At 58.5% G+C, this 213594-nt stretch carries 181 protein-coding genes and 3 pseudogenes (1 of these 184 running past the window's edge); 87 read left to right on the forward strand and 97 right to left on the reverse strand.

Annotation, left to right across the window (positions count from 1 at the left end):
• A protein-coding gene (locus F8N66_RS14055; protein ID WP_150770734.1) for an ATP-dependent nuclease crosses the window boundary here: on the reverse strand, positions 1–1528 show its 5' portion. It extends 428 nt beyond the left edge of the window; 1528 of the gene's 1956 nt are visible here — the first part of the coding sequence; its start codon is at positions 1526–1528; its stop codon lies off the left edge, out of view.
• A gap of 202 nt (positions 1529–1730) precedes the next feature.
• The gene (locus F8N66_RS14060) at positions 1731–2639 is read right to left on the reverse strand and encodes a hypothetical protein (protein WP_150770735.1); all 909 of its coding nucleotides are present in this window, start codon (positions 2637–2639) and stop codon (positions 1731–1733) included.
• Between the two features lie 95 nt (positions 2640–2734).
• Here F8N66_RS14060 and F8N66_RS14065 point away from each other — a divergent pair, with 95 nt between their 5' ends.
• Positions 2735–3004, forward strand: coding sequence for a hypothetical protein (locus F8N66_RS14065; RefSeq protein ID WP_150770736.1), 270 nt, complete (start codon positions 2735–2737; stop codon positions 3002–3004).
• A 158-nt stretch (positions 3005–3162) separates the two neighbouring features.
• On the opposite strand, the gene F8N66_RS14070 is transcribed toward F8N66_RS14065, so the two are convergent.
• Entirely contained in the window at positions 3163–5934 is a 2772-nt protein-coding gene (locus F8N66_RS14070) for a UvrD-helicase domain-containing protein (protein WP_150770737.1), read from the reverse strand.
• 458 nt (positions 5935–6392) lie between these two features.
• Here F8N66_RS14070 and F8N66_RS14075 point away from each other — a divergent pair, with 458 nt between their 5' ends.
• From F8N66_RS14075 to F8N66_RS14110, 8 genes are all read left to right on the forward strand, one after another.
• Positions 6393–7253: a MurR/RpiR family transcriptional regulator gene (locus tag F8N66_RS14075; protein WP_150770738.1), complete on the forward strand. Its 861-nt coding sequence runs from the start codon at positions 6393–6395 to the stop codon at positions 7251–7253.
• Positions 7254–7290: 37 nt separating this feature from the next.
• Positions 7291–7830 (forward strand): D-alanyl-D-alanine dipeptidase, encoded by a 540-nt coding sequence (gene ddpX / locus F8N66_RS14080; protein ID WP_150770739.1) that lies wholly within the window; start codon positions 7291–7293, stop codon positions 7828–7830.
• A gap of 205 nt (positions 7831–8035) precedes the next feature.
• Positions 8036–9616, forward strand: a complete 1581-nt coding sequence (locus F8N66_RS14085; RefSeq protein WP_150770740.1) for an ABC transporter substrate-binding protein — start codon at positions 8036–8038, stop codon at positions 9614–9616.
• A 75-nt stretch (positions 9617–9691) separates the two neighbouring features.
• The gene (locus F8N66_RS14090) at positions 9692–10708 is read left to right on the forward strand and encodes an ABC transporter permease (protein ID WP_150770741.1); all 1017 of its coding nucleotides are present in this window, start codon (positions 9692–9694) and stop codon (positions 10706–10708) included.
• 1 nt (position 10709) lies between these two features.
• Entirely contained in the window at positions 10710–11591 is an 882-nt protein-coding gene (ddpC, locus tag F8N66_RS14095; RefSeq protein WP_150770742.1) for a D,D-dipeptide ABC transporter permease, read from the forward strand.
• Entirely contained in the window at positions 11588–12583 is a 996-nt protein-coding gene (locus F8N66_RS14100; protein WP_191622987.1) for an ABC transporter ATP-binding protein, read from the forward strand. The genes ddpC and F8N66_RS14100 overlap by 4 nt, the downstream gene beginning before the upstream one ends.
• Positions 12583–13554, forward strand: coding sequence for an oligopeptide/dipeptide ABC transporter ATP-binding protein (locus tag F8N66_RS14105; RefSeq protein WP_150770744.1), 972 nt, complete (start codon positions 12583–12585; stop codon positions 13552–13554). Before F8N66_RS14100 ends, F8N66_RS14105 begins: the two co-directional genes overlap by 1 nt.
• A gap of 597 nt (positions 13555–14151) precedes the next feature.
• Complete coding sequence (locus tag F8N66_RS14110) at positions 14152–14607, forward strand: VOC family protein (RefSeq protein WP_150770745.1); 456 nt, start codon at positions 14152–14154, stop codon at positions 14605–14607.
• Positions 14608–15124: 517 nt separating this feature from the next.
• On the opposite strand, the gene F8N66_RS14115 is transcribed toward F8N66_RS14110, so the two are convergent.
• From F8N66_RS14115 to F8N66_RS14155, 7 genes are all read right to left on the reverse strand, one after another.
• Positions 15125–15592, reverse strand: a complete 468-nt coding sequence (locus tag F8N66_RS14115) for a hypothetical protein (protein ID WP_150770746.1) — start codon at positions 15590–15592, stop codon at positions 15125–15127.
• A 136-nt stretch (positions 15593–15728) separates the two neighbouring features.
• Positions 15729–16124, reverse strand: coding sequence for a hypothetical protein (locus F8N66_RS14120; protein ID WP_150770747.1), 396 nt, complete (start codon positions 16122–16124; stop codon positions 15729–15731).
• On the reverse strand, positions 16121–16810 hold the full coding sequence (locus F8N66_RS14125; RefSeq protein ID WP_150770748.1) for a hypothetical protein: 690 nt from the start codon (positions 16808–16810) through the stop codon (positions 16121–16123). The genes F8N66_RS14120 and F8N66_RS14125 overlap by 4 nt, the downstream gene beginning before the upstream one ends.
• 577 nt (positions 16811–17387) lie before the next feature.
• A complete protein-coding gene (locus F8N66_RS14130) occupies positions 17388–18713 on the reverse strand; it encodes an esterase/lipase family protein (protein WP_150770749.1) in 1326 nt (441 codons plus the stop codon).
• Between the two features lie 928 nt (positions 18714–19641).
• Positions 19642–20370, reverse strand: a complete 729-nt coding sequence (locus F8N66_RS14145; RefSeq protein WP_150770751.1) for a hypothetical protein — start codon at positions 20368–20370, stop codon at positions 19642–19644.
• Between the two features lie 92 nt (positions 20371–20462).
• Complete coding sequence (locus tag F8N66_RS14150; protein WP_150770752.1) at positions 20463–21188, reverse strand: hypothetical protein; 726 nt, start codon at positions 21186–21188, stop codon at positions 20463–20465.
• A 500-nt stretch (positions 21189–21688) separates the two neighbouring features.
• The gene (locus tag F8N66_RS14155) at positions 21689–23584 is read right to left on the reverse strand and encodes a sigma-54-dependent Fis family transcriptional regulator (protein ID WP_150770753.1); all 1896 of its coding nucleotides are present in this window, start codon (positions 23582–23584) and stop codon (positions 21689–21691) included.
• Between the two features lie 245 nt (positions 23585–23829).
• On the opposite strand from F8N66_RS14155, the gene F8N66_RS14160 reads away from it, so the two are divergent.
• Complete coding sequence (locus F8N66_RS14160) at positions 23830–25653, forward strand: NAD(P)/FAD-dependent oxidoreductase (protein ID WP_150770754.1); 1824 nt, start codon at positions 23830–23832, stop codon at positions 25651–25653.
• A 138-nt stretch (positions 25654–25791) separates the two neighbouring features.
• Complete coding sequence (locus F8N66_RS14165) at positions 25792–26760, forward strand: endonuclease (protein WP_150770755.1); 969 nt, start codon at positions 25792–25794, stop codon at positions 26758–26760.
• Between the two features lie 217 nt (positions 26761–26977).
• Here F8N66_RS14165 and F8N66_RS14170 read toward each other — a convergent pair whose 3' ends face one another.
• From F8N66_RS14170 to F8N66_RS14195, 4 genes are all read right to left on the reverse strand, one after another.
• A complete protein-coding gene (locus F8N66_RS14170) occupies positions 26978–27193 on the reverse strand; it encodes a hypothetical protein (RefSeq protein WP_150770928.1) in 216 nt (71 codons plus the stop codon).
• Between the two features lie 142 nt (positions 27194–27335).
• On the reverse strand, positions 27336–28109 hold the full coding sequence (locus F8N66_RS14175; RefSeq protein ID WP_150770756.1) for a ParA family protein: 774 nt from the start codon (positions 28107–28109) through the stop codon (positions 27336–27338).
• Positions 28110–28806: 697 nt separating this feature from the next.
• Entirely contained in the window at positions 28807–29046 is a 240-nt protein-coding gene (locus F8N66_RS14190; RefSeq protein WP_150770930.1) for a hypothetical protein, read from the reverse strand.
• A gap of 297 nt (positions 29047–29343) precedes the next feature.
• Positions 29344–29688 (reverse strand): hypothetical protein, encoded by a 345-nt coding sequence (locus tag F8N66_RS14195; protein ID WP_150770758.1) that lies wholly within the window; start codon positions 29686–29688, stop codon positions 29344–29346.
• Between the two features lie 111 nt (positions 29689–29799).
• On the opposite strand from F8N66_RS14195, the gene F8N66_RS14200 reads away from it, so the two are divergent.
• From F8N66_RS14200 to F8N66_RS14225, 6 genes are all read left to right on the forward strand, one after another.
• Positions 29800–31365 carry a recombinase family protein gene (locus F8N66_RS14200; protein WP_150770759.1) on the forward strand — a complete coding sequence of 522 codons (1566 nt, stop codon included), beginning with the start codon at positions 29800–29802 and terminating at the stop codon, positions 31363–31365.
• The gene (locus tag F8N66_RS14205; RefSeq protein ID WP_150770760.1) at positions 31362–32273 is read left to right on the forward strand and encodes a ParB/RepB/Spo0J family partition protein; all 912 of its coding nucleotides are present in this window, start codon (positions 31362–31364) and stop codon (positions 32271–32273) included. The genes F8N66_RS14200 and F8N66_RS14205 overlap by 4 nt, the downstream gene beginning before the upstream one ends.
• A complete protein-coding gene (locus F8N66_RS14210; RefSeq protein WP_150770761.1) occupies positions 32273–33178 on the forward strand; it encodes a plasmid partitioning protein RepB C-terminal domain-containing protein in 906 nt (301 codons plus the stop codon). Before F8N66_RS14205 ends, F8N66_RS14210 begins: the two co-directional genes overlap by 1 nt.
• Positions 33179–33227: 49 nt before the next feature.
• Positions 33228–33437 (forward strand): hypothetical protein, encoded by a 210-nt coding sequence (locus F8N66_RS14215; RefSeq protein WP_150770762.1) that lies wholly within the window; start codon positions 33228–33230, stop codon positions 33435–33437.
• A gap of 180 nt (positions 33438–33617) precedes the next feature.
• Positions 33618–34058, forward strand: a complete 441-nt coding sequence (gene tspO, locus F8N66_RS14220) for a tryptophan-rich sensory protein TspO (RefSeq protein WP_150770763.1) — start codon at positions 33618–33620, stop codon at positions 34056–34058.
• Between the two features lie 138 nt (positions 34059–34196).
• Positions 34197–34499 (forward strand): YciI family protein, encoded by a 303-nt coding sequence (locus F8N66_RS14225; RefSeq protein WP_150770764.1) that lies wholly within the window; start codon positions 34197–34199, stop codon positions 34497–34499.
• A 172-nt stretch (positions 34500–34671) separates the two neighbouring features.
• Here the strand turns inward: F8N66_RS14225 and F8N66_RS14230 are convergent, their stop codons facing one another.
• Complete coding sequence (locus F8N66_RS14230) at positions 34672–35235, reverse strand: RNA polymerase sigma factor (RefSeq protein WP_150770765.1); 564 nt, start codon at positions 35233–35235, stop codon at positions 34672–34674.
• A gap of 314 nt (positions 35236–35549) precedes the next feature.
• Between F8N66_RS14230 and F8N66_RS14235 the strand changes: the two genes are divergently transcribed.
• Entirely contained in the window at positions 35550–37637 is a 2088-nt protein-coding gene (locus F8N66_RS14235; RefSeq protein ID WP_224790468.1) for a TonB-dependent siderophore receptor, read from the forward strand.
• Between the two features lie 256 nt (positions 37638–37893).
• Positions 37894–38127, forward strand: a complete 234-nt coding sequence (locus tag F8N66_RS14240) for a hypothetical protein (RefSeq protein ID WP_150770767.1) — start codon at positions 37894–37896, stop codon at positions 38125–38127.
• Between the two features lie 345 nt (positions 38128–38472).
• On the opposite strand, the gene ilvA is transcribed toward F8N66_RS14240, so the two are convergent.
• The 5 genes and pseudogenes from ilvA to F8N66_RS14260 all read right to left on the reverse strand — a co-directional run bounded on the left by ilvA (position 38473) and on the right by F8N66_RS14260 (position 42934).
• A complete protein-coding gene (gene ilvA / locus F8N66_RS14245; protein ID WP_150770768.1) occupies positions 38473–39486 on the reverse strand; it encodes a threonine ammonia-lyase, biosynthetic in 1014 nt (337 codons plus the stop codon).
• Between the two features lie 322 nt (positions 39487–39808).
• On the reverse strand, positions 39809–40870 hold the full coding sequence (locus tag F8N66_RS14250) for a methyl-accepting chemotaxis protein (protein WP_412070735.1): 1062 nt from the start codon (positions 40868–40870) through the stop codon (positions 39809–39811).
• Positions 40871–40900: 30 nt separating this feature from the next.
• Positions 40901–41470: pseudogene (locus F8N66_RS32130) on the reverse strand (MCP four helix bundle domain-containing protein); the annotation flags it as partial.
• A gap of 52 nt (positions 41471–41522) precedes the next feature.
• On the reverse strand, positions 41523–41963 hold the full coding sequence (locus F8N66_RS14255; protein WP_150770770.1) for a CBS domain-containing protein: 441 nt from the start codon (positions 41961–41963) through the stop codon (positions 41523–41525).
• 755 nt (positions 41964–42718) lie between these two features.
• Positions 42719–42934 (reverse strand): hypothetical protein, encoded by a 216-nt coding sequence (locus F8N66_RS14260; protein WP_150770771.1) that lies wholly within the window; start codon positions 42932–42934, stop codon positions 42719–42721.
• Positions 42935–43453: 519 nt separating this feature from the next.
• Here F8N66_RS14260 and F8N66_RS14270 point away from each other — a divergent pair.
• Positions 43454–43663 carry a hypothetical protein gene (locus tag F8N66_RS14270; RefSeq protein WP_150770773.1) on the forward strand — a complete coding sequence of 70 codons (210 nt, stop codon included), beginning with the start codon at positions 43454–43456 and terminating at the stop codon, positions 43661–43663.
• Positions 43664–43949: 286 nt separating this feature from the next.
• On the opposite strand, the gene F8N66_RS14280 is transcribed toward F8N66_RS14270, so the two are convergent.
• Positions 43950–44552: a TetR/AcrR family transcriptional regulator gene (locus F8N66_RS14280; RefSeq protein ID WP_150770774.1), complete on the reverse strand. Its 603-nt coding sequence runs from the start codon at positions 44550–44552 to the stop codon at positions 43950–43952.
• Between the two features lie 191 nt (positions 44553–44743).
• Positions 44744–45658 carry a LysR substrate-binding domain-containing protein gene (locus tag F8N66_RS14285; RefSeq protein WP_150770775.1) on the reverse strand — a complete coding sequence of 305 codons (915 nt, stop codon included), beginning with the start codon at positions 45656–45658 and terminating at the stop codon, positions 44744–44746.
• Positions 45659–45768: 110 nt separating this feature from the next.
• Here F8N66_RS14285 and F8N66_RS14290 point away from each other — a divergent pair, with 110 nt between their 5' ends.
• From F8N66_RS14290 to F8N66_RS14305, 4 genes are all read left to right on the forward strand, one after another.
• The gene (locus F8N66_RS14290) at positions 45769–46614 is read left to right on the forward strand and encodes a class II aldolase/adducin family protein (RefSeq protein WP_150770776.1); all 846 of its coding nucleotides are present in this window, start codon (positions 45769–45771) and stop codon (positions 46612–46614) included.
• Positions 46615–46728: 114 nt separating this feature from the next.
• The gene (locus F8N66_RS14295; RefSeq protein ID WP_150770777.1) at positions 46729–48045 is read left to right on the forward strand and encodes an MFS transporter; all 1317 of its coding nucleotides are present in this window, start codon (positions 46729–46731) and stop codon (positions 48043–48045) included.
• A 129-nt stretch (positions 48046–48174) separates the two neighbouring features.
• A complete protein-coding gene (locus F8N66_RS14300; protein WP_150770778.1) occupies positions 48175–48753 on the forward strand; it encodes an NADPH-dependent FMN reductase in 579 nt (192 codons plus the stop codon).
• Between the two features lie 154 nt (positions 48754–48907).
• Entirely contained in the window at positions 48908–50188 is a 1281-nt protein-coding gene (locus tag F8N66_RS14305) for an OprD family porin (protein ID WP_150770931.1), read from the forward strand.
• Positions 50189–50637: 449 nt separating this feature from the next.
• Here the strand turns inward: F8N66_RS14305 and F8N66_RS14310 are convergent, their stop codons facing one another.
• Positions 50638–51519 carry a LysR family transcriptional regulator gene (locus F8N66_RS14310; RefSeq protein WP_008029437.1) on the reverse strand — a complete coding sequence of 294 codons (882 nt, stop codon included), beginning with the start codon at positions 51517–51519 and terminating at the stop codon, positions 50638–50640.
• Positions 51520–51619: 100 nt separating this feature from the next.
• On the opposite strand from F8N66_RS14310, the gene F8N66_RS14315 reads away from it, so the two are divergent.
• Genes F8N66_RS14315 through F8N66_RS14325 form a run of 3 tightly spaced genes read left to right on the forward strand, consistent with a single transcriptional unit; the run spans position 51620 to position 54175 of the window.
• A complete protein-coding gene (locus tag F8N66_RS14315) occupies positions 51620–52684 on the forward strand; it encodes an alkene reductase (RefSeq protein ID WP_150770779.1) in 1065 nt (354 codons plus the stop codon).
• Between the two features lie 10 nt (positions 52685–52694).
• Positions 52695–53534, forward strand: a complete 840-nt coding sequence (locus tag F8N66_RS14320; protein WP_150770780.1) for a pirin family protein — start codon at positions 52695–52697, stop codon at positions 53532–53534.
• Positions 53535–53590: 56 nt separating this feature from the next.
• On the forward strand, positions 53591–54175 hold the full coding sequence (locus tag F8N66_RS14325; protein ID WP_150770781.1) for an isochorismatase family protein: 585 nt from the start codon (positions 53591–53593) through the stop codon (positions 54173–54175).
• 596 nt (positions 54176–54771) lie between these two features.
• Here F8N66_RS14325 and F8N66_RS14330 read toward each other — a convergent pair.
• From F8N66_RS14330 to ilvC, 3 genes are all read right to left on the reverse strand, one after another.
• Positions 54772–55758: a PDR/VanB family oxidoreductase gene (locus F8N66_RS14330; protein ID WP_150770782.1), complete on the reverse strand. Its 987-nt coding sequence runs from the start codon at positions 55756–55758 to the stop codon at positions 54772–54774.
• Positions 55759–55828: 70 nt separating this feature from the next.
• On the reverse strand, positions 55829–57373 hold the full coding sequence (locus F8N66_RS14335; RefSeq protein WP_150770783.1) for a Rieske 2Fe-2S domain-containing protein: 1545 nt from the start codon (positions 57371–57373) through the stop codon (positions 55829–55831).
• Between the two features lie 123 nt (positions 57374–57496).
• Positions 57497–58513, reverse strand: coding sequence for a ketol-acid reductoisomerase (gene ilvC, locus F8N66_RS14340; protein WP_150770784.1), 1017 nt, complete (start codon positions 58511–58513; stop codon positions 57497–57499).
• 123 nt (positions 58514–58636) lie between these two features.
• On the opposite strand from ilvC, the gene F8N66_RS14345 reads away from it, so the two are divergent.
• A complete protein-coding gene (locus F8N66_RS14345) occupies positions 58637–59365 on the forward strand; it encodes a GntR family transcriptional regulator (protein ID WP_224790469.1) in 729 nt (242 codons plus the stop codon).
• A gap of 210 nt (positions 59366–59575) precedes the next feature.
• Entirely contained in the window at positions 59576–60505 is a 930-nt protein-coding gene (locus tag F8N66_RS14350; RefSeq protein WP_150770785.1) for an AEC family transporter, read from the forward strand.
• A 29-nt stretch (positions 60506–60534) separates the two neighbouring features.
• On the opposite strand, the gene F8N66_RS14355 is transcribed toward F8N66_RS14350, so the two are convergent.
• Positions 60535–61881, reverse strand: a complete 1347-nt coding sequence (locus tag F8N66_RS14355) for a PLP-dependent aminotransferase family protein (protein WP_318195459.1) — start codon at positions 61879–61881, stop codon at positions 60535–60537.
• A 115-nt stretch (positions 61882–61996) separates the two neighbouring features.
• On the opposite strand from F8N66_RS14355, the gene F8N66_RS14360 reads away from it, so the two are divergent.
• From F8N66_RS14360 to F8N66_RS14370, 3 genes are all read left to right on the forward strand, one after another.
• Positions 61997–62440, forward strand: coding sequence for a RidA family protein (locus tag F8N66_RS14360; RefSeq protein WP_150770787.1), 444 nt, complete (start codon positions 61997–61999; stop codon positions 62438–62440).
• A gap of 66 nt (positions 62441–62506) precedes the next feature.
• Positions 62507–63394: a PhzF family phenazine biosynthesis protein gene (locus F8N66_RS14365; RefSeq protein ID WP_150770788.1), complete on the forward strand. Its 888-nt coding sequence runs from the start codon at positions 62507–62509 to the stop codon at positions 63392–63394.
• Between the two features lie 109 nt (positions 63395–63503).
• On the forward strand, positions 63504–64199 hold the full coding sequence (locus F8N66_RS14370; RefSeq protein ID WP_150770789.1) for an aspartate/glutamate racemase family protein: 696 nt from the start codon (positions 63504–63506) through the stop codon (positions 64197–64199).
• A gap of 99 nt (positions 64200–64298) precedes the next feature.
• Here F8N66_RS14370 and F8N66_RS14375 read toward each other — a convergent pair whose 3' ends face one another.
• The 4 genes from F8N66_RS14375 to F8N66_RS14390 all read right to left on the reverse strand — a co-directional run bounded on the left by F8N66_RS14375 (position 64299) and on the right by F8N66_RS14390 (position 67671).
• The gene (locus tag F8N66_RS14375; protein WP_150770790.1) at positions 64299–64664 is read right to left on the reverse strand and encodes a histone-like nucleoid-structuring protein, MvaT/MvaU family; all 366 of its coding nucleotides are present in this window, start codon (positions 64662–64664) and stop codon (positions 64299–64301) included.
• A 175-nt stretch (positions 64665–64839) separates the two neighbouring features.
• The gene (gene yddG, locus F8N66_RS14380; RefSeq protein ID WP_150770933.1) at positions 64840–65739 is read right to left on the reverse strand and encodes an aromatic amino acid DMT transporter YddG; all 900 of its coding nucleotides are present in this window, start codon (positions 65737–65739) and stop codon (positions 64840–64842) included.
• Between the two features lie 230 nt (positions 65740–65969).
• Positions 65970–67253, reverse strand: a complete 1284-nt coding sequence (umuC, locus tag F8N66_RS14385; protein WP_150770791.1) for a translesion error-prone DNA polymerase V subunit UmuC — start codon at positions 67251–67253, stop codon at positions 65970–65972.
• Positions 67237–67671 (reverse strand): LexA family protein, encoded by a 435-nt coding sequence (locus F8N66_RS14390; RefSeq protein ID WP_150770792.1) that lies wholly within the window; start codon positions 67669–67671, stop codon positions 67237–67239. The genes umuC and F8N66_RS14390 overlap by 17 nt, the downstream gene beginning before the upstream one ends.
• A gap of 441 nt (positions 67672–68112) precedes the next feature.
• On the opposite strand from F8N66_RS14390, the gene F8N66_RS14395 reads away from it, so the two are divergent.
• The 7 genes from F8N66_RS14395 (at position 68113) to F8N66_RS31755 (ending at position 72310) form a co-directional block, all read left to right on the forward strand.
• Positions 68113–68475, forward strand: coding sequence for an NUDIX hydrolase (locus F8N66_RS14395; RefSeq protein WP_150770934.1), 363 nt, complete (start codon positions 68113–68115; stop codon positions 68473–68475).
• A gap of 29 nt (positions 68476–68504) precedes the next feature.
• On the forward strand, positions 68505–69332 hold the full coding sequence (locus F8N66_RS14400) for a DMT family transporter (protein ID WP_150770793.1): 828 nt from the start codon (positions 68505–68507) through the stop codon (positions 69330–69332).
• Between the two features lie 139 nt (positions 69333–69471).
• Positions 69472–69924, forward strand: a complete 453-nt coding sequence (locus F8N66_RS14405; protein ID WP_150770794.1) for a GNAT family acetyltransferase — start codon at positions 69472–69474, stop codon at positions 69922–69924.
• A gap of 507 nt (positions 69925–70431) precedes the next feature.
• Complete coding sequence (locus tag F8N66_RS14410; RefSeq protein ID WP_150770795.1) at positions 70432–71142, forward strand: hypothetical protein; 711 nt, start codon at positions 70432–70434, stop codon at positions 71140–71142.
• A complete protein-coding gene (locus F8N66_RS14415; protein ID WP_150703345.1) occupies positions 71139–71435 on the forward strand; it encodes a hypothetical protein in 297 nt (98 codons plus the stop codon). Before F8N66_RS14410 ends, F8N66_RS14415 begins: the two co-directional genes overlap by 4 nt.
• A gap of 268 nt (positions 71436–71703) precedes the next feature.
• Positions 71704–71859: a type II toxin-antitoxin system CcdA family antitoxin gene (locus F8N66_RS14420; RefSeq protein ID WP_224790480.1), complete on the forward strand. Its 156-nt coding sequence runs from the start codon at positions 71704–71706 to the stop codon at positions 71857–71859.
• Between the two features lie 283 nt (positions 71860–72142).
• Complete coding sequence (locus tag F8N66_RS31755) at positions 72143–72310, forward strand: hypothetical protein (RefSeq protein ID WP_224790470.1); 168 nt, start codon at positions 72143–72145, stop codon at positions 72308–72310.
• A gap of 90 nt (positions 72311–72400) precedes the next feature.
• On the opposite strand, the gene F8N66_RS14430 is transcribed toward F8N66_RS31755, so the two are convergent.
• From F8N66_RS14430 to F8N66_RS14440, 3 genes are all read right to left on the reverse strand, one after another.
• Positions 72401–72757: a hypothetical protein gene (locus tag F8N66_RS14430; RefSeq protein WP_150770797.1), complete on the reverse strand. Its 357-nt coding sequence runs from the start codon at positions 72755–72757 to the stop codon at positions 72401–72403.
• A 49-nt stretch (positions 72758–72806) separates the two neighbouring features.
• Positions 72807–73211: a DUF6957 family protein gene (locus F8N66_RS14435; protein WP_150770798.1), complete on the reverse strand. Its 405-nt coding sequence runs from the start codon at positions 73209–73211 to the stop codon at positions 72807–72809.
• Between the two features lie 66 nt (positions 73212–73277).
• Positions 73278–74006, reverse strand: coding sequence for a metallophosphoesterase family protein (locus tag F8N66_RS14440; RefSeq protein ID WP_150770799.1), 729 nt, complete (start codon positions 74004–74006; stop codon positions 73278–73280).
• An 806-nt stretch (positions 74007–74812) separates the two neighbouring features.
• Between F8N66_RS14440 and F8N66_RS14445 the strand changes: the two genes are divergently transcribed.
• A complete protein-coding gene (locus F8N66_RS14445) occupies positions 74813–75280 on the forward strand; it encodes a helix-turn-helix domain-containing protein (RefSeq protein ID WP_150770800.1) in 468 nt (155 codons plus the stop codon).
• Between the two features lie 1262 nt (positions 75281–76542).
• On the opposite strand, the gene F8N66_RS14455 is transcribed toward F8N66_RS14445, so the two are convergent.
• From F8N66_RS14455 to F8N66_RS14480, 6 genes are all read right to left on the reverse strand, one after another.
• Positions 76543–76806 carry a hypothetical protein gene (locus F8N66_RS14455; RefSeq protein WP_224790471.1) on the reverse strand — a complete coding sequence of 88 codons (264 nt, stop codon included), beginning with the start codon at positions 76804–76806 and terminating at the stop codon, positions 76543–76545.
• A complete protein-coding gene (locus F8N66_RS14460; protein ID WP_150770802.1) occupies positions 76799–77260 on the reverse strand; it encodes a hypothetical protein in 462 nt (153 codons plus the stop codon). Before F8N66_RS14460 ends, F8N66_RS14455 begins: the two co-directional genes overlap by 8 nt.
• An 857-nt stretch (positions 77261–78117) precedes the next feature.
• A complete protein-coding gene (locus tag F8N66_RS14465; protein WP_150770803.1) occupies positions 78118–80190 on the reverse strand; it encodes an ATP-binding protein in 2073 nt (690 codons plus the stop codon).
• 180 nt (positions 80191–80370) lie between these two features.
• Positions 80371–81330, reverse strand: coding sequence for a TniB family NTP-binding protein (locus tag F8N66_RS14470; protein WP_150770804.1), 960 nt, complete (start codon positions 81328–81330; stop codon positions 80371–80373).
• Positions 81327–83261: a transposase family protein gene (locus tag F8N66_RS14475; protein WP_150770805.1), complete on the reverse strand. Its 1935-nt coding sequence runs from the start codon at positions 83259–83261 to the stop codon at positions 81327–81329. Before F8N66_RS14475 ends, F8N66_RS14470 begins: the two co-directional genes overlap by 4 nt.
• A 1005-nt stretch (positions 83262–84266) precedes the next feature.
• Positions 84267–85163 carry a LysR family transcriptional regulator gene (locus F8N66_RS14480; protein ID WP_150770806.1) on the reverse strand — a complete coding sequence of 299 codons (897 nt, stop codon included), beginning with the start codon at positions 85161–85163 and terminating at the stop codon, positions 84267–84269.
• A gap of 162 nt (positions 85164–85325) precedes the next feature.
• Between F8N66_RS14480 and F8N66_RS14485 the strand changes: the two genes are divergently transcribed.
• The 6 genes from F8N66_RS14485 to F8N66_RS14510 all read left to right on the forward strand — a co-directional run bounded on the left by F8N66_RS14485 (position 85326) and on the right by F8N66_RS14510 (position 92920).
• Positions 85326–87416, forward strand: a complete 2091-nt coding sequence (locus tag F8N66_RS14485) for an acetate--CoA ligase family protein (RefSeq protein ID WP_150770807.1) — start codon at positions 85326–85328, stop codon at positions 87414–87416.
• Positions 87413–88207, forward strand: a complete 795-nt coding sequence (locus F8N66_RS14490) for an enoyl-CoA hydratase/isomerase family protein (RefSeq protein ID WP_150770808.1) — start codon at positions 87413–87415, stop codon at positions 88205–88207. Before F8N66_RS14485 ends, F8N66_RS14490 begins: the two co-directional genes overlap by 4 nt.
• The gene (locus F8N66_RS14495) at positions 88204–89643 is read left to right on the forward strand and encodes an aldehyde dehydrogenase family protein (RefSeq protein ID WP_150770809.1); all 1440 of its coding nucleotides are present in this window, start codon (positions 88204–88206) and stop codon (positions 89641–89643) included. Before F8N66_RS14490 ends, F8N66_RS14495 begins: the two co-directional genes overlap by 4 nt.
• Positions 89640–90461 carry an enoyl-CoA hydratase gene (locus F8N66_RS14500; RefSeq protein WP_150770810.1) on the forward strand — a complete coding sequence of 274 codons (822 nt, stop codon included), beginning with the start codon at positions 89640–89642 and terminating at the stop codon, positions 90459–90461. Before F8N66_RS14495 ends, F8N66_RS14500 begins: the two co-directional genes overlap by 4 nt.
• 120 nt (positions 90462–90581) lie before the next feature.
• Positions 90582–91898, forward strand: coding sequence for an MFS transporter (locus F8N66_RS14505; protein ID WP_150770811.1), 1317 nt, complete (start codon positions 90582–90584; stop codon positions 91896–91898).
• Between the two features lie 89 nt (positions 91899–91987).
• Positions 91988–92920 (forward strand): cupin, encoded by a 933-nt coding sequence (locus tag F8N66_RS14510; RefSeq protein WP_150770812.1) that lies wholly within the window; start codon positions 91988–91990, stop codon positions 92918–92920.
• A 318-nt stretch (positions 92921–93238) separates the two neighbouring features.
• On the opposite strand, the gene F8N66_RS14515 is transcribed toward F8N66_RS14510, so the two are convergent.
• From F8N66_RS14515 to F8N66_RS14530, 5 genes are all read right to left on the reverse strand, one after another.
• The gene (locus F8N66_RS14515) at positions 93239–94621 is read right to left on the reverse strand and encodes an efflux transporter outer membrane subunit (protein ID WP_150770813.1); all 1383 of its coding nucleotides are present in this window, start codon (positions 94619–94621) and stop codon (positions 93239–93241) included.
• Complete coding sequence (locus F8N66_RS14520; RefSeq protein WP_150770814.1) at positions 94614–97796, reverse strand: efflux RND transporter permease subunit; 3183 nt, start codon at positions 97794–97796, stop codon at positions 94614–94616. Before F8N66_RS14520 ends, F8N66_RS14515 begins: the two co-directional genes overlap by 8 nt.
• Positions 97793–98938: an efflux RND transporter periplasmic adaptor subunit gene (locus F8N66_RS14525; protein WP_191622989.1), complete on the reverse strand. Its 1146-nt coding sequence runs from the start codon at positions 98936–98938 to the stop codon at positions 97793–97795. The genes F8N66_RS14520 and F8N66_RS14525 overlap by 4 nt, the downstream gene beginning before the upstream one ends.
• A gap of 174 nt (positions 98939–99112) precedes the next feature.
• Complete coding sequence (locus tag F8N66_RS31485; RefSeq protein WP_191622990.1) at positions 99113–99250, reverse strand: hypothetical protein; 138 nt, start codon at positions 99248–99250, stop codon at positions 99113–99115.
• A 356-nt stretch (positions 99251–99606) separates the two neighbouring features.
• The gene (locus tag F8N66_RS14530; protein WP_224790473.1) at positions 99607–100701 is read right to left on the reverse strand and encodes a zinc-dependent alcohol dehydrogenase family protein; all 1095 of its coding nucleotides are present in this window, start codon (positions 100699–100701) and stop codon (positions 99607–99609) included.
• Positions 100702–101004: 303 nt separating this feature from the next.
• Here F8N66_RS14530 and F8N66_RS14535 point away from each other — a divergent pair, with 303 nt between their 5' ends.
• The 5 genes from F8N66_RS14535 to F8N66_RS14555 are packed head-to-tail and all read left to right on the forward strand — an operon-like array spanning position 101005 to position 104614.
• On the forward strand, positions 101005–101445 hold the full coding sequence (locus F8N66_RS14535; protein WP_150770816.1) for a cupin domain-containing protein: 441 nt from the start codon (positions 101005–101007) through the stop codon (positions 101443–101445).
• Entirely contained in the window at positions 101442–102503 is a 1062-nt protein-coding gene (locus F8N66_RS14540) for an L-dopachrome tautomerase-related protein (protein ID WP_150770817.1), read from the forward strand. Before F8N66_RS14535 ends, F8N66_RS14540 begins: the two co-directional genes overlap by 4 nt.
• Positions 102500–102874, forward strand: a complete 375-nt coding sequence (locus F8N66_RS14545; protein ID WP_150770818.1) for a hypothetical protein — start codon at positions 102500–102502, stop codon at positions 102872–102874. The genes F8N66_RS14540 and F8N66_RS14545 overlap by 4 nt, the downstream gene beginning before the upstream one ends.
• Before the next feature lie 3 nt (positions 102875–102877).
• Positions 102878–104170: an Nramp family divalent metal transporter gene (locus tag F8N66_RS14550; RefSeq protein ID WP_150770819.1), complete on the forward strand. Its 1293-nt coding sequence runs from the start codon at positions 102878–102880 to the stop codon at positions 104168–104170.
• A gap of 24 nt (positions 104171–104194) precedes the next feature.
• Positions 104195–104614 carry an SRPBCC family protein gene (locus tag F8N66_RS14555; protein ID WP_150770820.1) on the forward strand — a complete coding sequence of 140 codons (420 nt, stop codon included), beginning with the start codon at positions 104195–104197 and terminating at the stop codon, positions 104612–104614.
• Between the two features lie 14 nt (positions 104615–104628).
• Here F8N66_RS14555 and F8N66_RS14560 read toward each other — a convergent pair whose 3' ends face one another.
• Complete coding sequence (locus F8N66_RS14560) at positions 104629–105510, reverse strand: LysR family transcriptional regulator (RefSeq protein WP_224790481.1); 882 nt, start codon at positions 105508–105510, stop codon at positions 104629–104631.
• A 269-nt stretch (positions 105511–105779) separates the two neighbouring features.
• Here F8N66_RS14560 and F8N66_RS14565 point away from each other — a divergent pair, with 269 nt between their 5' ends.
• Entirely contained in the window at positions 105780–106880 is a 1101-nt protein-coding gene (locus F8N66_RS14565; RefSeq protein ID WP_150770822.1) for an alkene reductase, read from the forward strand.
• Here the strand turns inward: F8N66_RS14565 and F8N66_RS14570 are convergent.
• Positions 106865–107809, reverse strand: coding sequence for a LysR family transcriptional regulator (locus F8N66_RS14570; RefSeq protein ID WP_150770823.1), 945 nt, complete (start codon positions 107807–107809; stop codon positions 106865–106867). The genes F8N66_RS14565 and F8N66_RS14570 overlap by 16 nt on opposite strands.
• A 128-nt stretch (positions 107810–107937) precedes the next feature.
• Here F8N66_RS14570 and F8N66_RS14575 point away from each other — a divergent pair, with 128 nt between their 5' ends.
• Positions 107938–108798 (forward strand): type 1 glutamine amidotransferase domain-containing protein, encoded by an 861-nt coding sequence (locus tag F8N66_RS14575; protein WP_150770824.1) that lies wholly within the window; start codon positions 107938–107940, stop codon positions 108796–108798.
• A 123-nt stretch (positions 108799–108921) separates the two neighbouring features.
• On the opposite strand, the gene F8N66_RS14580 is transcribed toward F8N66_RS14575, so the two are convergent.
• On the reverse strand, positions 108922–110340 hold the full coding sequence (locus F8N66_RS14580; protein WP_191622991.1) for a serine hydrolase domain-containing protein: 1419 nt from the start codon (positions 110338–110340) through the stop codon (positions 108922–108924).
• 289 nt (positions 110341–110629) lie between these two features.
• Here F8N66_RS14580 and F8N66_RS14585 point away from each other — a divergent pair, with 289 nt between their 5' ends.
• Entirely contained in the window at positions 110630–111625 is a 996-nt protein-coding gene (locus tag F8N66_RS14585; protein ID WP_150770826.1) for a zinc-binding dehydrogenase, read from the forward strand.
• A 74-nt stretch (positions 111626–111699) separates the two neighbouring features.
• Here F8N66_RS14585 and F8N66_RS14590 read toward each other — a convergent pair whose 3' ends face one another.
• The 8 genes from F8N66_RS14590 to F8N66_RS14625 all read right to left on the reverse strand — a co-directional run bounded on the left by F8N66_RS14590 (position 111700) and on the right by F8N66_RS14625 (position 121916).
• Positions 111700–112380, reverse strand: a complete 681-nt coding sequence (locus tag F8N66_RS14590; protein ID WP_191622992.1) for a GntR family transcriptional regulator — start codon at positions 112378–112380, stop codon at positions 111700–111702.
• 127 nt (positions 112381–112507) lie between these two features.
• Positions 112508–113563 (reverse strand): ABC transporter permease, encoded by a 1056-nt coding sequence (locus tag F8N66_RS14595; RefSeq protein ID WP_150770827.1) that lies wholly within the window; start codon positions 113561–113563, stop codon positions 112508–112510.
• Positions 113556–115067, reverse strand: a complete 1512-nt coding sequence (locus F8N66_RS14600; RefSeq protein WP_150770828.1) for a sugar ABC transporter ATP-binding protein — start codon at positions 115065–115067, stop codon at positions 113556–113558. The genes F8N66_RS14595 and F8N66_RS14600 overlap by 8 nt, the downstream gene beginning before the upstream one ends.
• 82 nt (positions 115068–115149) lie before the next feature.
• Positions 115150–116391, reverse strand: a complete 1242-nt coding sequence (locus F8N66_RS14605; protein ID WP_150770829.1) for a sugar ABC transporter substrate-binding protein — start codon at positions 116389–116391, stop codon at positions 115150–115152.
• A 91-nt stretch (positions 116392–116482) separates the two neighbouring features.
• On the reverse strand, positions 116483–117988 hold the full coding sequence (locus tag F8N66_RS14610; protein ID WP_150770830.1) for an aldehyde dehydrogenase: 1506 nt from the start codon (positions 117986–117988) through the stop codon (positions 116483–116485).
• A 130-nt stretch (positions 117989–118118) separates the two neighbouring features.
• Entirely contained in the window at positions 118119–119396 is a 1278-nt protein-coding gene (locus tag F8N66_RS14615; RefSeq protein WP_150770831.1) for a carbohydrate porin, read from the reverse strand.
• 156 nt (positions 119397–119552) lie between these two features.
• Positions 119553–120725, reverse strand: a complete 1173-nt coding sequence (locus F8N66_RS14620; protein WP_150770832.1) for an iron-containing alcohol dehydrogenase — start codon at positions 120723–120725, stop codon at positions 119553–119555.
• Positions 120726–120764: 39 nt separating this feature from the next.
• Entirely contained in the window at positions 120765–121916 is a 1152-nt protein-coding gene (locus F8N66_RS14625; protein ID WP_150770833.1) for a glycerol dehydrogenase, read from the reverse strand.
• A gap of 222 nt (positions 121917–122138) precedes the next feature.
• Between F8N66_RS14625 and F8N66_RS14630 the strand changes: the two genes are divergently transcribed.
• The 9 genes and pseudogenes from F8N66_RS14630 to F8N66_RS14670 all read left to right on the forward strand — a co-directional run bounded on the left by F8N66_RS14630 (position 122139) and on the right by F8N66_RS14670 (position 131360).
• Complete coding sequence (locus F8N66_RS14630; RefSeq protein ID WP_150770834.1) at positions 122139–123737, forward strand: GMC family oxidoreductase; 1599 nt, start codon at positions 122139–122141, stop codon at positions 123735–123737.
• 23 nt (positions 123738–123760) lie between these two features.
• A complete protein-coding gene (locus tag F8N66_RS14635; protein ID WP_150770835.1) occupies positions 123761–124561 on the forward strand; it encodes a shikimate dehydrogenase family protein in 801 nt (266 codons plus the stop codon).
• A 31-nt stretch (positions 124562–124592) separates the two neighbouring features.
• On the forward strand, positions 124593–125285 hold the full coding sequence (locus F8N66_RS14640) for an SDR family NAD(P)-dependent oxidoreductase (protein WP_150770836.1): 693 nt from the start codon (positions 124593–124595) through the stop codon (positions 125283–125285).
• Between the two features lie 129 nt (positions 125286–125414).
• Complete coding sequence (locus F8N66_RS14645) at positions 125415–126506, forward strand: glycerol dehydrogenase (protein WP_150770837.1); 1092 nt, start codon at positions 125415–125417, stop codon at positions 126504–126506.
• A 104-nt stretch (positions 126507–126610) separates the two neighbouring features.
• Positions 126611–127498, forward strand: coding sequence for a transketolase (locus tag F8N66_RS14650; RefSeq protein ID WP_150770838.1), 888 nt, complete (start codon positions 126611–126613; stop codon positions 127496–127498).
• A gap of 2 nt (positions 127499–127500) precedes the next feature.
• Positions 127501–128481: a transketolase family protein gene (locus F8N66_RS14655; protein ID WP_150770839.1), complete on the forward strand. Its 981-nt coding sequence runs from the start codon at positions 127501–127503 to the stop codon at positions 128479–128481.
• Between the two features lie 183 nt (positions 128482–128664).
• Positions 128665–129975, forward strand: a complete 1311-nt coding sequence (locus F8N66_RS14660) for an MFS transporter (protein WP_191622993.1) — start codon at positions 128665–128667, stop codon at positions 129973–129975.
• 57 nt (positions 129976–130032) lie between these two features.
• Positions 130033–130373 (forward strand): annotated as a pseudogene (locus F8N66_RS31760) (LysE family translocator); the annotation flags it as partial.
• Between the two features lie 120 nt (positions 130374–130493).
• Entirely contained in the window at positions 130494–131360 is an 867-nt protein-coding gene (locus tag F8N66_RS14670; protein ID WP_150770840.1) for a patatin-like phospholipase family protein, read from the forward strand.
• Here F8N66_RS14670 and F8N66_RS14675 read toward each other — a convergent pair.
• The 3 genes from F8N66_RS14675 to F8N66_RS14685 are packed head-to-tail and all read right to left on the reverse strand — an operon-like array spanning position 131340 to position 134834.
• Complete coding sequence (locus tag F8N66_RS14675; RefSeq protein ID WP_150770841.1) at positions 131340–131789, reverse strand: acyl-CoA thioesterase; 450 nt, start codon at positions 131787–131789, stop codon at positions 131340–131342. The two genes, F8N66_RS14670 and F8N66_RS14675, sit on opposite strands and share 21 nt — an antisense overlap.
• 31 nt (positions 131790–131820) lie before the next feature.
• Entirely contained in the window at positions 131821–133602 is a 1782-nt protein-coding gene (locus F8N66_RS14680) for an acyl-CoA dehydrogenase C-terminal domain-containing protein (protein ID WP_150770842.1), read from the reverse strand.
• Complete coding sequence (locus F8N66_RS14685; RefSeq protein WP_150770843.1) at positions 133599–134834, reverse strand: 3-hydroxyacyl-CoA dehydrogenase; 1236 nt, start codon at positions 134832–134834, stop codon at positions 133599–133601. The genes F8N66_RS14680 and F8N66_RS14685 overlap by 4 nt, the downstream gene beginning before the upstream one ends.
• 96 nt (positions 134835–134930) lie before the next feature.
• On the opposite strand from F8N66_RS14685, the gene F8N66_RS14690 reads away from it, so the two are divergent.
• The 3 genes from F8N66_RS14690 to F8N66_RS14700 all read left to right on the forward strand — a co-directional run bounded on the left by F8N66_RS14690 (position 134931) and on the right by F8N66_RS14700 (position 138338).
• Positions 134931–135851 carry a LysR family transcriptional regulator gene (locus F8N66_RS14690; RefSeq protein ID WP_150770844.1) on the forward strand — a complete coding sequence of 307 codons (921 nt, stop codon included), beginning with the start codon at positions 134931–134933 and terminating at the stop codon, positions 135849–135851.
• 148 nt (positions 135852–135999) lie between these two features.
• Positions 136000–137361 (forward strand): iron-containing redox enzyme family protein, encoded by a 1362-nt coding sequence (locus tag F8N66_RS14695; RefSeq protein WP_150770845.1) that lies wholly within the window; start codon positions 136000–136002, stop codon positions 137359–137361.
• On the forward strand, positions 137358–138338 hold the full coding sequence (locus tag F8N66_RS14700; protein WP_412070734.1) for a methyltransferase: 981 nt from the start codon (positions 137358–137360) through the stop codon (positions 138336–138338). The genes F8N66_RS14695 and F8N66_RS14700 overlap by 4 nt, the downstream gene beginning before the upstream one ends.
• 167 nt (positions 138339–138505) lie before the next feature.
• Here F8N66_RS14700 and F8N66_RS14705 read toward each other — a convergent pair whose 3' ends face one another.
• Positions 138506–138934, reverse strand: a complete 429-nt coding sequence (locus F8N66_RS14705; protein ID WP_150770846.1) for a general stress protein — start codon at positions 138932–138934, stop codon at positions 138506–138508.
• A 265-nt stretch (positions 138935–139199) separates the two neighbouring features.
• On the opposite strand from F8N66_RS14705, the gene F8N66_RS14710 reads away from it, so the two are divergent.
• Positions 139200–139757, forward strand: a complete 558-nt coding sequence (locus tag F8N66_RS14710) for an ATP-dependent Clp protease proteolytic subunit (RefSeq protein ID WP_150770847.1) — start codon at positions 139200–139202, stop codon at positions 139755–139757.
• Between the two features lie 14 nt (positions 139758–139771).
• Here F8N66_RS14710 and F8N66_RS14715 read toward each other — a convergent pair whose 3' ends face one another.
• The 3 genes from F8N66_RS14715 to F8N66_RS14725 are packed head-to-tail and all read right to left on the reverse strand — an operon-like array spanning position 139772 to position 142319.
• Positions 139772–140533 (reverse strand): PAS domain-containing protein, encoded by a 762-nt coding sequence (locus tag F8N66_RS14715; protein ID WP_150770848.1) that lies wholly within the window; start codon positions 140531–140533, stop codon positions 139772–139774.
• Positions 140534–141205: a response regulator gene (locus tag F8N66_RS14720; RefSeq protein WP_150770849.1), complete on the reverse strand. Its 672-nt coding sequence runs from the start codon at positions 141203–141205 to the stop codon at positions 140534–140536.
• Entirely contained in the window at positions 141174–142319 is a 1146-nt protein-coding gene (locus F8N66_RS14725; RefSeq protein ID WP_150770850.1) for an ATP-binding protein, read from the reverse strand. The genes F8N66_RS14720 and F8N66_RS14725 overlap by 32 nt, the downstream gene beginning before the upstream one ends.
• A gap of 896 nt (positions 142320–143215) precedes the next feature.
• Here F8N66_RS14725 and F8N66_RS14735 point away from each other — a divergent pair.
• The 9 genes from F8N66_RS14735 (at position 143216) to F8N66_RS14775 (ending at position 154375) form a co-directional block, all read left to right on the forward strand.
• Positions 143216–143728, forward strand: a complete 513-nt coding sequence (locus tag F8N66_RS14735) for a dimethylamine monooxygenase subunit DmmA family protein (protein WP_150770852.1) — start codon at positions 143216–143218, stop codon at positions 143726–143728.
• The gene (locus F8N66_RS14740; RefSeq protein ID WP_150770853.1) at positions 143725–144654 is read left to right on the forward strand and encodes a PDR/VanB family oxidoreductase; all 930 of its coding nucleotides are present in this window, start codon (positions 143725–143727) and stop codon (positions 144652–144654) included. Before F8N66_RS14735 ends, F8N66_RS14740 begins: the two co-directional genes overlap by 4 nt.
• A gap of 9 nt (positions 144655–144663) precedes the next feature.
• Positions 144664–145680 carry a heme-dependent oxidative N-demethylase family protein gene (locus tag F8N66_RS14745; protein ID WP_150770854.1) on the forward strand — a complete coding sequence of 339 codons (1017 nt, stop codon included), beginning with the start codon at positions 144664–144666 and terminating at the stop codon, positions 145678–145680.
• Positions 145681–145714: 34 nt separating this feature from the next.
• Positions 145715–146845, forward strand: coding sequence for an aminomethyltransferase family protein (locus F8N66_RS14750; RefSeq protein ID WP_150770855.1), 1131 nt, complete (start codon positions 145715–145717; stop codon positions 146843–146845).
• Between the two features lie 33 nt (positions 146846–146878).
• Positions 146879–147745 (forward strand): formyltetrahydrofolate deformylase, encoded by an 867-nt coding sequence (gene purU, locus F8N66_RS14755; RefSeq protein ID WP_150770856.1) that lies wholly within the window; start codon positions 146879–146881, stop codon positions 147743–147745.
• A 38-nt stretch (positions 147746–147783) separates the two neighbouring features.
• Complete coding sequence (locus F8N66_RS14760; RefSeq protein WP_150770857.1) at positions 147784–149151, forward strand: NAD(P)-binding domain-containing protein; 1368 nt, start codon at positions 147784–147786, stop codon at positions 149149–149151.
• 15 nt (positions 149152–149166) lie between these two features.
• Positions 149167–151509: a DUF1989 domain-containing protein gene (locus F8N66_RS14765; RefSeq protein WP_150770858.1), complete on the forward strand. Its 2343-nt coding sequence runs from the start codon at positions 149167–149169 to the stop codon at positions 151507–151509.
• Positions 151510–151676: 167 nt separating this feature from the next.
• Positions 151677–153356, forward strand: a complete 1680-nt coding sequence (locus F8N66_RS14770; protein WP_150770859.1) for an APC family permease — start codon at positions 151677–151679, stop codon at positions 153354–153356.
• Positions 153357–153451: 95 nt separating this feature from the next.
• Positions 153452–154375, forward strand: coding sequence for a bifunctional 5,10-methylenetetrahydrofolate dehydrogenase/5,10-methenyltetrahydrofolate cyclohydrolase (locus F8N66_RS14775; RefSeq protein ID WP_150770860.1), 924 nt, complete (start codon positions 153452–153454; stop codon positions 154373–154375).
• 143 nt (positions 154376–154518) lie between these two features.
• Here F8N66_RS14775 and F8N66_RS14785 read toward each other — a convergent pair whose 3' ends face one another.
• From F8N66_RS14785 to F8N66_RS14805, 5 genes are all read right to left on the reverse strand, one after another.
• Entirely contained in the window at positions 154519–155289 is a 771-nt protein-coding gene (locus F8N66_RS14785; RefSeq protein WP_150770861.1) for an SDR family oxidoreductase, read from the reverse strand.
• A gap of 93 nt (positions 155290–155382) precedes the next feature.
• Positions 155383–157092, reverse strand: a complete 1710-nt coding sequence (locus F8N66_RS14790; protein WP_150770862.1) for an FAD-dependent oxidoreductase — start codon at positions 157090–157092, stop codon at positions 155383–155385.
• Between the two features lie 388 nt (positions 157093–157480).
• The gene (locus tag F8N66_RS14795) at positions 157481–159055 is read right to left on the reverse strand and encodes an amidase (RefSeq protein WP_150770863.1); all 1575 of its coding nucleotides are present in this window, start codon (positions 159053–159055) and stop codon (positions 157481–157483) included.
• A gap of 166 nt (positions 159056–159221) precedes the next feature.
• Positions 159222–160874 carry a methyl-accepting chemotaxis protein gene (locus tag F8N66_RS14800; protein WP_150770864.1) on the reverse strand — a complete coding sequence of 551 codons (1653 nt, stop codon included), beginning with the start codon at positions 160872–160874 and terminating at the stop codon, positions 159222–159224.
• Between the two features lie 56 nt (positions 160875–160930).
• The gene (locus tag F8N66_RS14805) at positions 160931–162394 is read right to left on the reverse strand and encodes a coniferyl aldehyde dehydrogenase (protein ID WP_224790482.1); all 1464 of its coding nucleotides are present in this window, start codon (positions 162392–162394) and stop codon (positions 160931–160933) included.
• 170 nt (positions 162395–162564) lie between these two features.
• Between F8N66_RS14805 and F8N66_RS14810 the strand changes: the two genes are divergently transcribed.
• From F8N66_RS14810 to F8N66_RS14820, 3 genes are read left to right on the forward strand one after another with little or no spacing between them, the layout of a single operon-like run.
• On the forward strand, positions 162565–163548 hold the full coding sequence (locus F8N66_RS14810; RefSeq protein WP_150770866.1) for a flavin reductase family protein: 984 nt from the start codon (positions 162565–162567) through the stop codon (positions 163546–163548).
• Positions 163545–164873, forward strand: coding sequence for a spinster family MFS transporter (locus F8N66_RS14815; RefSeq protein ID WP_150770867.1), 1329 nt, complete (start codon positions 163545–163547; stop codon positions 164871–164873). The genes F8N66_RS14810 and F8N66_RS14815 overlap by 4 nt, the downstream gene beginning before the upstream one ends.
• A gap of 53 nt (positions 164874–164926) precedes the next feature.
• On the forward strand, positions 164927–165559 hold the full coding sequence (locus F8N66_RS14820; RefSeq protein ID WP_150770868.1) for a TetR/AcrR family transcriptional regulator: 633 nt from the start codon (positions 164927–164929) through the stop codon (positions 165557–165559).
• A gap of 738 nt (positions 165560–166297) precedes the next feature.
• Here F8N66_RS14820 and F8N66_RS14830 read toward each other — a convergent pair.
• On the reverse strand, positions 166298–167314 hold the full coding sequence (locus tag F8N66_RS14830) for an LLM class oxidoreductase (RefSeq protein ID WP_150770869.1): 1017 nt from the start codon (positions 167312–167314) through the stop codon (positions 166298–166300).
• 105 nt (positions 167315–167419) lie between these two features.
• The gene (locus F8N66_RS14835; protein ID WP_150770870.1) at positions 167420–168331 is read right to left on the reverse strand and encodes a LysR family transcriptional regulator; all 912 of its coding nucleotides are present in this window, start codon (positions 168329–168331) and stop codon (positions 167420–167422) included.
• Positions 168332–168481: 150 nt separating this feature from the next.
• On the opposite strand from F8N66_RS14835, the gene F8N66_RS14840 reads away from it, so the two are divergent.
• Positions 168482–168895: a cupin domain-containing protein gene (locus F8N66_RS14840; RefSeq protein WP_150770871.1), complete on the forward strand. Its 414-nt coding sequence runs from the start codon at positions 168482–168484 to the stop codon at positions 168893–168895.
• A gap of 77 nt (positions 168896–168972) precedes the next feature.
• Here F8N66_RS14840 and F8N66_RS14845 read toward each other — a convergent pair whose 3' ends face one another.
• Together F8N66_RS14845 and F8N66_RS14850 are read right to left on the reverse strand one after the other, a co-directional pair.
• On the reverse strand, positions 168973–169596 hold the full coding sequence (locus F8N66_RS14845; protein WP_150770872.1) for an NIPSNAP family protein: 624 nt from the start codon (positions 169594–169596) through the stop codon (positions 168973–168975).
• 127 nt (positions 169597–169723) lie between these two features.
• Complete coding sequence (locus tag F8N66_RS14850) at positions 169724–170740, reverse strand: succinylglutamate desuccinylase/aspartoacylase family protein (protein ID WP_150770873.1); 1017 nt, start codon at positions 170738–170740, stop codon at positions 169724–169726.
• Between the two features lie 218 nt (positions 170741–170958).
• On the opposite strand from F8N66_RS14850, the pseudogene F8N66_RS14855 reads away from it, so the two are divergent.
• Positions 170959–171387: pseudogene (locus F8N66_RS14855) on the forward strand (TetR family transcriptional regulator C-terminal domain-containing protein); the annotation flags it as partial.
• Here F8N66_RS14855 and F8N66_RS31765 read toward each other — a convergent pair.
• The 10 genes from F8N66_RS31765 to F8N66_RS14915 form a co-directional block, all read right to left on the reverse strand.
• On the reverse strand, positions 171343–172347 hold the full coding sequence (locus tag F8N66_RS31765; protein ID WP_150770875.1) for a DMT family transporter: 1005 nt from the start codon (positions 172345–172347) through the stop codon (positions 171343–171345). The pseudogene F8N66_RS14855 and the gene F8N66_RS31765 sit on opposite strands and share 45 nt — an antisense overlap.
• The gene (locus F8N66_RS14865; protein ID WP_150770876.1) at positions 172347–173045 is read right to left on the reverse strand and encodes an ABC transporter permease; all 699 of its coding nucleotides are present in this window, start codon (positions 173043–173045) and stop codon (positions 172347–172349) included. The genes F8N66_RS31765 and F8N66_RS14865 overlap by 1 nt, the downstream gene beginning before the upstream one ends.
• Positions 173046–173063: 18 nt before the next feature.
• On the reverse strand, positions 173064–173777 hold the full coding sequence (locus F8N66_RS14870; RefSeq protein WP_150770877.1) for an ABC transporter permease: 714 nt from the start codon (positions 173775–173777) through the stop codon (positions 173064–173066).
• 140 nt (positions 173778–173917) lie between these two features.
• Entirely contained in the window at positions 173918–174700 is a 783-nt protein-coding gene (locus tag F8N66_RS14880) for a transporter substrate-binding domain-containing protein (RefSeq protein WP_150770878.1), read from the reverse strand.
• A 28-nt stretch (positions 174701–174728) separates the two neighbouring features.
• Positions 174729–176744 carry an aminotransferase class I/II-fold pyridoxal phosphate-dependent enzyme gene (locus tag F8N66_RS32005; protein ID WP_150770879.1) on the reverse strand — a complete coding sequence of 672 codons (2016 nt, stop codon included), beginning with the start codon at positions 176742–176744 and terminating at the stop codon, positions 174729–174731.
• Between the two features lie 805 nt (positions 176745–177549).
• The gene (locus F8N66_RS14895) at positions 177550–178782 is read right to left on the reverse strand and encodes an NADH:flavin oxidoreductase (RefSeq protein ID WP_150770881.1); all 1233 of its coding nucleotides are present in this window, start codon (positions 178780–178782) and stop codon (positions 177550–177552) included.
• Positions 178783–178856: 74 nt separating this feature from the next.
• Positions 178857–180503 (reverse strand): DUF1302 domain-containing protein, encoded by a 1647-nt coding sequence (locus tag F8N66_RS14900; protein ID WP_150770882.1) that lies wholly within the window; start codon positions 180501–180503, stop codon positions 178857–178859.
• Between the two features lie 95 nt (positions 180504–180598).
• Positions 180599–182215, reverse strand: coding sequence for a FadD3 family acyl-CoA ligase (locus tag F8N66_RS14905; RefSeq protein ID WP_150770883.1), 1617 nt, complete (start codon positions 182213–182215; stop codon positions 180599–180601).
• A 16-nt stretch (positions 182216–182231) separates the two neighbouring features.
• Positions 182232–183254 (reverse strand): ferredoxin--NADP reductase, encoded by a 1023-nt coding sequence (locus tag F8N66_RS14910; RefSeq protein WP_150770884.1) that lies wholly within the window; start codon positions 183252–183254, stop codon positions 182232–182234.
• Between the two features lie 79 nt (positions 183255–183333).
• Entirely contained in the window at positions 183334–184521 is a 1188-nt protein-coding gene (locus F8N66_RS14915; RefSeq protein WP_150770885.1) for an acyl-CoA dehydrogenase family protein, read from the reverse strand.
• A 1004-nt stretch (positions 184522–185525) separates the two neighbouring features.
• Between F8N66_RS14915 and F8N66_RS14925 the strand changes: the two genes are divergently transcribed.
• From F8N66_RS14925 to dmpG, 4 genes are all read left to right on the forward strand, one after another.
• Positions 185526–186299 carry a glucose 1-dehydrogenase gene (locus tag F8N66_RS14925; protein WP_150770886.1) on the forward strand — a complete coding sequence of 258 codons (774 nt, stop codon included), beginning with the start codon at positions 185526–185528 and terminating at the stop codon, positions 186297–186299.
• A gap of 86 nt (positions 186300–186385) precedes the next feature.
• The gene (locus F8N66_RS14930; protein WP_150770887.1) at positions 186386–187177 is read left to right on the forward strand and encodes a fumarylacetoacetate hydrolase family protein; all 792 of its coding nucleotides are present in this window, start codon (positions 186386–186388) and stop codon (positions 187175–187177) included.
• A gap of 31 nt (positions 187178–187208) precedes the next feature.
• Entirely contained in the window at positions 187209–188135 is a 927-nt protein-coding gene (locus F8N66_RS14935; RefSeq protein ID WP_150770888.1) for an acetaldehyde dehydrogenase (acetylating), read from the forward strand.
• A 10-nt stretch (positions 188136–188145) separates the two neighbouring features.
• Entirely contained in the window at positions 188146–189174 is a 1029-nt protein-coding gene (gene dmpG / locus F8N66_RS14940) for a 4-hydroxy-2-oxovalerate aldolase (protein WP_150770889.1), read from the forward strand.
• An 814-nt stretch (positions 189175–189988) separates the two neighbouring features.
• Here dmpG and F8N66_RS14945 read toward each other — a convergent pair.
• The 11 genes from F8N66_RS14945 to F8N66_RS15000 all read right to left on the reverse strand — a co-directional run bounded on the left by F8N66_RS14945 (position 189989) and on the right by F8N66_RS15000 (position 206189).
• Positions 189989–190822: an SDR family NAD(P)-dependent oxidoreductase gene (locus F8N66_RS14945; protein ID WP_150770890.1), complete on the reverse strand. Its 834-nt coding sequence runs from the start codon at positions 190820–190822 to the stop codon at positions 189989–189991.
• An 11-nt stretch (positions 190823–190833) separates the two neighbouring features.
• Positions 190834–191601: an SDR family oxidoreductase gene (locus F8N66_RS14950; RefSeq protein ID WP_150770891.1), complete on the reverse strand. Its 768-nt coding sequence runs from the start codon at positions 191599–191601 to the stop codon at positions 190834–190836.
• A 224-nt stretch (positions 191602–191825) separates the two neighbouring features.
• A complete protein-coding gene (locus F8N66_RS14955) occupies positions 191826–193061 on the reverse strand; it encodes a helix-turn-helix transcriptional regulator (protein WP_150770892.1) in 1236 nt (411 codons plus the stop codon).
• A gap of 172 nt (positions 193062–193233) precedes the next feature.
• Positions 193234–195666, reverse strand: a complete 2433-nt coding sequence (locus F8N66_RS14960) for an efflux RND transporter permease subunit (protein WP_150770893.1) — start codon at positions 195664–195666, stop codon at positions 193234–193236.
• 14 nt (positions 195667–195680) lie between these two features.
• Positions 195681–196667: a WD40/YVTN/BNR-like repeat-containing protein gene (locus F8N66_RS14965; RefSeq protein ID WP_150770894.1), complete on the reverse strand. Its 987-nt coding sequence runs from the start codon at positions 196665–196667 to the stop codon at positions 195681–195683.
• Positions 196668–198186: 1519 nt separating this feature from the next.
• A complete protein-coding gene (locus tag F8N66_RS14975) occupies positions 198187–199137 on the reverse strand; it encodes an OB-fold domain-containing protein (RefSeq protein ID WP_150770895.1) in 951 nt (316 codons plus the stop codon).
• Positions 199138–199141: 4 nt separating this feature from the next.
• Positions 199142–200353, reverse strand: coding sequence for a thiolase family protein (locus F8N66_RS14980; protein ID WP_150770896.1), 1212 nt, complete (start codon positions 200351–200353; stop codon positions 199142–199144).
• Positions 200354–200446: 93 nt separating this feature from the next.
• A complete protein-coding gene (locus F8N66_RS14985) occupies positions 200447–202114 on the reverse strand; it encodes a DUF1302 domain-containing protein (RefSeq protein ID WP_150770897.1) in 1668 nt (555 codons plus the stop codon).
• Positions 202115–202181: 67 nt separating this feature from the next.
• A complete protein-coding gene (locus F8N66_RS14990) occupies positions 202182–203261 on the reverse strand; it encodes an MBL fold metallo-hydrolase (protein ID WP_150770898.1) in 1080 nt (359 codons plus the stop codon).
• A complete protein-coding gene (locus F8N66_RS14995) occupies positions 203254–205107 on the reverse strand; it encodes a long-chain-acyl-CoA synthetase (protein ID WP_150770899.1) in 1854 nt (617 codons plus the stop codon). Before F8N66_RS14995 ends, F8N66_RS14990 begins: the two co-directional genes overlap by 8 nt.
• Positions 205104–206189: an alkene reductase gene (locus tag F8N66_RS15000; protein ID WP_150770900.1), complete on the reverse strand. Its 1086-nt coding sequence runs from the start codon at positions 206187–206189 to the stop codon at positions 205104–205106. The genes F8N66_RS14995 and F8N66_RS15000 overlap by 4 nt, the downstream gene beginning before the upstream one ends.
• Positions 206190–206445: 256 nt before the next feature.
• Here F8N66_RS15000 and F8N66_RS15005 point away from each other — a divergent pair, with 256 nt between their 5' ends.
• Both F8N66_RS15005 and F8N66_RS15010 read left to right on the forward strand, forming a co-directional pair.
• Positions 206446–207774 (forward strand): spinster family MFS transporter, encoded by a 1329-nt coding sequence (locus tag F8N66_RS15005; protein WP_150770901.1) that lies wholly within the window; start codon positions 206446–206448, stop codon positions 207772–207774.
• A 71-nt stretch (positions 207775–207845) separates the two neighbouring features.
• Positions 207846–208280 (forward strand): nuclear transport factor 2 family protein, encoded by a 435-nt coding sequence (locus F8N66_RS15010; RefSeq protein WP_150770902.1) that lies wholly within the window; start codon positions 207846–207848, stop codon positions 208278–208280.
• A 95-nt stretch (positions 208281–208375) separates the two neighbouring features.
• On the opposite strand, the gene F8N66_RS15015 is transcribed toward F8N66_RS15010, so the two are convergent.
• The 4 genes from F8N66_RS15015 to F8N66_RS15030 form a co-directional block, all read right to left on the reverse strand.
• Positions 208376–208783: an EthD domain-containing protein gene (locus F8N66_RS15015; RefSeq protein ID WP_224790475.1), complete on the reverse strand. Its 408-nt coding sequence runs from the start codon at positions 208781–208783 to the stop codon at positions 208376–208378.
• Between the two features lie 23 nt (positions 208784–208806).
• Complete coding sequence (locus F8N66_RS15020; RefSeq protein WP_150770903.1) at positions 208807–209571, reverse strand: SDR family oxidoreductase; 765 nt, start codon at positions 209569–209571, stop codon at positions 208807–208809.
• A 132-nt stretch (positions 209572–209703) separates the two neighbouring features.
• A complete protein-coding gene (locus tag F8N66_RS15025) occupies positions 209704–211086 on the reverse strand; it encodes a DUF1329 domain-containing protein (protein WP_191622994.1) in 1383 nt (460 codons plus the stop codon).
• A 91-nt stretch (positions 211087–211177) separates the two neighbouring features.
• On the reverse strand, positions 211178–212860 hold the full coding sequence (locus F8N66_RS15030) for a class I adenylate-forming enzyme family protein (protein WP_150770904.1): 1683 nt from the start codon (positions 212858–212860) through the stop codon (positions 211178–211180).
• Between the last annotated feature and the right edge of the window lie 734 nt (positions 212861–213594).

Here is a 213594-nt window from a genome sequence, read left to right on the forward strand (position 1 = left end):
TCTGGAGCTCATCATCAGTGAGATAGACATCACTCGGCCGCTGCTTTTTCATCTGCGCAGCCACATATTTGATCCGACCCCATCCCCCACCGAATCGCGAAACGTCCAAATCTAACAGCGTGATATAAGGGATTTTGAGGCCAGTCAAAAGCTTCCAGAAGTGATTGACGTGCCGACCACCTAAGGGTGCGATTGTGATCGCCGCTTCGTCGACTAATAATCCTTTGGCGGCCAGCAACCGAGGCAATACGATCTCCTCGCTGTCTCCTTCCCCTAGGATAACCAGGCGAGAGAAATAGACCTCTGGATAGGCCTGAACGGCCTCTCTCACGAACTTGTGTGCCTCGCCCTTTGTATCAGGTGGCATTTCAATTTTTGTCACCACGGTACAACGCGACTCGTCCAACCGCAGATACCTGATGGAGGTAGGCTCAACGCGTCGAAGCATCGATGGCGCATGAGTCGCAATGAGTGCCTGGGCATCAGCAAACTTGGGGTCACTTACCAGCGCCTTGAGCGACGATACAATCCGTCCCAGGTAATGCGGCGACAAGCTGTTCTCAGGCTCTTCCAAGGCAACGATGGTGAACACCGCAGGCCGCAGCTTTTCAACGTCAAAGGAATCGTCATTGCCATGCAGCACCGCTCGCCCGACAGCTTGGGAGGACAAAACCAGCGAGAGGTATAACATCGATTTTTGGCCATCGCTGAGCCGTGAGAAATCGACCAACTGCTCGCCATGACCTGGGGAGAAGGACACCGAAAGATGGCGCAGCAGCGACTCGATTTCGTTGGCCATGAATGTCACGCTCGGCTGCGTGAAAAACTGGCCCTTGTGGAGCTCTTTCCAAGTTTTGGTCAGGCCGGCGCTGAGGCTGAGCACCGATTCATTCTGAGTCAGGCTTTGGGAAATACCCGTGGTGAGCTGCTGGATCGTCTCGCGCTGCTCTGTCCAATTCACCGCTCGCAGCAGACGGCCCAGCAAGGCGTTCGCACCATAGGCGATGTGGTCAGCCGGATCCCGGCGAGCTGGAAGGTAGTGAACCTGGATGAAGTTTCGCTCATCTCTCGGCACAGGGGCTGTGTCGACCGGTGCGTCATCTTCATCCACATCCAGGACGTACACGAGGCTCTGCTCGATTTCATCGTCAATACCAATCGTTGCATCCAGACGGTACCTCACACGGGGCACACCATCGGGGGTATCCAAGCGCATATGCCCAAAGTGAGTAGGTATCGTCGGGTGTTCGTTTTCGTCGTCACTGAGCTCGGGAAAGGTGAACTCAGCCTCGATCCACAACGCTCGAAGATCTGGTGCCTGCGTCTCATTGTGCGGGACGAAGAAATCTGATTTACGGAGTCGCCGCTGATTGGGGTCAAAAGAAAAGAGGCGGCAAAGCGCCTGGAGAGTTGCGGTCTTGCCGGAGCCATTGGGCCCGATCAGAAATGTGAGGTCAGACAGATCCACAATTTCTGGTTCTACACCAAACGACTGAAAACCACAGATGCGAACGAACTGAAGCTTCAAAGTAGAATCCTTTCTGTGTGAGGTTAGCGGTGCTGAAGGTTATACGACCGAATCGTATCCAACCCCGACTAATCCGCCCTCGAGCATTGCGCTACGATTGGACGATTACTTCAGCCTCTGGCCGAGAGGCCGTCCCGAAGCGCCAGAGGCCGAGCCTTTATAGAACACGTGCCTGGTCTGCACGAGGAAGAGTCGTAAACCGCTAAGCGTACGCGAGCATCTCACGGATCTTACGTCCCCAGGTTCTATCGTGGATCAGACGTTTATGGTTGTGATCGCCGTTGATGATTTCGTCCTTGGTCAGGGTCGACAGGACTTCCCAGTCCTCACCAAACTTATAGGTTGCGTTATCCAAATGTGAGCTCTCAAGGAGATAGATCCCACGTTTGACAAAGCCAAAGACGAAGTAGCCTTGATAGCCACCTCGGCCCGTGGCAAAGAAATCAGGCTCAAATCGAGTAATCTCCCTGATGCGGTGTTCGATCACTCCCTGCTCTGATGCTCGCAGGCCGGCAAGATATGGCTTTACGATAGCCTCAGCGCTCTTCCAAGGGTATTTACCAGGGGGAAGCAAATCCCACTGCAGCTGGCGTGTCTGCACCTTTGCAATGTGCTGGCGCTCAACGTCGAAGATCTCGAACTCCTGGAAGAATTCGAGCATAAGGTTCGCCATGTGAATGAGCACGGCTGGCGGCTCATCAACTTTCACTCGGCGCGTCACGATGTACTCCTTCCCATCGATGACGCTCAGAAAAAGGTGTTCCATAGGCGGGCGAACGAAGTCGATGGGATAGACATCCATGGTTCGAATTTGCACACCGCTGTGCTCGTTGCCATGCCAGTCTTTCCAGCTTCGGTACTGAGGGACTGATTTTTTGATTAGCGGAAGATCTCGCCGCTTTATCTCCTTGCCACGAGCATTGAACTCGCTGATCTTTCCGATGGCCGCAGGAAGAATCGAATCACCGTCTTTTTCGAGGTGAGCAATCGCCAGTCGCGCCTGGAGGTTCTGATCGACCTTGGCTCGCTCGATTACGAACAGCATTTCGCGGGCGCCATGCGAGTGCGCGATGATTCTGTTGACGGTGTTGATTGACTTGCCTGTGACCATCGCTGTCGCCCCTGCTTTCCTTGAGAGGAGTCTAAGGTAGCATACTGCCAGCAGATCTGAAGCTACTGGCCGGTTGGCCGAGCGATATCCGTCGTGTGCTCAAGCCGTGGTCGTATGTGAGCTCATTCGACTATCACATTGCATCCGTGAGCGGCGTCAGATTCAACGTTGAGAACTTGCTGTCAGAGCTGGATAAAATCGAGCTCAGAGAAATCTACAAAAAGGACTTCGCAGAAGAGAAGAGCGCCTCGGTTACCCCGCTCTGCGAACAACTGTTTGGCTCAATCGCTCGGCAGAAAAAACAAAGCCCCGGAGAGGCGCGGCTCCAGGGCTTCTATTTTCGCCTCCATCCCTTAATGGCTTGACGAACGTGGCCAGGACATTACCAGCGTCGTTTTGATATTTCACTACGACTTTGGACAAAGGGGTTCGGTTAGCGAAGCGGCGGAGGTTTGGCCAGTCACCAACATACGATGGCGTGAGTACGAAGGAGCGACGACCATCATTAGAAGGGCAATCAACCTCAAAACCTACGAGGCCGGTATGCACTCCGCTTAGGTTGGGGAGACGCATTTTGTCTTGGCTTGAATTTGCATCGTGGAAAATTTGAACAGGACTTGAAGTCTCCATATTTTCCGTTGCGTTCCACAATGACTCCAACCTTGCACACCGGGCATCGATCCTCCTTGACTGCCTCGCCCTTGATACTGGTGATTGTCACTGCGCCATCCTTCACCAATTCATCCAGGAATGGCGAGCACCGTCCGGACACGGTAAACATTGCGACTGATCGACGAGCCCGAGTCAGTGCCACATAGAACAGGCGGCGCTCCTCGCCATGCTTAAAGGTATCCCCTTCAGGCATGACCAGGCTAAACACTGGATCGTCACCTTTGAGGTTCGGGAACCCCTTAGCAACCATTCCCGGAAGGATCACGTAGTCCGCTTGATCTCCTTTGGATGTATGGATCGATTTGAACCGCACCTCCAACCGATCGCCGTACCGATGAACCCATCCTTCAGGGACGTACTGCTTGTCGTTCTTGTAGCGACCTAAAACAAAAACAGTGATCTTCCCATTGCGATTTTGCGGCACAGAGCCGTCTACGAGGCCTGCATACAAGGTCTCGAGATACTGACCAATTGCGTCACGTATCTCGCCCTGACTTGTCACCTGGTATGCCTGGAGAGCCGGGCCAATTGCGGGTGTCACTGAAACAACAGTCTTCCGGAGTTGTGCGGGATTCTTCGACACGAATCGACTAGAGGCGTCGCAAATCTCCTGGGGACAACGAAATGTTGTTTCCAAATGCAGAACCTGGCCATGACCATACCACTCACGAAAACCAGTCATGACAGAGACGTCAGCGCCGGCGAAGCGATTGATTGACTGCCAGTCATCCCCTACCGCGAACAGGAAGCGATGTGGCGCTGCAACCAATGCTCGGCATAGACGAGCGCGGGCGCGCGAGGCATCTTGGTATTCATCGGCCATGACAAGCTGATAGGGAGATTTATGCCCGCGCTCGAGGTGTTCCGCAGCCAGATTGATCATGTCTTCAAAATCGATCCCCCGCTCCTTCTGCAGTGCCTTATCCCAGGCCCTGATGACCGGGATCGCAAGTTCTAAAAACATCTGGTAGCGGTACTTGAATGCATTCACCGGGAGGGAATCGAGGCGCTCATACAACGTCTTTTCGTTGAGGCTGTTGCTCTTAAAGTGAGTGATGAACGATCGGAGCACCTTTATGAGTTCTGCGTGCTCCATCGGCGCCAACCCTGACTCAGGTAGAGGTCGATCAGGGTTAGGGTCAAGGCTAATCCCACGGGAAGTCAGCTCGAACTTGAGATGATTGAATATCTGTCCTGAGTTCAACTGGTGAGACGTGGTCTCTATCAGTTGGGTGCCTTTAGACTTGTGAAGCGCACGCTTCCAGTTGGCGCCTTCTAGGTAGCCTACGAAATGAGCCGGTGCCTGACCGTTGGCATCGAAGGCAAAGTGCTCGTGGTATAGATTGATCTTCGGGTAGTAAAAGTCAGGGAAATATTGTCTGTGTTCTGCGGTAGCCGTGTCGTGCTCGTAAGGCCTCTCGTAGGCATACTCCACTCCGTTGTAGAACAGCCAGTTGGCAATCAAACGTTCTTCATGGCTGGCCACACGATCACCATTCAGGCTGACTAGGCGCGCATTACCCTCGTTATCAATAGCCTCGAACAGATCTTCGATCGGCACGGAAGAATAATCGCGGCCGAAGACAAGGCGAAAGAGATCCCAATTGGTACGGAAGGCTTCTGATTGATCCTTCAGTGCATCTATCAGCTCCGCTAGCTTTTCGAGACCAGGAAGCGTTTCGCAAGCCCAATCTGGTACGTGTGGCTTCTTCCCGGTTGCGGCTCCAATAATATTCAGGCCCAGAGAGTGAAAGGTCATCGCATTGATCGCGATGTTTTCCTTCCCCAAGCGAACAAGCGACTCAGCAACGCGTGCTTTCAGCTCGGTGGCTGCGTGTTTGTTAAACGCCAACATGATGATGGCTGCAGGAGCCAGCAGCTCCCGGTGTACCGCGTAGATAGCTTTGGCCACCATGGTCGAGGTCTTTCCGGATCCAGCCGAGGCAATTACCTGAACACGATTGTCGAAACAAAGGACTGCGCGGGATTGTTCATCGGTGAGAGGTCTGCTTTCGACCTTTTGTAACAAGGTTGCGTAGGCTTCGAGCTCTCGCTCCAAGTGTTGCTTGTTGCGGTCTTCCCACCGCCTAGGCCAATCTGATGTCCAGTCGTCCAGGTGGGACTTCACCCGGGAGGCTTTATCACCTAGTAGTGACTGAACCTCTGGGAGGTCGAAAAGTGCACGTAAGGTTACGTCATCAACGCCCAGCGATGCCCTGGATTCCAATAACACCTGCTGCATGTCATGAGTGAGCCAACAACACTCGGCATCTACGGTTTCTATCGTACGAGTAACCTCCTCAAGCCACTGGGTCACTTTCGCGTAGTACGCTTCAAACTGTCGTTGATGCTTGAGATGTTCCAGATGGATGAACGCCTGGTTCAGGGTTGGTCGTTCAGAATTGGGAAGGCCATCTAGCCGGAGCCTAAGCCCGACGAACACCGTCACACTTGTCCATACCAGGCCGCGTTTAATTCCGCCCCTGGCGAAATTTTCAGCAGTGAGAGGATGAACTCGATCACCGACACGAAGTTGTAGCTGGTCGCCGTCCAGGGTCAGCTGCCACGGCTTCGAGCGCGTGAGCAGTCGCCCTAACCAAGATGGCTCCCATTGCTTTGTCATTTTGATGATCACGTCATAAAAGAAGTCAGCTTACCAGAGCCAAAATCCTCGCAATGACCGTCTACCAAGCCAAGCAGCACCGTCCAAATAATGCCATCGGCAAGCTTGCGAGGAGCATTCCCAGCTGCGCGAAGCCGCAGTCAGTTTCGGCTCAGGAGCTGAACATAAAGATGACCCTGCTTGGCATCCTGTGACCTGCCTAAACTTTAGACATAAATGCCCTCGCTTTGCGGTTGTAATCGAGCACTCGTGACAGAAGAGATTCGCCGCCGATGCCGGGTGCGATTATGGCCGCCGCCAGTCGCAGAACAGCACCCTCCCCCTTACTTTTTCCGAAGTGATACACCGCTCGAAATCGCCCAAAAAGGTATTGCGTTGCCTCGAAAGCAGATGTTATGTTGATAACACAAACATTGCTAATGACATAAAAATAACATTCCTGGTACTGGTGCGCTGATATGGCTATCGAAAAAAACAGCTTTCTTCAGTTACTGGAACAACAGTTCTCCAGCTTGACCCCTACCGGCAAGCGCATCGCCAGCTATCTATTAGGTAACCCGGAACAGCTTCCATTCGAGTCGGCTGACAGCATTGCGCAGCAAGCTTCGACCACTGGAATCTCGGTGGGCAGGTTTTTGCGATCCCTTGGCTACAAGAACATTGATGAGGTGAAACAAAGTCTTCGCGGCGATACGCCTGCGTCGTGGCTGATCACCGATCGCATTGCAGCCTTTCGCTTGGAAAACAATCAAGACGATGCTCTTGAGCGCTCCATGAATCGCGAATTAGAGGCCATACAATATGCCTATAGCCTGGCGCGCAGTGATGCCTTTGCCAACGTAGTGCAGCGTATCCATGAAGCGGATGCGGTATTCATTCTGGGGATTCAATCAACTCGCGGGATTCTCACGGCGTTTCATAGTCACCTTGAATACATCCGCCCCAAGGTCTACTACGTTGACGGCCTGTCTGGCATCTACGCAGAAACCCTGAACTCCGGCTTCGCCAATCCCTACGCAATCATTTCGGATTTCCGCGCTTACTCCAGCGTGACGCAAACCTTCTGTGACGCCGCTGCAGATAACAACCTGCCACTGGCACTGATCACAGATCTGCAGTGTCCTTGGGCACGAGACTACGCGCTGGATCTTTTGCAGTTGAAAACCGATGTCGGCCAGTTCTGGGACTCCCCGGCCCCATTGGCGTGCCTGTTAAATCTTATCGTTTCAGCTGTCGCGGAAAAGTACGGCGACGGCCTGGATGAACGTCTGGCGAAGAACCGTCAATTGCAAAAAGCTTTCGGTCAGTTCGAAGGCTGATCTCAATGCCCTACCGAATTCCAAATGGAGTGTTTGCGTGAATAACAGCCCCCTTGTAGAGATTGATGCCGAGACCTTTCAGGTGCAAATCGACATGATCTACGCCGGTGCAGACAACCTGGCTGGAAGAGTGATCTACCCGACTACCCGATGCTTGTTGCATCGCCAAGCCGCCGAGTGTTTGAAGCGAGCAAGCCTGTTTGCCCTGCAGGCAGGATTTACGCTGCGCATTTATGACGCCTATCGCCCGCCATACGCTCAGTACCTTTTGTGGGAGGCCTTGCCGAACAACGACTACGTGCGCGACCCACATTTGGGTTCGCACCATAGTCGTGGGGTGGCCGTGGATCTGACACTTGTGGATAGCGATGGCGAGCCACTGGACATGGGCACCGCTTTCGACGCCATGGAAGAAAAGTCCCACCAGCACTACTCCGACCTGCCAGTGAACGTGCAAAGAAATCGGCTTCTGTTGCTGGGGATCATGCTCGGCGCCGGGTTCCAGGCAATTGCCACTGAGTGGTGGCATTACGAACTGCCGAATGCCGACGATTACCCCCTTCTGGAGCACGAATAAGCAAAGGCACGAATAACCAATCTATCGCAAAGTTTGATTAACGGAACCGCAGAGTTTCAGCAGTAACAGCAATACGGCGCGCGCTTGGCGCGGCTGATAATAATAAGTAGTCGGCGTTAATTACGCTTCACCTGCAACTGCCCGGTTATAGCTTTTATAAAAAACCTGACCTACTTCCATACATCGAATGATCAAGGAAACCGGCATGAACCCAATGAACACCGTGACCAGCAAAACCTTTCCAGGCACCAGCAAATTATTGCTGAGCGTTCTGTGTGGCGCATTAAGCCTGGGGGCTTGGCAGGCCGCGTCGGCGGCTGTAGCGCAAGACACTCTGGTCATCGGCAAACCCGCAGATCCGCAGACTCTGGATCCTGCAGTTACCTTTGATAATAACGACTGGACTATCACCTACCCATCGTACCAACGCCTGGTAGGTTACAAAGTCGAGGGTGGTAAAAGCAGCACTGAAGTTCAGGGCGACCTGGCTGAAAGCTGGACTGTCTCCCCCGACAATTTGGTGTGGGAATTCAAAATTAAACCCGGCAATAAATTCGACGACGGAGCACCTGTTGACGCCGCTGCGGTGAAGTTTTCCTTTGATCGGCTGATGTCCCTCAAACAGGGGCCATCTGGAGCGTTTCCGGAAGACATGGTGGTCGCGGTCGTTGACCCTCAAACCATCCGCTTCACTCTGAAAACTCCTTTCGCACCGTTCCTGTTTACTCTGGCCCACAACGGCGCCTCTATCATCAACCCGGCTGTCGTTAGCAAAAGCGCCGACGTGAATGCGTGGCTGTCGAGTCACACCGCCGGCTCCGGGCCGTTCCGCCTGAGCAACTGGCAGAAAGGCCAATCGCTGACCATGGAACCCAACGCCTACTTTGCCGGGCCAAAACCAGCGTTGAAAACAGTTGTTATCAAGATCATCGGAGAGCCTTCGGTACGCCGTCTGCAATTAGAGCGCGGCGATCTGGACATCATTGAAGACATGCCTGAAGACCAGCTCGGCGCACTCGCCAGCAAGTCCGGCGTTGTCGTTAAGGAATTCCCGTCGTTACGGGTGACTTACCTGTACTTGAATAACAAAAAGGGCCCGTTGACCAGCGTTGACGCGCGTCGCGCGATTACCGAAGCCGTGGACTACAACGGCATTGTCAAAGGCATTCTGAAGGATAAAGCCAAGCTCATGAACGGGCCGATTCCGGACGGCATGTGGGCTTACGACAACTCTTTGCCGCCGATGAAACAAGATACGTCTGCCGCCAAAGACAGCCTGGCAAAAGCACCACAGAAAATCACCAACCTCAGCTACATGTATTCGGACAAGGATCCTAACTGGGAGCCGATCGGCCTGACCCTGCAAGCAGCGTTGGCGCCACTTGGCATCAACCTCAAGCTGGAGAAACTTGCCAATGCGACCTTGCGTGAACGCGTTGGCCAAGCGGACTATGACATTGCAGTGGGTGCATGGAGCCCCGACTTCGCAGACCCCTACATGTTTATGAACTTCTGGTTCGACTCAAAGATGCAGGGTTTGCAGGGTAACCGATCGTTTTACAGCAGCCCCGAAGTCGACAAGCTGATCCGCGAAGCAGCCGCTACCAGCGATACCGCAAAGCGCGTCGAGCTTTACCAGACTGCGCAGAAAATGGTGCTTAAGGACAGCGTTTACGCCTACCTCTATCAGAAGAGCTACACCCTTCCGATGCGTGATTCGGTTAAGGGTTACGTGTTCAACCCAATGCTCGAACAGGTCTTCAATCTAGGCAGCATGAGCAAGTAAAAAGTTACTTCGCGCCATCCTGTCTGCGGCTGGCGCGTCTTCTGATTTTGGTCGTTCGTGTTACTGAGGTGCCATATGGCCTTCCTTACTCTATTGCGCAAACGCCTGTTCGGCCTGGTTTTGGTCGTATTCGGTGTTTCGCTGATTACATTTTCGATTTCACACTTGATCCCGGGTGATCCGGCTCGGTTGATCGCCGGTGACCGTGCCAGCGATGCTCTGGTGGCAGGCATCCGTCACCAGTTGGGACTGGATCTGCCGCTCTATCAACAATATGGTCGCTATCTGATCGACCTCATGCACGGAGACTTGGGCACTTCGATCCGTACTAGCCGCCCCGTGCTGGAAGACCTGCAAGCGTTCTTTCCGGCAACATTAGAGTTGGCGCTGGTAGCACTGGCGTTGGCAATATTGGTCGGTGTTCCGCTTGGCGTACTGTCGGCGGTCTACCACAACCGTGCAATTGATCAAATCGCTCGCACGCTAGCGGTTACCGGAATATCAACTCCGGCCTTTTGGCTCGGGCTTGGTGCGATCGTGCTGTTCTACGGGCATCTCGGTTGGCTGCCAGGCGGCGGTAGATTGTCTGAAGGTCTCGCGCCCCCGCCGACAATCAGCGGTTTCTATCTAATCGATTCGCTGCTCGCCGGTGACGTCAGCCTGTTCCTGGATGCGCTGGAGCATCTAATTCTTCCTGCCGCAACATTGGGCTTTGTAACGTTGGGCGTTGTCGCCCGACAGATCCGCTCAGCCATGCTTGATCAATTGAGCGAAGACTACATCCGCACAGCTCGCGCCTATGGCCTGTCGAAGTGGACGGTAATCTTGCGTCACGCGCTACCCAACGCACTTATCCCTTCAGTAACCGTTCTCGGTCTGACCCTGGGCGACTTGTTGTACGGCGCTGTGCTGACTGAAACAGTTTTTGCCTGGCCTGGCATGGGCGCCTATGTCGTCAAATCAATTCAGTCCCTGGACTTTCCGGCAGTGATGGGCTTCGCGATTCTTGTTTCGTTCATCTATGTGCTGTTGAACATGGCCATCGATCTTTTGTATCGCGTGATCGACCCACGCATTGGTGAGGTAAACTGAAATGTCCGCAACCATAACGGCTTCGCGTCGTCCGCGCTGGAGCGAGAAACTCGCCTACCTGGTCTACCAGATTCGTCGCAGCCCGCTGACCAAGGCTGGCCTGGCGATAACCTTTGTTGTCCTTTTGTGCATGATCTTCGCCCCTTGGCTAGCGAGCCACGACCCCAATGCGCTGAATCTCGCAGAACGTTTGGCTCCTCCTTCCGCCGAACACTGGTTTGGTACTGATGAGGTCGGTCGTGACCTGTTCAGCCGGGTGTTGTTCGGCAGCCAACAGTCGGTTGGTGTTGGTCTGTTCGTGGCTTTCGCTTCATGTTTTATCGGCGGTTTGCTGGGCTGTTTTTCAGGAGTGATTGGCGGGCGTTTCGACGCACTGATCATGAGGCTGATGGACATCATGTTATCGGTGCCATCGCTGGTGCTGATCATGGCCTTGGCCGCCGCGCTGGGTGCAAGCCTGTTCAACGCTATGCTCGCGATCACCCTTGTGCGAATACCTTCCTACGTTCGTCTCGCCCGTGGCCAAGCATTGAGTATCCGGCAAATGGGCTATGTAAAAGCGGCCCAGACTTTCGGTGCCGGTCGCTGGCACATGGTGCATTGGCACGTAGCACGCAACGCCATGCCGCCCTTGCTGGTGCAGTTGAGCCTGGACATCGGCAGTGCAATTCTGATGGCCTCTGCCCTTGGTTTTATCGGACTGGGAGCACAACAGCCTACGGCTGAATGGGGTGCAATGGTCGCCACAGGCCGCAACTACATTCTGGACAACTGGTGGTATTCAACCTTCCCTGGGCTGGCAATTTTAATAACGGCAACCGGTTTCAACTTGTTGGGCGATGGCGTGCGCGATCTGCTCGATCCACGGCAGCAGGGGAAATGACCATGCATTCGTCCACTCCAGTACTGGCCATCAACAACCTGAGCCTGGAATTCCCGGCTTACAAAAACAATGTGAAAGCGCTGAATGGCGTGTCGCTTCACGTCAACCCCGGAGAAATCGTCGGCGTCGTTGGCGAATCAGGATCGGGCAAGTCGGTTACAGCGATGCTCACTATGCGGCTGTTGCCGGAGCGTAGTTATCGCATTACAGAAGGCAGCCTGAGCATGCTCAATCGGGACATGCTCGCCGCTTCTGAAAAGGAACTGCTGCAGATACGGGGTCGCGATGCCGCGATGATTTTCCAGGAGCCGATGACAGCCTTGAACCCTACGCGGCGCATCGGCAGGCAAATGCTTGACGTGATCATTCATCACCAAAAGATCAGTGCCTCTGATGCACGCCAAAAAGCTATTGCCCTGTTGCGTGATATGCACATTGCCAGCCCCGAACAAGTGCTGGAAAGCTACCCGTTTGAATTGTCTGGCGGCATGCGCCAAAGGGTAATGATCGCGCTGGCGTTCTCTTGCGAACCACAACTGTTGATTGCAGACGAACCGACTACCGCTCTCGATGTGACGGTACAACGCCAGGTTCTCCTGCTGCTCAGAGAGAAGGCACGACAAAAAGGCACGGCCATTCTGTTAATCACTCACGACATGGCACTTGTTTCGCAGTTCTGCGATCGCGTCTATGTCATGTACACAGGCGCGGTCGTTGAGCAAGGTTGCACCAACGAAGTCATGGGCAATCCACAGCATCCTTACACCCAGGGATTGCTTAGCGGCCTTCCCGAAATGGTCGAGCCTGGGCATCCACTGATGACCATACCGGGCCACGTACCGAACCTCGCCTCTCTGCCCGTCGGTTGCACCTTTGAAGAGCGCTGTCCACACAGCATGCCGGTATGTGCGAAGCGCCCAAATCTCGTCTCTATCAACGGTAATGATCAGCGTAAGAGCGCGTGCTGGTTGCCAGTCAAGGAGCTATCGTGATGAACATTGCTGCCATTCACGCCGTTACAGACATGGCGCCCGAAATTCTCCGACTCAATGATGTTCGCGTGCGCTTCCCTGTAAGCAACGACTGGCTCGGTCGCCCCAAGGGCCACGCCCATGCCCTGAACGGCATAGATCTTGAGGTCAGAGCGGGCGAAACCCTGGGCATAGTGGGGGAATCAGGCTGCGGTAAAAGCACGCTAGCCCAACTATTGATGGGATTGGTAGCACCCACCAGCGGTGAACTGAATTGGGTCGCCCGCAAGGACGGCGAAGGCCGAAACAACGTACAGATTGTTTTCCAGGATCCGCAGTCCTCACTTGATCCGCGCCTGCCGATCTGGAAAATCATTACTGAGCCATTGTCGGCCAGGGGCAATGCGCCACGTGCGAAAATGCGTGATATCGCGGCCAAAGTCGCTTCTCAAGTCGGCATACGACCGGAGTACCTGGATCGTTTCCCCCACCAGTTTTCCGGCGGCCAGCGTCAGCGCATCGCCATCGCTCGAGCGCTCTCCTCAGATCCAGACATTATTGTCCTGGACGAGCCAACCTCTGCTCTGGACATCTCGGTTCAAGCACAGATCCTTAATCTTTTAGCCGAACTTCAACGAGCCCGAAATCTCACCTACATTCTGATTTCGCATAACGTATCGGTTGTGCGACACATGGCAAATCGTGTCGCCGTGATGTACTTGGGGCAGATCGTCGAACTCGGAACTGCAAGTCAAGTACTTGATCAGCCACGACATCCCTATACCCGCTTGCTCTTGGAAGCAGTCCCCCGACTGGGCGTGCCACTCCAGGCAGAACAGATAGCAGCACCTACCGAATTGCCAGGAAATCGCCAACTTCCAGAAGGATGCTTTTTCCGCGAACGCTGCAACCTCTGTACGGTTGGCTGTGAAAAACCTCAAGTTATGAAAGGAAATGAGCACCATCGAGTAAGGTGTCACGTGAAAGGCTGAAACCATATCCGGCATCAACACTTGTGCCCCATCTGATCTGGTCAGTGGATTAATGGGCAGACTCGTAAACAAAAAAGGGGCTCCACCGGAGCCCCTTTTTTCAATCAAACGGAGCTCACTTGGTGAGCCGGGATTCAACGGTCGCGGACTCACCCTCTTCAATGACTGTGTCACCCTAGACTACTGCGAGGAAAGCCGGTCGCCTGATGGCCGAATCGGGACACTCGAATTCTGGCAGCGCGACGGAGCTGATCCTGTCGACCTATTGAGTGCATGGGAGCATGAACATCTCGAACGCTTGCTTGCTGCGCTTTGAGCCTGCACGTAAAAGCACGTAACCATTGCAGGTGCAGTAGCAATGGAAAACGAACATGAAAAAGCCACAAAGTAGAAAAACAAAGCCCCGGAGGTTCACGGCTCCAGGGCTTCTATTTTCGCCTCCATCCCTTAATGGTTTGGCGAACGTGAGCCGGGACATTACCAGCGTCGTTTTGATATTTCACTACGACTTTGGATAAACGTGTTCGATCAGCGACGCATCGAGAAAAACGTTATGTCGTGTTTACCATGGGCGCCATTTCAACAGGAGGGCTGCAAATGGATCTGAAATTCAGTCACGTAGATGTACTGGTCAAAAATCTCGACGAAGCCTGTACTTACTACGCGCAGGTACTTAACGCCAGGATCTCCAAAACGCTCGTCTGGGAACGAGGTGGTCTGCATGTGCGCTACGCGATTGCGCTGATGGGCCAAGAACGTTTCATGCTGGTACAGCCGTTGGCGGGGAACCTGAAAGAGCTATTGGATACGTCGGGTGAAGGGATGATTTACCGCCACTGCTACTCGACACCGGACATCGAGAAAGCCTATGACGAATTGATGGCCGCAGGTGTTCAGCCAGAAGACGAAAATGGAAAGCCATTGGCTCGTGCGAACCTGCAATCCCCGTCTGGCGCACGCATCATTTGGTTGCCCAAACGCTTCGGGCACTTCTCTATTGAGATACTGGAAGATAAAGCGCTGGAGACTTTTATCAAGGCTGCGTTTTCCTAAGCAAATTCTGCAGTGGGTGTGAGCGTCGTGAGTAGGCCAAATGACGTGAGGACGTCGAGCCGGGCTTAAGCCCGAAGGAACGACTGGCATCATCGTTTTTGCTTCCCAGAACAAAGGAGTCTGGCTTCGCTAGCTGGCGGATTCAAAAAGACTTTATAGTCGACTATAGAGCGTGCGCGGAGCGGAGAAATTTCTGTCATCTAGCCCTCCCGTGTATGCCAGGCCGGCGAGTGCACCTGAAGGATGGCCAATGCATGCTCCGTGAGTTCGTCTAACAACGCGACGGCCAGTACCGCCTTGATGCGATCTGTTCTGGTGGTGATCCAGTGTTTGTTAATGAATTGGAAGTCGAGGTCATCGAGTATGTGACCGCAATCGTGAAAATGTCGAGATTTCTGGAGATCAAAGCTGCTAATGAAAATTCATGACAGGTTGATTAATAGTTGCACTTCTAGTGCTCAATAAATATATTGCTTGACACACTTTAATGCATGATGATTTCCGCATTCCGTCAGTCTTATAGTGGATCACACTTCTCCATATAAGCAATATATTCAACATGGCTTCTTGATCCTTTTTTTAACATTGAGATACACGGAGCTCCTCCGCCACCTGATGGGGGCTCAGTCTCATTTGTTTGAGGTTTTTTATGGCAGGAAATAATTTTATTGCTATTGCCTGAAGTGATATTGGATGAATCGCATGACGCTAAAGATGACTGGGTTATTCCAATAACTTCAAGCTTGCTAGCTAGATATTTTAAGTACGTGCAATTTCTATTGCTGTCGTAAATATCCCAGAAAGACTTACTATATAAAATGGCTGAGTCTTTAGCGCCTGCGTTATAGGCTACTTCCGTTCTATCATAAGCTTTTTCGCCAATTTTTATTGCATCAGAACATTTCAAGTCATCACCGGAGTTGGCCAGTGCTGTAATTGGAAGAAGCCAAATCCATAAGCTTAAATTGAGTTTCTTTGCTTTCATTTTTAATTTTCTCGAAAGCGTCATTAATGGCGACCTGCTTTCCTCTGCGCATCTCAGAAGACATTGGCACAGGTTGTGGCGTTTCGCCTATTTAGATAACTGATGTTCAAGATTTTTCCAGCAGCAACGTTCAGATTCAATCAATTTTTTGGATGCCACGGCCAGTAGATCCAGAGACTCCACCTGTTTGAAGAACTGCCTTGCACTGCTGGCATTTTCTCATCAAATCGCCAAGATCAATGTTGCTACTTGAATCAGCGGTCTTTTTAGTCACTCCTATGCTATTCAGGTTGTCAGCTAGCGCTTTAATGAAGGAGCAATCTTTGTTGCGTTCGTAAATATCCATAAATTCTTTACCATGCCATACAGATAGTGGCTTATTTCCAGAGTTATAAGCATCTACAGATCTATCGTAGGATTTTTGGGCGGCCTGTTCAGCAGCAGAGCATTCCTGGTCGTCTACCGCCTCGACCATTGGTGCGATGGCGAAAAGTCCAAACCAAATGGCAAATATCAGCTTAATCGAGTTCATTTTATGGCTTCCCCGCCTGTTCTTTTTTTCAAAGACTCTTCGTATTGTTTTCTTACTTCTGAAGACTTAGGCAATAGAACAGGTGGTGGTTTACTATTTGCTTCTGTTTGCGTGTCGCCTGATGTGATCACCAAACGATCAGGGGCCAAGTAGTCATGTGTAGCCCGAGCAAACAACGCGGCGATAATGATGATTCCTCCCATAAAAATGCCAACTAAACCCGGGGTGTGGGTGGCGACCATGGCTTTAAATGACTCACCCGCAGCGGGCAGGGCCTGAAGAGAAATTCGATTCGAGTCACTGCTTGAAAAGAAGGAAACAGCCAGGCCGCCGAAAATAATCCCGGCACCTATCAGCATGGCCAGTAATCGCAACAGTGTATTGTTGATTAAGCCAAGGCCGGAAAAAGTGAAGGCCAGATCATCACCACTATTAGCATCAATGATTGAGGTCGTTCTAAAGATGGAGGTGGCAACCAACCCGATGAGCAGAAGGCCAGCGATGCCAAGGGCGATGCCTACCCCTTTCCACATGCCCGCTTGCCACGCAGACCAGTGAAAAATATGCATTCCTTTATCAACTACTTCGTCGTTTACTGGGGGAGCCACAGATACAGTGGCGGGTGTTGGGACGGAGACATTCGCTGAGGTTGGCTCTACAGCGGCGTCTTGATCAGTAGCGGACATATCAGAGCCTCTTGAATGGCTGAGCGACCCTTGATATGCCGTAACCGGCAAAAGCCGCATTATTTCCTGACCAAGCCTTTAGAATCTCAGGTTACAAACCATAAAGGCATTCATGCTGATAAAGCTTAGCTACCAACATTTTTTTTGCAAAGCTGGGCAATTTGTTTAGTCATTCGTGCCTGTCACTAGCCTAAGAAATCCATCAGTCTGGTGAAAAATTGAAGGAATGACTAAAGCCGTTGAGGTCATCGACGGCTTTTTAATTGGGTGGCCAGCAAAGGAATGTACAACACGAACCCAAATATAGTCCTACACGGCATCTCACGACTCGTAGCTTTTACCATCACCCTCCCTCGATGCTTGGATAAAGCCATCGCGTCCGTTTGCGATGCCTTATTCCACAACCTCGCTTCCGGAGTGTTCACCATAGTGCTCAAAACCACCTCAATGGGTGATTTTTTCGCCCATGAGTTTTGTATCTATACATCAAAGACCCCATGCCTAACATTGTGCTGCACGGTCTTTTGGTTCTGGTCACTGGTTTCCAACAGTGCCACTGAGCGTTGTGGGTTTGGAGCTATTGAAATTCAAAAACCGCGTCGTCTATCTGCCGCTCCATGACCACCTCAGCAATCAGCGTACGATGCGCTGTGAAAAAGGTTGTGATGTCTTTTTTCGCGATTGGTAGACCATCAGCATTTGCCGCAGAAATACTCCTATAGCCTACAGGGTTGTTAGGAGGTTCAAATGCTGGCTGAGCTGTAATGCTCAAGTAAAGAGTATCAATTGTATAGCGCCCAATGATAGCCATCAGGTCTTCTACTGATATATACAACGAACGGTAAGCAGGGTTGTCCTCATAGGCGTGAACTGTGCGAAAAACATCTTCATAAATCTCTTTTTCAAACTTTCTATCGGTATTTATCTTCCTATATATCTGAAGAAAGTAATCAGAGATGTCTTGCCCTAGATTGTCGCTCGCATGCGCGACCAGATTCATATAGCGCGGCGAGCGATTCTCTACAAAAGGATCAGTAGCGTGTATTTCATCCTGCCAGGGAAACGAACCATTGCTTACCGAGAACGCCTGATCCTCCACTGTTAAAGCCTTTTGAATTAATGACAGAGTATGAGGGTTTTTTGGCCCTCCGCTTTTTAATACAATGGTGCTGTGGTTTTCCTGGTCGATAATTCCAAAGGCTATATCACCTTTGGATTTTAGCAACTTCCAGCCGTCCTTGGCTTTTTGATATGAGTCCAAAGGAAGTTGTAATATGGCGCAATTTAAATTGGCAGTGCTAATTCTTACCGTTCCGTCGCTCCCAGCTTCATTCGCTATCGCCTCAACGCCGTCATACCCGACATTTCCTACCAACACGGTGGCGAGTATTTTTCCGGAGCCATACCAAATGTCATTGGAGAATAGATCTTTTTTGGCGAGGTTTACGGTGTAGGGCGAGCCCAGTTCCAGTCCTTTGAGTATCTGGGTGCCGGTCTGCCCCAGAAATTTGTTCCACCCTTTAACCACTCGACCGATGAATGACCGACCTTTATGGGCGAGGGGAGAGCCAAAGTTCGCCGGCGCCAGCATTAGAAAATGGTGTATGGGCACGCTATCGCTTCGGTAGAAACGCGTCATCCAGTCACGTACCACCAGGGCACCGGTACTATGAGTCACTATATCGACTGACCTAGGGGTAGTGGGGAGTTTGAGCTTTAACCAAGCCCGCTGCATAGCCACAGCAATGTCAGCGTAGGTCACCTTATCCTGAAGCGAAATCCAGTCCGCAATATCAATCACTACTGGTGGTCTTTTAGACCATTGAGCAATGTTAGTTGCCAGATTTTTAAAAGACTTACCCTCGTCACTCCATCCATGAACGATAACGATATGCTTGGCCATTTGGACTCCTTGCGCGCCGCCGACATAGTTAACACAGCGTAGAACACGATTTGAAGCAGGACATCCATCTCTTTCAGCCTGTCGCAATCCGTTACGTTTTTCGTCGCATTCCGGAACACTGCGCCAAGGGCCTTTCAGTCCATTAGCGCCATCGACTGTCGGTCTCCGTGAACGCTAATCGCTCGCTTGAGGTTATAAGCATTAACCGCCAATGCCATTTTACTTTTGCTCCCTCCGATGCGGATTCAACGCCACTTTGACACTCGTGCCGCGCTCACTAACACACCTGATCTACGTCCACTTGGACAAGCAGTCGGATCGCAGCGACGCAGATTTGTATTGTTAGTCAAAAGCCCCTTCTGCCGTCGATTTTTTGCGCGTCTGCGCATTGGTTCACCCTTAAGTTCGATTCGATAGCCGACTAGCAAAGCGATACCTGAACTCTATAGCCACCACCCTCCTTCGCCCTTCACGCCAAAGCGACCGCCCCGAATGTTGCTAAAAATCCTGCCAAATAGTCGTACAGGAACACAGATGTTAATTTCGGCTACAGGAGTTGTAACTCGATGTTGGCGACGCGGTGTTTCTGATCGATGAGTTTGTCGGCAGTGCGCGCTTCCTTGTCCCATCAAAAACGTCTAAGATTTCGCGGTCGATTCCACTGGACTAGAGGAATGTGGTACGGGGCCGCTTCGCGGAGGCTCCAAACTTGGATCGATGTGGGTTGGCACGCTGATCAGCGCTACTCGCTGAGGATTGCTTGAAGAAAAATACTATATCGACACAACGCCAGGGCAAACGGTGCTAAACATCACCGATATTGCAATCGAGCAAGACGCATGACTTACGGAAACCAACAACAATCTGCTTGAAATTAAAATCCACCAAGTTCACATCAGCAAATAACAGCAAGCAGCAACACCTGAGGCTACTCAAACATATTTGGGCTCGCATTAGCTATATCTTGTCCCTTATAGTTCTTCATGCTTTCTCCATAATACACAACCAACATGATGAAGCAGGTAGACAGATCTATTTTCTTTTTGGGCCTAGGAATCTCCATATTAAAATTTTTAATTTCAATAGAGTCGCCCACATGTAAGTCCTTTGAGATATCGTAAGCCTGAGAAGACCACCCTGAAAAATCAAAGGCTTGATCAGTGATGCACATTAACCCTGTATAAAACCTCAAGATATGCTCAAACCTAGGCCCAATGTCGGTGCTAGGATAATTAATTTCAACACTACTCACGTGAATTTTGATGCGATTACTCAACACATTTGCGATCCCTGCACCCCGTACATTCAGGTGCGCTCTAGGATTATCGGAGTTTGACGCAGTAAAGCTCACTGATTGTTCATTCCAGCCAGATGTCGGTTCCAAGGCGATATACTTGGCGGGAGAAAATAAAAATACAACAATAAAAATAGCTATGGCGCCTCCTGCCTTAATGAATTTTGGTATTTCAACCCTAATAGTACCAGGTATTATTGCGGCCACACCTGCAGCAGATATGGCTAGAACTGACGAGAAAACATTATATTGAAATACTGTTGGCTCCGGATATCTCACCGACAAAACTATACTGGTAATTATAAATAACAACCCGAATACAGCAGATGCAATTTTTTCACCGTGCCTCTGAAAATTCGTCATCTAAGGATACTCATCTTCTAACTCCCAAACTGCCAATCGCCCATCGCGAACGAACAGAAACCACTACAACAAATATAAAAAGGCAATGTCACTCATCTAAAAGTATCTAGCGCAGAGAAAACTGGCAAATCTGAAAAACCAGTCTCTACTCCATCGCCAAGATCCACGTCAAAAACAATAACGCATTTAGATATTGCCGTATTTTTGTCCGGGCGCTCAATGGTAAACTCAATGTCATTCAAGTTAATCACGCCACCCAAAGTGATCCACTGAGAAATCTTATACATACGAGAACGACTTGAATACAAGAATTCGTTTTCTTTTTGACACTTCAAAAGCGTGGAAATCGCATTGACAAACACCCTTTTTTGCTGATTGCTTTCCTTAGAGTAGGACAACTCTACAGCATTAAAATATATAATAGCTTTATTATCAGTAATAACAGCCTTACCATCACCTTTGATTTTTAATTTCCAATCATAATCATTATTTGTTATGTGAAAATTTACGACCTGTTCCTTCCAATCATCAGACGCTGGCTTTTCTGTTATATATTCTGCAGGAGAAAATAAATATATCAACACAAGTACCGCCATCGCCCCTCCCGCCTTTACTAATTTAGGAATTTCTACATTTATTGTTTCCGGAATGATAATGGCCATCCCAGCAGCGGAAAACGCAAGCACAACCGAGAAAACATTATATTGAAATACAGTTGGCTTCGGATATTTAATAGCTAAAATTAGACATGCCACGATAAAAAAAAATCCAAATACGGTGGCGACTACCTTTTCAACTTCTTTTGCGGACAAACTCATTATAGGAGCATCCAAGTTAAGTCAATTTTAGAGCTACCGTCCTTACCTAATGACGGTACTGTAAAGAAGCTTTATTTCAACTGTAGACCAAAATTTTTAACGCAGCTAATCACACCGTGTGCCAACGCCACCATGGTGGTGATTGGCAGAAGTGCCTGCCGCAATCACGTGTGACAAAGAGTTATTGTCGATGGCTAGCTGAAGCAAAAAAAACTCTCGTTCAGAGGCCTCGGCCTGCGCATTTCGAGTGCCCCGACTGACACAGAGTTGCTATGTATAGGGGGCGTTACGCGTGAGTACCTTGAGGAACTCCATGACGAGATCAATTACACTTGGCACCCTGATCCGTGATGCTGTGCCCCCGCAACCAGTAAGCCGGGCTTTACCCGAATGAGCGATTACAACGATCAGTATCATGCTAGTTCTGAGTGAGGCGAACGGCGAAGCTCAAGCGAGTCCTTTAAGTCAACGGGAGGACGCGCGAGGATGTCATTCTGCATTCAACCAGGTCGTGAAATACCGTGATGGCGCAGTTTGCGATAGAGCGTATTGCGGCTGATCCCCAGGCGTGCGGCAACATGAGCGATATGCCAGTGTTCCGCCTCAATCAACGTCAGCAGCGTCTGCCGTTCTGATTCTCCAAGCGGATTCTCAGCCAGCGTGGCTGTCGCTGGCGCTGCCGGCAGCAACTCCGCCAAGTCGTCCAGAGTGACACGCCCTTCCAACGCCAGCGCTACCAGTGTGCGTAAGCACGTACGCAACTGCCGGACATTGCCCGGCCACGGTTGCTTCAATAATCGGTCTCTGACGCCCGCCTCCAGCCGAATCCGTGTACCTATTGATTCTTCGCGCAGAAGTAGGTCGAGCAAACTGCCCTTGTCTGATCGTTCGCGCAGCGGTGGGAGCTGCACGGTGAACCCAGCAATTCGATAAAAAAGGTCTTCACGAAAGCGCCCTTCGGCTACACAGGTCTGCAGATCCTGGTGGCTGGCACTGATGAGGCGAACGTCGAGCGGACGTGCCGTCGCACCGCCTAGGGGCACCACCTGACGTTCCTCCAACACGCGCAATAGGCGAGTCTGTAAAGCCAGTGGCATATCGGCGATCTCATCGAGAAAAAGAACGCCGCCATGAGCCTGTTCCAGCTTGCCGATCATCCCGTCCTTGCGTGCGCCGGTGAAGCTGCCGCCGCGATAGCCGAACAGCTCGCTCTCGATCAGCGTTTCTGGAATGGCCGCGCAATTGATCGCCACAAATGGTTGGCTCGCTCTGGAGCTGGCGCGATGAAGCGCCGCAGAAAATGCTTCTTTGCCGGTACCGGTTTCACCCTGTAGAAACACCGGCACGTCGCGTTCCAGAACACGCAATGCGCGGGCAAAACCGCGTTGCAGGCGCGGGTCTTCCAGGCACACGTGCACGTCGTTAATTGTGGGCGTGGGGGGAATCACCAAGGGTGCTTGGTGCACGGGTTCTCGCAGCTGCCCGTAGAGCAGACGTCCGTCCACTAGCCGCATTGGCCAACAGACACTCGGCTGGGCGCTGGCCTGACTCATCACCTGATCGATGGGTGTTTCGAGCAGCATCGTCAGGGATTGTCCAAGCACCTGGTCACGGCTGAGACCCAGCAGATCAAGCGCAGCCTGATTGATTGAACAAATACGGGCGTTCTCGTCGAAACTGAGCAGACCTTCACCTAGCAGCCCAACGAAGCCCGCTTCTGGATGGAAGCGCAGCAAGTATCGCTGCGGATCATGCCTCAAGAAAAAACAGCTCTCGATCAACTTGGCTGACAGGTTGGTCAATGCCATGGCCTGGAAGTGTTGCTGAAGGCTATGGTCATCCCTTACGGAGGAAAGGTTGAGCACAGCTAGCAACTCTCCTCTCGCATCAAATATCGGGCTGGCCGAACAGGTCAGCCCAACGTGCTTGCCACGGAAATGCTCATCACGTCGGATGGTTACGTGCTTTCGCTCGACCAAGCAGGTGCCGACACCGTTGGTGCCTTCGCAATCTTCGCTCCATACCGAACCTAACCACAATCCTGAACGCTGGAACTCATCACGTTCGGACTCGTTAAACACACTGTCGATCGCCACACCGCGAGCATCAGTGAGTAGTACCACGTGGCCGTCGCGTCCGAGTTGTTGGTGCAAGTTGCCCATCTGCCAATGTGCAACACCGATGATGTGTTCCAGTGGCGCGCGGTGATCCTGCAAGCGCCGATGCTCAACCACGTTAGGTGCGCGGCGGCTGGCGGGATCGAGCTGATACTGATCCAGGCACCGGCGCCAGGATCGTGTGATGGCCAGGTCAGCCGTAGGGCCGTGATTGGCGATAGTGCCCTGCACGGCTTGTAGCACTTGTTGTGCGTGGGCGTTGATCAAGGCCGGCTTCATTGTTCTTGTTCTCCGTTACGGTTAGGACACGGGTCTGTTCGCAGCTTATATGAAAAGACTGCAACGAGCGTTTTTTGCACCGAGTGACACTCTGTCATCCCCTATTCCCGGATTCGTGACACAACCCCGAGTTAAAGCCTTAGCAGTACTGCGGCAGACGCTCTGCAACGAGGCTTTCATGAAGATGGCCCGGGCCTTGCTCCAGTACAAGTTGTTACAAAAACAACAAAAACGGGAGAAGCCCCATGAACATTGCTATCGATACACCTTTGCAAACGCCGACTGATCAGCTGGCGGCGTGGGTCGAATGCCTCAACGATCGTCTCATCCTGCGTGATTTGGACGGCACGTTGGAACTGTTTGCCGAAGAGTGCCACTGGCGTGACCTGCTACTTTTTAGCTGGAACCTGGTGACCTTAGAAGGCAAACCTGCAATCCGGGACATACTCGAAATACGCCTCGACCAGACTCGTCCTGAGCACTGGAAACTGGAAGGTGAAGCGACGCTCAATAACGGTGTGCTCGAGGGCTGGATCAGCCTGGAAACCGATTCGGCGCGAGGTAAAGGCTACCTGCGCCTGAAGGACGGCCTGTGCTGGACGCTGCTGACAACCATGCGCGAACTCAAAGGCTTTGAAGAACCCAGCGGGCGCCGCCGTCCCATGGGTGCCAGTCATGGCAACGCCCACGCTGACAAACGCAACTGGCTGGAGCGCCGTCGTGATGAAGAGGCTTCTCTAGGCATCACCACCCAACCTTATTGCCTGATCGTAGGCGGCGGCCAGGGTGGTCTGGGACTCGCTGCGCGGCTCAAACGAATGGGCGTACCAACCCTGATCGTCGACAAGGCTGAACGGCCTGGCGATCAGTGGCGTGGTCGGTACAAGTCGTTGTGCCTGCACGACCCTGTCTGGTACGACCACATGCCTTACCTGCCCTTCCCCGATCACTGGCCGATCTTCACCCCAAAAGACCAGATTGGCGATTGGCTGGAGATGTACACCAAAGTCATGGAGCTCAATTATTGGCCACGCACGGAATGCGTGAGCGCCAGCTTTGACGAGCAAAGTGGCACCTGGAAGGTTGAAGTGCAACGCGATGGCGAGCGTGTGACGTTACAGCCTGCCCAGTTGATCCTCGCCACCGGTATGTCCGGCGTACCCAATGTTCCGGTTTATCCGGGTGCCGAGGTTTTCAAAGGCCAGCAGCACCATTCCAGCCGCCACCCAGGCGGAGACGCCTGGAGCGGCAAGCGCGCGGTGGTCATTGGCGCGAATAATTCGGCTCACGACATCTGCGCCGACCTGGTGGAGAACGGCGCCGAGGTGACCATGGTGCAACGCTCCAGCACCCACATCGTGCGTTCCGATAGTTTGATGGAACTGGTCTTCGGCGGGCTCTACTCTGAAGACGCCCTGGAGACGGGGTTGACCACGGACAAGGCTGACATGCTGTTCGCCTCGATCCCCTACAAGGTGATGCCAAGCTTTCATCAACCCATCTTTGACGCGATCAAGGAGCGTGACAAGGACTTCTACGAGCGCCTGACCAAGGCCGGGTTCATGCTCGATTTCGGTGACGACGAGTCTGGCCTTTTCATGAAGTACGTACGCCGTGGTTCGGGTTACTACATCGACGTCGGCGCCTCTGAACTGATCGCTAATGGCACGATCAAGCTTAAGAGCGCGCCCGGCTTGGGTGTCGAACGCATTGAAACGGATGCCGTTGTACTCAACGATGGCAGCCGACTACCGGCAGATCTGATCGTCTACGCCACGGGCTATGGCTCAATGAATGGTTGGGCGGCAAAACTGATTTCCCAAGAAGTGGCTGACAAGGTCGGCCGGTGCTGGGGCTTGGGTTCTGGAACCACCAACGATCCTGGCCCGTACGAGGGCGAACTGCGAAACATGTGGAAGCCAACCCAGCAAGAAAACCTCTGGTTCCACGGTGGCAACCTTCACCAGTCACGGCATTATTCACTGTATCTGGCGCTGCAGTTAAAAGCGCGATTTGAGGGCATGAACACATCCGTCTATGGCCTTGCTCAGAGTCACCACACTGGCTGAGCCAAATGGCGCCCAGCCTAGGTTGGGCGCCTCTTCACAACGCCCCGGACGCACTCCGAACAAGGCGCTGCTGGAGCTCAAACTTGATGTCGGCGTCGTGCGTATAATGCGTTTCCTTTCAATCGCTTAAGCTGTCCAATGAAAAAACTGCTTTCCGTAGTAGCGCTGCTGACCTTCTCAGTAATCACCCCCGCCTTCTCAAGCCCTCCCTCGACCTTTTCCGAAGCCAAGGTAATCGCCAAGCAGAAGATCTATCTCGACCAGGCGAACAGCTCCATGGGCGAGTTATATTGCGGCTGCAAATGGACGTGGGTTGGCAAATCAGGTGGTCGTATCGACGCTGAGTCATGCGGACTTAAAGCCAGAAAGCAAGAGACTCGGGCAGAACGGACTGAATGGGAACACATCGTTCCAGCTTGGACATTCGGTAGCCAACGCCAATGCTGGAAGAACGGTGGTCGAGAGCACTGTGTGGACGATGATCCAGTGTTTCGAGCAATGGAGGCAGACCTGTTCAACCTCTACCCATCTGTAGGTGAAGTGAACGGCGACCGTAGTAATTTCAATTACGGCATGGCCTCCGGGGTAGCGCCGCAGTATGGGCAATGCAAGACGCGTGTTGATTTCGACCAACGTGCTGCGGAACCGCGTGACGAGGTCAAAGGGCTGGTCGCAAGAACAACCTTTTACATGTTCGACAGATATAAACTGAGCATGTCTCGTCAGCAGCAACAGTTACTGATGGCTTGGGACAAGCAATACCCGGTTTCGCCTTGGGAAACAGAGCGGGATCGGCGCATTGCATCAATCATGGGGCACTCCAATCCATTTGTAACTGGTGAGCGTCAATGGTCGCAAGGATACAAGGCAGTTGGTGATGGTGTTGTTAGCGTCGTTCCAGTCAATCCTCCACGGGCACCAGTCCAGCCAACCTTAGCGAGCGCGAGCGGAGTAGGGTCGATCATTGGCAACCGGAAAAGCCAGGTCTACCATCTCTCGATGGGGTGCCCTGGCTATGGTCAGGTGTCAGCTAAAAACCAAATTTCTTTTGATTCTGAGTCCGAAGCTCAGGCGGCGGGATATCGCAAAGCCGGCAACTGCAAATAGCTGCCTCACGTGTAAGGCCGGCCTCGCGAAACCGAGGCCGTATTCAATTAGTACCGATGACCCTGATCCACCGAAGTTATGGCCCTTGGGAGTTTCGCTGATCCTTCGTGATCGCCTGAGGGAGTGACATGCCAAATGCACATTACTTGATGATGTGAGAATCAGAGGACGAGCCGGGCTTACGCCCGAAGGAGCGATAGCACCCGTCTAAGCCCCATCACGCGAGCTTTATTGAGCTGCCTTGGATCTCGTCACGCGCCATTCGCAAATCATGGGCGTCCTGGTTGAGCCGGTGAATCATGTTGAGCAATCGCTGACGAAGCACCTCGTCTTGAAGCTGCTCTGCTGCACGCATCACATCGAGCGCAGCTGCCTCATTGTTAGTGGCGACAGAGTCGAGCAGTTTGCGCATGCTTCTTGATGGCCGATTCATCTTCACCCCCTGGATTTCAGTGACGCGAATCATATGGCTGGAATGTTTCGTCAGTGTTTCAGCAATACCAACTGATGTTGAGTCGCCGGCTCTGACTAATTTGGCGCGCGAAGGAGGGACTGCCTTAAGAGCCGATCCGTAGCTAAGCGGCCCGCTCCAGAGCATCCAACAAACCAAAAAACTCCCGTGAAAGCTGATGCCGAGGGGCCAAGTGGACAATGGGTATCGAAGCTTGGTGCGATTCGCGCATCTTGACGGAACTGCTCAGGTACACCGGCAACACAGGTAAACCTTCGGCCAGCAATTCATTCACCAACGTTTGGTGCAAGCTGGTATGCCCAGTGAACTGGTTGACTACCACACCTTCCAATTTCAGTGATTCATTGTGATCAAGACGTAACTCGTCTACCTGCGCGATGACACGATACAGCGCCTGGCGAGAGAAGCTGTCGCAGTCGAATGGGATCAGCAAGCTGTCCGCTGCCACCAGCGCACTGAAGGTGTAAAAGTTCAGTGACGGTGGTGTGTCGATATAGATGCGCTCGTAATCCTCGGACAGCTCCACCAGTAGCTTGCGCAGCTTATTGATCTTGTATTTGGACTCGAGTTTTGACTGGAGGTCAGTCAGGTCAGAGCAGGCGGTAACCAAGTGAAGATTGGTGTAAGAGGTCTCGGTGATGACCACTCGATTCCTTCTCCCTTCGAAGCCGCCGGACAATGTTTGTCTGAAAAAATCGGCGATGCCCGTAGGAATGCGATCGTTGATCAGGCCCGTCAGATACTGAGTCGAATTTGCCTGGGGATCGAGATCGACCAGCAGAGTTCGATAGCCTTCGGCAGCACTCGCTGCGGCAAGGTTGCAGGCAATGCTGGATTTTCCAACGCCGCCTTTCTGATTGAACACAACACGACGCATGGGCTTGCTCATCCATGAAAAGGCCGAAGGCCGGGTGACAGAAAATGTAAGAAGTCGTGTCAATTCTATGACCGATATATTTCAGTTTTACGACAGCACCTGACGTTAGCATTGATCTAGAGGGGTTGCGTACCAATACAGCCTGGTAGCAATGCAAATAGTACAACCCGAATATCTCGCAGACAGAGAACGATCCGGGCGTACAGGCCGGCGCAACCCTCACCCACTGCAGCAGCCTGTACCTGGGCGCATGGAATGGATTTGTAAGCGATTTTGAAAAGGTCTTGATGCCGGATCAGCGCAACGCCCCACTACACCTAGCTTCAACGGTTGGGGAAACGCAGAAGCACATTGCCCTGTCATAAATTGTCGCAGGTCAGTCCCGCACAGCTGTTGAAATCAAGGAGTCATACCGGTACTTGTAGAACACCATTCTTCAGCAGGGAACGCACCATGCACCCACGATTCAGAGTCATCGAGACCACTGGAATGGAAGATGGCGCTAAGCGATACAGGGTAGTTGATCTGGTCGAAGGAGGTTCCGCTAGCAAGCATGGCGTGTTCAAGACCAGAACCGAGGCAGACGTTGTTTGTTCGCACCTGAACTCGGAGCATCCCCGTGAGGGCGGTAAAGCCCGTGCGTCCCTCAGCCTTTGATCTGCTTGCTTCGGAATGGCAGGTGCTAGATTACTAATGCCTACAGCGTAGTGATGGATTCGCGTTCGGAAAGGATCCTCTCAAGCCGATCTTGGTTAAGACGCTGACATTCAACCTCAGCTTCATCTCGAGCCTGATAAATCGTCTTCAGGCGCAGCTTGTCCTCATTGTCGTAGAGGTTGAAGCCTATGGGAGCGGTCTTGCAGTAGAAGCGAGCTCCATTACGCACTGATTCCGTTTCCGTTGGGATTGCAGGTACAACGACAAAGCGCGAAATCATCTTCAATCCCTCTCCTAGAACGCAATCACTAATAGCGGCTATACACCAGTGCAGCAAGCAATCTCGCTTTTTTCCGATGACCAACACGAGGCATAGGAAAGGTTCGCATCTCCCGTAGAAGCGAGCCTGAAACGATTGCTACCAGCGCGGAGAAATTATTTTCATGTAGAGGTATCTCGAAGCATCTTCGCGTTAATTTGTGGACAATGTGACTCGGTTTTCGAGTCCATCACAAAGACGCGACTTCACCAGTCCTCCAGGTGAGGCGATCAGTACTAGGCGTTCATCTGCTACACCTTAGCCTTTGATTGTAAGGCATGAATCTATCCCCTCAATTGCAGTTTGAAGCTTCTCCCTAAGCGGGGGTAGCTCTGACGCAGTTAGTGCATAAGGCCTCCCCGCCATGCCGAGAAAAGCCGCCAAGGCAAGGTCGGAGTGCTTGATCAATGCCACCAAATGCTCACCTCGCGGGCCATTATTTCCGGCTAGCCAATTCTTAACTGTCCGCTCGTTCGCATTCGTCCAACGCATCAGTGTTTTCGTCGCCTGGTGTGTTTCGCCCAGCTCCGTGTGAAGCGCTCTAGCAATCTCAGCTGCATATTGTTTTTGGGCCAGAAAAGAATTGCCCGTTTTCGTGAACATTTTTCTCTCCCCGGTCTTCTACCTTCAATAGAACTATTTCGAAAAACGCAGTGACTGGTCACGGCCTGGGTTTCGCCATAGGGGCCGTGGGTCAGGGTGAGGATGCTGTCGATGCACACGCTCATTGGCGCAGGTGATGCTCACGATGAATCCAGCACGACCATGGCAGCCGCGTATGTCCGCATGTCCACTGAACACCAGCAGTACTCGACCGAAAATCAACTCGACGTCATCCGCATTTATGCCGCTACTCACACACTTGAGATCGTTAAGGTGTACACGGACATGGGCAAAAGTGGCCTTCGGCTGGAGGGCCGAGATGCACTGAAGCAACTGTTCTTCGATGTGGAGACCGGTCGTGCCGACTATTCAACAGTCCTGGTCTATGACGTCAGTCGCTGGGGCCGCTTTCAGGATCCTGATGTCAGCGCCAGTTATGAAGTTCGGTGCCGCCAAGCAGGTGTCTCGGTTCAGTATTGTGCCGAGCAGTTCATCAATGACGGATCGCCAGTTTCCAATATTGTAAAAAGCGTAAAGCGGATGATGGCGGGCGAGTACAGTCGGGAGCTGTCAGTGAAGGTTTTTGCGGGGCAATCTCGACTGATTGAACTCGGTTATCGCCAAGGTGGCCCTGCAGGCTTTGGACTCAGGCGGCAATTAGTCGACAGCACCGGCTCACCCAAAAATGAATTGCGTCTCGGTGAACATAAGAGCATTCAAACAGATCGTGTGATTTTGGTACCTGGCCCACCTGGCGAAGTCGAAATGGTGCTGCAGATTTACCGACTGTTCGTGGAGGAAGGCAGAAGCGAGCGTGAGATCGCCGATTGGTTAAATGCCCAGGGAGTACTCAATGATCGCTCACGACAATGGTCTAGAGGTACCGTGCATCAGGTACTGATCAATGAAAAATACGTTGGCAATAACGTCTGGAACCACTGCTCGTTCAAACTGAAACAGACACGAACCCACAACCCACCTGAAGAATGGGTTCGAGCGGATGGAGTCTTCCGCCCTATTGTCAGCCCAATCCTTTTTCACGCTGCCCAATCGATCATTCAAACTCGCTCCTATCGAATGCCTGATGACGAAATGTTGCAGGTGTTGAAGGCTATCTATGAACGCCGAGGTTTTTTGTCGGGTCTGGTCATAGATGAGGCCGAGGGCTGCCCCTCAAGTAGTGCCTACCAGCATCGGTTTGGAAGCTTGCTCCGCTGTTACTCCCTGATCGGCTACACACCAGCACGGGACTACCAATACATCGAAGCGAACAAACGACTTCGCAAGATGCACCCGCTACTGCTTCAGCAAACGACAATGAAAATCGCAGATGTGGGTGGTCATGTAGAAGTTGATCCGAGCACTGACCTCATGTTGGTGAACCATGAATTGTCCATTTCCCTCGTGCTGTGTCGCTGCCAAGTATCTATGGCTGGCTATAAGCGATGGAACATTCGTTTCGACTCAGGCCTGAACCCTGACCTAACGGTCGCCGTGCGAATGAAAGAACTCGAGGAAGCAGCCCAGGATTACTACATCCTACCCACCATCGACATGGAATGTCCTCACCTGCGCTTGGCGGAGAACAATCAAGCCAGCCTTGAGATTTACCGCTTCGACACATTGGACATTCTTTCGGAACTGACACGCCGCACTGATTACAGGAGGGTGGCATGACAGTAATTCAATCCCCTCACAGAGCCTGGATGCATGTCGCGGAAGAGTCGACGATTCGACTCATTCCTCTGAGAGATATACGCGTCCTCAATTCACGGATGCGCAACAAACAGGTCTTCGCCAAATTGGTCGAGAACATCTCGGCATTAGGGCTGAAACGTCCGATCACCGTGGCTCCCACGACCGGTGGTGCTGAGGCATTTGAGATCGTTTGTGGCCAAGGTCGCTTTGAAGCATTTCAAGCACTGGGTGAGGAAAAAATCCCCTGCATTGTAGTGACGGCCAGTGAGGCGGATCGATACCTGATCGGCCTCGTTGAGAACCTGGCACGCAGGAAGCATTCGAATCGCGAACTTCTGACTGCGATCCAGGTTCTCTCGGAACGTGGTTATTCCTGTCAGCAGATAGCCGGTAAAACCTGCCTTGATAGCGGCTACATACAGGGCATTCTCGTGTTGCTACGCCAAGGAGAGGAGCGGCTTATTGCTGCAGTCGAGAAAGGATGGCTGTCCATCAAACTGGCGATAGATATTGCCCGTTCGAAGGACAGTGACGTCCAACAAGCGATGATAGATGCCTATGAAAGCGGCCTGCTTAAGGGCGAGCAACTGATGAAGGTGCGTCGTCTGATTGATAAGCGAAAAACCTTCGGCAAACAATATGGGCAATTGCCAGCCAGCACAGAGAAGACGACTCCCCAAAAGCTCCTCAACACCTATCAGAAGGAAGTTCGGCGCCAGAAAGTGATGATCAAAAAATCCGATATCAATGAACAACGGTTACTGATCATCGTTACGGCCATGCGCAAATTGATGGCCGACGAATACTTCAGCACTCTGCTTCGCAACGAAGACATCCCTGATTTACCAAAGCCTCTGGCCGACAGAATATTCGGAGAGAAGCCGTGATGGGTGAGATCAAGCAAGCATTTGAGGAACGTGTCATTGCGATTCCGCTGGAGCAGATCCTTCCATCGCGCAAGGTCGAGCACTTGATCGCTGGTAGTAAAAAATATGCCAGCATTTTGAGCTCAATTAAAGAATTAGGTGTGATCGAACCATTGGTGGTTCACCCGAAACAGGTCATCGCTGGAGGGATATCTTCGTTCATGCTTTTGGATGGACATCTTCGACTCGAAGCGCTTAAGTCCCTCGGAGCACATGAGGCGCTATGCCTGATTTCTACCGATGACGAGGGCTTTACCTACAATCGGCAAATCAACCGGCTGACGCCCATACAAGAACACAAAATGATTGTCTCTGCGTTGAAAAAGGGTATCGAGGCGTCTCGCATTGCTACGGTGCTGGGGATCAATGTGGATCGAGTCCACGACAGAGAAAATTTACTGCGTGGCATAGCCCCCGAGGCCGCAGAAATGCTAAAGGTTCGCATGGTACCGCAGGATGTATTTCGCTCCCTTCGGCAGATGAAACCCATCCGTCAGATAGAAACAGTAGAAATGATGATCTCGGCCAACTGCTTCACCCGGAACTACGCTCGTATGGTGTTGGCGGCGTCCAGGCCGGAGATGCTAATTGAACAAAAGAAGAAGCCCACACATGAAGTAAGTGCAGTGGACATTGCTCGCATGGAGCGAGAAATGGAAAACCTCCAGCATGACTACAGGCAAGTGGAGGATACCCTCGGTGAAACGATGCTGGTCTTGGTCGTAGCCAAGGGGTATCTCATGCGCCTTCTCCGCAATCAGGCCATCGCTCTCTACCTGACTCACCACTACGCAGAATTGCTTGAGGAGCTGGTCTCGATAATGGAGGCAGTTACTTCAGATGCCCGGCAACTGGAGCGGGAATAACGACAAGGCATAAAGGGACTACGCTGATCTTTTCCACGGAGGAATCGCTATGTCCAACGCAGATCTGCTCCCTTCCCTGCTTTGCAAGATCAACGAAAATCAGCTCGCGCTCGAGGCCGCAATCATGGAGCTCACAAACTGGGTTGAACAGCGCGGATCAGGTGACGTTGCGCAGAACGTTCGGGGAGCACTTGAAGCCATAAGCAGGAACGAAGATTTCGTCAATTTGACCCTCGCGGTGCTTATGGCACCGGAATAACCAAGCCTCGACTTTGGTGACTTCCCCCGAACCGACTCATCTCGCCGCCCGCCTTTACATGTTGAGCAGGGGAAATTTCATCTATCAACTCAAACTTTTCACTTCAGCGGGCGTCCTCTCTTTAGAGCTGCGGACATAGCTTCGCAATTCAAGACGACTGACCTCAGCTAAGGAACGGTGATGACGTTTTATATTTTCCTCCTCGCATGCGGATCTGCGGCAAGCACAGGTCTCTTCTTTAAACCGGGCCAGTGGTACGAATCTCTGGCGAAACCCGGCGTCACACCGCCCAACTGGATGTTCCCGATTGCCTGGACAACTATTTATCTATTGCTCGCTTGGGCTGGATACCGATTGACCCAGATACCTGGAAGTCAGGTGGTGCTGGCTTTATGGGCCGCTCAGATTGCGCTCAATACGCTGTGGACACCGGTATTTTTCGGAGCGCAACGCGTTCTCGCCAGCATGGTGATTTTGACATTGCTGTGGCTTGTGGTCGCGGTAATGGTGGTTTTGGCAGTGCAGCTTGACGTGATCACTGGCTTGATCCTGTTTCCTTACCTAGTGTGGCTTTGTGTAGCCGGCGCGTTGAATTTCTCCATCTTGCGCAGTAACCGCTGATACGAACTCAAAACGGGGTACATAAAGCCCTGTCCTGGTAGCGAAACCGAGTGGGTAGCGTGCGTAAATTCAACGAAAAGCTCGCTAACTGCTGCGCATTATCGAGCCTCACCTGCATAACGTGATCAAGGGAAACAAGTGAACGAATACATACTGTTGATGCACCAAGACGCCCCCAACTCGGAGGCGGCAAATGATCCGTCTCATTGGGCTCGATATATCGCCCAACTGCGCGGCACCGGCAGATTCGATGGCGGTAGCTCGATTGGTCAGGGGGAACGCCTGCGCAAAGGTCAGTTGAGCCAGCCCAGCGTTACTGATATCAGTGGCTTCATCCGAGTCCGTGCAGGCAATCTTGAAGAGGCTAAGAAGTTACTTGCTGGCAACCCGGTGTATGAGGCGGGTGGCACAGTGGAAATTCGTGAGCTGCCCAGCACCTAAAGGCCAAGCTCAAAATCGTGGCGGACTGTCTGGAGTCGATTGCTGTCTATGTTAGTAGGCTGCATCTGACCGTTTTGCGCCATGTCGCTGCTCCGCAATGGACTCTGCCGCCCTTCCCAGAGGCGGCAATCCAACCTGCTGCCGAAGCCAACCCTTCCAAACTTGTTTGCTTTTATGAACGGCGATCATTTCCAGCAGCAGGCGAAGCAAACCTGAATTTGGTACCAACGTAGCCACGCGCCAAGCATGTACGGCAGTGCTGTATACCTTTGGCAATCTGCTTTTCAACGGTGCTTTCGTTGATGTTCATCTGCGTGGCGATCTCACGCATGGTGAATCCTTCGCATCGGGATAGCTGAAATACTGTGCGGTACTTCTCCGGCAGTCCCCTCAACGCTTCGGTCAATATCTCCAGCTCCTCACAGATTCCGGCAGCCTCGTCCGGTGGTGTCAACGGACACTCGACCTCTTCGGCCATCTCACTTTCGCCTAGGTAACGACCATGAGTGGTGTCCTGTCGGTGCTTATCTAGCAACAGGTTGGTGGCCGTACGGTAGAGATAGGCCAGGGGTTTGTCAGGCTGCTTGGTCGAATGCCGTGCCGCACGCAGCCAAGTCTCCTGAACAATGTCCGATGCAGTAGCGGAGGAGCCGGCTCGGCGCTGGATATAAGCCTTGATGTCCTCGTAATGGACTTCAACCAGCTGGGTCAGGGTGAGGCGTTCACTTACGGCCATTATCGAGAACAGTCAGGTCGGGGAATAGGTTTAACGCTATCACATTTGATAAATACTCTCAAATGCGTATAAACCTTATTCCGAATACAATCACATTTGCGTATGATACATATTCTCAATAACAGCAAAACCAAATGTGAGTCCGCATGTCCCCCTCCCTCTCCCTCTGTTCACAAAATACCGTTTCGCCGCGCGCGCCTTTGGCATTGCGCCCTCTGGCTCTCGCCGTGCTCATGCTGGCAGCCGGCATCGCCTGTGCTGCGCCCTCTTTGCAGGCGGCGGAACAAAATGAGCAGCTCGAGACGGCGGGTGCCTTGAACCTGGCCCCTATCGCCATTACCGAGACAGCCACCCGTGAACGCAGTGCCGTCACCGAAGACACCCACTCCTACACGACGGAAGCTGCACGCACGGCCACGCCGCTGAGCATGTCGCTGCGGGAGACGCCGCAATCGGTCAGCGTCATCACCCAGCAGCGCATAGAAGACCAGGATCTGAATACCATTCTCGACGTGGTCAACAACGCCACTGGGGTGTCGGTCAACCGCTACGAGACCAGCCGGGCGCAGTTCAACGCCCGTGGCTTTGAACTCAACTCGTTGATGATCGATGGCGTACCCACGATCTTCGAGCAGCCATGGAGTTCGGGGGAAGTTTTCAGCAGCCTGGCCATGTATGACCGCGTTGAAATCGTGCGCGGCGCCAACGGTTTGATGACCGGGGCCGGTGATCCTTCCGCAACCATCAACATGGTGCGCAAGCGCGCCAGCAGCACGGATCTGAAGGGCTCTCTGGAACTGAGCGCGGGTACCTGGGACACCTATGGCGTCGAGGCCGATGTGTCCAGCGCACTGAACTCCGAAGGCACTATCCGTGGGCGTCTGGTCGCAGAGACGAACGAAGGCGACACCTGGATCGATATGAACTCGACCAAGCGCCAGACCCTGTACGGCACCATGGATATCGACCTGACGCCGGACACCACGCTGTGGTTCGGCTTGAGCCGGCAGGAAAGCAATGCCGACTCGCCGATGTGGGGTGGTTTGCCCGTCTGGTACGCCGACGGCAGCCGCACCCACTGGAGTCGCTCGAAGACCACCTCCGCCAAGTGGAGCAAGTGGGACACCACTTACGAGACCTACTTCGTAAATCTCGATCACAAGTTCGCCAACGACTGGCAAGTCAACCTCAGCTACAACCGTGGCGAGCGCAAAGGCGACTCTTCCCTGCTCTACCTGTCCGGAAATCCAGGCCAGAATGGCAGCTCCGGCATGTTTTCGTTCCCGGCGACCTACAAGACTGAAACCACCCAGGATGACTACGGCATCCGCTTCAGTGGCCCGTTTTCGATGTTGGGTCGTGAGCACGAACTGGCCTTCGGTTATGTCGACAGCAAACAGAAATTCGACGCCGACTCACTCGACGCGCAGACAGGCTTTGATGGCGTTGCCGATTTCGATTCCTACAAAGGGGATTTCCCCGAACCAATCTGGGGCCCGAGAACAGACTACGGCTACAGCGAAACTCGCCAGAAAGGACTTTACGCCGCAACGCGCTTGAACGTGACCGACGATTTGAAAGTGATTCTCGGCGCGCGTGAGAGCTGGTACGAGAAGACCAGTGATGACGTCTTCTCGGAAGTGAGCAAGGTCGATGTCGATCATGAGCTGACCCCCTACGCCGGCGTGGTCTATGATCTCACCGACAACCTCTCGGCTTATGCCAGCTACACGGAAATCTTCCTGCCGCAATCAGTACGCGACAGCAGCGGCCAGACGTTGGAACCTATCGTTGGCGAAAGCACTGAACTGGGCCTCAAGGGTGAATACTTCGATGGCCGCTTGAACGCCTCCGCTGCCATTTTCCAGATCAAGCAGGATAACCTGGGCCAGAACACCGGCGAGCTGATCGACCCTTCGAATCCGGTCGGCGGCTTCGCCTACAAGGCCAGCGAAGGTGCAACCAGCAAGGGCTTCGAGCTGGAAGTCTCCGGCGAACTGGCGACCGACTGGAATGCTTCGGTGGGTTACACCCAGTTCACCGCCGAAGATGCCAACGGCGACGACGTGAACACGCTGTACCCGACCAAGTTGCTGCGTACGTTCACCACCTACCGTCTGCCCGGCGTGTTCAACAAGCTGACCATTGGCGGCGGGGTTAACTGGCAGGACTCGATCTACACCTACGCCACCAACCCGGCAGGCAACTCCGAGAAAATCCAGCAGGATGCCTATGCCCTGGTCAACCTGATGGCGCGCTACGAGATCACCGATAACCTCTCGGCGCAGGTGAATGCCAACAACGTCACCGACGAGAAATACTTCGACATCTTTGATGCCTACGGTGCGCTGACTTACGGTGCGCCGCGTAGCATTACTGCTTCCGCGAAGTACCGGTTCTAAGATGCTGAATGGGGTGGCGAGAATTTTTTTACTGCCCAAGAAACCGACGTAATGACACAACACAACACCGGCCTTGCGCCGGTGTTGTGCTTTTCGCTGATCGGCACCCTGCAATGGGTCGAGTAATGTTCGCAGAAAAAACCAAGCACCCCGCTATACCCGCCTCATTGGCGGCGCCGTTCAACCAGTGGGAGCCCACTTTTCGGTTGCAGTGAAGCGCACTATGATCGAAAGGTGATTTCATGGGAGTAAGGCTATGTCCCGTCGAAAAGTGGGTGCCCTTTTCGCTCTTGCTGTGATCGGCTCAGCCGCAGCTTACTCCGCGCATTTCGTTGGCGAGCAGATAGCCTACCTGCATGACAAGCTCTCTCCTCCAACAGAACAGCTAAAGCTTTCCTCTGATTGGCCAGGAACAGCAGCCAGCCTTCCAGCGCTTGGCGAACTACCTAAAGTTCAATTCCAACATGACACGGCACAACCGAAGTACTAGCTTGCGAACCTGGAAGTCATTCGCCATCTATCACGATATTTTCACATCCATCAACGTACGGTAGATGTAGCTCCTTTTGTGATTACCCGCCCGCTCTCCCCATAGCGGGCTTTTTTTCGTGTGCAGTAAACCCGACTGTGACTTCAGTCGTCACGGGGCTCACCTTTACGTCTGTACCACGCCAGCAATGTCGGTAGCCGGGCCCAGGTGCCCGAAAAGCGATTTCTCCATCTTGCGCTACTGTCTCAACATTGTTGGGCTATAGAGAAAGGAATACCGCATGCTTTATTTTCAGGAAATGCTTGGCATTCGCTATGTGCTGAAGCTCCGCATTAGAGTCCACCATTAAGCTGAAGCCTCGCTGATTGCGGCGCGCTCGGCCACATGCCGTAAAGAGTCGAAATTGATATTGGCACCGGAGTCGATGGCGATGAGGGTCTGATCTCGCACACCATTTCGTGCAACGTATTTCTTGATACCGGCAACAGCCAGAGCGCCAGAAGGCTCAGTGATAGAACGCGTATCGTCGTAGATATTTTTCATTGCAATGCAAAGCTCATCGTTACTGACGGTCAGCACTTCATCGACACAAAACCTGCACATCTCGAACCCATGGGCACCGATCTCCGCGACCGCCACGCCATCAGCAAAGGTGCCAACGCTTGGCAGCACCACTCGCTCATCTGCCTTTAAGGCTGCATACAAACAAGCTGAATGTTCCGACTCGACGCCAATGATCCGCACTTCTGGCTGCAAATATTTGACGTATGCCGCGATGCCGGCAATCAAGCCGCCACCGCCCACGGGCACAAAGATGGCATCCAGCGCCCCTTGATGCTGACGCAATATTTCCATGGCGACCGTGCCCTGCCCCGCAATGACATCCGGATCGTCGAAAGGCGAAACAAAAGTTTTGCCGGTTAGGCTTGCCAGTTCTAGCGCATGAGACAAGGCAAACGGAAAGCTTTCGCCGTGCAATAGCGCCTCAGCACCGCGACTACGTACGCCGCCCACCTTCAGCTCAGGCGTCGGAACAGGCATCACGATGGTTGCCTCGATGCCCAACTCCCGCGCCGCCAGTGCCACCCCTTGGGCATGGTTGCCGGCGGACGCGGTAATCACGCCGCGAGCTTTTTGCTCATCGCTCAGGTTCACCAGCTTGTTGTAGGCACCACGGATCTTGAAAGAAAAGGTCGGTTGCAGATCCTCGCGCTTGAGCAGGATCTGGTTGCCCAAAGCCAAGGACAATCCGGGTGCAGGTTGCAAAGGTGTCTGCACGGCCAGTTCGTAAACCGGCGCGGCGAGGATCTTTTTGACGTACTGCTCAAGTAGGGTTTGTTGGGCAAGCGTACTGGGCATGATCGTCTCCTGACATTGATCAGAGCCCCCGAGACAGAAAATGAAAACCCGCCTCGAGGGCGGGTTGGGTGCTGCAGTCGTGAGCTAGCCCGCCAAATGAGGAATGGCGGTAATAATGCTTGGCTGGCAGCGCAATACGATGGAAGTCATGCCCGAAAATTAGCTGGCTGCTGATTGCAAGTCAACAGCCAAACTTTATGAGCCTCGACAATCATGCACTCTGTTCGTTGACCCAGGAAAAGAACCATGAAATCCGTTGCCCACTCGACGCTGCGGGAAAGGCTATTCTGTAAGAGAGCATTGGCGGGCAAAACGAGCAAGCTCAGACTCTAAAACGCGATACGGTCTCGTTCAGTGCTCCTGCCATCTGCGCTAACTCCAAACTTGCCGCCTGGGTTTGCTGGCCACCCACCAAGACTTGGTCTGACACATTGCGAATCCCAACCAGGTTGCGATCTACCTCACGCGCAACCAAGGCCTGCTCCTCCGTGGCACTGGCGATCAGTAGGTTGCGCTCATTGATCTGCGAGATCGAAAAGGCAATTTCCTCCAGTGCATCGCCTGAGCGTCGAGCGACATTCAGGGTCGACTGCACCAATTGACTGCTACTTTGCATGGCGTTAACAGCGTGCACTGTGTCGAGACGAATAGTGCCAATCATCTGCTCGATTTCCTGGGTCGACACCTGAGTTCGATGGGCCAGCGCCCGCACCTCGTCGGCGACCACCGCAAAACCCCGTCCGGCATCACCAGCACGAGCAGCCTCAATCGCCGCGTTGAGGGCCAACAAATTGGTTTGCTCTGCAATGCTGCGAATCACATCAAGCACCGAGCTGATTTCTTGCACACCTTTGGCCAATTGCTGGATACGCTCTGAGGTGTCCGTCATGCCACCCGCCAGTGCTCCAATTGAGGAAACTGTTTCCTGAACTTGCTCGCGGCCGCGTTGCGCAGTTTGCTCGGACAGCCGCGACGCCTCACTTGTGCTGACCGCGTTGCGTGCAACCTCGTCGACGGCCGCCGTCATTTGATTGACCGCCGCCGCTGCCTGTTCGATCTCCAGCCCCTGCGACTGTAAACTGCTGCTAGCTTGGCTACTCACTGCGCTCAGTTCTTCGGACGAACTCGCCACCTGTTCGACCGACGCCGCGATGCGTTTCACCATTGCATTCAAGCTCTGCTGCATCTGGTGCATGTTCATCATTACGCTGTCGTTAGCACTGGCGTTCAAAGGCACTTGAATCGTCAGGTCGCCTTGTGCGATTTGACTCAAGACCCGTGCAGCATCAATCGGTTCTCCGCCCAAAGGTCGGGTGACACTACGCGTTACGATGACCGCAGCGACGATGACAGAGGCAAGGCAGAACACCAGCAATCCCAACATGTTCAGACGCGCATCGTCGTACAGGGTCTGTGCCGACTTTTCTCGATCGGCAAAGATCTGCCCTTGCAGCAACATCAAGGAATCCAAGCTTTTATATACCTGCTGCTCGGCGGGAACGACGTGCTGTTTCAATTGCGTCATCGCACCATCAAATGCACCCTGCTTGATCAACACCTGAACCTGAGTGAACGCAGAGACGTATGCCTCGCGGTTCTGTTTCAGGGCAGCATAAGCGGCTCTGCCATCTGCAGAGTCGAGCAATGGTTCAAGCGTTACGAGTGCTTGGCTGATGCGTTTTTTAGTGGCATCAATCGCCTCTTGCGCTTGCTGGTTCTCCTTGTTGATCAGCAAATCCCTAGTGTTCCTGGCGTTGTCCCGCACGCCTGTGGCAATGACCATGATCGGATCAATTTTCGGCCAGTCCTGTTTGACGATCACCATTGCTTGGTCTTTCAGAGTTGCCAGATCGTGCAACGCATAGAACGTCAGGCAAATCAGAACCACCGGCGCAATTGCAAACCCGATAGCAATACGTCGTGCCGTGGTTAACTTGGCCATATCAAATGCTCCCTGATTTATTCCTGCCCGATGGGCATCCATCTTTCATAGCTACAAGACCCAAGAGCTCTACATCCGAAGCACACTCGGTCGCTTAGTGCCCGCGAATGTAGTGTTCCAGTTGCCGGATCAGGTCGGCCTGCTCAACGATGGCCTCTTTCACCAGATCACCGATCGACAAGAGCCCAATGAGTTGATCACCTTCCACCACTGGTAAATGGCGGAGATGTCTATCGGTCATGACCTCCATGCAACGCTCAATACTCTGCTGACTTTCTGCCGTCACGACGGGTTCGCTCATGATGGCCCTGACCGGCGTACCGACAGAAGATCGCCCTTGGAGAACGACCTTGCGTGCGTAATCGCGCTCGCTGATGACCCCAACCACCTGCCCGTCCTCAATCACGGGGAGTGCGCCTACATTCTTTTCAGCCATCATTTTCAGCGCTTCATACACCATCTGATCCGGCGCGATGATATGTACCTGCTGGTTTTGCAAGACCTTCAGCTTCAGCAATTGTGCGGCTGTTTTCATGAACGGCTCCGATGCTAATGACGGACAAAAAATGCAAAAAAATAGCGCCTGAAACCATCTGGTTCCAGGCGCCTTTGCCTGTTCTTATGCAGTGTTAAAGCCAGAGATCCATGTATCAGGCACCAACGTTATTCATGGCCTATTTGGGCACGCCGATCATCGTTGACCGAGGAGTAGTCCCAGGAGTACGTGGTAGGTAAATCTAATGAAGCGCTTGCAGCCTTTGTGCCAGCCGGCAGCAAAGACACCTCATCCTTTGCGGAAGTCCAGGCCTCGATCTATAGATGGTTATCATGGCGACTGCGCTCCACTCGAGTTTCTGTGGCGTGAGCGGGTACGCCGAGAAGGAGAACTGCCTAGGTCAGCAAACCGATGAGCTTTGGGCTAATGGAGGCGAAGTCCATCACACCGCTTCCGACTGGTGCATGTTGTTATGCACAGAGCTTTACAACAGTGCATGTCCTGTTTGGCTTGATCACTCGGCAATCCACCTTGCTAGTCTCCATGAACAATACATCCGTGTTGCTGTTCATCTGAGGCGCTGTCGAGTAAAAAACGAAGCCCCGGAGGTTCGCGGCTCCAGGGCTTCTATTTTCGTCTCCATCCCTTAATGTTGACGAACGTAGTCAGGACAATACCTACGGTTCGTGGATATTTCACTACGACTTTGGATAAAGGTGTTCGAGCATCAAACACAAGGATTTAGCCGGGCCTCGTTGGCCCGACGGAACGAGTTCAAAACGCCTGCAAGCCAATCAGGCGAGCTTTATGCCCCTGCCTTGAATTTCGTCACGTGCCATTCGCAAATCATGGGCGTCCTGGTTGAGCCGGTGAGTCATGTTGAGCAACCGTTGACGAAGCACCTCGTCCTGGAGCTGCTCGGCTGCACGCATCACATCGAGCGCCGCCGCCTCATTGTTGGTGGCGACGGAGTCGAGCAGCTTGCGCATGCTTCTTGATGGCCGATTCATCTCCACCTCTCCCTAGATTTCAGTGACGCGAATCATATGACTGGAATGTTTCGTCTGTGTTTCACCCAGGAAATGTGAGTCACGGCGCACCGTCACAAATTGTCGCAGCTCAGTCCTGCAAAATTGTTGAAATCATGGAGTCTTACCGGTACTCCTAGAGCACCAGTTTTCGGCAGGGAGCACATCATGAATTCAAGATTCAGGGTCATCGAGACCATCAGACTTGAAGATGGCATCAAGCAATATAGAGTCGTAGATCTCGTCGAAGGAGGCTCTGCTAGCAAGCACGGTGTGTTCAAAGCCAGGGTTGAAGCAGAGGCTGTTTGTTCGTTTCTAAATGGCGAGCATCCACGTCAACATGGTGTAGGCCGTACGCCCCTGAGCCTTTGACCCACTCGTTTCGGAACACCAAGCGCCAATGGCTATTCGGGACTTGGCCAGAGCCTATTGCAAAGTCATGGACTGCAGTTTTTTAACATCGCCTCCTGCTACGCTTTTCTTTTCCACGGAGGAATCGCGATGTCCAACGCAGACCTGCTCCCTTCCCTGCTGTTTAAGATCAATCAAAACCAGCTTGCCCTCGAGGCCGCCATTATGGAGCTCACGCTTTGGGTCGAGCAGCGTGGATCAGGTGATGTAGCCGAGAACGTACGGGGTGCGCTGCAAGCCATCAGCAGGAACGAGGAGTTCATCAATATGACGCTCGCGGTGCTCATGACACCAGAGTGACAATTTCGATCCTGATAGACCAGTCGGGCCCTATTGGCCCGAATGGGCGACTATTCGAAACAAATCCAAATCGCTGACATGGGGACACGAGTTTCTGCGCAGTAGCCTTGCCAATACCTGATGACGCACCGGTTACGATTGCCACTTTACCTTTCATGATTGCCGCCCTTTCTTTGTTCATGGGAGTAAAAGCCAACGAGTGGAGATTTGGTTCTTTTCACACGCCTCTATATGATGATCGTCATACACAAAGCCGAACGAACACCTAGCATCGATTCCAGGTGGATCAGGTGTTGGATGAGATCAAGTGAAAAATGGCTGCTTCCAGCAATCCGTCGGAGAGCTTGGGGTCATCGACGGCGCGCGCCATTATCAATGCGCCGACCATCGTTGCGACGGTGACAAGGGATTGCTCATGAGCTTGCGGCTGCCCCCAATCAGGAGATTGCCGGGCAACCATATCGATCATCTCCTTAATGCGACGCGTAGCTGCACGTCGGACTTCGGGAGCCTGGCGCGGCATTTCCGAACCCAATGCTGCTATGGGACAGCCGAGTTCGACATTCTCCAGATGCTCTTTAGAAAGGTAGGCGCAAATCATCGCCTGCAAAGCCTGCTCCGGCGTAGACGCGTTAGCAATGTTGGAAGCCGCCGCAACGGCCTCTGCACCTGCAAGATCGGCAGCCTCAGCGAGCAGCGCATCCCGTGATGCGAAGTGAGCATAGAAGCCACCGTGTGTCAGACCGGCCTCTTTCATGATATCGGCCACCCCAGTACCGCCATAACCGCTGCGCCTGATAACCCGCGCAGCGACCTCGACGATCCGTTCGTGCGTCTGTTCTTTGCGGCTACTGGTTGTTCGTTTTGGCTTTTGCATGACGATCATCATATTGATTATTCGACGCCTAAACAAGCCCGAAGCTGAGGACGGAATAGCCAGTTTTTGGATAGCAGATTTTTGTAGATAAGCTACGTTGCACGGGCAAACAAACGCATTGCTGCAAGGCTCAGGGTAAAGGCCCTACAGAGATTTAAGTACCGTCTCACTGCATCAACTGCGCGCATTAGCTGCGCAGTTGCTTACGAAGGCCGACACAATTCATCACTGCGACAGGCTTCAGTTAACCACTCACGAAAGGCTACGATTTTTGGTGAATTTCTCTGCGTATGCCGATAGCAAAGAAAGTGAATTTCACGCATCACAGAGCTGCAATCTTCAACGAGGTATTTCACTAGGCTGCCATTCGCCAGTTCCTGCTGAGCGAAACGCACACTCTCAAGTGCCAAGCCCAGACCGTCGACGGCAGCCGCCAATGCCAGTGCCCCTCGGTCGAATGAAGGACGGTGCATAATTTCGGGTAGAGGCTTCCCATGCTGGCGAAAGTAGTCTTGCCAGGAAAGCGGGTTGAGTTGCGATTCAATAAGTGGAATGGAGTCCAACTCGTTGAAACTGATCTCTCTCCTACCATCCAGTAGCATTGGAGCCCCAAGCGGGCAGCACTCTTCCAGACCCAAACTTTGAACACAGATATCGGAGCTTTTCAGCGCTGCCCCATACGCGATCACCATGTCCAACTCAGGATGCCGGTGCAAATCTATCGGCGTAGCACTTGATGAAAGCTGGAGTGTGAACTGAGGGTATTTGGCGAAAAAATCGGTCAGTCGCGGCCCGAGCCATTTGCTGGCAAAACTGGGGGAGCAATGGACAGATAGTTTTTCCGTCTCGGCAAAAGGGCGAAGTTCAGTGCAGATCTGATCGACTGCATCAAAGGCCGGTTTGATGACATTGAATAACCGCCGCCCTTGATTGTTGAGTTCCAGATGCCGACTGTGACGGATGAAAAGAGGAAAACCAAAAAAGCTTTCAAGGCTTTTGATTTGGTGGCTGACTGCAGAGGGAGTTTGGTGTAGCTCGGCAGCAGCAACGCTGAAATTACCGTGTCGCGCTGCGGCTTCAAAGGCCCTCAGTGCTACCAGGCTAGGTCGATTACTCATTATTTTTATCCTGTGAAATTATTTCACAGCGCAGTGAAATAGCATCGTTTGTCGCCGTTTGCAAGGTTTGTGAAGGTACAACCTCAATCAAGCCAACGGAGGATGCCGTTATGAATATCAGCGTTAAACAACCAGACAGCACACTGACTAAAGCCAAAAACAGAATCTCTATTTATCAGCCCGAACAAGAGGGCCTGATCTATCCAGAAGTACCTGAATTCGAAACCCACGCCGAGCAACGCAAGCATTTGAAAGAGCGTCTTGTAGCCGCTTGCCGTGCCTTCGCCTTGCAGGGCTATGACTATGGTTTCGCAGGCCACCTGACAGTTCGAGATCCCGAGTTTCCAGAGCTGTACTGGACGAATCCAATGTGCGTCCACTTCTCGCAGGTCAAGGTGTCGAACCTGATCCTGGCCGACCACAATGGCAAAATTGTTGAAGGTGATTACGCCATCAACCGCGCCGGTTTCGTGCTACATGCCAATGTCCATGAGGCCCACCCGCACATCGTTGCGATGTGTCATGCCCATACCGTTTATGGCGGTGCATGGGCCAGTACCGGCTTACCTCTGGAGCCTATCACGCAGGACGCAGCCGCATTCTTTGAAGATCAGTTAGTGATCACTGCCGAGGCTGGTGCCGTCGCCGTCAAGACTGACTCAGGCAAATCCATTGCCTCTCTTTTCGGCAAACACAAAGCCATCCTGCACCAAAACCACGGCCTGCTGACCGCGAGCAGCCACAGCATCGAAAGCGCCGCATTTTGGTTCATTGCGCTAGAGCGCTGCTGCCAGCAGCAATTGATGGTCGCGGCAACAGGTATCAAGCCAAAACTGGTAACTGATGAACGCGCCCGCTTCAGTCGCGAAAACGTCGGTAGCGATTACATCGGTTGGCTGCACTTCCAACCTATCTGGGGGCAGCTACTGCAAACCCAGCCAGACATGCTGGATTGAAAATTTTCTTGATGTGATTTTCTGATAAAACACGACACCCCTTGCGGCGCTTCAACACTCGGCAAGGGGTGAGACGCGAGCCTTATAAATTTAAAAATGCTTGGAGGCGTCCTCATGAATACCATTGCCGACCGTGCCCAGCCACTAACAGGAACACTGATTAATGTGGAAGACCTCATCTATAAAAAGGTGATGTTCCGACTCATTCCGTTTCTGTTTCTCTGCTATGTATGCTCCTACCTCAACCGTATCAACGTAAGTTTCGCCAAGCTACAAATGGCTCAAGAACTGGCCTGGAGCGATGCCGTTTATGGCCTCGGCGCAGGCATGTTTTTCATTGGCTATTTTGCTTTTGAAATCCCGAGCAACATCATCATGTACAAAGTTGGAGCTCGACGCTGGATTGCCAGGATCATGGTGACCTGGGGCGTGATTTCCGCAGCCATGATGTTCGTCAATACGCCTACACAGTTCTATGTCATGCGTTTCCTCCTGGGCGTTGCTGAAGCCGGTTTCTTCCCTGCAATCCTCCTTTACATCTCCCAATGGTTCCCTTCATCCAGAGGCGCTAAGGTCACAGCTCTATTCATGGCGGCAATTCCAATGTCCGGTGTAATTGGTGCGCCACTTTCCGGATGGATCATGCATTCCCTGAGCGGAGTACAAAACCTTGCTGGATGGCAGTGGCTGTTCATACTGGAAGGACTGCCAACGATTATCGTGGGTATATTCGCTTACTTTTATCTAACCGATAGAATTGAGGATGCTCACTGGCTGGGCGAAGAGGACAAGAAAGTTCTCCGCCACAATATCGACAAGGAATCTACAGGCAAGCACCTTCACCGGATGATGGACGGGCTCAGAGACCCCAAGATATGGCTGTTGAGCTTCATTTATCTGTTCTTCACCATGGGGTTATATGGCGTCAGTTTCTGGCTCCCCACGCTTATACAGGCTTCTGGTGTCACCGATTCGATGCATCTCGGACTGCTTACTGCGATCCCCTATGCGTGCGCTGTGGTCACCATGATTCTGGTAGGCAGGCACTCGGATCGTATGAAAGAGCGCCGCTGGCACCTCGCCGTACCGGGAGTACTAGCAGCGATGGGTTTCCTAATCAGCGCTTCGTTCCAGTCAGATATTCTGATCAGCCTCCCAGCGTTGTGTCTCGCCACAATGGGCGTAATGACCACTATCTCGCAATTCTGGACATTACCACCTGCAATCCTCACCGGCGCCGCAGCTGCTACGGGTATTGCATTAGCCAACTCCATAGGAAGTGCCTCGGGTTTCATCAGCCCCTTCATCATGGGCACGATTAACGCCGCTACACACAGCACCAGTGCGGGAATCATTATGCTTTCCTGCGTGCTAGTCGGTGGATGCCTACTCGTGTTTCTCGTCCCCAAAAAATTGCTCACTTACAAATAATATAAGGGGCCCTCTTTTAGAGGGTCTCTTGTTTCTCCACCGCCAGCCGCTCATTTGCATTCTCCCTCCTAACCAATACTTCCCGGATCTCCACCTTATCCTGGCAATGCGCCGTGCCGAGACGAACACATGAGAAAGATTCATTTACTGGGACTATGCGCAAGCTTGCGACGCGAGTCGAATAACGCAGTCATTTTGCGCACCATGGGGGCTGAGTTGATGCCGCCTAACGTTTTTCTGCACATCCACCCTCTGCAGGATCTCCCGCTATACAACAGTGATTATGACGTAGCCGAGGTACCTGCACCGGTGGTGGCGTTGCGCGATGCCGTCAATCGTGTCGAAGGCGTGATACTTGCCTCGCCCGAATACAGCCACGGAATGTCTGGGGTGATGAAAAATGCCTTGGACTGGTTGTCCAGCCCTGTTCACCCATCACCGCTGAAAAACAAACCAACCCTTACGTTGACGGCTTCGCCTGCCTTCATAGGCGGCACCCGAGCCCAGCAACAACTCATCGAGACCCTATGGGCAATCCAAGCGGCGCTTGTGCCTTACGCTCCCATAGTCATTACCAATGTGGAGGCCAAAATACGCGATGGGCGTCTAACGGATTTGGCGACACGTGCATTTTTGGCTCAGGGAATTAAGACAATGGAGCAGCTACTCCGGATGGACGCTCCAAAGCCAATGCTTACTTGGGCATAGCTGTATTAAGAGAGGAAAAACGCGCGAGGGGATAATGGTCTTTAGTAGCCATGACGAGCGCCGTGCTTCTCCAATTAGTTTATCTATTCGGCAAGTACAACCTAAAAATAAGATCGGAGCGATATAAGTGAACAAGAATAAATATACTGCATATATGGTGCTTCTCAATATCGCCATAATTGGCAAAGCGCATGCTGATTTACTAAGTGATAGCAAAGCCACCTTGGGAATGAGAAACTTCTATTTCAATAACGACAACCGCGATGGCTCTGCCACCCCTTCGAAAACCGAAGAGTGGGCCCAAGGTTTCATGCTGGATTATAAGTCTGGTTATACCGATGGCACGGTCGGATTTGGTGTCGACGCCCTAGGGCTAATGGGCGTCACTCTGGACAGCGGCAAAGGAAGGCACGTCGGTAGTACTATGATTCCTTCTAACAGTGACAACAGCGCTGTCGATGAATGGAGCCGGCTCGGACTGACCGGCAAAGTCAGAATGTCGAAAACGGAACTTCGCTACGGCACCTTGATTCCGAAACTTCCGATTCTGGTCGCCAACGATGGACGTCTGCTTCCACAAACCTTCGAGGGCGGACAGATCACTTCAAACGAGTTCAAGGATCTGACCCTGACCGGCGGTCGAATTGAACATGCAACAGGTCGCGGTTCGACCGATCAGACGGGGCTGGCCGCTATGGGAGGTACGCGTGAAAGCAACCAGTTCGACTTCGCAGGGGGCGATTGGAGAGTCACCAAAGACCTGACCGCTCAGTATTACTACGCCAATCTCGATAACTACTACACCCAGCAGTTTTTCGGCCTGATCCACACCCTGGCGATAGCGGACGGTCAATCCTTAAAAACAGACCTGCGCTACTTCAAAACAGACTCTTCAGGTGAAAACAGCTCCGGTACATCCGGTTACCGAATCAGTGGTTACACCAAAAACGGTGATGGCGAGATCGACAACCGTACCTGGAGTGCTGCGCTGGTTTACACCTTAGGTGGCCATGCGATTACTGCAGGTTATCAAAGCGTTTCGGACGGCAGCAGCTTCACCCAGCTCAACCAGGGTAGCCTGGCAAACAAAGGCGCTGGAGGAACCAGCCTGTATCTTTATACGGATCGCTTGATCCAGAGTTTCACCCGCGCTGGGGAACGCACATCATTTGGTCAGTACGCCTATGATTTTGCCGCCTTGGGTGTCCCGGGTCTGAAAGCCTCGGTAATGTACCTCTCCGGGGATAACATCAAGACGACATCTGGCGACAACCAGAAGGAATGGGAAAGAGATATTAGCCTTGACTACGTCCTTCAGTCGGGAACACTCAAAGGTGTGGGCTTCGGCTGGCGCAATGGTAAATCAAATAGTGAAGCCGCTCGTGACCAAGACCAAAATCGAGTGTTTGTCAGCTATAGCATTCCGCTTATGTAACTAGATCCCTGTGTGGCTAGCATCCCGCCTCGCAAACAAATTATTTCCTCTGAGGGGCACTCTCAAAGCCATACTTATTTGCCGTTCTTCGCCGTCGCTGCGGTTGGCTTGGCCTCGCAGCGATAGGCGATGAATGTTTTACAATGTGCAGACTAAGCTGAAATCATGCTCCTCTGATTCAGGCTTTACTCGGGTGTACCGAGCGACATCAAAGCTACATTGGGCTTGGAACCCTCCCTGTTACGGGCCTTGAAAGCAATGAAACTTCGCGAAAATGACCTCTGCGAAATTACACTCCACTTGACCGCCCGCTTGATTCGACCTGACCAGTGATTTGCATTCGTTCTGACCATCGATTGCATCGGATTTGACCATCACGCCTTGTAACCATGATCGGCAGAGAACGGCCAGAAGCGGACAGTCGTCCCAGGCATCTGCGAGCCACAGCGCTAATTGGCTTCCAACTTATCGCGCACAAATTCGATAAACCGCTGGGTCTTGGCAGGCAGTAGCCGCGTTTCAGTGAGGGCATACACTGATACTGGCGACGCTTGCCACTCCGGCAGAATTTGTCGCAATTTGCCCTCGGATACGTCCTGTGCGGCGATCCCCTCCGGCAGCAGTGTGATCCCCAAATTCAATGACGCCAGACGCCTCAGCATCCCAACGCTGTTGAGTTCGAAACGTCCACCGACATCGACCTGCTCGGTTCCACCTTTTCCCGAAAGCGTCCAGCGATCCGAACCTGGGCCCCGTAGTCGCAAGCATTCATGGTGGGGCAGATCCGAAGGCGACTGCGGTTCGCCCGACGTTTCCAGGTATTGGGGAGATGCATACAAAAAGCGCTGAAGGCTCGCCAGTTTTCGCGCGATTAGATTCGAGTTGGCAGGCTCCCCCATGCGGATCACAACATCGACCGGTTCGCTGATCAGATCCACCTGCCGTGGGGTGAGGTCAAACTCAAAGCTGATTCCCGGGTAAAGCTGAGCGAACTCTGCAATCAGCGGCGCCAAATAGACATTGGCGAAATCCACGGGCAGTGACGCCCGCAACAAACCGCTGGGCCTAGCCAGCATCTCGCCTAATTGCTCATGCGCAAGTCTCGCTTCGTCGACGATTCGTTTGCAGCGTTCGTAGTAAAGCTGCCCGGCCTCGGTCAGCTCGATCTTGCGCGTTGTACGGTGCAGAAGACGAAGACCAATGGCCTTCTCCAAACCGCTGATACGGCGCGAAAGAGTTGAGTTCGGCATATCGAGGGCCTCCGCTGCCCGTCGAAAGCTGCGCACCTTCACAACCTCGACAAACAACGCCATGTCATTGAGATACTCCAACGCATTGCTCCATCAGTGGATCAGTGATTTCAATTTTACCGGATTTATCCCGGATTCGGATTGATCAATCATAGTCACATCACCACTGAGGAACAGCGCAATGAACTCTCTTTTTTCCGAAGTCAAAGTAGGCCGTTACACTCTCTCCAACCGGATGGTCATGGCGCCCATGACCCGCTCGCGCTCTGACGATGCTGGCGTGCCCTCTGACTTGGTCACCACTTACTATTTCCAGCGCGCTTCGGCGGGTCTGATTATCAGCGAAGGCGTTTTCCCGGTTGCCATGGGCAAGGGCTACGTTCGCACGCCAGGCATTGAAACCGCAGAACAGGTGGCGGCCTGGAAGAAAGTCACCAAAGCCGTTCACGCTCGCGGCGGTCGCATCTTTATGCAACTGATGCATTGCGGACGTGTGTCGCACCCGTCCCTGCTGCCGAACGGTGCACAGCCTCAGGCCCCTTCCTCGATCAAGGCGGCGGGGCAGACCTATACCGCAACTGGTCTGCAAGATTTCGTCACTCCACACGCGCTCACCGTTACCGAGATCACCGAAGTGATCGCCGGTTATCGCAACGCTGCACGTCTGGCGATTGAAGCCGGTTTCGATGGTGTTGAGCTACATGCGGCCTCGGGCTACCTGCCAGAGCAATTTCTTTCCACTGGCAGCAACCAGCGCGACGATCAATACGGTGGCTCGGTCGAAAATCGCGCCCGATTCGTTCTGGAAGTGCTCGCCGCCATGGTCGACGAAGTGGGTGGTGATCGCGTAGGCATCAAGATTTCTCCGGAGATGAACTTCAATGACATCGTCGACGCCAATCCGCAGGAAACCTACACCTACCTGGTCTCGCAATTGCGCGATCTTGAACTGGCATACCTGCACGTGGCCCTGTTTGGTGCCAAGTTCGATTACCACGCAGCCCTTCGCCCTCTGTTCGACGGCAGCTACCTGATCGGTAGTGGCCAGACCAAAGACAGCGCTCAGTCCCTGATTGCCGGGGGCAAAGCCGATGCTGCCGTATTCGGCGGTGCGTTCCTCGCCAACCCGGATTTGCCGAATCGCTTCCTTGTCGGTGCTGAGTTGAATGTACCGAACAAAGACCTCTTCTACGCCCCTGGTGCGGAAGGCTACATCGACTATCCAGCCATGTCCGAAGGGGCATAAGGAGACCGTCATGTCATCCAGTGCACGTTTGCAGCGCATGAACCACGGCAGCCAATTCAGGGCCTTCAACCTGCGTGGCGACCAGCACGCAAAACCTATCGATCCATTTCTGGGTGTTGACCATGCCTGGGTCAACGGGCCGACGTTTCCCCCACACCCTCATGCAGGTTTTTCAGCGGTCTCTTACCTGTTTCTGGATTCAGAAACAGGTATCGCCAACCGAGATTCGCTGGGCAACCGCAACTTGATTCAACCGGGTGGGCTGCACTGGACGGCAGCAGGACAAGGCATTGTGCATGAAGAGGTTCCGGCAGAGCCCGGCAAGACCGTCCACATGCTTCAGATCTTCATCAACTTGCCGGAGCAGAAACAGGGCGACGTGCCATTTGTGTTGAGCCTGGAAACTCAGGACGTGCCCGTTATCTACAAATCAGGGGCAAAGATTCGTGTACCGCTGGGCAGTTTCGAGGGAGCAGTGTCTCCCCTGACAACGCCTACAGAAGTCCGTCTTTTGGATATCTCGCTAGAAGCCGGCAGTGAAGTCTCGATATCGGTTCCAGAAGGCCACATCGCCTTTGCGATGCCCATCGATGGCGAGACTTCGGTGGACGGCCAACCTTTCGATCTGGGTGAGCCAAAGGCTGCCGTAAACCTGCCACAAACGGCAGATCGGGTCGTGACCCTGGCTGCAAACAAGGGTAACGCCAAGGCAGTAATGTTTTCCGGCGTTCCGCTGAACCAGCCTGTGTTTTGGCAAGGGCCACTGGCGCTTGCCTCCGCAAGCGCCTTGGTCAAGGCGGTCTCCGGATACCAGCGCGGCGCATTCGGAAAGCTGCAAGCTGCCAATTGATGCAAATAATCCCCAACCGGGGTGATGTACCCCAAATAATCCCTAGGAGAAAGACCATGACGTACGAAAATTTCAGTGCCGACAATGCTGCCCTCCTGCTGATCGACCATCAGGTTGGCACCATGGGGTGGGCGAAATCCATGCCCTTTGAAGAACTCAAACGCAACGCGCTGATGCTGGCCAAAGCCGCTCGCATCCTTAAGCTCCCTGTGGTGCTGACCTCCAGCATGGAAGAGCACGCCCAAGGGCCATTGCTGAGCGAGCTGGAAGAGATCCTCCCGACCGAATTTGCCGGTCGCATCAAACGGCTGGGCATCGTCAATGCAATGGACGACGAAAACTTCGCCGCTGCGGTGAAAGCTACAGGTCGTAAAAAACTCATCATCGCTGGCGTAACCAACGACGTCTGCACGGTGTATCCGGCGCTGTCGCTGGTACGCGATGGTTTCGAGGTTCAGGTCGTGGCTGACGGTGGTGCTTCGCCTACCGCCATGGCTGATGACATAGCCTTGCGCCGCATGGATAAAGCCGGTGTAACACTTACTACCACCAACCAGCTAATTGCCGAATTAGCAGGCAGTTGGGCTACGCCAGAGGGCGGCCAGTTGGTTCAAGTGCTGATGGAAGCATTTGGCGACTAATTCACCGCTCATGGCCGGAGGAGTCGGTGTCACGGTTCCTCCGGTCAAATGCTGATAGGCGGTAAGGTGACAATCGGCGATCACAACCTCTGCAAACGAGTTGGCAATAGCTCTGCAAAGCCTCCACCTTGGTGGCGCATTCAATACACATGAGCTGTAAGAATCAGGGACTCGCCCGAGCGAGAAGGAATACGGTCAAGTGGTATGGTCATCAGCGTCTGCTTTGGGTCGTTTTCTGCCGGTCAGGGCCACATAGCGTGATGGTCAAATTAAATGCAATCGATTGGTCAGGTCGAATACCAATGGGTGGGCAAGTCTGGGTAATTACGGTGCCGCAATAAATGTAAGCTAAAAGCTTTTCCAGAATGATCACATTGATGGGCGCTACCTAGCTCAGGAATGTCTCTTGAGGTGTATCTCGCGTTAAAAGTCCAGGACGATGCAATTGAACTTGACGCTAGATGCGCATGCCGGAATGTATGCCCCCTTACTGACTCGAATAGGATGAAATCCTGGTAAGAGGTTAAGTTGTGTGGTTTTGGCAGGGGATGAGATAAGGGGGTGGCCAAGCATTTGCCGGCCACCACTATTGTCATTCAGAGATCGAGCAGCAACGTACTGCTCGTTGCACGGGATACACAACACGTAAGAAAATCTGGCCTCTCGCTGTCATCGAGTATGAAATCCTGATGATCGACTACACCCGCCAGGTATCGCACCTTGCATGTCCCGCACAGCCCTGACTGGCAAGAAGTCTCCACGGGATATCCGGCATTGTTCAGAGCCTCTGCCAGGCTCTCGCTGGGCCCTACTTCAAGTTTCTCACCGGTGCTAGCGATCTCAGCAATGAACCCCCCGACAATCGAGCACTCATCAGTTTCCTTCTTGATCGGCGCCTTGAAATGCTCGAAGTGCACCGAACCGCTCGGCCAATGCTCTGAAGCATCTTTACAGGCCTGCATGAACCCCCCAGGCCCACAGTAGTAAAGGTCGCATGCACCCTCAGGATTTTTCAGGATCGAAGGGATGTCTAACTTATTGCTGGGATCGCCACCATCGAAGTGAAAACTGACGCGACCAGATTTCGCTAACCCTTCGAGCTCCGCTTGAAACGCTGCGTATTCCGGCCCTTTAGCGCAGTAGTACATCTGGTATTCAATGTTTTGTGCTTCAAGTTGATGCGCCATCGACTTCATCGGCGTCACCCCGATGCCGCCCGCTAGAAGCACGACTTTGGCTGATCCTGGATGTAACTCGAAATTATTCCTGGGCACGCTGACACGAACCCGGTCACCAACCTTGATGGTTTCATGGACAGCCGCAGATCCACCGCGACCATTTGGATCCTTCAACACCGCGATCATGTAGCGATGTCTCTCTGATGGAGAGTTGCACAGCGAATACTGACGAATAACGCCACTGCCGACGTGGACATCGATGTGCGCGCCGGCAGTGAATGGAGGCAAATTGGAACCGTCGGGAGAGACGAACTCGTAAGAGTTTACTCCGTTCGCTTCCATCCTGATTTGTTTGACCACCAGCTCCAGATGCGTTGCGGCAGTGCTATCAACTATTGCGTTCATACCTCACCTCGGCATTGCGCTTACAACTTCCGAGATAAAGCTATCTCGGAAGTTGATGTGGGCCTTTTTGTTATTTTTTAAAGCTTTGCTCAAGCTGCTCGAGTCGCTCTTTGACGAATGTGGCCCGATCTTGCCCCTTCAATTGATCCGCCTCAGTGAGAATCGCCACGGTTTCTTTGGCAAGTCGGCGACGGTTGGCAACCTCCTGCTCTACGGTTTCAGCGATTGGCATTTCAAAGACGTTGCCTGTGCAATAGCTATTGGGCGCGCCGTTCATTGAGCGCAACCATTCAGCGAAACCATGCGCACCTGCTGCTGGATTGGTTCCACGAACAGCGTCACGGAGCATTTTGCGGAACGCATAAACGCCGGCATCAAACTTGGTTGGGTTTTCCAGTTTGTGTACGGCAATAGGCCGCTGGGAGATGATCGCCTCATAGTCACCTGGCGCGTATTGAGCGTCCTTGTAGATCTCACGTTCACGGTGGTTCGTAGGAATCGGAGGAAGATCTTCCAGCTTGTACTTGCCGAAACGTTCAGGCCTGCGCATGGCAACTTGGCCCTCCAGGAAGTCGATGGTCTCGTAACCCACCATGCTCTTGTCGCCGATGCCACGTGTATCGATGCCTGGCCCCATTACGCGCCAGCCCATCATCTTGCTGTTCTCGTCGTCGACTGGAACAGTCCACCGGACAATGTGGAATCGACTGAAAAGTTTTTTCGCCGAACCATCTTCGGAGGTGTACGCATGCAAACTCAGATTGGGCAGTACCTGATGCTGGATGCGCAGGAACATTTTGTCGTCGTTCACTCGACGTGCGCCGGCACAGGCAAGGCTTCGACCTTGGTGCACAGGAATGAATTGCATGTCAGGCGCTACTTCCATGGAGGCTGCGCCGACCTCATCGAAGGTCGTGCCCTGAAAGTTTTTGTTCACTACGTTTTTGGCTGAGTGCAAGGCGGTGGGGTGGAAATTGTCTGCCGCGTTATCTTGAACCTGCATCCAATTGCAATGCTGGAAGTTGCTATACGGAACCAGCTCATCACCTTCGGCGACGGTGAAGTTTTCCTCCCATTCAGGGAACGGCGGCTCCTCATCTGGAGGCCCCATGTACGCGAAGACCAGGCCATGTCGCTCGAACGCTTTGTAAGCGCCTTGGCGAATTGAGCAGGCGTATTTTTCGGCCTCTTTTTCCTCACCAGCTGGGAAGGGAACGTGTAGGCAGGCACCATCGACGTCAAACACCATGCCGTGGTAGCAGCACTTAATACCGCGTTCTTGGATAGCGCCGTATTCCAACGACGCTCCACGATGGCAGCAGTGGGCATGCAGAAGACCGATCTGGCCACTGCCATCCCGGAAGGCAACTAGCTCTTCACCCATGATTTTCAGGAAGCGAGGGGTATCTGTCAGCTCCAAAGCCATACATACTGGGTGCCAAAAGCGGCGCAGGTATTCTCCCATCGGAGTACCAGGGCCAGTTTCTGTCAATTCAGGATCATGACCCGGAACGTTGTTGGTGTGGTACCCGCCATAGGCGATGAGTTTCTTCGCAATTGGTGCGCCAGCACCGCTCGATTGTTTGGCTTCGTGCTGTTCGAATTTCTCGGTCATGACCATGTCTCCGTTCTTGTTTTATCGTTAGAGCTCAGGCTACGGAACTCTGTATACAGATATTATGAATACAATGGTGCTATTCGTTTTGCTTTTGGGCGGGGCTATTTCCTCATCAATCAGTTAGTTATGGGTCTTGTCCACTAAAGCGGACGCCTTGATCCAAGGCATCATTGCCCGCAGCTGCTCGCCAACAATTTCTATTGGGTGGCGTTTCAGTTGATTCCTGCGGGCAGTGAGTAGCGAATTTCCAGCCTTGCTTTCGAGAATGAATTGCTTTGCGTACGAGCCGTCTTGAATGAAGGCAAGAACCTCACGCATGGCCTGCTTGGTTTCAGCAGTAACAATCTTCGGCCCGGAGACGTATTCGCCAAACTCAGCATTGTTGGAAATGCTGTAGTTCATGTTGGAAATACCGCCTTCATAGAGCAAATCAACAATCAGTTTCAGCTCATGCAAACATTCGAAGTAGGCCAGCTCAGGCGAGTAACCAGCTTCCACCAATACCTCAAAACCTCCCTTGATCAGCTCTACCGCTCCGCCACACAGAACGACCTGTTCGCCAAAAAGATCGGTCTCTGTCTCTTCTCGAAAATCGGTTTCGATAATGCCTGCCTTTCCGCAGCCGATGGCCGAGGCATACGCCAATGCCAGATCCTTTGCGAGGTCAGAGACATTCTGAGAAATAGCGATCAGAGCTGGCACTCCACCACCCGACGCGAAAGTTGAACGCACGGTGTGACCAGGTGCTTTAGGAGCAACCATAAACACATCGAGATCACTGCGAGGTGTGACTTGGCCGTAGTGAACGTTGAAGCCATGGGCGAAGACCAGTGCCGCACCCTTGCGAATGGCTGGCTCCACGTCTTTGGCGTAGACCTCTGCAATGGACTCGTCCGGAATCAGCATGACGACCAGATCTGCGCCACTAACCGCTTCACCCACTTCCATGACAGACAGACCAGAGGCTGCTGCTTTCGCCCAAGAGGAACCACCTGCCCGTAAACCGACGACGACGTCGATTCCACTGTCCCGCAAATTCAGCGCCTGAGCATGCCCCTGTGAGCCATAGCCGATGACTGCTACCCGTCGGCTTTCCAGCAAAGCCAGATCAGTATCTTTGTCGTAGAACACTTTCATTGGAATTCCTCTTCTGTCTTCTATATTCTATGTACTGTGTTCTGTATACAGATGCCTCATTCTTGGCTTGACTCCCAAGATTGTCAAGCCACCCCGTTGGAATCATTTTGGAGAACGTGGACAATGACCATCGCAATCAAGCCAACGAAGGCCCCCCTGAACGCCATGACAACGAAGCTGCAGAGAATTCAAGCGCGTCCGGACTATGTGGATGAGGTCTACAAAGCCCTTCTAGACGCGATCAGTGACGGAACGATGGCTCCCGGTGTTCGATTCACTCAAGAAGAGATTGCGGAACAAATGCACGTTTCTCGATCTCCCGTCCTCCAAGCCATTCGTCTGTTAAAAAAGGACGGGTTGGTTCAGGACGCTCCTGGCAAAGGGGTGTTGGTGACACCGTTGACCGTTACGTCTATCAGCAACCTTTATCTAATAAGAGGCGCGCTGGATAATTTGGCGGCGAAAATGGCAGCCGAAAGGCGTCACCAGATGGATCCCAGGATTATTGAAAACGGTCGGCGCGCAGCTGAGGGGAAGGATCTCAAGGCAATGGTTGACGCTGATGTCGCCTTCCATCACGACATTTATGCTGCGTCGGGAAACCCATTGATAGCCGAAAGCGCCCAGGTCTATTGGGTACACCTGCGTCGGGCGATGGGAACAGTGCTGCAATCGTCTGCTTCCCAGCGTCAGTCAATCTGGGACGAACATGAGGCAATTGCCAAAGCAATTGCTGAAGGCGATTCGAAAAGGGCTGGCGAGCTTTCTGATGTTCACACCACGAAAGCGCGGGAATACCTTGCCTCTCGACTTGATGAATATTTGGAGCAGCGAGAACTTCAAGCTCAGTAATCGTACTGAGCTAGCAGTTCTTCGTCATACCTCATTATCGAATTTCAGCGTCGATAAAATCCCGGCGTGTACTGGCGATCACCTTTATTTAACGGTAATTCGGCAGCCCTATCGCCTGGACGGATTTTAATTCTGAACGCATTGAGCAAACTACTTCAGCTCAATTGACTACTCGAAATTGACCCACCAAAAATGTGAGTTATACGGCCAATGGCCTCTGTTCTAAACATCATCCTGCCCGTCTTCACACTTATTCTTGCTGGCTTCGTCTGTCGACGCTTGGGACTGTTAGGCCCAAATGCAGCTTCGGAAATCAATCGAATGGTGGTCTGGTTGTGTCTCCCGGCCTTGCTGTTTGAAGCCATGGCCACAGTCGTATGGGAGCAGATTTGGCAGCCGGGATTCATCATCAGTTACGGGCTTTCGACGGTTGGGCTGTTCGCTATTACTTTGATATGGCGTCGTCGGCGTACAGGAAACCTGGTAGATGCCAGCGTACAAGGCCTAAGTGCCTCCTACGCCAACACTGGATACATGGGCATTCCTTTATGCCTTCTGGTGTTCGGCAAGGCTGGCATGGAACCCGCACTGATCTCTTGCCTGGTCGTGATATGCGTGCTGTTTTCTATCTCGGTGATCTGCATTGAGGTAGGACTGCAGAGCGAAAAGAGCCTGTCCAAAGCTGTAGGTAAGGTCACCTTGGCGCTGGTCAAGAATCCGATAGTGGTAGCTCCGATTCTAGGATCGTTGTGGACTGCGACCGCACAACCGTTACCGGCCCCATTGCATCAGTTCCTCAAAATGCTCTCGGCAGCAACCGGCCCCTGCGCGCTCATTTCGCTTGGGCTATTCCTTGCACACAGGCACAAAGGAAAAAATGAGCGAGGTACAAGCCTGGTGCTGATCAAGCTGTTTGCCCATCCGTTGATTACTTGGGTACTCGCCTTCTACGTTTTCCGGCTGCCGCTTATGTGGGCGCAAGCCGCTCTGCTATTAAGCGCACTGCCAACTGGTACGGGGCCATTTATGCTCGCTGAGTTTTATCGCCGCGAGGGTTCGCTGGTGTCCAACACTATATTGATATCGACCCTTGGCTCTCTGGTTACCCTGTCGGCATGCCTTTTCTTCATAGGGGCTTAAGTACCCACTTCGCTAGCCCAAACGCGGCGCTAGCGAGCAAGGCTTTGAATTATTGTTAACGCCGTTCGTAGATCAGCCATAGTGGGGGCACCAAGACAAATTCTTGCCCCCCCCAAAGCTCCCTGCGGATTCACTGCAGTGGAGGATGGAGGGGTGATCAATACGCCCAAATCATTGGCTGAGCGTTCCAAGTCATACGCCTGCGAAAGCGGCATGGGAAGCCAGATGTGATACCCCTGATCCGCTGGTTCATGCATAACGCTACCAAAGATCGACCGAGCCATTTCAAGCCGACGTATTGACTCACCCTGAATCGATCTGCTCACGGATTCCGCCGTCCCATCCAACAACCATTGCTCCATCACCGCGCAACTTAACGGCGAAACCATGACTGCAGTCGCCTGCAGGGCCATTTCGGACTGGGAGAACATAGAGTCTGGCGTAACTAAAGCGCCAATCCTGAGCGTCGGATTGAGGGTTTTCGACATGCTATTGGCATAAAACGTCCGTTCAGGTGCCAGCATGGCGAGAGGTGGGACTTGGTCATCGCCTTCTAAGGTGTAAACGTCATCCTCAATGATTGCTATGTCATGAGCTCGACAGATCGAAACAACCTCTTCGCGCCTCTGCCGACTCATGCTGGCTGTTGTGGGATTCTGCATAGTCGGAGTGACATATAGGGCAGCCTTCGCCGTACTTTCAGTTGAAAGAGCACGGTCGAGCGCTTGTGGAATGACACCCTCCTTGTCCATCTCCACACCGATCAAACGAATCCCCTGATGACGAGCTAATGCAATGGCTCCTGGGTAAGTTTGGGCTTCGGTGAACAGCGTTCCTCCATACCCGCACGCCACCGACATGGCCACGCTGACTGCATGATGTGCCCCACTGGTAAGCAGTAGCCTTTCGGGATCGGCATCCATCCCCAGTCTCAGAAACCATCGAGCTAAAAGACGGCGATGCTCAGCATGGCCACCGACCGGTGGATAGTCATTGAATAAGCCGGCGTCCACTCGCTTGGCAACCGATGTGAGCGTGCGGGCCAGTAGTCGCTCAGTCATAACCGACGGAGGGGTATTGCGAGAGACGTCGATTACCGGCCCGCGCCGGGTTTGCACCAACGCGACGAAAGTACCCGCACCTTTGACACTTCGTATCAGTCCTCGGCGTTCAAGAATGCCATAGGCCTTGGTTACTGTTCCTAAACCGATTTTTAGTTTGTCAGCCAGTTCACGGTGGGCAGGCAAACGATCTCCCGAATCAAGTCTTCCATCGAGGATGTCTTCGGCCATGGCAGTGACTAAGCGATCTGATGCCGATGTTTCTGATTCGGCGAGTCTAGGTAGCCAGGGTGATCTCAGGCGCATTCCGCTCATCAACAAAAAGTGTATCGTGACACTTTATCGATTTACCAAAAGTGTATCAATGCCTATTCTCCAAACACACCTGCTTCGGTTCGCGAGGCGCAGACTCGGCTAAGGAGAAGACAAGATGCGAATTTCACAGTGGGCCGCTGGGCTCTTAGCGCTGGTAGGCGCTCATTGCGCACACGCAAGTCCGCAATTTTTAAATTCGGGCGCCGTGCTGAAAGGCGAATCCCCATTCTCCGAAGCGGTAAAAATCAACGGCACGCTCTTTCTATCCGGTCAGGTTGGTATAGAAACCAAAACCCAAAAACTGGCACCGGGCGGTATAGAAGCTGAGTCTCGTCAGGCAATGGACAACATAGACACCATTCTCAGATCCAATGGGTATGCGATGGCTGACGTCGTCAAGTGCACCGTTTTTTTAGTAGATATGAGCGAGTGGACTGCATTCAACGACATATACAAAAGCCGATTCGAGACGGGTAAATATCCCGCACGAAGCGCGTTGGGAGTCAACGCATTGGCCTTGAGTGCAAGAGTCGAAGTGGAATGCATCGCGGCAAAATGAAACCAGCGCCTCGTCGCCTAGCGTCAAAAATATCCTGATCTCCACCGCCCTCCTGAGGAAATCACCGTGTTATTAGACTTTGTTCAAGTGGATGCCTTTACCAACCGTCCGCTCTATGGGAACCCAGCTGCTGTAGTGTTCGACGGCGATGAGCTTTCGACCGAAACCATGCAGCGAATTGCCCGAGAGATGAATTTGTCAGAGACGGTGTTCATCCTTAAACCCACCACACCTGAAGCAGACTACCGGGCTCGTATCTTCACACCAATGAGTGAGCTTCCTTTTGCCGGGCACCCCACTGTCGCAGCAGCGCACTCTGTACTGGCGCGCTATCCAGATAAAGCAAACGCGACGCTACTACGCCAAGAGTGTGGTATCGGCGTAGTGCCTGTTGAAGTAATCCCTACCGGCTCAGGCATTCTTCTACGTATGACCCAAGGTTCCCCGGAATATCGCGAGACTCAATTGTCACGTAAGACCGTGGCGCAAATGCTGGGTTGTGCCGAGACAGAGGTGGCTGATAGTCCGTTCGAAGTGGTTTCTACGGGTGTACCGTGGCTCATCGTTGAACTCTGCAGTTTCGAAGCGATTTCGCGCCTGAACCCCGATCAAAATCTTATAACGCGTGAGTGCAAGGCCCTTAGTGCGGCAGGACTTACCGTGTTTGCAGAGTGTGGCGATGGGGCTCCGGTGCGAATTCGAGTACGTACATTTGCTCCAGGAGAAGGAGTCGCTGAAGACCCTGTTTGCGGTTCAGGTAATGGATCTGTTGCTGCTTACCTGGCCCGTCATAAACACGTCCATGAACATTCCGGTAGTTACGTGGCGGAACAAGGCATCGAAATCGGGCGTGATGGTGAAGTTCAGGCGTCCTGGGAGCGAGATGGAGAAAGCCTTCGAGTGAAAATCGGAGGCCAGGCTGCGGTTTCAGCGAGCGGTCAGCTTCATCTTTGATCCACAACCCAATGGTGCAGTGTGGATTTGGACAGCAATCCGCCACATACAGAATGGAAGATCTAGGTGGAACAGTGATGCCCCTGGATACCAACGAGGAAACATGAGAATGCGCAAAATAGGTCTTATCGGCGGTATGAGCTTTGAAGGTTCGGCGGTTTATTACCGCAATCTTAATCAAGCCATCAACCAACGCTTGGGAGGCCTGCACTCGGCCCAGGTTCTACTTCATTCGGTGGATTTTCAGACCATCGTCGAAATGCAAAAAGCAGGACGCTGGGAAGAAGCCGGCCTTCATTTGGCCGACGTCGCGCGCGGTCTAGAAAAAGCCGGAGCAGACTGCGTGATGATCTGTGCTGTGACCATGCACCTTGTCGCAGACGCGGTTGCTACAGCTACGCCACTGCCGTTTATTCATATCGTGGATGTCGTCGCCGAGCGACTGAAGGCTGCTGGTCTCCACAAACCACTTTTGATCGCCACCCGCTACACCATGGAGAACGGCTTCTATCCAGCTCGGATGAAGAACCATGGAATTGAAGTCTTGGTACCGGAGGCAGAGGGCCGTTCACGCATTCACAGCATAATCTTCGACGAGCTCAGTTTGGGTAGAGTGCTCGATGAATCTCGAAACGAACTCATTACGTTGATCGAGCAGGCGAAGGCCAACGGCGCCGACTCAGTGATTTTCGGGTGCACAGAGATTTGCATGATCCTAGAAACCGACAAGCTGCCGTTGCCAGCGTTTGATTCCACCGCAATTCATGTAGATGCAGCGGTTGATTTCGCTTTGAGCGAAGAATAAGTATTAACCTTCCATTGAGCTTAAATAAGCAAATCGGATCACTTATTAAACTCTTACAAAAAAGGGCCTTCGTAGGGCCCTTTTGTACTCAAACCAAAATCACTTGGCGAGCCACGACTCAACGGTCGCGGAGCCGTGCTCAGCTTTCCATTCCTTCAGCGCTTTGTGGTTGCCACCTTTGGTTTCAACTACTTCGCCGGTGTGGGGATTCTTGTAGATCTTCACTTGGCGAGGCTTGCGAGACCCAGCTTTCGATTCGACTGCTGAAGCGCGACGACCAGCTTGTGGATCAAGCAGAGCGATCACTTTCGGCAGGCTGTAACTGTATTCGGCAAGCAAGGCGCGCAGCTTGGTCTCAAATTCGATTTCTTGCTTCAAGCCAGCATCACCCTTCAGGGCTTCCAAGGCTTGGAGTTGTTCGGCGAGGTGTTTTTCGAGCTGACGGTATTCTGCAAGCTTAGACATGACAAATCTCTATGTAGTTAGTCAACTAACAGTACACCAAAAGCAGCAGTTTGAATTTAGGAATAATGTCCTGAGTGATCTATCGATCAGATAGAAGAGAAGCAGAACCTAGGTAACTCAAACGCTAACAGGAGTCACGAGCCGAACGTCGAATGAAGCTCCTAAAACCCGGTACTCATACTGAATCACTTCGCTGTCGAGTAGCTTGCCAACAGATAAGTGATCCTGCTGTAACCAGCACTGCCCCCTGCCAAAACTGCATGTTCAACACAGCCCCCAACCATACTGCGGCGAATGCCGACGACAGCACGGGCGCGAAGTATGAAGCGGTAGCCAGCAAGGTGAGGTTTCCGCGCAAGATGCCAATGTTCCATAGGGCATAGCCACCAGCCATTCCTATAGCGGCGGCAACAAGCTCCAGGCTGCTACCCAAGGTGAGCGCTGGAATCACCTCGCTGCTGAACAGATATTTCAACCAAAGCACAACCGCCGTCAGCACGAAAAACAGCACCACAAGATTTTGCCCGCCCGCGTACCGCCGAGTGACATTGCAATACAAAGCGAAGGTGATCCCACAGGCTAGCGCCAGGCTGTAACTGAGCGGATTGGACTGCACATTGGTGACGATACTTGCCAGTGACAAACCATCACCACTCACTACCCACAAAATGCCGAACAGAGCGAGAGCCGTACCAGGGATGATAATCCACCGTGCCTTTTGGCCATTCATGATGATGGCCAGCAATATAGTAAGGCAGGGCCAAAGGTAGTTCACCACACCAAGCTCAATTGCTTGGTTACGACTACTGGCAAATCCTAGTGCGAGCGAAAGGCAGACCTCGTACGCAACAAAAAGGGCACTGCCCAAAACGAGATAGAGCTTTGGTGTCGAGCGAAGGCGAGGCTTCCCCAATAGGCACACCAGCAAGATTGCGCCCAATGTATAGATCAGTGCTGCGCCGCCCAATGGGCCGAAGATTTCGCTGACACTCCGGATCAGTCCTGAGGCGGTACTCCACAAAATGATCGCCACTAATCCACATGCCGTCGCGGCACGCTCGCCTCTAATCCGCATCATCCCCTCTCGCCCAAAAAGTCGGTGAGTCTACCGGAATGCCTAAAGCTCAATCCGTGAGATGAAGGTTGAAGAACCCACAGGGAGATTCTTCAGATGGAAACTGAGGCTTCGAAAGCCCATGAGCCGATACTCATAGGTTGAAAATTATGGCCCAGCAATAATTATTGCTGAGCCATAATTTCCAGTAATTTCGACATGACATCGCAGAGACCAACAGACGACTCGGACTACCGACAATACACAGTCCAAAGCTGGTCAACCCTCGTAGTGAAACTCTGGCTCATCATCTCGCGGCGCATGTCCCAATCCGGGTCAGTCGGCACACTCGCAAGGCGCATCGTCCCCCTACCCCATCGGCCATTAATCGCATCCAAAACACCCATAACTTTCTCAGTGGCAACCGGCTGCGAGATCGCGAAGAGGTCTTCCGTGTACTCGCCCTTCTGGCAAAGGTTGACTAGGAGCACCTCGGCTTTGCTGTACTTGAAGCCTGGGCGGAAAACTCGATCCACTGCATCCACGGCAGCCTTCGTCATCAACCGGACATCGTCGGTTGGATACGGCAATTCGACCAGGACTCCATTGGCGTATTTGGCTTCCTCCGGATTGAACATCCCGGTGCGAATAGACACGCGTATTTTCTTGCACAGTGAATGCTGGGCTCGGAGCTTCTCCGTGGCCCGCATCATGTAGGTCGCGACGGCCTCTTTGATCGGTGCAATCTCAGTCAGGCGCTTGCCAAACATACGGCTGCAGCAGATCTCCTGCTTCGGCGGGTCAGGTTCATCGAGCTCAAGGCATGGCGTGCCGGCAAGCTCACGAGCAGTCTTCTCGATCACCACGCTGAACTTCTTACGCAGTGTCCAGGGATCCGTCCTGGAGAGATCCCAAGCTGTTTTGATGCCCATCCCCTCCAGGTGCAAAGTCATCTTCCTTCCTACTCCCCAAACATCCGAGACCGAGCATTTCTTCAGCACCCAGTCGCGCTTGGTTTGGTCACGAAGATCGACTACTCCACCACTCTGCGCTTGCCACTTTTTCGCAGCGTGGTTGGCGAGCTTGCTGAGGGTTTTCGTACCAGCGATCCCAACACCGACTGGGATGCCAGTGCTCTTGTAAACCTGCGCACGGATCCGTCGTCCAAGCGCCTCCAGGTCACCTGGAACACCGGCCAAGTCGGCGAAAGCCTCATCGATGCTGTAAACCTCGACAGCGGGCACCAGCGACTCGATCACGCTCATCACACGTTCGCACATGTCCCCGTAAAGCGCGTAATTCGATGAGAAGGCCACAATGCCGTGCTGCTTGAGCTTGTGCTTGATCTGGAAGTACGGCTCGCCCATCTTCACGAAGGGTTTACTGTCTGCGCTGCGAGCGATAACGCAGCCATCGTTGTTCGACAGCACCACGATGGGAGTCTTGGCCAGGTCAGGTCGGAACACTCTCTCGCAGCTCGCGTAGAAAGAGTTGCAGTCAATCAGCGCGAAAACAGGATCAGGCTTTCGGGTCATGAGCACGCACGCTGAATGTCACAACACCCCAAATGATGAGCTCGTCGCCCTCGAGAATGTAACGCGGTGGATAGCCAGGATTCTCGGACATCAAGATGATGTTGGGCCCTCGCTTACAAAGGCGCTTACACACGGGCTCCGAATTCACTGCGGCAATCACGATATGCCCGTGCTCGGCTGTTATCGAGCGATCAACCACTGCCATGTCACCATCGAAAATTCCCGCACCTTCCATGCTGTGGCCTTCGATGCGCACCAGGTAGATATGCGGTGCTCGGATGTCCAGCAACTCGTCGATGGATATGTGCTGTTCGAGGTGATCTGCCGCTGGTGATGGAAAGCCTGCTGGGACTTTGAAGGAGTAAAACGGAAGCTGGACTCCCCCTTCTGCAATTGGGCCGAGGATAGTGACGCTCATGAATGGGTGCCTAATCATAACTGTATATGTATACAGTTAACGTCGAAGCGAGCTTGCGGTCAATCTTGGGCGAGGAAAATTGCGACCGATGGGTTTTCTGGGAGGGCGTTTGGAGGTTGGCCAGGAGTCATGAGAGCTGAAACCTGACCGAATTTCGATGTGCCGTCTGAGGTTGCGAACTGCATTCCACTGCCAACCGGTTTGCATTCAATCCACCAATCGCTTTGGTTTTTCCCTAAACGAAATTGAGCAAGGAACAAGGCATGCGACAGGCAGAAATCTGCGAGAAGCTGTCAGTCGCCAAACATATAAAAACCACTGTTTGCTAAGCTCCCGGCACTTTTTTGACCTAAGCTGGCTCTTAAATTGCGTTCGTCGGGAAGCGCGCCCTGAAAATGGCATTTTCAATGCGATTCAATGACAAGCAATTCGGGCCAGAAGATGAAAGTCAGAGCAACAGTCATATGTGAGAGAGATCGAGAGGTCTTGTTCGTTCGCAAACCGAGATCAAAATGGTCTTTGCCTGGTGGCAAGGTGGAAACTGGCGAAGCTGTCGCAGCAGCTGCCGTGCGAGAACTCCAGGAAGAAACCGGGCTAAACGTTGATCAGCTCCTTTACGTTTTTGAGTTCGATGCAGGCAACACCCGCCACCATGTTTTTGAGGCTTCCGTTCCGGATGGCGAAAGCGCCTTACCTCAAAACGAGATAGTTGAGTGCATTTGGCGTTCCTTGAATTCGTTTGAAGATCTGGACACAAGCGAAGCTACGAAATCAATTATCAGATCATTTCTACGGCGCCTTTAGCCCCCGCTGAATCATCCCCAGGATGGCGCATGCCCTATCACATTATCTTGCTCATACTTTTCGCAGCGCTATTGCATGCCAGCTGGAATGCCGCGTTGCGCGGTGGCGTCGACAGACTTTGGTCGATGACTATTATGTGCGTGGCGGTCGCCATCGCCAGCGTCGCGATGGCCTTATTTCTGGAGGCTCCGGCCAAAGCCAGCTGGTTCTACGCAGGGCTTTCAGCGGTACTGCACGTTGGCTACAACTTGTTCCTGGTGCGCAGCTACAAGGTTGGAGACCTTGGGCAAACATACCCTATATCGCGAGGTTCCTCGCCTATCCTGATCACCCTCGCCGCCTCGGTTTTTGCCGGGGAAACGGTCGGGGCAGTCGCAATGTTCGGCATTTTTCTGGTGTCAGGCGGAATCATCTCGCTGGCGTTTAGAGGGCGAAAGTTGGCCGTTCCCAGTCTGCCTTACGCCTTGGGAACGGGTTGCTTCATTGCGGCTTATAGCGTGACGGATGGCATTGGCGTTCGCCTGTCCGGTGCGCCGATGGCATACACGGTCTGGATGTGCGCCTTGTGGGGCTTATTGATGCCGTTGGTGTATGTAGGCATGCGCGACGCGAAAAGTTTATTTACCTTCCGGCCCGGGTTCATGACGGCTTTCTTCGGAGGCCTTGTTTCACTGCTGGCCTATGGAATCGTCATCTATGCCATGTCTGCCGCGCCCATGGGAGCGGTATCGGCATTGCGCGAAACCAGCGTATTGTTCGCGGCATTGATCGGATATTTTTTCTTGGGCGAGACACTGACTGTCCGAAAGATAGTGGCATGCATGGTGATTGCCATCGGCACGATCATCATTGGCTGACAGCTGGGGTGCAAAGCCGATGGCCAGCTTTGGGTCGACTGCTGCCCGTCACGACAGGCAAAAATCGGCCAATAAGAGACAGTGGACATTACCCACGCCAAGGCGCTAGCGTCAGCCCCTTCAATGTGAGGGCTACACCATGGATGCTATTGCCTACTACTCAAATGAACTCCATCGCCGTTGCGTTGTGGATCTCTGGGAAACCGTTTTCGGTTACGAAACCGCGCATAACACCCCCAGCCTTGCTATCGACAAAAAGCTAGCTGTTAAGGACGGCCTTTTTTTTGTCGCATTGGCAGGAAAAGAGGTTGTCGGCACCGTTCTCGCGGGATACGACGGCCATCGTGGATGGCTGTACTCGGTTGCGGTGCATCCCGCACATCGTCGAAAGGGCCTTGGCGCAAAACTTGTTCGTCATGCTGAGGACGCCTTGACCGAACGTGGCTGCATGAAAATCAACCTGCAAATCGTCAGCACAAATGAAAGCGTCAAAACCTTTTACGAATCTCTGGGCTACTCGACCGAACCGCGCATCAGCATGGGGAAAAAGATCCAGTCGAATGTTGTGATGCCAGAAAACAAGCTTTGGTGACAGTCGCAACAGGTCGAACTCTGCCGCTCGCCATCAATAGGTGTAACTCGGCGTGCGACCCTGATCAATTTCCCTGCGGAAAGGTAGTCGCTTCTCCGCGCAAGCGGCTAGCCGTGCAGGCCGGAATGCTGCAATCAGGAACGTTCTTATTGGCCGTATAAAATAGGGTGAACGCTCAAGTGCAAGCTTGGTTATCGCGGCGGAGAAGACGACACCAAGCCAAGTGAGGAGGAAATTCAATTGGAGCTGGCCTTGGCTGCGAAATTGCACTCCACTTGACCATCCGCTTGCATTCGATCTGACCAGTCATTTGCATTCGTTCTGACCACCGATTACATCGGATTTCACCAGCACGCTTTGTAACCATGATCGGCAGAGAACGGCCAGGAGCAGTCTTCTATGTGTCTACGAAACCCGGGGCGGTTCGTGCAGGCCGAACGACCATCGTCTATACCTACCCCAGCATTTTCAATTACCCGCAAAAACGCCTGGTGAAAGGTGAGAATGATGAGTGCTTACGTTCGAGCAGTTGTGCTGATGGTTCTCTTTGCACAATACCCGTGTGCAGTGTTCGCAGACTTGCCCAGCCCGACCAAATCTCCCGAGCCTCCCCCTTGGTTCAGGCCACAACTTACAAACGAGCAAATTCCTAGCGCAGAATTTTTGATTTTGGAGAAACTGGTAACTCAATACGGAGATGAGTCAGCGATTAGGCAGGCTTCCATCAAAGAAGACAGTAGCGCTGAATCTCCCGCCGTCATAGTTGCGATAGTGGCAGTTCTTTTTGCGATATTCGTTCCGTATATGCAAGATAAATCAAACAAGAAGCAGGAACTTAGCAAGCTGACATTTGAAATATGGAGCAAGTATCTAGAAGGCTATGCCGAGCATGGTGCGGTATTAGATTTTCTTGGCAGCAGGCCTACAAGAGACGATGCTGAATTTATAAGAGTTCAGCGCTTTAGAAATTGGCTAAATAGCATTGCAGCACTGGGAAATAAATCAATGCTAAGTAATGAGATGATGGCCACTCTCGGCATGACTCAGGTTTTGAAGGGGTTTCTTGCGGATTTGAACTTGGCAGTTGATAGTTTCAAAAAGGATGCGTCCCCCCTCGATCTGGTTGCGATCCACTGGAAGCAAAAATACGAAACTGAACTAGGTGATTGTACCCCTATGACAGTTTGGCTAGCTACTTTGACGAGTATAAAATTATGAGCAATGAATCGATTGACAGTATTACAGACGATTGGAACGAGGCACTACATGCCATTATTTTAAGTGACGGTGAAGATAAGCTTAAGACGAAGCATGTCGAGCGAGCAATGAAGAAAGCTTACGACTTGCTTCGTGGGTATACTCAGCCATCCAAGTCTAGTGAAAGAGATGATGGATACATAATAGGTAACGAAGAGTCGGAACAGGCGTCATCAGGTTCGACCCAGGGGCAAAAGCTAACTTGCCCCTGCGGTATGGCTGACATTACGTTCACTGTTAAAAAGAAAACCTAGCTACCAATATGGTTGAAGTCGATTTCGCTAGATGGGTGGCCACAGCGATGTTGGCGCTGATGCGATTTTGACCCAGCCTGCTAATTTTGACTGTCCCATGAATAGTAGGGCTTTTTGCCACGACGGAAGTCGATTTTGCCTTGGTAATCGTCTGCTTTTGGCCGATTTTTGCCTGTCGCCACCGTTTGCTTTGGGTCGAGTCCAGCCAGTCATGGAGATCATGTGCCTGGTCACGTCCAATGCAAACGACTGGTCAAGTCGAATGCAAATGGATGGTCAAGTCCATGCAATTACTCACTTGGCCGAGGCACTGTGGAGGAAGCAGTGCGAGCAATGGCTGGCAAAGAACAGCGAGGCCGTTAATGCCTACAACGAATACGTGGAAGCCCACGGCGTCTCCAGCGACTCTGTACGGAGCTTCTGATGCCTGAACGATGGCGCAATGGATAGTCGCGCAACGTCGATGAAAATCGCTTCTTCGCGGCAGCGGCTACAAAAGCAAGCAGAGTAGAAACCAGCGATATAGTGTGCGCATGATAGCCTGCTGTCAGATATCACTGTTGTGAGACCCTGCCTTGAGCACACCCAGCGTACCCAACGATTTCGAAACACTGATCAGCGCGCCAAAATTTTCGGACGACCCTACTGGGCGCCGGCAGAAACAGCGGTGGCAGCTCATCGCCAGCGACATTTACAAAAGCACTTCTATGGAAGCCTTGCTCGAAGCCAGGGGCAAAGCTGAGGGCTACATCCATGGCCTGGTGGACGCCGGGCACTTGTCGACGAGAGACACCGACCGGGACTATTTGATCCTGTGCATCGTGCAAAGAAGGCGCGAGTTTTTGCAGAAATTGTTGAGTGAGTTTGGCTACTGAGACCGCCCCTAGTCTCATGGAAACAGCCAATAGCTGAACGACCAAGTGAAAGGCTCCGAATTGCGGTTTCGGAGCTTTTTGAATGATTACTTAGTAGCGTTCGCCGGTGCTCAAAAACTTCAGAAAACTCCCCCGTCCAACGCCTCGCAAAAAGCTGCCAATGACGTAATTACCATCTTGTGTTTCGAGCAGCCAGAAACGCCCTTCTTTCCGTACGGTGTGAATTTTTCCTGTTCGCAGAATGGCGCCATCTACTTTGCGGTACCCCTCGTGCCTCTCTGCGTGGTCAAAGGAAACACCTGCACACGCATCCTCAGCGATGAACGCATCACTGATGAAAGCGGTAATTGGCACGCTGTATTTTCGATTGCTCGCTCGCACCAAGCGACTCAGCTGAAAGTCACTTACATCCTTACCGTGGATCTCCACTGCAATTTCTTCAGGCATCCGTCCATAGCTCCAAAACGATTCAATATGTGTTTTGCGGCGTCACCACTCACCCAGCGGACATTGAAAACGCGGCCCCCAAGCTTGCTTCTTTTCTTTGGCCTGCTGCAAGGAGCAAGTAAACCGTATTTTTGGTTTCAAACATGCAGCCTTCAGTGAATGATTTTCCGAAGTTGCTGCGTACCCACATGGCTGGTTGAAAACGACCTTTACTGTCCAGAACTACATCATGGGCGAAAAGCGTCATAGGAAGCAGGTCGAGCTTCGTAAGCTTTTCCTTTTCATCTGGTGTCACGGTGAGGTCGATTAAGATCCACTGGCGCACGACGCAAAATACTTTGCCAGGGAATGCCTTTGCCGCCAAGAAAATGAGGTTTTCTTGAGACCCTTGCCAGCCAGGAACCTCTTCCCCCGCGCCGTAAAACAGTTGCGAGACTTCTTCCAACGTCACCATCAAAAATGCTCCATCTCATCGAGCGTGGTCAGTCCAGTGAGCTTGCCCATTGGCCGATCACTAGCATCAAAGCTCAATCAACAAATCAGGATTAAAACCGGTGATCTGCCCTGGGTAACCCCGAGGATTTGAAATCACATGGCATCCACATTTGGTGAAGCTTGCTGCTACGTGAGTGTGCCCATAGACCCAAAGATCGGCCTTACCAAGAAGCTCCGGCCAATCGTTGGCGTACGCTGCGCTTAGGTGCTCGGGAAGATCATCAGCCACGTGATCCACCACGGGAGCATGATGTGTAACTACAACAGTTTTACCATCGAATGGTTTGGCCAGTTCCTGTGTAAGCCAGGCATAAGCTGTATTTGATTTAGCGATCAAGTCGTCAGGACGGAGGCGACGGTAGCTCTCACCTGTTCTGATGACGGTAAAGTCGTTCATCCATTCCCAAGCGACGCGTTTCGCGGCAACGACATCTCCGGTCGAAACGTAATCTGTCCACGCCGTAGTGGCCAAAAACCTAGTTTGGTTCAGGATCAAGGTTTCGTTTTCAAGGACATGGACATGAGGCGCCGCCGCCTCTTTCATTTTGCGGAGCGTTTGCTCGATGTGGCCGCCGTAGTATTCGTGATTGCCGCACACGTAGATCACAGGGCACTGGAACGTCTCGTTCGCCCAAACAACACCGCGTGATTTGATATCGATGTCTCCAGCGAGAATCACTACGTCCGCCTCTCCAGGGGCGGGCTCAAAAGGTGCGAACTCGTTGTGCAGGTCGGAATAGATTCGTAACTTCATTGGAGTCACCATACTGGCCAGTCTTAAGCCGATTCCGAAACTGCTAAAGGTGCAATTTTCGTGTCTTCATAGATCGTCCTAACGCCGGTGAGTGAACCGACCTCGAGGCCATTTCGAGCGCTGCTATAAACAGCTCCGCCCGCAACTTTATGAAGCAAGATGCACTCACCACGTTGGTCGTAGCCGATGACCAGGCTCAGAAGCTTCTCCATGCGGTCTGAGCTACCCCCGTTCAACTGAGGTGCAGTCACTACCTGAACTTCCTCTACCAAGAAGGTTGGGCCCTGCTGTACCAGTAGGTCAGACAATAATGAAGCATCTGTTGGCATCAACTTTTTAGTGCGCTGTCTGCCCCCCTCAGTGACCCGGAGGATGACGTGATACCAAGGATCGATTGATTCTCGCTCAATCATTCGCCACGCGGTTCGTCCTGGCCCAGGGAAACCAGGTTGGCCCACCAAACATGACTCGTGTGAAATAAACATTTTTAGATACCCGCCTGTGGTGCGCGCACGTGCGGCACCCCTCTTAAATTGTTGCTTCCTTGCTTCCGGAAAATCAGATCGCCGCTTCCTTGGTCAAGGGAAATTCCTTCGCTTACTGGATTTCATCGCGTCAATACATCCAATATGTTCACGATCCTCGCGAATCCAAATTTTTGGTGTCGAGCTCTGCGGGGCGCCAGGACGCGAGTATTTCGTTCAGTTCAGAGAGCCTCTTCATCCGACCGTCCAGAATAATAACACTAATCGACGTTTATCTAAACACTTCAAGTGTGGCCCTATCCTCGCTTTTTAGGGACAATCATGTCGCTCAAGAAAGAGATCGCCGCAACGATCCGGATAGTCCGGTCGGTGCGTGGGCTGGCATACGAAGACTTGGCGTCTGTCACTGCGCGTACGAACGTCAGTGCGCTTGAGCGTGGAAAGATAAACATCACCGTTGATAAACTGATCGAGTTATCCACGTCTCTGAAGCTTGACCCTGTGGCTCTCCTAGCTATCAGCATCTCCATGAGCAATAGCGAGACCCCCGAAGCGGCTTTGGAACGAGCCAGCGTCGAGCTGGAGAGTTTCCGATCAGAAGGAGGCTTGGATCTTCTTGCGACGCAGATTGTTGACGACACTTTGGTGAAGCGTTCCCGAGGGAAGCCGGAAGGCTCTAAAAATGCGCAAGCTATTCAGGAGCTCAAGTCGGCAGGCTTTAGCCGAAAAGATGTGATGGAAAAGCTCGGGCTATCTAGGTCAACGGTGTATGGGCATTGGAAGATATAGAGCAAACGGAATCGACCGGACTTCTAGTGCATCCGACCAAGCAGAAGCAAGCTGCTCCTTTGCAACTACACCATCTAGAAAGGCGGTGAACCGCTGGATCGACAAGCGGAAGAAGCAATCGAGTCGGTGACTATCGCGCACTGATGAGATGCCGGCGTAATGCAGTGCTCCCTCTCATTGGATTCTGGCGTGGCTTTCGTGGCGATGAGTTGGCTCGCCTCTTAGTGGAAGTTACCCAGGCGGAAGCGGCATCGGCTTTACCTTTTACCCGCCCTACACCAAAGGGAATCGCAACCATCAAGGTAGCGCCTATCACACCCTTGCCCTCAGGAATTTGTGCTCGGTCGAGGCGTATATCAACTGGATCACCGTGGCTGGCGTCACAAAGGCCCGACTTTTCGAAAGCTCGATCGAAGGGCAACCTTTCAGAGAAGGGATGACAATCAACCAGTGTCATTCCACTGCTAAGACGCATCCTTGAAGATGCTGACATGCTTGCTCGGGCTTATAGCGGCCACTCGATGCGAATAGGCTTCGCCAACTGGGCCTCCACAAATGGTTGGGACATCAAGGGAGTGATGAGCTATGTCGGCTGGAGGGACATGAAATCTGCACTGAGGTGATGCTAGGAACTCATTCGGAGGTCTCGCTGTGCACAACACAGGCGAGATCGAGCAAGATTGTTTGACTTGAAGCTGGGAGTTCATCTTGATCAGCACCGCCTCAGCCACTCGCAAATAAGCTGTGACGCTAGACCACATCACCACTAGGGGCGATATCTTTTCACGACTCGCATGCAGTTCATCTACCTGCTCTGCGAGCTCGCTTTGCTGACCAGCGAAATTCCTTCTCGGCCGTCCAATACCCCCATTCGACAGCGCCGCCGCGACTGCGGAGGTAAAAAAGCACGGATAAAGAAGCTCATCGATCAGGGCCCTGCCAATACGAGGCGGCGCGACGACTGCGCGTAAGAAGGCAGACGTTTAACAACTATTTAAGAGGTTTTCTTGAGGTACTAGCCCACCTGCATGTGGTGCCAAGGCGTACTGGGCGAGGATAAGGAAAAGCCACCTAAGCCTACTAGAGCCGTTGCTGACTCCGACTGCTGAAGATCCACCCGGTATAGCAGATTTGAACTCTATGGCAGTAAAGACGTGGCGCAAGGATGGGGTCGTTGTCGTTGGAACCTGATTTAAAGAGCCGGCCGAAGGTAGAGTGTGCTGCCAAGTCTTATAAGACAGCATCCATCAGGATGAACGACCTCACTGACGCACAGTACGCTTACTTAGCTTCTTAGTTTTGACAGTCTTCTCCTTTCTGTTTTTTTCAGACTGTAATGCACGACCGGGATCAATCAACTTCATGATATCCATAGCACTGAAGTCATATTGATGAGCCAGGTTGTCCAACTCACCTAGAAATCGTGCAGCCTTAATAACTTCGGGATCGCGCAGGAGAGGCGCGATGGCCTCATACTCCATGGCAATACGGTTACTGAGTGCAATGAACTCTTCAACGCTAGTCATCGAGCTTCTCCTCGTTTCCATTTTGATGCCCTTCAACTTCGGTCGAAGCCACTAACGTATGATCAATATTATCGCTTAGCCTAGAACTAGCTTCGTAAGCTATACTATTGCCTCTAATGGAACTCACGTGCGCCATATCTTTACTTGACGGCACGGAAGGTGGCGAAGCTTCTAGTCGCTGAATCATTTCCAGTAATCCTGTATTGGTTCGAGCGTTTAGTCCATCTGCATCACCTCCTGAGCCGCTACCCCCACCCTCATACCTGGCCAGAAGCAGGTCAAAAACCTGGCTGAGGGTGTACCCGTAATCCTTGGTCAGCGCTTCCAGCTTGAGGTAGAACTCCACATCGAGCTTGTAATCCAGATCTTCTTGCTGCTTTTTCAGACTACGCAGGGTTTGCTCAAGCTCAAACTCCTTGAGCCGATATTCGACAAGCGTGTGTGGTCTGACCATTAACTACTCCAGCTTCTCATAGAAATTCGGGAGGAGGCACACCCAGTATAATAGGCTTCACGGTCGATAAAAACCCTCGTCTACGGGCAAAAATATTCAACAACATCAGCTACTTGGGTATTACAAAGTGACCTTGAGACCTTTTGTCGGATTAATAATGCCTACATGATTGTCAGCTCTTACGTATCATGAACAGCGTTCATGATCGAAATCCGCAAAGAAATCACTGTTTCCTATTTTGGTAGTAATTGGAGCGAATGGCCGCCGGGGATGTGGATCAGAGGTTTCGGTGTTTCCAGTCAATTCACGGACAATATATTGTTAAGGAACAGAAAATGTCGACGGAGCGCAACGGAGAGTGGAGATTCAGCGCCAGTCTCGCCTAACTTTGGCAAAAGAATCACCAATCTACAGGCAATTTATGGCATATGAATTCGACGCAGATCTTCCTTTATTGCATTAAATTCAATGACTTGTAGCTTTTTTGAAACCTCCATAATCGAGCTGTTTTTTTCGAATTCCCGTTTCCAGCTTACCGGAAAATTTTTCCCGGGCACCACTGGCAATACTTTGATAAATCACACAGCTGGCTTTCCTTCATGTATTGACGCAGACAGTCGTGCCGCAGCGGTTGACTGAGGTCGCTGTCTCGCCATTCTGCTCGCTCGTTGGCGTAGTCTCGTCGCTTCAGGGGACATTAGGGGAATGGGATGGGAGAGGCAATGTTACGTGTAAACCGCTATTAGCAATAATTATCTTCTAGGTGGCGTGCCGGCCCGAGGAAGAACATGGATTAGCTTTTTCAAAGCTTCATCGGCTTGTCCAGCACCTTGGCATGCGATTTATTTCGACCTCTTCTAAGAGCGTCCTTCACACTCCAGAAACCACGCAACAATTGTGTAGTCCAGATCATTTAGCGTAGATCTCGCAAACTCCAAGTATGCAAATCTCTGGCCTCGATTATAAGCCAGCCCTCCAACTGTTGAAACTTCACTTCGACTTGTCGGAAATGGAATCGAATAGGGTCTGGTTGTATCTCGTATGAACTCCGCTTCGGAAGTATCAATAACACCAAACCCAACACCTAACATCCAATATGCCACGGCTACATCACGCGGGCGTGCCGAATCAGGCTTGAGTTGAAGCGATGTCTCTGCCGAGTGCTTCTTCGTTAACGCCTTTGGCTTGGTAAACCGGCTGAAGAAGTAAGATCGAGCAAACCCTAGCGCCCCAGTTTCACTTGGATCTTGTAGCCAGTAGGACATTAAGAACTCAGCGGCGTTTGCCGAAGGCGAAGTGTCAGCTGTAAGCCCAAAAAACCACGTTTGCATCCTGGCGGCCAAAGCTATCAAACGATCATTATCTGCTTTGGCTAGTGTCCGTGATGAATGTTGCAGCGGAAACTGCGTGGTAAGCCTGGCGGCAGGGCTTCCCACGTACTCAGCGAAAGCTCTCCACGCCTTGTCAAGGATAGTGAAGGTCGAGGTGGACAGTCGCTCGAGGAGGATTGGTGTACTGTGCAGCAGACAAACACTCTGACGAGGTTGCCGCCAATTCAAACGCATGGCTGGAGCGAGGCCGGCCGCCACATCAACCTTGAAACACTCCGGGCAGTAATTCAGCGCTTTGGGGTATGGAACCATGCCGGCGCTGAGGTTGCTTGGGCTACTTGAATCGATGAAGGTTTGTGGGCGGTCGCTGTTGCCACCGGGGCTTGGTAGTGCGAACTGGGCAGAGATGTAGAGCCGGTCAGACAGACTCAATGACTGGAGCAGGTCAAGGTTGCCCCATTGCATATCAGGGTCTGAGGTGCCTTTGCTGCAATGCAGAACCAGCTCGTCGCCCAAGCTGTGCCCAATGCTATGACCGGGCCCCATGCTTTGCCTGGCGATCCACGAAGAGAAGGATTCGTTATCAACTGCCGGATGGAAATGCCGCAGGTCGGTTTCCGATAAGATCGAATGCTGCGAAGACCAGGCGACATCGGAGGGCCCGCCCTCCTCAGTCCTCACAACCCCTGCTAGATCTCCAGCCATTCCTGATATTTTTGAGGAGGCATAGGTCGCTGCAGAGGCCGCTGATTTTTCTGCGGCTTGGGGGCGATGAAAAACTGAAAGCTCTTCCTCATCACATGCCCACATGGCGGGTATTCCATCGCCGGCCACCACCGGCGCTGATGAGCTGTCGATGATCTGATCTACCAGAACTCTGACAGCTAGCCCAACCTTCCCACCAGACTTCTCATGCACAGCAGTTACGTCGAGGGCTTCGATTCGATCCGGTGGGCACGGAGGCAGCACGCGAAGCGCGACGCTGGTGATGAAGTGGCCAAACTTCGAATTGGCTGGCATGGGGTCAAGCGTTATCGTTTTGCACTCCACGAGAGCGGACGTCAAAGCGAACTGCAGCCACTTTACAGAGTCAGCAACTCCGAAGACCACGAACTTCGCTACCCGGCTGGCTCGCAGGAGCATGATGATTGCAGCTGCATTGGCGCTCTGTGCCATATCATAAGAACCATAAACGTCCACGTCATGGACGATGACGCATTCGTAGTTCCGGGCCTCCAAGACTGCGAGCTGGAGGGCATTCAGGCCTATTGAAGATGCCCCTGGCGTGTTACTGACTTCCGGCGGAATCCGAAGCGCTGTATCCAAATTTGCCTTGAAACTACCGGGTTCCAAAGTCGAAATCTTATCCATGGCCAGCACAAGGTGGCCTGTTGCTTGAAGCTTCCGGGAAAGCTGGCTGGCCATGGCGGTAGCACCACATCCTGGTGCTCCTACTACAAACATGACTTCTCGCCACGCTCCGCCTGCGCCGTCCACTAAGGCATCGCCCTGGCGCTCCATGAACTGATAACACTCGTTCAGGGCATCTTGGTTGCCAGAGGCTTCAGACCAAAACTCTGCGGGTTCATGGCTACTCAACGCCGAGCTCCTGTCGCATTTTCGCAAGGTTTGGAGAAAGCGATTTCTTGGCCGAGGGTCTGTGGGGTTGAGGGCAAGAGACGTTGGGTTGCCACCAACAGCCGGCCCAAAATTCCATGTTCTGCGTGCGACAACAACAGATGGGTTATACACCGACCTGATTGAATCGCTGGCTCATCCTTAGAGCGTTGCTCCCGGATTAGGCATCGGCCGAACTTCCAGGATTTCCAGTGCTTTATTGGTACCCTGCATACACCCCCATGCGTTCAGGATACTCTCGGCGTTGATGTACTCCTGCCCGCTCTCGACGACCATCCGACATGCCTCCCTCAAGATATCCGCGATTGCTCGACGCGAACGGTACACCACCTGTTCATGGTTCTCCGTGGTTGTCGACTGGGCGTAATCAAACAAATTCTTAAGAAGGTGATTGTCGACATTCGACTGCTGCAACAGGGGCATGTAGCACAGGTAGCCTTTTACGAATGACTCACCCTCGTAATCATTTTCCCACTCACTTAACCTAGCCTTCCGAAGGTTGAACCGTGTCATGAGGGTTGCATCACCATCGAATACCTCCTTAAGACCATCTGGTGTTCCGCTTAAGATTACATTCAACTGCCAATCAGGCCCGGAAAGCCCCTTAAGTGCACCATACTCACCATTGAGTCGCTTCTCCGACAGGGCCTGGCGCAACAGTGGGATTTCATCGATGAATACAGCTCGAACGTTGTTTTCCTTGATCAACCGTTGAGCTAGCGCGATGTCACGGTAGGACAGCGTAAGAGGTCGCTTGGAGAATTTCCTCCCTACTTCAGCCAGGAATAGCTTCATGATGTTTAGGTTTGCTTGGTTCTGTACAAGGTCAATGAAGATCACCTTGCCGCCCCATGTTGAACCTGGCTTGCAGCTCTGGGTCTGCCAGCGTTGGCCTAACAACGACTTTCCGAGTCCGGGATGCGCGATCAAGGACATGCCGGGGTTAGAGGTACACCTAGGTAGCGATACCAAACGCATTGCGCTCAGCTCCGCCGCCATCGCCGTGGGGTGCATAAGAAAGATTTCGCGCATGCAGGCAAGCGCCCGTTCTTCGCGTGGCAGGCTTAGAAACTCTTGGGTCTTCTCAGTAAGGTGACTCATAGATCATCGTCTCCCATCATTGGTGGCGCGGGGCCACGCTGTTGCGATACAGAGCAACCATTCGACGTGCCTGTAGCCTGGCTGCCCTTGGTAGTCTTCCCGTCAGCCGGCGAAAAAGGTTCGGCAAGCTCGATAGGTTGTAGTAGCCCAGGGCTTAGAGACTTCAACACCCGCTCCTGGAGCTCTCGGGACTCCTCCAGCCGTCTTAGCTGCGTATCCGTGATCAGCTTCCGCTGTTCATTGACGTACCTCAGCCCTACGATTGTGAGTTGGCGCTTTTTCTGGCCAAATTTTCTCTTGATATTCCAAGCCCACATTGTTTTCGGGATGTCGTCACGATTACTATTGATTAGTTTGAGCCGGATCCATTTCCCGTTAAACTCAACCCAAGCTTGATGTATATTGTTATGGTCGATTTTTAATCTTACTGGTGTGCCAACTTTATTTTTGTAAGGGCCAACCTCGTAAAGCAGTTCAATCGCTAAAATCCCTTCACGCCTAACGGATACATGATGTTCATGCAACAGGTCTATCCAAAATTGCTCTGGATCAGGGAGAGTTCTGGGAACCCTGATAACACCATCATGTATACCAAAGCTTTTCAACCAAAGTTGATTAGGGGTTAAGTGATCATCTCCAGGGTACTCATGCCAAATACAAATTTGGGAAATAATAAGAGCAAATAGATCAGTAATGGAATAAGTGGCCATAGACTGAGGATTTTCACCCCGAGCCATTTTTCGGTTGGATGCGATAGCCCCGTTCAACCTTTGTATGAAGAGTGGATTAATCTTTCCTAAACCACGCTCTACCTTGCCGCCACTTTGAGGGCGTTGTCTCCTATCTGGATGAATGCCGTTTTTAGCCAATCCAGCTAAGACTGTTTTAGCATTAAGATCACCGCCCCCATCCACCCTGTATATTTCACCAGCCCCATATTGAATCCAAATAAATTTCCCTTTCAACCCAAATTCTTCAAGCAGTGCGTCTTTAGGTCTTATTGCCATAAGCATGGCATCAGCTAGGGTATTTCGCGAAGGGGCCCGGAACGACAGCGCGAAACCGAGGTATGATCTCGTGTGAGCATCAACTATCATGGTTAGATTGGGTCGACCCAGCCAACGCTCGGTTTTAGGATCAATCGCGTGACAGTCTAATGGGCTGTTATCTGCATGAATGATTTCCAGCGCATGAGTGGTGCGTGTCCCGTGGTCAAATGTATTAAATTTATCACTTGCTGCCTTTGCGCCCTTTTCATTTGCTAGCGCTTGGCGAGCAGAAGTGTTCTGTTTATGCCGACGCCGGATTGTTGAGGGGGACGGAGCTACTTTATTTCCTTCTAGACATCGCGCTTGGGTACCATTAATTGCAGCCTGCACGGTGCCACCCGTGCCTGTAACGTCTTCCTTGCTCGCTATAGCCATGATGTCTTCGACATCTTGGTCAAAGCGGGTCTCACCTTTGCGCCGCCCTGGCTTACCTGGCGCTAAACTTTCCCAGTCTGGCCATTCGCGGTACCTAAACAACAAGTCATTCAGAACTGTCATCTTGATGCCCAACGACTCCATGGCCTGATCTTTTTCGGCCGAGGTTATTTTTCGGCCTTCGGTTTTTTCGATTTCATACAATGGTTCGATAACACGTACACGTGCTTTGGCGGTAAGAACTTGATCGTCCGTATAACGGCACGCCGGCTTAGGCTTTTCAGCCTCTAGTCTCTGTTGCTCAACATCGGCAAGAACTTCACCCCTAATACGCTCGGTAATATCTGAGGAGATTTTTAGGAGACTATCCCGATGCGCTTTAGCGGGCGGCTCTAGCCGCCCCGAAGACTGGATGACATAGCTATTATTTTCAGCGTCAAAGTCGAGCACGGTGAAAATCCCATCGCGCTCTTTAAGAAACACGCTTTCGCCGACTACGTAGTCCATGGCGATCGCTAAATGTGGTTTCGGTTAATAAAAGTTAGCCACCGCTGCTTGGAGGCTCCGTCCAATCTAGAGCGCACTAAGCCTAAAGACGGAACAGCTATGCCAAAGAGCTCGCAGGTATGGCATACGTGTCTCCAGCAGTCTACCGATGTGTACGACCCAAAATATGAACGTGTATATTCCAAGTGAATGAGGTAGGTAACTAAAGGCTTGTAGCGGTAGTTAGCCGACGTTTCACTAGTGATAGTTATGTATTCGTCCAAGTTATCGATGAAATGCCGAGATTTATCCGCTACTGTCGCCAATGGGTTTCGGAGAGTTCTTGACTTGCTTACCACTTCCCGAATGTGCTCCTCGAAAGCGCGACATGGGTTGTCCGCGACGTGCACTCGCGAGGGATTTAAGGAAAAGCAATGACCATCTGCCAGCCTGCAGAGCTTGACGGTGTCGCGGGGTGGCCGGTGAATGCTCATCACCGCCAGCAGCTCAGGGCCGATGTCCGAAGTTACGAAAGCACCTACGTACGTCATACAAGCCTCCCCATTCAGGGTCGATCATTACAAACTGATCGCATGAATGCGAGCATAGCCGCTCATCAGCCAGAAGAAAGTACCGTTTATCCAAATGACCGGAGATATGTAACTTATTGATTTATAACATACGCGTTTCAGTAAATACCGTTTATTTTTGTAAAATTACCGGCCTTTTCTGAAAGAATTTGTCAGAGACTTTATTATTCAGGGAGATACAGAGCGAACGGAGGTATGTGAAATTGAACACCAGAAACCTGGTGTCATCGACGATGGTTTGCTCAGTCTCAGTCAACAGTTCCAGTAGATTCCCCATCGCCTTGCGATTGGCAATGCCGGTCAGGGCATCGCTTATCGCTTATCGCTTCATGACTGAGATGGCCAAGCTTCTGCTACATGAGCTTTACAGCACTGAGCAGTGCTCGTCGAATAGCGGAAACATCAAGGTACCAGGCTTGCATGTACAGCCACTGGCCTACTCAAGAAGCACTTTCGACAATTCACGCACATATCCGCCTACAATCCTGGCGGCCCTGGACAGCGGATGCTGGTGGGTAAACGCCAGGGCAATCGTGCGTTTGATCTGCGGCTTATCGATTCGCACTGCATCCAGCAATCCGCGTTCAACATCATCCTGCACCGCCAGAAAAGGCAGGATAGTGAATGCCCCGCCAGCTGCCGCCACGTCTTTCATTGCATTGAGCGTATCGACTTCAATCGCCACGTTCAGAGACAGTTGCTGTTTGCGAGCCAACTGATCCAGGGTGGTTCGCAACCCGTTGGGACGCGAGGGCAGGATCAACGGATAATCCGGTAACGCAGCAAACTCGATTGACTGCCCAAGCCCGCCCAGGGTTGCGGCCTTACCCACCAGATACGTATCGACGACCCCCAATGTTTCTTCGTCCCGGGCGTTGGAGATGCCGTACCGGTTCACAACGATCAGGTCCAGGGCACCGCCTGCCAGTTGTTCATCGAGATCACCACTGAAGCCTTCAACCACATGCAGGCGTACGCCAGGTGCATGGGTTTGCAGTTTGGTGAACAACATCGGCAGCAACCTTCGCGACATCGACGGCAAGATACCGATATGCACTGTCCCCGCCGGCACGCCCGAGGATTCCCTGACCAGGGTTTCCAGGCGCTCGGCCTGGGCAAGCAGCAAGCGAATCTCCGGCAGTACGAGCCGTCCGAAATCAGAGACGACCAGACCCCGCCCGGTACGCTCGAATATCTGATCCCCCCACTCCGCCTCCAGTTGCGCCAGTTGCCGACTAACCAGCGATTGAGCAGTGCCAAGCGCCACCGCCGTTCGGGAAATAGACCCGAGTTCGTCCATCAGCAGCACGCTTTGCAGCTGTTTCAAATTCATCTCGGCTCGCCCTCGTCGCCCTCTTCCAGTGGTCGGAACATAAACGACAGCAAGGCTTGAGGCCATCACTTTTTGATGTATCTGATATCGCCTTCATGACACTTCCGGATGGCCAGGACGCTCCCTAGACTCGCATCAGACCTGAAGCCACCGAGAGCCATCATGGCCCATAACAATAAAATCAGTCCGACAGCGTTATCGCTGTTCGACCCGTCCAGCGTCGCGGTCATTGGCGCATCCGAAGACCCGAACAAAGTCGGCGGGCGCCCTATTCATTACATGCTCAAGTTTGGTTACTGCGGCACGATCCTGCCGATCAACCCCAAGCGCGACTCGGTCCAGGGCTTGCGTTGTTATCCCGATCTGGCTGCGCTGGACATCGTTCCCGATGCAGCCATCATCGCGGTCTCGGGACAAGCGGCAGTGGAAGCGATCAAGGTATGCGCCCTGTCGGGTGTAAAAACCGCCGTGGTCATGGCCTCAGGGTTTGCCGAGACCGGAGAAAGCGGTCGTCAGTTGCAAAATGAACTGGTGGACTTCGCCCGTCGCCACGGCATGCGGCTCATCGGCCCCAACGCCCAGGGCTTTGCCAATTTCGCCAACGGCGCCGTGTTGAACTTCAGCACCATGTTCATGGAAGTGATGCCCGCGGACGGCCCCATCGCGATCGTCAGCCAGAGCGGTGCGGCAAGCGTCATGCCTTACGCGATGTTGCGTGAACAGGGTTATGGCGTTCGCTACCTGGCAGCTACCGGTAACGATGCCGATCTGGGCGTGTCGGAGCTGGCGCGTGTACTGGTGGACGACCCGCAGGTTCGTCTGATTCTGGTGTACGTGGAGACTGTTTCGAATCCGCAACTGCTCGCCGAGGCCGCACAGATCGCTCGACAGAACGGCTGCCACATCGTGCTGCTCAAAGGGGGCGTGAGTTACAAGGGTGCTGCTGCCGCCGCGTCGCACACCGGTGCCATGGTGGGCGAAGACGGCGCCCTCGATGCATTTCTCGACAAACATGGCATCTGGCGTGCCCACGACATTCATGAACTGGTCAACGCGGCCCCGCTGTACCTGAGCGGTTTCGCTCCGGGCGCTGGCCGCACCGTGGTCATGAGCCACAGTGGCGCCGTGGGTGTGCTGTGCGCCGATGCCGCCGAACGTATCGGGCTGCCGCTGACCGAGCTGGCCTCACCCACCCTGGAACGCCTGAAAGGCTTGATCCCTGACTTCGCCAGCGCTGCCAATCCGCTGGACCTCACCGCCGCCCTGCTCGGCAATGGCGGGATGTTTCCTGCCGTTCTCGATGTGCTGGGACAGGACCCTGATGCTGACATGTTTCTCATCGGCATCCCCGTGGCCGGCCCCGGCTACGACGTGCCGGGGCTGGCCCGGGCCACCGCGAAATTCATGCATCACACCGGCAAGCCCGTGGTGATGACCGCACCTCAAGCGGATGTCCGGGCGCAATTCCAGCAAGCCGGTATTCCAGGCTTTCGCAACGAAAGCGAAGCGGTATCGGCGCTTCGTCAGTACGCCCGGCATTGCCAATGGCAAGGTTCAGAACGCCCTGCCCCCGGGGCAACCACCGTGAGTGCATACACCGGCCTGCTCGACGAGGCAGACAGCCTGGCCCTTTTGGCGGACGCCGGGGTCCCGGTCGTCGAGCATCGGGTGTGCCATGACGCCGACAGTGCAGCGCGGATCGCCACTGAGTTTGGCGGGCGCATCGTCGTCAAGGGTTGTGCGGCGCAGGTGCCACACAAGAGCGAACACGGCCTGGTCCACCTCAACCTCGGCGATCCGCAAGCGGTGCAGGACGCGGCGCAGCGCTGCCTGGGCGCCCTGGACTCATTGGGTGTGCCCCACGGCCGGCTGATCGTCGCGCGCTCGGTCAAAGGCCTGCATGAATTCATGCTCGGCGTTGTCGTCGATCCGTTGTTCGGCCCGCTGGTGGTCATCGGTGAAGGCGGAACCCTGGTCGAGATTCGCAAGGACACCGTGTCGTTGCTCGCCCCTTTCACCGAGGCGCAAGCCATGCAAGCGATCGAACGACTGCGCATTGCCCCGGTGCTCAAGGGCGCACGTGGCCAACCACCACTCGACGCCCAAGGCCTGGCCCGGGCGGCGGTGGCGCTGGGTGATTTTGCCCTGCAGCACCAGACGAACCTGCTGAGCGTCGACATCAACCCCGTCATGGTCATGGCCGAAGGCGTGGTCGCTGTCGACGCGGTTATCCAATACAAGGAGGCTCCATGAGCATCCGTCATCTCGATCAACAGCGCAGCGTCCTGATTGACGTCAAGGATCAGGTGGCACTGGTGACGCTCAATCGCCCGGCCAACCTGAATGCGGTGAATCAACACCTGCGCAGCGCATTGATCGCCGCGCTGGCACAGCTCAATGAGGACCCGGCCGTCAAAGCCGTGGTCCTGACCGGTGCCGGTGACCGCGCATTTTGCGCCGGCCAGGACCTGGAAGAAGCCAGCGCCGTCGACTGGAAGCAGATTGCCCCTTGGTTGAGCGCGCAACGCGCCATGTACCAGGCCGTTCGCGATCTGGACAAGCCCTGTGTGGTCGCCATCAACGGCGTCGCCGCCGGCGCGGGCATGCAATTGGCGCTGTGTGGCGACTGGCGGATCGCCTCGCCGGATGCCCGCATTGGTCAACCTGAAGTGAAAGCCGGCCTGGCGAGCATTGTCGGCTCCTACTTGCTCTCCTTGCATGTCGGCCTGACCCATAACACTCAATTGTCGTTGTCCGGTGATCTGATCAATGGCCAACGCGCCCACGAAATCGGGCTGGTGACCGAGCTGCATGCCTCAGACGTACTCGGCGCCGCCCTCGCCAGCGCCCGTTCGATGGCGCAGCTGCCCCCGACCGCCATCCGCCTGTCCAAACAACGTTTCCGGGCGCTGACGCAACCCGGCTTCGACGACGCCTGCACCGCCGGCATCCGGGCCCAGCTCGAATGCTATGCCAGTGATGAACCACAGACCTTGATGAGTGCGTTTCTCGACGCCCGTGCACGCAAAGGAACTACACAATGACTGCCTATCAACATCACCTCATCGACGGACGCTGGACCCCGGCACAATCGGCCGACCGCACCCGCGTCTTCCACTCCGCGAGTGAAGCCGAACTGGGGCACGTCGCCCATGGCACCAGCGCAGAAATCGACCTGGCTGTCCGGGCTGCAAAAAACGCCTTCGCCGCATGGTCAGCGCTGCCGGTGAGCACACGCGCCGACTTCGTGCGGGGGATTGCCAACCAGCTGGAAGAGCACGTCGATGCCCTTGCGCGGGGCATCGCCGCCGAGGTCGGCATGCCGCTCAAGCTGTCACAGCGCATACAGGTGCAGGCCCCCATTCTGGCCTGGCGGGCGACGGCGGACCTGGCGGTCGATTGCCTGGCGGATTCGCGGGTCGGCAACTCCACCATCACCCATGTCCCGGTGGGCGTGATCGGGGCAATCACGCCGTGGAACTACCCTTTGCACCAGATCACCGGCAAGGTTGCCGCCGCATTGGTCGCCGGTTGCACCGTAGTACTCAAACCATCAGAACTGGCACCTTGCACAGCGCGTGCACTCGGTGACGCGGCGTTGGCCGCCGGCCTGCCCAACGGCGTATTGAACATTGTCCTGGGTGACGCGACCACTGGCCAGGCACTGGTGGATCATCCCGATGTAGCCTTGCTGTCGTTTACCGGTTCCACTGCCGTGGGCCGACGTATCGCCGCCTCGGCAGGCCTGGCGCTGAAACGGGTTGCACTGGAGCTGGGCGGCAAATCAGCCTGCATCGCGACCGCCGATGCCCCCGCCGAAAACGTCGTTCGCCAGGTGATTGGCTCGTGCTTCTTGAACTCGGGTCAATCCTGTAATTCGCTGACTCGCCTGCTGATCCCAGTCGCGCTGTATGACACCTACCGCGCCTTGCTGGCCGATTCCGTGACACGCCTGACACTGGGCGATCCCATGGATTCGGGCACACGCATGGGGCCATTGGTGTCAGCGGCGCATCGCGACCGTGTGCGCGCCATGATTGCCGATAGCCAATCCCAAGGATTTGACCTGATTGCCGGCGGCAGCCAGGCACCTGTGCCGGCGACGGGTTTCTTTGTGGCACCGACCATTTTCGGCCGCGTTACGCCTCAATCAGCACTGGCGCAGCAGGAAGTATTCGGACCGGTACTCAGCGTCATCACCTATGAAACCGAACAACAGGCCATCGAAATTGCTAACGGCACAGCGTATGGCCTGGCCGGTGCAGTGTGGGCCGGTGATATCGATCACGCCCTGAGCCTCGCCCTTCAACTGCGCGCCGGTCAGGTCGACGTCAATGGCGCGCCCTTTAACCCGGCGGCGCCGTTTGGTGGCTTCGGTGATTCCGGCCTCGGTCGTGAAGGCGGGACCTATGGCATCGAGGAGTTTGTCGAGGTTCGTGCCATTCAAATGCCGGTTGCCAGTACGAAGGAGAAATCATGAACTTCAGTCAGATCGAACTCAGCCGCTTTGGTGCTCAAGAGCACGTTGCCGTCGTGACCCTGATGCGCCCCGACAAGATGAACGCGTTGACCAAAGTCATGGAGGCGCAACTGCGCGAAGCGTTTGCCCGGCTGGATCGCGACGACAGCGTTCGCGTCATCGTCCTGACTGGCAACGGTCGTGCATTCTGCGCCGGCATGGACATCGATGAACTTGAGGTGCTGCCACCGGACGACATCAGCGAAATGGCCTGGATGCGCGCCTACGACATGAATCGTCGTAGCGACTACCAAAGCCGTTATTCGTATTTTCCTGCTGTGCGCAAACCGATTATCAGCGCGATCAACGGTGCCGCCGCTGGTTTGGGTTTGGTGTTGGCGCTGTACAGCGACATGCGTTTTGCCAGTGAAAGTGCCGTGTTTTCCACGGCCTTCGCCAAGCGTGGATTGATTGCAGAGCACGGCATTGCCTGGTTGCTGCCGCGCATTGTCGGGCCGGGGCACGCCGCGGACCTGCTGCTCTCGTCACGCAAGGTTTCGGCGCAGGAAGCGTTGAACATGGGCCTGGTCGAGCGCCTGTTTGCACCGGATGCCCTGTTGGAACAGGCCCTGAAATACGCCGAAGACCTGGCGCTGAATGTCTCGCCGCGTTCGATAAAAATCATCAAGCAACAGTTGGGCGAATCACCCTTCCAGACACTCTCGGAATCCATCACCCAAGCCAACCGGGAGATGTTCCTGAGCATTCAGAGCGATGATTTCAAGGAAGGTGTGGCGCATTTCATGGAGCGACGACCGGCACGCTTCAGCGGCCGCTGATATCTCCAGACCATCTTCAGAGCTGCCACAATCCCCGGCGTACAGTCGATTCGACGTCTCGCCGGGGATCACAGGGCATTGAAATCACGAGCACTCCATAAAAATAACAAGGAGTCAGCGATGACTATTCTCAATACCGCAGAACAGCACATCGGCGTGCAGGACCCTGCCCTCGCCGAATCGACATTCAAGAAAATCATGTGGCGGTTCATGCCGCTGTTGTTCCTCTGTTACGTCGTCAGCTATCTCGACAGGATCAACGTCGGCTTCGCCAAGCTGACCATGCTCAACGATTTGTCCTTCAGCAACGCAGTCTACGGCCTGGGCGCCGGCGTGTTCTTCATCGGCTACTTCTTTGCCGAAGTGCCAAGCAATCTGATTCTGCACCGCGTAGGCGCACGCCGCTGGATCGCGAGAATCATGATCACCTGGTCGTTGATCTCGGCGGCGACTGCGCTGGTGCAGACGCCGATGCAGTTCTATATCGCGCGGTTTTTCCTGGGCATCGCCGAGGCAGGTTTTTTCCCTGGCATCGTGCTCTACCTCACCTTGTGGTTTCCCGCCCATCGCCGGGGCAAGATGGTCGCGCTGCTGATGGCCGGCAACCCGGTATCCGGCATCCTCAGCGGGCTGGTGTCGGGCTATATCCTGCACACGATGAACATGGTCCATGGCCTGGCGGGCTGGCAATGGCTGTTCATCATTGAAGCGGCACCGGCACTGGTTCTCGGGCTGGTGGTGATGTTCTTTCTCACCGACAAAGTTGACGACGCCCACTGGTTAAGCAGCGAACAGCGAGCCGTCGTTGCCGAAGAAATCAGCCAGGACAACCGTGCCAAAACCCACAGTTCGGTTCGTCAGGGACTGCTTGGCGGGCGGGTATGGCTGATGTGCTCGATTCTGTTCCTGCTGGTGATGGGCACCAGCACCATCGGTTTCTGGCAGCCAAGTATCATCAGCAATTCCGGTATTACCGATCCAAGAACGATCGGGATCATTTCGGCGGTGCCTTACCTGGCAGCACTGCTGGGTATGTACCTGGCCGGTAAAAGTTCCGATCGCCACCGTGAACGTCGTTGGCACGCGGTCATTCCACTGTTGGTGGCTGTGCCCGGGTTCCTGATTTGCGCCTTTTTCCCGCTGACACCCTGGTTGGCAATTACCGGCCTGATCATCGCGACTGCGGGGATCATCACTTCCCTGCCCATGTTCTGGGCACTGCCGACCTCATTCCTGGGAGGTGCCGGGGCAGCGGCGGGTATTGCGCTGATCAATTCGACGGGCAATCTGGCCAGCTTTGCCGGCCCGGCACTGCTCGGTTTCCTGAAGGACCTGACGCAATCAATGACCACCGGCCTGGTCATCGTCGCGGGCTGCGTGTTTGTGTCGGCCATGATCATCCTGGTGTTCGTACCCGCCAGGATGGTTAACCGCTAGTCAGACTTTCCTGTTGTAGACCCCATCACAGCTTCTGGCGACAACCCGGCAGAAGCTGCGTCAAAGGACCAGAGACTGAAGTGACCACCATGAACAGCCCAACGAAGATCGATGCGGTACCGGCCAATCAACTGGAAGCCGAATACTTCGAGTACAGCAAGGCGGCCAATCCGATCAGCGCCAACCTCATTACAAAAATTCCCTACCACTACTTTCCAGCGTCACTCTGTGACAGCGGGCCCTCTCGGGTCATACCGCTGGACTTGAGCGACGCCCTTGGCTGTGAAGGTCCCGCGACCGGGCCGGGATTGTGCGCGAACTTCATCCGCCTGAACGCAGGCGACAGCCTGACGCTTGAGCCCAACGCCACCTCACAGGTGTTTTACGTGATTGCCGGCGCAGGAGAAGTCATCCAGGGTGAGCACCGCATTGAATGGTCCCAAGGCTGCTTCATTGCGCTACCGGGTCTTGCGGACGCCCGCTTCAGCGCCACCGAAGACGCCCGGCTCTACTACGTTCATGACGAACCCCTGTTGCGCTATCTCGGTGTGACCCGCAGCACCGATCGCTTCGCGCCTACGCTGTATCCCGCGCAGACAGCCAACGCGAAGCTGCGTGAAGCCGCCGATGATCCGCGCGCGCAAGACCGCAGCCGCATCAGCATCTTGCTGGGCAATAGCAATTTCCCGCAAACCAGAACCGTGACCCACGTGCTCTGGGCCATGTATGGAATTGTGCCTGCAGGCTCCATCCAGAAACCTCACCGGCACCAGTCCATTGCGCTGGATTTCATTATCGATTGCCCGACAGGCTGCTACACCCTGGTAGGGACGGAGCTGGATGTCGATGGGCGAATTCGAAACCCGGTTCGGGTGGATTGGGCTCCGGGGTTGGCATTTGTGACGCCACCCGGATACTGGCACGCCCATTTCAATGAGTCGGATCAGGAAGCGTTTCTGATCCCGATTCAAGATGCGGGCTTGCAGACTCATCTTCGTTCACTGGATATTCGCTTCAGCTGAAACAGGCTGGCCACAGTCCCTTTGGTTCTACCCTTCTCACCCGAAGCAGGCGTTGGCAGGCTGCTCAATGTGTTGTTTTACCGAGTCTTTGGCACTCATACGATGCCGGAGACTCGGCCGGTATTGGTAAACGGCTGTTATCGTCGGAAGGCATTAGCCATACAAAAAACGATCCAGCTCTTCGCTGCAATATCTGCGGTGCATGACATGTGAAAGCGGGCTTGCTCGCGAAACTGACAGATCACTCAAACATTTCTGGATGACCTACCGCCTCCGCGGGCAAACCACACAGACGCTCTGGAGGTTCCTCCGGTTGGATTAACCACCCAACGCATTCACCAAAACCGCCTGATTCTGCCATTGCGCGGTCTTGACCTGGGACAGCGCATTCTGCGCCGCCAGTTGAACCCTTTGCGCCTGCAACACATCCAGAAACGGCGTCTCACCTGCTTGCCAGGCGCGTTGAATCTGCTCGGCAGCAGAGCTGGCCTGACTGGCCGCACTCGCCAGAAGGGCCTGCCGCTGAGCATTGCGTTGAGCAGCCGCCAAGGCTGACTCCACCTCGGAAACGGCCGTCAACACGGTGCGTCGATAACTCAACAACGCCTGTCGCGCCTCGGCATCCCGAAAATCAACCACATTGCGTCGTCGACCGCCATCGAACACCGGTACGCTGGCATTCACACCGGCCAGCCAGAACGTCGAGCTGGCCAAATTCGCGGCGCTGACACCGTCAATCAACGACCCTAATGCCGCCGATAGACTCAAGCGCGGCAACAGATCCGCCTTGGCCACGCCGACCCGCGCATAAGCCGCAATCAAACGGGCTTCGGCGGCGCGAACATCAGGGCGACGACGCAACAGATCCGCCGGCGTACCGGCGCCCGGTAACGACACGGTCGAGACGTTCGCCGGGCTGTCCTTGAACTGTTGATACAACGTCTCGGCCGGCTGGGCCAGCAGCACCGACAAGCGATGCAGTGAGCGCTGCCAGTTCAGTTGCAACGCAGGCACCTGGGCGGCGGTGGAGTCCGATTGAGCGCGGGCGCGCAGCACGTCCGCTTCCGGGCTGTCACCGGCCGCGTACAACTGCTCGGTCAATTGCAAGGTCTCGGCCTGGCTGGCTGCACTTTGCCTGACGATCGCCAAACGTTCCTCCAGGCCGCGCGCCTCGGCATAGGCCTGGACCACTTCCGAAATCAGCGCCACCCGCACGCCCCGAGCGTCTTCTTCGCTAGCGTTGAGGTCGGCATCGGCGGCACGCACGCCTTCGCGGATGCGTCCGAACAGATCAATTTCCCAGGCCGTACTCAAGCCGATCGAGGTCGGCTCGGTGATCAGCGAATCGGTGAAACCGGCCTGGTCAGCGGATATCCGCTGACGCGCCGCACTGGCCCCCAGGTCGACCTGCGGACTGCCCGAAGCCGCGGCAATGTTGCGTAACGCACGCCCGGCATCGATGCGTGCCAAGGCCATCTGCAAATCAAGGTTTTCCCCCACGGCGCGCTCCACCAGGCGGTCGAGCAATGGGTCCTGATACAGCGTCCACCAGTGATCGGTCACACTTGCGGGTTGGGCCGCTGAAGCATTGACGAAACGTTCGACCGGCACTTCGGACCGGGGCGGCATGACCGGCGACACACACGCACTCAGCAGCGCGGCGCTCAGCACCAGGCCTGAAACACGAAGAGAGTTATTCATGAGCCATGCCCTGTTCAGAATGGGTGGATCGGGGAAGTGCCTGACGCTCGCCATTGGCCAAACGACGGATCAGTACATAGAAGACCGGCGTGAACAAAAGACCGAACAACGTGACGCCAATCATGCCGAAGAACACCGCTGCCCCCACGGCTTGACGCATCTCGGAACCTGCACCCTCGGACATCACCAACGGCAACACACCGAGGACGAAGGCCAGCGAGGTCATCAGGATCGGCCGCAAGCGCAGACGACAGGCTTCAACCACCGCATCGACAATGCCCTGCCCCTCCTTCTCTTGCTGGCGCGCAACCTCGACGATCAAGATCGCGTTCTTCGCCGCCAGCCCCACCAGCACGATAAAGCCGATCTGGGTGAGGATATTGATGTCCAGCCCCATCAGCCGCACACCACCGGCAGCCGCCAGCAGACACATCGGTACAATCAGCAGGATCGCCAATGGCAGGCTCCAGCTGCCGTACTGCGCTGCCAGCACCAGGTAGACAAAAATCACACACAACGGGAACACCAACAGCCCCATATTGCCGGCCGTGGTCTGCTGGTAGCTGAGGTCGGTCCACTGATAGGTGATACCGGCCGGCAGCGTCTCCTTTGCAAGGCGTTCCATGGTCTTGATCCCGAACTCGGAGCCCAGCCCCGGCAGGGTATCGCCATTTATTTCAGCGGTCGGGAACAGGTTGTAGCGCGGGAATCGCTCCACACCCAGCGCCTCGTGCAGACGGGTGACGCTGGCAATCGGCACCATTTGTCCGGCATCGTTGCGCACCTTGACCCGGGCGAGGTCTTGCGCAGTGATGCGGTAAGGCAGGTCTGCTTGCGCAGTCACTCGATAGGTACGCCCGACAAGGTTGAAGTCGTTGATGTAGGACGAGCCAAAGTACGTCTCGATTGCCTGGTTGATCTGGCTGCTGGGCACGCCAAGCATTTCGGCGCGCTCGCGATCCAGTTCGACAAAGACCTGAGGCGTCCTGGCCGAAAACGGTGAATAGACACCGGTCATGCCGTGGGTGGCATTGGCGGCCGCAATCAGATCGTCGGTGGCTTTGGCCAAGGCTTCGGTGCCCAGCCCCGCGGTGTCCTGTAATCGCATGGAAAAGCCGCCGGTGCTACCCAACCCTTGAACCGGCGGTGGCGTGGCGACAATGACACTTGCACCGCTGACCACTTTCAAACGCTCGCGCAAATCTTCGGCGATCCTGTCCGACGTCAGCCCGCGCAACTTGCGTTCGGACCACGGCTGGAACACCGGCGCCAGACCGGCCGAGTTCGATGAACTGGTGCCAGTCACCATCGAGAACCCGGAGAACGTCGGCACCCGGTCCACGCCCGGCACCTCGAGAGCAATCGCTTCGATCTGTCGCGAGATCTCGTTGGTCCGCTCCAGCGAAGCACCGTCCGGCAGCTGGACGATGACCACCAGGTAACCGCGATCCTGAACCGGAATAAAGCCCTTGGGGGTCGACGCCAGCAAATAAGCCGTGGCCGCAATCAGCACAGCGTAGACCGCCAGCATCAACGGTGTTTTGGCCACCAGCCCGCGCACACTGCCGGCATAGCTTGAAGAGAGTTTAAGGAAACCGCTGTTGAAACCATCCGCCGCACGCTTGAGCAGACCGGACAGTCCGACTTTGGGGGCATGAGGAGCCTCGGGTTCATGGCGACGCAAAATCATCGCCGCCAACGCTGGCGACAACGTCACCGAATTAAACAGCGAGATCGCCGTGGCCACCGCAATGGTAATTCCGAACTGGCGGAAGAACTCACCGGAAATCCCTGGAATGAATGCGGTCGGAATGAATACCGCACACAGCACCAGCGTAATTGCAATCAATGCACCGCCAATTTCCTGCATGGTCACGATGGTCGCTTCCAGCGGGCTCTTGCCATCGGCCAAATGGCGCTCGACGTTTTCCACCACCACGATGGCGTTGTCGACCACGATCCCCACCGCCAGCACCAAACCGAACAGGGTCAGGTTGTTGATCGAGTAGCCGAGCATCGCCATTACCGCGAAAGTACCCACCAGCGACACAGGGATCGCCAGGATCGGAATGATCGACGGCCGCCAGCCCTGCAGGAAAACCATGATCACCAACACCACGAGAATGACCGCCTCGTAGATGGTCTTGCCCAGCTCACCGATGCTGTCGGCAATGAACGCTGTCGGGTTGTAGCCGATGCTGTATTCGATGCCTTCAGGGAAGTCCTTGCCTATTTTCTGCATGGTCTCTTCGACCACTTTCATCGTCGCCAGGGCATTGGCGCCCGGACGTTGCAGCACTTGCAGGCCGATGGCCGGGTTGCGCAAGTAATAGGTGTTGTTGACGTAGGCCAACCCGGCGATTTCCGTGCGTGCCACGTCCTTGAGCCGCACCAGACGTCCGGCCGTTCCCGATTTGAGTACGATGTTGTCGAAGTCGGCTGGCTCCTTCAGGCGGCCTTCGAAAATCAGGTTGGGCTGGAATGCCTGCGACGCCACCGGTGGCTGGGCGATCACACCGCCGGCTACCTGAGTGTTCTGCGAACGCACGGCGGCAATGATGTCGGCGGGGGTCAGGTTGAAGGCTGCCACGCGCTCAGGATCGAGCCAGATACGCATCGAATATTCGCGCGCTCCCAGTGGGTTGATGTCACCGACACCGTCGATGCGCTTGAGCACGTCAGCCACGCTACGGATCGCAAAGTTCGAGACATACAGTTGGTCGTAGGTGCCCTTGGGCGAGGAGATGAAGATCGTCGACAGCTGCGTCGGCGAGGACTTGCGCACCGTCACGCCACTGCGCTGCACAGGCTCCGGCAAACGCGGCGTGGCCAGCGCCACGCGGTTCTGCACCAACACCTGGGCCTTGTCGACATCGGTGCCGCTCTTGAAGGTCACCGTCAGGTTCAGACTGCCGTCGGACGTGGCCTGGCTGTACATGTAGAGCATGTCTTCAACGCCGTTGACCTCTTGCTCGATGGGGATCGCCAACGTCTCGGCGACGGTCTGCGCCGAAGCGCCGGGGTACGTCGCGGTAACCACCACGGTTGGCGGTGCGATATCCGGATACTCGGAGGTCGGCAAGACGAGATAGGCCAGGCCACCGATGATCATCAAGACGATTGAAAGCACAATCGCCAGCACCGGTTGCTCGATGGATGTGCGTCCCAGGTTCATAACCGGGCCTCCTCGGTGGTGGTCGCTTTCGCGGTTAGCGCTAACACACGTTCCTGCGCTGTCGCGGTATCACCGGCACGCACCCGCTGCAGGCCATCAACAATCACCCGATCCTGCTCCTGCAAACCGCTGGAAATCTCGCGCAAGCCGTCATGCAATTTGCCGAGGGTGACGGGCCGGATTTCGACCTTGTTCTGCGGGTTGAGCACATAGACGACTTTGCGCGTCGCGTCGACGCTGATCGCGGTGTCCGGGAGCAACAGTGCCGGGTAAGGCGCCTGGCTGGAGAACTGCACGCGTCCAAATTGCCCGGGGCTCAAATGCAGGTCCTGATTGCTGACCCGGGCACGCTGGCGCAGGGTCCCGGTCGACGGGTCAAGGCGGTTGTCGATGAAATCCATGCGCCCGGTCATGCTCGGTTGGGTTTCACCCGGCAAGGCAATCCGTACCTGGCTCTGGTTGGCGGCGGGATTTGTCTGGCGACGGTATTTGAGGTAGCTCTGTTCATCGATATCGAAGTAGATGTCGATCAGGTCCAGCGACACGATGGTTGTCAGCAACGTCGCGCTGCTGTTGCCGCCGTTGACCAAATTGCCCTCACTGATCAGCTTGCGACTGATCCGCCCGCTCATGGGGGCGGTGATCCGGGTGAACTCCAGGTCAAGCTTGGCATTGCTCAACGCACCTTCAGCGCTCAAGACCTCGGCTTGCGCGGCCTGACGCGCTTGCAGGCGTTGATCATAGAGGCTGCGGGCAATGGTTTTGGATTCGATCAGAACGTTAGCCCTGGCAAACTCCTGCTCGGCCAGCGCCAGTTGCGAGCGCACTTGGGCCAGTTTGCCTTGCGCCTGGACCACGGCAGCCTGGAACGAGCGCGAATCGATCACGAACAGCAAATCGCCCTTCTTGACGATGGCGCCGTCCTGAAACGCGACCTTCTCCAGGTAACCGCTGACCCGCGAACGCACGTCGACCGAATCGGTGGCCTCAAAGCGACCGGTAAAACTGTCCCAATCGGTGACCACGGATTTGACGGGCTTGCTGACCGTAACACTGGGGGAAATCGGTGCGTTGCTGGTTTGATTCGGACCGCAGCCGCTCAGGGTGACTGCCAACGCCAGGCCTGACGCCGACACCGCCAAACCTTTTCCAAATGCCGATTTTAGAGGAAGCGATATTCTCGCTTTCCCCGTTGTAGACGATTTCACTTTTGCATGCTCCGTAGTTGGCCATTGAATGAACTTCATTCAATGGCCAATGAATGGACTGAATTAAAACTTCAGCAATTAAACGTTGAACATCAAAGAGTGCTTCGATTAATTTTTTGCGGCGCGTTCGCTTTGCGCTTTATTGCGTTCAACAAAAGCGCCTGACTCTTCAGCATGAACCGCCAGGGTCGCGCAGAGAGCAACCACGGCAGTGAGTAGAGCAAGAGTATTTTTCATCAAGGTCATTTCAGGTGTTCTCGGTAGTGTTTGAATGAAAAGGATTTTCCGTGAGCAGCACATGAAGATAAACCGCCGAAATGCGAAAAGAATATTGACTAAAAGACAAGAGCCAGCGCTCTGGAATGGGGAGTACAGACAATCGATCGCCCGCGCAAAAACAACCTGCGAAGTGTATTCACGGATGATTTATTCATTATTGAAATAGTGCGAAAGTGTCTTTACAAGAGCCTGAACTATTGAAGTCTTAAAAAGGAGATGGCCTGGCAGCCATCTCCTGAACACTCAGCAATCAACACTACTCAGGTAGAGGCATTAGATTGCAAACGTTGAAAGGAAGTTTGTATCAGCCTTGCTGTCGCGCCTCAAAACTCAATGACCTGACGCACCGCGCTGCCATCATGCAACCGGTCAAAACCTTCGTTGATCTCGTCGAGCTTGAGCCTGCCACTCAACAGTCGATCCACCGGCAGGCGACCGTCACGATAGAGCTCGATGAACCGCGGAATGTCGCGCAGCGGTACACAGGTGCCGATATAGCTGCCCTTGAGCGTGCGCTCCTCGCCCACTAACTGAACGACGTTGACCGGCAGCGCCGAACCGGGTGGTGGCAGGCCGGCGGTCACCGTCATCCCACCGCGCCTGGTCATCTTCATCGCATTTTCCAAAGCACGGATCGAACCGGCCATTTCGAACACATAGTCGGCGCCGCCACCGGTCAGCGCCAGCACCTGTTCAACGGCGTCCGGGTCACCACCGTTGACCACGGCGGTGGCGCCGACTTCCTTGGCCAAGGCGAGTTTTTCCGGTGACAGATCGACAGCAATGATTTTGCTGGCTCCCGCAGCCCGTGCACCCAACACCGAAGCCAGGCCTACGCCGCCCAGGCCGATCACCACGGCGGTCGAGCCCACGCGCAATTGCGCGGTGTTAACCACCGCCCCGACACCGGTCAACACCGCACAACCAAACAGCGCCGCTTCAACGAAGGGCAACTCGCGGTCGATCTTGACCACGGAGTTGCGTGACATCACGGCGTACTCGGCAAACGCGGAGACGCCCAGGTGGTGATGGACGTGGCCGGCAGGCGAGCTCAAACGCACCGAGCCGTTGATCAGCGTCCCGGCGGCGTTGGCTTTTGCCCCGGGCTCGCAGAGTGCCGGGCGGCCCTCGGCGCATGGCAGGCAATGACCGCAACTGGGCATGAACACCATGACCACATGGTCCCCTGGCTCAAGGTCGCTGACCCCATCTCCCAGGGCTTCGACCACGCCTGCCGCCTCATGACCGAGCGCCATGGGCATAGGCCGGGGCCGGTCTCCATTGATCACCGACAAGTCGGAATGGCACAGGCCGGCGGCGCGGATTCGCACCAGCACTTCACCCGGCCCTGGCGGCGCCAGCTCGATGGTTTCGATCGTGATCGGCTTGCTCTGCGCATAGGGCGGGGCCGCATTCATGTGTCTCAGAACAGCAGCTCTGACTTGCATCTTTGTCTCCGGCACAGCTGGACTCGATAGTGAGTGCTCATCACTATGGCGCAGGCCGTTCGTGCCAGAAATGCCCCGCCGGGCGTAGCTGTTTGGAATTGAATTCGCAGAAGCACGCCATCCCGACGGGCACGCGAGCAAGTCGAATTGTTATTTGAATTCTCAAATCTTGTGCACGGCCACTGCGTTCTCTGCAGCTCATCCAGTGCTTACTCTGAAACCACAGACAACATCACAGCGTCCCTCGAAAGACGCCTGAATGAGGGTTTCAAGATGACCGAAGCAAGCACCCGGAAAAAACTGGTCGAGGCCGCACCCCACGCCTCGTTCAATCTCGACGAGATCGTCAAGACGTTCCCCGAAACCGCCGAAACGCTACTGGTCGACACGCGCCTGACCGATGAAGATGAAGCCAGTGCCCGTGTCTTCCGGGTCTATCACCCGACCCCCGCGCATTACCACGCCACCTGTGACGAATACCTGATTGTGCTGTCAGGCCGTGCGACGTTTTTCATGGGTGACCGCGAAGAGTTCGAAGTGGGTCCGGGCGAAATGCTGTTCTTCAAGAAGTTCACTGTCCACGGAATGCCGAAGATCCTCGAACACCCGCTGTTCATGGTGTCAGTCGACACCCCGCGACGTGATCCAAGCGACATCATTTTTGTCGATCCTTCGAGCGGCACCGCCGAATCGTTCGTGCAGGCCAAGCCATGAACAGTCAAGCACTGGAGATTTTCGCGACCTTCCCGGTCGAGCGTCCGGGCAACCCCACTGTGCTGCCTGACGGGCGAGTGCTGGTGTCGGTATCGGCCATTATCGCGCCCGATATCTCGGTACGGGCAGTGGCGCAGAACGGCGAGCACTCGGCTTACCCCAATGAGGCCTGGGCCAGCAAACCCGGCGACGATGGGCGCGGCGTGTCCGCCGTGATCGGTATCCGAACCGACCCCGAAGGGGTCGTCTGGATACTCGACATGGGCAAGCCACAGCAACAACAGCCTCGCCTCATCGCCTGGAATGATCGAACGCAAAGCCTGCATCGAATGATTGTGTTGCCGCAGAACGTCCTGCGCCCCAGCTCCTTCACTCAGGATTTCGTCATCGATTGGCGGCGCCAGCGTATCTATATCGCTGACATGACGATGAATCCCAGTGGCGCCAGCGACTACCCGGCTATTGTCGTGGTCGACCTGCAAACCGGTCTTTCGTGGCGCTCGCTGGAATGCTACCCAGGACTGATGCCGGGCGATGTGCCGCTGATGGTTGCGGGTAAACCGCTGGCACTGCGTACGCCCGAAGGTGAAGTTATTGCGTATCGCTACGGCCTCAACCCCATTGCGATCGATCCCTTGGGCCGATGGGTGTATTTCGGCTCGATGTCGGCGCGCAAGGTCTATCGGATCAGCACCGAAAGTCTCGCCCAACCCAGCGACGCTACAGCGTTGAGTGAAGCGGTGGAATTTTGGTGCGAAAAGCCGCACTGCGACGGTTTTGATGTCGATGCCCAGGGCAATGTGTACGTAACCGACATCGCGAACAACGCCATCGGGCTGGCGTCGCCGGCCGGCTACCGCATCCTGGCCCAGGATGACCGGTTGCTCGGCTGGCCGGATGGTGTCGAACTCGATGCACAAGGCAAATGGTTGTACATCACGGCCAACCAGTTGCACCGCCACCCCCTGCTCAATGCGGGTGAGGACGACAGTCAGCCACCGTTTCATGTGTTGCGCCTGCGAGTGGACGCGCCGATGGGATTGAGCGAAGCACCATGAGCCAAAGCCGTGTTGCGTGCACTGTAATTGCAATGTTGCTAACGATCAGCGCCATCGTCATGGCGCTGACCGATGGCATTCCCGGTATCGGGATCGGGCTCTATGTCGTGGTGGCCATCGCGGTCACAAAATTCTCGCGAGCCATGCCAGAGGCCTGGCCCGGTTGCCTGTTTGAGGTGTCGAAAGCTTCACGCAGCTCCCTGGTCCAGCGCCTGCTGATCCAACTGGCGGCGCTGGTGTGCCTGCTGTCAGCCCAGGCCATGAGTGGAGCAGTATCGACGGTCCTCTCGGTGACCGGCCTTCTGCTCTTCATTCATACCCTGGTGCTGGCGCGCTTGCCCCAGCGCGCCCGGCGACACAGGGGACTTTGATCGATGACAGCACAGATGTCGCTTTCGGAGCATCCCGGGGAGCTGGCCAACCAACGATCGCCGGCGCCCCGGCGCCTCTCACTATTGATGGGGCCCGGGCTGTTGATTGCCGTGGGTTACATGGACCCTGGCAACTGGGCTACCGGGATCGCCGCCGGAGCGCAATTGGGATACAGCCTGCTGTTCATGGTGGTGTTGTCGAGCCTGGCGGCCATGCTCTTGCAAACACTCGCCTTGCGCCTGGGCGTGGTCACCGGTCAGGATCTTGCCCAGACCTGCCGTCTTCGCTACAGCCGACAAGCCACACTTGCGCACTGGACGATGGCAGAGATAGCCATCATCGCCACTGACATCGCTGAAGTGTTGGGCGCGGCATTGGCGTTCAAACTGCTGTTCAACCTGCCGCTGAGCATCGGCATTGTGCTCACGGCTATCACTACCCTGGTCATCCTGGGTGTGAAAGGCGCCGCCAATGGTCGAGTGCAGAAGATTGTCCTGGCACTGGTCGCGATCATTGTCCTGTGTTTTGCCATAGAGCTTTCGCTGATCACACTCGATACAAGCGCTGCTCTACAAGGCTTCATTCCCTCACTGGACACGCTGGCTGAACCTGGGGCGCTGTTCATTGCGGTGGGCATCATCGGCGCGACCGTCATGCCACACAATCTGTACCTGCATTCGTCCCTGGCCCGATCCCCCTGCCGCCTGAATGACACAGTGCAGGTCAGGCAATCCGTGCGCCGCGGTTCAATCGACACGATCCGCGCGCTGTCGATTGCCGCCGCCGTACAGGTCGCCATTCTGTTAGTGGCCGCAGCGGTATTCCATGACAACGGCTACACCGGGATTGGCGGCATCGAGCAAGCCCACCAACTGCTGGCACCCCTGATGGGGGGAACCCTTTGCGCCGTACTTTTTGCCCTGGCTCTGCTTGCGTCCGGACAAAGCGCGACGCTGACGGGCACCCTCGCCGGCCAGGTGGTGCTCGAGGGTTTCCTGAAACTCAGGGTTTCACTGTGCAAGCAGCGCATCGTCACCCGTCTGCTGGCCATTGTGCCGGCGCTTGGCGCAATACTCTGGCTGGGGGATCGCGCAGTGGGCGACCTGTTGGTGTTTTCTCAGGTAGTGCTGTCGATACAACTGCCGTTTGCGGTCTATCCGCTGATTCGGTTTACCCGCGATAAAACCCTGATGGGCGACTTCGCGATTTCACGGCCGGTCGCTGTCGTGGCCTGGTTGATTTTCCTGCTGATCAGTGCCGCCAATTTATGGCTGGTTACCTCAGTGATCCTATGACCCCCCAAAAAAACAGGTAAACATATGAGTGAAGTCCACATCTGGATCGCTATCGAACGCCCCGTCGAACAAGTCTGGTCACTTCTTGGCGGCTTTGACTGGTTGCCCCGCTGGCTCAATGTTATCGCCAGCAGCAGCCTGAGTGACGCAGGACGCCTGCGTCATCTGCAAACCGCCAATGGCGCGACGATTGTCGAGCGGTTGCTCACATTTGATGAGGGTGAAAGGTATTACAGCTATGCCTTGCTGGAAGGCCCTTCGCCGGTTATTGACTACGTCGGGAGAATGTCCGCGCAATCCGATGGCAAGGGCGGAACCCTCGCATCCTGGTCAAGCAGTTTCGTGGTCCAGGGGGCCGATGAAGCGCAGGTCATCGAGCATTTTGAAGTCTTGTATCGCCAAGGACTGGAGAACCTCAAGGCCATTATTGAATCCAGCCACTGACCAAGGCAGCAGGTTCACCCGCGCTCCATGAAGGCTTGCAGGCGTGGCACCATAAAGTCGAGGAACGTCCGGATACGCTGGGGCACATGCTGCCCACCCTGATACAGCGCATGGACTTCCTCGCAATCATGACCGCTTTGTGCGAGCACCTCGACCAGACGCCCCGTGGCCAGGTCTTCATCAATGTGAAAGTCCGCCAGCCTGGCGATCCCGACGCCTGCAATCGCCATGCGCCGAACCGTTTCGCCATTATTGGCTTGCAGGTTACCCTGGACGATACGATCAACGATACGGCCGCCCTGATGCATGGGCCAAACCGGACTGGAGCGACGGAAATTGAAACTCAGGCAATTGTGTTCGCATAGGTCTTCCAGGGTTTCGGGAACCCCGTATTTTTCCAGATAATCGGGCGAAGCAACGATCTTGCGCCGGGCAATCCCGATCTTTCGCGCGCGTAGCGTCGAGTCATTGAGTACGCCAACCCGGAAGGCAATGTCCGTTCTGTCCAGGTACATGTCGACGATGTCGTCGCACAGGGACAGGTTGATCTGAATATTGGGATGCGCCTCCCAGAACGCTGGCAAATTGGGTTCAATCGCCAGTGTGCCAAACGCCACCGAAGCATTGATGCGTACGGTCCCGCGCGCTTTCTGTGCACCTTGCGCCAACACCCGTTCGACATCATCAAGCTCTGCCAGCAGTGCATGGCTGCGTTCATAGTAAACGCGCCCTTCATCCGTCAATGACAGCTTGCGTGTGGAGCGTTCCAGCAGGCGAACCCCCAGGCGCAGCTCCAGGCGAACGATCAGTTTGCTGACTGTTGAAGGCGTCATCAGCATTTGGCGCGCGGCTTGGGAAAAGCTGCCAGCATCAACAACCCGCACGAATACCGACATCTCACCCGCTCTGTTATCCACGTCCTGTCCCCCCTGAATGACTCGTGAAAAAATATCACAAGCGCCCCGCTAAAAATCACAGAAAGCAACGGATAACGTTCACTTCACTTTGGAATCAATTTCACATGCCTAGCCGATGTACAGGATGCCTCCCCGCTTTCCCTGCGCAGTTGTGAAGCTTCCTCACAGAACATGTTCATCGTTGCCAGGTTATCAGTGGGCTAAAGGGCGCTTACGCTCCTGAGCAAATCAAGTGAGGAGCGTATTCCATGAGTACATTATTTGGCCCCTGCCAGGCCGGCGCGCTGACGCTGCGCAATCGAATCGCAATGGCACCGATGACCCGGGCTCGCAACCCCGATGGCATTGCCAATGAGCTGACCGCGCTTTACTACAGCCAACGCGCCAGTGCCGGGCTGATCGTTACCGAGGGCACTCCGATTTCACGCTCGGCCGAAGGGTTTCTGGCCATCCCTGGTATCTACACGACGCCCCAGATCGATGGCTGGCGCAAAGTGACTCAGGCTGTCCACGATGCCGGTGGCGTTATCTTTACCCAGCTATGGCATGTCGGGCGCGTCTCCCATGTCAGCATCCAGCCGAACGGGATTGCACCGGTGAGCTCGACGTCCCAAATTGCCCGCAATTCCCAAGCCTGGGGTATGACTGAGCATGGCGAGCCCGGCCCAGTCGATGTTTCCACCCCCCGCGCCCTCAGCACACAGGAAGTCAAAGAAGTCATTCGTGACTTTACCCAGGCCGCCGCCAACGCAATTGATGCCGGCTTCGACGGCATTGAACTGCATGGAGCGAACGGCTACTTGATCGAGCAGTTCCTCAATCCTTTGGTCAATGACCGTACCGATGAATACCGCAGCGACACGCTGGAAAACCGCACTCGCTTCTTGCTCGAGGTGGTCGATAGCGTCATAGATCGTATTGGTGCGCACCGCACGGCCATACGCCTGTCACCGTTTGGCGGACTGTTCGACATGGGGCTTTACGACGATATCCAGGAAACCTACCTGTACGTCGCCGATCAGCTTTCCCGGCGTGGGTTGGCCTATGTTCATTTCATGGATCAATTGTCACGGGGCAGTTCGCCGATTCCAGACGACTTCCTGAAGAAATTCCGTAGCCACTACCAGGGAACATTGGTTCTCGCCGGGGGCATGACCAAAGCGCGTGCGGAGCATTTCTTGCGTGAAGGATTGATCGACATTGCAGCATTCGGCGAGCCATTTATCGCAAACCCCGATCTGGTCGAACGCCTGTACAACGACTGGCCGCTGCTAATACCGGATCGCGCCTTGAGCTATGGTGGCGGAGCCAGGGGTTATACCGATTACCCGCCCTACTCGATTGCTTGACGCTCGATAAGTGGCGCGAGGGTCTGATCCGCCACTTCGCGGGTCAGGAAGTCGATCAGCGCCCGGGACGCGGCCGATAACTGGCGATGAGGCGCGAATATCACAGAAAACGGTCGGGACCTTCCACCCGACCGTTCGAGCAGCGGCACCAGGCGCCCACTTTGAATTCGCTCGCGAACAATGAAGTCATAAGTCTGGCAAATTCCCGCACCGTGCTCGGCCAGAGACACAGTGCCCAGCACGTCGTCGGACACTTGAATATTCGCCTCGGGGAACCACTCCCGGTCAATCCCCTGCTCGCAGAACAGCCACGGCGCTATCCGCCCGCTGCTGGGCATCACAAATGGCAGGCAGGCATGCGCAGACAGGTCGTCAACACTGCGGGGCGTACCTGCATCCCGCAAGTAATCCGGCGCGGCCACCACGCACAAACCCGCATCCTCCAGTTTGCGTCCAATCAGGCCACTGTCAGGTAATTGCCCAAGGCGAATAGCCAGGTCATACCCTTCGGCCACCAGATCCACATTTCGATTGCTGATGCTCATTTCGATGCGCACCTGCGGGTACTGTCGATTGAAGCGGCAGAGCAACGCCGGCAAGCGGAAATGCCCGTAGGTCGTCGGCACGCTGAGTCGTACCCGGCCCGTCAATGCCCCCTCCTGGCCAAGGATGGCCCGCTCCGCATCATCGATTAACGAGAATGCCGCACGGGATTGTTCGAGGTACAGCAAACCCGCCTCGGTCAGGCTCAGGCGTCGCGTCGTGCGCCGCAACAACTGAACGCCAAGGCGTGTTTCCAGGCGTGAGATCGCCCGGCTGACCACAGAAGGGGTGGTCGCCAGAACAACGGCCCCGGCGCTCAGCGAGCCTTTCTCCACAACGGTGATGAAGACTTCTACGTCCGCAAGATAATCGAATCGACGGCTCACCTTTATCTCCAAAGAACAAGTGATTTTCTTTTTAGCAGGTTTATCGCCCATTGAGGCATGAATATAGTTGCATCAACGATCAGGCGACTGCTGATCGAACATACATCCCTCCACTGTCCGGAAATCCCATGCGCCCCATTACCCGACTTGCTCTTGCAATGGCTCTCTGCACTTCGGCCTTCAACGCCCAGGCCAGCAATGTACTGATCGTGCTGTCAGATTCAGACCACCTTGAGCTCAAGGACAATAAAGTCTTTGCCACGGGCTTCTACCTGAACGAGTTGATGCAACCGGTGAAACTGCTGCTCGACGCCGGGCATTCGGTGACCTTTGCCACGCCGACGGGCAAGGCACCCACGCTGGACAACTCGTCCAACGACAAGATGTACTTCAACAATGATGCAAGCGCACTGCAGGAGCACAAGGCGCTGCTGGAAAAGCTCAAGATCACCTCCGTGGGTGAGTCGCCGGTCATCAGCCTGTCGCGCGTCGAACAGATGGGTTACGAGCACTTCGATGCGATCTATGTACCCGGTGGCCACGCACCGATGCAGGACCTCCTCAATAGCGCACAGTTGGGGAAACTGCTAACCAACTTCCATGACCAAGGCAAGACAACCGCTCTGGTTTGCCATGGGCCGATTGCCTTGCTCTCGACGCTGTCCGACCCGACCACCTTCACTCAGAAACTTGAAACCGGCGCCAAAACCACGAAGTCAGACTGGACCTACGCCGGCTACCAATTCACAGTCATCAGTAATCAGGAAGAGGACCTGGCCAAAGGGCTGTTGAAGGGGGGCGCCATGAAGTTCTATCCGCAGACAGCATTGGAACTGGCTGGAGGTCTATTCAGCAGCAACACTTCGCCGTGGGCCTCGCACGTGGTCATCGATAGAGAACTGGTGACAGGTCAAAACCCGGGTTCTGCGCTGGATGTTGGCAAGGTGATACTTGAGCGACTCAAAGTCCCGGGCCAGCCGAAATCCTGAAGGGTTCAGAGTTAGCCTTGCATCACTAACAAGCCCTGCAAGCTCGCGCTTGCAGGGCTTGTTCTGGAGGCTGACGGTTTGATCACCCGCCAGGATTCAGACGTTCCTCAAAACAACACCCACTTACTCATAGGAGAACTTCAAGTCCGTGATACGGCCATTGGCAACTGCGACATCAAGGTAATTCACCTTTTTTGACACCGCTCTGTAGATACGGTGAGTGACGGCGTTTTCTTTTGTCTCGGCAACCTGTATCAGCCGAGTATCGTTCGTCAGCTTACTGAATGACGATTCAATCTCTGTGATGCGTTTTTCGTCAAAAGCCTTGCGTACATTGCTACTGAGCAGAGGGTCATCATTGCCGCGCATCAATGCAATCAGCGCTGTTTTGGTTTTTTGAGTGGTGGCCGCCGTTCCGTCAATTTCTTTTTCCAACGGTGCCAGTTCCGGATCGATCACTGCGGCAATACGCTTGACAATGTAACCGCTGCGCGCAGATTCCATATTCGCCAGGAAGCCAATGGAGAGGCCAGTATCGAACCTTGCGTAATGGGCGTGGAAGCCCTGAAACGACCCGCCATGCTCAATCAACCTGCGCCCGTTGAAAGCATTGTTTTGCCAGCCAAAGCCATAGCCGGTGATCGGCCGGGAGCCATCTGGCAGCAAAGGTACCTGCCATTCAGTGTTGATGGATTGTTCAGTCAAGGCTTTGTTTTTTGACAGGCATTGATCCCAGGCGGAAAGGTCATTGATCGTCAGCAGCAAGCTGCCGTCGGCCGTCTGGGCCAGGCTTTGTGATACCGGGCCCGGGTTTGCCAGTGATCCTTCCTCGACTACGTAGCCCGCGGCACGACTGGGGATGATGCTCTTGAGCACATTGACCTGCGCGGTTTTCATGTCGCACTTGTCGAAAATTCTTTCTCGGAGCAGATCGCCGTAGAACCGTCCAGTTGCCCGCTTGATCAACACCCCCAGGGCCACATATCCCGAGTTGCTGTATCGATATTGAGTACCTGGTGTGAAGTCTAGCTTTTTGGACGACAGCATCGTGATGAGTTGCTCATCGGTGTAATCCTGCTTGATATCAATACTGTTGAACTGTTCATAGTCGGGAATGCCCGAGCGCTGCAGCATGACCTGGCGAATGGTCACACCGTCCCACATGCCTTTGGCTTCCGGAAAATAGGGCGCAACAGGATCGTCCAGTCCAAGCTTGCCATCCTGAACCAGCAGCATGATGACGGACGATGTAAACATCTTGCCCACCGAACCGGACTGGAAAACCGTCGCTGCGGTTGCAGGCGTTTTGGTTTCCAGGTTGCTTGAGCCGTAGGCCGAGGTGTAAAGCGGTTTGCCGTCTTTAAGTATCGTGATGGCCGCCCCCGGAATGTTTTGTTCCTTCATGAGCGCCCCCATGATTTCATCGACTTGATCAGCCTTTGGAAAAGCAGGCGTGGCATTGCCTGTCGCCACCCACATCAAACTTGAAAACAACAACGTGGCGGGGAATACGGATGATTTTTTTATTGTTCTTGTACCCATTGTGAATCTCCAGAACATGTCGGTTTAGCGTGTGTTTGAAGGATATGAAACTTGCCTTGGCAAGCAAAATACACATTAGTCCATAATAGACTTATAAGTACACGCCAATCAGTCACGCCCACCCGAACTTCCACCTGTGGACTCAAGGTAAAACCCACGCAGGCCAAGCCACGCGGGGCTTACAGCGATTGTTGATTTGAGTTCACAACACCTTTGCGCCAATTGACATTTAGCTGAGCAGCGCTGGCAGGGATACTGCTGATTAACGGATTTCCATGAGGATTCACGCATGCAGACTGATTTCGCCGCCTGGTCCTGGACCTCGGATCAAGGTATCGATGGCTTGAAATTGATTCGTAAACCGCTGCTCCAGCCAGGTCCTGGCGAAGTGCTTGTGGCCAATCGCGCCGTGGCGTTGAATCCAGTGGACTGGAAGATCATCGAGTGGGGTCATGCCGCCTGGAAGACCGGCCATGTACCGGGCGTGGATGGCGTAGGCGAGGTCGTGGCGGCAGGCGCGGGTGTCACCTTGAAGGCCGGGACTCTGGTTGCGTATCACCAGTCGCTGACGCGCGATGGCAGTTTTGCCGAATACTGCACGCTCGATGCCAGTACCGTTTTGAACGTGCCCAAGGCACTCGATGAAAGCGTTGCCGCCGCCCTGCCCTGCCCCGGTCTGACGTCCTGGCAGGCGCTGGATAAAGTACCTGTGGCGCCGGGAGACGTACTGGTGGTCGGTGCCGGCGGCTCGGTCGGTTTATTGCTGGTGCAACTGGCTGTTCAACGCGGCTGTCGCGTGTGGGCAACGGCGGCGACCAGACACCATTCACAGCTCAAAGCCCTGGGGGCAGTCGGTGTGTTCGATTACCGTGACGAGCAGTGGCAGCAAACGCTGCAGGCCGCCTTGGGCGAGCGTCGATTGCACGCGCTGTTCGACACCGTCAGCGGCGCCCATGCCGCGAGCCTGGCGCCGCTGCTAGGTTACAACGGTCACTTGGTCTGCATCCAGGACCGTCAGGAAAGCGCGCCATTACCGGCCTTCAGCACCGCTATTTCCCTTCACGAAGTGGCCCTTAACAGTTTCCATGCTCACGCCAGTTCGAGCGACCGCCAGCAGCTGCGCCAAGCGGGCGAGCGCCTGCTGGAACAGATACTGGACGGTCGCCTGTCGATGCCGCATCGTCAGGCTTTCGATTTCTACAACCTTCCCCAGGCCCTGCACACGCTTAAACAGGGGGGCGAAGGTGGGAAATGGATTGCCATCCTTGGCGACCCGCGACCTTGAAACGACATCGCCCGAGACTCCTGGCAAAGAGCTCGGGCGATGTGTTCAGAGAAATCCGACAGCTGCGTTGTAGTTCAGGCCTCCGCCAGGTTCTCCTTTTTCTCCAGCCAGTCGATCATCAACTCGCCCCAGGCGATGTCCGCTTGCAGCGCGCCTTTGGCCTTGGCCGAATCGCGGGTGCGCAAACCTTCCAGTACTTCGAAATGCTTGTGCTTGGCGCTCGCCAGTTCCCGCTTGGGCACCTCGGCGTGGAAGCGGCTCAGCAGCGGCCCCATGATGACCCACATGTTCTCAAGGGTCTTGGACACCACCGGCATGCGCGCGGCAGAGATCAAACCGAAGTGGAACTCCCGATTCAGTAAGGCGGCTTGCCTGTAATCCACGGGCACTGCTTTCTGGAACGCATCCTGAATGGCTTCGAGCTTTTCCAGTTCCGGTTGGGTGATGCGCTGAGCCGCCACACCAGCGGCCTCGCCTTCCAGCAGATGACGAATCAACTGGATCTCTCGCAATTGGCTGACGGTCAACTCCGGAACATAAATCGAGGTCGCGGCCTTCATGTCCAGCGCATGGTCGCTGACCAGACGGAAGATCGCCTCGCGCACCGGTGTGATCGACACACCAAACTCTTCGGCCAGTGTACTGATGCGCAACCGATCGCCTGGCTGGTACTGCCCATCCATCAACGCGGTGCGGATAATGGAATACACCCGTTCGCTCAAGTTGCCTTTATCAATGGGCTTATGCACGGTCACTATGACTCGATCTCCATGGTCGATTACTGTTCGCCGCAGTGGCAGACTTGTGAATCTGCCGACTTGAATTGACGATAACGCATCATACATCATCAACTCGCGCCTGCCACTCCGTCCGGCGGTTTCGTCAAATACGCGCGTCTCGTCGACCGACACCCTGCAACAACACCGCGATGACAATGATTGCGCCTTTGATGATTTGCTGCGGATAGGCCGGCACGCTCAGCAAATTCATTATGTTGCCGATCAGGCCCAGCACCAGCACGCCTACCACTGTGTAGAAAATCGTACCTTTGCCCCCGGTGAGCAATGCACCGCCAATGACACACGCGGCGATCGCATCGAGCTCGAGTGCCATGCCGGCACTGGGCGTGGCGACACCTGAGCGCGAAGCGATCACCACTCCAGCCAATGCCGCAAAGCCGCCACAAATACCATAGGCTGCCAATTTGTAGCGCTCCACCGCAATGCCCGCCAGGCGCACCGCCGTTTCGTTGCTGCCACTGGCAATGGTCAGGCGGCCATAGGCGTTGTAACGCAGGATCAAGGCAAATACGACCGTGACGAGTACCGCCAGCCACACGGGCCATGGCACACCCAGCAGCCCGTCGGCCAGCCGACCGAAATCGCGCAGTATTTGCGCGCTGGACAGTCGATCGTCCAGGCGTTGGGGCTGGCCGTTCGACAGAATGAATGCCAGGCCTCGGGCAACCGTCATCATTGCCAGTGTCGCGATAAAGGGAGCCATGCGGAAATAGGCGATGAAGGTGCCGGTCACCAAGCCCATCAGGACACCACTGGCCACGGCAATGGCAACTGCCAACAACAGCCCGACACTGCCTTCAACCGGCAGGACATTAAAGGTCATCGCCACCACAATGCCGCCAACCGCCGCGACCGAGGCCACGGATAAATCGATACCCGCTGTCAGGATCACAATCAGCATGCCGATGCTGACCAGCAGCAAGGGCGTCAACTGGCGCAGAAGGTTGCCTAAATTCAGGAAGGTGAAGAAGTCCGCCGACAGCACGCTGGCGACAATCACCAGGACTACCAGCATCACCAGGGCATTGTGTTCCAGAAACAGCCGCTGCAACGAACGCAGGCTCAATTTGCTGCCTTGAGCGCGTCGGGTTTCATGCACCAGCTCAGCCGTAGCCAACTTGGAATTGGGGTTACTCATGATGTTCTACTCCCATTGCCAGGCAAATCATTGCTTGCTCCTTGATGCGCTCTCCCGCCAGTTCGCCAGCGATCGCGCCCTCGCGCATCACCAGCACGCGATCGCACATGCCGATGATTTCGATCATTTCCGAAGAGACCATGATGATTGCGACACCTTGTTCGGCGAGGTCATTGATGACCCGGTAGATTTCCGTTTTTGCGCCCACATCCACACCGCGGGTGGGCTCATCGAGAATTAGCACGCGGCAGCCGGCATCGACCCATTTCATCAGCGCGACCTTCTGTTGATTGCCGCCCGACAGATCACCAACCAATTGCTCGATCGAGTGAGTCTTGACCGCCAGCTGTTTGCGCAAGGCTTCAATACCCTGAGCTTCCCGGCCATTGGCAATCCAGCCCATGCGGCCGGTGTAGGGGCTGTTGGGGCGCAAGGCACCGTTGACCCGTATCGACATCTCCAGCAGGACGCCTTGTTGCTTGCGATCTTCCGGCAATAAACCAATGCCATTAGCGATGGCGTCCCGTGGCGTGCGGTTGTGGATCTGCCGACCATCGAGGTACAGGGCGCCGGAGGTGGTCCGGTCAGCGCCGAAGATCGCGCGCATGGTTTCCGTGCGCCCGGCGCCCACCAGGCCACAAAAACCCAGGACTTCACCGGCGCGCACTTCAAAACTCACGTCACGCACCAGGCGCCCGGCACACAGGTGCTCGACTTTGAGCAACACGTTGCCGATCCGCGCCTGGCGTGCCGGGAACAGATCGCTGAGCTCGCGTCCGATCATCATCTCGATCAGGCCGCGCTCGGTGACGTCCGCCAAATCCAGAGTCCCCACGGTCTTGCCGTCCTTGAGCACCGTAGCGCGATCGCAGATGCGAAAGATTTCATCCATGCGGTGGGAGACGTAGACAATACACACGCCTTTGCGGCGCAGTTCATCCAGGATCCGGAACAGTTTTTCCACCTCATGGGAGGTCAGCACCGCTGTCGGTTCGTCGAATATCAACACCCTCGCGTTGCGTGACAGCGCCTTGCAGATTTCCACCGCTTGCTGGTAAGCCACCGACAAACTGCCAACCGGTTGGCGCACGTCGATATCGTGGAAGCCCAGCTCATCGAGAATCGCCCGGGCCTTGCGGCGCATGTCTGTCCATCGGACAAAGCCCTTGCTCTTGCCCAGATCGTCGATACAGATGTTCTCGGCCACCGACAGGTGCGCGGCCAGCGCGAACTCCTGGTAGATGATTGAGATACCGAGCTTGAGGGCATCGCCGGGTTTACGAATATCCACGGTCTGGCCATTGAGAGTGACCCCACCGGCATCGCGCACATAAGCCCCCGACAGGATCTTCATCAGGGTTGATTTACCAGCGCCGTTCTCACCCATCAGTGCGTGGATTTCCCCCGCACGGGCAGAAAACCTGGCGCTGTCCAGGGCACTGATACCACCGAATTTCTTGGAGATGTCGAGCATCTCCACCGCTGGTTCTTGCATTGCATTCATTGTGTTCACCGTCTTGAAACTGCCGCCGATCGAACGGCAGCCGCCAGCAATGACGACCGCCGTCCGGCTCATCCTCAATCCATCACTTCATCGCGGTTTTGATCTGCTCGATGGAGCGGAATGGCGGTACGGTCTCGGTAGACGGTGGCAGGCTGTCGGCGGCGATGTAGGTATCGACGTTATCCGGCGTGATCAGCGTGACCGGGAAGTACGACGCCAGTGGCAAGTTGTTCGCGTCCAGTCCCTTGTTGAGGATCTGGTGGATCAACTCGATCGCGGCAACCCCGGTTTCCGATCCGCTGTTGGTAGCGCTGACCAGCAATTTGCCCTGCTTGATCAAGTCCAGCGCGACGCGGAAGCTGCCGGCCCCGGAGGCGACCATCACGCTGTTTTTCTTGCCAGCGTTTTCCAGGGCATTGATTGCACCGATGGCAATAAAATCGTTCTCGGCGAGCACCAGGTTCAATTTGTCCCCCTGGGACGCGAGGATGTCCTCGGTAGCGGCCAGCCCGCCTTCTTCGGTCCAGTCACCGCGACCCCACGCCAGCACATTGAAGCCGCCTTCCGGCCAGCTGAAGTTGCCCTTGGCCTTAACCTGCTGGAACAGCTTGAAGCCCTTGAGCATGGCGTCTTCTTTGGACAGACCGAGTCGGCGCTCCTGCGAGCGGGCATAGACGATCCCGGAAATCATGCCATTGAGGCGACTTTCGGACGTGGAATTACCCATCACGCCAATGACCATTGCAGCATTGATCACGGTCGCCGGATCGGTTTTCGATGCCACGTAACGGCCGGCCTCGAAACCACTGCCGTAAGGGTTACCCGTACTGGTGGTGATCACCGGCGCCCGGGCATCCGGCGCTGTACCCACGGTGATCACCGGGATGCCGGCATTCACCGCACGCTCGACATCGGACACCGAACCCTGGATATCGGTGGGGTCGATGACAATCAGATCGACGCCCAGCGTGATGAAGTTATCGACCTGTGCGCTCTGCTTGGCGACATCGCTGTCTGCCACTTGCAGTTCGATGTCGTAGTTGTACTTTTTAGCCACGGTCCTGGCGTCATCGATCATCGAGACGAACCAGGGATTGCCCAGGGTGATTTCGGTCCAGCCGATGCGCAGGCGCTCACCCTTCTTTTTCAGCGGCAACGCCTTATTGATCGACGTGCGATCGGGCATGTCGGGATCGATGACACCCGACAACGCAGTGTTGGGCATCAAGCTATAGATTTCATGTTTGCCGGCCGCCCAGGCGTGGGAGCCGATGAGGCTCGCCAGGGCAAACGCGGTGATCGAACGAACAGCTGACAGCTTCATAATTATTGTTCTCCAGTGCGCTGATTTGATCGTTGAAGCGGGTATCCGGTGCTGCGTGGCGCAACACCGGACTTGCAGTCGTAACTGCCGGTCAGGCCTGTAAATCGATCCAGGCGGATTTGAGCTCCGAGTACTTGTCCAACGCGTGCAGCGAGCGGTCGCGACCGTTGCCCGATTGCTTGTAACCACCAAATGGCATGGTGATATCGCCGCCGTCGAAGCAATTGACCCAGACGCTGCCGGCGCGCAGCGAGCGGATCATGGCGTGGGCCCGCGACAGATCGCTGGTCCAGAGGCTGGCGGCCAGGCCGTAGGGCGAATCGTTGGCGATGCGCACGGCGTCCAGGTGGTCGCAGGCGGTGATCACCGACAACACCGGGCCGAAGATCTCCTCCCGAGCGATGGTCATGTCATTGGTGACGTTGTCGAAGATCGTCGGCGGGATGTAGAAACCGTCGGCCAGAGGACCGCTGGCGCGTTCGCCACCGAGGATGATGCGCGCGCCTTCCTCGCTGCCTTGTTTGATGTAACCCAGCACCCGATCCATCTGTGCACGGTCGACCATCGCGCCCAATTGCGTAGCCGGATCGAGCGGATCGCCAACGGCGATGGTTCGGGCAACCTTGAGGACTTGCGCGACAAACTCGTCGCGAATACCTGCCTCGACGATCAGTCGCGAAGGCGCCACACAGACTTCACCCTGATTGAAAAACATCGACCGGGCGGCCGTGTTCGCGGCCTTCTCCAGATCATGGCAATCATTGAGGATGATGTTCGGCGTCTTGCCGCCGCACTCCAGCCACACCCGTTTCATGTTCGACTGTCCCGAGTACTGCAGGAACAATTTGCCTACTTCACCGGAACCGGTGAACACCAGGGTGTCGACATCCATGTGCAGGCCAAGGGCGCGACCAGCCGTCGGGCCAAAGCCTGGCAGCACGTTGAAAACCCCTGCCGGAATACCCGCCTGTGCGGCCAGCTCGGCGATGCGCAGCGCTGTCAATGGTGACTGTTCGGCGGGTTTGAGAATGACCGAGTTACCCATCGCCAGGGCCGGGGCGACTTTCCACATCGCCATCAGCATCGGGAAATTCCACGGGGTTACAGCGGCCACCACGCCGATGGCTTCGCGGGTGATCATGCCCAGCGCACCAGGCCCTGAAGGGGCGATTTCGTCATAGACCTTGTCGCAGCATTCGGCATACCACTGCAGGCATTCGAGCACCGCATGCACATCGAAACCGGCGCTTTCGGCCACCGGTTTGCCCATGTCCAATGTCTCTAGCAGCGCCAGTTCAGTCATGTTCTGCTCGAACAACGCTGCAAAACGCAGCATGACTTTTTTGCGCTCCTTGGGTGCCATTCGCGACCACACGCCACTGTCGAATGCCTGGCGGGCAGCCTTGACGGCAACGTCGACGTCTTCGGACTGACAAGACGCTACGTAATTGAGCACCTGGCCCTTGCGCGGCGAAACGTTGGCGAACGTTTCGCCGCTCAGTGCATCGACGAAGCGACCGTTGATGAAGGCCTGCCCCGGTAGTTTCAGGGCAGCGACACGCTGCTGGACCGCAGCAAAATCAACGAGGGTATTCATAAGCACGCATCTCCTTTTCGAATTGTTTCAGGCGTAGGCGCCAAACGGTGATATATCATGCATTATTCAAATCGCAAGCGTGAAAAGGCCCTGACTCCGGGGATTTTCTTCACACTTGTTCTTCAATGACCTAGAAGCTGACTTCCGTTTTAAGCCCGAAGACCACCACGCTTTTGTCCCCGCTCATCCCACCCGGATTGACCACGTACTGCAGATTGGGCCGCAGAGTCAGGGCTGGCGTGACGCTGACCCCGTAGTACAACTCCATCGGGTATTCCGTATCGCCGGCCGGTTGGGTGTAGCCGTTTTGCTGACGGACACGCTTGGCGGATTGTCCATTCACTTCTAGACGACCGATCGCCAGGCCGATTTCATCCTGTGGCCGTGCGGCGAAGGGGCCGCTGATAAATGTGCCGACGTGCCAGACCCGTTCCACGTAGGACACGTCGCGATCCGATTGAATGAAGTTGGCGAACAGGTTGACGCCCCGGGCACTGTTACCCGGATCCTGATAGACCTTTTGCTCGATCAGGGCGTAGTAACCGCTGGCCTCATCGTGCTGAACCGGAGCGTCGCCCGTCACACCGATCGGCCGGCCGTTGACGTCCTCGTAGACGTCGCTGAAATCGCCGGTGTTGCGCCAGATACCCACCCTGTAACTGCCGGGCAAGCCGTTAACGGTGGGTGTCCAAGCCAGTTCCCCGACCGCTAGATAGCCGGTGGTGCCGGACGGGCTGCCAAAGTTCAAGCCTTGGGAGTTCTCGGTAAAGCGCGGGTTGACCTGATACAACGCGGCGTTGACGGACACTTCGTCCGTGAGCTTGGCCGCAGCCGTCGCCCCCCACTGGCTGACGGGCCAGGTGAACCAGTTGGGCGTGATGTAGCCTGGCACCGTGCCGCAGAACGTCAGGTTCTGAAACTTGCAGGAAAACGGAAAGACATCGCCACTCATGGGCAGGCGACCGAGCTTGACCACCAGGCGATCATCCATAAGCACTTGCTGGTAATAGAACTGCACCAGGCGCGTGACACTGCCGTAGCCGTAGATTTCCTGCGCGGCCAGCAGCGTGTTGGTCCCGGCTTCGGCCGTCAGGTTTTCCCCATTGCGGTTGCTGAAGGTCATGCGAAAGCTTGCACCCTGCCACCCCAGCAACTTCTGCAAGTCGAAGTTGGTGTCGATCATCAACTGGTCGCTGTAAGTGCCTTTGTGCTCGTCGCCGCCCTGGGTGTTATAGGCCAGTTCGTTAACGTAGGTCAGTTGAAAATCGACGCCCTGTTCATGCAAGCGAGTGCGTTCGCCGTTCCAGTCCCCCAGCAAAAAGTTGTTGGGCGAGTAATCGGCTGCGTAAGCGCCCGCGCTGGCACAAACGCCTAGCAGCCCGGCGGCTACTCTGTATTTCCTGGTCATTATTGTTGTTCCCGAAACTGTTTTTTATTGTTGGTTTTGGTGTTTTTCGAGCGTACAGAACCCCACCGACCTCACTGACAGGTCGGCCAATACAACGTCTTCAAAACGTTCGCAGGTGCGCTATCGAGCCTGACAGCGCCTGTTTCACTACAGCGGTCAACAACACATTCTTATGATCTCGGCGACCTCCTCTTTGCTATTGATCTTCTTCGGATGGCAGGCCAGGTCCTGGTTGAAACTGGTCCACACGGTTTGGGCAAATTCATCAATTTGATCCACCCGCAAACCGTAACCGCGGAACGTGTCGGTGACCCCGAGAGTGGCAAACAGTGACTTGAGAATCCCCGGCAGGCGCTGTGAACGCTCGCCTTCGCTCAAGCTCAGCGTTGAGGGATCGAGTATCCCGGCCACGCGCGCGAACTTGTCGGCGCAGACCGGCAGGGTCCAGCCAATCACATACGGTGTGCTGGCCGCGACGGTGCCACCGTGGGGGGCGTCGGTCATCGCCCCCAGCGGCTGACCCAGAGCATGAGAAACCGTCACGCCGGCACTGGCGATCGCCATGCCACCGAGCGTCGAGGCAAAGGCCATTCGCCCGCGCGCTTCGAGGTCATCACCGTGTTTCACGCACTGCAGGGCATTGGCCGCGAACAGGCGGATCGCCTCCAGCGCCACCATTTCCACCCAGGGCGTGCAGTGAATGCTGATGTAGGCTTCCAGCGCATGGCAGAAGGTATCGACCGCTGTCAGCGCGGTGAGCTTCGGCGGTTTCGACACCAGGATCTGTGGGTCGATCAGTGCGACATCCGGGTAGATGAACGGGTTGACGATGGCGCACTTGAGACCCAGTTCCGGGTTGTTGATCACTGCAAAGGGCGTGGCCTCGGTACCGGTGCCGGACGTGGTGGGCACCACCAGCAAGGGCAAGCCACGGCTTTGTGGCCGGGTCACTGCCTCGCCCAGCCGCTCGGTGTAGTCCCAGCAAGAGCCGCCATGAACGGCCACGAAGGCTACCGCCTTGGCCGAATCGATGGCACTGCCGCCGCCCACCGCGACCACTACATCGCAGCCGGCGTCGCGCACTTGCTCGACGGCGCGGTCGATCATGGTGTGCCGGGGGTTGGGCACGATGTCATAGCACTCGATGAACGCGATGCCGCGCTCGACGAAACTGGCCGTCACCTGCGCCACCAGGTCACTGCCCTGGAGAAACGGGTCAATCATCAGGAAGGCTTTCTTGCCGAACGGCGCCACCTTTTCACCCATGCGCCGGATCGCCCCGACTTCAAAATCCAGGGTCAACGGCAGAGTTGCCTGAAATGCTTTCATCAGTTCACCTGTGGTTATAGGAGGGCACTGCAGACGGGCTCAGGCCGCCAGCAGCGAGCCACCTTTCTTGTAGAGTTCACCCAGATCGCTGGCCGCGATCAGCGCCGCTTTCATTTCATCGAACGTGACGTCGAAGGGCTCGACCTTGCTGGTCTGGTTCGGGTCGGCGGCCGTGCGCGCCACGCAGTCGAGCTCATTGGCAGTGATATCGGCCAGGCCCAGGTCGGCAAACGTCAGCGGCAAGCCGATGCTCAGGCAAAACTTCAGCACCGCATCCAGTTCGCGGCTGGATTTGCCTTCGAGTACCAGCATCACCAGGGTGCCGAACGCCACGTATTCACCGTGGAACATCGTGGCCCGACAGCCCAGTTCGCTGAACCCGCAATACACCGCATGGGCCGTTGCGACACCGTTGCTCTCGAAGCCAATGCCGCTCATCAATGCATTGGCCTCCACCACCCGATTGAAGGCTTTGGTCACGCACTGGTGTTCAGCGGCACGCTTGGCTTGCACACCATCCTCAAGCAGCACCCGATAGCACAGCTCGGCGATGGCCATGGAGGTCAGGGTTGATTTGCTGCCGCTGGCGCCCTCCTTCATTCCGGCACCGGCATTGCCAAGGAAATTGTCGCGGTAACCCTCGACGCAGGTGCGGGCCTCGAAGTAGGTGGACAAGGCGTCGCCCATGCCGGCGACCAACAGCCGCACCGGCGCTTGGGCAATGATCCACGTATCGACCACCACCACGTCCGGGCTGCGCTCGTAAAACAGCACGTCATCAAACGCGCCCGCCTCGGTGTACAGCACCGAGAGCGAACTGGTGGGGGCATCGTTGGAGACAATGGTCGGCACGATGCACAGCGGCACCTTGGCCTGGTGGGCGACAGCTTTGGCGGCATCGAGCACCTTGCCGCCGCCCACGCCGATCACCCCGTCACAACCAAGGGCATTCATGCTGGCCGTGAGCCGCTGGATTTCCTGGCGCGTCACCTCGCCGGCAAAAATCCCGTAGTGCAGTTCAGTCCGCTCAGCGTCGAAGCTGGCGTCGAGGGTCTGTCTCAGGCTATCGAGCCGGCCCTGGGTGGTGATCACCATGAATCGACGACCAAACCAGGCGACATGCCGGTACAGCCGATCAAGTTCCTTGTAGCCCTGGATGTAGCGGCCGGGTGCAGCAAACATTTGCGTCATGTCATCGTCATCCTTGCCTCGTCTTGAAGGCTTTTTTTATTGCTTTGAGGACGTGTCCGAGAACTCAGGCTCTCGACGGATGGATGATATATCATGTTTTATTTTTCACTGCCAACAGCTTTTTCACTCACCTGACTCGACGCCACAAAGTGATGATTGACGCTTGGGGGTGATGAAGATATATGATGCATGAAAACAAGAACAACCCATTCGGAGGAAGGCATGCACGATTACGTTGTCATTGGAGGCGGGTCCGCGGGCTGTGCTTTAACGGGGCGCCTGATCGAAGCCGGCGCTTCTGTCCTGCTGCTAGAGGCCGGACCACGGGACAGCCATCCGCTGATCCATATTCCGGCGGGCTTCACCCGGCTGCTGTCCAGCCCCTTGCTATCGCGCCATGAAACCCAGGCACAGACGGCCATGGACGGTCGCAGCCGCATCCTTCCCCAAGGCCGGGTGCTGGGGGGCGGCAGTTCGGTCAACGCGCTCATCTATATTCGCGGTCAGCACCAGGACTACGACGATTGGTCTGACGCTGGCTGCAATGGCTGGTCTTTTCGCGAGGTGTTGCCGTACTTCAAGCGCGCCGAAGACAACGAGCGCTTCGATAACCGCTATCACGCCACGGGCGGCCCGCTTGGCGTCTCGGACCTCAAGCAGGTCTGCGAGTTGTCTCGCGGCTTCGTGCGTGCCGCGCAACAGGCCGGCATTGCGTACACCCCGGACTTCAACGGTGAACGCCAGAACGGCGTGGGATTCAACCAGATCACCGCGCGCAACAATCGCCGTTGCAGCGCGGCGGTTGCCTATCTGCGCAGCGCGGAAAAATCCGGGCGCCTGACCGTCATCACCGACGCTAGCGTCCAGCGCATCCTGATCGAGGGCAACCAGGCCGTCGGTGTCGAGTACCGCCACAAAGGCCGATTGGTTGAGGCCCGGGGCAGCAAGGAAGTGATCCTCAGTGCCGGCGCCATTCAGTCGCCCAAGTTGCTGATGCTGTCGGGCATCGGCCCGGCGAAAGAACTCGAGCGCCATGGCATCCCGGTGCGCCACGCCCTGCCCGGCGTCGGGCAGAACCTGCAGGATCACGCCGAAGTCGGGACCATTGCCTACTGCCATGGCAAGTACGGTTACTACGGTCAGGACAACCCGCTGAACACCGTCAAGAACGGCTTGCAGTACCTGTTGTTCGGCAGCGGCCCGGTCAGCTCGAACGTGACGGAAGCCTGTGCCTTCATCAATACCGATGACGCCTCGGCGCGGCCCAACGCACAAATGCATTTCGTGCCGATCGTGTTTTTCGACCTGGACCAGGAGCCGATCAAAAAGCCCGGCGCCACCATCAATACCTGCGTCTTGCGCCCCATGAGCCGTGGCGAGATCCGCCTGGCTTCTACCGATGCCGAAGCGGCGCCGCGGGTCGACCCGCGTTACTTCGCGCACCCGGAAGATCGCCGCGTGGCGATCAAGGGCCTGAACCTGGCGCGTGAAGTGCTCGCCCAACCGGCCATGCGCAACTACACCGGCGAAGAGGTGTTTCCGGGGGCGGACGTGCGCAGCGACGAAGCCCTGTTGAACTACATCGGCCAACGGGCCAAGACCGTTTACCACCCCGTCGGCACCTGCAAGATGGGCGTCGACGACAGGGCCGTGGTCGATCCCGAATTGCGTGTGCGTGGCGTGCGCAATCTGCGGGTGGTCGATGCGTCGATCATGCCCAACCTGATCTCCGGCAACACCAACGCACCGTCGATCATGATCGGCGAAAAAGCCGCCGACATGATTCTGGGACGCGGCGCGTTGGCCGCCTCCTCTTTCTAGTCCCTGTCCAAAGGAATATTGCGATGCCTATCAGCGGTAAAACCCGGGTGGTGGTCCACCTGACCTACCCCGCCAAACACCTGCGCACCCCTGAATTTTTCAACCCGCTGCTGGAGCGCCTGGGATACGACGGCGTGCTGGTGCCTTGGGAAGTTTCGCCCGACAACCTGGCCACAGCCTGGGAAGGTTTGCGCGGCATAGAGAATCTGGCGGGGGTGATCGTCACCGTGCCGCACAAGCTGGAGGTGGCGAAGTTGTGCGATGAACTCAAAGGCACGGCGAGCCTGCTGAACGTCTGCAACGTCGCCAAGCGTCTGTCTGACGGGCGCTTCACCGGGCGCATGTTCGATGGCGACGGCTTCGTCGCCGGCCTGAAAAAACACGGCCATGACTTGCACGACAAACGCGTGCTGCTGCTCGGCGCGGGTGGCGCCGCCACCGGTATCGCCCACGCGCTGCTGGCCGAAGACATTCAGGAACTGGTGATCAGCAATCGCACGCCGGACAAGGCCGAAGCCCTGGTCGTTGAGCTGCGACGCCTGTTCCCTGAGCGCCGGATCAATGCCGGCCCCGCCGATGCCAGCGGTTTCAACGTGGTCATCAATGGCACCGCGCTGGGCCTGAAGGCCGATGATCCCCTGCCCGTGCCGGCCGACACCCTGGCCCCCGGCACCGTGGTCGGCGAAGTGGTGATGAACCCGGACATCACGCCGTTGCTCAGCGCTGCCGCCGAACGCGGCTGCGTCATCCACAAAGGCGCCCACATGATCACCGGCCAGATCGACCTGCTGGCGGAATTTCTGTTTGCCCAATGCGGCGCCTGAGGCGCCATTCACAACCCCCTGAGGAATCACCATGAAAAAAACCGCCATCGTTACCGGCGGTGGTTCGGGCATTGGCCTGGCTACCGCACAACGCCTGCTTGCTGATGGTTACGACGTGTACACCATTGGCCTCGGTGAACCCGAGCAACGAGTGCCAGGCATCCATTACCAGGAACTGGACGTCACCAGCGATGACGCGGTGAACGGCTTCTTCGCGCCGTTCGAGCGTATCGATGCGATCGTCAACGCCGCCGGCATCATCGATCACAACCGCGAGTGGGAGCTCGATGGCTTCAGCCGCGTCATTGACGTCAACCTCACCGCCGTGTTGCGCATCACCAATGCCGCCCTGCCGGGCTTGAAAGCCGCCCGCGGCGCGGTGGTGAACTTCGCCTCGATGTGGGGCATTTTCGGCTCGGCGAAAACCCCCGCCTATGCGTCGAGCAAAGCTGCCATCAGCGAGTTGACGCGTTGCATGGCCGTGGCCTGGGCCACCGATGGCGTACGCGTGAATGCCGTGGCACCGGGCTGGATCCTGACCAACCTTTCGCGCCGGGCCTTCGAAGACCCGGCACGTTCGGAAAGCATCATGGCGCGTATTCCCATGAAAGCCTGGGGTGCGCCCGAGGATGTGGCCAACGTGATCGCCTTCCTGGTTTCCGATAATGCACGCTACGTCACGGGCACGACACTGCCGGTAGACGGCGGATATTCGATCGCCTGAGATCAACTCGTCGATTGAGGTCTTGACCGCCTAAAAACATGATATATCATGTATCACAACAAGACCGGGGGACTCGGCAGCCTGCCGCCGAGCCTCCAATAACAATAAGCAGTAGAAGTGAGGTGCTGAATGAATCTGGTTTTCGGTTCACCCGGAAGATACGTCCAGGGCACTGAAGTGCTCGCCCAGGCCGGTACTTACCTGGCGCACTGCGGCCGCCGTGCCGTGGTGGTCATCGACAGTTTTGTCCTGGGTCTGATCAGGGCGCGGCTCGATGACACCTGTGCGCAAACAGACGTGCAATTGCACTACATCACCTTCGATGGCGAAATCACCGCCGACGGCATCGCTGATCTACGCAGCGCCGCCGCAACGATCGAGTTCGACATGATCCTGGCCGTCGGTGGCGGCAAGTGCATCGACGCGGGCAAGGCCCTCGCCCACAGTTCGGGGCGTGCCCTGATCACCATGCCGACGGTGGCCTCGAACGACGCCCCCACCTCGAAAAACTACGTGGTCTACGACGCGCATCATCAACTGAGTGAAGTGGGTCACCTGCCCGTCAGCCCGCGCTACGTGCTGGTGGATACCGGTTTGATTGCCCAGGCCCCGCGCCAATTCCTGCTGGCCGGGATCGCCGATGCCCTGACCAAGAAGTTCGAAGCCGAACAGTGCTTCAAGTCCAATGGCGTGAACATGTTCGGCGCTCGCCCGGCGTTGTCCGGGTTGGCCCTGGCGCGCGAGTGCTATCAGGTCATTCGTCAATACGCCGAACCGGCCCTGGCCCAGGCCGGCACTGGCGAGGTGACGCCGGCGTTCGATCACTTGATCGAGGCGGTGCTGTTGATGAGCGGCCTGGGGTTCGAAAGCGGCGGCCTGTCCATCGCACACGCCATGACCCGCGGCCTCTCGAAAGTCCCCGGGGCCCAGCAACAGGTTCACGGTTGGCAAGTGGCGTATGGCTTGCTGGTGCAACTGGTGCTGGAGGATCGCGACGCCGTACTCATCGGCGATTTGTTGGGGTTCTACCAACGTATCGGTCTGCCTCGCAGCCTTGCCGATCTGGGCGTATCGAGCATCGATGATGCACTGCTGATGCAAGTGGCCGAACCCACCCTCAAAGCCCCCCACGCCCGCAACTTCGCATCGGTATCCGGCAGCCCGCTGACCTGCACCGAACTGATCGCCGCGATGCGCGCACTGGAGGGCCTGACCCATTGAGTGCGCCCTGATAACACCCTGAACGACCAACCTTCGGGTTGAAGTTCGCGCCCCACCCCTGAGATTCAACTTCAGCAAATTCATGCCTGTGATTGGAGGTAGAGATGTCTACACCCCGCAAAACCCTCGAACAGTGGAAAGCCACAAACTTTGTGCCGTCCACCGAGACCGTCAGAAAGCTCAAGGACCGGGCGAAATTCGTTCGCCTGGAAACCATCCGCCTGATCGAAATCGCCAAGACAGGTCATTACACCTCGGTGTTCTCCGCTGCTGAACTGTTCTCGGCGCTGTACTACGACGTGATGACGATTCGCCCCGAGGAACCCAAATGGCCGGGCCGCGACCGTTTCCTGATGGGCAAGGGCCACGCCGCCGTGGGTCAGTTCCCGATCCTCGCCGACCTGGGGGTGTTCCCCAAGGAGTGGCTCGATGAATACACCCGCCTGGGCAGCCCTCTGGGCGATCACCCTGACATGCGCAAAGTGCCCGGCATCGATTTCTCTTCCGGCTCCATCGGCCATGCCCTCTCCGGCGGCCTGGGCATGTGCCTGGCCCAGCGCTTCACCGGAGAAGTCTATGACGTGTTCGTCATGCTCGGCGACGGCGAAATGCAGGAAGGCCAGGTCTGGGAAGCGGCCATGAGCGCGGCTCATCACAACGCCAAGCACCTGATCGCCATCGTCGACCGCAACGGCTTCCAGCTCGACGGCCAGGTCGATGACGTGATCGGTATCGAACCGCTGGACGAAAAATGGCGGGCGTTCGGCTGGGAGGTGCATGTCATCGACGGCCACAACATCGCCGAAGTGACTGAAACATTGCGTCGGGTAAAAGCCGATGAACGCCGTGAAAAACCGGTCTGCATCATCGCCAAGACGGTCAAGGGCAAGGGCGTTTCCTACATGGAAACCGAACCCGGCTGGCACCTCGGTTACCTCGACCCTGAAGACGCCAAACGCGCTATCGCTGAAATTGAAGCCATGGAGATCTGAACATGAACGCCCCACTTTCCCCCAATTCCTGGCAGTACCGTGGCCTCAACGCGCTCAACCCGGGCCTGTCTTATTTGTCCGACGCGCTGATCGAACTGACTCAGGCCGGCTACCCGGTGATGGCCGGCTCCGCCGACCTGCAGTACTCCAACGGCCTCAACAAGTTCGCCAGCCAGTACCCCGAGCGTTACCTGCAGTTCGGCATCTCGGAGCAGAACATGGTCACTGCCGCTGCCGGCCTGGCCACTTGTGGCGTGATGCCATTCGTGGCGACCTTCGCCTCGTTCCTGGGCCTGTTGTGCTGCGAACAGATCCGCATGGACGTCGCCTATTCGGCGCAACCGGTGCGCCTGATCGGGCACCACACCGGTATTTCCCTGGGCTTTTACGGCACCTCGCACCATGCCACCGAGGACATCGCCACCATGCGCTCGATCGCCGACCTGGCGGTGGTGTCGCCCGCAGACGGCCCGCAACTGGTCGCCGCGATCCGCGCCTCGGTCACCTACGACAAGCCGGTGTATTTCCGCATTGGCCGTGGTCGCGATCCGATTGTTTACCAGGACGATGTGGTCTTCGAGTTCGGCAAGGCCCATGAGCACATTGAGGGTGAGGAACTGACCATCATCGCCTGCGGTATCACCGTGCATGCGGCGCTGGCCGCCGCTCGCAAAATGAACGCCGAGGGGCGTTCGGTGGGAGTGATCGACATGGCCTCGATCAAGCCGATCGACCGTGACGCCATCCTGCGCGCCGCCGCACGCAGCAAACGCATGATGACCGTCGAAGAGCACAACGTGCTCGGTGGCTTGGGTGCTGCCGTGGCTGAAGTCCTTGCGGACGAAGGTGTCGGCGTGAAGCTCAAGCGCCACGGTATCTACGACGAATACAGCCTGATCGCCCCGCCGACGCACCTGTATGAACACTACAAGCTCGACGCCGCCGGGATCGAAGAAGTGGCGCTGGCACACCTAAACGCCTGACACCTGCCCTAACCCTGTGGGAGCGAGCCTGCTCGCGAATGCGATATGTCAGTCACCCCTCTGACCCACCGCTTTCGCGAGCAGGCTCGCTCCTACAGTTGGATTTTCGTTTGAATGGGGCCATCGCATTCACCGATTCACCCCACCACATACCGTGGTCCATGAAACATCTCGGAGCCAACAATGAATAACATCACCGAGACCATGTCCGACTTCACCACCGGACAGGCCAAGACAACCCGTACATCGCTGCGCAGAAAGTCATTGATGGCCACCGGCGTGGGCAACCTGCTCGAGTGGTTCGACTGGACGATCTACACCGTCGCCTCGGTGTACATCGCCGCGGCACTCTTCGATAAAAGCAACGCCACCTCTGCCCTGCTCAATACCCTGGCGGTGTTTGCCGCCGGCTTTCTGCTGCGCCCCATCGGCGGCATCTTCTTCGGCATCCTGGCCGACAAACTGGGCAGGCGCGTGGTGTTGCTCAGCACCATGCTGTTGATGGCCGGTGCCAGCCTGCTGATTGCCTTTATTCCCTCCTACGATGCGATTGGCAGCTGGGCCTCGGCGTTCCTGTTGCTGGCGCGACTGGTGCAGGGTTTTGCCCACGGAGGCGAAACCACTACCTCCTACGCCTACATAGCCGAAATCGCCCCGCCCAAGCGTCGGGGCCTGTGGTCAAGCACCGTGTTTCTGGCCGTCGGTTCGGGATCATTGCTGGCGACGTTCTACATGGCTCTGCTGACGTCCCTGTTGTCAGTCAGCGAAATGCAAGAATGGGGCTGGCGCATTCCCTTCGCCACCGGCGGCCTGCTGGCGGTCTTCGCCTTGTGGCTGCGGCGCAACATGATGGAAAGCGAGCACAGCCCGAGCACCGGCGAAGGCTCGACGGAACCGGCCTGGAGTCGCGGCAAAATCATTCAACATGGCATGCGCCTGTTCCTGTATGAAGCCGGTGCCACACTGACCTACTACACCTGGGTCACGTCGGCCTCGATCTACGCCATCAGCGTCAAAGGCATGGACCCGCGCAGCGCCTTCACCATGAGCTGCATTGCGCAAGTGATCTACCTGGTGTTCCTGCCCATTTCGGGCTGGATCTCGGACCTGTGGGGCCGCAAGATTTCCGCGTTGATTTCCCTGCTTGGAATTGCCGCCACCCTGTTCCCGTTGTGGGGGCTGATTTCCAATGAACCCTGGACCCTGATGGTGGCGCAAACCGCAGGATTGTTGCTGGTAGGTTTCATCACCGGCTGCAAACCGGCGTCGATTTCCGAACAGATTCCCACCCGCTACCGCACTCGGATGTTCGGTGTGTGCATTTCACTGGGTGTGGCGGTGTTCGGCGGGACGGCTTCGTACCTGACGACCTGGTTGTATTCGGAGAACATCGGCTGGATGTTCAACGTCTATCTGATCGTGGTGGCGGTGATCGCCAGCGCGGTGGTGTTGTTGTGGAAAAACAACCATGGCGTGCCCATCGAAAAAATCTGAAACACCAAACGCTCACCTAATGGAAACCTGGTTTGATGATCCTCCGCATTTTGGGCGGTGTCGTATTTGTTCGTGATTACCACTGGGGCGGATTGGGCGTATGCAATATCGGCGGGACTATTTGGTCAGGTCGTGATGCCCGCCGTTGCCGGCTTGTTGATCGGACATGTGTTGGCGACGCTGGTCGTGGCGGCCGGTGTCGGTGGACTGGTAGCGAGCAACCCCCGCTGCCCTTTCAGTGCTCACCATACCTGATTTGGCTCGGTATCAACGTGCTTCTACGCCCTTCAGAACCACATGCCGGCCAAACGCAGGAGACGGGCTCCTGGGCATGCTGGACTCTAAAAGGGGCCTGCGTGAGCGGACTTAACCCCAAAGTTTTTTTGCTTTTCCTCGCTGGTTGTCGCATGGCAGTGAGAACAGCTCCCGCAGGTCAGTTCGGCGGTGGCGAGCGGCGTTTCGTGGATTGTTCGCTCAGCTAGACTGATTCAATACGCCCCTGCACAGAGACTTCGACCATGGCAACCAGGACCGCAATTGTATTCGCTGGTGGCGGCAGCCTGGGGGCGGTGCAGGTGGGCATGTTGCGCGCCCTGGTCGAGGCCGATGTCCGATTCGACATGGTCGTTGGCGCTTCGGTAGGCGCAATCAACGGCGCCTACTTTGCCGCAAGGCCCGATTCGGCCGGCGTCGAGGCGCTCGCCGGATTCTGGCGCGGGCTGAGCAAAAATGACATTTTCCCCCTCTCGTGGCTCGACACCTGCAGAGGACTGATCAATCGGCGCGGCTTTCTGTTGCAACCGGCGGCCTTGAACCGATTGCTGGGTCAGGCGTTGCCCATTCAGCGCATTGAAGAGGCGGTATTGCCTCTGCACATCGTCACCACCGACCTGCTCAGCGGCGCCGAGACCGTGCTGTCCAGTGGTGAACTCGGGCAGGCGCTATTGGCCAGCGCAGCAATCCCGCTGGTGTTCCCCAGCGTACACATTGCCGATCAGTTCCTGATTGATGGAGGGGTGGCCAGCAATACACCCATTTCAACGGCCGTCGCCCTGGGCGCCACCACCGTCGTGGTGGTCCCCACGGGAGTGAGTTGCGCCCTGACACAACCGCCCCAAGGCTTGATCGCACTGGCCCTGCATACCGTCAACCTGATGAGCATGCGGCAGTTGGTCAGCGACATCGAACACTTCCGCACCCTCACCCGCCTGCACATCGTCCCGCCTTTGTGTCCCGTGGATGTCTCGGTGTTCAACTTTGCCCAGACAGAGTCCCTGTTGCAGCGCGCTTATGAGCAGACCCTCAAGTGGCTGGACCGTGGAGGTCTTGAACGCACCAAGGTGCCGGGCTCCCTGACGATCCATTCACACGCCCATGAGCATTGAGTGGTCGCCGTGCAAACGGCTCAATGCCGCCCGCAGGGTGTCAGGGATCGGCACCGGGCGATTGCCGGCGCGCTCGACGAAGACATGCACAAACCGCCCCGCCGCACGGGCCTGCGGCTCCCCGTGCTTGAAAATGGCCAAGGTGTAATGCACCGAGCTGTTACCCAGTTTGCTCACCGCGACACCCACCTCGATGTGTTCCGGAAAGGCAATCGAAGCGAAATAGTCGCAGCTGGAACTGACCACCAAAGCGATGACTTCGCCTTGATGGATATCCAGCCCTCCGGCCTCGATCAGGTAGCGGTTCACCGCACTGTCGAAGTAGCTGTAGTAGACGACGTTGTTGACGTGGCCATAGACGTCGTTGTCGTGCCAGCGCGTGGTGATCGGCTGGAAATGGCGAAAGTCTTCGCGCCGCAGTTCGTTCATGGCGTGGCGTGTCCGTTTGAATGGGCAAGGGTCAGAAGGCGAAATCGCTCTGCGGCATGTCCATCAGGCATCCGGCACCGGCCAGCAAGGCCTCGCGATGAGCGCCAGCCCGTGGCAGCACCCGGCGCAGGTAGAACCGGGCCGATTGCAGCTTGGCCTGGTAGAACGCCGCTTCGCCGCTGCCCGCCGCCAATGCCTGGCTGGCCCGCACAGCCGCCTGCAACCACAGCGCCGCCAACATCACGTAGGCCGAGTAGGCGAGGAAATCCACCGACACCGCGCCGATTTCCTCGGGATCACGGCGACAGGCTTGCACCACCGATTGGCCCAGCGCTCGCCACTCTTCAAGACGCAGCCCCACGCATTCAGCCATCTCGGGCTGGGCCGTTGCCTGATGCACGTGCGCGGCCAGTTCGTCGATCAAGGCATTGAGTTCGCTGCCGCCATCGCCCAGCAACTTGCGGCGGATCAGGTCCAGCGCCTGGATGCCGTTGGTGTCTTCGTACAACTGGGTGATGCGGCTGTCGCGCATCAACTGTTCCATGCCCCACTCGCGGATAAACCCGTGGCCTCCGTACAGCTGCACGCCAAGGCTGGCCACCTCCTGGCCGCAGTCGGTGAAGAATGCCTTGACCACAGGAATCAGCAAGGCGGCGCGACGGGTCGCGGCTTCACGCGCCGCCGCATCGCTGGCGCCGTGTTCCAGATCGAGCTGGCGGGCCGTGTAGGCCGCGAGCATCCGGCAGCCCTCGCCGAGGGTTTTCTGGATCAGCAGCATGCGCCGCACATCGGGGTGAACGATGATCGGGTCGGCGGGTTTGTCCGGTGCCACCGGCCCGCTGATCGCCCGTGACTGCAAGCGCTCACGGGCATAAGCCAGGCCGCCCTGGAACGCGGCTTCGGCGATGCCCAGGCCCTGCAACCCGACCTGGAAGCGCGCATCGTTCATCATCGTGAACATGCAGGCCAGCCCCTGGTTCGGCTGGCCGACGAGCCAACCGGTGGCGTCATCGAAATTCATCACGCAGGTGGACGCGCCCTTGATGCCCATCTTGTGCTCCAGCGCGCCGCAACTCAGGGCGTTGCGCGCAGCTGGCGCGCCCTCGGCGTCGAGCAGCCGCTTGGGCACCAGGAACAGGCTGATGCCTTTGACACCCGGCGGCGCATCGGGCAATCGGGCGAGCACCAGGTGAATGATGTTATCGCTCAAATCCTGCTCGCCGCCGCTGATAAAGATCTTGCTGCCGCTGATCCGGTAGCTGCCATCGGCCTGGGGCTGCGCGCGGGTACGCAGCAACGCCAGGTCGGTGCCGGCCTGGGGTTCGGTGAGGCACATGGTGCCGGTCCACTCGCCGCTGACCAGTTGTGCCAGGTAGCGCTGCTTGAGTTCGTCACTGCCGTGGCGATCCAGGGCCAGGACCGTGCCCTCGGTCAACCCGGAGTAAACGCGAAACGACAGCGAGGCACTCATCAGCATCTCGTGGAAACTCGCCGACAGCATTTGCGGGAAGCCCTGGCCACCGAACGCCAGCGGCCCGGTCATGCTCGCCCAGCCCTGCTCGACAAACTGTTTATAGGCCTGGCGAAAACCGTCCGGCGTGGTCACTTCGCCGTCCTGCAAGCGGCAGCCCTGTTCGTCGCTGTTGCGGTTCAGCGGTGCGATAACCTCGCTGGCAAACCGGGCGGCCTCTTCGAGGACGCCGTCGATGGTCTCGCGGTCCAGACCGTTGTCCAGTTGCTGGCAATGCCCGGTGACGTCGAACAGTTCATGCAGGACGAAACGCATGTCGCGCAGTGGCGCCTGGTAGCTCATGCCCGGCCCTCCACGTCGGCAAAACCCTTGCCCGCCGCCACCAGCTCGGCAATCAGCGGCGCCGGTGCCCAGTGTTCACCGTGCTGCTGTTGCAAGCGTTGCAGACGCTGCTGAATCGAGGCCAGGCCCTGGGCATCGGCCCAGCTCATCGGCCCGCCCACCGCCGCCGGGAAGCCATAACCGTTGAGGTAGACCCGGTCAATGTCCTGGCTACTGTCGGCGATCTGTTCCTGGAGGATCTTCGCGCCCTCGTTGACCAGTGCCAGCAGGCTGCGTTCGACAACCTCCTGCTCGCTGATCGCCCGGCGCTGGTAGCCCAGGCCACTGGCGATGCGTTCGATCAGCCCATCGACCTCAGGGTCATGGTCGGCCTCGCGACTGCCCTCGGCATACTGGTAATAGCCGCGACCGGCCTTCTGGCCGAATCGGCCGAGGTCGCACAGGCCGTTGTCGACCTGCACCAGCGGGCTGTCCATGCCCTTCCCGGCCAGTTGGCGGGCGCGCCATTCGAGGTCGACGCCGACCACGTCGTACATGCGAAACGGCCCCATGGCGAAACCGAACGCCTGCAACGCACCGTCCACCTGCTGCGGCAGCGCCCCCTCAAGCAGCATTTTGCGGGCCTCGTCGGCATAGGTCTTGAGCATGCGGTTACCGATAAACCCACGGCAGTTGCCGGCCACCACCGCGACCTTGCCCAGGCGTTGTCCCAGTTGCCTGGCGACGTCCAGCACGGCGGACGATGTCTGCGCGCCCCGGACGATTTCCAGCAGTTTCATGATGTGCGCCGGGCTGAAGAAATGCAGGCCCAGCACCTGTCCGGGGCGCCGGGTGACCGCCGCGATGGCGTCGACATCCAGCGCCGAGGTGTTGCTGGCCAGGATCGCGCCGGGTTTGAGGGTGTTGTCCAGGGTGCGGAAGATGTCCTGTTTCAGCTCCAGGTTTTCGTACACCGCCTCGATCACCAGGTCGACATCAGCCAGTGCCGCATAGCTGTCCACCGCCTGGACCCGGGCCAGGTTCTGCTCGGCCTGTTCTTCGCTGAGGCGCCCCTTGACCACCTGATGGGCCCAGGTATCGGCGGCCATTTTCAGGCCCGCGGTGACCATCTCTGCATTGGCATCGAGCCACAACACCGGAATGCCGGCACTGGCCAGGCTGATGACAATGCCCCGGCCCATGGTTCCGGCCCCTACGACCGCTGCCTGTTTTACGTCGAATCCGTTGCTCACGCCCACGCTCCCAAACTGATAAGAAGGATTGCCGACACCCTAAGCAGCCGCCTACTATTTGAGAAATTTCATTTTCATATGCGTGATATTTGCTAGATGAATACAACTAACTTCGATCTCAACCTGCTGCGCATCCTCGATGTGTTGCTGCGCGAGCAGAACGTCTCCCGCGCCGCCGAGCGCCTGGCGCTCAGCCAGCCGACCGTGAGCAACGCCCTGGCGCGCCTGCGCGAACAGCTCGATGACCCACTGCTGGTGCGCATCGGCCGGCGCATGCAACCCACGCCCAAGGCCTTGGCGCTGGAAGGTCCGATCCGTTCGGCGTTGCAACAGATCGAACAGACGCTCAACGTCGACGAAAGCTTCGACCCGGGCTCCAGCCGCCAGACGTTTCGCATTGCCATGACCGATTTCGTCGAGCAGCTGTGCATGCCCAGTCTGCTGACGCGCCTGCAAGACTGCGCCCCGAACCTGCGCCTGGACATCGCCCCGCTGGCCCCCAGCCTGCCGGTCGATGCGCTGGATCGCGGGCAGCTCGACATGGTGCTGGGGCGCTTCGACGAAATCCCCGCGCGTTTCGCCCGCCGTCTCTGGCGCAGTGAAACCCTGCAAGTCGCGTTGCGCCAGGATCATCCCGTGGTCACCGGCGCGCTGGACCTCCAGACGTTCCTGCGCCTGCGCCACCTCTGGGTGCATGGCGGCCAGACACGCGGCATGGTCGATCAGTGGCTGGGGGAACAAGGCTTGTCTCGGCAGATCGTCTACACCACGCCCAACTACCTGCAGGCGGCGCACCTGGTGGCGGCATCCGATCTGTGCGTGGTGTTGCCGACCCAGCTGGCGCGTAACTTTGCAGCCCTGCTGCCCTTGCAGCTGCATGACTTGCCGTTTGCCCTGGAGGCTTTCGAGCTGGACCTGGTGTACCTGGCACAACGCGAACAGGACCGGGCAGTGAGCTGGCTGGCGGGAGAAATTCTACAGGTCGGCAAAAACGCCAACCGCAACCTTGAGTGCTAGGGCAATGCCAGCCCTGCCTGTAAATCGGCAAGCCGGGCCCCGCAAGGTAGCCTCCAGGTGTCGCCCATCGGCAGGCGCTCAACTCTTTTGAATTATCGTGGCGAGACTCTCTCTGACTTAAACACAGAGAACAGTCAGCAGGCCTGCCATGACATCCCTACAGCCTCTTCCCGAGCTCGCTTCCAAGGCGCCCATCCCATTGGGCACTCATCTGTCGCTTTACACCCGGCTGATCCGGACGCCTGACGAGGTCGATCAGGACAGCCTGCGTCACTACCTGCAACAACATCTGGATCAAACCAGGCGTCTTGCGAATGACCTTCCCGCCGACGTGGCTGATCTTTCGGGGTGGGTGCATGGCAAGTGCCAATCCGTGGCGAAGCGTTATCACACCTATCTGGAAGGCCGCCGGGCAGGCAATCGCAGGCAATTCTTCAGCAACAAAGCACATGCCCTGTATTTCCTTCAACAGGTCGCACCGAGCAAACTGGTAGACGGCGCCTGGCTGTATGGCACCCTCAGGCATGCCGATGACTGGAGGTTTCGCGGCCTGATCCGCACCTATCTGGAAGAGCTGGGCGATGGCGATCCGGCGCTCAACCATGTAGTGCTCTACCGCAACCTTCTCGCTGAACACGACTGCTCGGCGGTCGCCCCGCTCGATGACGTTCTGTATCTACAGGGCACGATTCAGCTGGCGCTCGGAAGGCTTTGCGACGAATGCCTGCCGGAGATGCTCGGCTACAACCTTGGCTACGAACAACTGCCCCTGCATCTGCTGATCACGGCCTTCGAACTCAATGAGCTTGGCATCGACCCGTATTACTTCACACTCCATGTCACCATCGACAATGCCAGCTCGGGCCATGCACTGAAGGCCGTCGAAGCCGTTGTGAATTTGTTGCCGAATGACCAGGCCCGGGGTGAGTTCCTCGAGCGTTTGCGCGCGGGTTACCTGTTGAATGATCTCGGTAAAAACTCCACCGATGTGATTCGCTCCTTTGACCTTGAGCAGCAAGTCGTCGCCATGCTTGAACACAAGGCGACCTTCGGCCAGCACATGCACTCGGACTTCTGCCGTCTGGAAGGACGGACCATCAACCAGTGGCTGGCCACCCCAGGTCAAAGCAGAGCGCTGCTCGCGGCCCTGGAAAACAAAGGCTGGATCAAGCGTCATCAAGACCCGCAAGACAGCCGCTTCTGGCAACTGATCGACGGCCCCGGCGCGGTGATGTTCGGCATATTCAACGGGTATGAAAAACAACTGTTGAACGATTGGATTGCCGGCGATTGGCAAACACCTGCGGCGACCACCGCCGATCCGTTTCGAAACCGTTTCCGTCGCCGCGAACGGGTCGATTCGGCCGTCGAGTCCGCGACACCGCCAACCACCCTGCCGGTTGAAGATCTCATCTCGCTGATGGCTGCGCACTCACACCCGACGCCGCAAGGACTGGCCGCCACCCAGCTCTTCTCCCAACGTCTGTCTCAAGGATTGCTAGCGCAATGAATCACTCCGACATGTCCCTGGACCTGGCCACGGCAGCATCGGCACATGAAAGCCATGATCGCGCGCTGCTTGAATTGGGGCGACGCTTGCAGGCGCAGCACTATCGATTCGTGACGGTCACGCCATTGACTCATCAGCGAGTCAACGAACGGGTGGCAAATCGCACGGCACGCAGCCTCAGGGATGTCTTTGGCTGGAGCCGCCCGTTTCAGACCGGTTTGCTGGCAGGGCAGGAACACCAGGCGTTGCTTGATAGCGGCGTGCTGCACGCCGACGCTGACCTGTGGCTGAGCAACGTACGCTGGTCCAGCCTCGATGACCTGCTGTTCGTTCATTCCAGCTTCCCGACCCTGGCCCACGACTCGGTATTTTTCGGCCCCGATACTTATCGCTTCGCCCAGGCGATCGAGGGTTTTCTACGTACATCCGTGCACCCGATACGAACGGCCGTGGACATCGGGTGCGGGAGCGGTGTCGGGGCCATTCTGATAGCCAGGGCAAGACCAAACGCACAAGTACAAGCGCTGGACATCAATCCCACCGCGCTGAAGTACACGACCATCAATGCGACCCTGGCTGGCGTCGACAATATCTGTGTGTCCCACAGCGATATCCTTGCAGGCACAGCCGGCCATTTCGACCTGATCATTGCCAATCCGCCGTACATGCAAGACACAGAGCGGCGCGCCTACCGGCATGGCGGCGAGCATCTGGGATCGGAGTTGTCAGTGCGAATCCTCAAGCAATCGATCGAGCAATTATCTGCGGGTGGCAGCCTGCTTCTTTACACCGGTGCACCCTCTGTTGAGGGGGTTGATCTGCTCTTCGAGCAGGCATGGCCATTGATCGACCGGTCTGACCTGGCATGGACGTACCGGGAGATGGATCCCGACGTCTTTGGTGAAGAACTGGTAACCGAAACGTACCGTGAGGCCGAGAGAATCGCCGCAGTCGTTCTTACGGTGACTCGCCTGTAGGAGCGTAGCTTGCTCGCGAAAAACGTCCCGACAACGCGTTCGTTCAGACTGTACGCGTTATCGTTGGCCTCCATCGCGAGCAAGCTGCGCTCCTACAGATCAGCGCAACCCGGGCCACCGCAAGTAGTGTGAAATAAGTAACCCGGCAGAACGCCGGGTTAGCTGCATCAGGATTTGCGACCTGGGCCGCCACTCATCCCGCCTTCATCGCGACCCGCTTTCGAGTCTTTGTCGCGGTCGTCGGCCATGTTGCTGCCGCGACCGGCGCCCTGACCACCACGGGTCATAGGGTCCGCGTCACTGGATTGCCGTCCGCCCGAGGCCTGGCCACCTTTCTGGCCTGGTTTGGCAGTGTTGTCCTTATCGTCGGTGAATTCGCCACCGCGATTGGCCTGCCCGCCACCGGACATGCGATCGTTATCGCGCGATGGTTGTCCGCCCGAAGCCTGTCCGCCTTTTCGGCCTGCCTCGGACGCCCGTTGTGGATCTTTCTCAATGTTTGCACCCGGCGCTCCTGCGCCTTGCTTGCCGGCTTGCGACGCCTTGTCCGGATCATTGGAAAAATTGCCTGGATTTTTATTTCCTGTATTGGCCATTTCTGTTCACCTCTACATCATGGGTACGAGCAAGGGGCCCGTCTTATTCGGAGGATGCAGAAAATCGAAAGTTTGAACGCAATCGCCTGGCTCGCGACGAGTGGATCAGGCGGTTTGGTTCCATCGAAAATGCGCCCGTTCGACTGGCGGTCCTTATGCGATCCAGGGCACCTTATGCTGGAGTTTCAGATCAAAGGGTCAAGGTTTGTTCAACGGATTAACGCGTAGAATTGCCTCGAGCGACTCGCACCCGGGAGGTCAGTCAATGACAGAACACATCGTGCATTTTCACTGCCAGATAGACCAGGCAACGACCGAGCGCTTCAGGGACTGCTGCCTGGAGGCCATCGATCAGGGCGCCACCTCCCTGCTGCTCAATCTGTCCACGTGCGGAGGCAGCACCAATTTCGGCTTCACTCTCTACACCTTCCTGAAGTCGTTGCCGGTGCCGCTGTGTGCCATCAACGCCGGCAATATCGAGTCGATGGGGATCATCATGTTCCTGGCGGCGGGCCGGCGTATCACCTCGCCCCATGCCCGGTACTTGATACACCCGATGAACTGGTACTTCAGCCAGAAATCGGTCGACCATCAACGACTGCGCGAATACCTGTCGAGCCTGGACAATGACCTGGCCCGCTACGTGCAGATCTACGCGCTGGAAACCGCCGATGCCGCGACCAAGCTCGATATTTTCCACTGCCTGTCGGCGGAAGAAAAAGTCATCGCCGCCCATGAGTCACTGGCGTACGGCATCGCGCACGAGATGAAGCAGATGGTGTTTGCCGATAACGTCAAACACTGGAAAGTCAGTGGTGGATGATCCCTCGCGGGCACTCAACGCGCGCTGTCCTGGCCGTTGTAGCGTTCGAAAATGGCGCCTTCGATCCCCAGCACTTCACGGGTGTCGGCGTAGATTCCGACACCTTTTTCCCACACGTACTTGATCGTTTGATCGGCGCAGCGAATCCGGTAGTTGAGTTCGAACGGCTCCTGACGCGACAGCGCGTACTGAACCTCGCGCCAGACGTAATCGGCATCCTGCGCCACAATCAGGCTGTTGTAGGTGAACTCGTGATTGTCGATCAACCGCTCCGCAGGATAACCGGTCAATTGCAGGCACCCGGCGCTGACGAACTCCATGGTCCAGTCCCGGTTGTTGCGCCCGCGATAGATCAGCCCCGGCATGCTGTCGAGCAAGCTGGTGCTGCTGCGCTGGCTGGCCAGCAAGGCAACCTCGCGCCGTTTGTGCGCGGTGATGTCGCCGACCACCAGGTAATAACCCTGCCTGCCACGCTTGAGGCTGACCTCGAACCAGCGCATGTCCCCTGAAGGATGGACGAAACGCAGCCGCTGATTGAAGGAGATGTCAGGACGGCGCCGCAATTCGTGTAGCGCCTGGCGCCACAGCGAACGGTCTTCGTGGTGCACATAATCGATGAGGTTGTGGCCGGTGGGCGGCACATCCATCAGATCGATCCAGGCCAGGTTGAAATGGACAATCTGACCATCATCGCGTAGTTCCAGCAGCGCCGCGGGAAAGCGATCCATCAGGTGCAGGGTCGCTTCCTGCACCAGTGCCTCTGGCCATTCCATCATTTAATGGCGCTCCTGATGTCGGGTACAGGCGCCGTTGTGCACCCACGCCGCCAATTCCAGGCGCGAGTGCAGGCCGAGCTTCTGCAACAGATTCTTCACGTAGGTCTTGACCGTACCATCGCTGATGCCCAGTTCCCGGCCGATCTGTTTATTGCTCATGCCCGCCGCAATCAGCGCCAGCGTCTGCCCTTCGCGCTCGGTCAGATGGTGGGTGTCGAGTTGATCCGCATCGGGCGCGGGGCGCTGCACCGGCTCGCGCTGGTCGGCCAGCAGGGCAATCAGGGTCGAGTCCAGGACGATTGCCCCTTCGTTGCAATTGCGCATATAGGCCAGCAAGGCCTCGGGCTCGGTTTCCTTGAGCACATACCCGCTGGCCCCCAGGCGCAAGGCCATCAGCAACTCGGCGCGGTCCATCGAAGCGGTCAGCACCACGACCTGGCAATCAAGGCGCAGCTGGCGCAGTTCATCGAGCACTTGCAAGCCACTGAGGCCCGGCATGTGCAGGTCCAGCAGGACCTGCCGCGGCGCCAGGTTCACCGCCAGGTTGATGCCTTCCCGGCCACTGGCGGCCTGCCCCACCACTTCGAAGTCGTCACTGGCGCCGAACAACTGTGCCAGTCCCTTGCGAAACAAAGGATGATCATCGATCAACAACAAGGTCGTGCAATCCATCGAAACTCCCCTCTGGCAAGTGTTGCTGGCGGCACAGGCCAAGGTGCACGCGTACCCCGTGCGGGCGGATGGCCTCAAGGGTCAACCGGGCGCCAATGCTCGCGGCCCGCTCGCGAATGATCGCCAGGCCGAAATGGTTTTCTTCCCCGGACGCGGGGCTCAATCCAATGCCGTCGTCTTCAATCGACACCGAAACATCACCGTCCTGGTCTTGCCGCAACTCGATGCGCACATGCCGCGCATGGGAATGGCGTACCGCGTTGGCCAGCGCCTCGCGAATGATCTGCAACACCTGCAATTCGGTTTCCGGGCTCAAGGCATCGTCGGGCAAGCGATTGTCCAGCTCGAACACAATGATGCAGCGCCTGGAGAACTCCGCGACGGAATCGGCCAGGGCCTGGCGCAACGAACGGCCGTCCATGGTCAGGCGGGCACTGGTGATCAGTTCGCGCACCTGGCGTTGCAGCTGGCTCAAGCCATCGCGCAATTCCTGCAACACCGCACCGGCCTGCACCGGCTCGGCCAGGTGCGATTGCAGCAACCGTGCCTGAAAGGAAAGATAGCCCAACTGTTGCGCCACTGAGTCGTGCAGCTCGCGGGCCAGGGCACCGTTGCGGGACGTGGCCTGTTTGCGCTGTTGCTCTCGTGTGTGGCAGAGCAGGCGAAGGCTGACGCCGATGGCCTGCGCCGCCTCTTCCAGCAACTGGCGCCAGCTCGCCCCGGCCGGTCGTGGGGTATCAAGCAACAACGCGCCCGGGCTTGCCGCGTCGCCCGGCGGCAAGGCACACACCAGGCGATGCACGCCCCGCTGCCGGCATGGCCCGCAGGGCTGGGTGTCATCCGTCAGGGACGGGGCGCGCCAGGGGCAGTCCTCGACTTGCTGGCAACCCTCGACCAAAGCGCGCCGGGCCGGCCCCTGATCCGTGCCGCCCAGGATCAGTGTCAGCCTGCAATTGGGCACCAGTGCTTCGAAACGGTCCGCAAAACCGGGCAAGGCACCGTCACCGTGCACCTGGGACAAGGGCAACCCGGCCAACAGCTTGCGCACATTGCGCGCCTGTCCGTCACGAACACCCGCCAACCAGAGCGGCCACCACTGCCCTCGTGTTCGCACTATCCCCCACTCCCTTGTCCGCTTGCTCGGCTATGAGCAAAGACGAGCAACTTCCATGCCCTGAATCACTGCGGGTTGCGAATCACCCCTGTAGGAGCGAGCCCTGCTCGCGATGGTCGTCAACGATGACGCGGGTTGTCTGAATGAACGCGGTGTCTGGACATCCATCGCGAGCAGGCTCGCTCCTACAGGGGCACGCGTACATCCGGGAAAGCAGATCGGCTATCAGGCCGCCTCGCTTTGGCTTTTCGCGAGGCGGCCTAGTAGCCGGCCTGACGTTGGCTGGTGCCCCGATCCCTGTAGGAGCGAGCCTGCTCGCGATGGTCGTCAACGATGACGCGGGTTGTCTGAATGAATGCGGTGTCTTGACGTTTTTCGCGAGCAGGGCTCGCTCCTACAGGGGCACGCGTACATCCGGGAAAGCAGGTCGGCTATCAGGCCGCCTCGCTTTGGCTTTTGCGGTGTACGCCCCCTCGTGAGGCCGAGAGGAGGTTCTGCGCAGTGGGTAAACCGGCAGGACGCCGGTTTAGCCGCGCTGGGCCAGGGATGGCCCATCGCGGCGACCCACGGAGCAGGACCGGAACAAGGGCATGCCGAGCCCCAGCGAGGCACCGAACAAAAGGGGCAAAAGCGCTTGGTTACTTGGCGCTTTTCCAAGTGACCCGCTGTAATAGCGGAACCATTAGCCGCCGTGACCGCAGCAACGGATATGTACCCCGTCCCAGTGTCCCCCCGCCCCAACAAAACAAGGCCTATCTCCAAAGAGGTAACCCTTTTTCCAGATTGAGAGAATTTTCCCCATAGGAAATTATCTTCCCCAACAGGAAACAAAACATCCCATTCCCACGCCTCTTTCCCGCCCTGCCAACAGGCGCGGATCAATCAGGAAAGCCAGCATGACGGATAGACACAGCATCGCCCCGGACCGACTCCATAGCCTGCCGCGCTATCGCCCGCCGCATCCGCGCGAAGCCGCCACCCGGCATATCGTGGCCCTGCAATCGGCGGCGGCCTGCGCGTCCTTCGTTGGCGAGCTGGATCAGCCCCTGGTGCTGAACCAGCAGAACGCCGACTTCAGCGCTCGCCTGGATCAGGCACTGGCCAGCGCCACCATCGGCACTCACCTGTACATCATGGGCGACGAGGCCTTCATCTGGCGCATCCACGGCCAGGCCCGCAACGCCGGGCTGGAAGAGGACGAGATCGACATTACCCGCTCCGTCGTCGGCCAGCGCCAGGTGTATTGCGTGCATTGCGGCCTGACCCAGGCGGCGGCAGCGCAACCGACACACACCTGCATCGGTTGTGACGTCGGCCTGGAAGTACGCGAACACTTTTCCCGGCGCCTGGGGGCTTACCTCGGTGTCTGCACCAACCCCGACCAGCCTTACGCGGGGGGCCGCGCATGAACAGCGTGCTCAACGTGCGGGTCAGCGCGGCGAGGATGCTCACGCCGGTGGTGCGCGAATTGACCCTGGCGCCGTGCGCCGGCGCCCTGCCCGGCTTCTCCCCCGGCAGTCATGTGCAGGTCCACCTGCCACTGGGCAGCGGCCCATTGCGCAATGCCTATTCACTGACCAGCGACCCGGCGCACAGCCAGCACTACCGCATCGCCGTGCGCTGGCAGGAACGCTCCCGTGGTGGTTCACAGTACCTGCACCGGCACGTCCAGGTCGGCGACACCCTGCAGATCTCAGCCCCGGCCAATCTCTTCGCCCTGCACTCGACCGCCAGCAGGCACATCCTGATCGCCGGCGGCATCGGCATCACGCCGTTCATGTCGCACATCGCGGCGCTGGAGCAGCGTCAGGCCTGCTTCGAATTGCACTACCTGTGCCGTCCGGGCCTGAGCGATGCCTACCTCGAAGAGTTGCAACAACGGTTGGGGTCGCGCCTGCACACCTATGACCGTCGCCCGGACCTGGGCCGGATCCTGCGCGACCGCCCGCTGGGCAGCCACCTGTACACCTGCGGCCCGCAACCCTTGATCGACGCGGTTCGCCAGCAGGCCCAGGCCCTGGGCTGGCCCCTGGTGCGGGTGCACTGGGAAGCCTTCAAGGGTGCCGAACCGGGAAAACCCTTCGACCTGGAACTGCTGCGCAGCGGGCGACGCCTGCGGGTCGGCGCCGAGCAAAGCCTGCTCGAAGCGCTGGAAAGCGCCGGGGTGCAAGTCCCCAACCTGTGCCGGGGCGGGGTCTGCGGCCAGTGCATGACCCGTCACCTGGGCGGCGAAATCGAGCACCGCGACAGTTTCCTGAGCCCCGCCGAACAAGCCGGATTTCTCATGCCCTGCGTCTCTCGCGGCTGCGGGCCTTGCGTTTCGCTGGACCTTTAGGAGTCGACCATGACCATTCCATCAAGCGCCGTGCAGAGCTACCGCAACGACTTCAGCTTTCGCAACAGCCCCGCCGCCATCCGCCGCTTTCCCTTTCCGTTCACCGAGGACAGCTACCTGTATTCGGTCAACATTGAACCGGCCATCTCCCGCGATCCCGGTTCGGTCTACCAGCACGGCTTCGACATTGACGAACACTACCGTTCGGAAATGGCCGAACGCGCGCTGGTGCTGGACAAGGACCCGCGCCGTTACCTGGTGATGCCGCACATGCAAGTGGCCGCCTGGGATGCCTTGCAAATGCTCATGGAGCATCTCGCCGCCGACTACCCGCAGTGGTTCACGCTCGATCGCCAGGGTGACCACTGGCATTGGCGCAACCTGCTTTTGAACATCGACCAGCGCTTTGTCTTTGGCGACGCCGCGAGCCTGCCCTGCGAGCCGCTGGAGTTCATCACCCGTCAGGTCCAGGGCGATTTCGCCCTGCTCGACCAGCGCGACGGCGACCTGTACATGGACGCCGGCATGGTCACCAGCCCGGCTGACTGGTCCCTGGCGTTCGACGCCGGCATGAGCTTCAAGCAATGGCATTCCCCCGTGCCGATGGCTCACCAGATGGGCGTGTTCGACCGGGCGCTGAAGTACCTGCTGGCCCTGCAAGCGGGGCGACCGGTCCGGCGCCTGAACTGGACCCTGACGATCAATCCGCGCCTCGATTCCTCGCCCGAGACCTTCCACGAATGGGGTGCCGACCGTGGCCGAATCACCGCCGAAAACGCCGGGCAGCAGGTGCACCTGCGGGTCGAGCTGCAAGTCATGGCACGCCTGCCCCGCAGCCACGCGGTGATGTTCAGCATCCGCACCTACCTGATCAGCATGAACGAACTGGTCACCCAGCCGGGCTGGGGCTGCCGCTTGCACCGCGTGCTGCGCGATCTGCCCGAGCCGATCGCCGAATACAAGGGCATGGGCCGCTATCGCACCACCCTGGTCGAGTGGCTGAGCCAATTCGACCCGCAAGCCTGACCTTTTCCCCCACTTTCCCGACAAGGATTCTCCAATGACACACTCATGGCGTATTTCCGCACTGGCCGAACGGCACCGCGCACTCGGCTCCAACCTCGAAGACTGGAATGGCATGGGCACGGCCTGGACCTACGCCAGCGACCTGGCCGACCACCATCAGGCTATCCGCACCCGCGCCGGGCTGATGGATGTCTCGGGGCTGAAAAAAGTCCACTACGTCGGCCCTCACGCCGAAAGTCTCCTGCAATGGGCCACCACCCGCGACATCGCCAAGCTCTATCCCGGCAAATCGGTGTACGCCTCGATGCTCGACGAGGACGGCAAGTTCGTCGATGACTGCATCGTCTACCGCACCGGCCCCAACGCCTTCATGGTGGTCCATGGTGCCGGCAACGGCCATGAAATGCTGGTGCGCTCAGCCCAGGGCCGGCAAGTGGCGGTGCTGTTCGATGACGACCTGCACGACTTGTCGCTGCAAGGGCCGCTGGCCGTGGACTTTCTCGCCGAGCACGTTCCCGGGATCCGCCAGCTGCCGTACTTCCATCACCTGCAAACCCGCCTGTTCGACCGCCCGGTGATGATCTCCCGCACCGGCTATACCGGCGAGCGCGGCTACGAAATTTTTTGCAAGGCGGCCGATGCACCGGCGCTGTGGGACGCGATTCTCGAACAGGGCGCGAGCCTGGGCATCATCCCCTGCGCCTTTACCGCGCTGGACTGGTTGCGCGTCGAAAGCTCGCTGATGTTCTTTCCCTACGACAACTCGCAGATGTACCCCTTCGCCGATCAGAAGGCCGGCGACACCCTCTGGGAAATGGGCCTGGATTTCACCGTGTCCCCGGAAAAACGCGAATTCCGTGGTGCCGACGAGCATTTCCGGCTGCGTGGCCAGGAGCGTTTCAAGATCGCCGGTGTATTGCTCGAAGGCGTGCGCGCCGCCGAGGCCGGCGACACCCTCTGGCAGGACGGCAAGCAAGTCGGGGTGATCACCTGCGGCATGTATTCGCGCCTGAGCAAACGCTCCATGGCCATCGCGCGCCTGAGCGTTGCCTGCGCCCTTCCCGGCATCGCCCTGCAGGTGCGTGGCAGCCAGGAAACGCCGGCCGTGACCCACGCCCTGCCCTTCGACGACCCGCAAAAAACCAAGCGCACGGCCAAGGGCTGAACCTTCCCCTCACTTGCAACCTGGGAATCTTCAATGGACATCAGCAACGAGCATTACATTCTCAAGATCAACTGCCCGGCAGCGTCCGGCATCGTCGCCGCCATTACCGCCTGCCTGGCCCGGCAGCAGTGCTACATCAGCGAGCTGGCGCAATTCGACGATGAGTTCACCGGGCAGTTTTTCATGCGCGCGGTGTTTCGCTTCAACACCGGGGTCAGCGGTGACGTCGGTGCCCTGCGCGAGGACCTGGGCGACCTGGCCGGCGGCTTCGACATGCAGTGGCAGCTGTTCTGCACGAGTGAACCGACCCGGGTGCTGCTGATGGTCAGCAAATTCGACCACTGCCTGACCGACCTGCTCTATCGCCACCGCAAGGGCGAGATGGACATGCACATCACGGCGGTGGTTTCCAACCATCTGGACCTGCGGGCCATGGCCGAACGCGAAGGCATCCGCTTCATCTACCTGCCCATCACCCCGGACAGCAAGGCCAGCCAGGAAGCCGAGCTGATGCGCATCGTCGAGGACACCCGCACCGACCTGGTGGTGCTGGCCCGTTACATGCAGATCCTGTCCGACGGCCTGTGCCAGCAGTTGTCGGGGCGCGCCATCAATATCCATCACTCGTTCCTGCCCGGGTTCAAGGGCGCCAAGCCTTATCACCAGGCCTACGACCGGGGCGTGAAGCTGATCGGTGCCACCGCCCACTACGTCACCAGCGACCTCGACGAGGGGCCGATCATCGAGCAGGAAATCCAGCGCGTCGACCACACCCACCTGCCCGACTCACTGGTCGCCATCGGCCGCGACACCGAAACCGTCGCCCTCTCCAAGGCTTTGAAATACCACCTGGAGCACCGGGTGTTCATCAACCAGGACAAGACAGTGATCTTTCGCTGAGCACCCTGTTCTCCCAAGCGCTTTTACGAGGCACGATCATGACTTTACGCGTAGCAATCATCGGCGCCGGTCCTTGTGGCATGGCGCAACTTCGAGCGTTCCAGTCGGCCCGCGACCAGGGTGCCGACATCCCGCAACTGGTGTGCTACGAAAAGCAGGCCGATTGGGGCGGCATGTGGAATTACACCTGGCGCACCGGGCTGGACGAGAACGGCGAACCGGTGCACGGCAGCATGTACCGCTACCTGTGGTCGAACGGGCCGAAGGAATGCCTGGAGTTCGCCGACTACACCTTCGAAGAACACTTTGGCCGCGCCATCGGCTCCTATCCGCCGCGCGAAGTGCTCTGGGACTACATCAAGGGCCGGGTCGAAAAGGCCGGCGTGCGCGATTACATCCGCTTCAACAATGTGGTGCGCCAGGTCACGTTCGACGCGCAAAGCCAGCGCTTCACCGTGCAGGCCCACGACTACAACAGCGATACCCTGACCTGCGAAACCTTCGACTACGTGATCAACGCCTGCGGCCACTTCTCTACCCCCAAGGTGCCGTACTTCGAGGGGTTCGAACAGTTTGCCGGGCGCATCCTGCATGCCCATGATTTCCGCGAGGCGCTGGAGTTCAAGGGCAAGGACCTGCTGATCGTCGGCAGCAGCTATTCCGCCGAGGACATTGGCTCGCAATGCTACAAATACGGCGCGCGCAGCATCACCAGCTGCTACCGCACCGCGCCGATGGGGTATGCCTGGCCGGACAACTGGGAAGAAAAGCCCCTGCTGCAACGCCTGGAAAACAACCGGGCGTACTTTGCCGACGGCAGCAGCAAGCACATCGACGCGGTCATTCTGTGCACCGGCTACAAGCATCACTTCCCGTTCCTGCCGGACGAACTGAGCCTCAAGACCGACAACCGCCTGTGGCCGATGAACCTCTACAAGGGCGTGTTCTGGGAACCCAACCCCCGGCTGATCTACCTCGGCATGCAGGATCAGTGGTACTCCTTCAACATGTTCGACGCCCAGGCCTGGTATGCCCGCGATGTCATACTCGGGCGCATCGCGCTGCCGAGCCAGGCGCAAATGATTGCCGACAGCCAGCAATGGCACGAGCGCGAACAGACCCTGCACACCAACCAGCAGATGTTCGAGTACCAGGGGGCCTACATCCAGCACCTGGTGGACGCCACCGACTACCCGAACTTCGACATCGCCGCCGTCAACGACACCTTCCTGCACTGGAAGCACGACAAGGCGGAAAACATCATGGGCTATCGCGACAAATCCTACCGCTCGTTGATGACCGGCACCCAGTCGCCTCCCCATCACACCCCCTGGCTGCAAGCCCTGGACGACTCCATGGCGGCGTACCTCGGCGAGCCGCCGGCCGCCATCAAATCCGTCGGCTGACCCTGGAGCCTGCCCATGAACGCACCTCGCATTTCCCGACCCCGGGAGCCTGGCCTGTTTGCCCGCGCTCCGAACCTTGAGCGCTACCGGGTCGCGGGCGGTGGCCTGACCCTGGTCGCCCTGGCGCCCGGCGACAGCCTGCAAGTGATCGACCTCGAAGGTCGGCAACCCTGCGAGCTGCTGGCGTTGGCAGCGAGCGGTCACAGCGCCCTGGCGGACTGGGCGCTGAAGGCTTCGCCGGCCTGTGGCTTCATCGCCGAACGGCTGGCCGACGGCAGCGTGCAGGCGCAACGGCTGGTCCAGGCGCTGCGCCGGCGCGGTATCGACCCGCGACAGCTGCCCGACGCGGCGTCGCTCTGGGACCAGGACACCCCGGCCGGTCATAGTCGGCACTTCGTCGCCAGCGATGACGTGCTGGTGATCGTGGCCGCGCCGGCCGGACCGACTTCGGTGGACCGGCAATACCGGCCCAGCGAACTCAGGCTGTGGGTGACGCGGGCCAATCCTTCGTCGCTGTTGTTGCCCGCGCTGCCGGAACCCCTGGGTGAACTGCTCGACGAGTTCACCCTCAAGCCGGGCACGGCCCACAGCTACACCGTCGGCAAAGGCCAGTACGTGCAGGTGCTGGATGTCGCTGGCCGGCAGTGCTCGGACTTCGTCGCCCTGGATCGACGGGCACTGGATCGCGGGCTGGAGCTGGATCTGGACCAGACCGTCACCCGCACCCTGAACGGCAGCGCCTACCCGGCACCGGGGCTGTTTTCGAAGTTTTTCGACCGCCAGATGCAGCCGATGCTGGAGGTGGTGCAAGACACCGTCGGGCGCCACGACTCGTTCGCCCTGGCCTGCGCCGCGCGCTATTACGAGAGCCACGGCTATTTCGGGCACGACAACTGCAGCGACAACCTCAGCCGGGTGTTGGCCGCCCATGGCGTGGCGGCCCGCAGCGGTTGGCCGGCGATCAATTTCTTCTTCAACACCAGGGTCGACGCGCACCAGCAAATGACCCTGGACGAACCCTGGTCGCGCCCCGGCGATTACGTGCTGCTGCGGGCCATGACCGACCTGCTGTGCGGCAGTACCTCGTGCCCGGATGACATCGACCCGGCCAATGGCTGGAACCCCACGGATATCCATGTCCGCCTCTACAGTGACAAGGAGCGCTTTTCGATCGCCATGAGCACTCGAACCACGGCCGATGCCGACCCGATTCTCACCCGTGAGTCCGCCTTTCACTCACGCACCCGCGCCATGACCGGCAGCTTTGTCGATTACCGCAACTGGTGGCTGCCACTGCGCTATGACGGCTATGGCGCCATCGAGGAGTACCTGGGATGCCGCGAACGGGTGGCGGTGATGGACCTGACCGCCCTGCGCAAATTCGACATCACCGGCCCCGACGCCGAGGCCTTGTTGCAGTACTGCCTGACCCGCGACGTGCGGCGCCTGGCGGTGGGGCAAGTGGTGTATTCGGCGATGTGCCACGAACACGGCGGCATGCTCGACGACGGCACCTTGTTGCGAATGGGCCAGGACAACTTCCGCTGGATCTGCGGCGAAGACTTCGCCGGGACATGGCTGCGCGAGCAGGCGCAGGCGCTCGGCATGAAGGTCTGGATCAAGTCGGCCAGCGAGCAGATCCACAACCTGGCGGTGCAAGGCCCGATGAGCCGCGACCTGCTCAAGCAGATGGTCTGGACACCCGCCGGCCAGCCGAGCCTGGAAAACCTCGGCTGGTTCCGTTTCCTGGTGGGTCGCCTGGACGGCTACGACGGCTGCCCGTTGATGATCTCGCGCACCGGCTACACCGGTGAACTGGGCTACGAAGTCTGGTGCCACCCCGACGATGCCGGGCAGGTCTGGGACCGCATCTGGGCCCTCGGCCAGCCCCTGGGCGTGGTGCCGCTGGGCCTGGAAGCGCTGGACATGCTGCGCATCGAGGCCGGGCTGATTTTTGCCGGCTACGAGTTCAGCGACCAGACCGACCCGTTCGAAGCCGGAATCGGTTTTTCGGTACCGCTGAAAAGCAAGACCGACGACTTCATCGGGCGCGACGCCCTGCTGCGGCGCAGCGCCCATCCGGCCCACAAACTGGTCGGCCTGCACCTGAGCGGCAACGAAGGGGCTCACCACGGTGACCCGGTGTATCGCGGCAGGGCTCAGGTCGGCGTCATCACCAGTGCCTGCCGTTCGCCGCTGCTGGCCAGCAACATCGCGTTGTGCCGGGTGGATGTGGCGTGTGCCGATCCCGGCACGGTACTGGAAATCGGCAAAGTCGATGGCCTTCAGAAGCGCATCAGCGCCACGGTCAGCGCAGCGATTTTCTACGACCCGGACAAAAGCCGGGTGCGTAGCTGATCGACCTTTTTGACTGCCCATACACCCCCCTCCTGTAGGAGCGAGCATGCTCGCGATGATCGTCAACGATAACGCGGGGCGCCTGACTACCCGCGGTGCCTGGATGTCCATCGCGAGCAGGCTCGCTCCTACAGGGTTCGGTTCTACTCAGACATGGGAATACCAAGATGGAAGCGACGACGTTCGAGGCCGTACCGCAGGCCGCCCCTACAGCGGGCAGCCTGCACCGCAAGATCGATTGGCGCGGGGCGTTCTGGGTCGCCAGTGGCGTTCCGGCCCTGGTGCTGTTCTCCATTGGCGCGATTGCCGCAACGGTGGGCAAACCGGCGTGGATCGTCTGGATCGTGTCGATCCTGTTCGGCTTCATCCAGGCGTTCACCTACGCCGAAATTGCCGGCCTGTTCCCGCACAAGTCCGGCGGCGCTTCGGTCTACGGCGCGGTGGCCTGGGTGCGCTACAGCAAGCTGATCGCCCCGGTGTCGGTGTGGTGCAACTGGCTGGCCTGGTCACCGGTGCTGTCGATTGGCTCAGGGCTGGCGGCCGGCTACATCCTGACCGCCCTGTTCCCCGCCGATGCCCTGATCAACACCTGGCAACTGACTTTGGTCGATCTGGGCTGGATCAAGAGCGGGCTGTCCCTGCGGATCAACGCGACGTTCGCCATCGGCCTGTTGATCCTGCTGACGGTGTTCGCGGTGCAGCACGGCGGTATCCTGCGTTCGGCACGCCTGACCCTGGTGCTGGGCGTGACCTCGCTGATCCCATTGTTGCTGGTGGGCGTGGTGCCGTTGTTCACCGGCGACGCGGCCCAGGCCAATTTCCTGCCGCTCTACCCCCTGGCCCATGATGCGGCCGGGCAAGTCATCGACGGGCCCTGGGACCTGTCCGGCTGGTCGCTGATGGCCGGCGGATTGTTCATGGCGGCCTGGTCGACCTACGGTTTCGAAACCGCGGTGTGCTACACCCGGGAATTCAAGGACCCCAAGCGCGACACCTTCAAGGCGATTTTCTATTGCGGCCTGCTGTGCATCCTGGTGTTCACCCTGGTGCCCCTGGCCTTCCAGGGCAGCCTCGGCCTGGGGCAACTGGTGACGCCGGCGGTGCTCGACGCCAGCGGCGCAATCGTCACGCCGGCGGTCTACAGCGGCCTGTTGTCGCCGGCCATCTACAGCGGCATGGGGGTTGGCCAGGTCATGGCCGACAGCATTGGCGGCGGTCAAGTGGTGGCCAACATCGTCCTGATCATGCTGGTGCTGGCGACCCTGCTGGCGATCATGACCTCGATGTCCGGTTCCTCGCGCACCCTGTATCAGGCGTCGGTGGACGGCTGGCTGCCGAAATACCTGGGCCGCACCAACGAACACGGCGCCCCCACGGCGGCGATGTGGACGGACCTGTCATTCAATCTGCTGCTGTTGCTGATGTCTGACTATGTGTTCGTGCTCGCGGCGTCCAATGTCAGTTACATCATCTTCAACTTCCTCAACCTCAATGCCGGCTGGATCCATCGAATGGATCGCCCGGACTGGGTACGTCCGTACAAGGCGCCTACCGTGCTATTGGCCGCCGGCGCGGTGCTGAGCTTCGTCAACCTGGCGTGCATGGGCCTGGGCGCCGATATCTGGGGCGCGGGCACCCTGGTGACCGGGCTGCTGCTGGCGTTGATGATCCTGCCGGTGTTCTGGTTCCGCCACTACGTGCAGGACAAGGGCCGCTTCCCCCAGGCCATGCTCGATGACCTGTATGTCCAGGCCGATACGGGTCTCAAGCGCGCGGGCTGGTTGCCCTATGCCACGCTGATTGCCGGCGTGCTGGTGGTGTACGGCTGCCATCAACTGGTAGCCTGAGCGCCCTTGCCCGCCGGTCAGTGATGGAACATCGGGGCGCCGCCGCGCCTCGATGATCGCTTCGCCCCCCTTCAATCCAGTCAACGGTGACTCTTTTGATCAGCACGCCCCCTGTACTTGCCCGCGATATCGATGGCAAAGCAATCGCCGCCCAGGTGCTCGACGAGGTTCGAGACGAGGTCCGGGTTCTGGCACGTCAGCAGATCCACCCTGCCCTGGCCGTGCTGCTGGTCGGCGAAGACCCGGCCAGCGAAGTGTATGTGCGCAACAAACTGTTGCGGGCCCAGGAAGTCGGCATCCGCTCCCTGGAATATCGGTTGACGGCCACTGCCAGCCAGGACGAAGTGCTGGCACTGATCGCGCAACTCAACGCTGACGTGGCGGTGAACGGCATCCTGGTGCAACTGCCCTTGCCGGCGCATATCGATGAGGCGGCGGTCATCCATGCCATCGACCCGATCAAGGACGTGGACGGTTTTCACCGGGAAAACGTCGGTGGGCTGGTGCAAGGCATCGAAGTCCTGACGCCCTGCACGCCCAGTGGCTGCATGCGTCTGCTCCAGGAAACCTGCGGTGACTTGAGTGGCCTGCACGCGGTGGTCATCGGTCGCTCGAACATCGTCGGCAAACCCATGGCGACCTTGCTGTTACAGGCCCACTGCTCGGTCAGCGTGGTGCACTCGCGCAGCGTCGATGCGCCAGCGCTGTGCAGGCTGGCGGACATCGTCGTCGCAGCCGTCGGGCGCCCCGGTCTGATTGACGCGTCCTGGCTCAAACCGGGCGCGGTGGTGATCGACGTCGGCATCAATCGCATTGCCACTGAAACGGGCCATCGACTGGTCGGCGATGTCGATTACGCCAGTGCCCGCACCGTGGCCAGCGCGATCACGCCGGTGCCCGGCGGTGTCGGGCCGATGACCATTGCCTATCTGTTGAAGAACACCCTGGTGGCCAGTCAGTTGCAACGGGGTGCGCGGGTGCGTGAGCGGTTGGTGGTGGATGAGGTGGTGCCCGGGTGACCCCGTTGGGCCGGGTGTAGATCCATTGTGGGAGCGGGCTTGCTCGCGAAGGCGGTGTGTCAGTTGACGCCTGTATTGACTGACACACCGCCTTCGCGAGCAAGCCCGCTCCCACAAGGGTTTGAGGGCCTCCTGCCAATCCTTCAAATACTCATCAGCATCTGCCCGCTGTCGACGCGCAACTCGACACCATTGATCGCCCGGGACTCGTCGCTGGCCAGGAACAGTACGCTGGCGGCGACGTCTTCGGGCCGGCACATGCGGTTCATTGGATCGCTGTCGATGGTCAGTCGGTCCGGGTCGACCCCCTGGGGGACGCCGCCTCGGGTCATGTCGGTGAGTACGCCGTCGGGGTGCAGGGTGTTGCAGCGGATGCGGTATTTGCGACGCCGGCACAACACCGCCACCGAACGCGACAGTGCCGCCACCGCGCCCTTTGAGGCGCTGTAGGCCAGGTAATCGTCACGCCCGGCCAGGGCCGCGACGGACGACAGGTTGATGATCGAGCCACCGCTGTCCTTCATCAGCGCGATGCCTTCGCGACAGCCCAGGAACACGCTGTCGGCATTCACCCGCATCAACTTGTGCCAGTCCGCCAGACTGGTTTCTTCGATCGAACCGCACAGCAGAATGCCGGCGTTGTTGACCAGGATGTCCAGGCGGCCATAGTGCTCGCGCACATGGTCGATGACCTGGCGCCACTGGTCTTCTGCACTGACGTCGTGGCGGATGAAGGCCGCCGTCGCGCCGATTTGCGCAGCCAGGGCCTGGCCCGTCTCGACGTCCAGGTCGCTGATCAGCACCTGCGCGCCTTCGGCCGCCAGCAGCCGTGCGCTCGCGGCGCCGATGCCCCTGGCGCCGCCCGTCACCAGCGCGACCTTGCCGTGAACCCGTCCGTTGTTGTCATGCGTCATCAGGTCATCTCCCGTGCGTGGGGCGATTGAAATGGCTGCCCGCCACGTGCGAGCGCGGCGGCAGGCTGTTACCGGACATTGCCATGATTGCTCCTAACGCTGGCTGACCAGGTGGTTGGCGGCGACGTAGCCGAAGGTCATCGCCGGTCCCAGGGTGCCGCCGGCGCCCGGATAACTGGTGCCCATCACCGACGCCGAGCAGTTGCCGATGGCGTACAACCCGGCGATGGCCGTGCCGTCGTCGCGCACCACTTGCGCATGTTCGTTGGTCAGCAGGCCGCCCTTGGTGCCGATGTCGCCGGCGTCCAGGCGCATGGCGTAGTACGGGCCTTTGCGCAGGGGTGCCAGGCACGGGTTGGGCTTGACGTTGCTGTCGCCGTAATAGCGGTCGAAGACATTGCCGCCGCGTCCGAAGTCCAGGTCCACCCCGCTGCCTGCATAGGCGTTGACCTTGGTCACGGTGGCTTCCAGGCCGGTGCTGTCGACGCCGATCTGCTTGGCAAGGCCCGCCAGGGTGTCGGCCTTCCAGTACATCGTGTTGAGCCATTCCCTGCGCAGGCGGCTGTCGGGCATGACCTGGCCCGGCATCAACGGCCCCATGGCGTAGTTGAAGCGGAAATGGGCATCGAAGATCACCCAGGCCGGCACCGACCTGCCGCCGGTTTTCTGGTTGTCCTGGTGCATGGCATCGACGAATTCCAGGTACGGTGCCGCTTCGTTGACAAAGCGCTCACCCTGGCCGTTGACCACGATGGCGCCGGGGAAGGCCCGTTCGGCGAAGATGCCCCGGGGCTTGTCCTCCCCCGGCACGGCAATGGTCGGTGCCCACCAGGCCCAATCCATCAACGCGGTGGCCGCGCCCTGAGCCATGCCGGCTTCCAGCGCAGCGCCGGTGTTGTTGCCCGGTGGTGTCGCGCTCCAGGCCTGGCGGGTTGGCTTGGGCAGGTACTGGTCGCGCAGGGTCTGGTTCTGCTCGAAGCCGCCCGAGGCCAGGATCACCCCGTGGCGGGCGTGCAGGTTCAGCCCGGCGCCGTCTTTGAACACAGTGACTCCACTGACTCGCCCGTTGTCGCTGAGCAGGCCGCGAAAATCGGTGTTGAGCCACAGCGGCACGTCGCGATCCATCAGTGAGCGGCGCAAGGACGCCACCAGCGAACTGCCCAGGGATGCGCGGCGATCCATCTTGCTTTTGCGTCGCCATTTGAAGTCGAGCTTGTAGCGCAGCATCAGTTTCATGATCAGCAGGCGCCAGCCAAAGCTGCGGGCCATGGCCTTGTGCGCATCGCGGGCGGTCCAGGCGATGCGCCCCATCAGCAGGGTCGAGGGCGAGGGTTTGCGCAGGTTCGCCAGCTCATCGCCCAGCAGGCTGGTGTCGAACAGCTCGGGGTCAAGCGTGCGCCCGCCCGCCAGGGCACCCGGCAGGTGCGGATAGTAATCGGGGTATTTGGCGGCCACCGCGTAGCGCACCCGGCTGATGCGGGTTAGCTGTTCGATCATCTTCGGCGCGTTGTCCAGGTAAGCCCGCAAGCGTACTTCCTCGACATGCTCGCCCGCCGCCGCCTGTAAGTAGGCCAGCGCCGTGGCGTAGCTGTCGTTGCCGTTCATGCGTGCAAAATAGTGGTTGTTGGGAATCCAGATACCGCCCCCGGAAATCGCCGAGGTGCCGCCGTACTGGTTGCTTTTCTCCACGACCAGCACGCTGAAACCCTGGTCGGCGAGGAACACCGCCGAGGTCATCGCACCTGCGCCTGAACCGACGACGATCACGTCGTATTGGGTCTGGGACTGAACTTGAGCCGTCATTGTTGTTATGCCATTAGCTGAGGTCAGAAAGAAACCGCCGACGACGCAGCGGGGTGCGCTGGCGGAGTGCAGTTCATGATCGGGGCTGCGGGGGGGTGGGTTCATCGTCAAAGTGGACTAGGGGACTGGCTCCCTGGCCCAGCGCGGCTAAACCGGCGTCCTGCCGGGTTAGCCACTGCGCAATGTGGTTTAAAGGGGGCGCCCAGGCGATCCCCTGTAGGAGCGAGCCCTGCTCGCGAAGGACGTTAACGATAACGCGGGCTTTCTGGATGATCGCGGTTTCTGGGCGTTCATCGCGAGCAGGCTCGCTCCTACAGGGGAACGCGTACATCCGGGAAGCAGGTCGGCTATCAGGCCGGCTCGCTTTACTTTGGCTATTGATCCGCCGTTACAACACCGCACGCCGGGCAGCCCAAGGCCGGGCTTGCTCCAACTGGCTGGCCAGGCGCAGCAACACATCCTCTCCCCCCAGGCGCGCCGTGAACATCATGCCCACCGGCAAACCGTCGTCGCTCTGGCCCAGTGGCAGCGAGATGGCCGGTTGGCCGCTGACGTTGGCCAGCACCGTGAAGCCGGCGCTGCCCATGGCGTTGTGGGCGTAGCTGTCCCAGGGCTGGTCAAGGGACAACAGGCCCAGTTTCGGGGTCAGGCTGCCGGTGACCGGCGAGAGGATCACGTCGTAGCGTTCGAACTGCTGTTCCATGGTCGCGCCGATGGTCTCGAACGACTGGCGGGCGCGGTACAGGTCTTCGCCACGGGTGCCCTTCGAACGTTCCAGGTTGACGAGCGTGATCTTCTCCAGGTCCTGCGCCGTCGCCGCCCGCCCGAGCACCTGTTGGCGGTCGTCGATCAGGGTACGCAGCGCCGTGCCGATCACCATGCCATGGGCGCCGAACAACTGGCGCGGATCGACGTTGAGCGTCAACTCGTCCAGTTCATGTCCCAGGGCCGACAGTTGCTTGATGGTCTGCTCCAGGGTCGCGGCAATGGCCGGCTCCAGCGGCGCACCGGTCAGCGACTGACGGACCACGGCGACGCGCAATTTGCCCGGTTCGCGCTGCAGTTCTTCCACATAGGGCCTGGCCAGCGGCGGGCACCAATAGGCACTGCCGCTTTCATGGCCTTGCCCGGCATCGAGGAACAACGCGGTATCGCGCACCGTGCGTGAGACCACGTTGGCCACGCTGGCCCCGAACCAGCCTTCGAAATGCGCCGGCCCGCTGGGGGTGCGGTAACGGCTGGGCTTGAGCCCGACCAGGCCGCAATACGATGCCGGGATGCGGATCGAACCGCCGCCATCGGTGGCATGGGCCACGGGCACAATGCCCGCCGCCACCGCCGCTGCCGCACCGCCGGACGAACCACCCGCGCTCATGGCCAGGTTCCACGGGTTACGGGTCTGGCCCCAGGCCAGGGATTCGGTGGTGGTGGTCAGGCCGAACTCGGGGCACGTGGACTTGCCGAACGGCACCGCGCCGGCCTGTTGATAGCGGGCGATCAGGGTGCTGGTGCGAGTGGCGGGCGGCGCGTCCTTGAAGAACCGGCAGCCGTTGCTGGTGATCGTGCCTTGCAGCGAGGTGTTGAGGTCCTTGACCAACAGCGGCACGCCGGCCAGGGCCCCCTGGTTCTGGGTGCCGTCCGCGCGGCGCTGGGCCAGCAAACTGCGGGCGTAGGCTTCATGCAGCATGTTCACCGCATTGACCCGGGGATTGACCTCGTTGTAGCGGGCCAGTGTCGCCGCCAGCAGGTCCTCGGCACTCAGTTCGCCGCTGCGGATCGCCTGGCTCATGGCCCAGGCATCCATGGCCTGGTAGTCGCTGGCCGAAAGCCCCGCCGCGCGGGCGTCGGCAAAGCGCCCCAGGAGTCCGGCGCCGAGCGCCACGGCCCCGGCCTTGAGCACGCTGCGACGTGGCCAGCCATCGGTGGTCGGGGGATTGAGTGGTGCGTGTTCTTGTTTATCCATGATGGTGAATGCGCCCTGGTTGTGGGTTATTAGTGTATTCAGGTCCTGCACCCTGTAGGCGCGAGCTTGCTCGCGATGGACGTCAACGATAACGCGGGGTGTCTGGATGAACGCGTTGTCTGGACGTTTTTCGCGAGCAGGCTCGCTCCTACAGGGATCGTGTTATCTAGGCGACATGAAAGCGTGCCGACAATTGATCCAGTGCCCGCGCCAGTTGCTCCAGGTCCGAGGCGGCCACCGCGCTGCGTCCGGCGTTGGCCGACAGCGCACCGGTGCCGCTGGAGACGCTCTCGACCCGGGTGACCATTTCCCGGGTGACACGCACCTGCTCAGTGATCACCGTGGCGATGGTGTCGACGCTGCGGATCACATCATCGGTGCCACTGCGAATCTGCGCCACCGAATCCCCGGCCTCGTGGGCCAGGTCGACGCCGGCACGCACCCGGCTGACCACCCGGCCGATGCCGTCGACCACCGCCAGCGTGCCTTCCTGTATCCGTTGTACGGTCAGGTCGATTTCGCCAATGGAGCTGGCCGTGCGTTGCGCCAGCAGGCGCACCTCGTCGGCGACCACGGCAAAGCCGCGCCCCGCCTCGCCGGCCCGCGCAGCCTCGATGGCGGCGTTCAGCGCCAGCAAATTGGTTTGCTCGGCAATGCTGCGAATCACGTTGAGCACCTGGCTGATCTCGGCGGAAAAACCTTCCAGCTCGCGAATATGCACGGCCGTGTCGCTGATCACATCGCTGATGCGGTTCATCTCCTGGGCCATGTCGCGGATGAACCCCTCGCTCTTACCCGAGCGCCCCGCCGAATGCTGGGTGATGTCGCGGGACACGCCGACATGGTTTTCCACTTCGCTGATCGACCCCGACAAGTCCTCGACCGCCCGGGAAATCCCCCGCACCGCATCGGCCTGGTGCTGGGTCGCAGTGGATGCCAGCTCCGCCGATTCGGCCATGTGCGCGGCTTCGCGACTGACCCGTTGCACCAGTTCGCGCATCTGCGAAATCAACCCGTGCAGGCTGTCGCGCATCAGCGCAATGTCGCGCAGCATCAGCGCGAACTCGTCGCTGCCCTTGATCTCGATCGGTTGCAACAGATTGCCACTGGCAATCGCTCGCACACTGGCGCCGGCCTGGGCAAAGGCGCGCTTGAGCCGGCGCAGGGTGGAAAACGCGGTGAGGCTGCCCGCCAGGCCACCCACCAGCGCCAAGGCGAGGTAGGCCCATAATGTCGAACGATAACGCTGCTGCGCCGCCTCGTAGTCTTGCGCGGCGTCGGCCTTCTGCAACGCCTGCAACGTGCCCAGTTCGGCCACGGCGGCGTTGCCCTCGGGCTCGGCCATGCGCAGGAAGGACAGAATGCCCGGCAGGCGAAAATCGCCGGCACGCAAGGATTCCAGGAGGATGTCCAGCTCGTCGCGCCATGCCTGATGGTGCTGTTCGAACGCCTCGGCCGCCTGCAGTTCTTCACCGCTCAAGGTGCGTTGGCGATAACGCGCCCAGGATTCGACCAGCGCCCGGTCGTTGTTTTCGATGGCGCTCAGGGTGGTTTCCACCGGGCGGTCGAATGCCGCCACCAGCGGACCGTCCGGGTCCTGTTGAATCGCCAGCAGGACCTGGCGCCGGCTTTCATCGAGCCGGTGCGCAATGTCGCCGAAGATCAACAAGGTCGCCAGGTTGTCCTCGTTGATGGCCCGCAGGCTGTCGCGGGCCTGTTGCAATCCATAGGCGCCGAGGCCTACCGCCAGGACAAACAGCAACGTAGCCAGCAGCGCCCAGAGCCACAGGCGCTGGGCGATGGTAATTGCCTTGAACATGATCAATGGCCTGTCTCGTGCAGCGTTCGGGGTGCGCCAGGCACCCCGCGCCGGTATCAGTCGGAAGTGACCCCGGCCAGCATGGCCGCCAGGTAGTGCTCGCCGTAAGGCGGCAACAGGCCCCATTCACGGCGCGGGTCGTGGGCCGAAGCCTTGAAGACGGTGCGCTGGTGACTGAATTCGAGAAAGCCCTCGCGGCCATGGTAATGCCCCATGCCCGAGGCGCCGACGCCCCCGAACGGCGCATCGTGCAAGGCGGCGTGCATCATCACGTCGTTGATCGTGACGCCGCCGGACAGGGTGTGTTCCAGCACGTGACGTTGTTCCTGCGGGTCCTCGCCGAAGTAGTACAGCGCCAGCGGCCGTGGCCGGCCGTTGATCTGGGCGATCACCTGATCGAGGTGTTCATAGGTCAGCACGACCATGGCCGGGCCGAAGATTTCCTCGTGCAGGATCTGGCTGTCCGGGGCCGGGTCCACCACCACCCGCAGCGGACGGCGACGGTCCAGGGCATCCAGGGCCAGTGGCTCGGGCAGGCACTCGATACGCGCACCGCGCGACTCGGCGTCCCGGACCAGGCCCTCGACCCGCTCCAGGTGACGCGCATTGACCACCGCTACCACATCCGGATTGCCGGCCACGGTCGGGTTGAGGTCGTGATAGGCGGTGCGCAAGGCATCGAGGAACGCTTCGAGCGAAGCCTTGGGCACGTACACCAGGTCCGGGTTGATGCAAATCTGCCCGCCATTGCAGGCTTTGCCCGCCGCGATGTTGAACGCGGCCTTGTTCAGGTCGGCGGTGCTCGAAACGATCACCGGCGACTTGCCGCCCAGTTCCAGGGTCACCGGCACCAGGTGTTGCGCGGCGTTGGCCATCACCCGCCGGCCAATCGCCGTGCTGCCGGTGAACACCAGGTGGTCGAAAGGCTGGCGACTGAAAGCCTCGCCCAGCTCGGGGCCACCGTTGACCACCGCCACCACCAGCGGGTCGAGGTGTTCGGCGCACAGCCGCGCCACCAGTGCGGCGGTACGCGGTACGACTTCCGAGGGTTTGAGGATGGCCCGGTTACCGGCCGCCAGGGCCGAGGCCAGCGGGCTGAACAAGGTGTACAACGGCGCATTCCAGGTGCCGAGGATACCCACCGTGCCCTTGGGCTGGTGCATCACCCAGGCCGTGGCGCCCAGTTGATCGTAGGGGCTGATCATCGGTCGTGGCTCGTCCTGCATCCACGCCTGCACATGGTCGCGGGCATGTTTGAGCGATGCCAGCGCGCCCAGCACGTCGTTCATCAGGGAAAAACCGGCGGGCCGCCCGCCAAAATCCTCATCGATGGCCGTGGTCAGCGCCTCATGGTGATTGACCAGCAGGTCGATCACTTGCTGGAGTCGCTGGCGACGGGTGTCGGCGCTGACACTGCCGGCGCCGTTGAAGGCGTTTTTCTGTCGCATCAGCAGGCTGGAAAGGTCCTGGTCACAAGACATGGCTGAACTCATTGTTATCCCCTTGCAGGTTGGCTCGATGGCCGTTGAGCGCCCGATGCGCCTGGCACCACCCTAGCCTCGCGGCCGCCTGCGCCGCCTCGTCCAATCGGACGAGGCCCTGCATTAGTGTTAGTCCGTTGAGACGATGTTCAGCCCTTGCAAACGCCCAATACTGAGCCTACGAAATCCTCCACTCCATGAGGCCAGTCATGGCAATGCAGAACATCAGCTTCGATCCCCAGGCCTTCCGTGCCGCGCTCGGCACCTTCACCACCGGGGTCACGATCATCACCACCCAGAGCGAAGACGGCTCCCCGGTGGGCATCACCGCCAACAGTTTCAACTCGGTGTCGCTCAACCCGCCGCTGGTGCTCTGGAGCCTGTCCAAGCAAGCCCGCAGCCTGCCGGTGTTCAGCAGCGGCAAGCACTGGAACGTGCACGTGCTGTCCACGGAACAGGAAACCCTGTCGGGACGATTCGCCACCCAGGGCGAGGACAAGTTCGCCGAGATCGAACTCGACAACGGCGTCAGCGAAGCCCCCCTGCTGCAGGATTGCACCGCCCGTTTCCAGTGCCGCACGGCGTTCCAGTATGAAGGGGGCGACCATGTGATCTTCGTCGGCGAAGTGCTCGCCTTCGACCACAGCGACCGCGCGCCGCTGGCCTTCCAGAGCGGCCAATACGCCCTGGCCACGCGCAAGCCACGCAGCGAGCTGCGGCTGGCCACCACACCGCCGCCACCCGAGTGCAGCTACACCGAGGACTTGCTCGGCTACCTGCTGGGGCGCGGGCATTACCAGGTGCTCAATTCTCTGCGGCAGATGCTGAACCATCAGCAGCTGGACGAGCAGACCTTTTTTGTCCTGTCGATCCTGTGTATCCGCGACAACCTGACCCTTGAGGAAATCAATACCTTCGTCAACTACACCGGCCGCGTCGTTACCCTGTCCAGCATGCGTTTTCTAGAACGCCAGCGCCTGGTGGCCTTCGAGGGCCCGGCCGAGTCGCTGCGTTTTGTGCTCACGGCCCAGGGCCGCGAGGTGTCCGTGCATCAACTGGCACTGGCCAAGGCCGTGGAAGAAGATGTCTCGGCCAAGCTCGGCGCCGCCGACGCACAAGCCTTGAAGGTGTTGCTCAAGCGCCTGATTGTCGTGAGTGACCCCGGCTTGCCCGACCTGTGGGCACCGCGATGACCGCCCGCGCCGGCCAGTTGCCAGCGGCCACGGTCGGCTGGCGCAGCCACGGCCTGCTGTTTCTGCTGGCCATGGTGTTTGCCGACAATTTCGTCGGCCGGCAAATACTGGCGGTGATGATTGAACCGATCAAAGCCGAATTCGGCGTCAGCGATACCGCCATCGGGCTGATTTCGGGCCTGGCGTTCGCGGCGGTCTATGCGCTCATGGGCCTGCCCGCCGGCCGGCTGGTGGACCGCATGCCGCGCATCCGCCTGCTGGCCTTGTCCTGTCTGCTCTGGGCGGTGGCGACCATGGCGTGCGGGCTGGCCGGCAGCTTCCTGGCGCTGGCCATTGCGCGGATGCTGGTGGCCGTCAGCGAAGCGCCGACGACCTCGGCCTCGCTGTCATTGATCGCGGACCTGTATCCGCCGCAACGACGTTCATTCGCCATCAGTTGTTTCACCGCCGCACCGACGTTTTCCTCGATCATCGGCTTGAGCATCGGTGCCTGGGTGGTCGAGCACTACGGCTGGCGCAGCGCGTTTATCGCCCTGGGCGTGCCGGCGCTGGTGTTCTGCACCCTCCTGGCCTTTGTCGTGCGCGAACCGTTGCGCGGTCGCTGGGACCTGGTGCCCCACACGCACACGCCACCGGTGATGCTGGGCATGGGCGCCGAAGCCCGCAAGCTCTGGGCGCTGCCGGCGTACCGTTGCCTGATCCTGGCGGGCGGGCTGGCCACGCTCAGTTCCTATGCCATCGCCATGTGGAACACCAGTTTCCTGGTGCGCTCCCACGGTTTGCCCCTGCAACACGCCGGGCTGCTGGTGGGCGTCATCTGCGGGACGTCGGCCGGTATCGGCGGCCTGCTCAGTGGCTGGTTCAGTGACCGCCTGTGCCGGCGCCATCCGCACTGGCAAGTGTCGATTCCCGTGGTCGGCCACCTGTGCGCCATCGCCGCGTTGATCCCTTATCTGCTGTGGTCCGATAGCGTGCTGGTGCGCCTGGGCGACGTGCCGGTTCCAACCGCCATGCTCTGGTGCGCGCTCTATTCGTTCTTTGCCGTGTGGTGGGTTGCGCCTTCCTACAACCTCGTCACCCAGCTGGTGCCAGCGGATCGACGCGGCAGCGCCATGGCGCTGCAAACCATCGTCAGCACCCTGCTCGGGGTCGGCGTCGGGCCACTGATCACCGGACTGTTCAGCGACCTGTTGCTGCCGCTGTCTGGCCAGGAATCGTTGCGCCATGCGCTGCTGCTGGTGAACCTGCCCGTGATTTGTGCGGCGCTGCTACTGGTACGCACCGCCCGCCACGCGCGCAAAACCGGTTATCGCCATGCGGGATAAGTCTCGCGGCGCGCCATCGCCCTGTGCTCACTGTTAACGTTGACGGAGCCCCTATGCCTGCGACCCTTGCCAGCGCCCCGCCAGAACACAGCGCCCGTGACCGTCTGCTCGACGCGGCGGCCGAACTCTTCGCCACACGCGGCTTCCAGGCGATCAGCTTGCGTGACCTGGCGAGCCGCCTGGGGTTGCATGCCGGGTCGCTCTACCATCACATCGAAAACAAGCAGTCGCTGTTGTTCGAACTCATCGAGTCCGCCCTCTCGGACCTGTTGCTGGACACCACCCGCCGGCTCAAGGGTGCGCGCAACCCCGGCGAGCGTCTGAACCGGTTTATCCAGAGCTTCGTCACCTTTCACTTCAATGAACGCGACAGGCTGGTCCTGATGACCCGTGAATTCGCCAGTCTCAATGAAGAACAGCGGGTACAGATCGTCCAGCTGAAAAACCGCTACGCGGCTGTTTTGAGTGCCATTGTCAGCGACCTGCGCGGCGAGAAAAGCCAACCGGGTGATGATCAGTGCCCAATTACCCGTGCGGTGATTGTCGTGCTGTTCGGGCAGTCGCAGTGGTATTGCCTGGAGACTGCTGAAACGCAACTTGTGCAGTCATTGAAGAATGTTGTCATGGGTATCGTTGGGTACAACAAAACGACTGAAGCGGCTGCGGTTTTGCAGCGCGTTCTTTAAGGCGCCAGACTGTATTCGCGGGTCGCTGGTTAGGGGGTGAATATCCATTGCTGCGGTCACGGCGGCTTATGGTTTCGCCCTTACGGCGACTCCCTTTTGAAAAGCCCAAAAGGAAGCAAAAGGCTCTTGCCCCACCACTCGGTGCCTCGCTAGGGCTCGGCATGCCCGAACGAAGGTATTGCTCCGTGGGTCGCCGCGATGGGCCATCCCTGGCCCAGCGCGGCTAAACCGGCGTCCTGCCGGTTTACCCACGGAGCAATACCTGCGTTCGGCCAGCGTGGTTTAACGGGGCGCCCAGATCAAAATCAAAAGCCAAGCGAGGCGGCCTTAAAGCCGACCTGACTTTGGCTGGTGCCCCGACCCCCTGTAGGAGCGAGCCCTGCTCGCGATGGAGGTCAACGATAACGCTGGCTGTCTGAATGAGCGCGGTGTCTGGGCGTTTTTCGCGAGCAGGCTCGCTCCTACAGGGGATCGCGTATATCCGGGAAAGCAGGTCGGCTGTCAGGCCGCCGCGCTGGGCCAGGGATGGCCCAGCGCGGCGGGCCCTGTAGGAGCGAGCATGCTCGCGAAAAACCTGAGAGCACCACGGGGTGTCAGGTTCCCCGCGTCATCGTTGACGTCCATCGCGAGCAGGCTCGCTCCTACAGGCTTTTCCAAGTGACTCGCCGTAAGGGCGAAACCAATAGCCGCCGTTACCGCAGCAACGGATATGCCCCCCGTAAAAATCCAAATCCAACCTCAAGAATGCGACGCAAAATCCGGCAAGACGTACTCCCCCAGTTCGTCAAGGATTTCGCCATAGGGCTGGCGACTGACCTTGGGATTCAAGGCAATGTGCGACACCCCCGCCGACTGCGCCTGCTCAAGGTAATTGCGCAGGCCGTTGCGCCCGGCCCGGAAGCCGCCCTGAATCCGCTGGAAAGGCTGATCCGGGTTATCGCTCAGGTCCAGATAGCCGCCCAGCCCCAGCGGTTTGAAGGCATTGCGGTCCTCGGCCTGCCGCACGTTGCCGTGCCAGCTCTCGCCCAGGGCGGCCAGGCGCTCCGGGCTCTGGACGCCGGCCAGGTAGCCATCCAGGTGCTGCGCCAACCATTCGATGCTCTGCTGCGCCTGGCCGACGGCGATGGAGGGCACGCGCCCGTACGGCGCTTTCGGCACCAGGTCCAGGGCGCCGGGCGAGCCGCCGAAACGCTCGGACTGGAACCTCGGGAAACTCTGCTCGATCAGGGTGCGAAACACCGCATAGGCATCACGGTAGCGATCACCCCGGGTTTCGAAGTCAATGCCCAGCATCGGGTAATCACTGAACCGATCGCCCGAAGACAGCCCCAGGACCAGGCGGCCCTCGCTGAGTTGATCCAGGGACGTGGCTTGCTTGGCCAGGTACATCGGCTCGCGGGTCGGCAGCACGATGCCGGTGGTGCCCAACACAATGCTGCGGGTGGCGGCAGCCAGGTAGCCGATGTAGACGAGGGGCTCGAAGATCTGCGCCACATCGCCATAACCCGGATCGTAGAAAGGGATGTCACGCATCCACAGCGCACCAAAGCCCAGGGCCTCGGCGCGTTGCGCCATTGCCAGGTGATCGCGCATGGTCGGGGCCGGGCGGCCGGCATGGGTTTCCAGGGGCAGGATCAGCCCGATCGTGAGCGACTCGGGCTGGAACAGGCGCTGGAAACCCGGGTGGCCCGCCAGGGCCGGGTGTGGAGTCGGCGCGCTGGCGGGTTGTGGCGAATGCTGGGTGGCAGTGGTCATGATGGCAGTCCCGTGAGTGACGATGACTGCCATCTTTATTGAATCCATGCCGTGGATAAACCACTGCTCATGACCATTAATGGGTCCACTGACTCCCCAATGACCTCAGGTTTCCCAGGGAACCCCGGACGCCCACTGCTCGACCAACAGATCGATAAACGTACGTACCCGTGGGGACAGGTGACGCTTGCTCGGGTAGACGACCCGGATGGGGTCCGGCGGTGGTCGGTAGGGTTTGAGCACTTCCACCAGCGTTCCGTCGCGCAGGTCGTTGCCGGTGATGTAGGTCGGCAGCTGGATCAGGCCGATGCCTGCCAGCGCCGCCTCGCGCATGGCCTCGGAACTGTCGATGTTCAGTCGCCCGGCCTGTTCGAACACGTGCGGGCCGTCAGGGGTCTGGTAGCGCCAGATCCCTTGCCGCTCGCCGCTGATGAACGCGATGGTGTCGTGAGCGGCCAGATCGGCGGGCGTTTGAGGTACGCCGCGACGGGCCAGGTAAGACGGCGAGGTACAGGTCGCAAACTGTTGCCAGGCCACGGTGCGGGTCAACAATTGCGAGTCGTCCCTGGGCTCGCCGATGCGAATGGCGATGTCGACCCCCTCCTCGGCCAGATCAACGAATCGGTCGGTAAACCAGACATCGGCGCGCAGGTCTGGCCACTGCTTCAGGTACGCATCCAGGATCGGCAGGATGTGACGCTGGCCGAAGGACAGTGGCGCGGTGAGTTTGAAAGTACCGGTCGGTCGCCCCCGGCGCATGGCCATGGTCGCCTCGACCTCATCGAGGTCTTCGAGAATCTGCCGCCAGCGCTCATACGCCACCTGCCCCTCGTCCGTCAGGCTCAGTTTGCGCGTGGTGCGATTGAGCAGCCGTGAACCCATGCGGCTTTCCAGGCGAACGATGCATTTACCCACCGCTGATCGGGTCAGGCCCAGTGAAGCCGCCGCGGCGGTGAAACTGCCAGTCTTGACCGCACAAACAAAAGCGGCGATGTCACCGAAACGGTTGGCTTGCATGGGTGGCTGTTCTCTTGGGCAATACTGCGTGGCGGTCCGGTCAAGCATAGCGCCGGGCGGGTTGCGCCGAGGGGGCGGCAGGCGCACATTGAGGCGGCACCGAATCAACCCTTCGCACGCCCGCTGCCTGTTCATTTATCAGGAGTGATCATGATCCTCAAGCGCGTAGGCTCGCAGCCCTCCATTAAGGCCCCTGAAGCGTATTTCACCGGCACCGTACGCATGGACCCGCTTAACGCTCCCCCTGACCCGGCACGGGTTTCCGTCGTCAGCGTGACCTTTGAACCCGGCGCGCGCAGCGCCTGGCACACCCACCCGCTGGGCCAGACGCTGATCGTCACCGCCGGCTGCGGCTGGACGCAGTGCGAAGGCGAACCCATCGTGGAAATCCGTGCCGGCGATGTCATCTGGTGCCCTCCCGACCACAAGCACTGGCACGGCGCCGCCGCGACCACGGCCATGACCCATATCGGCATTCAGGAAGCGCTGAATGGCGTGAGCGTGGTCTGGCTGGAAAAGGTCACCGACGAGGAATACAACGTGGGGCCGCCGACGGTCGCATAGCTGTCGTCCTGTGTGGAGCTGAATTTGCAGGCGCTACCTGCCTGCCATCAGGCCGCCTCGCGTTGCTGGCGCCCTGTTCATTGCAACGGCGAAAACACCGCCGGCAGGTAAATCGTCGACGCCATGTCGCGCAATTGCGGGCCGGAATTCTCCGGTGGCCAGACGCCGTCAGCCACGGCCTGGGTTCGCACGTGCAGGCGTTGCTCCAGCGTGGTCCACGGCCAGATGTGCAAGTAGCGCGGCAATGCGCCGTCGGTGGCATAAAACGCCGCGTAGACCGGCGAATACTGCTCGGCGGTTCGTGGCTCGATCGCCTTGGCCCAGCCATCGAGCGTCGGCTGCAAACCGGCACTGACCAGGTCGTAGACCCGCAGTTCGTAATACGGTCCGTGCTGGCCGGCGCTCAAGGGTTCGAGGAAGGGAAACAAGCTGTAGTTTTCGATCCGCAGATCGGTGATGAACTCGTTGATGCCAAACGCCTTGCCTTCCAGCAGGAACCGTTCGCGCTCCGCTTGTCGCGCGCTTTCGTCGGCGAACCCGCGCAGCACGGCGATCTGGTTCAACGGGCCGATCTCCGAGGCCCAGCAGCCCATCAGGGTGCCGCCGACCCCGGCCCCGGCCAATGCCGCTTCAATACGTGCAAGCGCTGGCGCGACGGTCCGAACCCGTACGGTGAAGGTGATCAACTCAAACAAGCGCATGGCGTACTCCGACCCTAAGCTTCAAATCCTTGAGCCTAGGGCAACAGGACACGGCACGGTATTCGAGCGATCACCCTCCGTCCGGGTAAATACCTCAGCACGCTCAGTGATTTCTTTAGGGCCCGGCTCAGTTCGGGTCCAGCAAGCCTCCGCTCCAGTGACGCGACAGGCGACTGCCGGTGAACTTCGCCACGCCCATGCCCTGGGAGATCAGTCGATCGCGATAGCGCGTGACCAGGCGCCCCGTTTGCTCGGCATACAGCACCACTTCCGTAGACGGATCGCCCGGGCGCCGCAGGATCCGCGCAAAGCGCTGGCCCTGCTCGACGACATCCCCCAGTTCTTTTTCGAAAATGAGCACCCCGGGTTGCGGCGCCAGGATGGTTTCCATGTGGCCCATGTCCACGGCCTCGACGGGCCAGTCAGGCGCCGTGACCGCATCCTCGATCACCCCGTAGCCGCACAACCAGGCGTACAGCCCCTCGGCGTCCGGTTCGGCAAACCGATCACTGACGTCGCCCTGCCCGCGCAACTCCAGGGTCGCGGCCATCCGCTGCCCGGTGACGCCGTCGCGGATCCACGGGGCAATAATGGTTTCTTCGAACGAGCCATCGTCGCCATCGTCCCAGATGATCGCCACGTCCATCTTCATCGCCGCCGCCAGGTCCCGGCCACGGGGCCAGAAACTGCGGTGTACGTAGAGGTAAGGCAGCGCTTCGTCATCGGTGTGCAGGTCGAGCATCACGTCCGCCGGCGCCGCCAGTTGCACCAGTTTTTGCTGCCATTGCTGGACATTGGTCGAAGGCCGCTCCATTGCGGCCGAGCGGTCGAACCCGCGATTGAAGTTCTGGCCGGTCGCCTCGTGATAGCGCCCGAGGATCCGTCCCCCGCGAAACTGGCCGATGCCCAGCGGATTGGCTTGTGGCACCACGGTCACGCTGCCCTTGAGCCGGCCCTGCTCCTCGGCCACTCGCAGACGTTGCATCAACAGATGCAGGACCAGCATCCCGGCGATTTCATCGGCGTGCACCCCGGCCTGCAAATGCACCTTCGGCCCCGGACCGTTGCCCTCGAAGCGCCAGGCGCCGACCTGCACCGGCTCGCCGTTATTGTTGAGCACGTTGAACGAAACATCCTGCACCATGGATTTGCCCTCCCTTCATGAGTGTCAAAAACGTCGTCGCTGCCGAGACTGGAGATTGAACGAGTGTTCAACTAAGCTCGGCAACGTGGAACCATCCCAAGGAATTCCCTGTGACCACCACCCCGAAAAACCGACGTGCCGAACCCGATGAGCGCCGTGAACTGCTGGTTGCCGCGACCTTGCGTTGCCTGGTGCGCGACGGCCATGCCGGGATTTCCGTGCGGCGCATCGCCACCGAGGCCGGGGTGTCGGTGGGCCTGCTCAATCATCATTTCGGCAGCATCGACGCGTTGATCGCCGACACCTACCAGAAGCTCGCCAGCGAACTCACCGCCGCCCTGCTCCACGAAATCCGGCAAGTCGGCACCCCGGCGCAGAAGATGGATGCGTTCCTGGTCGGTTCGTTTTCTCCGCGGGTCATGGACCCGCAACTGCTGGGGGCCTGGGTGGTGTTCTGGAGCCTGATCCGCCACTCCGAACACGTCAGCCAGTCCCACGAAAAAAGCTACGGCGCCTACCTCGACCTGCTACGCCAGTTGCTCGACGACCTGGCGGCCAGCGAAGGGTTCGTGATCCACGACACCCGCCTCGCCGCCATCGGTCTATCGGCGATGCTCGACGGCCTCTGGATCGAGTGGTGCCTGAACCCCGAGACCTTCAGCCCCGCCAACGGCCTCCACATCTGCCGTTGCTGGATAAAGGGACTGCGACACGGAGCATTCGGCACCGACGACGTCCTGTGAGGCATGCCGGCCGAAGATCATCGCCAGGGTGCCGCTGACCGCGATCAGGCCCGCGCCGATCATCAGCGACACATCCATCAGCGTGCCCCAGATCAGGCTCGACAGCAGGAACGCCCAGATCAGCCCGGTGTACTCGAACGGCGCCAGTACGGTCGCCGTGGCGCGCCGGAAACTGGCGAACAGCAGGAACTGCCCGGCACCGCCCATCAAACCGGCGCCGAGCATGCCCAGCCACGCGGGCATCGGCGTCGGGGTGTGGGTCCAGGGCAATGCCACCACCATGCAGATGACGAACACCACGTTGGTGATCAGCATCTGTTCCAGCACCGAGGTCTGGTCGTCCACCTGACGCAGCTGGATGTAGGTAAACGCCCAGAACATCGCCGCCAGCAGCGTCAGTACAATCGGCAGCGGCTCGGTCATGTGGGTGGGGCGACAGGCAATCACCACACCGATAAAGCCGAGGATCAGGGCGAACCACTGCCAGCCGGTGACACGTTCCTTGAGAATCGCCGTTGCCAGCACCGTGACCATGATCGGCGCGGAAAAATACAACGTGGTCATTTCCGCCAGGGTCAGGTCGCGGGCCGCGGTGTAGTACAGCAGCCACGCGGCGATCGACAGCAGACCGCGCACCACCAGCAAGCGTCTGCTCGGCGAGCGCCACGCACGCTGGATCAATTGCGTGCGGCCGGCCAACAGCACCACGAACACCACCACCAGCGCGCGCCAGAACAGGATGGTGAACACCGAATAATCGGCCACCAGCCACTTGATGCCGGCGTCCTGCAACGACAGGAACGCGTAGCCCAGGGTGCACAGGCCTATGCCTTGCAGCGAGCGGTCAACCTGAGTCTTGTTCATCAGGCGGACCTGCGCACTGGAGTTCCCCGCCGCTCGGCAAAGGCGAACAAGGCTTCGATCAGGAACGTCAGGCAGACATACACCCCGGCCACCAGCAGCAACGGCTCATACACTTGCAGGGTTTGCGCCCGCACCACGTTGGCCGCCCCCAACAGGTCGATGACCGCGATGGTCGAGGCCAGCGCCGTGGATTTGAGCAGCATCACGGTTTCACCGGCCAGGGTCGGCAGCAGCAGGCGCAGCGCACGGGGCAAACGGACCCGCAACAACGCCTGGCGCGGGGTCATGCCAAACGCCGAGGCGGCTTCCATCTCACCCTTGGGCACCGCCAGCAGGCCGCCGCGAATCACTTCGCCGACGTAGGCGCCCACCGAAATCACCAGGGCGAAGACGATGTACCAGTAGCCATCGCGCAGGTACGGCCAGAGAAAACTGCCGCGAATCAACGGAAACTGCGCAAACAGGCTGCCCAGGCCATAGTAGAAAATGTAGATCTGGATCAGCAGGGGTGTGCCGCGCGTCACGCTGGTATAGAACAGGCTGACCTTGGCGATCAGCTTGTTCTTCGAGATGCGCGCCAATGCCACCCCTATCGCCAGGACGAATCCCAGCACGCTGGAAATCAACAGGATGGCGATGGTCGTTTGCAGCCCCCGCAGCAACAGCGACGCGTATTCAATGGTCCACGCTGGAATCATTTCATTTACTCAGCCGGTTTAGTCAGCAAGAGGCATCCAGCGACGAATGCGTCGCTCCAGCCGTCCCGACAAATAGTTGGATACCAGCGTCACCGCGTAGTACAGCGCGGCAGCGGTGAGGTAGAACAACAGGTAGTGACGCGTCGAGCCCGCGCCTTGCTTGGCGGTGTACAGCAGCTCGTTGGTGCCGACCACGCTGATCAAGGCGCTGTCCTTGATCAGGTTGATCCACAGGTTGGCCATCCCTGCCATCGCGTAGGGCGCCATGATCGGCAGCGTGACGCGGCGGAACAGCCCGAAGCCATGCAGGCCGAAGGCTTTGGCCGCTTCGATCTGGCCATAGGGAATGGCCTGGATCGCCGCGCGGAAAATCTCCGAGGCGTACGCGCCCTGCACCAGCCCCAGCACCACGATGGCCGCCAGCGGGCCGCTGACATTCAGCACGCCGTAACCCAGCGAGGCCATCAGCGAGTTGAGCAGCATGGAACCGACGTAATACAGCAGCAGAATCAGCAACAGTTCCGGCACCGCCCGGAACAGCGTGGTGTAGCCACGGGCCAGCGCGGCGATGGGTTTGGGTGCGCCCAGCTTCAGGCACGCCACCACCAGGCCGATGGCCAGCCCGACCACAAAGGCCCCGGCCGATATCTGCAGGGTCATCCAGAGCCCCTTGAGCAGCGCTGCACCCCATCCTTGTTCGCTGAAACCAATCATCTCGAACATTGCTGGCATTTCAGTCTCCAGTCAGAGCACCACCGACCCCTGTAGGCGCGAGCATGCTCGCGAAAGCGCTGTGTCAGTCGACACCCATGTTGAATGTCAGTCCGCATTCGCGAGCAAGCCCGCTCCCACAGGGATTTGCATTCAACCCACTAGAACGTCGGCTTCACGCTGGTACCGAAGTAGCTCTGGGACAGGTCGTCGTAGTCCTTGCTCGCCAGCAGTTCCTGGATCGCCTTGTCGAGCTTCGCCTTGAGTTCGGTGTCGTCCTTGCGCAGGCCGGCGCCCACGCCTTTGCCGAAGATCGGGTCGTACGGCACGGCGCCGAGGTAGGCCAGGTCTTTGGCGTCCGGGGTCTTGACGAAGGCTGCCATGGCCGTGCCGTCGGCCATCATCAGGTCGATGCGCCCGGCAATCAGGTCGGCGTTGGCCGAGTCCTGGGTGTCGTAATACTTAACGTCGGCAATTTTTTCGTAGTAGGTCTTCAGGTAGCTGGCGCTGACCGTCGAGTTCTGCACGCCGATGGTCTTGCCCTTGAGGTCGTCCGGGTATTTTTTAACGGAAGCCTCTTTGGGACCGACGATGGCGATCACCGAGTCGTAGTAGGCCTTGCTGAAGGCGATCTGTTTTTCCCGTTCTTCGGTCACTGACATCGAGGAGAAAATCACGTCGATCTTCTTCGCCAGCAGCGACGGAATGATCCCGTCCCACGCCACTTCCTTGATCTCGCACTCGGCTTTCATTTCGCTGCACAGCTTTTTGATCAGGTCGACTTCAAAACCCTTCCACTCACCGTTTGCCTGTTTCTCGGTGTACGGCGGATAGGGTTCGGCGGCGACCGCGAATCGGATGGGTTGTGCCTGTGCCGCGCTCATCCCGGCCAGCATCAAGCAGGCCGCGCCGGTGAACCAGTTTGCCAAACGTCGATTTCCCATGATGTTGCCCCGTCTTTTTATGATGTTATTAGCGAGTCTGATGAGCGTTGACGAACTGCCGGCAACGCTCGCTGCGTGGGTGTACGAACACTTCGTCCGGCGAACCGGTTTCCTCGATCAGGCCTTGATGGAGGAAGGCGACCTTGGAAGACACATCGCGTGCAAAGGCCATCTCATGGGTCACCAGGATCATGGTCCGGCCTTCCTCGGCGAGCGAGCGGATCACCCGCAGCACTTCGCCGACCAGTTCCGGGTCGAGTGCCGAGGTGGGTTCATCGAACAGCATGACCTTGGGCCGCATGGCCAGGGCCCGGGCGATGGCCACCCGTTGTTGCTGTCCCCCGGAAAGAAACGCCGGGTATTCGTTGCGCTTGGCCGCCAGCCCCACGCGTTCGAGCAAGGCTTCGGCCCGTTCAGTGGCTTCGGCCTTGCTTTCACGCAGGACCTGGGTCGGCGCTTCAATGAGGTTTTCCAGCACCGTGCGATGGGGCCAGAGGTTGAAGTTCTGGAACACCATGCCCAGGCTCGACCTGATGCGTACCAGCTGTTTGGCATCGGATACCAGCGGTGCGCCGGGACGATTCTGGTTCAGGTGAATGCTTTCGCCGTCTACCAGAATGCGCCCCTGGTCCGGCACTTCGAGCATGTTGATGCAGCGCAGCAGCGTACTTTTGCCCGAGCCGCTGGCGCCGATCAGCGAGATCACCTCGCCTTCTCGGGCGGTCAGGGATACGCCCTTGAGCACTTCGATATTGCCAAAGCGCTTGTGCAGTTTTTCGACCTCGATCATGGTCCTGGCCGCACTGGGTGCGACTGTCGTTTCACTGGTCACGCGGCTGATAACCGGGTTTTTGACCAGCACGCGCGCTTCGCCCTTGAGCACCAGGACAAAATCGCGGATACGCCGGCACGCCTCGGCCAGCCGTTCTTCGCCGAGGGTGAAGGACAACCGCACAAACCCCTGGGCCGGTTCGCCGAAGGCTGCGGCGTCCAGCACCGACACCCGCGCCTCGCGCAACAGGCGCCAGGCGAACTCCAGCGACGTCAGTCCGGTGCCGCGTACATCGATCAGCACGAACATGCCGGCGTCGGGCTTGAGCACGGCAATGCCCGGGCAATCGGCCAGCCCCGCCACCACCAGGTCACGACGACGGCGATAGATGTCGCGCATGCCGTGGCTCACTTCGTCATGGGACTGCACAGCCTTGAGCGCGGCCTCCATGACAAACCCCGGCAAGCCGTAAAGCATGCTCAGCACCAGGGTTTCGGCATGGGCGATCAGCGCGGGATCCGCGACGATCCAGCCGATGCGCCAGCCGGTCATGGCGTGGGATTTGGACAGGCTGCCGATCGTCACACAGCGCTCGGCCATGCCCGGCAAGGCCGCCAGGCTCAGGTGTTCGCGTTCGAACGTCAGGCTTTCATAGACTTCGTCGATCACCACCCACAGGTCGTGGGCGATGGCCAGATCGGCGAGGGCTTGCAGCTCTTCGCGGTTGAGCACCACGCCGGTGGGGTTATTCGGGTTGGACAGGAAAATCGCCCGGGTCCGTGGGGTGATGGCCTTGGCCAGCACGGCGGCATCGAGGCGGAAATCGTCATCCGCCGAGCACGGCACCCGTACCAGGGTGGCACCGGAGGCCTTGAGTGTGGCTTCGTAGGTCACGTACATCGGGTCGAGGGCAATCACCTCGTCGCCGGCACTGAGCAGGCACAGCGAGGTGGCGAACAGCGCATTCTGCGCGCCGGCCACGGCGATCACGTTGTCGGCTTGCAGCTCGCGGTCGAACAGCTTGCCGTAGCGCGCGGCAATGGCTTCGCGCAAGGCCAGGCGCCCGGCAATTTCGGTGTAGTGGGTGTCACCTTCGCGCAGCGCGTGGATGGCGGCATCGGTGATGAAGTCGGGCGTCGGGAAATCAGGGTCACCGACACTGAGAATGATCACATCCTCGCCACGGCGTCGAGCTTCATACGCCGCGTAATGAATATCCCAGGCGGCAACGCCTTGACCTGAGATCCGCTCAACAAAGGGTGAAAACCGCATGCCATTGCCTCGTTCAAAATGAAGAAACGCAAGCCCGCAACCAGCCGGGAGAGAAGGTGGAACGAACATAGTCCAAGCTGAACACTCGTTCAACAGAAAACTGACGAAGGTTCGTGTTCAGCGTAAACAGGTCGTTTTTGCGACAGTCGCGGCGTTTTTTGTTCAGCTGGCGGTTTGAGTCGAAGCTGTGGGGGATGGGATTTGGTTCCGCCCTTAAGGCGGGTCACTTGGAAGAGCCTGTAGGAGCGAGCAGGCTCGCGATGGTCGTCAACGATGACGCGGGGAGCCTGACACCCCGCGGTGCTCTCAGGTTTTTCGCGAGCAGGCTCGCTCCTACAGGGCACGCCGCGATGGGCCAGCGTGGTCTAACGGGGCGCCCAGATCAAAAGCCAAAGCGAGGCGGCCTGATAGCCGACCTGACTTTTCAGAATGTACCTAAACCCTGTGGGAGCCAGCCTGCTGGCGATGGACGTCAACGATAACGCGCCCTGTCTGGATGAACGCGTTGCCTGGAAGTCCATCGCCAGCAGGCTGGCTCCCACAATGAGATCGCCGACAGACCTGCAATCAGGTCGGCTTTAAGGCCGCCTCGCTTTTGATTTTGATCTGGCTTTTGATCTTCTTGCCCCACGGAGCAGGACCGGAGCGAGGCACCGAACGACAGGGGCAAGAGCCCTTGGTTACTTGGGGCCGGGCGGCGTTCCGTGCTTCCAAGTAACTCGCCGTAAGGGCGAAACCTTAAGTCGCCATCACATAAACAACGGATATACACCCAATCCCAAACTACGCCCGCAGCCGGCCGCAATCACCGCCCCGCCGCCGGCTGCCGATTCAACTCCGCATCCCCCGGTTTTCCCAATACGCAGGAAGTGCCACCCGGGGTGTACATCATCGCCACACAGCGATTACAAGCGGTGCAGATCGAGTCACGGCTGGCGCCGCTGGCGAGCTTGTTGACGTAGTCCGGCTCGGCCAGCAACACCCGCCCCATCGCGACCAGGTCAAACCCTTCGGCCATGATCTGCTCGATGCTCGCCAGGCTCTTGGCGCCGCCCAGGTAAGCCAGGGGCATCTTCACCGCCGCTCGTACCTTGCGCGCATGTTCCAGCAGGTACAGCTCGCGGAACTCCACGGTCGGCTCCTTGCGGCGCTGGATGGCCATCGCCAGGGCGATGATCTTGTTCTTCTGCTGCACCCGGTTTTCCTTGGGGAAGGAGGAGCCGAACATGGTGGTGATCGACTCGGCGTTCATCCCGGCGCTGAGCACCAGCAAGTGCGCGCCCTCCTCCTCCAGCATGCGGGCGATCCTGGCCCCGTCCTCGGCGCTGTTGCCGGCGCGCACGCCTTCGGTGACGCTGTATTTGCAGATCACCGCCATTTCCTGGCCGACCGCCTCCAGCACCGCCCGCAGGACCCGGCGCGGAAAGCGCAGGCGGTTTTCCAGGCTGCCGCCGTACTGGTCGCGGCGCTTGTTGTACATCGGCGAAATGAACTGGCTGAGCAGGTAGCCGTGGCCCATGTGGATCTCCACCGCATCGAAACCCGCCTGGCGTGCCAGGCGCGCGCCTTGGGCGAAGTCGCGCACCACCTGCTGCATGTCGGCTTCGTTCATCGCCTGCTTGAGGAACATCCCGCTCATCATGCCGATCTTGTTGAAGCCGCCGCTGGCCGACAGCGGACGTTTGGTCGAGCGTTCGCGGATAAACGTGAAGCAGCCGCCATGGGTGATCTGTGCGCTGGCCAGGCCACCGGCCTGGTGCACGCCGTCGGTCAGGGCCTTGAAGTGCGGCAGGCTCGACTGGGTCAAGGTCAACTGGTTGGGCAAGGTGCGGCCATCGCTGCTCACCGCGCAATAGGCCACGGTCGTCAGGGCGATGCCGCCCTCGGCCAGGGCCGAGTGCAGCTTGACCAACTGTTTGGAAGGCACGCCCTGGGCACTCATGCCCTCGTTGGTGGCGGACTTGATAAAGCGGTTTTTCAGGGTCAGCGGGCCAATCGCGATGGGGCTGAACGGTGACTGGGTCGGACGGGGGGTCATGACAGGCCTCTCTTTATTGTTATCAGGCTAAAAAATCAGGGCTGCGCCGCCACATCGCAGCGCAGCCGGGTTCATCAGAAGGTGTACTTAGCGTTGAACGACAGGTAATCGCGGTCGGCCAGCAACCGGCCCTGGGCGACATCCGGCGAACTCAAGTAAGCGACATAGGTCATGCCGACCTGGAAGTTACCCAGGTACTTGAAGTCGCCGCCCACGGTCAGGCGCTTCTCGTCCCGGCCCAGGCCCTGATAGGCGCTGCCGTCGACGTTCTGGGTCCAGACCACTTTGGTGCTCAGGTCCAGGCCGGTGGCGATGGACGGGTAATCCATGTAGGCCCCCATGCCCAGCAAGGTCGAGCCACGGGTCTGGGTCGCCGACTCGAACGTGTCGAAAGTGCCGTCCACCCCCGTGCCGCCGCCGGTGATCGTCAGGCTGTCGACCCCGGCGATGTGTTGATGCACCACTTCAGCCATGAAGGTGGTCTGTTGGGCCAGCAGGCTTGGGCCCAGGATGTACATGGCGTTGAGGTTGCCCTGCCAGATCTGCCCGGTGGTCGGCGCGCCGTTGTTCAGGTAGACCGAGGCGCCATCGCGGTAGCTCAGGTCACCGGCGTACTGCACCGAATCGCCGACCTTGGAGCTGAAGCTGACCCCCGTGAGCTTGACGTCCTCGAAGTAGCCCAGGCGATAGGACGGCGCGGTGCCGTCATGCCCGATGCCCTTGAGCGACGAATATTGGGTGGTGCCGGTGAAGTCGAAGAACATCGAGCCGATGCGCTCGTTGTAGCGGTAGTGGAACAGCCCCACTTCGGTGTTTTCGGTGATCCGGTAGCGCACGCCCAGGCCCCACTGGCCGCTGTCGCTGGCGTCTTTCTCGCCGGCGTAGCCGACCGCCAGGCCGTTGGGCAGGCGGTCGACCACCCCGCTGCCCAGGCGAAAGAATTCGGCGCCGGGCCCGAAGGTGTCACTGCCGAAATAGTCACCCACCGGGTTGAGCTGGGTCTTTTCCCATTCGTACTGGTAGTAACCCACCAGCGCCAGGTTTTCGTTCAGCGACCACGACCCGGACACCTGCCCCACCGGCAGGTACGAATCCTTGGCCTCGGTGCCCGGCACGTTGAATTTGGTGGCATCCACCGGGGCCTGGCCCTGGCTGATATTGGGCCAGAACAGGCTCTCGCCCCAGGCCACCAGGTGCCGCCCGGCCTTGAGCGACAGGTACTGGGTTTCGCCGACATCGAAGTTGCCGTACACATAGGCATCGAGCAGCCGTGCCGTGCTGCCACTCAGGCGACGGGTTTCGTCGCTGAAGCCATCGTTGTGCCCGACCTTGTTCACCGTCTGCGGCGAGTCGTTGGCGTTGCGCTGGTTGTAGGCATCGTCATAGAACTGACTGCCGCGCACCACCGCGCCGAGGTTGTCGTGCTTGAGCTGCAACTCGCCGAACAGGCTCAGGCGATTGTTGATCAAGGAGCCGCGCTTGAAGTTGCGCGTGCCGTCGTCGTTGTTCGGGTCGATGAGGTATTGACTGGCCTGCTTGGCGGTACGCATGGAAGCGGTGTAGTTGACCGTCAGCGACGAATCCAGCGTGGTGTTTTCCCCCAGTTCGATCGTCGGTGCCGCACTGGCCGTGGCACTGCCGACGGCGATGGCCGTGGCCAACAGGCAGCGACCGCCGATCGGGTTCCCCGAATGACGCGCAACAAGGTTTCGCGTGAACATGCTCCTCTCCTTTTTGTTGTTGTTTTCTGCTGGTGTCACCGCAGCATGAAAAAAACCGCTGCCGTGCACATCGTCCATTTGGTGAGATGCGCGCTTCAGGCCGGCGCGCTGTCGGCCACCCGTGCACGCAGTTCGTTCTTCGCCACCTTGCTCGACGGGTTGAGTGGCAAGGCGCTGAAGAAGCGCACCTGGCGCGGCACCTTGTAATTGGCCATCTGCTCGCGGCTCCAGGCGATCAGTTGCGCCTCGTCCAGTTGTGCCCCTTCGCGCAGCACCACACAGGCACACCCGACCTCGCCCATGCGCTCGTCGGCGATACCGATCACCGCCACCTGGGCAATCGCCGGGTGGCGGATCAGCGCCGCTTCGATTTCCGCCGGGTAGCAGTTGAAACCGCCGACGATGAACATGTCTTTCAGGCGATCGGTGATGATCAGGTTGCCCGCCTCGTCCAGCCGCCCGACATCGCCGGTGTGCAGCCAGTGGTCGGCGTCGATGGCTTCGCGGGTCGCTTCGGGGTTCTGGAAGTACCCCTGCATCACATGGAAGCCGCGCAGGCAGATCTCCCCGGTTTGCCCCTGCGCCAGCGCCTGGTTCTGCGGGTCGCGGATGCTCACTTCGGTGCCGGCAATCGGCCGGCCGCTGGTGCTGGCGATCACGTGCGCCGAGTCCTGGGGATCGCAGATGGTTGCCAGGCCGCCACATTCGGTCAGGCCATAGGCGGTGGTGACCACGGCAAACCCCAGCTCGTTGCGCATGCGTTCGATCAGGCTCGGCGGAATGCTCGCCGAGCCGGTCACCGCGATGCGCAGGCTCGACAGGTCGGTCTGCCTGAGCCGCGGGTGGGCCAGCAGCGACAGGTACAGGGTCGGCGCGCCGGGCAATACGCTGATGCGTTCGCGGGCGATGCGCTGGAACACCTGTTCTGGGTCGAATACCGCATGGGGCAGGATGGTCGCCCCGCCGATCAGGCAGGTCAGCCATCCGGCCTTGTAGCCGAAGGCGTGGAAGAACGGGTTGACGATCAGGTAGCGGTCGCCCGGCACCAGGCCGATCACCCGGACGTATTCGGTGAAGGCCCGCAGGTTCTGGCCATGACCGCTCATCACGCCCTTGGGTTTGCCGGTGGTGCCGGACGTAAACAACAGGTCGCACATGGCCTCGGGGCCCACCGCCATGGCCCGGCGCGTGGCGCTCTCGGCATCGACGGTCGCGGCGCCGCGCAGGAATTGGGCAAGTGTCAGGTCCGAAGTCAGCGCCGGCGTGTCGCCCTCGATCGTCACCAGGTGTTCGAGGCTGGCCGGCCGATGGGGCGCGAGCAGCGCCGGGTAGTCGACCTCGAGAAAACGCTGCTGGACAAACAACAGCCGGCAGCCGCTACGCTCCAGCACATCGGCGGCTTCAAGCCCTTTCATCCGCGTGTTGATCGGCACCAGCACGGCACCGGCGCATTGAATGCCCAGCGCCGCGAGAATCCAGTCGGTGCTGTTCGGTGCCCAGATACCGACCCGGTCACCGGCCTGGATCCCCAGGGCCATCAAGCCCTTGGCGAACCCCATGACCCGCTCGGGCAATTGGGCGTAATCGATGCACTGGCCGTTTTCCTCGATGGCCGTGCGCCCGGCAAAGCGCTGGGCACTGCTCAAGACCAGTTGGGCCAGGGTGGCGGGGGCGGCGCTCAGCGGCGCGGCAGGGTTCAGGCTCTGATTCATCGTAGGCTCGGGCTCGTCATTCGGGAAAGCGGATGCGCAATTGCGCGCTGGTGGGCACGGCCTGACAGGCCAGAATCCAGCCTTCGGCCAGGTCGCCTGCATCCAGTGCGTCGTTGTGCAGCAACTCGACATCGCCGCTTTCCAGCGTGCACATGCACGACGCGCAGCCGCCGACGCGACAGGCACTGGGCGGGTTGAGGCCGGCACGCTCCATGGCGGCCAGCACGGTTTCGCCACTGTCGCAGCTCAGCTGGTGATCCTCGCCGTCCAGGCGCACCGCCAGTTGCGCGGCCATTGCCGCTTCGCTAGAGGCCACCGGCAGTTGTTCGCCTTCGCCGGGCAGCGAGACGAAACGCTCGACATGCACCCGTTTATCCGGCATGCCCAGGCCCTTGAGCGCGCTGACGGCCGCGTCCATGAAGGGGCCCGGCCCGCAGATGAAGGCCTGGGCATCGATGAATGGCCGCGCCAGTTCGGCCAGTTGCCCGACTGCCGGAATGCCCTGCACCGAATCGAGCCAATGGACGATTTGCAGGCGTTGCGGGTGCGCGCTGGCCAGGGCCTTGAGGTCTTCCTTGAAGATCACCGAGGCCTCATCGCGGTTGGCGTAGATCAGCAGGATCCGGCCGGTCCCGGCGAGCAGTGCCGAACGCAGGATCGACAGCACCGGCGTCACGCCACTGCCGCCACCGAACAGCAACAAGTCACCGTCCAGGCTGCGGGGTACAAACACCCCGGCGGGCGGCAGCACCTCCAGGAACTGGCCGGCCTGCAACTCGCCGCACAGCCAGTTGGACGCGCGCCCCTGATGCACGCGCTTGACCGTTACCCGCAACGGCTCATCCAGCAACGGCGTGCTGGACAAGGAATAACAACGGGGCAGCCAGCCGCCCTCGAAGGGCACGCGCAAGGTCAGGAACTGGCCAGGTTGATAGCGCAAGCGTTCGCCCAAATGCTCCGGCACGTCGAACACCAGGGAACGGGCATCGGCCGTTTCCTCGATCACGCGCGCCACGCGCAGGGCAAGATAATTGTTCATAGCTCAGGTACTCATGACCACCTGCCCGCGTTTCACGGGCAGGTGTAAACCCAGGGGTGTCGAAACCGGTGCCATGGCCTCAGACGTAAGGGTCCGGGTTGGGCAGGCCGAGCATCACCGCGCCGTAGCTGCGCCCGTAGGCCATGTAGTTGTTGGCGATGTGCCCGCGTGCCTGGTGCAGGTCGCGGAACAATCGCGCCACCGGATTGGTGTTGTACAAACCCGAGGCGGCCATGCTGCGCAGCAGGTCGTTGACCCGTTCGGCGCAGATGTTGGTCACGTAGGCCGACTGGTAGCGATACAGCAGGCGGGTCTCGGTATCCGGGTATTCACCGGCGCGGGCCAGGCTCATCAGGTGCTCGTAGTTGCGTTCCAGCACCAGGCGCAGGCTGTCGACGGTGATCATCGCTTCGGCCACCGCGGTTTGCGCCACCGGATCGTCGGCGGTACGGGCGCCGTGCTTGCCGATGTGTTTGGCGGCATTGTCGCGGAACTCGTTGATCGCCCCTTGCAGCGCGCCAATGGCCGAGGTCGAGACGGCGCGGGAGAACACCTGGGCGAACGGGATCGCGTAGATCGGGTTGGTGTTGACCAGGCGCCCCGGCGTCGCTTCCAGGGTCCAGTTATTGGTGCGTTGCACGCGGTGGGCCGGGACGAACACGTCCTCGACCACGATGTCATGGCTACCGGTGCCGCGCAGGCCCAGCACGTCCCAGTTACGCTCGATCCGGTAGTCGTGGCGCGGCAGCAGGAAGGTCCCGTGCTCGGCGGCCAGATCGCCATCGGGAGGCAGGATGCCGCCGAGGAACGCCCACTGGCAGTGTTCGCTGCCACTGGAAAAACCCCAGCGCCCGCTGATCCGGTAACCGCCCTCGACCACCGTGACCCTGGCCGCGGGCATATAAGTCGAGCAGATCAACGCGCTGTGGTCATCGGCCCAGACTTCGCGCTGGGCCTCGATCGGGTAGCGCGCCAGTTGCCAGGGGTGAACACCCATCACGCCGTAGATCCAGGCGGTGGACATGCAACCCTCGGCGAGGATGGTCTGGATTTCGAAGAACGTGCGCGGGTCCACTTCATAACCCCCGAACGCCCGTGGCTGCAAGGCTCGCAGCAGGCCGGCGGCCTGTAGCTCGGCGACGCTTTCCTCAGGCACCTTCAAGTCCTTGTCGGCCTGCTCCGTGCGCGCCTTGAGTGCCGGCACCAGGCGGCGTGCACGGTCAAGCAGATCACGTTCGTCCTGGGTCTTTTCTCGCATGCTGTGCATCACTCAATTCTCCCGGTCTTATTGCGCCACTGCGCGAGTCAGGAGGGATGATCGGATTGAGTGGGGAATGATTCATCGTCAAAGCGGACTAGGGGACTTGCTTCTGGATGGGGTGTATATCCGTTGCTGCGGTCACGGCGGCTTATGGTTTCGCCCTTACGGCGACTCCCTTTGGAAAAGCCCCAAAGGAAGCAAAGGGCTCTTGCCCCACCACTCGGTGCCTCGCTAGGGCTCGGCATGCCCGATCGAAGGCATTGCTCCGTGGGTCGCCGCGATGGGCCGTCCCTGGCCCAGCGCGGCTAAACCGGCGTCCTGCCGGTTTACCCACGGAGCACTGCCTGCGTTCGGCCATCGTGGTTTAACGGGGCGCTCAGATCAAAATCCAAAGCAAAAGCGAGGCGGCCTGATAGCCGACCTGACGTTGGCTGGTGTACGCAATCCCCTGTAGGAGCGAGCCCTGCTCGCGATGGACGTCAACGATAACGCGCGCTGTCTGAATGATTGCGGTGTCTGGGCGTTCATCGCGAGCATGCTCGCTCCTACAGGGGAACGCGTACATCCGGGAAAGCAGGTCGGCTTTAAGGCCGCCTCGCTTTTGCTTTGGCTCTGGCTTTTGATCTTCTTGCCCCCTCGTAAGGCCGAGTGGAAGTTCTGCGCAGTGGGTAAACCGGCAGGACGCCGGTTTAGCCGCGCTGGGCCAGGGACGGCCCATCGCGGCGACCCACGGAGCAGGACCGGAACGAGGGTATGCCGAGCCAGAGCGAGGCACCGAACGCCAGGGGCAAGAGCCCTTGGTTACTTGGGGCTTTTCCAAGTAACTCGCCGTAAGGGCGAAACCCTAAGTCGCCGTTACCGAAGAAACGGATATGTACACCACCACCACCACCACCACCACCACCACCACCAACCCCCGCGCCTCGCTAGTCCATTGAGACGATGCCCCGCCCGCCCCCCACGGCGATAGTTGACCCATCCAAAGCACAGACCCCACGGAGCAAGGGCCCATGAGTATTTTGCAGCGTTTCCAGATGCACGGCAGCGTCGCCATCGTCACCGGCAGTGGTCGCGGTATTGGCCGGGCGATAGCCTTGGCGTATGCCGAGGCCGGCGCCGACGTGGTGTGTTCGGCACGTTCGCTGGACGAGGTACAGGCGGTGGCCGAAGAAGTTCGCGGCCTGGGCCGGCGCGCCCTGGCGATCGCCTGTGACGTCAATGATGACGAGCAACGCCAGGCGCTGGTGCGCCAGAGCCTGGAGCACATGGGCCGTATCACCCACCTGGTGAACAACGTCGGTGGCGGCGGTCCCAACGATCCGCTGGCCATGACGCCGGAACAGTTCGCCCAGGTGCTGAACTTCAACGTCGCCACCACCTACGCCTTCTGCCAGCTGTGCGTGCCGCTGATGCGCGAGGCCGGTGGCGGCAACATCATCAATATCAGCTCGGTGGCGGCGCGTTACGCCCAGCGCCATTTCAGCGCGTACGGCACGGCCAAGGCGGCCCTCAGCCATCTGACCCGCTTGCTGGCCCAGGACTTTGCACCGCAGATCCGGGTCAACGCCGTCGCCCCCGGCCCCACCCTGACCGAAGCCCTGAGCGGGGTCATGCCCGCCGCCATGCGCGAAGTCATGGAAAACAACACCCCGCTCAAATGCCTCGGCACCCCACAGGACATCGCCGCCGCCGCGCTGTACCTGGCCAGCCCCGCGTCGGCCTGGGTAACCGGCAAGGTCATCGATGTCGACGGCGGCGCCGACTCCTCGGTCTGGCCCGGCTGACCGACTCCTTTGGGCTCGCCTTTGATTACGTTGGGGCGGGCCTTTTTTCTTCCTCTGCCACTTTCCGATCCAACTGGAGCCCTCGCATGGACACCCATTTGATCAACGCGCTCGGTGACGAACTGTTCAATGCCCTGCGCAACCGCCAGACCCTGGCACCCCTGACCCGCCGCTACCCGCAGATCACCCTGGAGCAGGCCTACGGCATTTCCCTGCAGTTCCTGCAACGCCGCGAGGCCCTCGGCGAGCGCGTCATCGGCAAGAAAATCGGGGTCACCAGCCGCGCCGTGCAGGAGATGCTCGACGTGCACCAGCCGGACTTCGGCTTCCTCACCAACGCCATGCAAGTCGAGGATGGCAGCGATGTCAGCCTGGCCCGCTACAACCTGATCCAGCCCAGGGCCGAAGGCGAGATCGCGTTCATTCTCGGCGAAGACTTGCAAGGCCCGGGCATCAGCGCCGAAGACGTGCTGGCCGCCAGCCAATGGGTCGTGCCCTGTTTCGAGATCGTCGACTCGCGCATCGACGACTGGCAAATCCGCATCCAGGACACCGTGGCCGACAACGCCTCCTGCGGCGTGTTTGCCCTCGGCACAGCGCGTGTCGACCCGCGTTCGCTGGACCTGGCCGCGGTGCAGATGCACATGCAGAAAAACGGCCTGCCGGCAGGTTCCGGCCTGGGCTCGGCGGTGCAAGGCCATCCCTGCGCGGCGGTGGCCTGGCTGGCCAATACCCTGGGCGAGCTGGGCATTCCGTTTCGCCGTGGCGAAATCATTTTGTCCGGTGCCCTGGCGCCGCTGGTGCCGGTGGTCGCCGGCGACCGTATCAGCCTGTCCATGAGCGGACTGGGCGAAGCCAGCCTGCGCTTTGTCCCGTGATCGCCCTTCCCTCTTCAGGAGCCAAAAAACCATGAGCAAAAAAATCAAATGCGCGCTGATCGGGCCAGGCAACATCGGCACCGACCTGCTGTACAAACTGATGCGCAGCGAGGTGCTGGAGCCGGTGTGGATGGTCGGCATCGACGCCACCTCCGAAGGCCTGGCACGGGCTCGCGAGCTGGGCCTGAAAACCACCGCCGAGGGGGTCGACGGCCTGCTGCCCCACGTCCTCGACGATCAGATCCAGATCGCCTTCGACGCCACCTCGGCCTACGTGCACGCGCAGAACTCGCGCAAGCTCAATGCCCTGGGCGTGTTGATGATCGACCTGACGCCGGCCGCCATCGGCCCGTATTGCGTGCCGCCCGTCAACCTCAAGGCTCAATTGGGCCTGGGCGTGATGAACGTCAACATGGTCACCTGCGGCGGCCAGGCCACCATCCCGCTGGTGGCGGCGGTGTCCAGCGTGCAACCGGTGGACTACGCCGAAATCATCGCCACCGCTGCCTCCAAATCGGTCGGCCCCGGCACCCGCAAGAACATCGACGAATTCACCCGCACCACCGCCAGCGCCGTGGAAAAGGTCGGCGGCGCGAAGAAAGGCAAGGCGATCATCATCATCAACCCCGCCGAGCCGCCGCTGATCATGCGCGACACCGTGCACTGCCTGACCGCCAGCGAGCCCGACCAGCCGGCGATCACCGCCGCCATCGAGGCCATGATCCAGCAAGTGCAGCGCTACGTGCCCGGCTACAAGCTGGTCAACGGCCCGGTGTTCGACGGCAATCGGGTGTCGATCTTCATGGAGGTCGAAGGCCTGGGCGATTACCTGCCCAAGTACGCCGGCAACCTCGACATCATGACCGCCGCCGCCGCGCGCACCGCCGAGATGTTCGCCGAGGAAATCCTCAAGGGTGAGCTGGTGCTGCAAGCCACCGCCCCCACCGCCCACGCATAAGGAGCCCACCATGGATCTTCGCGGCAAAAGCATCACCGTTCACGACATGTGCCTGCGCGACGGCATGCACCCCAAGCGCCACCAGATCAGCCTGCAACAGATGAAAGACATTGCCTGCGGCCTCGATGCCGCCGGCGTGCCACTGATCGAAGTGACCCATGGCGACGGCCTGGGCGGCAGTTCGGTGAATTACGGCTTCCCGGCCCACACCGACGAGGAGTACCTGTCGGCGGTGATCCCGCTGATGAAAAAGGCCAAGGTCTCGGCCCTGCTGTTGCCGGGCATCGGCACCGTCGACCACCTGACCATGGCCCACGAGCTGGGGGTCAACACCATTCGCGTGGCCACCCACTGCACCGAGGCCGATGTCAGCGAACAGCACATTTCCCACGCCCGTGGCCTGGGCATGGACACCGTCGGCTTCCTGATGATGGCCCACATGAACAGTCCAGAAGGCCTGGTCAAGCAAGGCTTGTTGATGGAAAGCTACGGCGCCAACTGCATCTACCTGACCGACTCGGCGGGCTATCTGTTGCCCCACGACGTCAGCGCCCGCGTGGCAGCGATGCGCGCGGCCCTCAAGCCAGAAACCGAAATCGGCTTTCACGGCCACCACAACCTGTCGATGGGCGTGTCCAACTCCATCGCCGCGATTGCCGCCGGGGCCAACCGTATCGACGCTGCTTGCGCGGGGCTCGGTGCCGGCGCCGGTAACACGCCGATGGAAGTGCTGGTGGCGGTCTGCGACCGCATGGGCATCGACACCGGGGTCAGTGTGTTCGGCATCCAGGACGTGGCCGAAGATCTGGTCGTCCCGATCATGGACTTCCCGATCCGCAGCGACCGCGACGCCCTGACCATGGGCTACGCCGGGGTCTACGGCTCGTTCCTGCTGTTCGCCAAGCGCGCCGAAAAGAAATACGGCGTCTCGGCCCGGGAGATTCTCGTTGAGATGGGACGACGCGGGATGGTCGGTGGCCAGGAAGACATGATCGAGGACACCGCCATGACGCTGGCTCGCCAGCGGCGGCAGGGGTAAGGCTTTATTTGTGTTTGACGGTTTTTTTTACCGTGTACATATCCATTGCTGCGGTAACGGCCACTTAGGGTTTCGCTCTTACAGCGAGTCACTTGGAAAAGCCCCAAGTAACCAAGGGCTCTTGCCCCTGGCGTTCGGTGCCTCGCTGTGGCTCGGCATGCCCTTGCTCCAGTCCTGCTCCGTGGGCCCGCCGCGATGGGCCATCCATGGCCCAGCGCGGCTAAACCGGCATCCATGCCGGTTTACCCACTGCGCAGAACCTCCACTCGGCCTCTCGAGGGGGCAAGAAAATCAAAAGCCAAAGCAACAGCAAAAGCGAGGCGGCCTTAAAGCCGACCTGATTGCACTTTTGTCGTCGATCCCATTGTGGGAGCCAGCCTGCTGGCGATGGACTTCCAGGCAACGCGTTCATCCAGACAGGGCGCGTTATCGTTGACGTCCATCGCCAGCAGGCTTGCTCCCACAGGGGATTGGGGGGATCTGCGAAGATCAGGTCGGCTGTCAGGCCGCCTCGCTTTGGCTTTTGATTTGGGTGCCCCATTAACCACGATGGCCGAACGCAGGCATTGCGCAGTGGGGAAACCGGCAGGACGCCGGTTTAGCCGCGCTGGGCCAGGGATGGCCCATCGCGGCGACCCACGGAGCAATGCCTTCGTTCGGGCATGCCGAGCCCTAGCGAGGCACCGAGTGGTGGGGCAAAGCCTTTTGGTTCCTTTTTGGCGTTTGAAAAAGGGACTCGCCGTAAGGGCGAAACCATAAGTGGCCGTTACCAAAACAATGGATATGTACACGGTAAAAACAGTCGATCACTGGCCTAACGCCAATCAGCAACAATCCCATGCTCCAACGCAAACGGCTGAGCCGCAATGGTCCTGCGTTGAAACCCGGGCGCCTGTTCAGCAGTAGCCAACCACAACATCACCGCCGCCGGCACGTGGGGCGGAGCGCTGCCGGACCGCAAAGCGATCAACCCCTTGTCACCGATGGTGGCCTTCAGGGCTTCAGTGGTGACCACCCCCGGATTCAGGGTGTAGGCGCGAACGCCGGCCTCGCCCAGTTCCGTGCTCAGTACCCCGGACAAGCGCGACACCGCCGCCTTGCCCGCACCGTAGGCATAACCCCAGCCGCCCTTGCCCGCCGCCACCGGTGGATCGCTTTCGCCGGCGCCGGAGGTGACGTTGATCACCACCCCGCCACCGCGCGTGACCATGTGTTCGGCCACCGCCCGGGTCAGCAGGAACGGTGTGAGGATGTAGCCCTGGAACATCCGCTCCAGGGTTTGGGCCTGCAGGTCCATGAAACCGGCGTTGAGGTCGCTGCCCTGGTAGATCGCGTTGTTGATCAGCACATCGATGCGCCCGTACTCGGCCAGCACCGCCTGGCAGGCGGCCAGCGCCGAGTCGCTGTCGAGCAGGTCCATGGGCACCACGAGCACCCGGCAACCGAGTTCTCGCAGCGCCCGGGCGGTGCCATTGAGGCTGCCGGCCAGCGGCGCCCCCGTGGCGTCGCGCAGGGCATGTTCATGCTGCTCACCCTCGTTGAGGGTGCGGGCGCTGATGGCCAGGTCGAAACCGGCGCGGGCAAACGCCAGCGCCGCCTCGCGGCCAATACCACGGCTGGCGCCGGTGATGAATGCCACTTTGTTCATGTCGATTCCTTTCAGAAACGCGGGGCACGGACCATGGCGTCGATGCCGCCATCGACGAAGACCACGCTGCCGTGGACAAACGAGGCTTGCGGCGATTGCAGGAAAGCCACCACCGCGGCGAGTTCATCCGGACGCCCGGAGCGACCCAGGGGCGCGACGAATTCGCGGGTCGCCTGGCCAAAGCGCGCATCGTCCAGCGACGCCTGGTGCAACGGGGTTTCCACCGCGCCCGGCGCTACGACGTTCAGACGCATGCCCTGCTTGCCCCAGCGCGTGGCCAGGTTGCGGACATGGCCGCTGATGGCGTTTTTCGAAGCGGCATAGGCCGCGTGAGGATGGCCCAGGGTATTGGCCAGTTCCAGGGCCCGGGCTTCGTCACCCGCGATCATGGCGTCGACCATCGGCTGGCCGTCGGGCCCCGAATGCGTCGCCGACACTGAACCGATCACCAGCGCCGCCGGTTGTTGGCTCCTGGCCAACGCGCCTTGCAGACCGTCCAGCAACTGGCTGACACCAAAGTAATTGACCGCCAGGATCAGCCCGCAAGAGGGTGCCGTGACGCCCACCCCGGCGCAGCAGATCAGTCCGTCGAGCACCCCTCCGCTGAGTTCAAGCACTTGCGTAATGGCCGCGTCGCGGCCTTGGGCGGTGGACAGGTCGGCGTTGACTTCGGCGTTGCTGCGGTCGATACCGATGACCTGATGCCCGGCGGCGCGCATGGCGGTGGCGACGGCGGCGCCGATGCCCGAGGCGCTGCCGGTGATGGCTGTAATTGGCATAGTGGTTCTCCGTGATAGGTCCGCCCAGTATCGGCAGGGGGATCGCGGGACGGCATCGTCTATGCGGACTAAAAATCGGCGAGGTGGGCGATCCGTTCTGGAAGGGCCGGGGTACATCTGTTATTGCGCGTTATCGTTCTTCGCGGGCAAGCCACGCTCCCACGGGTCATGCGCCGTTTTAAAGCGGGCGCATGACCTGTGGGAACGTGGCTTGACTTGCAGGGTCAGGCCTGGCGATACATCGGCACCGCCAGTTGCGGCGGCGGCACCTTGATTTTCTCCGGCACTTTCAACGCCAGCCTGGGTTTGCCCAGGGCCACCACGCTGTTGAGCATGATCCGCACCAGCTCGGTCTGGCGCCGTACGCCGGTCTTGGAGAAGATCGAGCGCAGGTGCGCCCGCGCGGTGTTGCGCCGGATGTTCAAGACCTCGGCCGCCTCCTCCAGTGACAAGCCATTGGCCAGTTCCATGGCCAGGGCGGTTTCGGCCTTGGTCAGGTTGAACAGCTGCTTGGTGACCACTTCGCTGGCCAGGGATTTGCTCGACGCATCGCGGATGTACACCAGCGCCGCCGGCTGGCCCTTCTCCTCGGCCCAGTCCAGGGACGGAATCGATTCCACCACCACGCCGAGGTTGACCAGCCCCGAGGGACGGGTCACCGACATGGCCTCGGCGCTTTTCGGGGCGTCCAGGATGAACGCGGCGCGAATCAGGCGTTGCAGCTCACGGTTGTCGCTGGGATAAGTCGCCTCCAGGCGCCCGCCCACCAGTTTCAGGCCGTCGGAACGGGCGAGGATTTCCTGGGCCACCGGGTTGACGCGCAACACGCTGCCGCTCTCGTCGAGCACCAGGGTGGCCACCGACAAGCGGCTGATGGCCTGGGAATACAACTCGCTCAACGACTCGCTGCGATCGAGCAGGTTGTGCAACTGCGAGGCCCGGCGCAGGTGCGGCAGGAACAGGGCGCACAGCGCCCGCTCGTTGGCGGAAAAATTGGGGGAACGCTTGGGCCGGGTGATACGAAAGCGCAACTTGCCGCCGTCCGGGGTGGAAATGTCGGCGCCCATCACGTGGTACACGTCGTTAGGGCCGCAGAATGCCTTGAAGTAGGCGCTGTGCTCCCACTCCGTGGACGTCATGATGTCATCGACCGTGAATACTCGATCCGGCGGCTGGTTGACGAACGGCGTGTTAGTGCGTGGATAAGCCATGTAGTTGACATCGCCGGCGCCTTCAATATCGCCGGCCATGATCATCACGCCCATGTCCGGTTGGTCCGGCACCCGCAGGATCAGGGTGGCGTAGTTGGCATCGTAGAGTGCCAGGAAACTTTTGAGGGCGCTGGCCATCAGTTTCGGATCATGGGCGCCTTCATAGATCTCACCCACCAACTGGTTGTAGCGGGTGAGGTCCAGGCCAAGGCTCGCCAGGGCTTCAGGGGTCAATACAACCTCTTGCATAGTCTTTCCTCGCTCGGGTAAGGGCAGTGCCCTTCCCTTGTTATTTTTATAATTTCGGCCAGGGAGAACCTGAGTTCTCCCTCTTAGACTGCTTGTTGCCCACGGGCCCGCTCAGACTGCCCGTGGATCAGTTTCCCTATCGCCCGCCTGCCTCGCAATAGGCGGCCAGGGTTTATTTCCCGCTACCGGGTTCACGCGCCGCCGGGCTGCCCTTGAGCCGGAACTGGCCCTGGGTGGCCGCTGGCTGATGAGCCCGCACGGTGACCAGCGGCCGTCCGCGATTGAACCAGGCCGCCAGCGCCGGCAGCAGGAAAATCGCCCCCAGCACGTTGACCAGGAACATGAACGACAGCAGCACCCCCATGTCCGCCTGGAACTTCAGCGGTGCGAACGCCCAGGTGCAGACCCCGATGGACATGGTCACCGCCGTGAAGACCGCGGCCGTCCCACGTTGACACATGGCCTGGTAGAAGGCCTCGCGCAGGCTGGAACCGCGCAGCATTTCGTGCTGGATGCGTTCGTACAGGTAAATGCCGTAGTCGACGCCAACACCCACCCCCAATGCCATGACCGGCAAGGTGGCGACTTTCAAGCCGATCCCGAGCAAAGTCATCAGCGCGTTGCACAGGATCGCGACAATCGCCAGCGGCACCAGTATGCACAACACCGCGCGGATCGACAGGAAGGTCAGCCAGCAAAACAGTGCCACCGATCCGAATAGTGCCCCCAGCATGATGATTTCGGCGCGCTTGACCGCCTCGTTGGAGGCCGCCATCACCCCGACATTGCCACCGGCCAGGAGAAATTCCACCTGCGGCGAGCCGACCTCGGCAATGATCCGTCGGGCTTCATTGATGGCATGGCTGACGGTGCTGCCTTCGTGGTCGGCCAGGAACACCAGGATCTGCATCTGCTGGCAGCCGTCGGTCACCAGCCCGTCATCCGGCATGTAGGCCCGCGCACCCTGGCTCAAGCCACGGGGCGAACCCGGGATCGCCGCCCAGCGCGGATTGCCTTCGTTATTGCCGGCGATCACCCGCTTGCCCATGTCCGCCACGCTCTGGATCGACTGCACGCCCGTGACCGTGCGCATGCGGAAATCGAACGCTTCCACGGCTCGCATCACGGTGGGCGACAGGCAGCCTTCCTCGACGCCCTTGACCTGGACGAACACCGACATCACATCAAGCCCGATGGAATAGCTGCCGATGATCTTGCCGTTGTCCTGGTTGTAGCGCGAATCGGCCCGCAGCTCCGGCGCGCCGGCACCGATATCGCCCACCGCCAGGTCGCGCGCCTTCCAGGCGCCGGCCAGCAGGAGCACCAGGCTGATGGCGAACACGCCGAGGGCAGGCCCCGGTTCGGCCAGCGCCGACAGTCGCCACCACAGGCGATGCCGGCCCGCCGGCCGCGATTGCGCCCGGCGCAACAGCGCAGGCTCCAGGCGCAGATAGGAAATGATCACCGGCAACATCAGTTTGTTGGTGATGATCATCAGCATCACGCCGATGCAGGCCGTCACCCCCAGTTCATGGACGATGGGAATGTCGATCAGCATGATCACCGCGAACCCCAGGGCATTCATCAGCAAGGCCAGGGAGCCTGGGATGAAGATCTTGCAGAACGCCGAGCGCGCCGCCTCCTTGGAGCTGCCGCCGGCCAGCACGTCCTGCTTCCAGGCATTGGTCATCTGCACCGCATGGGACACGCCGATGGAGAAGATCAGGAATGGCACCAGGATCGACATCGGATCGATGCCCAACCCCAGCAGCGGCAACAGCCCCAGCAACCAGACCACCGGCAGCAACGCCACCAGCAGCGCCACCACGGTCAGGCGCAGGGAGCGCGAGTACAGCCACAGCAGCAAGCCAGTGATCACAAAGGCCACGACGAAGAAACCGATCACCGTGTTCAGCCCTTCGACCACATCACCCACCAGCTTGGCGAAGCCGACGATATTGATCTCGATGTCGGGGCTGTCGTACCGGGCGCGGATCTCTTCCAGGCGCTTGGCGATCTCGACATAGGACACCGGCTGGCCGGTCTTGGGGTCGGTGTCTTGCAGGTCGGCGCGGACCATGGCCGACTTCAGGTCGTTGGCCACCAGGCGCCCGACCTGTCCGGAAGCCGCGGTGTTGCTGCGCACCTGCGCCAGGTCCTCGTGGGTGCCGCTGAAGCGCGGTGGCACCACCACGTCGCCGAAGAACCCTTCCTCGGTGATTTCGATGTAGCGCACGTTGGCGGTGAACAGCGACGTCACGCTGGGGCGGCTGACCCCGGAGATGAAAAACACATCGTCGGTGACTTTGCGCAGGGTCTCCAGGTACTCGGCGTTATAGATGTCACCCTCGCCTTTCCAGCGCACGTTGACCAGGAAGCGGTTCGCGCCGGTGAAATAGCGGCTGAACTTGAGAAAATTGACCATGTATTCGTGACGCACCGGGATCTGTTTGTTGAACCCCGGATCCAGCTGAGTGTGGGTAGCGCTGTAGCCCAGGCCGAGTGTCACCAGGACAAACAGCAACAGCAGTCCCTTGCGCCAGGCCATCAGATGGTCGGCGCATGTTTCGACGCAACGCGTCACCCAGTGTTTACCTTGATTCATTGCCTGCCTCTCATTTACCGGGTGACCTGAGTGGTCACTAGGGCAGCCACGCTGCCACCTGATCCCTGCAATACACCGCGCTCGCCACCGACCAGCAGGCGCGAGCCAATCATCGTCGCCGAGGTCAATGTGCCGAGCCCGGCCAGGCGCCCGACACCGACCAGCGCGCCCTGTGCATCCAGGCGCACCACCGAGCTGCCGGCGCCGACGATCACCAGCCCCGAGTGATCGGGCAGCAGCGCATGCCCGTACAGCGGCAACTGGTTCCCGACGTTGATCGGCGTCCAGCTGTCGCCGAAATCGTGGCTGACGAACACGTGCCCACGCATGCCGTAGGTCACCCAGTTGTCCGCGCTCAGGCGCACGATGCCGAACAGCGAGCCGCTGTAGAACGCCGGCAGGGTTTGCCAGTGCTGGCCGCCGTCGGTCGTGCGCAGCACCAGGCCCTGCTCGCCCACCAGCATGCGCCGGCCATAGTCGCCACCGGCCATGCTGTTCAGGTGGGCGCTGTCGATGTCCAGGGTTTGCGGGGTCCAGGTCTGCCCGCCGTCCAGGGATTGATAGAACTTGCCGAAGCTGCCGAACGCCATGACGTTGTCACCACCGCCGCTCCAGATCCCCAGCAGGGGCTCGCCCAGATCACTGTCGTAGCGGATTTCCTGCCAATGGCTGCCGGCGTCGGTGGAGCGCAGGATCAGGCCGTCATGCCCCACCGCCAACAGGCGCTTGGCGTCCAGGGCGACCAGGGCGGTCAAGGTGGCCTCCCGTTGCGGGGTGACGCTGGCGGGCTGCCAACTCACGCCCTGGTCGTCGCTGAGCAGAATGCTGCCGCGCTCGCCCACGGCGACCACCCGCGCACCCAGGTTGAGCAGGCCGTTGATCTGCACCCGGTCCGGGCGCGTGGCCAACACTTCGGTTTGCGGTGGAGTCTTGGGGGAAAAGGTGTAGCCAATGGTCAAGGCGACCACCAGGCAGACCAGGTAGCCGATCACAGAGCGCATGAGCAACGCTCCTGATCGGGGCACGCGTGCATAGGGCAAGTCATAGGGCCAATCCTCTTGTTCTTGTCAGGCGCCAGGGCATGCGAGGCAATCGAATCGGGCGTTGCCTCCAGGGCAATAGTCGGCGCACGGACGGGGTGACACATCGTCCAAATGGCTTATGCAATGGCGCAAATGGCATAGCGGTCTGGAGCTGGCTTTTGCGGATGTACCCACCCCCCCTGTGGGAGCGAGCCTGCTCGCGAAGGCGGCCTGATAGCCGACCTGTCTTTTGTTGACTGAGTGCATATCCATTGCTGCGGTAACGGCGACTTAGGGTTTCGCCCTTACGGCGAGTCACTTGGAAAAGCCCCAAGTAACCAAGGGCTCTTGCCCCTGGCGTTCGGTGCCTCGCTTGAGCTCGGCATACCCTTGCTCCGGTCCTGCTCCGTGGGCCCGCCGCCATCGGCCATCCATGGCCGGGGGCGGCTAACCCGGCGTCCTGCCGGGTTGCCCACTGCGCAGAACCTCCACTCGGCCTCTCGAGGGGGCAAGAAGATCAAAAGCCAAAGCAAAAGCGAGGCGGCCTGAAAGCCGACCTGCTTTTCGCTCCGTACACATCCCCTTGTGGGAGCGAGCCTGCTCGCGAAGGTGGTCCAGACACCGAGGTCATCCAGACAGGTCGCGTTATCGTTAACGTCCTTCGCGAGCAAGCTCGCTCCCACAGGGGAACGCGTACACCAGCCAAAGTCAGGTCGGCTTTAAGGCCGCCTCGCTTTGGTTTTTGATCTGGGGCGCCCCGTTAAACCACGCTGGCCGAACGCAGGCATTGCTCCGTGGGTAAACCGGCAGGACGCCGGTTTAGCCGCGCTGGGCCAGGGATGGCCCATCGCGGCGACCCACGGAGCAATGCCGGAGAGAGGGCATGCCGAGCCAAAGCGAGGCACCGAGTGGTGGGGCAAAGCCTTTTGCTTCCTTTTCGGCGTTTGGAAAAGGGAGTCGCCGTAAGGGCGAAACCATAAGCCGCCGTTACCGCAGCAATGGATATGTCCACCACTCCCTGTAGGAGCGAGCAGGCTCGCGATGGACGCCCAGACACAGCGATCATCCAGACAGGTCGCGTTATCGTTAACGTCCTTCGCGAGCAGGCTCGCTCCTACAGGGGATTGCGTACACCAGCCAAAGTCAGGTCGGCTTTAAGGCCGCCTCGCTTTGGCTTTGGCTTTTGATCTGGGCGCCCCGTTAAACCACGATGGCCGAACGCAGGCATTGCTCCGTGGGTAAACCGGCAGGACGCCGGTTTAGCCGCGCTGGGCCACGGATGGCCCATCGCGGCGACCCACGGAGCAATGCCTTCGTTCGGGCATGCCGAGCCAGAGCGAGGCACCGAGTGGTGGGGCAAGAGCCTTTTGGTTACTTTTGGGCTCTTTCAAAAGTGAGTCGCCGTAAGGGCGAAACCATTAGCCGCCGTTACCGCAGTAATGGATATGTCCACCACTCCCTGTAGGAGCGAGCACGCTCGCGCCCACAGGGCAACGCATCAGGCGAGATACAAAATCACCAGGTCGTTGATCACCGACGGCCGGTCCTGGCCCACGACGTGGGTGGTGAGTTCCAGGGTCAGCTGTGTGCCGCGGGCCGACAGGTCGACTTTTTTCACCCGCGCCCGCGAATGGATGCGCGAGCCGGCCGGCACTGGCGCCGGGAAGCGCAGGCGGTCGGAGCCATAGTTGATCTGGGTGGTAAAGCCGCTGATCTCGAAGCCCAGCGCCAGTTTCATCCGCGATTGCAGCACCTGTACCAGCGCGCCGTGGGCGATGGTGCCGCCGAACGGGCTTTGCAGGCGTGCGCGTTCCGGATCGGTATGGATCCAGTAATCGTCACCCGACAACTGCGCGAAGGCGTCGATCAGCGCCTGATCGACCACCACCACGTTGCTCCAGTCGCTGAACTGGTCGCTGACCAGGGCTTGCAGCGCCGGCCCGTCGTTGAGGTCGATCTGCCGCACGGGCGCTTGCTCCGGCGCGGCGGGTGCCGGCTCGCTGTCCTGCGCTGGCAACGCCTCTAAACTCGCCACTTGTTTGTCGACCCCGGTGAACCGCAGCAGTCGGTTGCCCTTGGCATCGACTTCGGCGAAGACCGGCTGCAACGGCATGCCGATGCGGATTTCGTCTTCTTCCAGGCCCACCAGGTTGGTGTTGATGCGCACCCCTTGGGCCAATTCGACCACCGCCAGTTTCTGCGGCATTTCGTCGATAAAGTCGGGCAAGGTGGCAATGCGCGTCACGGTGTAGCTGTACAGCGTCGCGCTGCCGTCGACTTCGCGCCAGGCCAGGTCATGCTCCAGGCACACCGGGCAATGCCGGCGCGGGTAGAAGTTCCAGTGCGCGCAGGCGTTGCATTGCTGGATCAACAGGCGGCGAGCCTTCAGGCCCTCCCAGAACGGTGCGGAGATCTGCGTCGCGACCGGCATCGGTTTGTTGTTGGACATGTGCTTATGCTCCCTGAAGTATCAATGCGCCCTGCTCGCTCATCACGCCGCCGGTGCCGGAAACGTAGACGTTGTCGCAGCGCCCCAGTTGGCGCTCGCCGGCCGTGCCGGCGATTTGCGTGACCGCCTCGATCACCTGGCTCATGCCACCGGCCGAGGCCGACTGGCCGAAACTCAGTTGCCCGCCGTGGGTGTTCATCGGGAAATCGCCACGCCAGGTCAGGTCATGCTCACGCACGAAGGCCATGCCCTCGCCCTTGCCACAGAAACCGGCGTCTTCCAGGGTCAGCAAGGTGGTGATGGTGTAGCAGTCGTAGATCTGCGCGGCATCGACGTCCTTGGGCTTGAGCCCCGCCATGGCAAAGGCCCGCTCGGATGCCGGGCCAATCGGCGTGCGCAGCATGTCCTCGGCATACGACGGCGACTTGAACGCCAGGTGTTCGCCAAAACCGGTGATGAAGGCCGGACGCTTGCGCGACCGTGCCGCCACTTCCTTGTTGGTGATGATCATCGCGGCGCCACCGGCCACCGGCATGACGATCTCCAGGACGTGCAGCGGGTCGGCGACCATTTTGCTGGCCAGGACCTGTTCGATGGTCAGCGGCTGGCCGTAGAACATGGCTTGCGGGTTGGCCAGGGCATTGGTGCGCTGGTCGACGGCGATCTTGGCCATCGCCCGCTGGTCATAGTCGTACTGCGCGGCATACCGCTGGGCGATCATCGCGTAGCCAGTGTTCTGGCCCATGTGCCCGTAAGGCAGGTCGAACTCGGCTTCGGGCGCGCCGAACGCCGTGCTGTGGCCACCGAAACGCATCGACCGGGCCATCCAGCCGGGGTCTTCGTCGGGTCCCAACGGCGCCATGCGTGCGGGGATCACGCACAGCACGGCCTGGCACAGCCCCAGTTCAATGGCGGCGGCGGCGCGCCAGACCATGCCCACCGACGTGCAACCGCCCAGGTCCACCACTTCGGCGAAGTTCAGGCGCAGCCCCAGGTATTCGGCGGCCATCGCCGGGACGAACACCGAGGCTTCATGGAAGTGCGGGCCATTGATCACCAGCCCGTCGAGGTCCGACGCCTTGAGCCCGGCATCACGCAGGGCCTGGGCCGCCAGGTCGGCGACCTGTTCGAGGTGGAACATGCGGGGTGCGGTGGAATATTTTTCCGGTTTGTATTGTGCGGTGCCAACAATGGCTGCCTGCCCTTTGAGCCCCATAGTGCCTCCATGCCCGGGCGTGATGCCCAGGCCATTTCCAGGTGGTGTTGAACGTCCGGGCGCGCCATGGCGACCCGGACCTTGTGTGGTCGATCAGAAGGTGTATTTCATCGAGAACGTGGCGTAGTCGCGGTCAGCGAACGGACGCTTGATCGGGTCCGCTTCGCCCAGGTAACCGACATAGGTCAGGCCCATTTCCAGGTTGCCCAGGTACTTGAAGGTGGTGCCCACGCTCAGGCGTCGGTCGCCCGCCACGCCGGAGATGCTTCCCGCCATGGGTGTCGAGCCGCTGAACACGTTGGAGAATCGCACCGGCACTTCCAGATCCCAGCCTTGGAAAACTCCCGGATAACTGAACGATGCCCCCAGGGTGTAGGCGCTGGAGGATTTGGTGCGAAAACCTGCGGCTGTGCTGTAGGTGTAGTCATTGGAAGGTGCCACCAGGGGTGCCACGGAGGGCAGAAGGTTCAGGCCTTGCAGGTTGGGCGCCGCCGAAGTGGATTCGACGCTGTCGACCTGCACGCGGATGATTTCAGCCGTCAGGCTGGTCTGGCTGGCCCAGGGACGGTCGCCCAGGATGCGGATCGCCGACAACTGCATTTGCTGGCCCTTGCCCTTGGCCGGCACCGCGCCAAGGCCGGTATTGACCATCACCGGCGCACCGTCGCGGTACGACCATTCGGCGCCGACCTGGGTATCGCCAATCTTGGTCGAGGCGCTGATGCCGGTCAGCTTGATGTCCTCGAAGTACTTGATCCGATAGCCGTTGATGGCAAAGGCGTTACGGCCGCCACCGACCGGCAGCGGGTCATAACCGACCAGGGCGGTCGCCGGGTTCTTGTCGTGGTAGTTGACGTGGAACAGCGACAGCTCGACGGCCGGCACCGGGCGATAGCGCATTTGTACGCCCCACTGGCCGCCGTCGCGCGGTTCGTCGGTGCCGCGGTACTGCACCTTCTGGCCGTTGGCATAGATGAACTCGCGACCCGGCCCCACCACGTCGCTGCCCGACAGGTAGCTGCCCACCGGTGGCAACTCGGTGCCCTTCCATTCGTATTGCACATAGGCACCGAAGGTCAGGCTGGGGTTGAGGCGGAACGAACCGGAAAACTGGCCCACGGGCAACAGGATTTCCTTGACCTCCACACCGGGCTGGGAGGCTTTGACCGCATCGGAAGGGTTCTGCACACCGTTGACACCCGGGTAGTACAGGCTTTCGCCCCAGGATTCGATGTGCCGCCCGGCCTTGACGTCGAGCATGGTGTCGTTTTCGAAGCGCCAGCCGCTGAACACATAGGCATCCAGCAGACGGGTACGACCGCCGCTGTAGTAGCGGGTATCGCTGGTGAACTCGTCGTTGCGCCCGTTTTTGTTCACGGTCGCCGGCGAGTCGTTATCGTTCTCGCGGTGGTAGACGTCGTCGTAGAAGGTACTGCCACGCACCACGGCGCCGTAGTTGTCCTTGCGCAGGATTATTTCACCCAGCGCGCCCACACGGTTGGTGGTCAGGCCGCCGCGATCGAAGTTGCGATTGGCATCGTCGGCGTTGATCGTCAGCAAGCGATCGCTCTGCTTGCCGGTGCGCACACCGACGCCATAGCTGGTGGTCACCGACCAGTCCATGGTCAAGCCGTTGTCGAACTCGATCGTCTCACCGGCCCACACCGGCGTGGACGCCAGTGCCATGGCGGCCGCCAGGCTGGTGACTTGAAACGCGCTTGAAGCCATGACCGTCTCGTTATTGTTGTTTTTACTGATCACACTGACTCTCCTGAAGGGCAACTGACTGGCTGCCTGGAATGTTCAACACTGCTGCCGTGCCGTGGGCTCAAAACACCTTGAGTGCCGCGCACGCTCCCCTTACAGCACTCCGGTAGCGATACCGCCCCCGGTCCTCTTCCCGCTCCAGCGACCCTTCGGCCACCAGGTAGTTGGCATGGGCCAACGTTTCGCCAAGCGCCATCAGTTCGTCGAAACGACCCGACAGCCTGGGGAACATCACGGCCATCAGTTCGAGCACGGTGCGCGGCTCGTCACAGTGGGCCAGCAACAGCGCCAGGTGCGCCCGGTGGTGGGCGTCCAGTTGGTCCAGGCGCTGATGCAGATTGAAGAACGGCCGTTCGTGCGCCGGCAGCACCAGCACGCTGTCGGGCAAGCCGCGCAAGTGCTCGATGGAATCGAGCCAGTCGCGCAGCGGGTTGGCCAAGGGTTCGGTGGCATGCACGCCGACGGTGGACGTGATGCGCGGCAACACCTGGTCGCCGGAAATCAGCAAGCCGTCATCGGCGGCATACAGGCAGGCATGCTCCGGGGAGTGGCCACGACCAATGACCACCTGCCAGCGGCGACCGCCGATTTCCAGCACGCTGCCCTCGCGCAGACGGCGGTAATGGTTCAGCGGCGCCGGCAGGAAATGGGCGTTGCTCATTACCGCGAACAGCTCGCTGCTCTGCTCGTCGCTGACACCGGCCTTGCGGTAGAAATCGAGAAAGTCCCAGCCCGGCGGCTGATCGGCGGGAAACCTGACGTGCAACGACTGGAACTCGCTGGCGGTCATGTACACCGGGCACTGAAAGCGCTCCGACAGCCACGCGGCCACGCCGGCATGGTCGGAATGAAAGTGGGTGCAGACCACCGCCAGCAGCGGCAGGCCGCCACAGACTTCACTCAGTACCCGGTCCCAGACTTCGCGGGTCTGGTCGGTGTTCATGCCGGTGTCCACCACCACCCAGCCATCGGTATGGCGCAGCAGATAGAGGTTGATGTGGTCCAGGCGAAACGGCAGCGGCATGCGCAGCCACCACACGCCCGGCGCCACTTCGCGCACCTGGCCGGCGTCCGGGGCCTGCGGCCAGGGATAACGCAGGCCGCTGCGCAGTTCGTGACCGTTGTGGTCGAGATCAGTCATGGCGGGGCACCGCGAAAGGCGTCAGGCCGGCCCGCGCCAGGGCCTCCACCGACCAGGGCACATAGCTGCGGGCCTGATCGTCGCGGATGAACAGCGGATCGCTGCACAGCTGCGGGCAATAGCCCTGGCGCTGCAGATCGACCTTGCGCAGCTTGTAGCTGGCCGTCAGGTCCGCCGCTTGCGTGACCCGCACGAACACCGGGGCCGCATAGCGTGGCAGGCGCGATTCGGTCAGGGCGTACAGGGCGTCGGGATCGAACGCCTGGCCGGCCTGCATCAGCACGGCGGCCATGCCGGCGCGACCTTCGTGGCCCGGCACCTGGACGCCGTAGATATTGATCAGTTCCAGGCCCGACAGATCGCCCAGGGCATCGGCCACTTCCTGGGTCGACACGTTCTCGCTTTTCCAGCGGTAGGTGTCACCGATGCGGTCGACGAAGTAGCAGTAGCCGTCGGCGTCCTCGCGCAGCAGATCGCCGGAACTCCACCAGGCATCGCCTTCGCGCAGCACGTTGCGACGGATCTTGCTCTCGGTGGCCTCGGCTGAGGTGTAGCCCTCGAAACGCCCGCCACCAATCTCCGGGTGATCGACGATGAAACCCATCGCTTCGCCGATCTCGCCCACGTTGCACACTTGATAGAAGCCGTTTTCATCGCGCGGGTGACAGTCGTTTTCCACGTCGTAGCGCACCAGGCGCACGTTGGTTTTGTTCCAGTCCGGCACGCGACCGCAAGAGCCGAAATAGTTGTCGACGTTGATGATCGCGGCATTGGCCTCGGTGGCCCCCCAACCCTCGAACACCTGGATCGGCCCGAAGCGTTCCAGCCAGCGCTGCCAGGTGTCCGGCGACAGACCCGCACCGAGCATGCAGCGCAAGCTGTGCTCACGCTCGTGCGCCTGGACCGGCTGGTTGAGCAGGTAGCGGCAGATTTCGCCGATGTACTGGAAGATGCTGATGCGGTGGCGCGCCACGTCGTTCCAGAACTCACGCACGCTGAACTTGCGCCGCACCACGATGGCGGCCCCGGCGCGCAGCGCGGTGGAGGTCACCGAAGTGGCGGCCGCCCCGTGATACAGCGGCAGGCAGCAATAGAACACGTCTTCGCTCGTGGCCTTGAGGGTGGTTTCCATCACGTCGCCGGAGGACATCCAGCGCATGTGGCTGTAGCGCGCGGCCTTGGGCAAACCGGTGGTGCCCGAGGTGAAGATCAGCAAGGTCGGCGACTGCGCCTCGATGTGCGCACGGATGTCGCGGGGGAACGGCGTGCGCGGGGCTTTCTCCAGGCGCGCGTCGAAATGCCCGTCGATGCCCTTGGGCAGTGCGCCCGCCCAGGTATTTTCCGGGTCGCGTATCAGCCAGCACGGCAGGTCCGGAAAACCTTCGGTGGCCTGCACATTGGCCAGGCATTCCTCACCGATCACCAGCGCCTTGGCGTCGGTGGTCTGCAACGCGTGCAACAGCGGGCGGCCGCTGACCTGGGTGTTGATGAAAGCCACCACCACCCCGAGCTTGACCAGGCCGAACCAGGTGCAGAAAAACGCCGGGCGGTTTTCCATGGCCAGGGCGCAGACATCGCCGGCGCGCAGACCGTTGGCATAAAAGGTGTGGGCCATCTGATTGGCCCGCGCATCGACTTCGGCGTAACTCAGGGTCTGCTCGCCGTAGATCAGGAACGGCCGTTCGCCCAGGTCGCGGGCCTGTTGTTCCAGGCGGTCGGCCAGGGTGTAGCGGTCGCGCGGCTTGATCATGCCGGCGGCAGCCGAACGCTGGTCGAGAAGTGCCTGGGTCTGTTCACGAGGCACAGGGCGGGCCGGCACGACACCGGTCAGGTCATTCAGGTTCATTGCGCCAGCTCCTGGGCGATTGCTTGATAGGCGGGGTAATCCGAGTAGCCGGCCGAGCCCGGCGTGTAGAGGGTCTTGCGGTCGAACCGGCTGAGCGGCAGGCCACGCTTGAGGCGCTCCACCAGATCGGGGTTGGCAATAAAGTGACGACCGAACGACACAGCAGCCCCCTCGCCCGACGCGAGGGCGGCACTGGCCGAAGGGCCGTCGAAACCATCGTTGAGAATCAAGGCGTGCGGGCTGTGCTGGCGCGCCAGGGCGAAGGCATCGAGATCCGCCAAAGGCGAGCGCATGATGTGCAGGTAGGCCAGGCCCAACGGGGCCACGGCCTGGCACAGGGCCGCGGCGGTTTGCGCCGGATCGCGGTCGTCGATGTCGTTGTAGGGGTTACCGGGGCACAGGCGAAAGCCCACGCGGCCGGCGCCGATCGCATCGGCCATGGCCTCGATCACTTCCCGGGCAAAACGCACACGCCCCGCCGCGTCACCGCCATAGCTGTCGCTGCGCTGGTTGCTGCCCGAGGCCATGAACTGCATGGGCAGATAACCGCTGGTGCAATGCAGCTCGACCCCGTCGAAGCCGGCCTGACGCGCATTCAAGGCGGCCTGGCGATAGTCTTCGATCACCTCGCGAATGCCTTGCACGGTCAGCGCCTGTGGCTCGTCGGTGTCCACCAGGCCCGCGGTGTCGCTGTACACCTGGGTCCGCGCACGCAGTGCCGAAGGCGCCACCGTGGCGGCCCAGGCCGGTTTGTTGTGACGGCTGGCGGCGCGGCCGACATGCATCAATTGCAGGACGATGCGCCCGCCCTCCGCGTGCACCGCGTCGGTGACCTGCCGCCAGCCGGCGATCTGTTCGCCACTGTAGATCGCCGGGGTGCGGCAATAGCCCAGGCCGCTGCCGGACGGCGCGGTGCCCTCGGCCACGATCAACCCGGCACTGGCGCGCTGGCGGTAGTACTCGACCATGGCGCTGCCGGGCACCGCATCGGCAAGGGCGCGGCTGCGCGTCATGGGGGCCATGACAATGCGATTGGCCAGTTGCAGTTCGCCCAGGGCGACCGGCTCGAACAAGACGCTCATCTCAATTCCTCAGCTTCTTATTGTTTTCAGGCGGTCGCAGGGCTTGCCACAGCGTGGGCAAGTACTGACACACCAGCGGATATGGGCTGAATGATTGACGTTGAGCGCGTGGGAAACATCGTCCGACAAGACTAGGTCGGCTATGGTGTGGGGCGGCTTGTCTACAGCGGCAAAAGATGGTCTGAACGGACGATGAAAAAAAACCGCAGCGCACCGAGCATTCGCGTCAACTAAAACAAAACCGGGAGCACCCGCAGTGAATCATTCCCCCCCCGTGACATGGCGAACGCACTACGCGCTGTTCGTGCTGGCCAGCATCTATGTGTTCAATTACATCGACCGCCAGTTGATGGCGATTCTGATCGAGCCGGTGAAGCTGGAATTCGGTATCAGCGATACCGGCATCGGCCTGCTCTCGGGGGTGACCTTCGCCGTCTTCTACACCGTGTTCGGCTTCCCGATGGGGCGATTGTCGGACCGCGTCGGACGCAAGCCCGTCATCGCGTTCAGCTGCATCGCCTGGAGCCTGATGACCATGCTCTGCGGCATGGCCGGCAATTTTCTGACCCTGGTGCTGGCGCGAATCGGCGTGGCCGTCGGTGAGGCCGGTGGCACGGCGCCGTCGGTGGCCATGGTTTCGGACCTGTACCCGGCCAATCGCCGCTCCACCGCGTTGTCGGTATTGATGCTGGGTTCCAGCCTGGGGGCAATTGTCGGCCTCGGACTGGGTGGCTGGATTGCCCAGCACCACGGCTGGCGCTATGCGTTCCTGCTGATTGGTGCGCCGGGCATCTTCCTGGGTTTGCTGCTGTTGCTGACCGTGCGCTCGCCCACGCGCGTGACGCCCGTGAACACGGTCGCCGAGCAGCAGGACGGCTGGCTGAAAACCCTGGTCGAGCTGCTGCGCATGCCCTCGTTCCTGTTGCTGGTCCTTGCCGGTGGGGCAGCGGCCATCGCCGGTTACGCCGTCGGCACCTGGAGCCCGAGCTTCCTGATCCGTTCCCACGGCCTCAACCTGCAACAGGCCGGTTTCCTGCTGGGCGTGGTGGGCGGCACCGGGGCGACTGTCGGCACGCTGATCTGCGGCATGCTCACCGACCGCCTGGCGCGGCGCGATGCGGGCTGGCAGATCGGCGTCCCGCTGCTGGGCACGCTGATCAGCATCCCGTTCGCCCTGGCCTACTTCCTCTGGCCGCAAGGCATGGCATTCCAGCTCGGGAGCATCGCGGTACCCCAGGCGTTCCTGTTCTACAGCGCCTTCGCCTTCTTCGGGGTGTGGTGGGCAACGCCGTGCCTGAGCGCCATCACCCACCTGTTCCCGGCCTCGCGGCTGGCCCAGGCCACGTCGATTTTCCTGATGTCCATGACCTTGCTCGGCGTGGGCGTCGGGCCGTTGTTCGTCGGCATGCTCAGTGACTTTTTCGTGTCGACGATGGGCGGTGAGTCCCTGCGGTATGCCCTGGCCTCGTCGGTGTCGATGCTGGCATTGGCCAGCGTGTTCCTGGCCCTGGCGCTGCCGCGTTATCGCCAGCAGATCAAGCACCCTGCCGTGCTGCCCGCACCGATCCGGTCCGTCACGGCCTGAGCCCCTTCCCCACCCCCCTGCGCCGCTGGACACCTGTCAGGTTCCAGCGGTTTTTTTTATGGAGGATTGCCATGAGTAGCAGCGCCGTACAGATCAGCAACCTGCTCTACCGTTACGCCGAATGCCTGGACAGCGGGCAACTGGTCGAGGCCGCCGAGCTGTTTCGTCATGCCCGGGTCAAGGTCAAACACCAGGGCGATCCGATAGATCACACGATGCTGCTGGGCATCTGGCAACAGCGTGTCAAGCGCTACGCCTGCGGCACACCGCGCACCAAACACCTCATCAGCAACCCGATCATCGACATCGACGAAGCGGCCGGGACCGCGACAGTCAGGTCCTGTTACACCGTGCTGCAGGCGACAGACGCCCTGCCCCTGCAAGCCATCGCCGCGGGGCGTTACCACGATGAGTTTGAACGTGTGGATGACGCATGGCGGTTCAGCTTCCGCGATTATTCGCAGCTGGAAATGATCGGGGACTTGAGCCAGCATTTGCTGATGTAGAAACCATGAAGCCCGACAGGCTTGCACCTGTCGGGCTTCAACTGGCCTGGCTTAACGTGGCCGGTCTTGCATGCCAGCGCTGCAAGGATTACTTGTCAGGCGATGGGGCTGGTCTTTTCCTCGACCACAAACATGCGTGTCGCACTGCGATCAAACACATTCGCTTCGTCTTCGGCAATGCGCCGAGCGACGTCGGGCTTGGCGTTCTCAGCCAGGAAGACGTCATACGCGGCACGATCTTCAAACCAGATTTCGGTCACCACATCAAAATCGATTGGCGAAGTCTTCGACAGGAACGCCCCCTCCAGATCGAGAAAATTGCGCCGATACTGCACGATGCCCGGGAACAGGCTTTTGATCAGGGGGGCATGATTATTTTCATAATAATCAATCAGCTGATCCCGGCTGAGATCCGCTCTTTTCTTCAGCAAAGCAATGCATTTGTACATGTCATTCTCCAGTGACCATTTGAAGGCGTTCACTGCGCCGGCAATGAATGCCACTTTTTCATCGCTCGATCGACGCGTCAGAAGCGCGTCGGACGCACCATCGCATCCATGCCGCCATCGACAAACACCACGCTGCCGTGGATGAAACTGGCCTGGGGCGATTGCAGGAAGGCCACCAGCGTGGCGATTTCTTCAGGTTGGGCAAAATGCTTCAAGGGTGCAGAGAAGTCGCGCACCGCCTGGCCGAACCGCGCATCCTCCAGGGACGCTTGATACAGCGCAGTTTCCACGTTGCCCGGTGCTACCACATTCAAACGGATGCCCTGCTTGCCCCAGGCCACGGCCTTCTGCCGGGTGTTACAGGTGACCGCATATTTGGAGCAGGCGTAGGCGGTCTGTGGCTGACCGAGGGTATTGGCCAGTTCCACGGCCCGCTCTTCGTCGCCGGCCAGCATGGCCGCCACCATCGGCTGATCGGGATTGGCCAGGGTTGCAGCGACAGAGCCAATCACCAGCGCCGCCGGCTGCTGGCCTTTGGCCAAGGCATCAACCAGGCCGTCAAGCAATTCGCTGACACCGAAGTAATTGACCGCCAGAACGATACCGGGCGACGGCGCGGTCACACCGACTCCCGCGCAGCAGATCAAGCCGTCCAGCACGCCGCCACTGTGCTCAAGCACGCTGGCGATGGCCGCCTGCCGGCCGGCGTGGCTGGACAGGTCGGCAATCACTTCGGCGTTCGCCCGGTCGATACCAATGATCCGGTGCCCGGCGGCGCGCAGCACTGCGCAGACGGCAGCGCCCATACCGGAAGCGGAGCCGCTCACAGCTGTAATAGGCATAGGGTGTTTCCTCGCTCAGTCAACATCAGGTGGGCAACGAGCCTCAGGCGCTCGTCGTACCGACACAATCGTCATAAAAAAAGCCTCGCCGTTGGCCGGCGAGGCCTTTAATGGTTTCGTGTCACCAGTGCCTTAGCGACCGGTTGCACGCGCCGCATCGGCGGTGTACTGGTCCGGGGTGAACTTGCCTTCGTTGAGAATCGGGCCCTTCTTGGACTCGTTGGTCATGCCGTAGCCGGTGTACTGGCCCGAGTTGAGGTCCATGAAGAACTGCGAACCCGATTGCCAGCCGCTCATGTCCGGGTGGTAGTAGTAGTTGGCCATGGCGTGCTTCCACAGCTGCCCGCGGGCATCGTAGTTGTCCGCCATGACGGCGTTCCAGAAGTCCTCGTCGAGGAACAGCACGCGCTTGCTGTAGACGTGGCGATAGCCTTCCTTCAAATCGGCTTCCAGCACCCACACCCGACGCAACTCATAGCGCATGAAGTCAGGGTTGGGATGGTTAGGCGTGAGGATGTCGGCGTACTTGACGGACGCCGTGTTGGCTTTGTACGCGTTGGCCGGGGCGTAGATTTCACGTTTGCCGATCAGCTTCCAGGTGTAGCGCTCCGGCGAGCCGTTGAACATCCGGTCTTCGTCGATGGTCATGGTGCCGTTGGTGCCGATCATGGGCTGATCGAAACCGAAGCCCGGCAGTTGCCGCACGCGCCGCGTCGACGGGCTGTAGGACCAGGCCTGACGCGTACCGGTGCCAAAGTTGTACGGTTCGTGGGCAATGCTCATGGTGCCGTTGTCCCGGGCCGGCTTCAGGGTCGTGTTGTTGCTGTAGGACACAATCAAGTCTTCGCTTTTCGAGTCGACCGTCGGTGAGCTGCCCATCGCCATGTTACGCGCATAGGCCCGGCCCCATCCGATGCTGCCGTTGGGCAGGACCGACGCCAGGTCGGTGGTTTTTTCCTCGGTGTAGGCTTTTGCCGACAGCTGATGGTTCCACAGCAGTTCCATACCGTTTTTCGGGATCGGGAACGGTATCAGGCCGATCCCGGTGAAGCCGGCCCCGTCATTGACCAGCTTGGCATGCAGCGCGTTGTCCATCACGCGGCGGCAGATGTAATCGGGGTAACTGAAATCCCGGTGGCCGGGGTAGATGTTCATCTTGTAGGTGGTGGGGTATTTCTTCAGCAGGGCCTTCTGACCTTCGGTCAGGCGCGACTCGTACTGGCTCATGTTCTGCGCGGTGATCACCAGGATCGGCTTCTCGTCAGCGTAAGGATCAACCGGCTGGTCACCGGAGAACTTCACATGATTCCAGCCCGGCACTTCGCCCAGGTATTTGCCGGTGTACGGCGGGATGGTGCCTTCGGCGTTGCCCGCCTTCTCGGCGCCGACACAGGTCAGCTCCTTGCCCAGTCTGGCGGCTTCCTGAGGTGACACCTCGGCGTGCGCATAACCCATCAGCCCGCTATTGGCTGTGACTGCGACCGCGAGCATGAGACCTGTTCTTGTTATTTTCATGTATTGCCTCCTTCGCTGATAAGGCTTGGTGTATGGACACATTGTTCGTTTTCCGCCGGCCCCCACATCGTCCGGAAAGACTACGCAGGCGTCATGCGCCCAACTTTTCTTGCAGTTGCGCCTTGAGGACCTTGCCGGTGGCATTGCGCGGCAAGGGTTCGAATACCCGATAAACCTGTGCCGGCACTTTGTAGGCGGCCAGGCGCTCGGCGATGAACCCGCGCACTTGGGTTTCCTGGGGCAGTGTCGAGGCCTGGCCATGCACGGCCAGCCCCACGGTTTCACCCAGCAACGGGTCGGCGATGGCGAAGGCAGCGGCCTCCAGGACGCCGGGCATATCGAGGATGCAGGTTTCGACTTCCGCGGCGGAGATCTTCTCGCCGCCACGGTTGATCAACTCCTTGACTCGGCCGGTGATGTGCAGGAACCCTTCTTCGTCGAGGTAACCGATATCGCCGGTGTCGAGCCATCCGTCGCGCAGGCTGTGCGCGGTGATCTCGGGCAGGTTCCAGTAGGCGCTCATCAGGGTCGGCGAACGCAGCCAGATCACCCCGGGGGTGCCCGCCGGTTGGGGCTGGCCGGGGTTGTCGCCGATATGAATATCGACAATCGGCAACGCCCAGCCCGCCGTGGCCGGTTTGTAGACGAACTGGTCGCCGCCAATCGCCGCGCCGATGCCGTTGCTTTCGGTCAGGCCGTAGCCGGCACCGCCGATCACGTCGGGCTTGATCCTGAGCATGTCGTCGAGCACGTTGGCCGACGATGCGCCGCCGCCCAGGCCCAGGCCGAACAGGCTGGCGGTGTGCTCACTGCCGAAGCGCGGCGAGGCCAGCAACTGCTGAATCATCACCGGCGCCCCGTTGAACTGGGTGCAGCGCTCGTCGCGGATCAGGTCGATGGCGCGTTCGACATCCCACTTGTACATCAGCATCAAGCGGCGGCCACCGCGCAGGGCCGACAAAAACTGTGCGTGCAGGCCACTGACGTGGAACAGCGGAACGGCCGCCAGGGTCGTCGGCGCAAAGCCGCTGTTGATCACCACGCCAATCCGCTCGGGCGAACTCATGGCGCAAAACGCACCCTGGAATTCCAGCGCGGTCAGCGCCTGGCAAATCGCCCGGTGGCTGGACACGGCGCCCTTGGCACGGCTGGTGGTCCCGGAGGTGTAGAGAATCAGCGCCGATGCGTCGGGATCGATGTCCAGCGTCGGCAACGGCAAGGCCGGGGCGCTGACCAGATCTTCGAATCGCAGGCCGTACTCGGGCAACGACCCTGCCTGGGCCCCGACGACAATCGTGGCCCGCTGTTCACGGACCAGGTCGTCGTGCAGGACATTGAGGCGCGCTTCATCGCACAGCAGCAGGCGCGAACCGCTGTCCTGCAACGCGTATTGCAGCTCATCGCGCAGGCCCCAGCTGTTGAGTGGCACACACACACCGCCGCAGCGCTGGATGGCGGCGAAGGCCACCAGCCACGCCGGCTGGTTACGCATGGCAATCGCCACCCGCTCGCCCGGTCGCACGCCAAAACGCGCGACCATCTGCCCGGCCAGGCGGTCGACCTGATCGAAGAACTGATTGAAAGTCAGGCGTTGCGCTTGCCAGACCAGAAACTCACGGTCGCCATGGGCCCGGCCGGCGTCGATCACCTGCAACAGGTCGTGGGGAGCGTGGCGGAAGTAGCGTGGAGCGCCGTCATCCGGCGTCACCACTTCAAAGGGCGAGCCGGGGGCGATCAGTTGTCGCCACACGGTTTGCCAGCGTTCAATGCTCATCTTTTTATTCTCCAGAACAGCGAAAATTCCTGTGGCTGCGGGCTGCACCTTCCACATCCTCATTGCCTGACACCCCGCCTTCGCGAGCAGGCTCGCTCCCACAGGGGGTTGGGGCGTATGCAGGTACCGCGTACACCCCCGATCCTTGTGGGAGCGGGCTTGCTCGCGAAGGGGCCGGCACTTTCAATATCTTCATCGCCTGACACCCCGCCTTCGCGAGCAAGCCCGCTCCCACAGGGGGTTGGGTGGATGCGGATACCGGGTACGACCGAGATCCTTGTGGGAGCGGGCTTGCTCGCGAAGGGGCCGGCACTTTCAACATCTTCATCGCCTGACACTCCGTCTTCGCGAGCAAGCCCGCTCCCACAGGGGGTTGGGTGGATGCGGATACCGGGTACGACCCAGATCCTTGTGGGAGCGAGCCTGCTCGCGAAGGGGCCGGCACTTTCAACATCTTCATCGCCTGACACTCCGTCTTCGCGAGCAAGCCCGCTCCCACAGGGGATTGGGTGAATGCGGATACCGGGTACGACCGAGATCCTTGTGGGAGCGGGCTTGCTCGCGAAGGGGCCGGCACATCCAACATCTTCATCGCCTGACACCCCGCCTTCGCGAGCAAGCCCGCTCCCACAGGGGGTTGGGTGGATGCGGATACCGGGTACGACCCAGATCCTTGTGGGAGCGAGCCTGCTCGCGAAGGGGCCGGCACTTTCAACATCTTCATCGCCTGACAC

Origin of the sequence: Pseudomonas fluorescens (assembly GCF_902498195.1) — a bacterium.
GTDB lineage: Bacteria > Pseudomonadota > Gammaproteobacteria > Pseudomonadales > Pseudomonadaceae > Aquipseudomonas > Aquipseudomonas fluorescens_BU.

Bases quoted from the DNA above. Each gene is read 5' to 3' on its own strand.
- F8N66_RS14810 (WP_150770866.1), top strand. From the start codon at position 162,565: ATGGCAATGCAGAACATCAGCTTCGATCCCCAGGCCTTCCGTGCCGCG.
- F8N66_RS14535 (WP_150770816.1), top strand. From the start codon at position 101,005: ATGACCGAAGCAAGCACCCGGAAAAAACTGGTCGAGGCCGCACCCCAC.
- F8N66_RS32005 (WP_150770879.1), bottom strand. From the start codon at position 176,744: ATGCGGTTTTCACCCTTTGTTGAGCGGATCTCAGGTCAAGGCGTTGCC.
- F8N66_RS14630 (WP_150770834.1), top strand. From the start codon at position 122,139: ATGCACGATTACGTTGTCATTGGAGGCGGGTCCGCGGGCTGTGCTTTA.
- F8N66_RS14735 (WP_150770852.1), top strand. From the start codon at position 143,216: ATGACGGATAGACACAGCATCGCCCCGGACCGACTCCATAGCCTGCCG.
- F8N66_RS14835 (WP_150770870.1), bottom strand. From the start codon at position 168,331: ATGCAAGCCAACCGTTTCGGTGACATCGCCGCTTTTGTTTGTGCGGTC.
- F8N66_RS14335 (WP_150770783.1), bottom strand. From the start codon at position 57,373: ATGACCGAGAAATTCGAACAGCACGAAGCCAAACAATCGAGCGGTGCT.
- F8N66_RS14285 (WP_150770775.1), bottom strand. From the start codon at position 45,658: ATGAGTAATCGACCTAGCCTGGTAGCACTGAGGGCCTTTGAAGCCGCA.
- F8N66_RS14460 (WP_150770802.1), bottom strand. From the start codon at position 77,260: ATGGTCAGACCACACACGCTTGTCGAATATCGGCTCAAGGAGTTTGAG.
- F8N66_RS14595 (WP_150770827.1), bottom strand. From the start codon at position 113,563: ATGAGTAACCCCAATTCCAAGTTGGCTACGGCTGAGCTGGTGCATGAA.
- F8N66_RS15020 (WP_150770903.1), bottom strand. From the start codon at position 209,571: ATGCCTATTACAGCTGTGAGCGGCTCCGCTTCCGGTATGGGCGCTGCC.
- F8N66_RS14115 (WP_150770746.1), bottom strand. From the start codon at position 15,592: ATGAAAGCAAAGAAACTCAATTTAAGCTTATGGATTTGGCTTCTTCCA.
- F8N66_RS14395 (WP_150770934.1), top strand. From the start codon at position 68,113: ATGAAAGTCAGAGCAACAGTCATATGTGAGAGAGATCGAGAGGTCTTG.
- F8N66_RS14715 (WP_150770848.1), bottom strand. From the start codon at position 140,533: ATGATGGAATGGCCAGAGGCACTGGTGCAGGAAGCGACCCTGCACCTG.
- F8N66_RS14230 (WP_150770765.1), bottom strand. From the start codon at position 35,235: ATGGCCGTAAGTGAACGCCTCACCCTGACCCAGCTGGTTGAAGTCCAT.
- F8N66_RS14070 (WP_150770737.1), bottom strand. From the start codon at position 5,934: ATGACAAAGCAATGGGAGCCATCTTGGTTAGGGCGACTGCTCACGCGC.
- F8N66_RS14500 (WP_150770810.1), top strand. From the start codon at position 89,640: ATGAACTTCAGTCAGATCGAACTCAGCCGCTTTGGTGCTCAAGAGCAC.
- F8N66_RS14155 (WP_150770753.1), bottom strand. From the start codon at position 23,584: ATGAAGCCGGCCTTGATCAACGCCCACGCACAACAAGTGCTACAAGCC.
- F8N66_RS14625 (WP_150770833.1), bottom strand. From the start codon at position 121,916: ATGACGCAAATGTTTGCTGCACCCGGCCGCTACATCCAGGGCTACAAG.
- F8N66_RS14485 (WP_150770807.1), top strand. From the start codon at position 85,326: ATGGCCCATAACAATAAAATCAGTCCGACAGCGTTATCGCTGTTCGAC.
- dmpG (WP_150770889.1), top strand. From the start codon at position 188,146: ATGGATCTTCGCGGCAAAAGCATCACCGTTCACGACATGTGCCTGCGC.
- F8N66_RS14145 (WP_150770751.1), bottom strand. From the start codon at position 20,370: ATGACGAATTTTCAGAGGCACGGTGAAAAAATTGCATCTGCTGTATTC.
- F8N66_RS14575 (WP_150770824.1), top strand. From the start codon at position 107,938: ATGCGCCCCATTACCCGACTTGCTCTTGCAATGGCTCTCTGCACTTCG.
- F8N66_RS14840 (WP_150770871.1), top strand. From the start codon at position 168,482: ATGATCCTCAAGCGCGTAGGCTCGCAGCCCTCCATTAAGGCCCCTGAA.
- F8N66_RS14495 (WP_150770809.1), top strand. From the start codon at position 88,204: ATGACTGCCTATCAACATCACCTCATCGACGGACGCTGGACCCCGGCA.
- F8N66_RS14420 (WP_224790480.1), top strand. From the start codon at position 71,704: ATGGATGGTCAAGTCCATGCAATTACTCACTTGGCCGAGGCACTGTGG.
- F8N66_RS31485 (WP_191622990.1), bottom strand. From the start codon at position 99,250: ATGACCTTGATGAAAAATACTCTTGCTCTACTCACTGCCGTGGTTGCT.
- F8N66_RS14965 (WP_150770894.1), bottom strand. From the start codon at position 196,667: ATGCGCTCTGTGATCGGCTACCTGGTCTGCCTGGTGGTCGCCTTGACC.
- F8N66_RS14740 (WP_150770853.1), top strand. From the start codon at position 143,725: ATGAACAGCGTGCTCAACGTGCGGGTCAGCGCGGCGAGGATGCTCACG.
- F8N66_RS14205 (WP_150770760.1), top strand. From the start codon at position 31,362: ATGACAGTAATTCAATCCCCTCACAGAGCCTGGATGCATGTCGCGGAA.
- F8N66_RS14555 (WP_150770820.1), top strand. From the start codon at position 104,195: ATGAGTGAAGTCCACATCTGGATCGCTATCGAACGCCCCGTCGAACAA.
- F8N66_RS14405 (WP_150770794.1), top strand. From the start codon at position 69,472: ATGGATGCTATTGCCTACTACTCAAATGAACTCCATCGCCGTTGCGTT.
- tspO (WP_150770763.1), top strand. From the start codon at position 33,618: ATGACGTTTTATATTTTCCTCCTCGCATGCGGATCTGCGGCAAGCACA.
- F8N66_RS15025 (WP_191622994.1), bottom strand. From the start codon at position 211,086: ATGAAAATAACAAGAACAGGTCTCATGCTCGCGGTCGCAGTCACAGCC.
- F8N66_RS14990 (WP_150770898.1), bottom strand. From the start codon at position 203,261: ATGACTGATCTCGACCACAACGGTCACGAACTGCGCAGCGGCCTGCGT.
- F8N66_RS14930 (WP_150770887.1), top strand. From the start codon at position 186,386: ATGGACACCCATTTGATCAACGCGCTCGGTGACGAACTGTTCAATGCC.
- F8N66_RS14410 (WP_150770795.1), top strand. From the start codon at position 70,432: ATGAGTGCTTACGTTCGAGCAGTTGTGCTGATGGTTCTCTTTGCACAA.
- F8N66_RS14215 (WP_150770762.1), top strand. From the start codon at position 33,228: ATGTCCAACGCAGATCTGCTCCCTTCCCTGCTTTGCAAGATCAACGAA.
- purU (WP_150770856.1), top strand. From the start codon at position 146,879: ATGGACATCAGCAACGAGCATTACATTCTCAAGATCAACTGCCCGGCA.
- F8N66_RS14615 (WP_150770831.1), bottom strand. From the start codon at position 119,396: ATGACCAGGAAATACAGAGTAGCCGCCGGGCTGCTAGGCGTTTGTGCC.
- F8N66_RS14945 (WP_150770890.1), bottom strand. From the start codon at position 190,822: ATGAACAAAGTGGCATTCATCACCGGCGCCAGCCGTGGTATTGGCCGC.
- F8N66_RS14720 (WP_150770849.1), bottom strand. From the start codon at position 141,205: ATGGATTGCACGACCTTGTTGTTGATCGATGATCATCCTTTGTTTCGC.
- F8N66_RS14320 (WP_150770780.1), top strand. From the start codon at position 52,695: ATGTCATCCAGTGCACGTTTGCAGCGCATGAACCACGGCAGCCAATTC.
- F8N66_RS14760 (WP_150770857.1), top strand. From the start codon at position 147,784: ATGACTTTACGCGTAGCAATCATCGGCGCCGGTCCTTGTGGCATGGCG.
- yddG (WP_150770933.1), bottom strand. From the start codon at position 65,739: ATGCGGATTAGAGGCGAGCGTGCCGCGACGGCATGTGGATTAGTGGCG.
- F8N66_RS14270 (WP_150770773.1), top strand. From the start codon at position 43,454: ATGTCCAACGCAGACCTGCTCCCTTCCCTGCTGTTTAAGATCAATCAA.
- F8N66_RS15030 (WP_150770904.1), bottom strand. From the start codon at position 212,860: ATGAGCATTGAACGCTGGCAAACCGTGTGGCGACAACTGATCGCCCCC.
- F8N66_RS14905 (WP_150770883.1), bottom strand. From the start codon at position 182,215: ATGAATCAGAGCCTGAACCCTGCCGCGCCGCTGAGCGCCGCCCCCGCC.
- F8N66_RS14700 (WP_412070734.1), top strand. From the start codon at position 137,358: ATGAATCACTCCGACATGTCCCTGGACCTGGCCACGGCAGCATCGGCA.
- F8N66_RS14490 (WP_150770808.1), top strand. From the start codon at position 87,413: ATGAGCATCCGTCATCTCGATCAACAGCGCAGCGTCCTGATTGACGTC.
- F8N66_RS14520 (WP_150770814.1), bottom strand. From the start codon at position 97,796: ATGAACCTGGGACGCACATCCATCGAGCAACCGGTGCTGGCGATTGTG.
- F8N66_RS14300 (WP_150770778.1), top strand. From the start codon at position 48,175: ATGAGAAAGATTCATTTACTGGGACTATGCGCAAGCTTGCGACGCGAG.
- F8N66_RS14060 (WP_150770735.1), bottom strand. From the start codon at position 2,639: ATGGTCACAGGCAAGTCAATCAACACCGTCAACAGAATCATCGCGCAC.
- F8N66_RS14305 (WP_150770931.1), top strand. From the start codon at position 48,908: ATGGTGCTTCTCAATATCGCCATAATTGGCAAAGCGCATGCTGATTTA.
- F8N66_RS14800 (WP_150770864.1), bottom strand. From the start codon at position 160,874: ATGTTCAAGGCAATTACCATCGCCCAGCGCCTGTGGCTCTGGGCGCTG.
- F8N66_RS14290 (WP_150770776.1), top strand. From the start codon at position 45,769: ATGAATATCAGCGTTAAACAACCAGACAGCACACTGACTAAAGCCAAA.
- F8N66_RS14415 (WP_150703345.1), top strand. From the start codon at position 71,139: ATGAGCAATGAATCGATTGACAGTATTACAGACGATTGGAACGAGGCA.
- F8N66_RS14505 (WP_150770811.1), top strand. From the start codon at position 90,582: ATGACTATTCTCAATACCGCAGAACAGCACATCGGCGTGCAGGACCCT.
- F8N66_RS14530 (WP_224790473.1), bottom strand. From the start codon at position 100,701: ATGAATGCGGCCCCGCCCTATGCGCAGAGCAAGCCGATCACGATCGAA.
- F8N66_RS14795 (WP_150770863.1), bottom strand. From the start codon at position 159,055: ATGGATAAACAAGAACACGCACCACTCAATCCCCCGACCACCGATGGC.
- F8N66_RS14565 (WP_150770822.1), top strand. From the start codon at position 105,780: ATGAGTACATTATTTGGCCCCTGCCAGGCCGGCGCGCTGACGCTGCGC.
- F8N66_RS14655 (WP_150770839.1), top strand. From the start codon at position 127,501: ATGAACGCCCCACTTTCCCCCAATTCCTGGCAGTACCGTGGCCTCAAC.
- F8N66_RS14980 (WP_150770896.1), bottom strand. From the start codon at position 200,353: ATGGGGCTCAAAGGGCAGGCAGCCATTGTTGGCACCGCACAATACAAA.
- F8N66_RS14845 (WP_150770872.1), bottom strand. From the start codon at position 169,596: ATGCGCTTGTTTGAGTTGATCACCTTCACCGTACGGGTTCGGACCGTC.
- F8N66_RS14705 (WP_150770846.1), bottom strand. From the start codon at position 138,934: ATGGCCAATACAGGAAATAAAAATCCAGGCAATTTTTCCAATGATCCG.
- F8N66_RS14480 (WP_150770806.1), bottom strand. From the start codon at position 85,163: ATGAATTTGAAACAGCTGCAAAGCGTGCTGCTGATGGACGAACTCGGG.
- F8N66_RS14100 (WP_191622987.1), top strand. From the start codon at position 11,588: ATGACCATGCATTCGTCCACTCCAGTACTGGCCATCAACAACCTGAGC.
- F8N66_RS14870 (WP_150770877.1), bottom strand. From the start codon at position 173,777: ATGCCAGCAATGTTCGAGATGATTGGTTTCAGCGAACAAGGATGGGGT.
- F8N66_RS31755 (WP_224790470.1), top strand. From the start codon at position 72,143: ATGGAAGCCTTGCTCGAAGCCAGGGGCAAAGCTGAGGGCTACATCCAT.
- F8N66_RS14560 (WP_224790481.1), bottom strand. From the start codon at position 105,510: ATGTCGGTATTCGTGCGGGTTGTTGATGCTGGCAGCTTTTCCCAAGCC.
- F8N66_RS14865 (WP_150770876.1), bottom strand. From the start codon at position 173,045: ATGATTCCAGCGTGGACCATTGAATACGCGTCGCTGTTGCTGCGGGGG.
- F8N66_RS14165 (WP_150770755.1), top strand. From the start codon at position 25,792: ATGAAAAAACTGCTTTCCGTAGTAGCGCTGCTGACCTTCTCAGTAATC.
- F8N66_RS14880 (WP_150770878.1), bottom strand. From the start codon at position 174,700: ATGGGAAATCGACGTTTGGCAAACTGGTTCACCGGCGCGGCCTGCTTG.
- F8N66_RS14605 (WP_150770829.1), bottom strand. From the start codon at position 116,391: ATGAAGCTGTCAGCTGTTCGTTCGATCACCGCGTTTGCCCTGGCGAGC.
- F8N66_RS14975 (WP_150770895.1), bottom strand. From the start codon at position 199,137: ATGTCCAACAACAAACCGATGCCGGTCGCGACGCAGATCTCCGCACCG.
- F8N66_RS14090 (WP_150770741.1), top strand. From the start codon at position 9,692: ATGGCCTTCCTTACTCTATTGCGCAAACGCCTGTTCGGCCTGGTTTTG.
- F8N66_RS14295 (WP_150770777.1), top strand. From the start codon at position 46,729: ATGAATACCATTGCCGACCGTGCCCAGCCACTAACAGGAACACTGATT.
- F8N66_RS14390 (WP_150770792.1), bottom strand. From the start codon at position 67,671: ATGAGCGTCACTATCCTCGGCCCAATTGCAGAAGGGGGAGTCCAGCTT.
- F8N66_RS14545 (WP_150770818.1), top strand. From the start codon at position 102,500: ATGAGCCAAAGCCGTGTTGCGTGCACTGTAATTGCAATGTTGCTAACG.
- F8N66_RS14475 (WP_150770805.1), bottom strand. From the start codon at position 83,261: ATGGACTACGTAGTCGGCGAAAGCGTGTTTCTTAAAGAGCGCGATGGG.
- F8N66_RS14645 (WP_150770837.1), top strand. From the start codon at position 125,415: ATGAATCTGGTTTTCGGTTCACCCGGAAGATACGTCCAGGGCACTGAA.
- F8N66_RS14125 (WP_150770748.1), bottom strand. From the start codon at position 16,810: ATGTCCGCTACTGATCAAGACGCCGCTGTAGAGCCAACCTCAGCGAAT.
- F8N66_RS14935 (WP_150770888.1), top strand. From the start codon at position 187,209: ATGAGCAAAAAAATCAAATGCGCGCTGATCGGGCCAGGCAACATCGGC.
- F8N66_RS14580 (WP_191622991.1), bottom strand. From the start codon at position 110,340: ATGGGTACAAGAACAATAAAAAAATCATCCGTATTCCCCGCCACGTTG.
- F8N66_RS14995 (WP_150770899.1), bottom strand. From the start codon at position 205,107: ATGAACCTGAATGACCTGACCGGTGTCGTGCCGGCCCGCCCTGTGCCT.
- F8N66_RS14790 (WP_150770862.1), bottom strand. From the start codon at position 157,092: ATGACGGCTCAAGTTCAGTCCCAGACCCAATACGACGTGATCGTCGTC.
- F8N66_RS14360 (WP_150770787.1), top strand. From the start codon at position 61,997: ATGCGAATTTCACAGTGGGCCGCTGGGCTCTTAGCGCTGGTAGGCGCT.
- F8N66_RS14600 (WP_150770828.1), bottom strand. From the start codon at position 115,067: ATGAATGCAATGCAAGAACCAGCGGTGGAGATGCTCGACATCTCCAAG.
- F8N66_RS14110 (WP_150770745.1), top strand. From the start codon at position 14,152: ATGGATCTGAAATTCAGTCACGTAGATGTACTGGTCAAAAATCTCGAC.
- F8N66_RS14105 (WP_150770744.1), top strand. From the start codon at position 12,583: ATGAACATTGCTGCCATTCACGCCGTTACAGACATGGCGCCCGAAATT.
- F8N66_RS14770 (WP_150770859.1), top strand. From the start codon at position 151,677: ATGGAAGCGACGACGTTCGAGGCCGTACCGCAGGCCGCCCCTACAGCG.
- F8N66_RS14445 (WP_150770800.1), top strand. From the start codon at position 74,813: ATGTCGCTCAAGAAAGAGATCGCCGCAACGATCCGGATAGTCCGGTCG.
- ilvA (WP_150770768.1), bottom strand. From the start codon at position 39,486: ATGCCCAGTACGCTTGCCCAACAAACCCTACTTGAGCAGTACGTCAAA.
- F8N66_RS14635 (WP_150770835.1), top strand. From the start codon at position 123,761: ATGCCTATCAGCGGTAAAACCCGGGTGGTGGTCCACCTGACCTACCCC.
- F8N66_RS14470 (WP_150770804.1), bottom strand. From the start codon at position 81,330: ATGAGTCACCTTACTGAGAAGACCCAAGAGTTTCTAAGCCTGCCACGC.
- F8N66_RS14640 (WP_150770836.1), top strand. From the start codon at position 124,593: ATGAAAAAAACCGCCATCGTTACCGGCGGTGGTTCGGGCATTGGCCTG.
- F8N66_RS14820 (WP_150770868.1), top strand. From the start codon at position 164,927: ATGCCTGCGACCCTTGCCAGCGCCCCGCCAGAACACAGCGCCCGTGAC.
- F8N66_RS14765 (WP_150770858.1), top strand. From the start codon at position 149,167: ATGAACGCACCTCGCATTTCCCGACCCCGGGAGCCTGGCCTGTTTGCC.
- F8N66_RS14250 (WP_412070735.1), bottom strand. From the start codon at position 40,870: ATGTTGGGATTGCTGGTGTTCTGCCTTGCCTCTGTCATCGTCGCTGCG.
- F8N66_RS14400 (WP_150770793.1), top strand. From the start codon at position 68,505: ATGCCCTATCACATTATCTTGCTCATACTTTTCGCAGCGCTATTGCAT.
- F8N66_RS14895 (WP_150770881.1), bottom strand. From the start codon at position 178,782: ATGACCCCCCGTCCGACCCAGTCACCGTTCAGCCCCATCGCGATTGGC.
- F8N66_RS14670 (WP_150770840.1), top strand. From the start codon at position 130,494: ATGGCAACCAGGACCGCAATTGTATTCGCTGGTGGCGGCAGCCTGGGG.
- F8N66_RS14550 (WP_150770819.1), top strand. From the start codon at position 102,878: ATGACAGCACAGATGTCGCTTTCGGAGCATCCCGGGGAGCTGGCCAAC.
- F8N66_RS14585 (WP_150770826.1), top strand. From the start codon at position 110,630: ATGCAGACTGATTTCGCCGCCTGGTCCTGGACCTCGGATCAAGGTATC.
- F8N66_RS14960 (WP_150770893.1), bottom strand. From the start codon at position 195,666: ATGAATCAAGGTAAACACTGGGTGACGCGTTGCGTCGAAACATGCGCC.
- F8N66_RS14515 (WP_150770813.1), bottom strand. From the start codon at position 94,621: ATGAATAACTCTCTTCGTGTTTCAGGCCTGGTGCTGAGCGCCGCGCTG.
- F8N66_RS14260 (WP_150770771.1), bottom strand. From the start codon at position 42,934: ATGAATCGGCCATCAAGAAGCATGCGCAAGCTGCTCGACTCCGTCGCC.
- F8N66_RS14195 (WP_150770758.1), bottom strand. From the start codon at position 29,688: ATGTTCACGAAAACGGGCAATTCTTTTCTGGCCCAAAAACAATATGCA.
- F8N66_RS14850 (WP_150770873.1), bottom strand. From the start codon at position 170,740: ATGGTGCAGGATGTTTCGTTCAACGTGCTCAACAATAACGGCGAGCCG.
- F8N66_RS14710 (WP_150770847.1), top strand. From the start codon at position 139,200: ATGACAGAACACATCGTGCATTTTCACTGCCAGATAGACCAGGCAACG.
- F8N66_RS14650 (WP_150770838.1), top strand. From the start codon at position 126,611: ATGTCTACACCCCGCAAAACCCTCGAACAGTGGAAAGCCACAAACTTT.
- F8N66_RS14910 (WP_150770884.1), bottom strand. From the start codon at position 183,254: ATGAACAATTATCTTGCCCTGCGCGTGGCGCGCGTGATCGAGGAAACG.
- F8N66_RS14370 (WP_150770789.1), top strand. From the start codon at position 63,504: ATGCGCAAAATAGGTCTTATCGGCGGTATGAGCTTTGAAGGTTCGGCG.
- F8N66_RS14190 (WP_150770930.1), bottom strand. From the start codon at position 29,046: ATGATTTCGCGCTTTGTCGTTGTACCTGCAATCCCAACGGAAACGGAA.
- F8N66_RS14785 (WP_150770861.1), bottom strand. From the start codon at position 155,289: ATGACGCATGACAACAACGGACGGGTTCACGGCAAGGTCGCGCTGGTG.
- F8N66_RS14255 (WP_150770770.1), bottom strand. From the start codon at position 41,963: ATGAAAACAGCCGCACAATTGCTGAAGCTGAAGGTCTTGCAAAACCAG.
- F8N66_RS14355 (WP_318195459.1), bottom strand. From the start codon at position 61,881: ATGAGCGGAATGCGCCTGAGATCACCCTGGCTACCTAGACTCGCCGAA.
- F8N66_RS14375 (WP_150770790.1), bottom strand. From the start codon at position 64,664: ATGTCTAAGCTTGCAGAATACCGTCAGCTCGAAAAACACCTCGCCGAA.
- F8N66_RS14455 (WP_224790471.1), bottom strand. From the start codon at position 76,806: ATGACTAGCGTTGAAGAGTTCATTGCACTCAGTAACCGTATTGCCATG.
- F8N66_RS15000 (WP_150770900.1), bottom strand. From the start codon at position 206,189: ATGAGCGTCTTGTTCGAGCCGGTCGCCCTGGGCGAACTGCAACTGGCC.
- F8N66_RS14430 (WP_150770797.1), bottom strand. From the start codon at position 72,757: ATGCCTGAAGAAATTGCAGTGGAGATCCACGGTAAGGATGTAAGTGAC.
- F8N66_RS14170 (WP_150770928.1), bottom strand. From the start codon at position 27,193: ATGAATCGGCCATCAAGAAGCATGCGCAAACTGCTCGACTCTGTCGCC.
- F8N66_RS14325 (WP_150770781.1), top strand. From the start codon at position 53,591: ATGACGTACGAAAATTTCAGTGCCGACAATGCTGCCCTCCTGCTGATC.
- F8N66_RS14160 (WP_150770754.1), top strand. From the start codon at position 23,830: ATGAACATTGCTATCGATACACCTTTGCAAACGCCGACTGATCAGCTG.
- ilvC (WP_150770784.1), bottom strand. From the start codon at position 58,513: ATGAAAGTGTTCTACGACAAAGATACTGATCTGGCTTTGCTGGAAAGC.
- F8N66_RS14900 (WP_150770882.1), bottom strand. From the start codon at position 180,503: ATGTTCACGCGAAACCTTGTTGCGCGTCATTCGGGGAACCCGATCGGC.
- F8N66_RS14830 (WP_150770869.1), bottom strand. From the start codon at position 167,314: ATGACCACTGCCACCCAGCATTCGCCACAACCCGCCAGCGCGCCGACT.
- F8N66_RS14075 (WP_150770738.1), top strand. From the start codon at position 6,393: ATGGCTATCGAAAAAAACAGCTTTCTTCAGTTACTGGAACAACAGTTC.
- F8N66_RS31765 (WP_150770875.1), bottom strand. From the start codon at position 172,347: ATGAACAAGACTCAGGTTGACCGCTCGCTGCAAGGCATAGGCCTGTGC.
- F8N66_RS14280 (WP_150770774.1), bottom strand. From the start codon at position 44,552: ATGATGATCGTCATGCAAAAGCCAAAACGAACAACCAGTAGCCGCAAA.
- F8N66_RS14745 (WP_150770854.1), top strand. From the start codon at position 144,664: ATGACCATTCCATCAAGCGCCGTGCAGAGCTACCGCAACGACTTCAGC.
- F8N66_RS14690 (WP_150770844.1), top strand. From the start codon at position 134,931: ATGAATACAACTAACTTCGATCTCAACCTGCTGCGCATCCTCGATGTG.
- F8N66_RS14175 (WP_150770756.1), bottom strand. From the start codon at position 28,109: ATGCGTCGTGTTGTGTTCAATCAGAAAGGCGGCGTTGGAAAATCCAGC.
- F8N66_RS14150 (WP_150770752.1), bottom strand. From the start codon at position 21,188: ATGAGTTTGTCCGCAAAAGAAGTTGAAAAGGTAGTCGCCACCGTATTT.
- F8N66_RS14915 (WP_150770885.1), bottom strand. From the start codon at position 184,521: ATGCACAGCATGCGAGAAAAGACCCAGGACGAACGTGATCTGCTTGAC.
- F8N66_RS14315 (WP_150770779.1), top strand. From the start codon at position 51,620: ATGAACTCTCTTTTTTCCGAAGTCAAAGTAGGCCGTTACACTCTCTCC.
- F8N66_RS14350 (WP_150770785.1), top strand. From the start codon at position 59,576: ATGGCCTCTGTTCTAAACATCATCCTGCCCGTCTTCACACTTATTCTT.
- F8N66_RS14680 (WP_150770842.1), bottom strand. From the start codon at position 133,602: ATGAGCTACCAGGCGCCACTGCGCGACATGCGTTTCGTCCTGCATGAA.
- F8N66_RS14955 (WP_150770892.1), bottom strand. From the start codon at position 193,061: ATGCAAGAGGTTGTATTGACCCCTGAAGCCCTGGCGAGCCTTGGCCTG.
- F8N66_RS14200 (WP_150770759.1), top strand. From the start codon at position 29,800: ATGCACACGCTCATTGGCGCAGGTGATGCTCACGATGAATCCAGCACG.
- F8N66_RS14620 (WP_150770832.1), bottom strand. From the start codon at position 120,725: ATGAAAGCATTTCAGGCAACTCTGCCGTTGACCCTGGATTTTGAAGTC.
- F8N66_RS14210 (WP_150770761.1), top strand. From the start codon at position 32,273: ATGGGTGAGATCAAGCAAGCATTTGAGGAACGTGTCATTGCGATTCCG.
- F8N66_RS14440 (WP_150770799.1), bottom strand. From the start codon at position 74,006: ATGAAGTTACGAATCTATTCCGACCTGCACAACGAGTTCGCACCTTTT.
- F8N66_RS14240 (WP_150770767.1), top strand. From the start codon at position 37,894: ATGTCCCGTCGAAAAGTGGGTGCCCTTTTCGCTCTTGCTGTGATCGGC.
- F8N66_RS14750 (WP_150770855.1), top strand. From the start codon at position 145,715: ATGACACACTCATGGCGTATTTCCGCACTGGCCGAACGGCACCGCGCA.
- F8N66_RS14610 (WP_150770830.1), bottom strand. From the start codon at position 117,988: ATGAATACCCTCGTTGATTTTGCTGCGGTCCAGCAGCGTGTCGCTGCC.
- F8N66_RS14085 (WP_150770740.1), top strand. From the start codon at position 8,036: ATGAACCCAATGAACACCGTGACCAGCAAAACCTTTCCAGGCACCAGC.
- ddpC (WP_150770742.1), top strand. From the start codon at position 10,710: ATGTCCGCAACCATAACGGCTTCGCGTCGTCCGCGCTGGAGCGAGAAA.
- F8N66_RS14925 (WP_150770886.1), top strand. From the start codon at position 185,526: ATGAGTATTTTGCAGCGTTTCCAGATGCACGGCAGCGTCGCCATCGTC.
- F8N66_RS14950 (WP_150770891.1), bottom strand. From the start codon at position 191,601: ATGCCAATTACAGCCATCACCGGCAGCGCCTCGGGCATCGGCGCCGCC.
- F8N66_RS14695 (WP_150770845.1), top strand. From the start codon at position 136,000: ATGACATCCCTACAGCCTCTTCCCGAGCTCGCTTCCAAGGCGCCCATC.
- F8N66_RS14345 (WP_224790469.1), top strand. From the start codon at position 58,637: ATGACCATCGCAATCAAGCCAACGAAGGCCCCCCTGAACGCCATGACA.
- umuC (WP_150770791.1), bottom strand. From the start codon at position 67,253: ATGACCCGAAAGCCTGATCCTGTTTTCGCGCTGATTGACTGCAACTCT.
- F8N66_RS14120 (WP_150770747.1), bottom strand. From the start codon at position 16,124: ATGAACTCGATTAAGCTGATATTTGCCATTTGGTTTGGACTTTTCGCC.
- F8N66_RS15010 (WP_150770902.1), top strand. From the start codon at position 207,846: ATGAGTAGCAGCGCCGTACAGATCAGCAACCTGCTCTACCGTTACGCC.
- F8N66_RS14435 (WP_150770798.1), bottom strand. From the start codon at position 73,211: ATGGTGACGTTGGAAGAAGTCTCGCAACTGTTTTACGGCGCGGGGGAA.
- F8N66_RS14815 (WP_150770867.1), top strand. From the start codon at position 163,545: ATGACCGCCCGCGCCGGCCAGTTGCCAGCGGCCACGGTCGGCTGGCGC.
- F8N66_RS14675 (WP_150770841.1), bottom strand. From the start codon at position 131,789: ATGAACGAACTGCGGCGCGAAGACTTTCGCCATTTCCAGCCGATCACC.
- F8N66_RS14330 (WP_150770782.1), bottom strand. From the start codon at position 55,758: ATGAACGCAATAGTTGATAGCACTGCCGCAACGCATCTGGAGCTGGTG.
- F8N66_RS14660 (WP_191622993.1), top strand. From the start codon at position 128,665: ATGAATAACATCACCGAGACCATGTCCGACTTCACCACCGGACAGGCC.
- F8N66_RS14540 (WP_150770817.1), top strand. From the start codon at position 101,442: ATGAACAGTCAAGCACTGGAGATTTTCGCGACCTTCCCGGTCGAGCGT.
- F8N66_RS14130 (WP_150770749.1), bottom strand. From the start codon at position 18,713: ATGGCCAAGCATATCGTTATCGTTCATGGATGGAGTGACGAGGGTAAG.
- F8N66_RS14510 (WP_150770812.1), top strand. From the start codon at position 91,988: ATGAACAGCCCAACGAAGATCGATGCGGTACCGGCCAATCAACTGGAA.